Below are 215173 nucleotides of genomic sequence, written 5' to 3'. Positions count from 1 at the left end.
GCCTGAGATAATTTTAGCTACAACCCTGTGGGACGAGAGTATTTTTTGATGCTATTTCGTTGTAGCTTGGTCATTTAGATGACTAAATTTCTCAATCTACGCCTCATACCATCTAAAAAATACTCATCGTCGCAACCAATTTGAAATGTCAACAGACCCTATTGTTAATCTGATTGTTTTTAACGATCATTTGCGCATTTTGCAAGCGCATATTTTTGTTCGGGATATTGGTGATTTAAAATTTTTGCTTGATGATAAAAAGCCATACCAATAGATTTTTATTGATATGGCTGATTTTTATAAAATTTAAGACTCGATAGTCGTTGTTTTGCTTTCTTCCTCATCCTCGTCATCGACTGTATCCATGCCCAACTCTTTGAGTTTACGAGTCAAAGTATTACGACCCCAGCCCAGTAGTTCTGCAGCATGGCGTTTGCGCCCACGAGTTTGTTGCAATGCAGCATTAATCAGCGTTTTTTCAAACATCGGCGTAGCAATGTCCAAAATTTTCATTTCACCATTTTTGAGTTTTTGGATCGCCCATTGTCCAAGTAACTCATCCCAATGATGCAGTGATATACGATCAAAACCACTATTATTTACATTTTCTGCTGCTGCATCCTGTTGAATAGGGATTTGTTTCAACTCAGAAGGGAGGTCTTCTGGATACACTTCACGACCTGTAATCATCACAGTCAGCCATCGGCAGGTATTTTCGAGTTGTCGAACATTACCCGGCCATGGCAATTTTTGCATATATTCTTGAGTTTCTGGACGTAATATTTTTGGACTTACGCCAAGTTCTTTACCTGCACGTGCTAAAAAGTGTTGTGCAAGCATCGGAATATCTTCACTACGATGCGCAAGTTTTGGAATGTGAATACGAATCACATTGAGACGGTGATATAAATCTTCACGGAAACGTCCATCATGTACCAATTTTTCTAAATCTTGGTGTGTTGCCGCCACAATACGCACATCAACACGTACTGGAATATGACCACCCACTCGATAGAACTCGCCATCCGCTAAAACACGCAGTAAACGTGTTTGAGTTTCAAATGGCATATCGCCAATTTCATCTAAAAATAATGTGCCGCCATTGGCTTGTTCAAAACGACCTTGACGCTGTGTATTTGCACCAGTGAAGGCACCTTTTTCGTGTCCAAAAAGTTCAGTTTCAATCAGATCTTTTGGAATGGCTGCCATGTTTAAAGCGATAAAAGGCTTGCTACCACGTGGTGAGTGGCGATGCAGGGCATGTGCGACCAACTCTTTACCTGTACCTGATTCACCATTGATTAGTACTGTAATATGCGATTGTGACAAACGACCAATCGCACGAAAGACCTCTTGCATCGCAGGAGATTCACCAATGATTTCGGTAGATTGGATCGGAGCAACACTTTTAGCTGATTCTTGTTGCTGCAATTTGTTGACATGCATAATGGCGCGATTGACCAGCGCCAGCGCTTCATCGATGTCAAAAGGCTTAGGTAAATATTCAAAAGCCCCAGTTTGATAACTTGATACAGCAGACTCTAAATCAGAATGCGCTGTCATAATGATGACAGGTAAGTCTGGAAAACTGTTTTTTACTTTGCCTAAAAATGTCAAACCATCTATGCCCGGCATACGGATGTCTGTAAGAATTACATCAGGAGCATCGTTGCTGAGTTGGTTTAAAGCAGATTGAGCTTCTTCAAAGCTGGTGACATCAAAACCTTCTTCTTTAAATGTTTTTTCAAGCACCCAGCGCATGGCGCGGTCATCATCGATTACCCATATTTTATTTCGCGACATGGTTAGACTCCCAAGGTAAATATAAGCTAAATACTGTTTTTCCAGGAACTGATTGGCATTCAATCATTCCGTTATGTTGATGCATAATATTTTGTGCAATGCTCAGACCGAGCCCTGTGCCTTTGGCGCGGCCAGTCACCAAAGGATAGAAAACTGATTCTAAAATTTCTTCAGGGACTCCCGGTCCATTGTCTTCTATATCGATACGAACCACTGAACGATTTAATACGCCATTAATCGTCACTAGACGTGCAATGCGGGTACGTAAAATCAATTCAGGTTGATGTTCTATAAAAAATTCTTTATTTTCAGTCATCGCCTGAATAGCATTGACACTAATGTTTAAAATGACTTGGATCATTTGATCTCGATCAGCTTTGACATCGGGCAAAGACAGATCGTAGTCACGCGTAATCTTAATTTTCTTTTTGGTTTGGTTGACAATAAGTGCACGTACACGTTCCAAAGGCTCATGCACATTGATCAATTCATAACTTGGCAATTGTCTAGAACCGAGCATGGTATCTGCAAGGGTACGCAAGCGGTCAACTTCACTAATAATAATGTCGGTAAACTCGCTATATTGAGGGTCGTTTAGACTACGCGCCAATAATTGAGTTGCACCACGGATACCGCCCAAAGGATTTTTAATTTCATGCGCCACGCCACGAATGAGTTGACGTGCGACTTGATGCTGTTGAATAGAGTTTTCTTCTTTGGCAATCTTCAACATGCGATCAATTGGATTTAGTTCGATCAATAAGAGTGGGTGATAAGATTTGCCTGTATTTAGCTGCGAAACGGTATAGTCAACATGAATGTCTTTAAAGTTGACATTGATAATCGCTTCACGTCGCGTGTAGGCTTGACCTTTATTGAGTGCATTTTCTAAAGCTTCTAAAGTATTAAAGCTATCATTAGGTGCATGTAATATGCTGATTACAGGTTGACCAGAAGCACGAAGCAGACTGATATCAAATAGCGCTTCCGAAGATGAATTGAGATAAAAAATATTTAAATCTTTATCGACAAGGAGAATCGCTGTGGTCATGTTGTCCACTAGTAATCGATAATCAATCGTCGGGTATTGATCCATTTGCCAGTTATTCCTGTATTAAAATAGCGCAATTTCAGCTGCATCTATATGGTTAATCCGAGTTTGAATCGGGTTTTGTTATCCAAGTTGCCGATTTACGCGATGAAGATTATGCAAAATGCACGCCAACTTTACATTTTTAAGGCTTTTATCCTGTTCTTATACAAAATCAGTGCAAAATAAATTCAAGTCTGGAGCGTATTTTATGCGTGCTGCTTAAATGAACTATCTGTTGTGCCAAAACTGTGCAGTGTCGCCACAGAAAATAGTGCATGTGAAATTATTTAAAGCAGTGAGCATACAAATGATTAAATTTCGCACATTTGATTTGAAGTCAATAAAGTAGATTTTGTTTATCCCTCTATTTATGACCCAATCAGGTTCAAATAAAACAAACTCAAGTTGTTAAATCGCTCAAAAAATCAAAATAGAGAATATCTTGTTCCAGAAATCCATCTTGAGATTTTAATTGAATCATACTGCAAATATGTTATGCATCAAAATGGTGCATTTTATTATTTTGTTAAAAAACTGGTCGTATTTTGGTGCATTATGCAAAGAGTGCAGTTTTTACCTATTTTTATCGTTAGAAAAGACATACAATACGCGGATTCTAGTGGAGCGCAGATTCATGAAGTCCCCCAAAGTCGGTTTTGTATCTTTAGGTTGTCCTAAGGCATTGGTAGATTCTGAGAGAATTTTAACTCAGTTAAAAACTGAAGGTTATCAAGTCGCATCGGATTATGATGGTGCAGATTTAGTTGTTGTAAATACCTGTGGTTTTATTGAATCTGCAGTACAAGAGTCGTTAGATGCGATTGGCGAAGCCATGAGCTCAAATGGCCGTGTGATTGTGACAGGTTGTATGGGTAAAGACGAAGCTAAAATTCGTGAAATGCACCCAAATGTGTTGAAAGTAACAGGCGCAGCAGCTTATCAAGATGTGATGGAAGCTGTACATGAATATGTACCAGCACCACCTAAGCACAATCCTTTTATTGATTTGGTTCCTGAACAAGGCGTTCGTCTTACACCAAAACATTATGCTTACTTGAAAATATCGGAAGGGTGTAACCATCGTTGTACTTTCTGCATTATTCCAAGCATGCGTGGTGACTTGGTTTCTCGTCCAGTTGGTTCAGTATTGAGTGAAGCCCAAGCACTTAAAAAGGCGGGTGTAAAAGAAGTTTTGGTCATTTCCCAAGATACCTCAGCTTATGGTCTAGATACCAAATACAAGCTTGATTTTTGGAATGGTCAACCTGTCAAAACTAAATTCTTTGATATGTGTGAAGCACTCGGTCAGTTAGGCATTTGGGTGCGTTTACATTATGTTTATCCTTATCCGCACGTGGATGCTGTGATTGATCTCATGGCTCAAGGTAAGATTTTGCCTTATTTGGATATTCCATTCCAACATGCGAGTCCTCGTATTTTAAAACTCATGAAGCGTCCAGCGCATAGTGAAAATACCTTGGAACGTTTGAAATTATGGCGTGAAAAATGTCCTGATTTGGTGATTCGTTCAACATTTGTGGTGGGTTTCCCTGGTGAAACTGAAGAAGACTTCCAAATGTTACTCGATTGGTTGAAAGAAGCTCAGCTTGATCGTGTAGGTTGCTTTACCTATTCACCAGTTGAAGGTGCTACGGCTAACGATTTGCCAGATCATGTGCCAGAAGACATTAAGCAAGAGCGTTATGAACGTTTCATGCAGGTTCAACAAGAAATTTCTTCAGCTAAATTGCAAAAACGTATTGGTCAAACCATGACGGTTCTGGTTGACGGTTTAGAAGACGAATATCCTGTTGCAGTCGCTCGTTCTTATGCAGATGCACCTGAAATTGATGGCAACGTATTTGTTGAAGATATTGATAAGAGCCAAATTAAGCAAGGTGACTTGTTAGAAGTCGAAATTACTGATGCAGATGAATATGATTTATTTGCAAAATTGATCAGTATCAAGTCAGCCTAAAGATTGGTCATTTTATTCACAAATTTATATAAATTAAGATAAAGCTAAGTTTTGGAGATTACGGTATGTCAGATTCAAAAAATCCGCGTTATTCGCGTATCTTATTAAAACTTTCTGGCGAGGCCCTTGCTGGAAATAAAGATATGGGTATTGACGCGCAAGTACTTGATCAAATGTCATTGTCTATTGCACATTTGGTTGGGCTCGGTGTGCAAGTCGGTATCGTTGTTGGTGGCGGTAACTTATATCGTGGTAGCCAGTTGCAAAAAGATGGTTTGGTTGGTCGTGTAACAGGTGACCAAATGGGTATGCTTGCGACAGTAATGAATGGCTTGGCTATGCGTGATGCTTTGGTACGTCGCAATATCAAAACTCGTTTAATGTCAGCACTTCCGATTGGTACAGTGGTTGAGTCTTATTCTAGTCGTGATGCGATTCGTCATCTTACTCAAGGTGAAGTGTGCGTATTTGTTGCAGGTACGGGTAACCCGTTCTTTACGACTGATACAGCAGCATGTTTACGTGGTATCGAGATCGAAGCGAGCTTAATCTTAAAAGCAACTAAAGTTGACGGTGTTTACAATAAAGACCCAAGCAAATATGACGATGCAGTAAAATATGATCATTTGACATTTGACCAAGTGTTGGATGAGAAGTTGGGTGTTATGGATTTGACAGCGATCTGCTTATGTCGTGACCACAATGTGCCACTTCAAGTATTTGATATGAACAAATCTGGCGCATTGCTTTCAGTGGTAATGGGTGAAAAAGAAGGTACTCACGTTACAAATTGATGTACGTGAGCATCAAAGCTCATTATACTACTGCCATTTTAAGTTTTAGACCTTTGACGAAATAAGTAAGGAAGATCATATGATTAACGATCTTAAAAAAGACAGCGAAGATCGCATGCAAAAAACCCTTGATTCACTTGAACAAGGTTTTGCTAAAGTTCGTACGGGCCGTGCGCATCCATCGATTTTAAATGGGGTTATGGTTCCTTACTATGGTTCAGATGTTCCATTAAACCAAGTTGCTAACGTGGGTGTTGAAGATTCACGTACGCTGATCGTACAACCATTTGAACGTACAATGGTTTCTGCGATTGATAAAGCGATTCGTGAAAGTGATTTGGGTTTAAACCCAATTTCTGCTGATGCGATTCGTGTGCCATTACCAGCTTTGACAGAAGAAACTCGTCGTGACATGCAAAAAGTTGCGCGTAATGAAGCTGAAAATGCAAAAATTGCGATTCGTAATATCCGTCGTGATGTTTTAGGCGATATCAAATCATTGTTGAAAGATAAAGAAATTTCAGAAGATGATGAACGCCGTGCAGGTGATGATATTCAAAAAATCACTGATAAATATGTTGCTGAAGTCGATAAACGTCTTGCTGCGAAAGAAGCTGAATTGATGAAGGTCTAAGTTTCAATGACCAATTCAGAAGAGCATCATCTTCCAAAACATGTTGCCATCATTATGGATGGCAACAATCGTTTTGCTAAAAAGAAACAACTGGAAAAAGGACAGGGACACCGTGAAGGGAAAAATGTCCTAGATCCTATCGTAGAATATTGTCGTGAAGTGGGTATAGAAGCGCTCACTGTCTTTGCATTTTCGAGTGAAAACTGGAATAGACCTCAATATGAGGTTGATTTGTTAATGTCTTTATTAAAAGACACGATCAATGAACAGATTCCACGTATGGAAAAATTTGAAATTTCTTTACGTTTTATTGGTGATCGAAGTCGCCTTTCCCCAGAACTTCAAGATTTAATGTTGCATGCCGAACAAAGGACTGCTAAGTTTCGTAACATGACTTTAACAATCGCAGTCAGCTATGGTGGAATGTGGGATATCGCAGATACCGCTAAGCGTCTTGCAATGATGGTTAAAGAGCACAAGCTTGATGTGAATCAGATCGATTCCGATATGTTTGGGCAAAATATTAGTTTAGGTGATTTGGCTCCTGTGGATCTGTTGATTCGCACTGGGGGGGATTATCGTCTATCTAATTTTTTATTATGGCAATCTGCTTATGCAGAGCTATACTTCACCCAGACTTTGTGGCCTGAATTTACCGTTGAAGAATTAGAACATGCGATTGATGTGTTCAATGGGCGTGAAAGACGTTTCGGTAAAACTTCAGAGCAAATTCAACAAGAGAAATAGAGAATACATAATGTTAGAGCGGATTATTACCGCATTGGTCTTGGTTGCAGTGGTCTTGAGCTGTATGTTCGCGACTAAATCACATTATCCAATGTTAGTGTTGATGATTATCGCTGCAGGGGCAGCGGGTTATGAGTGGTTTAAACTCATGCCGAGCAATACTGATCGAGTCAATGTTTTTTATGCAGGATGCTTTGGACTTTTGACAGCTGTAGTGTCTGGTTTAGCATTATATTTTAGTGACCTCGCAATTTTGCTATGGAGCGCTTCAATTCTGACTTGGGTTTTTAGCTTTTTTTGGGTTAAGAACTTTCCAGAATATGATGGTTGGTACAATCCATCGCTCAATGTGATTGGTTTGGTTTTGATTAGTGCGGCTGTTACTGCGATTTATTCGGTTTGGAACTCATCATCGCCTTGGTGGTTGATGTATTTGTTCTTGCTGGTTTGGGGTGCAGACAGTGGTGCATATTTTGTGGGGCGTAAGTTAGGTAAACGCAAACTCGCACCTGATGTGAGTCCTAACAAATCAATCGAAGGTTTATTGGGTGGTTTAGTCACAGTAATTATTGTGATTGTTACTGTTCAATCTGTATATCTGAACTCTTTAACCCTTGCACAGCATATTCTTTTCCTTATTCTTTCTATTATTACTGTGTTCGCATCCGTACTTGGCGATTTGCTTGAATCAATGATTAAGCGTCGTGCCGGTGTGAAAGATTCTGGTCGTGTGTTACCGGGACATGGTGGTGTATTAGATCGAATAGACTCCCTACTTGCAGCAGCACCATTTTTTGCTGCGGCAATGTATATTTTAAATTTAATCGGTGTAGATTTATAGATGACACAATCTGTTTGTATATTGGGTGCTACAGGTTCAATTGGTCAAAGTACCTTGAAAATTTTAGAGCAGCACCCTGAAAAATACTCAGTTTTTGCGGTGACGGCACAGAGTCGTATTCAAGAATTAAGTGAAATATGCAAACAATTTCGACCGAGAGTGGTTGTAGTTCCTGAAAATAAAGTACAGGAATTGCAACAGTATTTAGCGAAGCTTCAGCTCGATCATATTGAGATTTTAACAGGTGAGGATGGTTTGGTTAGTGTTGCCGAACATCCTGAAGTTGATGTGGTCATGGCTGCGATTGTTGGTGCAGCAGGATTATTACCTACCTTAGCAGCAGTAAAATCAGGTAAACGTGTTTTACTTGCAAATAAAGAAGCTTTGGTGATGTCTGGTGATTTGATGATACAGGCTGCTAAAGATCATCAAGCCTTATTGTTACCTGTTGATTCAGAACATAACGCAATATTTCAATGTCTACCGCAAAATTATTTACAAATTGAACGAAATGGACAACCTAAACTCGGGGTTGAAAAAGTATTACTGACTGCCTCAGGTGGTCCATTTCTCAATCACACCTTAGAACAACTCGAAAATGTTACACCCGCGCAAGCAGTCAAGCATCCAAATTGGTCAATGGGTCAAAAAATATCCGTTGATTCAGCAACTTTGATGAATAAAGGTTTGGAATTGATCGAAGCGTGTCATTTGTTTTCAATTTCCGAACATTTTGTTACAGTTGTCGTTCATCCACAAAGTATCATTCATTCTATGGTTCAATATGTAGATGGTTCAACTTTGGCTCAAATGGGAAATCCTGATATGTGTACGCCGATTGCACACGCCTTGGCGTGGCCTGAGCGTATCCAAACACATGTTCCTGCATTGGATCTCTTTGATGTAGCGACACTCAATTTTACTCAACCTGATACCACGCGTTTTCCTGCCTTAAAATTGGCTCGTCAAGCAATGCGTGCAGGTGGTTTAGCCCCATCGATTTTAAATGCGGCGAATGAAGTTGCTGTTGCGGCATTTTTAGAGCAAAAAATTGGCTTTTTACATATTGCACAAGTGGTTGAACATACTTTAAATCACGTTCACAATGGTGTAGCGGATTCGATTGATACAATCTTAGAAACCGACAAACTTGCACGTCAAGCCGCATCTTCACGTATTCACCAGTTGGTAAGCTGATTATGAATGTTCTTTTTATCATTGTTGCAGCCATACTTTTATTGGGTCCACTCATTGCAATACATGAGTTTGGTCACTTTTGGGTCGCACGAAAACTTGGGGTAAAAGTTTTGGTGTATTCAATTGGTTTTGGCCCAACATTGATAAAATGGGTGTCAAAAAAATCAGGTGTTCAATATCAACTTTCGGCAATTCCACTCGGTGGATATGTCAAAATGTTGGATGAACGCGAAGGTGATGTAAAACCTGAAGATTTACCTTTTGCATTCAACCGCCAATCTCCGTGGAAACGAATTGCGATCGTTGCTGCTGGTCCTTTGATCAACTTAATCTTTGCGGTGTTATTGTTCTGGATTTTATTTTTGCCAGCACAAGAACAACTCAATACTCGTGTAGGTAAAGTCTTGCCAAATACACCAGCGGCTATGGTGGATATGCAAGCTGGTGACAAAGTGTTATCCATTGATGGGACACCGACATCGACTTGGGAAAAGTTAAACTATGCGCTGGTTGATCGCATTGGCGAAACGGGTCAAATTCAGGTTGTTGCTGATCGAAATGGTCAAGAAAAGACATTTCAATTGCCAATCCAAGATTTCTTAAAAGACCAAAGTCAATCTACTTTAGATGCTTTGGGTTTTTTACCTTATCAGCCTCAAATTCCTGCCGTTGTGTACAAGTTAAGTAAAGATGGTGCAGCAATTCGACAAGGAATGAAAGAGGGTGACAAGGTTGTCGCGATCGAGGGTAAGCCTGTAAAAGATTGGTTTGATGTGGTTGAAGTTGTTCAGAAATCTCCTGAAAAACTTCTTGCAATTGATGTGTTGCGTCAAGGTCAAATCGTACATTTACAAGTGATGCCACAAGGTAAGCGTGACAGCATGGGCAATGTCAAAGGCTTGCTTGGTGTGGAAGCGCATACAAGTAAAATCACGATTCCTGCAGAATATAAACAAACCATTCAGTATAATCCTGCACAGGCTTTTGTTGTTGCTACAGAAAAAACTGCACAAATTTCTGGAATGATTTTAAATTCAATGGTTAAAATGGTGCGCGGCTTGATTGGTCTAGACAATTTATCAGGCCCGATCACCATTGCAAAAGTTGCAGGACAAAGTGCTGAAATGGGGTGGCAAACCTTTATTTCATTTATGGCGCTGATGAGTGTAAGTCTTGGTATTTTAAATCTTTTACCAATTCCGATGCTTGATGGTGGTCATCTTGTTTATTATTTTATTGAAGCAATACGCGGTAAACCTGTTTCTGAACAAATACAAATAGTTGGTCTGAAAATTGGTATGGTACTGCTTGGAAGCATGATGCTCCTGGCACTATTCAATGATTTTATGCGTTTATAACGTCAGATGGAAAATTAACTTACTGGAAAACTTTAGGCATGCAGCAATCACATTTATTTATGCCCTTGGCACTGGTCAGTGCTATGGTCACTGCACAGCAAGTATATGCGGCAGATCAATTTGTCGTAAAAGATATTAAAATCGAGGGGTTAGTTCGTCTGTCGCCGAGTAACGTGTTGACGATGGTTCCGATTAATAGCGGTGATACAGTTTCTGACTCTCAGGTTGCTGATGCGATTCGAGCATTGTATGCATCAAATATGTTTGATGACATTCAAGTTTCTAAAGATAACGGCACTTTATTGATCAAAGTTGTAGAAAGACCAATCATTTCTAAAATCAACTTTAAAGGCAATAAACTCATTCCTAAAGAAGCTTTGACAGATGGCTTGAAGAAAATGGGAATTGCTGAAGGTGAGGTGCTGAAAAAATCAGCAATTCAGACTTTGGAAAATGAACTTGTTCAGCAATATGCTCAGCAAGGTCGCTATGATGCTGAAATTAAAGTGACTACGGTTGCTCGTCCAAACAACCGTGTTGATTTGGATATCAATTTCAAAGAAGGTAAAGCTGCTAAAGTTTTCAATATTAATGTGATTGGTAATACTGTATTTGATGACGATGACATCAAACAGGCCTTTGCAATTAAAGAAAGTGGTTGGGCATCTATCGTAACGCGTAATGACCGTTATGCACGCGAAAAAATGTCTGCAAGTATGGAAGCTTTACGTGCGTTATATCTCAACAAAGGTTATATCAACTTTGAGATTAATAACTCAAGCTTAGATATTAGTGAAGATAAGAAAAACTTATTTATCGAAGTATCTGTAAAAGAAGGTGATCAATTTAAGTTTGGTCAATCAAAATTCTTAGGTGATGCTTTATATAAGCCTGAAGAATTAAAAGCTTTACAGATCTATAAAGATGGCGCGACTTATTCTCAAGCTCAAGTGAATGCTGTAAAACAACTTTTGCTTCGTAAATATGGTAATGCAGGTTACTACTTTGCTGATGTCAACGTTGTACCTGAAATCAATAACGAAACACATATTGTTGATCTAAATTATTATATTAATCCAGGTCAACAAGTCACTGTACGTCGTATCAATTTCACTGGTAATACCAAAACTGCTGATGAAGTTTTACGTCGTGAAATGCGTCAAATGGAAGGCGCATTGGCGAGTAACGAAAAAATTGATTTATCAAAAATTCGTCTAGAACGTACAGGCTTCTTTAAAACAGTTGATGTTAAACCCGTTCGTGTGCCGGGTGCACCTGACCAAATGGACTTAAATGTCAATGTAGAAGAGCAGCATTCAGGTACGAGTACTTTGGCTGTTGGTTATTCGCAAAATGGTGGTATTACATTCCAAGCAGGTTTGAGCCAAACCAACTTCTTTGGTACGGGTAACCGTGTTGCGATGGATTTCTCTCGTTCAGAAACCCAAGATTATTATAACTTAAGTGTGACAGACCCGTATTTTACCATCGATGGTATTAGCCGTGGTTATAATGCCTACTATCGTAAAACCAAGCTTAGTTCTGACTATAACGTAAATAACTATGTAACAGATAGTTTTGGTGGTGGTTTGACATTTGGTTATCCAATTGATGAAAACCAAAACATTAGTGCAGGTCTGACTCTAGATAATACCAAAGTAACGACAGGACCTTATGTTTCAACTTATGTTGCAGATTATTTAAAAGCCAATGGTGGAAAAAAAACCATTATTGATGAGCCTATCTGCTATCCAAAAACAGGCTCTGGCCTTACAGAGACTCAGAAACCAAATGCTGATGGTACGTGTGATAATCCAGATCAGTATAACTATATTGCTGAGTCAGAGCGTTGGACTGGAGAGTATTTTACTTTTGCTTTAAACCTAGGTTGGTCATATAACACTTTAAATCGTCCTATTTTTCCAACTTCAGGTATGTCGCATCGTGTGAACCTTGAGGTTGCTGGTGGTGATGCTGATTATCAAAAGATTACTTATGATACTCAAGCATTTCTTCCTCTTGGTAAAGACTTTGTACTTCGCGGTTATGGTAAGTTAGGTTATGGTAATGATTTACCATTCTGGAAAAACTACTTTGCTGGTGGTTATGGTTCGGTACGTGGTTATGACAACAGTACACTAGGGCCATATTATCCAAGTTTAAATATTAATAACTCAAAACAGCAAGATACGGATCCTGAGCGAGTAGGTGGTAATGCAATGGTTACTTTTGGTACTGAGCTTGCTTTACCAGTTCCATTTAAAGGTGACTGGGCACGACAAGTACGCCCTGTGATTTTTGCTGAAGGTGGTCAAGTTTTCGATACTCAATGTAATAGTAGTAGTACTGATTTATATATCAATGGTAAAGATCAAGCACCTATAAATGCAAAACAGTATTGTAAAGATAACTTTAACTTTGATGCTAGCAACTTCCGTTATAGTGTGGGCGTAGGCTTTACTTGGATCACGATGATTGGTCCATTATCACTAAGTTATGCATTCCCATTGAATGATAAACCAGGCGATGAAACGAAAGAGATTCAATTTGAGATCGGTCGTACATTCTAAAGATTTGCGATCAATTTGATTTACGACATGATTTGTTGTATTGCTGATAAGGGCTATTTGTTTGTCTAAAATAAATAGTCCTTTATTATAATCAGTACAGCATAAACAGATGTGAAAATATCGGAGTGAAAAATGAATAAAATAGCAGCTTCAATTTTAGCTTTGGGGATAGGGTTTAGTGGTTTAGGACATGCGGCAGGTATTGCTGTGATTGATCTCGAAAAAGTGATCCAAAACAGCACCTATTTAAAACAGCAAGACGCCAGTCTTCAGCAGTCGGTAAAACCACAAACCACTAAGCTTGAGCAATTGGGTAAAGATATTGAGGCTCTACGTCAAAAAGCTCAAGCCCAAGGTGCGAACGCCAATGCTGCAAATATTCAGCAACTCTCAACTCAATACCAAGCAAAAGTGACTGAGTATCAATCAATTCAGCAAGGCGTTCAGTCAAAAATGCAGAATTCTTTGCAGACCATGAACCGTACTTTTGAGGCAAAATTGAAGCAAGCTGCTGAACAATTGCGCCAAGAGAACGGTTTAGACTATATTTTGAATAAAAATGCAGCAATGGCATATGACCCAAAGAATGATTTAACTGATAAAATGATTCAAAAGGTTAACGCGCTAAAATAAACGATGAATATACATCAATATCGTCTTGAAGAATTGGCAAAAATCGTCAATGGTGAATTGATCGGGCAAGCTGATTTTCAGATTGTGGGATTGGCGAGTCTAGCTCAAGCAAAAGCAAATCAAATTTCGTTTGTAAATGGTGATAAATATTTAGATACAGCGGTGCTTTCTACGGCTGGCGCATTGATTATCAATCAAAGCCTCAAAGAGCATTTGCCTGCACATCAAAACTTTATCATTGTAGATAATCCATATTTAGCTTTTGCAATTTTGACCCATGTTTTTGAGCCTAAGTTTACGAAACAAGGGGTTGAAAAAACGGCACAGATTGATCCTTCTGCGGTTATTTCTGAGAGTGCTTATATTGGTCATTATGTTGTGATCGGCGCAGATTGTGTGATTGGAGATGATACGATTATCCAGTCACAAGCCAAGATTGATGATGGGGTGAAGATTGGTAAAGCATGTTTTATCGATTCTCATGTGACCATCACAGGAATGGCAAAGATTGGTGACCGTGTTCGTATCCATGCCAATACTGTTATCGGCAGCGAAGGTTTTGGATTTGCACCTTATCAAGGAAAATGGAATCGAATCGCTCAATTGGGCTCAGTTCAAATCGGTAATGATGTTCGAATTGGTTCAAATTGTAGTATAGATCGTGGTGCAATTGATGACACTATTTTAGAAAATGGCGTCATTATTGATAACCTTGTGCAAATCGCACATAACGTTCGTATCGGTGAAAATACAGCGATCGCTGCTAAAAGTGGTATTGCTGGAAGCACTACAATTGGCAAAAATTGTATCCTTGCTGGGGCTTGTGGTGTCGTAGGGCACCTAACCATAACTGATAATGTGACATTTACTGGAATGTCAATGGTCACAAAAAATATTTTAGAGCCTGGTACTTATTCTTCTGGTACAGGTTTAATGGAAAATTCTCAATGGAAACGGGCGGTTGTTCGCTTTAGACAATTAGCAGATGTGCCATTGACCAAAATCATGAAACGCCTTGATCATATACAGGCTCAAATAGAGTCCATTGAATCAACTTTGAAATTGCGTAAATAATTATGACTGAGTCTAAATCTCTACCTTTTGCGGTTCCTGAACTTCCTATGCACGTACAAACAATTCGTGAGTACTTGCCACATCGCTACCCATTTTTATTGGTAGATCGTGTCACTGAAGTTACAGAAAGTGGGATTGTTGGGTACAAAAACGTATCAATCAATGAAGAATTTTTGCAAGGTCATTTCCCGAATTATCCTATTATGCCGGGTGTATTGATCATCGAAGCAATGGCGCAAATCTCTGGTGTATTGGGTTTTATCATGAATAATGTGAAACCGACAGCAGATTCGTTATTTCTTTTTGCTGGTGCAGAAAAAATCCGATTTAAAAAACAAGTCGTTGCAGGCGATCAACTTGTGTTAAAATCGGAGCTTGTTATGCAAAAGCGTGGTATCTACAAATACAGTTGTACAGCAAGTGTAGATGGTATTGTAGCGACTACTGCTGAAATTATCATATCTCATCAGAAACTAGAGCAGGCATGAGCAATAAAGACCTAATTCATCCTACAGCTATTATTGACTCATCTGCAGTGATTGCTCCAGATGTAGAAATTGGTCCGTATTGTATAATCGGGCCAGAAGTGACTATTGGAACTGGTACGAAACTCCATTCACATGTTGTGGTTGGAGGGTATACTCGCATTGGTGAACATAATGAAATTTTTCAGTTCGCTAGTGTTGGTGAGGTATGCCAAGATCTCAAATTTAATGGCGAAATCACTTGGCTTGAAATTGGGGATCATAACGCGATTCGTGAGCATTGCAGCTTACATCGTGGCACGATTCAAGATCAAGGTATTACCAAATTGGGTAGTTATAACCTATTGATGGTTAATACGCATATCGCTCATGACTGTGTTGTTGGTGACTACAATATTTTTGCCAATAATGTAGGTGTGGCAGGGCACGTGCATGTGGGAAGTTATGTTGTCGTTGGTGGAAACTCAGGTATTCACCAGTTCTGCAAGATTGACTCATTCAGCATGATCGGTGGTGCATCACTTATTTTAAAAGATGTACCGGCTTATGTCATGGTTTCTGGTAATCCTGCGCATGCATTTGGTATGAACGTTGAAGGTATGCGTCGTAAAGGCTGGTCTAAAGAGGTCATCCAAGGGCTGAGACAAGCGTTTAAATTGATCTATAAGACAGGTTTAACGACTCAGCAAGCTTTAGATAAGATCAAAGCTGAAATTCTTCCTGAGATTGATGAGGTTCAGTTGCTGATTGACTCTTTAGAACAATCACAGCGTGGTATTATCCGCTAAAGATTTATTTTTAAAAAAATCTAAGCAGCTAAAATGCAAATATAAAAAAAGACATCAGATGATGTCTTTTTTTATGGCTATCATTTAACTTAAGATTTTTTGAAATATCCAGCTTCTTCAGATTTTGGATATGTATTTAAAAGTTTTGTTTTATATACATTTGCAGAGGCCATATTTTTATTTACATCCTTTGAAATGCTATACAACTGATATAAAGCGCGTGGGGCTTTTGCTGAATCTGGGAATTTTGCAGCAACGATTTCGTAGTTCTTTTTGGCTTCATTATAATTTGGCGGGTCGATCGCCAAGTTAAACTCAGCTAACCAAAAGTGTGCATTACCTGTGTAGACGCTATTTGGATAACTTTTAATAAAGTTTTGCATTGGAGCAATCGCTTGTTTTGCACCACCTTTTTTATATGCATCTAAGGCAACAGTATAAGCCGCTTTCTCAAGCTCTTTAGAGTCACTGGTATTGACGTTGTTTTTGACAGCTACATTATTGTTTGAAGCTTGGTTATTTGCTGTCGTTGGCTGAGCTGTGGTGTTTTTTGTAGCAGGAGCTGCTACTGAATTTGAATTGCTTGGAGCAGCTTGTTGATGATCACCTTCGCCATTTTCATCACTTTGTTCTTCAGGTGGATCAATTTTTTGGTTGAGCAATTCTATACGTTTATCAATGTCAGTATAACGATTTTGCAGATCCTTGCTCAGCTGATCAATGGTATTGTCTTGTTCTTCAAGTTTGCCACGTAGATCTCGAATTTGAGCTTCTAATTCTTGGTTTTTTTGATATAAATTCCAGTTCATATTGCCTGCAACAGCATTGGGTACGGTTGCACCGATATTGCTCGCACCAGAGCTTGAACTCGATTGATTTGCAGTATTATATGAGCCTGAGCCATCTGCTTGGCTTAAACCTCTATTTTCAATAGGAATTGCGAAGGCTGTAGCAGAACCTAAAAAGGTCATTAAAAAAAGTGCATGCTTAGCGAGCATAATTAAATCCATTAAAACTTAGATTTATGATCTAAGCTTGAGTGCTAGATCAATGACATAATCAAATTAATAAGTCATTTAAAACGGCTCTGCATTTAAATGCAAGATACTTTTACAATCTTAAGCATTTTTCTGTTGATCTCTCCATATTTGCTTAAATTACTCGTGAAAAACGTTTTTTTAAGCAATATTTGATGAGTAAATAGTCAATCGAATGAATAACTTGTTATATGAACAAAAACTGACTTGCAAGAAATTAAAAAATCTCTATACTCTGTTCCTGCAATGGTAGCCCCGCTGGTGGCTTCGCAATTGTACTCTGTGAACCCCGCCAGGACCGGAAGGTAGCAACGGTAACAGAACTACGATGTGCCGAGGTTTTGCTAGTGGGGTTGCCACCATATATTTCTAATGATAATTTATTGTATTTCTCATTTTTTAATCTCAAATTTATATCTCAATCATCATCTATTTTACGTGAAATTGCTTTCATAATCGCATCCATTTCAAAACCACGATATTGTAAAAACCGAATTTGTTTTGCTTTTAATTTTGGCTCTTTGGCAACATCAGTTCCATATTTTTTAACTTTGAGTTGATAGGCTTGCTCATACCAATCGATCTCACGCATGTCTTCTTGAACAAGGGTTTTATCAAGGTGCTTAGATCGTAAAGCCAATTTGATGCGATTTGGTCCTTTTCCTTTACGCATTTGCGAACGTAAAGTCATTTCTGCGACACGTTGATCACTTTGATAATTTTCTTGGGCAAGCTCATCGACCAACGTGAGAACTTCTTCGCGATTTTGCGCATATAAGCTCAGCTTTTCGATTAAATCAACTTTTGAGTACTCTTTGCGGGTGAGTACTGCAAAAGCATAAGAGCGCAAACGAGAGCCTGTTAGTAGTGGTCTTTGATATTCAGTTTTATTTTGATCAAATGATAAAGCACGGTCTTGTTCATACTGTAATTTTTCACTAGAAAAATCGACAATTTCATCATTTGAATCAGCAGGTCTTTGAGCTGATGATGTTAACTGATCTTGCTGATCGAGTTCGGCAAATTGTTGCTTGAGTTGTTCATAATCAAGCATTTTTGGAAATTTTGAATCAGACATGATCTTGTCTATGCACACCATTTTTATTGAAGTATACCAGTTTAGCGATTATTTGAGCTTAGGTCGTATTTATTTGCTGTAATTATGGGTTTGCCTATACTATCCGTTGCAATTTCCGTCACGATATTGATGTATTTAGGGCGTAAATAACGAGGCGTTTGTGTTTCCAACCATGTTTGAATTTCTTGTAAAAATTCGACATTATTTACTTGATGATTCTTTAAAATGATTTGGCTCGCCAAACATTGTCCCATCTGCTCATCATGGATTGCAAAAGCTTGTGCTGCTTTGATATTGGGGTGTTTTAATAAAATATTTTCCAAATCGATAGGGTAGACATTGACGCCACCACAAATCAACATATCATCTTGCCGACCTTTGAGATAAAAATAACCTTGCTCGTCACGATAAGCGAGATCACCACATTGCATCCATTGATTTGGTCGAACTGACCATGCACATTTTGACCAAAGTAGACCGATTTGATGATCATTAAGGATACGCTGATTTTCATCACGGATCTGAATCTGTACTCCTTTGATCGCTTTACCGATACTTTCTGGATGCTCTGCTAAGTCAGTTGCATTGGCGTAGATATTGATCCCTGTTTCGCTGCTGCCATAAAGATTGAAGATTTGAACTGTCGGATATTTCGCTACGGTTTTGTGATACAACGTAGTATTTAAAGGTGCACTACCCGTGATAATCATGCGGACTGGACTTAGATCTTGTTGCTGTTCTAAGAGTCTAAACAATATAGTTGGTACTAGATTTAAACTATCTACTTGATATTTTTTAATCATTTTGATCGCTTTTTTTGCATCAAAACGACTTTGTAAGATCACGGTTTTGGCAAAGCTTAAAGCCAAAATACTGGCAGTTAACCCTGCTGCATGACAGATGGGCGTCATGATAAATATTTGTTTGATCTTAAAAAATTTAAGTTTTATAAGTAATAAGTCCAATAATGCGATCGCCTGCCAAGGTTTACTTTGTCGAGTTGCGATTTTGGGGATACCTGTCGAGCCAGATGAGCAGACACTGATGAGATTAAAAAAGCTGGGTTTTAGATTATTGTTATCATGATTTTTGACGTTAAATTGCTGATCTATGATTGTAAATTGTTCAGCATCCTTTGTTTTGATATTTTCAAGCAATGCTTCCACTTTTTGGGCATATTCGGCACTACAAAAAATAAAAAGCTTTTGCTGCTCAATGATTACCTTGAGTTTATCTTCTACCAAATTGGGATTTAAAATAACCAGTTCTTTACCTAAGCGACTTAATGCAAAAAGTGCAGCAATGCTATGGAGACTATTTTCAAGCATCAATCCGATTTTGTTTGGTATGGGTTCTCTGTACCAATGCGCAATATATTGATCACTCATATATTTCAGAGTTTCACAATCAATTTCCTGATCATCAATAATTAAAACGACTTTATGCGCAGAAATCCTGTGATGTGAGTCCAGAATCGTATATAGATTGATGCCATGTTTGCAAACGCTGTATATCAGACTAAAAAACCATTTTATCCAGTACATTTCACATATTCCGTTTCAGTAGGTTGCGATAAAAAAACTGGATTGGTGTAGCAAATACGATACAGCACAATTGTGCGATGCTGAGCCACCAAGGTTGCCACTGACGCTTATTGTGGGCTGCACAAGCTAAAATGGCATCAGCAGCTTTGGTTGGAAGCATGGCTGGCATTGAGGCGTACTGCGCTGTAGGGAGGATCATTCGCGTTCGTACTAAGGGAAGATAGATGAGCGCAGCATTGATATTGTGGATTTTAAGTTCAGGCTGAATCGCCTTGATCCATTCTGCAAAAGCGCTTTTGGATGCTTGATAATTTGCCCACAATGGTGGAGCAAATAATTTGGCATTAATTGTAGATACAACCAAAATCTGACTTTGATGCTGTTGATTTGAAGTTGTTTTTAAGTCATTTAAAAATAAACGTGTTAAATGTGCCGGATTGAGATAGTTAATATGAATGGTACGGTCAATATCTTGAGGACGATCTATGCTTTTCCAGATCGAACGTTGGATGGATTTTCCTGCATTGTGGATGAGGCAGTCTATTTTTAACTGAAGTTGTTGCACCTGCTGATAAATCAACTCACTACTAGAAATATCATATAAATCAGCAACGATATAGTGAATTTTACAATGTGGCGATTCAAGTTCATTTTTAAGTGAAATAAGTTTTTCTTCAGTACGTGCAACTAAGATCAACTGACATGGAATTTGGGCGAGTTTTCGTACACAGGCTTCACCAATGCCAAACGTAGCACCTGTAATTAAAATAGTTTTATTTTCAAATGTTTCTGTGAGCTTCGCTTGGGAAATATGTGGTGTATAGAAAAATAGTCTTTCGATGCACGTTCTTATCCATTTTTGCATAGGATGTTTTATTTTTTATAGGGATGTCTGTATTTATAGCGTATTTTCGATGTTTTTGACACATTGAATGTTTAATTGTTCGCATGAATCATATTTTATGATTTGTTTCTGCTGCGAATCAAAGTCTGAAATAAAAAACGCCCCGTGAGGCGTCTTTTAGGATTCTGATATTTTAATAAAAGGGGATTAGCCTTCTAGAAAATCTGGAACTTCTTCATCGTCTTTTTCTTCTACAGGTGCTGCATTTGCAGATACAAGTAGTTTTTCACGGATCATACGATCAAGGTCTTGAGCCAATTGAGGGTTTTCTTCTAAGTGACGAATCACATTATTTTTACCTTGACCAATTTTGTCGCCTTGGTATGAATACCATGCACCGGCTTTTTGTACCAACTCTTGAGCAACTGCGAGATCGACCAATTCACCAAGATGATTCACACCTTTACCGTACATAATTTGGAAAATTGCTTCACGGAAAGGAGGAGCCATTTTATTTTTAACGACTTTAACTTTGGTTTCTGAACCAACAATTTCGTCGCCTTCTTTCACTTGACCGATACGACGGATATCTAGACGTACAGAAGCGTAGAATTTAAGGGCATTACCACCAGTCGTTGTCTCTGGGCTACCGAACATTACACCAATTTTCATACGAATTTGGTTAATGAAGATCACCATACAGTTCGAGCGTTTAGCATTACCTGTGATTTTACGAAGTGCTTGGCTCATCAAACGAGCTTGTAAGCCCATGTGTGAATCACCCATTTCACCTTCGATTTCTGCTTTAGGTGTCAATGCTGCAACGGAGTCGATCACGATCATATCAATAGCGGCAGAACGAACGAGCATATCTGCAATTTCAAGCGCTTGTTCACCATTGTCTGGTTGTGAAACAAGAAGATTGTCGATATCAACACCAAGTTTACGCGCGTATTGAGGATCAAGTGCATGTTCTGCATCGATAAATGCACAAGTACCACCCGCTTTTTGACATTGTGCAATTGCTTGTAATGTCATTGTGGTTTTACCAGAAGATTCGGGACCGTAAATTTCAACAATACGTCCTTTAGGTAAACCACCAATCCCCAATGCAATATCAAGTGTTAATGAACCTGTAGATACAGATTCAACCGCTTGAACGGTGTTATCACCTAAACGCATTACTGTATTTTTACCAAATTGTTTTTCAATTTGGCTAAGGGCAGCGTTTAGCGCCTTACTTTTGTTGTCATCCATCTTATAACCTCAAACCAATGTAAATATCACCAAATACTTAAGTGGATGTCTTAAATTCGATCTTTGTCCACGAAGCGTATAGTGACAGAAAAATTTACGATGTACTATATCTAATTGTATATAGGCGACATACTATGTCGCACTCGGAATGACTGATATTTCAAATTGGCAAGCTTAATCATTTTGAAATATCAGCATAATTTAATCGTCATTATAAGACCAATTTTGATCAAATTGTTGATCATTTTCTTGCTTAAATTTGCTGATCTCACGACGATCTTTTTTGCTCGGTCGGTGCTCTGGTCGAGCAAGATTGTGCAGTTTTCTTTGTGTGCTAATCAATTCCCGACGGGCAATACTTACTTCAGTCTCTTCATAAAGTTGCTGCGCAATTGGAGCAGGTCCACGCACATCAGACAAAGCCTTGATCATCACTGTTTTGCGATCAATACCTTGCTGGATGGTGAGCTCCATTCCAACACGAATTTCTTTAGAAACTTTTACGCGTTCATTATTGTGATGTACTTTTCCTCCCTCAATCGCATCTTTTGCAATTGAGCGAGTTTTAAAGAAACGTGCAGCCCATAACCATTTATCGACACGCATCGATTGTAAAGCGGATTGCTCAAGCTGTTTTTGCATTGAATTCCTTTTGATATTGGTCTAAGTATGGTTCAAGTTCAGTCAGATTTTGGATCGCTGGATAGTTGAGTTCCAAAGCATTTCGTGGTGCATTGAGCGTGGAGGGCTGCAAAATAGTAATTAAATTTTCTATACCAAATTTACCAGCACCTTGTAAAACTGGGGCAGTATCATCGATTAAAAATGTTTGAGCAGGATCAAAAGGGTATTTTTCCTGAACAATCTGCCAAAACTCAATAAATTCTTTGGAATAACCAATCTCTTCACTGCTGACGATTACTTCAAAATAATGCCGTAAATTGACATTTTCAAGCTTTAAATTGAGGCTTGCCAGATCTGCATTGGTCATTAACCAACAACGATAACCTTGCTGTTTTAAATGATCTAAAAGTTCAAAACAACCTTGACGTGGTGCAATTTTATCTTGAAATTCATATTGAAGTTTTAAAACATCAACCCCTACTTTTGAAGTCCAATAATTTGAAGAGTACCAAGACAAAGTGTGTTTATGTTCTTGATAGAATTCATATAAAGTTGCACGACTTTGTTCGAGTGAACATTTGTGAGTGAGCGCATGACGTTCAGGAAGTTTGTGATTCCAAATCAAATCATCGAATGCCAGATCAAGTAATGTTCCATCCATATCGAACATAATGATAGGTTTATTCATTTAAAAAACCTCTAATGGCTTTAAAGTGCAGTTAATTTATAAAAAACCATTAAATTACAGTGGTATATTTAAATTTATGCATTGTCTAAGCATCTGATATTAGTTTAAAGTTTAACAACGATAATCTTATTTTAAACTAAATTATGTACATAGTTTTTACGATTAGATGCTAAAATAAGCTTAATACATACTGAGAAATTAAAATGGCATTAAGTGATTCATGGCTTAAATCAATTAATGGAAAGCCGAGAGATAAGATTGAAGTCATTAATGACAAAGATTCACTTTCAGTACGTATTTCACCTAACGGGGAAGATAGTATTTCAATACCGTTATCGATTCAATGGTCAAGGAAAATGAATTGACATTGGTACATACCCATTTACATCTTTAAAAGAAGCACGAGCAATCGTGCTAGATTATAAGTCAGACTTAGATCAGGGTAGGGATCCACAACAATTAAAATTTAAGCGTGCTACTGATTATATTAGTCAACCTACTGTAAAAGAAATAAGTAAAGTATGGTTTTTAAAAGTTGCCAAAGATAAAGTAGCACAACCTGATGACATGAGAGCTTTCGAACTTCATTTGTATCCCAAATGTGGTAAACGTATTTGCGATGAGATTACGTTACAAGAATGGTCGAGTATACTTTTTGATATTGCAGAAAAGGCAAATACAGTTGCAGTAAAGATATTAGGCAATCTGCGTATGATTATGCGCTGGGGGGGGGCATGGAATGCTAAAGTACCAAACTCTTGAGCATTTAAGGTCAGCAGACTTAAACGTAAAGAAAGTGGTGTGCGATCGATTTTTAAGTGAGCTGGAAATATACCGGGTAGTTAACGCTTCTCAAAATTCAGTAAATACACCAGCCAAAAATAAAGCGATTATTTTACTATTATTATTTTTTGGTTGTCGTGAAAGTGAACTTCGTTTAGCGAAAAAATCTGACTTTGATTTTGATGAAGGGATTTGGACCATTCCAGCTGATAACCATAAAACAGGTAAGAAAAAGAATAAAGCTATTGTGCGACCTATTATTCTTGAAATTATCCCATACTTAAAAAGTGTTTTTGCATTGACACCAGAAGAATGTGAATTTGCATTTGCGACGAGCTATGGTCAAAGATATGATGTTGTAAATAAAGGGTTTCAGATTTCAATACCTCAATATATCAACCGAAATATAAAAAAAGCATACGGGCATGAAATTGAGCATTGGACCATACATGACCTTAGAAGAACCATGCGTACACACATTTCAGGTATTGCCCCACCTCATATTTGCGAAATAATGCTTGGACATGCTTTACCTCAAATTTGGGGTACTTATGATTTACATGAGTATTTAGAGCCTCAAGCACAAGCTTATAGTAAATGGTTCTATAAGCTATGTGCAATTATTGAAAATCGCGAGTTAGTAGGGAGCAAGGGGTCTATGGAGAGGGCATCAAACATTCCATTGTTTTCTTCCCAAGTTGCTACCGCTTTAACACCGTAACGGCTATTGCTTCTACCATGTGCCTTGACAATAGGTTGGGGGAAATCTCGATTATTACGCCAATTGATCAAAGTACATTTTGTAATTCCGTATCTTTTTAAAAGTTCAGATGTGCATATGTATAATTTTGATTGGTTTGAATTAGTTAAAGTATTCATAAATTATTCTCCTAAATTAATGGGATTTGTTTGATCTGATAATAAGAAGCACAAGCACAACGAGACCAAACCAAGTCATGGTAATTGTACTAGCTCAGACCTGATCTGACAGTTACCCATTTTTAATAGTGACTGTCAGTTTAAATTTGAGCTAAATTCTTCTCAGCCCAAATTCGTTTTCCATCAAGCAATGTTTCAAATGGTGTTCGACCATTGCACATTTTGCCCTGATGGGTTCGTTCAGTATTATAAAACTTTAACCATTCGTCTAGGTCTATTTGTAAATCTTCCAGCGAACTATAAAGTTTCTTCCTGAAGGTGATTTGATAAAACTCCTGTAAAATTGTTTTATGGAAGCGTTCACATATACCATTGGTTTGTGGGGATGCAGCTTTCGTCTTTGTATGGTCTATATCATTGACTGCTAAATATAATTCATAATCATGATGTTCTATCTTTCCGCAATATTCCGTTCCTCTATCTGTCAGAATTCGAAGCATTGGTAAACCTTGTGACTGATAAAAAGGCAGGACACGATCATTTAATAAATCAGCGCAAGTAATTGGTGTCTTTGTTGTGTAAAGTTTGCAGTGTACGATCTTGCTATAAGTATCAATAAATGTCTGTTGGTAGATACGCCCCACGCCCTTTAAATTACCGACATAGAAAGTGTCTTGTGAACCTAAATAGCCTGGATGAGCTGTTTCAATTTCACCACATGCAATATCATCTTCATGTTTACGCTCCAATGCAGCTATTTGCTGATCATTCAGCTGAATACCTTCTTGAGCAACTTTAGCTGCTAATGCCTTGAGTCGCTTTTTAAAGTTCTCTAGATCATGGCGAAGCCAAATAGATCGAACTCCACTGCCTGATACAAAAACACCTTGTTTACGTAGTTCATTACTTGTTCTGTGTTGTCCGTATGCAGGGTATTGAATGGCATAATCAATAACGGCTTTTTCGATATGATCATCAACTCGATTTTTTAAATTAGGTACACGTTTGGATTTATTGATCAATGCATCCATATCACCTGATTCGGTGAGTTCTTGATAGCGATAGAATGTATCTCTAGATACGCCCATCACTTTACAAGCTCTGGAAACATTTTGAAGTTCTTCAGCTAAATTGAGTAAGCCCACTTTGTGTTTAATGATTTGATTGCTAGTATGCATCATAGAAAGTTACCTTTGTTTTGTTTAGATTCGACACCTTTATCAAAACGGGTAACTTTCTCTTTTTCAAGACCTGTGTCAGATCAAGTCGGAACTAATACATGGTAATTTAGACCGTAACGCTTCCCAGGTTTTCTAACTCTCTCACTTTCAAGATGCTTATTTTTACAATAACATTTAAATAAATAATCATTCATGAGATGGCATCCTGTGATGCTTCGATCATCTTCTCCCAACATTTAGTAATTTCCATCCCCACATTTTATAAAATATATAAATTGTCCTGCATATCGCAAAGGAACATTCAAACCCCAATAAAAACCATTGCATTATTTTCCCCTAGCATAACTTGTTCCAGTTATGCATTATCTAATTCATAACGACGCTTTTTAACATAGCCCATCAATTTTGGCTGTATATCTGGATGGCGGCCTTTCACTTCAATTTCTAATTCTGACAATGTCACTAAGTCTGGTGCATTTTCGATCCTGACCATTAATGAAGGCGCTTCTTTTGGTGGAATAGCACTGATAGGATTTAATTCGACTAATCGTTTATGAATTTTATCAAGAAGTGGTTTGCGTTGTTGCTCAGTCCATGACGTGGTATAGCCAGAAAGTGCAGTGGCTTCATTTGGTGTTTGGGCACTATCTACTCGTGGTAAGAGCTCATCCAATAGTTCTTGTTGGTCTTGCCTTAATTCAGTTACTTGTTCAGCACTTGCAGTTTGCAACTCGTCTGTAATTGTTTCATTTTGAGTGATTGGATCTTTAAATAGTACAATTTTATCTATCGAGGCTATATTGTCATTACGTTGTATAGCACCTCCACTTACAATAATGTGTGCTTGGGCATGGCAGATGGCATCATCTTCGTTTAAATGAACCAATCCACGTTCTAACAAAGTTTTGTCTGTGGCTGAGTTTTTCCATTTAAGTTGGTTGGCCAGTTTGTCTGTGAGTAGCGAAGGCACAAAATATGCTTGTCCTTTGCTTAAAGGTTCTTTGATTGGTTCTCGGGTACTTCGATATCGCCAATCAGGACAATGCGTGGTTTGATCTCAAACTGGAAGGTATTAAATACATCACATCCCCAATTTGCTGGAAAGAATTCTTCCCAGCCGTTTTCAGCAATATTGTTGATCAATAATGCTTCGTTATTTGCCCAAGCGAGTTTTGCTTCTTTTTGTGTTAATACGTTCATTTATTTCCCCAAATAAAATTAAAAAATGTTTTAAGCTGGTACCCAACCTTCAAGGTCGCATTTGGCTTGGCAGGCTTTGAGTATTCCTGCTTCAAAAGTTGTTCCTTTAAAGTGCTTCATGGCCACATTTAAAATCGTTGTATCTGGTGCATTCGGTATTGCTTTGAGTGCATCGTTATAAGCTTCATTCATACTGCGTTTAGGTTTTGTTGCAGTTTTTTGCTGTGTTTGTACTTGGTTTTTATTACTATTCGTAAGTGGCTGAGGATTAGTTTGTTTTGAGTTCGACGATTTATTCGAATTGTTGATCTGATGTTGATATTCATCCGAATCATAGTCTTTGGTATCGTCGATTAAGAACAAGCCATTCAGTGCATATTTACGGGCGTAGGAACTAGATGCACCGAATGTTTGTGCTACATCCATACCTTTTTTATGGATATCGACACCTGCATGCGCCGTAACAATCGTTTCTTTGCCATTTGCATCAGTAAATACGGCTTTTGCTGAAACGATCACGACTGAGCCGACTTCTTGAACATCGTCGGTCACGATTAAGGTTGCATTATGTTTTTGCAACAATGGTTTAACCGCTTCAAGGATATCTTCGCAATTGCGGTACATATAATTGCCAAATGTATTTTTCTTACTTTTTGGTGCTTTGAGTTCAAGTTGTACCTTTTGCAAAGTATTTAGCTGTATATGTTCAGGATTATTCATTTTTTTGCCCCAAATTAGTGCCCATATCAACCATGTTTTTGCCATTTTTTATAATCAGATGACTGAAAAAACCTGTATCACCCAAGATTTGGTTATAGCGATTATTTCTCATTGCCTGGCGTGCTTTGGTCAGGTAGCGATTTAACCAGTTGGCAACTTTATGATCGGGTATATGGTATAAACTCGCAGGATATTCGCGATAGATATCGTGTGTTTCCAATATGCCTGTTTGGTTATAGTCCTTTTTAGTTTTGGCTTTGAGGACGTAGTACTTTGGATTTTCTGTACCTAAACGGTAGCGTTCGCCCTCAGCTGTATCAGCGATATGTTCGCAGTAGTAGGACTGTTTTGGAGGAGATGAAATCATGTGTTTTCTCCCTCACATTCACAAGTACCAAACAAGGCATAAGTTAAGTTATTTGGTGCACCTTCAGGGGTAACTTCAGATAAATCGATGTTATAAATGCTTTTACGTGCACGTACCATAAGTGCGTTTTCATCACGAGCAACTACAGTTCCACTTTTTGAAGTTAGACGAATTGAGCGAGAGGTTGAAACTTTGACGGTAAATTTTACGTCATCGCCTATTTTTATTTTTGAGAGGTCTACAGCTTTGTATTTTTTGCATATATCACACTGATAATCACTCATGACGCTACCTCCACAAGTTGATTTTTCTCTATATAGGCAACCAATAGCTGTTTGATATTGAGTATGTCGTTATGATAGGTGAAATCTCTGTGATATGTACCGTCAATGTCTATGGTTTGGTCAACGGTAATATCGGTGATTTCCACGGCGGTATATTCGTAGCCTGCAACGCCGTAGCTGTCAGGATGGGCTAAGTAGTCAAAACCGACAAGTAGGGTAAAGCTATCAAGTTTGATGATGGCTTTGCCTGTATGGTCAGTGATAATATTTAAGGTTTGTATACCATGGTCGCTTGGTGCAACGTTTGGATAGGTGAGTTGTGGTAATCGTGTTGATGTGTGGTCGGTACACGCCATAGTCCCCAATGACATGCCAATAGCAGTCGTTGTCATTACCCCAATATTGTAAAATTCGCTTTTGCGTTCATAATTTATCTCGCAATTAGTTGTATTAAGCACTCTAGAGTTGAAAGGACAGAGTGCTTTTTTATTGTCTGCGAGATAAATGTAAGTTAACTTACATTTATTTGTCAATAGATAATTTAAATTACTTTAATTAATCCAAGATGATGGTATTAACGCTTTATCATCGATCCACTGTTCTTCAACTAATAATTCAGTAAACCATGGCTCATCAATGAAAGCGTGTTCTAATAAAATAATTTGAAAATCTTTATAATATTCTTTTGTATATTTTAATAAAAATTTAAATATAGCTTTAACTTCAATTATATCAAGACTCTTTATATAAAGCTCATAATTATCTTTCAATGTTTCATAAGGATAAATTTCAGGAAAGCAAACTTGACTTGGTTGATCTAATACTAAAAAAGAAGGAACTGGGCATAAGTTTTGATGAAAATATAAATGAAATGCCAATAAACATGACAGGTGCAAAAATAAGTGATTAGTACTACTACCAACTCTGTCCATTGAACGAGTAATACCATCGGGAGTAGAGGAAAATAAAGTTAATTTTTTTAAATCAAATCTAGTTGAACCATGACTATGTTCATAACCTAATGGTAATCCCCCCTAAAAATAATAGGATCTAAAAGTAGAATTTTCTCTTAAGATACAAGCAGGAGATTCTGCATGAAAACATCTAAATTTACAGACAGCCAGATCATGTCCATCTTAAAGCAAGCGGAGTCTGGTACACCTGTTGCTGCCCTATGTCGTGAACACGGTATGAGTAATGCAACCTTCTATAAATGGCGTGCTAAATATGGCGGCATGGATACATCTTTGATGGCACGGCTGAAAGAGTTGGAAACAGAAAATACCAGACTGAAAAAAATGTATGCTGAAGAGCGGTTAAAGGCAGAAATTATTCAGGAAGCGATGTCAAAAAAGTGGTGAAGCCATCTTGTCGACGTCAGATGGCTCAACATGCAGTGGCCCGACATGCTGTTAGTATCCGTTTGGCTTGCACTGCATTTGGCATAAGTGAAACCTGCTACCGTTATCAAGCTAAACTCAGTGATGACAATGTGCTCATTGCAGAACAGCTCATAGACCTCACTGAGGAAAATTCCGATTGGGGCTTTGGTCTATGCTTCTCATATTTACGGCATGTTAAGAGTCACTGTTGGAATCACAAGCGGGTTTACCGCATTTACTGTGAGTTAGCACTGAATCTGCGTATTAAGCCAAGAAGAAGACTAAAACGACATGCGCCTGAACCATTGAAAGAACCCATCCGTGAAAATCAGGTCTGGTCACTGGATTTTATGCACGATCAGCTTTCCGATGGTCGCAAATTTCGATTATTGAATGTGATTGATGATTACCGCCGCGAAGGTTTAGTTATTGAAGCAGGGTTCTCACTACCTGCAATACGAGTTATTCGAGCACTCAATCAGTTGTTGGAATATCGGGAAAAACCTTTGGTGATTAGATGCGACAATGGACCTGAGTTTATCAGTCATGAATTCGTACGCTGGGCAACTGAACACGGTATTCGTATTGAACATATTCAACCAGGTAACCCACAACAGAATGCGTATATTGAACGCTATAATCGAACCATACGTTATAGTTGGCTAAGCAAACATTTATTTGATACTTTGGATGAAGTACAAGATTATGCAACGAATTGGCTATGGCATTACAATCATGAAAGACCACACCAAGCCAACAAAGGAAGGCCTCCTCTAATGGCTGCTTAACCTCTACTTTTAACTTCAGTTAGTTATGGGAGGATTACCTAAATATAAGTCTTCGATAGTAAAAAGCGAATGGAAATATTAGAGATTAAACAAGCAGTTTAAGAGTCGTTTCAAAATGAGCAATGGTCTTGACAGATCCCATTATATCAGTACAAGTATAAAACTTTTAGATTCATGTTTTGTAATGAAATTTATCATATAGTTTATATACTTAGTTACAGCTTTATAATAAGATGCATCACTTCATGTGGTTTTTTTCTGTATAACATGCTTTAAAATTAATCCTGTAAAAACGCAGGATTGGATGATTTTAATAATTTTAAAATCAAAGCTTTATACACTTTTATCCAGATCAAAAAGACGAAAGTTTTTGCTCAATTGGACTTTAAATAGGTTTAAATCTATGTTTATCACAACTCAAGCACCGCAAGATGAACAAATTTTAAAATTACTCCCGATTTTGGCAAATGCTAGCCAAATATTATTAGAAGAGTATCAAAATTATTGTGCTGGGCGTGATTTCAACATAGATGAGAAAGAGGATCATTCTCCCGTTACACAGGCTGATCTTAAAGTTAATCGTTATTTGATGGGAGTTTTGGCTGAGTTAACGCCAGATATTCCAGTTTTATCTGAGGAAAGTGATTATTCTGATCGCCATGCATGGTCTAAATGTTGGATGCTGGATCCTTTGGATGGAACGAAAGAGTTTATCCATGAGCGTGATGAATTTACGATCAATTTAAGCTTAATTGACAATCATCAGACCATATTTTCGATCATTGCAGTGCCTTGTGAACAGGTCATGTATCTCGGATATTTAACAGAATTGCCATATAAATATTCTTTTAGCCAAAAAACTTGGGAGCGTTATAGTAAATATAAAGCGACCGAGTCAGATGCGATTCAAATTGGGTTAAGCCACAGCAGTAAAAATCCAAAATATCAACAATATATCGATTTTATTGAGCAAGAAAATCCAGTAATACGTCGAGAAGCAGGCAGTGCTTACAAATTTTGTATGATGTTGGAGGGCGAGATCGATATTTATCCTCGTTTCCATCCAACCTCTGAATGGGATACCAGTTCGGGACAGGGCTTACTCGAAAGTGTTGGTGGTGGTTTGGTGAGCCTAGAGGGCATCCCATTTACTTATAACCAACGAGATACTGTACTCAACGCTGGCTTTATCGCATATCGAGATAAGGAAAACCAAGAAATTGCTTTAGAAGCATTAAAAAATGTCAGTTTGTAAGATTGAGAGTTTGAGTCCGCATGTTATAGTGACATGGTAAAAAATATTCAAGATAAGAGTTGATATGTCCCTCGAATTATTGCCTTCGAGCATGTTAAAAGCCATCGATTTATTACCAGACGAAAAAACTCCCGTGACATTATTTACACGTCATTCTATCCGCCAAGTGGTTGATGGGCAGGGTTTAGCTGGCTATGATTTACAACTGACGGAACAGGGGCGTGAGTTAGCGCAATCATGGGGTGCATATCTTATTCACAATACTGATCGTATTATTCAGCATTGTATTTCTAGTCCGATTCAACGTTGTGTAGATACCGCTGCTTTGATGATTCAAGGTGCGGATGATCTGACACGTAAAAATAATACTCATCGTATTGAGATCGTGGAGCAAGGCTTATTGGTTGAACCAGGGAGCTTTGTTCTGGATATCAAACAAGCTGCGCCATATTTCAAAAAACAAGGTGCAATTGGTTTCATCAATAGCTTCGTACAAAATGCATTGCCGGGGATGAAACACCCAATTTCTGGCGTGGTTGATGTTTTAGAATTGATTTACAATACGCATCCTGCTCATAGTCATGGCTTAAGTCTTGCGGTTAGTCATGACACCATACTTGCGGCGATTATCGCAGTCATTTCTGGGCGTAATCAGGTGGATCGAGATGATTGGCCAAAAATGATGGAAGGTCTATTTGTTTGGTTTGAAGGCGATAATTTTATCGACAGTAAACTAAAATGGATTTGGCGTGGTGAAGTGAGTGAATTAAATATTCGTGAATTTCAGCAATTAGATGATTAATCGCATCATTTTCTAAAATAGTTCTCTTTCATAAACCGAAAATACGCAACAATTCATCATTTTTATTTTTAAAATGAGTATTGGAAGTCTTTTCACAGTTTGCGCGAAGCGTAGGATAAGGATAACTTCTATTTATAAAAGTTAGCTCATAAATCTATAAATATCTTTTAAAAATCTAGAGAATGGTGAAAATGAATCTTACATTCTCTAGATTTTTTAATTATTCATTTAGAATATATCTGTTAAATTTTAGCCTTAAGTCGATTTTCATATTCTGATAAGTCAATACTGCGACCCTGATCATTCAACGCCCATATAGATGTATTGACGGCAACGGTTTGCTGATGGATTCGACTGTATTTGTCAGCGGCGATTAAGGTCGCGATATCGTGATCTTTGAGGGTGTAGGCTTCAACGATATCTTGAGGATATTGAGTTCTTTGATAAAACTCAGTTTCAGTTTCACCATTGTGCAATGCAAAAATACGTTCAATCGCAGGTAAATAGACACCATAGGCTAGCCATGCATCGACGCCTTGCGAGGCTTGAATTTCTGCTGTTCCTTTCATATTGGAAATCACTCGCCCGAGGACATCTTTTTCACCTTTACTATTAAAATATTCGATATATTGCAGTTCTGTTTCTAAAAATTTATCCAAGCTTGGTAAAAATTGATTGATCATGGTTTGCCCCAAATATAAAAATATTTTGAATAGATATTCGTTCTGATAGAGAGATATCAACTGTTATACATTATTTTGTATGAATCTTCAGGCAATGGTTGCTGTTAACTTATTATTTTTAAATAAAATATAGTAAAAAAGTAGGGATTTAACTGATTGAGTTTAAATTGAATATTATAAGTAAAATTCTATTTATAGATGGAAAAGATAAAATGCATCTATTAATTCCATAACAAAAATAAGGAATTTATACGCCTGATTGTATCGTTAGCGCAGATAAATCATGACTATTGATACAAAAATTAGATACAAAAAAAGCCCTTTGAAAGGGCTCTTTTTATGCAAAAATTAGTTAGCTAACGCTTTAACTTGTGCATTTAAACGGCTCTTATGACGAGCTGCTTTGTTTTTATGGATGATGCCTTTATCAGCCATGCGGTCGATTACAGGAACAGCTGTTTTATAAGCTTCTGTAGCAACAGCATAATCGCCAGCAGCAATAGCAGCTACTGTGCGTTTGATATAAGTACGAACCATAGAACGCAAGCTTGCGTTGTGTTTACGTGCTTTAACGTTTTGACGAGCACGTTTTTTTGCTTGAGCAGAGTTTGCCACTCGTGCACTCCTTGAATTAGATTGGTCTGGGCGGGCTGCAATTACAACTGAAAACCAACATCAGAAGAACTATAACCAGCCCGTAAACAAGTGCCATATTGTGATTAAACATGGGGCCAAAGTCAAGTCTTGACATGCTTTGACACCATTTTTGCTACAGATAAAGTTTAAATAAAACGCTATATTATGATTATCTAAAGGAGTTTGATTAAAAAATGGCTAATTCGATAAAAAATGCATTGATCATTGGGGCAACTGGTTTGGTCGGTCGTGCCTTGGTAAAACAGCTTAATTTTGATGCAAATTATGACAATATTACCCTAATCGTAAGACATGAAGATGCTGAATTTTCACGTTATCCCAAAGTCCAGCAAATGCAGTTAGATGATTTTTTGATGTTGGGTGATCAGGATGTAAATGGTTTTAGTCATGTCTTTAGTTGTTTAGGCTCGACCATTAAAAAAGCAGGTTCCAAAGAAAACTTTTGGAATATTGATTATGAAATTAATGCACATCTTGCTGACTTGCTTGAGACCACCGAAGCACATTTTTTATTGGTCAGTGCAATGGGCGCAAATGCACATTCCAAAATTTTTTATAACAATGTAAAAGGTCAGTTAGAAGACTATATTCAGCAATTAGATTTGGAAAAAGTTTCGATTATTCGTCCTTCTTTATTGTTGGGGGAAAGAAATGAAAAAAGAACACTGGAAAATGCAACTCAAAACTTATATAAAAAGTTTGCACATTTAGTACCATCTTCATTTAAATATAAGCCTGTCACGGCTGAACAAGTGGCTCATACTATGGTCGAGGCAGCACGAACTCAGACTGAAAAATTTAAAATTTATGATAACTTAAGCATACTGAAAAACAGTGATTCTTAGAAATTGAAGCAAAGCTCATTGATTTTTAAACTTTGATACATGGAGATAAAAAGTGACTACAGTTCCATTCGTTACCTGTGATTTATTAGATGATAACCCTGAAAAAGCCATTCAGACTTTGATTCCGTCTATGGATGGTAAATATTTTAAAAGTTATGGTGCACGTAAAACATTTGGTGGTCAGGTTGTTACAGTAAAATGTTTTGAGGACAATTCTCGAGTCAAAGAGCTTTTGGCTACAGAAGGTACAGGTAAGGTTTTAGTGGTTGATGGTGGGGCATCGATGCGCTGTGCCTTGATGGGCGATATGATCGCTGAATCTGCTGTGAAAAATCACTGGAATGGTGTTGTGATTTATGGCTGTGTTCGTGATGTAGATGCACTAGCCGAATTGGACTTGGGTGTGCATGCATTGGCTTCAATTCCACAAAAAAGTAATCGAAAAGGCATAGGCGAAGTAGATGTAGCCCTGTATTTTGGTGGAATCACAATCCAATCAGGTGATTATCTCTATGCAGATAATAATGGCATTGTGGTGGCTAAAGAAAAATTAGTTAACCTCTAAAAGGAAAAATAAATGGTGAATCATTCAATTCAAGTTGTTCAAGCACTTGCATCTGCGTTGACAGAAGGTGGGCGTGGTGCAAATGGCACAGCATTCCCGAAGCAACCGAATAAAGCCTTAAAACTCTATGAGTTCGAAGGTTCACCATTTTGTCGCCGTGTGCGTGAAGTATTAACCACGCTAAATTTGGATTATGAAGTTTATCCATGTCCAAAAGGTGGTGAAAAGTACCGTAAAATTGTGAAAGAAAAAGGTGGAAAACTACAGTTTCCTTTTTTGGTGGATGAAAATACTGGTGAACAACTCTATGAGTCACAAGAGATCATTCATCATTTGTTTAAAAATTATGGGAAAAGTGGAACGACTCCAAAAAAATATGCACATTATCCTAAAATCCCTGTTGCAGCATTTGCAGGCACTCTAATCAATGGTGCACGAGGTGTTTGGATCGATAAAAAAATAGTCAATCGTCAAGCACCTGAAAAGTTATTGGAACTTTGGGGTTTTGAAGCGAGCCCATTTACTCGTGTTGTGCGTGGTGTATTGGCTGAACTTGAAATTCCCTTTGTATTTCATAATGTTGCAAAAGAGCGTTGGCAAGATCAAGGGCCAGCAGTTTTACGTTTAAAACCGGGTCAATATATTCCAATTAAAGGTGGAAAACGTGAACAGGTCGTTACAGTCATGGGACGAGCTAAAAAAGATATTCAATTACCGTATTTGGAAGATCCAAATACTGGAGCGCAATTGTTTGAATCGAAAGATATTGTGAGCTATTTAAAGCGTTACTATGGTGCTTAACTCATTCGTACAGTAAAAAGCATTTGAATATTCAAATGCTTTTGGATCTTTAAATGTACAACTTACAAGAAAATTATCGGCGATATAAGCAGGCAGTGGGACATCCTGATATACCGTTATTTAAACAGAAAATAAATAAAATACTTCAAACACAGCAGTTTTATTCCCTGATGAACGATACAAAATGGTTAAAGCTGATCCACTGTATACATGAATTGGCTTTTCCTCCAGCTTATACCGTAAAACTACTTAATAATGCTGAGCAAGAATCAGTACTTATCGGGATTCCAAACTATATCGGAGATTGGAGTTGTTTCTTTGATGAAGGAATGCCTATATTTTTCTGTATTGAATATATCGAAGTGAAAGCAATGTTATCTACGTTCCGTGGAAAATTGATTGAAAATGAGATTCAAGATGAGACAGAAGCATTGGAAAAAATATTGATCCGTGAACATATTCCATTTCAATTGAACAATAACGTTTTTACTATTTATGGTTATAAGCGAGCAGGGACAATTGTTGCTAAATAATAACTGTAAAAAGCACATATCATGCTACATTGTAAAATAATCTATAAGCTTTGAATATAAGGTAAAACAATGACTCATACTCGAATTCAACCCGTCATGAATCGTCCTGGGGAAAATGCACTATTTATTGTTTTAGGCTTAAATAAAACACAAGATGTAAAAGATAAGATAATTGATTTTGCAGCAAATTTTTCAGCTTTAACCCGTAGTTTAAACAATCGTTATCCAGATGCGCAGTTTAGTGCGACTTTAGGTTTTGGTGCTCAAGCATGGGGTTTACTTTTTGATCATCTAAGTAAACCAAAAGAGTTAGAGATTTTTAAAGAAATCAAAGGACCTAAATATACTGCCGTATCGACCGAAGGTGATCTATTTTTCCATATTCGTGCTGATCGCCAAGCTTTATGTTTTGAGTTGGCAAGTATTATCCAAGAACAGTTGCAAGATGTGACCTATCCGATTGATGAAGTTCATGGTTTTAGATATTTTGATGGTCGAGCAATCATTGGTTTTGTAGATGGAACAGAAAATCCTGAAGCTGAAATCGCCTCTGCGTACGCATTGGTGGGGAAAGAAGATCCTGAACACACGGGTGGTAGTTATGCATTTGTACAAAAATATTTGCATGATATGAATAAATGGCGTGCTTTAAGCACTGAAGAGCAAGAAAAAGTCATCGGTCGTCGAAAATTTAATGATGTAGAACTGGGTGATGATGTTAAACCCCAAACTGCACATAATGTAGTGAGTAAAGCTTTTGACGAAGATGGAAATGAGCTGAAAATAGTCCGTGCCAATATGCCATTTTCAAACCCGTCAAAAAATGAATATGGTACTTATTTTATAGGTTATGCGGGTAAGTTCAGTACCACACGCCAAATGCTAGAACATATGTTTCAAGGTAGTGCGGAAGGGCATCTGGATCAATTACTTGACTTTAGTACGGCAGTAACTGGAACATTGTTTTTTGTGCCTACTGTTGATTTTCTTGATGATTTAGGCGACGAATAAAGTCATTTATGTTTAAGCACAAGGCATAATCAATCTATACATGCCTTGTGCTTTGGCATTATTTAAGCTTAATTTTTTGTAGAAATGGCGTTATGATGAGTTGTTTTAGATTGAAAGTGTCATTCCTATGTTCAATAAATTGAGTGAATTGTTTAAAAGTAACAAAGAAAGTGCTGAACAAGTATTTTTACGTGAAAATGATATGAAATTTGATGAAGAACAGGGTTATATCATCAATGGTTGTGCGGTAAACGAACTTTCAGAACGTTTAATCTATTTTTCAAATCGTAAATTATCAAATTTTGATGATCTTAAAGCACTTTTTTATACTTCTATTTTAATGAATGAAAAAATCGATTTGGAAATAGCTTCAGGGCGCTATGTCGCGCGTTTGGGAAATACTCAAGAAAATTTACTTGAGTTTAAAGAAATTATTCGAAAGTTAAATGATTATTATCGTGAATTTAAACGTGATAAATCATAATAATATATCGTTTTTATACAGCGTCTGATCAAGCCATACAGATGAAGACACTTAGCTTGTAAAGGCGGTTCATGCTTTTATTATAAAAACGTAGATAAAGGATTTTTATCGAGACTAATTATCCAAATCTGTAGAGTCATCATGTTAAACTATCGCTCATGTCTTTTAGACCCTATGCGATTCTATGTTCCAAAAAGAAATTTCAGAGCTTAATTTACAACAACTCAAAGCAGGCGAAAAAAGATGGATCGGCACAATGTTCGGTTCATCTGCATCCTTATTGTTTAAAGAAATAGCGCAAAAGTCCGAAAAACTTTTTGTACTGGTTGCTCGTAACAATCAGCATTTAGGGCAACTAGAAAGTGAGCTCGAATTTTATGGTATAAAACCGACGATTTTCCCAGATTGGGAGGTTTTACCTTATGATCGCTTATCTCCACATCAAGATATCGTTTCTGAACGATTAGCTATTTTAGCCAATATTCCACAAAAAGGTGTGTTACTGATTTCTGCAACAACACTGGCTCAACGTGTAGCACCGACTTCATGGGTTTTGGGTGAGCATTTTGATATTAAAGTGGGTCAAAAGTTTGACTTAGAACAACAAAAAATGCGCCTGATTCAGGCGGGTTATCATTTGGTTGATACCGTATACGATCATGGAGAATTTGCTGTCCGCGGTAGCATTATGGACATTTATGCATCGGGGCAAAGTGCGCCTATTCGTATAGACCTATTTGATGATGAAATTGATAGCTTAAAATTTTTCGATCCAGAAACACAAAGAACGACCACAACACTGGATCATTTTACGGTATTGCCTGCGAGAGAATTTCCTTTAAAAGAAGGGCGTTCAGTTTTTCGTGATCGTTATGCGATGAGTTTCCCAACGGCAAATCCTAAGAAAAATCCAATTTATTTGGATGCTTTAGAAGGAATCGCATCCTCGGGACTCGATTTTTATTTTCCACTATTTTTTAGCAAAGAAGCTATGCAAACACAAAGTTGCATTACTTCGTACTTGCCAAGTCATTCTATTGTCATTACAGATAAACATGTGGATGATGAGTTAATCAATTTTTGGAAAGAAATACATCGCCGTTATGAAGATCGCAGACATAATGTAGATCAACCTATTTTACCACCTGATGAAATTTTCATTCAGCCAAATCAAATTTTTGAAAATATCAATGGATTTCCACGAATCATCGTGGGACATGAAGTTATTGAAGAAAAATCAGGGGCAATCAATTTACCGACTGAACAACCTGCAAAATTGGCTGTTGATCCAAAATCAGAACAACCTTTTCATGTTGTAAAAAAATATATCGATCATGCCAATCATCCAGTGTTATTGGTGGCTGAAAGTGCAGGTCGCCGTGAAACTTTGAAAGACGCATTACGTTCAAGTTTGGGTGAAATTCCTGTGGTTGAAAATTTTGCTCAATTTCAAGATAAGCAATTTTCGATTGCGATTACCAGTGCGCCGCTTGATCGTGGTTTGGTGATTACGGATCACTTGACCGTCATTTCTGAAAATCAGCTTTATGAACATCGTGTTGTGCAGCGTCGCAGAAAGCGTCAACAAGAAGTTTCTGAAGAATTTTTGGTCAGAAGTTTAACTGAGCTAAATATTGGTGCGCCAGTAGTGCATATTGATCATGGGGTTGGGCGCTATGCTGGCTTGGTCACGCTGAGCATTGATGATCAAGATCATGAGTTTTTACAACTTGATTATGCTGATGAGGCCAAAGTTTACGTACCCGTGACCAATCTGCATTTGATTAGTCGCTATAGTGGTGGTGATCCAGATCTTGCACCATTACATAAAATTGGATCGGATGCATGGAACAAAGCCAAGCGCAAAGCATTGGAACAAATTCATGATGTTGCTGCTGAGCTTTTACACATCCAAGCACGTCGTCAGTCCAAGCCCGGTTATGCTTTTGAGTTAGAACAAGGCTCTTATATGCAGTTTGCCAGTGGTTTTGCTTATGAGGAAACACTGGATCAAGCCAATGCAATCGAAGCTGTACTCTACGATATGCAACAAGCCAAACCAATGGATCGTTTGGTCTGTGGTGATGTGGGTTTTGGAAAAACAGAAGTTGCCATGCGAGCTGCATTTACTGCGGTACAAAACAACAAACAAGTCGCAGTTTTAGTACCAACGACTTTGCTTGCACAACAACATTTTGAATCCTTTAGAGATCGTTTTGCAGATTGGCCGATACGTATAGAGGTTTTATCACGTTTTGGAACAAATAAAGCTCACGTGAAAACGATAGAAGATTTAGCCGAAGGCAAAGTTGATATCGTGATTGGAACACACAAAATATTGCAGGAAAATGTGCAATTTAAAAACCTTGGTTTGATGATCGTCGATGAAGAACATCGTTTTGGTGTTCGTGATAAAGAGCGAATTAAAGCGATGCGCGCAGATGTTGATATGTTGACATTAACAGCAACGCCGATTCCACGAACATTAAATATGGCATTTTCTGGAATGCGTGATTTATCTATTATTGCCACGCCTCCTGCTCGACGTTTAGCCGTCAAAACTTTTGTACATGAACAAACCAACGAAACCATGAAAGAAGCGATTTTACGTGAATTGTTACGTGGTGGTCAGGTTTATGTTTTGCACAACGAAGTCGATACGATTGAAAGAGCTGCAGAAAATATTCGTAATTTGGTTCCCGAAGCCCGCGTTGCCGTTGCCCATGGTCAAATGCGCGAACGCGAGCTAGAGCAAGTGATGCAGCAGTTCTATCATAAAGAATATAATGTTCTGGTCTGTTCAACAATTATTGAAACAGGGATTGATGTTCCAAATGCCAATACGATTATCATAGAACGAGCTGATAAATTGGGCTTGGCGCAGTTACACCAGTTACGTGGACGTGTCGGGCGTTCGCATCATCAGGCTTATGCTTATCTTATGGTTCCTTCGATTAAGGGCTTAAAAGGCGATGCCGAAAAACGTTTGGATGCTATTACGCGCGCTTCAAATCTTGGTGCTGGATTTATGCTGGCGACTGAGGATTTGGAAATCCGTGGGGCGGGTGAATTGTTGGGTGAGCAACAAAGTGGTTCTATGCAAGCAATCGGATATAGTTTGTATATGGAAATGCTGGAAAAAGCCACCAAAGCGATTCAACAGGGTAAAACACCAAATTTCGATGCGCCGCTGTCTTTGACTGCCGAAATCAATTTACATATGCCTGCATTGATCCCAGATGATTATTTGGGTGATGTGCATCAACGTTTATTATTTTATAAACGAATCAGTAATACTGATAGTCAAGAGAAATTGGACAATATACGCATGGAATTGATTGATCGTTTTGGGGTTCCACCTCAATCCGTCAAACAATTATTTAGTGTGCATCAGCTGCGCTTAAAAGCAGAGCAATTGGGTATAACCAAAATTGATATTGCTGCCAATGGCGGTTATATCGAATTTTCACCAGATACGCCTGTTCAAGCGATGAGTATTATCCAATTGATGCAAAAAAATCCTACTTATTATCGAATGGAAGGTGGGCAAAAGCTGAAAGTGATGGTGATGCTTGAAGATTATCAAAAACGTATTCAATTTATAAATGATCTATTGGCTAAATTGATTACTGAGTTAAATTAATAAGCAGAATATTTAAGTCAATCGTCACTAAACTTCAATGCTGAGTCAATCAACAATTTGACTCAGCTTGAACTTATTGGACTTAAAAAGTGACTTCGGCTGATCTTGCTTACTAAAGCGCTATATTTGTGATTTTTGACGAATAAAAGTCGTTTAATTTGTGCTAAAAGCTATGATTAATAATATTCACACCTATATTGATGTGATAGTATTAACCATCATTCTAATTTGCTTCATTTATAAAGATATGTTTAGTTTGCATCCTCAACTTGCTCAAGATACTTTTTTTGTAGGCGATTTTCCGCTATCTACATGTCGTTTAATGAATGATATGCAATTCCCGTGGTTAATCTTAATCCCACGTGTACCTGGCATTTCTGAACTCTATGAACTCAGCCAAGCTGACCAAGAACAATTTTTACGTGAATCTAGCTGGTTATCGAGCCAACTTTCACGCGTTTTTCGCGCTGATAAAATGAATGTTGCTGCGCTCGGCAATATGGTTCCGCAATTACATTTCCATCATGTTGTGCGTTATCAAAATGATGTGGCTTGGCCAAAACCAGTTTGGGGTACGCCTGCCGTTCCTTATAGCAATGATGTTTTAGCACATATGCGTCAAACCTTGATGTTAGCGCTTCGTGGTCAAGGTGATATGCCATTTGACTGGCGTATGGACTAATTTTTGCTAAAATAATAAAAAGATTTAGAAATAATAATTTAAATAGACTTGGAGTTTGATTTTTCGTGCCTTTAGATCGCATGTTAGATAAAGAACCAAAGCAATTTGAGATATTCTATCGTTTGATGGGATATCTTATGTTGTCACTGATGGTGGTGATCTATTATTTCACGTCGCCTATTGCGAACTATCAAATTTTTATTCCATTTTTTTTGTTATTTTTAATCTTTATCAGCCCGCGATTATCGCGTTGGTTAGAATATCGTTTTGATAATAAAATTCGCAAAAATATCTATTTTTTATTTGATGTTGTTGCGATTAGTACTGTTCTTGCTGCAACCCATTTAAGCTTAACGATTACCTTTGTTTTGCTTTTTGCAATTTTCTATACAGCTGTTAATAGTAAAATTTCCTTTCTTATGGGCTCTTTGGCGGCTTTAGTCGGTATTTTAGTTTTTTATTTTAATACTTTTTTTATTTTTGGTTATGATCAATATTTTGAACAAAGTACGCCAGAGTTGACAGTAGTTGCTTTTGCAGCATTAATTATCTTTGTCAATATTGGAAATTATTACCAAAATAGACGTATTTCTCGTCTATATGGACAGCGTGAAAATTACTATAAACAAATGAACCGTTATATGGAATTGTCCAATCAGTTGAGTCGTTATGCACCGATTCAATTGTGGCAATCGATTATGCGTGGTGAATCTGAAGCAAAAATTGAATATAAACGTAAGAAAATGACAATTTTCTTTTCAGATATTCAAGGCTTTACAGAGTTGTCAGAAACATTGATCCCAGATGATTTAGCATTTTTACTTAATGACTATTTGAGTCATATGACTGAAATTGCAAAACAATATGGTGCGACCATTGATAAATTTATGGGTGATGCGATTCTGATTTTCTTTGGAGATCCTGACTCACAAGGTGTGGAACAGGATGCAAAGAATTGTTTAGATATGTCTTTGGCAATGCGCCAACAAATGAAATTACTTCGCGCCCGCTGGGTGAAAATGGGTTATCCAGCATTGCATATCCGTATGGGAATTAGTACGGGGTATTGCCACGTTGGGAACTATGGTGCGACCCACCGCATGACATATACGATCGTTGGTCGTGATGCGAATTTGGCAGCACGCTTACAATATGCGGCTGAAATTGATGAAATTTTAATTTCAGATGAAACCTATCGCTTGGTTAAAAATGATTATTTATGTGCACCAAAAGCACCAATTTCTCTTAAAGGAATACAAGGCTTAGTCAAAACTTGGCAAGTTATGGAAAAATATTCGGATAATAAAAGCGAAAATCAGCAATGGTTCGAATATGAATATAAAGGTTTTAATTTGGTACTTAATTTAGAAGAAGTACAAAATTATGAATATCCTGAATTGATTGATGTGCTTGAAAAGATGATCAAACGGATTCAAGTGCAAGAAAAATTGACTAATGCACAAGGTGTTGCACTACTTCGTGCTGAAGATGAAATTTATGAGCCTAATGAAGAATTGATCATTAAAAAGTAAATGAAAGCATTTAAGATTTAATGATCAAATTCTTCTATTTAAAATACAATCAGTGATGATTTTATCTTTTTGAAAATAATAGCTTAAGGGTTGAAGTGGAAATATGCCGCAAGACTAATTAGGGTGATCAAGGCGAGAAGGAGATATGTACTGAGATTATTAAATGTGGCTAGAAATTTTACAATATTCATGACTAAATTTAAAAATAATTGAAAAACAGAAGGTAAATTTTATCACATACTTATAATTGTAATAATAGTAAAATAAACATGAAATAATCAAAAAACCTGTCGAAATTGACAGGTTTTTGCAAAAATTACTGAAAGATGATCAGTGATTTTCAGAAGCATGATTGATGGTGTATTTGGGAATTTCAATTTCCAAGTCATCATTTTCAATTTTGACTTGGCATGAGAGGCGTGAATCAGGTTCTAAGCCCCATGCACGGTCTAAGAGATCCGCTTCAACATCATCCATTTCACCAAGACTATCGAAGCCTTTGCGTACTACTACATGACAAGTGGTACATGCTTTTGACATATCACATGCATGTTCAATTTTGATGCCATTGTTCAATAAACTTTGACAAAGGTTGGCATTTTCTTCAACTTCAAACTCAGCACCATTTGGGCAAATTGTGGCATGAGGTAGAACTTTAATACGTGGCATAGTCTTTACCTATTAATTAATTTGAGTTTGACCAGTCATCAAGTTTGGTGCCTTTTAACGCTTGATCTATATGTTGATTCATACGTTTAGCTGCAAATGCATCACTGTATTTTTTCAAATGTTCTACAGCATTTTCGATTGCTGAAAGATCAGTGCCTTGCAGTTGGGTCTTGAGTTGTTCGGTCGCCAAATTTAATGCGTCGAGTTCATCTTGTTCGAGTAGTGTTGCATCTGCTTTAATTGCTTGTGCTAACGCTTCCAATTCACGTTCTGCTTCAACTTTAGTTTCTTGCAAATGACGTAAAGATTTATCTTCTTCAGCAAATTTGAAACCATCTAATAGTAGGCGTTCAGTGTCAGATTCAGATAAGCCGTAAGAAGGTTTGATATCAATCTGAGCATTTACACCAGAAGTTGTTTCTTTGGCAGATACAGTGAGTAAGCCATCAGCGTCGACTTGGAAAGTCACTTCGATACGTGCTTGACCAGCAGTCATTGGTGGAATGCCACGTAGGACAAAACGACCTAAGCTTCGGCAATGCTCAACAAGATCACGTTCACCTTGCACCACATGGATTAACATTGCTGTTTGACCATCTTGATAGGTGGTAAATTCTTGGCGACGTGCTACAGGAATCGCAGTATTGCGTGAAATCAGGCGCTCAACTAAGCCTCCCATGGTTTCTAAACCAAGTGAAAGCGGGGTAACGTCTAACAATAATGAACCATCTTGGCTATTGCCGATTAACTGATTAGCAGTAATAGAAGCGCCAATTGCAACCACTTCATCAGGGTTGATGGTACATAAAGGTTCTTGATTGAAGACTTCTTGAACGACTTTTTGCACAGCATAAGAGCGGGTTGAACCACCCACTAACACGACATTTTGAATGTCGTCTAATTCAAGCTTTGCGTCACGAAGTACACGTTTACAAACGCTAATGGTTTTATCCAGAGCAACTTTAATGATTTGTTCAAAGCTAGCGCGATCAAGTGTTAGCGTAGTGTCTAAAACTTTCATTTCAACAGAAGCAGCATCAGAGAGCGCTTCTTTGGCTTTACGTGCTGATACCACAAAATGTGCAAATTCAGCATCGTCCAATGTTTCAATGTTGAGTTGTTTTTTAGCCCATTTGACGATCAGACGGTCAAGATCATCACCACCTAAGGCTGTATGTCCGCCAGTGGCTAAGACTTCAAAGACGCCTTGTGAAAAGCGTAAAATTGAAACGTCAAAAGTACCACCACCCAAATCATAGATCACGTAGTTGCGATCTGTAGAAAGATTAGTTTCTTGATCTAAACCATAGGCAACTGCCGCAGCAGTAGGTTCATTGAGTAGACGTAAAACATTGAGACCAGCCAATTCAGCTGCATCACGTGTAGCCTGACGTTGTGCCTCATCAAAATAAGCCGGTACGGTAATTACTGCACCATTCACAGGATTATTTAAGCTTTTTTCAGCTCGATCTTTAAGTTGTTTTAAGATTTCAGCAGAGATTTCTACAGGTGTTTTACGACCTTGTGCTGTTTCAAAAGCAGGCATTTCATTGTCTGCACCCATTAAAGAGTAGGGATGTTGAAACTTAATATCGGCCTTAGAGCGCCCCATAAAACGCTTAACTGAAACAATTGTATTTTTAGGATCTTTGGTTATGAATGGTTTGGCATCATAACCATATTCTGCAGAATTTTCAGAATAATGAACAACTGAAGGTAATAATACATGCCCTTGTTCATCACCCAATACTTTGGCTTTCCCAGAAAGTACGGTTGCGACTAAAGAGTGGGTTGTACCTAAATCTATACCAATGGCAATGCGATGTTCATGTGGCGCACTTGATTGTCCAGGTTCTGCAATTTGCAAGAGTGCCATGTTAAATCCCTTGAATATTCATTTTATAAATCAAATTAAAAGTCATCATCTAAATCGAAATCTTCATCGTCAAGTAAACGATCTTCAGCTTTGTCGATATCATTCATGACTTTTTGGAAAAAGCGCAGTTTACGAACCGTATCACGTGCTTCAGCCCAATCTTCATCCGTATAATCAATTTTGAACTCACGAACGAGACCTTCAATCCACTGCGAAACTTCTTGTTTTACAGATTGAAGTTGTTCATGGTTAGCTGCTTCATCGAGTTGTTCACGAATTTCCAGTGCAGACTGCAAAAATTCGAAATCGCTAATCGATTGGTCTAGATGATGGTCTTGTTTTTTTAACGCCAACAAATATCCTGCACGACTATCGACATTGGATAAAGTTTTAAATGCTTGATTGATTTCACTTGATTTTATCAGTGCTTGATCTTTATCGCTGGCTTTGTCGGGATGATATTGTTGCTGCAATTTTAAAAAGTTTGACTTTAAATTTGCTAAATCAATATCGAGTGCTTCAGGGAGGTCGAATAACTCAAAATGATTCATTGGGAGTGAATTCCAGATTAGTAAATGCAATTAAAACAGTGCATTGCACTGTTTTAAGCAAAAGATGAGGTATTATACAGTGAATGATTCACCGCATCCACATTCACCTTTTTTGTTTGGGTTGTTAAACTCAAAACCTTCATTTAATCCATTTTTAACATAGTCCATAACCATGCCATCTAGGTAAACTAAGCTTTTTGGGTCAACAAAAATTTTAACACCAAACTGTTCAAATACTTGGTCATGGTTATCTTGACCATCAACAAACTCAAGTACATAAGCCAAACCTGAACAGCCTGAAGTTTTCACGCCAACGCGAATACCTTCACCCTTACCGCGATTTTTTAAATAATTGCTGATATGAGTTGCAGCATTTTCAGTTAAATTGATCATGAAAACTCCATTCAATCATCAACGATAAAAATTAAGCTTTAGTTTTTTTGCTGCGATAGTCTTCAACAGCAGCTTTAATTGCATCTTCTGCAAGTACAGAGCAGTGTACTTTTACAGGAGGTAAAGCAAGTTCAGTTGCGATATCAATGTTTTTAATCGCTTGTGCTTCGTCTAAAGTTTTACCTTTAAGCCACTCAGTAACCAATGAGCTTGAAGCGATTGCTGAACCACAGCCATAAGTTTTGAAGCGTGCTTCTTCAATGATGCCACTATCATTGACTTGAATTTGCAGACGCATAACGTCACCACAAGCTGGTGCACCGACCATACCTGTACCAACATTTTCAGAATTTTTATCTAAAACACCAACATTACGAGGGTTTTCGTAATGATCAATTACTTTTTCACTATAAGCCATGATGCTTCTCCAAACCTCGGGGTCAGCGTTGATAACATAAATCGAATCAGTTTTTATCAATTTTCAAATTTGATAAACATTGAACTCGATAATCTATATATGAGGGCATTTGAGAGATTTACAATCAAATGCCTTGAGATGATTAGTGTTCAGCCCATTCAACTGAATTAAGATCAATACCTTCTTTGTACATATCCCAAAGTGGTGAAAGTTCACGTAACTTTTCAACCGCTGATTTGGTGATAGCGATGACATGATCAATGTCTTCTTCAGTTGTGTATTTACCGAAACTAAAACGGATTGAGCTGTGAGCCAATTCGTCAGATAAACCTAATGCACGAAGTACATATGAAGGTTCTAATGTTGCAGAAGTACAAGCAGAACCAGAAGACACAGCAACGTCTTTGAGTGCCATCATCAAAGATTCACCTTCAACAAAGTTAAAGCTGACATTGAGATAGTTGGCAACATTGTAAACAGGGTGACCGTTAAGGAATACTTGTTCTAAATCTTGTAAGCCATTCCAAAGTTTATCGCGAAGTACGCGTAAACGAGTTTGTTCAGCTTCAAGGTTTTTACCAGCAAGTTCAAATGCTTCACCCATACCCACGATTTGGTGAGTTGCAAGTGTACCAGAACGCATACCACGTTCATGACCACCACCATGGATTTGAGCTTTTAAACGTACACGTGGGGTACGGCGTACATACAGTGCACCGATACCTTTAGGGCCATAAGCTTTATGACCAGAAAGGCTTAATAAATCGATTTTCATTGTTGAAAGATCGATTTCAACTTTACCCGCAGCTTGTGCAGCGTCAACGTGGAAAAAGATTTTGTGTGCGCGAGTGATTTCACCGATAGCAGCAACATCAGTTACTGTACCAATTTCATTGTTCACCATCATCAGTGAAACTAAAATTGTATCAGGGCGAATCGCTTTTTCAACCATTTCAGGTGTAATTAAACCTGTTTGTGGTTCTGGTTCAAGATAAGTAATCTCAAAACCTTCTTCTTCTAATTCTCGGCAAGTATCTAAAATTGCTTTATGTTCAATTTTACTTGTAATGATATGTTTGCCTTTAGAACCATAGAACTGAGCAACACCTTTAAGTGCAAGGTTGTCAGACTCTGTAGCTCCAGACGTCCACACGATTTCACGAGGATCAGCTTTGATTAAATTAGCAACTTGTTCACGTGCATATTCAACTTTTTCTTCAGCTTGCCATCCATAAGCATGTGAGCGAGAAGCAGCATTACCAAAGATACCGTCAAATGTTAAACACTCCATCATACGCTCAGCAACTTGAGGATCAACTGGAGTCGTTGCAGCATAATCAAGATAAATCGGACGTTTCATGTTAAATACCTGTAACCGATAAAAGGGCTGAATCAAGATTTGCTGGGTTTTGGCGAAGCGCAACGGTTTGCACGTTGTCACGAGCTACAAGATCAGCGAGAGTGATTTTTGCTAGATAATCGGCAATATGTAAGGAGAGTTCTTGCCATAAATCGTGTGTCAAGCACATTGCACCATTTTGGCAGTTCCCTTTATGGTCACAACGTGTTGCATCCACTGTTTCATTTACAGCTTCAATAATTTCTAAAACAGTTATTTCATCTGCATTACGAGCAAGGTGATAACCACCGTTGGCACCACGAACACTTGAAACCAAACCATGACGTTTTAACTTGGCAAATAATTGCTCAAGATAAGCGACGGAGATAGTTTGACGAGCTGCAATTTCTGCTAGCGTGATCGTTTGTTCAGCTGGCTGCAATGCTAAGTCAAGAAGTGCAGTCACTGCGTAGCGACCGCGAGTAGTTAGGCGCATGATTCGATACACATGTTTAAACTAGATATGGTGATTTTATGAATCCTGACTAAATTAGTCAAGTTTTTTCAATTAAAAGTTGACTAAAATAGTTGGTTTTTATTTTTTTAATTGTAAATTTATATTTTTAAATGAAAAAATCAAAATAATTGCCACAAATTATACACGATTAAAGCTGCAAAGAGAAATAAAACAATAAAAAGTATATTTTTCAAACGATTATACCTTTGTTCGTTGCGACGAGCACGATTTTGGAACTGTTTTACTTCAACTTTTAAGGTATTAATCTCAGATCTTTGGCGATCAATTTTCTCAAGTAAAGGTTTAATTCTTTTTTGCGAAGAAATCGTTTTACGATCACTTTCAGGACTGGTTAACCACTGTTTCCAGTCTGAGAGGAGCTTAGGTGCAGAAAGATTGAGTACTAAATCTCGAAATTCGTCTTTTAAAGCAATGTCACCTTCAATGCGCATTTTTTTAATGCTGCGACGATTGCCCATTAAAAAAATCTGAATCATATCCATAAGCGTACTGCTTACAGCGAGATCAACAGGCTTTTCTGGGGCTTTAAGATCAAAGAGTAGACCTTTATCGGTAAATTGAAGATAAAAGTCAAAATAAGGCACGTAGCTGTTCATCTTAATCGTGATTTGCTGATCTACAAACTTTTTTGCTTGAATACGAACAACATGATCATGCTTCAAAATGAAAGAATAAAAAGTTTCTAACACGATCATGATCATATTTAGCAACAAACTTGATTGTTTTTGTTGTTGTTGCGTCTCACTCATAAAAAAATTCCTACACGGTCAAATCGGGAGTCCTGTCCCACTCACAAAAAATTAAAACGCGATCCTGCGATATACAACTAAATTAATTAGCTTTGTAGAACAGTTTTTACAAAGGTTCAAGAGATAAGCTTGCTATTATAAGTATATTTTTGTACTTAATCATTTAGTTTGATTAAAAAAAGATCAGGAGTTGATATTTATGGATCAAGAAAACATCGAATTAGAGCAACAAGCCCAACAAAAGATCAAAGATCCAAATCGTATTAAAAATAAATCCTTGCGTAAATCACCCTTGGATTTTAAAAAATATACTAAACAAATTTGGCTTGCTGGTCTGGGCGCATTTTCTAGAGCTGAAGAAGAGGGCAATAAACTTTTTGACTCTTTGGTCAAAGTTGGTGAAGAACTCGAATCTAAAACCACAGATATTGCCGACAATACGGTCAATAAAGTGACAGAAAAAGCAAAAGAGTCTGTGGTCGAAAGTAAAGATCGTGTAGAAAAAATACTCGATCAAGGCGTAAATCAATCACTCAACCGCATTGGTTTAGTGACCGCAAAGGACATTCAACGTCTCGAAAATCTGGTTTTGCAGCTGCATCAAAAAGTAGATTTATTGATCGAAGAAAATCATGAGTTAAAAAATCGCTTAGGCGAAAAAGACCAAAAAACCAAATAATTTGGGATTTAATTGCTAATAAATACACTTTTTTGTGAAAAAGCGAATAACTAGTATTGCGTTCCCCCCCAAAGCATTGCTATAAAGTCTGCATGGCATTTTTTACTATAAGCCTTGGATCTCAAACAAACGATACTAAGAGGACGTAATCTTCATGAATAAATCAGAATTAATCGACGCCATTGCAGAGAAAGGGGGTTTGTCGAAAACTGATGCTGGTAAAGCGTTGGACGCGACTATTGCTTCGATCGGTGAAGCTTTGAAAAAGGGCGACACGGTAACTTTAGTTGGTTTTGGTACATTTAGCGTTAAAGAACGTGCTGCACGTATCGGCCGTAACCCTAAAACTGGTGCAGAATTACCAATTCCTGCAAGCAAAGTGCCAAGCTTTAAAGCTGGTAAAGGTTTGAAAGATTCGGTAGCTTAATCTTTTATGACTTCGAACGCGCCTTTTTGGCGCGTTTTTTTTAGCAATTGTGAAATATCATGGTTTTTTCCATTCAATCCAACACAATAATCAGTTAGAATCCTTTGCAAATAAAATATTGGAATACTTATGGAATCGTTTCGTAACCTCATTCGGGGCTGGTTCGGTAAACTTTTACTCGTATTATTCTTAGTACCTTTTGCTGTCATCGGTATTGAGGGTTACTTTAGTAACGGAAATAGTGCGGATGTCGCGACGACTGTTAACGGTCAAGCCATTTCTAAAAAAGAACTTGATAATGTCACGCAAAACTTAAAAAACCAGTTTCTGCAATTGCCAGCGATTAATGGCGATGAAACTTTGTTAAATCAAAATTTCATTAAAGAAAATGCGCTCAATAGTTTGGTCGGACGAACTTTGCTTTTACAGCAAGCAAAAAAATTAGGTATTTCATTAAGTGATGAACAAATCAAGCAAATGATTGCGCAGCAACCAGATTTCCAACAAGGTGGGAAATTTTCGGAAGCTTTGTATGAAAATTATTTGCGTAATAACGGTTTGAAAAGCCAAGGCTTGATTGACAATATTCGTCAAGACCATGCTTTAAAAATGCTGAGTACGACCATTATGGGCTATTCATTGGTCAGCAAGACAGATTTGGCTCGTCTAGCAAATCTTCAAACTGAGCAACGTAGCATTTATCTTGCAAATATTAATCTTGATGAATATAAGAAAAATATTAATGTAACTGGTCAAGATATTGTTGATTATTACAACAAACACAAAAATAGCTTTAAACAAGTTGCTTCTGCTGATGTTGATTATGTTGTACTCACACCTGCGCAAGTTCAGGGTAATACGGCTCCTGTAACGGATGCCGAGTTACAACAAGCTTATGCGAAATTTGTTGAAGAACAAAAGAAAGCTGCGAAAAAAGAAGTACATCACATCATGATTACTGTTACGGATACGCGTAAAGACAGTGATGCACATAAATTGGCAAATGATGTCTATGCTAAACTCAAAGCAGGTATGACATTTGCTGCAGCAGCTGCACAGTATTCTGATGATACTGAGTCTAAAGCTAACGGTGGCTTGATCAGTTATGTACCGGGTGCATATTCTCAAGATTTTGACGCTGCAGTTAGTGGCTTAAAAACAGGTGAGATTTCCCAACCAGTCAAAACTCAGTATGGTTATCACATTATTGAAACCAATGTTCAACAAGTGAATATTCCAAGTCTTGAGGCTAAAAAAGCTGAATTAACTGCTGAGATTTTGAAAAATCGTAATGCAAACTTGTATTCAGATACTGTGAATAACATCAATGAACAAGTTGTTGGTAACGATGCTTTAGATCCTGTGACACAAACAGTCAAATCTACACAGATCCAATCTGTTAAAGCGATGAATGTGTTTAGTCATGTTTCAGTATTAAGTGATCCAGCTGTTAAAGCTAAAATCTTTAGTGATGAAGTGAAACAAGGTGATCGTAATGCTTCTAGTAATATCCAGTTAGCAAATGGTGATACTGTTTGGGTTAAAGTTCGTCAATACTATCCAGCTGGTGTACAGCCGTTGAAAAATGTTGCTGCTCAAGTAAAAGCAAAAATTATCAACGAAAAAGCTTATGCTGCTGCTAAAGCTAAAATTGCAACTACACTCACTCAGTTTAAAACTGAACCAGCAGAGCAAGTGGTTGCGAAGAGTGGTCTTAAGTTCCAATTTGCAGGTGAATACAGCCGCATGCAACAGGCTTTGAGAGCACCGATTCAACGTGCTGCGTTTAGTGTTGCTGCGCCTAAAGCAGGTATGTGGTCAGTAACAACAACTGATATGCAAAATGAGTTGATTATCGTTGCTGTTTCAAATGTGAAAAAGAATGGTTTGGAAACACTAAGCTCTGGCATAGTTGAAAATGTTCGTCAACAAGCACAAGGTTTACGTGGTGAACAAGATTTGGATGATTATCTTCAATATCTAAAATCACATGCAAAAATCAAATAATCAGACCTATTAAAAAAAGCGCTTCGGCGCTTTTTTTATGGCACAAATAAAATAGCCTAAGCAAATTTAAAACTGTATTACAGCGCAAAAAACACTCGTCGTCGCAACCAATTTGAAATGTCAACAGACCCTACTAACTTTGTTTGTATTGGCTCGGACTGATCTCAAATTGCTTTTTAAAAGCTTGGCTAAAGGCTGTTTCAGAGGAATAGCCTACTTGATGGGCAATTTGCTGTATCGAGAAATGTCCTTGTCGTAGCAGCTGTGTGGCTAAACGTAGACGGTGTTGTTGCAAATAAGCCAGCGGTGATTCACCAACGATTTGACTAAATAAACTGGCAAATTTAGAGCGTGACATACAGCATGTTTCAGCAAGGCTTTCCACAGTCCAAGCTTTTTCAGGTTGACTGTGAATAATCGCAAGTGCATTGGCAAGCTCAGGATGGATGAGGGCATTGAGCCAGTTATTTTCATGTTCCATATTTTCAATATAATCACGGACACACTCGATAAACATAATACTGATAATGTGATCCATGATTTTATTTCGTCCTGCAAAAGAGGCTCTTTGCGTTTCAGACGCCACGAAATATAAACCGATTTTCAGCCATTCTGGTGCATCGTCACTAAAGGCATTCTTGATATGCAGATACGGCGGTAAGGCATTGATCAAAGGTTTTGCCATGATCGCATCAAGTTGGCAGCGAATGGTCAGGATCAGAGTCTTATCGTTATTGCCATGTCCAAACTCAATCGCTTCTTGTTTTAGACCATCAAATAAAGGCTCGATATTGAGTGCTTCGATGACTTTGTGATCCGCACGATTTGACCCCTTATGCGCAAGTCCTGCAGGAATAAGTACGATATCACCTGCACATAGATCGACCTTAATTTTGTTTTGTGATTCAGCATTTTCAAATTCGATATGCATATTGCCATATAAAACAATATGTCCGATAAACGTGGTATTTTCAGAGCTATAAAATGCCCAATCCCCCTGAGCCTGTAAATAGATATATTCAGAGTGATTTAAATGAATATCGTCAAAAATTTTACTTAGGGCATCCATAGATTGTTTTATATCCCTTTTTTCCCAGTATGCACGAAAAAAATATTAAATCATGTTTGAAAAGGACAAACACTAGCTAAAACATGCCAAAGACGATTGAATAGCTTTTTTGGACGCTTAAAACTGTCACATTGGACTTATTTACTGAAATATAGAGATATATTAGTGAAAGGGAAAGGTGTCGATATGAATGCACCAGTTCAAATGAATCCGCAAGCAGAGTTAGATCAGGCTCTATTAGTAGAAAATACACAGCCTACAGCCAAATCAGGGCTTGCGCTCGATAAGAAACGTTATATGTGGATGATTAGTCCATCATTGCCTGTGATTGGTATAGGGATTTTATTGGGTTATCAGTTTTCACCTAAACCGATAAAGAAGATTTTTGCTTTGGGTGGTCCTATTGTTTTACATATTATTATTCCAACAATTGACACGATCGTTGGAAAAGATAAAAACAATCCAACAGCTGAAGATATAAAATTACTTGAAAAAGATCCTTATTATTCACGTTTAGTCAAAAGTTTTATTCCATTGCAATATATTGCCAATGTTTATGCTTGTTATTTGGTGAGCCGTAAAAATACGTCTTTATTGGATAAAATATTGCTAGGTATTTCGATGGGAGCAATCAATGGAATTGCCATCAATACAGCGCATGAATTGAGTCACAAAACGGATCGAATCGATCATATTTTATCGCATTTGGCTTTGGTTCCATCAGGATATAATCATTTTAGAATAGAACATCCTTATGGACATCATAAGCGTGCAGCAACACCTGAAGATCCTGCTTCTTCACAAATGGGTGAGACTTTCTATGAGTTTTTACCACGTACTGTGATTGGTTCATTTAAATCTGCGATTGAAATTGAAACACGTCGTTTAAAGCGTAAAGGCTTAGGTTTTTGGAATAAAGAAAATGAGTTGCTACAAGGCTTTGGGATGAGTGCAGCATTTCATTCGAGTATGCTTGGAATATTTGGTTTAGCGACTTTACCTTATTTGATTGCACAATCTGCCTATAGCATCAGCTTGTTTGAAATTATTAACTATATTGAACATTATGGCTTGTTACGTCAAAAAGATGAAAATGGTAAGTATGAACGTACCATGCCTGAACATAGTTGGAATAACAACAATATCGTAACCAATCTGTTTTTGTATCAGTTGCAAAGGCACTCTGACCATCATGCTTATCCAACACGTCCGTTTCAGGCATTACGACATTTTGATGAGGCGCCAGAGTTACCGAGTGGTTATGCGAGTATGTTGTTGCCTGCTTTGATTCCGCCAATCTGGTTTAAAATGATGGATAAGCGAGTATTTGAGCATTATCAAGGTGATTTGAATAAAGCAAATATCTATCCAAAACGTCGAGCTAAAATTTTCAAAAAATTTGCGGTGATTGATAAGCTTTTAAATCGAGATAAGGTTGAAAGTTAGAGCAGTTTTTAAATATTTTTATCTGTACTTTTAAAAAAAAATTCCACTGACTTCGGTGGAATTTTTTTTTAATATTATTGCTGATGAGCTTTTTTCTGATAATATCGTTTGAGGATAAAATCCTTAGATTCTAAAAATTTAAAAAAATATTTATATTTTGGTGTATAAAAAATGTCTTTAGCAAAATTTGCCTATTTGCTGGCTTGGTTGAGTTTTATTTTAATTGTACTGGCTATTTTATATAGCTTTTATGTTCTCAGCTTGCCATGTAAATACGATAATATCTGTGAATTACCACCCGTACATTTATTGGTGTTGTTATGTTTGGCGGTCACGACCGTGATTAATATCATCGGTATGATCCTCAGTGGTATCGCTTATACGGATAATAAAATCGTCAACCCTATAGCAAAAAAAGCACTAAAATCTAATTTTATGATGTTAGTGATTAACACTTGTTTCGCAGCCTTATTTTTATTTTTTATGCTTCTTTAAGCTCAAAAGGGTTTTGTAGCCTAGTCTTGATAAAATGGTCTAGGACTAGGCTTGAAGTAGATAAATAAATTTTAGATTCTATGATTTAAAGCTGTTTTAACATCCAAATTTCACAGGCATGACTATGTCCGGTATGACCCTTTGGTTTATCCAGATGAACAAAGCCCAATTTTTCATAAAGTTTGACTGCTTGCCAAAGCTCTTTGGTCGTTTCCAAATAACATGATTTATAGCCATTTTCTTGAGCGAAAATAAAAGCATTTTCAAGTATTTTTTTGGCAAAACCTAGGCCACGCAGTTCAGGTAAAAAATACATTTTTTGTATTTCTAAAATACTGTTATCACCTTGAAGTGGCGACAAGCCACCGCCACCAAAAACTTGGTCATTTTCATCAACGACCACCCAATAGGCTGCATGAGCCGCGTCATAAACTTGGAATAAATTATCCAAAATCGGATCGGCAACAGCAAAGCCTGACTCTGGTGCTAGCCCAAACTCTTTGGAAACATGACGGATGATTTGAGCAATGGCAGCGTTATCTTTGGCTTGGATCGGACGTAAGTGAAACATAATAAAATTGTAGGCGTACAAATGTAAAAGAGATGAAATTTTTATAGCAAAAAAATCATCTCTTGTATGCTTTATCTTGAATTAAAATGGATTATTTTAATTCGGATGAGCTTTTACCCAATTCACGGCGGGCAATGATCAATTGTTGAATTTGCTGAGTTCCTTCAAAAATATCTAAGATTTTCGAATCTCGCGCCCATTTTTCGAGTAACTCTTCTTCGTTATAACCGACGCTTGCTGCAAGCTCTACGCATTTCAAGGTAATTTCATTACCAATACGACCTGCTTTTGCTTTGGCAATAGAAGCTTCACGTGAATTTGGCTTTTTATTATCTGCCATCCATGCCGCTTTTAGCATGAGTAAGCGAGAAGCTTCCCATTCAGCTTCCATTCGATAGATTTGTGCGGCGATATTGGATGTTTGTAAATACGGTGTAGCATAATCATCCAATTGGTCTTTGAAAATTTCTTTAATACGTTCCAAAGATGCTTTGGCACAGCCTACAGCCATCGCTGCAACCAATGGTCGAGTATTGTCAAATGTTTCCATCACGCCAGCAAAGCCTTTTGCTACGTCGATTTCAGCATTGCCTAAAAGGTTGGCAGCAGGCACTCGACAATCAATAAAACTGATAGCAGCGGTGTCTGATGCTTTGATCCCAAGCTTATGCTCAAGACGTTCGACAGTCATGCCAGGCGTACCTTTAGGTACAACGAAGGATTTGATCGCAGCACGCCCCAATTTTTTGTCTAAGGTTGCCCAAACCACAACAGAATCTGCACGCTCACCCGAAGTAACAAAGATTTTTTCGCCATTTAAAATATAGTCATCACCATCTTTAATCGCAGTTGTACGAATGGCCGCAGAGTCTGAACCACAACCCGGCTCTGTAATCGCCATCGCTGCCCAAGTACCTTTAAAGCGTTCTAACTGTTCATCATTTGCAACAGCTGCAATCGCCGAGTTACCCAAGCCTTGACGTGGCATGCTAAGGAGTAAACCTGTATCGCCATAGCACATTTCGATGATACCAAGTGCAGTCGACATATTAACGCCGTTTTTATTGCCTGCATCTGTAGCGCCACGTTTACCGACTGCCGCACCTGCATTCAGACCTTCACCACCATCATTCATCCCATCCAAAAGTGCACTGAGCATATTGAGTTCTTTAGGGTAGGCGTGTTCAGCTTTATCATATTTGCGTGAAATAGGACGCAATACATTGAGGGCAGTTTCGTGCGCTTGATCCAACAGCATTTTGAATTTTTTAGGGTTCTGTAAATTCATGAAAATTCTCCTAATTTTTTAAGTTATTTTTAGTCTATTGGATTAGGCATGTAAGCCAGAATGCAACACAGCAGTTGCACGTAAATCACGGTACCAGCGTTCAACAGGATGTTCTTTGGTAAAACCGTGTCCCCCTAAAATTTGTACGCCATCTGTACCAATTTTCATTGATTTTTCAGCGCATAATAAGCGTGCCAAATAAGCTTCACGATGGAAAGATTTGCCTGATTCTGCCAAGCTTGCAGCATTTAAAATCAACATACGCATCGCATCAATTTCGATAGCCATGTCTGCAATCATAAAGGCAACACTTTGGCGGTGAGAAATAGGTTCACCGAATGCAGTACGTTCATTGGCATATTTGATGCAATACTCTTTCACTGCTTCACATGTACCTACTGCAATTGCACACCACATCAAATTGCCTAAATCTAAAAATGCGTTATAACTAAAATCATCATCACCTAAAATCTCAGCAGGGCTTTGATTAAATTTTAGAGTCACAGTTTCAGTTGCTTTAAGTCCCATGGCAGGTGTTTTTAGCACAGTGATGCTTTCATCACGTTTTACGACAAAGACTTGTGCTTGACCATTTAAATCAGCATTGACGATAAATAGATCTGCGCTTTCACCCAACAAAACCATGGTTTTTTCGCCTGTAATAGCGTACTGACCATTGACTTCAACTGCTCGTGTTTTGAGTTTTAATGGATTGAATGCTGGGGTTGCTTCTTGGATGGCAAAAGTTGCACGCACCTCAGGATCTTCTGCAAAAGGTGGTAGGTAAGTCGCTTGAACTCGCTCAGATCCCCATTGTACCAGCGCGTTAATCGCACTAAATGTAGAAAGTAATCCTGCTGTTAAGCTGAAATCGCCTTTGGCCAATGACTCTGCGATCAAGATATTGCTTACGATATTTTTTTCAGTTGCAACACCGCCAAGTGCTTCAGGCAATGCATAATAATTTAGTCCTAGGTCTGTACTATGTTGCCAAAGTTCTTCAGGAAATTTTTCTTGGTCATCTGCTTGATGAGCGAGAGGATAGAGGATCTCAGCGGCGAATTGACTCATCGCATCCACTGTCATCTGTTGTTCTTCAGTTAGGTTAAGATCAAATAATGACTTACTTTGATTAGGTAAACGCTGTTTATTGACATCAGGATTGGCTTTAAATGCTTTTTGAGTTTTGCTCAAGGTTTGAAAGCTAATTTTAGAACCTTGATAAAGTGATTTTTCAATAAATTTACGAAGCTTGAATTGATCAAGCAGGTCGCTTCCTGCAATTTTAGTAATCAATGATAGCCCTAAACCCTGAGCTTTATTTACCATATTTGACATTTTCTATCCTGAGAGTTTTTTGTGGTTTTAATCATCCTGACACGCTGACATCAAAAAAACTATGTCAAAGTTGACAACCTTTTTGACAGAAGATAAACGGTAGGTGAGAGTGTTATTTTTAGTTTATTTTATTGATTTTATTTTAAAAATATTTTTATAAATTTTAATATAAGAAATGAAAATTGACTAAAATGACAAAGAGTTTAAGTTTGCCATTTTAGCCTATAAGTTTTATTGATATTGAGTGATCATTTTACGAACATTGGTTTTGGCTTCGATCACTGTCATAAAAGTATAAGCACCGATAAATTTACGGCTAATAAACATAAATTCTTTCGGTGGAACACTAAAATAACGTGAAGCCATAGATTTTGAAGCACGTTGCATGACTCGGCTATGCAGTTGGCTTTTTTTCCAATCATAGCGATTTTCATCATCCATTACGCCTTCAGGCAAATCAGGATTGTTTTGTTTAGAGCTAAATGCTTCAGTTGCAAGTAAAAATACTTTTGCCATATCTGGTTTAATTGACAACGGCATCGCATCAAAAAATTCATAACCCGTCATGGCTTTGACCATTTTTTCTGAGTCATGCTCATAACCAGCAATAATTAAATTGCGCGCAACATTTAAAAGGTTGTTATCAAATTGACGGATTGCCCCAAAATCAAGTAAGACAATCTTATCATTATGCTCTGCACCGTCGCCCAAACGAACCAAATAGTTACCAAAGTTTGGATCTGTTTGCATCTCGCCCCATTCAAAAATTTCACGGACTGCGACTTCGAGAGAAGCTTTACCTAAGAGATTACGACGTTCTTGTGGAAGTGACAGCATCACAGGGCTATTGATCGGAACACCGCGTTCAAAGGTCATGCAAAGTACTTGATCAGTACAGTAATTATCAATAATTTGCGGAACGATATAACGTGGATCACCACGTAAACGTTCAGCAAAGCGACGCGTCGTTGCCGCTTCTAAACGATAATCGACTTCACGATGCATCATTTCACGAACTTCATCAAACCATTGATCAAATTCACGAGTTTGTGGAACCATGCGAGTCAATTTGAGCATATTTTTAAATAAGCTCATATCTGAATCAATCGCATCGGCTACGCCCGGATATTGGATTTTGAGGACCAATTCCAAGCCATCTGATTTACGAGTTGCACGGTGAACTTGTGCCAGTGAAGCTGTACCAATTGGCTCATGATCAATGGTGAGATCATCGAGTTTAGAGCCCAATTGACTTATCAATTGTTCTTTTATCGCAGGCCAAGCCAGAGCAACCGTTTGATTGTTTAACGTATTGAGTGCTTGTGTGATTTCTTCAGGTAAAAAATGTTCGCCGTAAAGCGCCATCATTTGACCAATTTTGACGATAGAGCCTTTTAATTTTCCAATCTCAGAAACAAGATAATCTGCTTGTTCTTTCATGGCTTTTTTACGTTTCTTTTCTTTTTCTTCTTCACTTGAAAAAATAGAAGTTGCATTTGAAGCTGCCCAGCGCGTTCCAGCCAATAAAGATGCCTTTGCAATCGATAAACGTCGATCAATAGAAGAAGTTTTTAAATTTTTAAGCTTATCGTTTTGATCTGACATGAAGATTAAATCCTTATAAGCAAGACGAGCAGACAATAATAGTAGCGAATATTACATGTTCTCTACGTATTAAAATAGTTCTTCAAGCTGAATGGTCGGTAGAAATAAGTAAAAGAGGAGAAAAACCATCATTTACTTAAGCTTTTGATTGAATATCACACAATTTACATACGATATTGTATCTTCATTTGCTCACGTTGAATCAAAGCGCTTTTATTTGCTTCGATAAATTCACTCATCATTAATTTGACTGTTTGGTCTAAAAAACCCAAAGCATAACCTTTTACAATAATGATACTCGGCAAGCTAAAAAAGAAGTATTTAGCATCATCTAAATTTGCTTTGGGATAGATACCATGTTCGGAAAGTATCTTTTGAAAAAACTGCTTTTCTTGTTGCACACTGCTCGAAGCACTATCGTTCCAATAGTTTTGACGCATTGCCATTAGATTGTTGTGTTTATAACTCATTCGTGTTCACAGATCATTTGGACCCTAATATTTATAGGGATTAAAGGAGGAGATTTCAAGTAAAACAAGGTAAATACTGGGAAGTTAATATTTTAAAATTTAATAATTAATTTACAGCGCTGTAGAGAATAATTGCTTAAAAAATGGAAAATAACTATAAGTCTTAAAGATTTTATTTAAATTTATGTACATAAAGATCAGACTTTTTTCATAAATTAATAATGATCAAATATTTGGATGAAAAGAATCATATAGTCACATTTACCTTGAGGCATTTAATTTACTTTGCGTAGACAAACTTTTCTTACTTTGTTTTAGGACAAATGAGAAACATGTTTCGCAAGAGGGTGAGGATTCTCTTGTAAATTTACCCTCATCCTAAGCTTCTCCCAAAGGATAAGGGATTTCTTATATTAACTTTCCAAATCATAAATTATTGTATATTTTGATTGATGAAAGAGATCTAACGATTTTGTTTTAATTTATACATATAAATATTTCTATTTTTCATCATCTTTCATACAAATATAAATGCTAAACGAGCAATAGAGTTATGCAAAATTTAAAGTTTAAAACAAATAAAATGATACCTTTACTATTTCTAATGCTGCTTTTTTCTTCGGAAAATTATGCAGAAGAAATCAAGTTGGTCAAAAGGGTCGTTGATGAAGAAGGGCGTCCTATAGTCACCGATCCGCTTGCTTATCCTCGTTGTGATGAATATGAATATACAGAGCGTTGTATTGATTTGCGTTCTATCCCTGATATAGATGAAAGCGAGCCTGAAAATAAACAGATCGTCAGTTCGAAGTTTAAAAAATGGCAGATTGGTCCGTATAAAATGCATATGTATAGCATTATAGATAGTATGAATTCTTATAGTAATGTTACTGTAAATAGTGCTGGTAAAATATTTGCAGCAGGTGGACCACAACTGCAGTTTCTTCGGGGTGAAGATCAAGCGGATCAGACGTGGGAAAGGCGCTTTTATTCACGTTTTAGCGATTCATTCCGTGATATTAAACAAATTGATCAGACATTATTTGCTGTAGGTACTTCAGGGGTGATTTATCGGTCACGTAATTTTGGTGAAAACTGGGAAGTATTTACACAAATTTTCATAGATCCTTTTAGCTACCAAGATCTTAAACAGCCTGAAATCGAAGAAAAATGGCATCAGTTTCATGAAAAAATGGATGATTTAAAATTTAAATATACAGAAGCGTATTCGATTGCATTTGATCCTTTTAGTTCAACTCAGCAAAAAAATGGTGTTGTCGTGGGCTATGAAAAAATCTTGCATACTTCTGATACAGGACAGACTTGGAAAAAGCTTGATTTTTCATTGAAAGATGATGTATTGCAGGAAGCAACTTTTAGTGAAAAGGATCATGTTTGGGCGGTAGGTACGCGTGGTACTGTGATTAAGTCAGTTGATGCAGGTCAAACTTGGACTAAGCAAACAGTTTTAAATCCTCATGCACATTGGCTTAGCATTGATTTTATTAACCCTAAAAAAGGTTGTTTGTCTGGGAGTGGTGAAATTTGGTGTACTGAAAATGCGGGTGTTGATTGGCAAAAATCCAAGCTAAATCTGCCAAAAACACTTGAAATGGGTGATCGTATCATGCGTCTACGTTGGATGGATACGAAGGAAGCATGGGCGGTTGTGACTACAGGACAAATTTTAAAAACAGTCGATGGTGGCAAAAATTGGTCCTTATTTGCAAATATGAATCAACTTGATCCACGCTTTAAACAAGTACAGCTTTGGGGGTTATTCATTGATCGTTCACATAAAAAAATCTATGCATCAGGTGGACTATTGGTCAATGATGATGCTAAAAAATCTGATAAAAAGGATGTTTTTTCAGATAGCGGAATAATCTTAACTTGGCAAAAATAAAGCCGATTTTTTGTCTTATAAATGTCAGCAAAACAAGGTATCATAAGGCGTTTTAAATTTTTATTGTGGAGATGCCCTAAGTGGAGCGACCGTCTATTAGCCCTGAACATTTACAAGAAGCGGCTGAAACGCTAACAACCATTCGTGATTTTATTCGTTTTGGTGTAACGGCAATGCGTCAATATGATGCTCACTTAGGTCAAGGAACAGAAGATTATTTTGCTGAAAGTTCAGCATTGGTTTTACAAAGCATGTCTTTGGAATGGAAGGCTGATCCAGAAATATTAGACGCAAAATTATTGCCGAGTGAAAAGGCAGAATTTTTGAGTTTGTTGGAACGTCGTATCAATGAGCGTGTACCGACTTCTTATTTATTAAATCTTGCATATTTTAACAATAAACCATTTTATGTTGATGAGCGTGTATTGATTCCACGTTCACCGATTGCTGAGTTAATCGATCAACGATTTGCGCCGTATTGCTTGGATGAATCAGGCGAAATGCGTGAAGCATTAAACAATTTACCTGAAAATCCTAAAGCAAAAACACCTCAGCGTATCTTGGATATGTGCACAGGTTCAGGTTGTATCGCGATTGCCTTGGCTTATGCTTTCCCTGATTCAGAAGTAGATGCAACAGATATTTCTAAAGAAGCACTTGAAGTCGCTTCAATTAATACTGAACATCACAATATGCAGTATCAAGTTGCATTGCTTGAGTCAGATTTATTTTCAAAAATTCCTGCTGAAAATCAATATGATTTGATTGTTTCAAATCCACCATATGTAGATGCCGAAGATATGGCTGATCTACCTGATGAATTTTTACATGAACCTGAGTTGGCACTCGCTGCTGGTCAAGATGGTTTGGATTTGGTTCGTAAAATGCTCGCTCAAGCGGCTGACTATCTCACAGAAGATGGTTTGATCGTGATTGAAGTCGGTAACTCTGAATGGGCGATGCGTCAAAACTTCAATACGATTGATTTTTATTGGTTACAGTTCCAAAAAGGTGGTTCAGGTATTTTTGCATTGACCGCTGCGCAATGTCGCGCATACCGTGATTTATTTATTCAATCCCTACAAGCATAAGGAGTTGTAAGTGGCTGGAAATAGTATTGGACAACTCTTTCGTGTAACCACCTGTGGCGAATCACATGGTGTAGGACTGATGGCGATTGTTGATGGTGTTCCACCGGGTTTGAGTTTATCTGCTGAAGATTTACAAATTGATTTGGATCGCCGTAAACCGGGTACTTCAAAGTTTGCTACTCAACGCAAAGAACCTGATGAAGTTGAAATTATTTCAGGTGTTTTTGAGGGTAAAACAACAGGTACACCAATCGGTTTGTTAATCCGTAATACTGACCAAAAATCGAAAGATTATGGCAATATTGCTGAAACATTCCGTCCGGGACATGCGGATTATACCTATACGCAAAAATATGGTTTCCGTGATTATCGTGGTGGCGGTCGCTCAAGTGCACGTGAAACTGCGATGCGTGTTGCTGCAGGTGCGATTGCAAAAAAATTCCTTGCTGAAAAGTTTGGCATCGTGATCCGTGGGCATGTGACTCAGATTGGAACTGAAAAAGCCTCAAAATTGAATTGGAATGAAGTTCCAAACAATCCATTTTTCTGTGGTGATGTTGAAGCTGTTTCTCGTTTTGAAGCTTTGGTTACGTCATTGCGTGAACAAGGAACCAGTTGTGGTGCAAAACTTGAGATCTTGGCTGAAAATGTTCCAGTAGGATGGGGTGAGCCTGTATTTGATCGCCTTGATGCTGATATCGCCCATGCCATGATGGGAATCAATGCAGTCAAAGGTGTCGAAATTGGTGATGGCTTTGCAGTTGCTGAACAATTTGGGCACGAAACGCGTGATGAATTGAGCACTGACGGTTTTCTAGCCAATCATGCGGGTGGTATCTTAGGTGGTATTTCATCAGGTCAAACCATTCGTGTGGCGATTGCCTTAAAACCAACAGCGAGTATCACAACACCGGGTAAAACCATCAATATCCGCCGTGAAGATTCTGATGTGTTAACTAAAGGTCGCCATGATCCATGCGTGGGTGTTCGTGCAACACCGATTGCTGAGGCGATGTTGGCGATTGTGCTTATGGACCACTTTATGCGTCATCGTGCACAAAATGCGGATGTTGTTGCTCCATTTGCTCCGATTGAACCCAAATAAAATACATATCCTATTTAAATAAAAAAACCAGACGCGAAGTCTGGTTTTTTTATGGAAATATAGGGTCTGTTGACATTTCAAATTGGTTGCGACGTGAGTGTTTTTTAGATGATATGAGGCGTAGATTGAGAAATTTAGTGATCTAAATGATCAAGCTACAACGATATAGCATCAAAAAACACTCTCGTCCTTTCGCTTCGCCTTGCGCTGTAAACAAAGCAGTGCTTTGTTCTTGCTCAGGGTTGTGGCTAAAATTATCTCAGGCATCGTTACGAAATTTGAAAATGGTCTCGCCATTCTCTGCATTTCGTGCCTTGCCTGCTCAATTTTAGCTGACAACGCAATTCAGTTGTGAAATGTCAACAGACCCTAAAATATTATTTTTCAGCTGTTTCTGTATAACCTTTTAGGAAGGTTAAATATGCAGAAGATTTCTGTCCGTCCGCACCCAAGATTGGACGAACGATATCACCTTGATCTGTAACAAGTTTCAATTCAACTTCTTTCGCATTGCGGAACGAGTTTAAAAAACTACGTGGTACATAGATTGAGTTAGCAGAGTTGATTGAACCATTTACTTCTTTATATACAGTTGGGTTGATTGTTGAATAAGTATAAGGTTGGCCATCGACAATAAAGACTAATTGTTTGATATCGTATTTTGTAGCATTGTCGATATCTGCTGTGAGCTTGAAGCCATCACGTGTTTCTTGATTCCAACGAGCTGAAAGATTTGGACAAACATCACTTGCATCACAAATAAGAGGTCCTTTTGCGACAACTTTTTCAGGATAAGAACCTGCACAACCTGTAAGTAAAATAAGAGAACCGAGCAGAGCGTATTGAATTTTCATGTTTTAACCTAAAAACGTGGCTTTGTTATTTACAAGAATTAAAGCGTTAAATTTACCGTTTTATACAAAAAAATGAAATATCAGATACAAAATTAAAACTCTTAGAATTGTTAATCCAGATAAATAATCACTGTTATTTGAATTTTGGATAAAAAAAAGACCTTCAATGAAGATCTATTTTTTTATTGCTGATACAATTGAACAAAGCAAAGATTAAAGCAAATGCTTAATAATCGCAGGTAATGCAATAATTAAAATGATTAAACTGAAAAGCAACCATTTATAAATATAGTATTTGGTACGATTTTCCTCTTTGATTGCACGACCTTTCGCGTGAATCGCGTACAAATATTTAAATACGCGGTTGATGCCACCCGTTTGGTCATTTTCATCATTTGGTGAGCTTGCAGCAGACATTACTTTACGACCAAACCAATGATTGAAGTTTTGTGCCCATTGCCATTTCATCGGACGTTCGATATCACAAAACAGGATGATACGAGTTTCATCGGCTTTATTTTGTGCCCAATGCACATAAGTTTCATCAAACAATGTTGCTTCGCCATCACGCCAGCTATAACGCTCATCATCTACTTCAATAAAACATGCATCACTATTTGGTGTAGTTAAACCTAAATGATAACGAATAGAGCCAGCATAAGGATCACGGTGTTTGCCGAGATAACTACCAGAGGGTAATTCAGCAAACATAGCTGCTTTTATACTTGGGATTTTTTCAAGTAAAGCAACTGTTTTAGGGCATAGCTCTTGTGCAGATGGGTGTGTATCTTGATACCATTTTAGATAAAAGCGTTTCCAGCCACGTTTGAAAAAAGTATTAAAACCCGCATCATTATTGCTTTCGGCAGCTTTAATTTTGTTTTGTAGACTGATTGCTTCTTCACGAATCATTTCCCAGTTGTCTTGCAAAGGCTTGAGTTCAGGAAAATCAGATACGTCAAAAAAAGGCTTATTTGGGAGTTTTGAAAAGCCAGTCATAAACATATTCACAGGACCTAAAAAAGTCGAGTGATCAAATAGTTGGCGCGAAAATTTCAAATGCACTTTACCACGGGTATGTGCATAAATCAGGCTCGCAACAAAAATGAATAGAATTATAGCGATATACATAATGTGCAATCATTTTGGTATAAGTAGTAACAACGTAGATTTTACCGCAATAATTGCAAAAAAACGCAAAATTTAAATCAAAAAATATATATGTTTCACGAGAATAATAAATTTATTTTGTAATTCATTATCTTATCGTGATAATAGAATCACAAATTAGGTGGATAAATCAATATTTTAAATTATTCAAGCTTTATCAATGATGCCTAAAATTTCACATGCAACTAAATCGGTGAGTGTATCCAATTTTTCAAGCGGCTCACCGTGTATAAAATATTTAAACTGATGAATTTTGTTATGAAAATAAATACAGATAAAAAAGGTACCGACAGGTTTATCAGCTGTGGCACTGCCACCGGGTTTAAGTAAGCCTGTACAACTGACGATAATATCTGCCGCGGTGAATAGCTTTTTACCTTGAATCACCATTGCTTCCGTGACTTCAGCAGATTCAGCCGTATGTATTTCGATGAGTTTTGGATCAACATGTAAAATCGAAACTTTAATGCTAGGGTCATAACTGACCAAGCCACCAAGCAAAATATCAGCACCACTGTTTTTATAGATTGAAAATTGGCTGGAAAGATAGCCAGAGCTAGCACTTTCAATAAAAGCGACCGTCAATTGCTGATTTTCCAGTACATCGCAACAATGCTTTAGCATTTTATTTCCCCAAAATTACAGCTTGATTTATACGCCTGATCGAAGATTTGATATCAAATTGATTTTCAGGCATTTGAAATGTCAATAGACACTCATAACTACATATAGGTTTAACATTTTTTGAAGGATAAATTAAGGAAAATTTCATGTAAAAAGTTTGAACTAGTAGGCATTATTTATCGCTTGGATTGTATGATGCCAAATCAGGAGCTGAATCATTTTTTAATGAAAGTACCACAGGTCACGGCTTTATTTTGGATCTGTAAAATATTTGCAACAACCTTTGGTGAAACGGCGGGTGATGCCTTTTCAATGTCTCTGAATTGGGGATATTTGCTCAGTACTTTTTTATTTGCGGCTATTTTTCTGGTTTTAGTGTTTTTCCAGATCAGATCTAAACAATATCAACCCGTTTTGTATTGGGCGACGATTATTGCCAGTACAACAGTTGGGACGACGCTTGCAGACTTTGTTGATCGTTCACTTGGAATTGGCTATTTTGCCGGTAGTGGTTTGTTACTCATTTTAGTATTGGCTTCATTATTTATTTGGTATCAAAGCCAAGGTTCAATCGCCCCACAAAATATCAATTCACCACGTGTTGAATTATTTTATTGGATCACGATTACGTTTTCACAAACGTTGGGTACGGCTTTGGGTGACTGGTCAGCAGATTCAGCAGGGCTTGGATATGTTGGTGGAATATTCCTGTTTAGCGCACTGATTATTGTGATCTTAATGTTGTATTTTTTCACTTCAGTTTCTCGAACTTTGTTGTTTTGGAGTGCTTTTGTACTGACTCGACCTTTGGGTGCTGTAGTGGGCGATTTTCTGGATAAACCTTATGCTCAAGGTGGACTTGATCTCAGTCGGTTTGGAGCATCATTTGTGTTGCTGTTATGCATCGCCGTTTGTATTTATTTTTCGCAAAAAATACAGCCAAATTTTGCTCACAAATAAAAATAGCCAAAGTTTTTATAAATGACATCGTACTGTCACAAAAATTTTGCACACTATATGAAAAATATAACAACATCTTCTCAGCGTAAAGGCTGTGAAACTACGGTCTGCCCACTTAAGAGATTAAGTGGGTTTTATTTTGCTTAAATTTTATAAAAAAACGGCATATTGGGGTGTCCATGTGCGGGTCTGGATACTTATTCACCATTCATTTTCAGTTAAGACTTTCAACTTAAAAAAAAGCTGTTATAACTAGAAATAAAGCGGATATGAAAATGAGGGTGCAAGATGAAAACTACCGTGAAATATGTCGTACTTAAAAGTAAAGATTACCAACTTGGCACAGCTTTATTTGAAGAAAATATCGAAGCAGGGGGCGAATATTTTGATCAAATTCCATCGGTGATCCAATATCAAAATCATGATTTTAGAGTTAAATCTAAAGAACTCACACGTAAACAAATTTTTGATGATTTTGAAGAATCACAAACTATTTTAGTGAAAGTGATCGCGATGAATTAATTTTATTTTGTGAATCGTTAAATGAAATATTTATTTCATTTTCAAGTCTAAATTTAAAAAACTAAAAGATAAAAAAGGGAAATGTCTCTGCATTTCCCAAGTGACTACAGCGCAGTCAGTCTTATGGTCTTTTTGTTTTTATCTCTGATTGCTTCTCTTAGTTTTTGTGTTTAGAAAAGCGGTAGCCTTGATCACAGCAAGCTGCAACCACTACAAGAACAGCAGCAATCAGCAAGATCACAATGACCCCAGTCGTTGAATGTGTTGGTGATGAAGCAACCAAACCGAGTGCACCTAAAGGGGCTAAACCACCTGCAATTGCAGTTCCAATTTCACGACCTGTACCAACGCCTGTAGAGCGGTTTTCCACTGCAAACTGACGACTCAAAAAAGAACCTTGTGGTGCAAACATCATTGGCGCAAGGATGCCTGTACCGATTGCGATAGCCAGATAGATCGCCGTATTATTTGCCGTTTCAAGTAATAACATGAATGGATACGCAAAAAGTACAGACAAACAACCCCCTAAAATAAGTACCTTTTTACTGCTCCAACGGTCACATAACCAACCAAAGAATGGCACACTAAAGATGGCAACTAAACTGGCGATTGTCACTGATAATGAGGTGACATGCGCGCTCACCCCTTGGAATTGAGTCAAATAAGCCAAAGAGAATGTTTTAAAAATATAGCTCAGTGCGTTATAACCAATAGCAAGTACAAACACCACCATTAAGCCTTTCATATTGGTTCTGAGAATGTCTTTAAAAGGATTGGTTTTGACTTTCTCAACATGAGCCTCTTGATAATCAGGCGTTTCAGGCAGGCTTTTACGTACCCAAAGACCAATCAAAACCAAGATAAAGCTGAGAATAAATGGAATACGCCAACCGCCATTGACCAAAAATTCTTCGCCATTTAATGTCAGTACAAAAATAGTCAGTGAAGAAAGGAGTAAGCCTAGATTTAAACCGAGTGCTGGCCAAGCACCTTGACTGCCACGTTTCGCATCTGAGGCATGTTCATATGAAGTAACGGCTGCTCCAGCAAGTTCAGCACCAGCACCAAGTCCTTGTATAATGCGGAAGAAAACTAAAAGTGCAGGGGCCCAAAGACCGATACTGTCATAGGTTGGAATTAAGCCAATGGCAGTGGTACAAACCCCCATGAGCAAGAAGGTGACAAATAACATTTTCTTACGGCCAAATTTATCGCCAAAGTAGCCAAAAAACATACCGCCGACTGGACGGGCGATAAAGCCAATCGCGAAGGTTGCAAAAGCTGCCATTGCCGCATTGCTTGGATTGGATTTATCAAAAAAAACTTTACTAAATACAATCGATGCCATCGTGGCATAGAGATAGAAGTCATACCATTCAAGCATAGAGCCGACAATGGTTGCTGTTGCGACTTTTTTTAATCTTTTCGATCGTTCTTGTTCAGTTTCAAGAGCGGGGTTCATATGATATTCCTTTATTACGCTATAATTTTTTTCAGTCAAAATTAGTCGTGCGTCATGACTTCACGCACAATATATTCCGCAATTGCTAAAGAGGATGTCGCACCAGGAGAAGGAGCATTGCGGATATGAGTAATATTGCCTTGCTTACGGATCACAAAATCATCAACGAGAGAACCATCTGATTCCATGGCTTGTGCTCGGATACCACGTGTTGCAGGTGTAACCGAAACATTTGCCAATGACGGCACATATTTGGCTGCTTCGGCAACGAAATTGGTTTGACTGAGCACAGTACGTAGTTCACGCATCGCAGCAGGCATATTTTTTGAAGAGAATTTCCAAAAACCTTTATAGGTTAAAAAATCATAAATATCTGAAATATTAAATTTTTTACCACTATAATTTTCACGACCAAAAGAAATAAAAGCATTTGGTCCTATAGTCATTTGACCATCAATGCGTTTGGTGAAATGCACACCCAAAAATGGATATTTAGGATCTGGCACAGGATAGATCAAACCTTTAACATGGCTTTTAAACTGTTCATCAATCACATAATATTGCCCAAAAAATGGCACAATTTTCGGTGTTTCTATATCCCCAGAGTGCGCAGCTAGGCGATCAGATTGCAGCCCTGCACAGGCAACAACATAGTCAAAAACTGTTGAATAATGCTCATTATTTTCAAAATGAATCGATACTTTATTATTTTTTTCAGTAAGACGAACAACCTTTTGCCCGAGGACAATTTCACCACCTTTGAGCTTAATTTCTTCAGCAATTTTGCAGGCAATTGCACCATAGCTGACAATCGCCGTACGAGGTGAATATAAAGCTTTTGTGCCAATACAATTGGGTTCTACGTCCTGAATTTCGCTGGCATTTAGCATGCGTACATCAGGAACTTGGTTGGCTAGAGATTTTTGGAAAATAGTATCTAAACGTGATTCTTCTTCTTTTGAAAGAGCAACGACGACTTTGCCACATTCATCATAAGCCACGTCATTTTCAGCACAAAACTGTTGAACCAGTTCAGCACCACGACGACATAAACGTGCTTTTAAACCACCTGGTTCATAATATAAGCCCGCATGTACTACGCCAGAATTATGGCTTGATTGATGCTGTGCAACGGCATTTTCTTTTTCAAAAACCGTGACTTTTGCATCAGGAAAATCAAGAAGAATCTGACGAGCAACCGCAAGTCCATTGATTCCACCCCCGATAATGGCATAATGTTTATTTGTCATGTAATTTCCTTGTGCATCTCTATGAAATTGATCCAACAACCAAAGACCTTAACTGAAGAAGCATTTGAAATTTTGCAAGATGCCATCATTAACAACCAATTACAATTTAACGTGCTTTATTCAGCGACTGAATTGGGGCAGATGCTCGGCGGTATTTCTCGTACTCCAGTCCGTGAAGCTGCACAAATGTTGGAAAGAATCGGGATTGTCAAAATTGAAAAAAACAAAGGTATCCGTATATTACCGACGTCTTTTGCAACCATGATCGAATCTTTCCAAATTCGTTTGATGCTTGAAGTTCCCTTGATTCGCCGTGCTGCAGAAGTTCGCACAGAACAAGATCTACAGCAATTGAATACAATTTTTGAAAATTTCAAACAACAAGCAACTTCGGGCGATGCCACTGGTACGCTCAAAGCTGACCGTGATTATCATTTGGCTTTACTACAGATCGTAGGGAATCAAAAAGCGATTGATATTATTAGCAATACTCGAAATCAGGTGTTGATTGCAGGTTCTGCAACCATTCCTCATTCGCGGAGTTGTATGCAAACTTTTGAAGATCATTTGGAACTTCATCAAGCGATGTTAGATGGCAATGCCGAAAAAGCTGCAGAAGCAATGAGGGCACATATCATCAACACAGCAACGCTGTTGATTCACCAAGAATCTGAGAAAAGACAAAACTGGTCAGATTATCAAAACAGTGACGATCTCAGTTGGATTTAAAGCATTCTTACATGTTGCATGCAACATGTAAATAGATTTTAACTAAGCTAAGGTAGTCTTTTATGTACTACCTTTGGCGAGTGCAATGTTGAAGTAAGTGGAAAGAGGGCTTTATTTTTTAAAATAATAATAAATTAGTAATATGATAATAATCACAACAATTAATAAAATATACTCGGTACTATACATATTATGCTCACAACATTTTTTTTAAGTTTAATTGAAGATTATTAAAATTTTACGACATTATAATCAAGAAAATTAGATGAAATAATATTTAAAAATGATAACAATTAAAAAACCTACAGTAGCTGTAGGTTTTTTAAATTTGTATGAAGAATTATTCTTTCACGATCAGTACAGGAATCACAGTTTGAGCAAGTACATCAAGTGCAAAACTTCCGAGGAAGAATTTTTGGAAACCTTTACGACCATGAGAACCCATGACGATGAGATCTACATTTTTGCTTTGAGCAGTTTCCTGAATCGTATCTGCTGAAACATATCCCTTAACGATTTCAGTTTCAATTGTTACGCCTTCTTTGGCAGCCAATGCTTTCACTTCTTCTAGTGTTTTTTCAGCATTCTCATAGGCCTGAATCAAATAGTCTTTGATTGCGACTGAGCTATAATAAAAATCTGCACCAGAGAATGGATCTTCTGCAACTAAGCTAATTGCGGTCAATTTACAGTTAAATGCTTTAGCAACAGAAACTGCATGTTCAACAGCTGAAAGTGAGATTTTTGATCCGTCTACTGGCACTAAAATATGTTGATATGACATACAATTTTCCTCAAGATTATTTACTATATTTTATTTATTGATAACATAACTTTTGTGACTTGGCAAACCTTATTTATCATTTTAATCTATTGATTTTATTAAAATTAAACCCACTAAAAAAGTAGGTTTAATTTCATGCTTTGCTATTTTTTGTACAATTATTTAACAATAAGAACAGGCAATCGTGATTGAGTTAACACTTCTTGAGCAACACTACCTAAAATAAACTTTTTAATTCCTGAACGTCCATGCGAACCCATGATAATCAGATCAGCATTGACTTCATCTGCAATGGTGACAATACCAATTGCAGGAGGGACTTCACGTATAATGCGAGTATTGACGACAAAACCACGCTGTTCTAAGGTTTGTTTAAGATTTTGTAGACGACCTTCTGCATTTTTCTCAGCTTCAAAAATATGATCGGTAATTGAAGGCGCAACTTTATAAAAATCAACACCTACAAAGGGATCAATTGCGACCACACTGACTAAGGTAATTTGTGCATCAAAAGCTTGGGCAATGTCTTGTGCATGCTCCATCGCAGCATAAGCAATAGGGGAGTCATCGATCGGGACAAGTATATGTTGGTATGGCATTTTTGATTTTCTCCTTAATCATCTTTAGACTTATTTATAATAAACATCATTTAAATTGAAAACTCAATGCCGAGAAAAATATAATTTGAGATTGTTAAAAAATAAACTATATTTTTAAAGTTCTAAACAGGGACTTTTAAAATGAAAATAAATTTCATTCATAAATTAAAAATGATCGGTATATGAGTGGAAAGTATCATACGGTCACATTTGCTGTGAGTCATTTAATTTACATTGCGTAGACAATGTTTCTTACTTTGTTTTCGGACAAATGAGAAATATATTTCGCAAGAAAACCATTTGTCGAACAAATGGGCATACATCCTGAGCAATTTTTAAAGCACTGCTTTAAAAAATGCGGAACTCCCTTGTTCGACGGACGGCATCCTGCCTTAATTGCAAATTTTCTTTTATTCTCATTCTAGTCATTAAAAAAGCGATTTATTCATCATAAATCGCTTTTCTTCATCATAAATCGCTTTTCTTCATCTCTCATAAAGAGTTCTTATAAACAGTTTGCAGGCTTGGGAATGCCAGCCAAACGGCTCAGATGGCGTGCGACCAATCCTGTTTTAAATTGTTCTTGGAGAACAGCATTGGAAATATCAGGGCTTACAGACTTGGTCAAAAATTTGATCAAGGGGCGTGTCGCAGGAGAATGTCCAAATTGTTGATAAAACTGTCGCACAGCATGCAAAATTTCAAAATGCCAAGGCGTCAGTTGTAGATCAAGGGTATTTGCCAATTGCTGGGCTACTTCTTGATTCCAAATGGTGTAATCAAGTAAATGTCCGTCTTGATCTAATTCTAAATTCATAAAAATAGCCTAAGCAAATCTAAAAGTTTATTGTAAACGAATACAGCGAGTAAATTGCAATACCAGTGAAGCAAATGCAGAGTAATCCATCTTTTGGATTAAATCTGGCAGTGCCGTCGGCAAAATTTCTGCGTCATTTTCCAGTACATAAAGATTTGGAAAACTTTTCAGCAAGGTATGCTCACAGAACAAAACGGCATCGCCTAGCAAAACGACATGATCTTCAGCATTGGCAATTTGGTTAAGTTTGTCAAAAACAGATTCAGTTTGTTTGAAATTTGACTGAATGAGATAGAGTGTTTGATTGTTCATTGCTTATCACCAACACAAAACATGGTCAAAAGATTGAATTAGTTCACGATTAAACTGAATAAATTCAATTTCCTGTTGAGAGTCTGTAACAAATGGATTGTTCTTATCCTTATTTTCTACCAGAACTGGAGTCAAATCATAAAATTCAAAGCTATCAACCATATTGGAAGCAAGCTTGAAGGCGTGTTTGATTTGATTAAATTCAAGCTCGGATTTTAATAGACTCAACGCTGCATCTTGGAGTAAGACTTTGACTTCACAACCAAAAGTCGCAAGCACCATTGTTGCAGACAAGCTTTCATGGACTTGCAAGCTATTGAAATTTGCTTGAGTTAATATGACGAGTACAGATTTCACACAATTTACCTTTTAAAAGCAACATTCAATCAAAAAATAACGACTTAGAATTGAACTAGACGCGTTGCAGATTGAACAGCATCAGCAAGTTCTCCCAAGCCAACAAGTTCAAAGCCTTGAGCGAGGTTGGATGCGCTGATTTGATGTCTTTGAGCATTGTCCTGATCAGTTATGCCTCGTGCCAATGCAGCGCTAACACACACAGGAAGTCGAATCGAAAGATTTTGCCATGCTGTGGTTAGATTTCTTTGATCGTCAGGAACCCACTGTAAGGTATTCGCTGTACTTACACCATCTTGATAGAAAAACACTCTGAAATCTTGATGTTGAGCTTTGAGTGCCTCTGCAAGACCCAAAGCATGCCATGCATGGATGGATGTTGGAGCGGAGGTGATTAGCAATAAGGTACTCATATATCTTCACTTTAGAATATGCATTTTTAGAAATGCAGTCTTACACGGACATAAAACATAGGGCATTATACAATGATTTTAGTGACTGGTGGTTTAGGCTTTATAGGCTCGCATGTGGTTTTAAGCTTGCTAGCTCAAGGGCAAGAGGTCGTTATCGTTGATAATCTAGCCAATGCAAGTTTACAAACTTTAGAAAGATTAGAATATATCTCGGGTATGTATATCCCTTTTGTCAAAATTGATATACGTAATACACCAGCTTTGAATAAAGTTTTTGAACAATATTCAATCCAAGCTGTGATTCATACTGCTGGCTTTAAATCTTTGGAAGAATCCGTTTTAAAACCACTTGAATATTATAATGATAATGTCAGTTGTATGATGAGTCTATTACGTGCAATGCAACGTACTGGGGTTCGAACTTTAGTTCATCTTTCAAGTTTGACGGTTTATGGCATTTCTAGCTTAGAACTCGACGAAGAAACACCTTATAAATTTGCTTATCCAAATCCATATATCAAATCTCAGCAAATGGTCGAAGAAATTTTACGTGATACATGCAGTACGGATAGTGAATGGCGTGTGGCGATTTTACGACTGAGCAATGTCGTAGGCGCATTTGAACATGGTGTGTTGGGTGAAGTTGTCAACCAATTACCAAAAAATATCGTACCACTGGCATTGCAAGTGGCTGCGATGCAACGTGACGCAATTGAACTTCAAAGCAGTGCAGATACGGCTGATGGCACTGTAGAACGTAGTTTTGTGCATGTCCTCGATAGCTGTGAGGCGATACAAAAAGCGCTGATTTGGCTGCAAGACAAATATGGTGTTTGTGAAGCATTTAATATTGCTGGTGAAGTGCATTCGATCAAAGCACTTTTACAAGAGATTGAAAATGTCACCCAAACCGAAATAAAAGTCTTTGATGCTCAGGAACAACGCAAAGAACTGGACCAAGTTGGCTCAAGTAGTCAAAAAGCTTTAGATGTATTGCAATGGCAAGCGAAACGACCACTGAAACAAATGATCGAAGATGAGTGGCGTTTTTATCAAAATACGTTGAACAATCGCTAACAGAAATAATCATCATGATATTATTTGATAATGATTATTATTTACATAAAGATCAAGCTCGGTATAAAATGGGCTTAATGAAATGTATTCAGTGCGCGATTGCTCAATATCCTGAAACATGTAGTTGAAAACTTGATGAAAATAAGAGGTGAATATGCAAACTCGTATCGAACATGACACCATGGGTGATGTTGAAGTTCCAAGTGAAACCATGTGGGGCGCACAAACTCAACGTAGTGTTCAAAATTTTAAAATCGGCAATGAGCATATGCCTCGCCCAATGATTCGTGCAATGGGCTTAGTCAAAAAAGCTGCAGCGATCACCAATGCTGAGCTAAAACAGATTCCAGAAGAACTTTCTAAATATATCGTTGATGCAGCAGATGAAGTTATTGCTGGAAAATGGGACTCTCAATTTCCACTGGTGGTTTGGCAAACAGGTTCAGGCACGCAAAGTAACATGAACTGTAACGAAGTGATTGCCAATATTGCGAACCAAAAGCTTGGCAATCCACTTGGTTCGCAAAAACCAGTCCATCCAAATGACCATGTCAACCGCGCACAATCAACAAATGATTCATTCCCTACAGCGATTCATGTTGCTGCAGCATTACAAATCAATGAATTATTAATTCCTGCTGTTAAGCGTCTAAGTGCCACATTTAAACGTAAATCAGAAGAATTTAAAGATATTGTTAAAATTGGACGTACCCATTTACAAGACGCTACGCCGTTGACTCTAGGTCAAGAATTTAGTGGCTATGTACAGCAACTGGACAATGGTGTTGCACGTCTTGAGCAATCATTGGTTTGGTTATATCAATTACCACTTGGCGGTACAGCGGTAGGTACAGGACTAAATGCACATCCTGACTATGCAGAAAAAGCAGCTGCAGAATTGGCAAAATTGACAGGACTGGATTTTGTTACCAACCCAAATAAATTTGAAGCTTTAGCGGGTCGTGATGCTGCGGTATTTGCTTCAGGTGCATTAAAAACACTTGCTGCAAGCTTAAATAAAATAGCCAATGATGTGCGCTGGCTTGCTAGTGGTCCACGTTGTGGCTTGGGTGAATTGCATATTCCTGAAAATGAGCCAGGTTCAAGTATCATGCCAGGTAAAGTTAACCCGACACAGTGTGAAGCCATGACTATGGTGGTTGCACAGGTCATGGGAAATGATACGACGATTAATATCGCTGGTGCATCAGGAAACTTCGAACTCAATGTATTTATGCCTGTCATTGCATTTAACTTGATCCAATCGATTCAGTTATTGGGTGATGCATGTAATAGTTTTGACGAACATTGTGCTGTGGGTATTGAGCCAAATCGTGAAAAAATTGATTACTTCTTGCATAACTCATTGATGCTCGTGACAGCGCTGAATCCTGTGATTGGTTATGAAAATGCTGCAAAAGTTGCGAAAACAGCTTATAAGCAAGGTAAGACCTTAAAAGAAGTCGCCGTTGAATTGGGCTTTGTAACACCTGAACAATTTGATGAAGTGGTCAAACCTGAGAAAATGGTGTATCCAAATACCAAATAATCAGTTTTGCATGATCTAAAAATAGACTTTCTAGGGTGTTTTAAATGCCCTAGATTTTTTTTAAGTGCATTTTGGGGGAAATATGTGGACAAAAGCACTGAAAAATTAATGTGGGTTCGAATTGATCCAACAACGAAAAATAATTGAGAAAGAAAAATGTCTGATCTAAGCAACTGTGAAGCCTTTCAAAAAGCATTAGCCCATGTCATTCAACATGCAGAATTTAATGAAAATACAGTTAGTTTGATTGACTACATTACTAATGATAAAGGTAATGTGCCATTTTGTACTGGAATGTTGGGGAATTATTCTGAAGCTAATGCAATGGTATCTTGGTTTCGGGATGGTGATTTAATTGCTTTTAAACAGTGGTGTTTTATTGCAGCTAAATTGAGTCGTATGGAGTTTCAGTTTGATGCTATAGAATGGTTTCCAGCCTATAAACATTTATATGCTTTGTTATCTGATAACGAAGAAATCATTTCTTGGTATCGTCAGCACCGAGTATCTTATGACCGACAAGGCTCGATTAAAGACAGAGATCATCCACGTAAACCAGATTTCCATGGTTATCAATTGATTTTGGCACTTAATCATGAATGGGAGCTTTTACGAGAACGGTGTGATCTCATCTTAAATGCAGATTTGAAGAAGGATCGTAAGTACTTAATAGATCATCGCTTTTATCTTGCATTGGCAAATGGAGATAAAACCGAAATGGAAAATGTATTAACAGAACTTACGAGTCCTAAAATTGCCAAGATTCGTAATCATGAATTTGCATTTACCTTTACTGAACATTTTATAGCAACACATGCGGTAATTTATACGAAATTGGCTTGGAGAAATGGTTATCAGCTCGATATAGATACGCCGTGGATACCGAAAGAGTGGTTAGCAATCGCGCCTTTAGATCAATATCCTGAACCGTGGGCTTTCTTAGAAGATTTTGATATTTTCACGGCCTTAGAAGGTGAATGGAAAGATTATTCTCTTGCTAGGGGAAAGTAATGTAAAAGGAAATTCGTTTCTACTCTTTATTTTAGGATATGTTTTTGCCAAGACCAATTCGTGATATTGACATTGCATTCGTTGTCATAATTGCTAAAATGCCGTTCTCCCTCTGTTTGTGTTTATTTTGATTCGTCCAATATTTACGAATCAAGCATAAATATGATCAAAACAGATGCTTATCAAAGGAAATTTTCAATGCTCGAAATATATTTAACAGATGTTCAAGAAAAAGTTCAGTTTAATGACTATCCGGGTGACCATCCTGTTAAATTTATCCTCAATCTTAAAAAAATCTTTCCAAGTGTGATGGAACTTTTGCTTCCAGTATTGCCTGAAAATGAAAATCTAGAAGAAATGACATGGGAATCAACAACTCAAGATTTTGAAATCTTTAAAAAATTATTGAGTGGTTGGGGTGTGATCGAGCTACGTTTAACTGCGATTAGCCAGTATAAAGATAAAAACTTTGCTGACCAATTGGCTAAAAAAGCCCAAGCTAAACGCAAACAATTTGAAAAAGAGCAAAAACAACTTTCAAATACGGAATTAGACTATTTATTTATGCATGAAATCCATGCTTTGATCGATGCTGAATTGATTGAATTGGGTGAAAAATTTTACTTGCCAACGCTACGTGACAACTGGAAAGATGTAGTGAATAGTAAAGTTTTAAATGCAAAATTTTAAGATAAAAATGATTTAAAATCGCGAAGCACAAAGCATAGTGACAGGATTGTGGCTATGCTTATATCCATTTAAAGGATTTAAATAATAACGAATAAAATGACAAGTAAATCACAATTTATAGTTTTTGTGTTTATATATTATTCTATGTAATAAAACTTGGTAATTGTTTGACATTTAACCTAAGCTTTGTACAAAGCTGTTAAAATTTTTTTTGTATTTTTAATTTGTCTTTTAAAAGTATTCCACAATCAAAACTTAGGAACTTTATAATGTCGAATCAATTTTTAAACTTAATAAAAAACCGTCGAACCATCTATGCCATTGGAAAAAATCTCTCACAAAGTCCTGATGAATTGACGACTTTGATCGAAGATGCGATTGCAAATAGTCCTTCAGCTTTTAACTCACAAACTTCACGTGCAGTGATTTTATTTGGTCAAGAACATCAACATTTTTGGGATATCGTCAAAGATGTTCTAAAACCATTTGCACCGACAGAAGATGCCCAACAAAAAACCAATGCAAAAGTAGATAGCTTTGCTGCAGGTGTGGGTACGGTTTTATTTTTTGAAGATCAAGATGTGGTGAAAAGCCTACAAGACCAATTCCCTTTATATGCAGACAATTTCCCTGTATGGGCTGAACATTCAACAGGTATTGCACAGTTCTCTGTATGGACTGCTTTAGCTGAGCAAGGAGTAGGCGCATCTTTGCAACATTACAATCCATTAGTCGATGAGAAAGTTCACCAGAAATGGAATGTGCCTGGCAATTGGCAACTCCGTGCCCAGTTGGTCTTTGGTTCTATCGAAGCACCTGCAGGTGAAAAAGAATTTATGGATCGTGAACAACGATTCAGAGTTTTCAAATAAGTATTTTATAAGAAGGATTCTGATCAGAATCCTTTTTTTTAAGCCTGATTTTTATTTTTGAGTGTTTTAAAAAACTTTAAGTATTTTCATGGGCTTGAAACGCATTTAGTACAAAATAATAGTTGGAAAATACGTGAATATTTGGTTTAATTTTCACGTAATAGTTAGTCAATTATTTAGTTAGATAAACTAAACAATATTTTTAAGTGTTAAGTATTTCCTCGGGGAAATATCAAAGGATTTTTTTGAATGTCTAATCAGTTTTTAAATTTACTTCATAATCGCCGTACAATTTATAATATTTCACGTAATGTGAATGCATCTCCTGAACATTTGACTGATTTGATTCAGACTGCAATTAAGCAAAGTCCTTCATCTTTCAATTCTCAATCATCTCGTGCAGTCATTTTGTTTAATGGCGAACATGAAAAATTTTGGAATTTTGTTAAAGATGCTCTAAAAGCCTATGCAAAAGATGAGGCATCTGCGGCTAAAACCAATGCCAAAATTGATACCTTTATCGCTGGATTTGGCACAGTATTATTTTTTGAAGATATGAATGTGATTAAAGGTCTACAAGACAAGTTCCCATCATATGCTGATAATTTCCCAATTTGGGCAGAGCATTCAACAGCGATGGCACAACTTGCGACTTGGGCGACATTGCATGAAGAAGGCTTAGGCGCTTCTTTGCAACATTACAATCCTATCGTTGATGAGCAAGTTCATGCTGAGTGGGATATTCCTGCAAACTGGAAACTACGCGCACAACTTGTTTTCGGTTCAGTTGAAGCACCAGCTGCTGATAAAGCCTATATGGATGATGCTGAGCGTTTTAAAGTATTTAAATAATTAAGCCTTATACAGATAAAAAAACTTCCTTTAGGGGAAGTTTTTTTATTTAAACGAAATCTATTTTTTGAATAAAAAATAAAGCTATTTCTTTGTCGATAGCGATATATTGAGTTGAAATAGTTTGTTTAAATAGGTGAAAGTTGAAAGTTGAAAGTTGAAAGATTGTAAAATGAAAATCCAATGATAAAAATGCCACGTTATAAATAGCCTAAGCAGTAGTCTACCTAAGAACTTAGAAGAATGATAAAACAGAGGGGAGAGATAGACTGATAATGATTCATCATTGTTTGATTATTTTTATTATAAATCTGATAAATCACTCTCTTAATGAAGTTTTAAAAAATGCTTTTAATTGAAACCTAAATATTTTGCGAAATAGACAATTGCGTATGCATCAAGATTGGTCCATACGCAAAAGTATTAATAAAACGTATTAATGTTGCAAAGTCATTTCTTTGCTTCTACTTGCACTTTTACCGTGAAGGATAAAGTAAATTGCGATACAAAGAAGGGCGACTATTCCACTATAAAAATAAAGCTGTTGATAGCTCATATAGTCGAGTAATTTACCGATTAAAAATGGTCCGAAGCCTAAACCGCCGTCTAAAAAGATAAAGAAGGTCGATGTTGCGAGTCCCATTCTTTCAACTGAAGTGCTTTTGACTGATATGGTTTGGCAGACGGATTGGATATTACCAAATCCAAAACCGAGTAAGGCAGCACAAAGCAATAACATCCAAGCTTGATGGACTTGACTGAGTAAAAAGAGTGAAGTGGCCAAGATTAGAAATGCAGGATACATAATGATATTTTCGCCTTTTTTATCAAACAATCGACCTGTAAATGGACGAGAGATTAAAATGGCGATGGAGTACATTAAAAAGAAAAAGGTTGCAGCGCCAACCAAATCTAAAGACTTGGCATAAAAATGCACAAAAGAGAGTACCCCAGAGTAACAAACTGATGCGATAAAGATCACGATTGCAATAGGCAAAGCTTTAGGTTCGATATATTGAGCAATCCAACTTGGGCGATTGCTTTGCAAGCTTTGAGACGCGGTGTTGCTATTCAGTTTCTCTTCAGGCAAGGAAGGGACTTGGAGTACTAGACTAGTCAATAGGCAACTAAGTGCAATAATACTGGAGATGGCAAATATAGCTTCATAGCCGACATTGAACATCAGCCAAATCCCGAGGAAAGGACCAATCGCTGTACCCAGTGTACTACTCATGCTGTAGTAGCCGATTCCCTCACCACGCCGTGATGTAGGTAAGATTTGTGCGATGATTGTTCCGAGTACAGTAGATGCCATACCCATCATGAAACCATGCATAGCACGGATAAAGAGTAAGAAGCCTGTACCAAGATCAAAAAAATAAAAACCTGAAAAAATCAGAAAGCCAATCAGGGCAATGATCAGTGTACTTTTACGTCCAAAACGAGCCAATAATTTTGCGACAAATAATCGACCAATCAGCGTACCGACGATGAATAAACCAGAAATTAAACCTGCTTGAGCTGTGCTTGAATGCAGTTCATTGACGGCATAGCCAACGATAACTACAACAAGGAGATAAAATGTTAAAACCAATTGGAAGTTGATTGCACTGCAAAGTACAAAATTTCGCGTCCACAATGGCGCTTGGGTGTTCATATTAAACCTATTTCATCAGTTGAAGTTGTTGCATGACCAATTCCATGGTTTGTTCAGTGACCTCGATCTGTGAGGGAGTCAGGATTTGCATGATTTGCTGCTCAAACATCGCGATACGATCTTTACAATGATCATGTAGCGATAAGCCATGCTCGGATAAACACAAAAGTTTTTGTCTTTTATCTTGGCTTTCGAGTAGCGTTAGCGCACCCAGTTTCTGTAGTGCTTGGATACGCTTGGTAATAGACGGTTTAGAGACATTTAAATACTCTGCGATATCGATAGACGTGCAGCGTTGTTTAGAATGAATCACAAATAATACTTGCCAAAGCGAGTAATTGAGTTGATAAGGCTCCAAAATTTTATTCAGTTCATCGCTCATCAAACGTGAACATTTTTGGATCTTAGAACGGAAAGTATAATGATATGTCATAATATAGTTAACTAAGCTAACTAAATAAAATAAATATACGCTTAAGCAATAGCCATTGCAATCACTACGTTATTTTTCACGGAATATTTTGTGAAATTATTCTAAATAAAGCCTTTTAAAATATGTTTTTATAAACTATAGTGGTTCTTAGAAAGTTGATCGTGGCGCTCGGAATTTATACAATACGGTGCTATGATTATTAGGTCGAAAAACTGCTAGGTTTGAGATTGAATGTTAAGACAGAGTGGGTTGTTGCTTGCTATAGCAACAGTGTTTTTACAGATTGCGGTATTTTTACAGCCGCTATTGCCAGAGCAATATCAAATTGCTCCGGTCTGTGAGACAGTGACTCATTCTATTTTCCACCCTGAACAAACACATGTTCATCATCACAATACATCAAGTTTTGGATATCATTTTATCAATCATGATCAAATGAGTTCAGATCACGATCACCACGATGCAAATCATCAATGCCAATACTGTACAGTCTATGGCAATTTGATTTTGCCTCCTGAACTTGGTGTCAAAGAAGTTTTAGTGCGGATACAAGTACGTTTATTGGCATTTGCTGAAAGTTTTAAGCATGTCTATTTTGCACTTCAACGTCTATTTCTGATCCCCCAAGGTCGAGCCCCACCATTCTTTGCATGATTTTATTGGTTTTGACGTTTCGTCAATTCGATTTCTTATTTTTCATGTAGAGAAAACTTATGTTGATATCTTTCTTTCCAGAATGGCTGAGAGACAGACAGCCTATGGCTTTATTAAGTTTTGCTTATCAAGCAGCAATAATAAAGCTACATACATTATGTGCAATTTCACATTATTCTTGCTTAAAGAATAAGCAGAATTTAATGAATAAAAATGTGCTTAATCACATGAATTTTTCAAAAATAAAGGTGATGGTATGACATTAGGACTTACTGCACTTGAATTGGCTCGTATTCAATTTGCATTTACTGTTTCGTTTCACATTATTTTTCCAGCAATTTCGATTGGCTTGGCAAGCTTCCTTGCAGTACTCGAATGGCGTTGGTTAAAAACCAAAGATCCTGTTTATCAAGATTTATTTAAGTTCTGGATTAAAATATTTGCTGTCGCCTTTGGTATGGGCGTGGTTTCGGGTGTGGTGATGAGCTATCAGTTTGGGACAAACTGGAGTGAGTTTTCACGTATCGCAGGTGGTGTGACAGGGCCACTGCTGGCTTATGAAGTATTAAGTGCGTTCTTTTTGGAAGCCGGATTTTTGGGCATTATGCTGTTCGGCTGGGGGCGAGTTGGTCCCCGTGCACATTTCTTTGCAACCTTGATGGTTGCAGTCGGAACATGTATTTCTATGTTCTGGATTTTGTCATCAAATAGTTGGATGCAGACTCCTCAAGGTTTTAGCATCGAAAATGGCATTATCGTACCGCAAAATTGGTTTGAAATCGTTTTCAACCCGTCATTTCCATATCGTTTAGCGCATATGGCAGCGGCAGCATTTTTGGTTGCTGCGTTATTGGTGGCTTCAACTGCTGCATGGCACTTACTCAAAGGTCGCCGTGATGCTTTGGTTAAAAAATCATTTTCTATGGCGCTTTGGTTGATCTTGGTGCTTGCGCCATTACAAGTTTTGATCGGTGATAATCACGGATTAAATACTTTGCATCATCAACCTGCAAAATTGGCTGCGATCGAAGGTCACTGGGAAACCAATAAAGGTGAAGGCATGCCTTTATATTTATTTGGTATTCCTGATATGCAAGAAGAACGTACTAAATATGCGCTTGCGATCCCAAATATGGGTAGCTTGATCATGACCCATACCCTTGATGGTGAAGTGAAAGGTTTGAAGGAGTTTGCTCCCGAAGATCGTCCAAACTCTCTCGTAGTGTTTTGGAGCTTCCGTATCATGGTTGGTCTTGGCATGTTAATGCTATTGCTTGCTGTACTTGGGCTGTGGTTACGCCGTTCAGATCGTTTGTATGAAAATAAATGGTTCCAGCGTTTTGCTTTATATATGGGACCTTCAGGTTTTATCGCATTGCTTGCTGGTTGGTTTACTACAGAAGTCGGTCGTCAACCTTGGGTTGTTTACAATGTCTTGCGGACTAAAGATGCTTTATCTCCAGTTTCAGCTTCGCAAGTGGGCATTACCTTGATTATTTTTGTATTGGTGTACTGCGTGGTCTTTGGGATCGGGATCTATTACATGCTGAAATTGATGCATAAAGGTCCTGAATTTATTCATGCAAGTCCAGTTGATCATGCTGAATTAGGACAAACACCGATGCGTCCATTGAGTGCCGTTGAAGAAAGCCTAGATGGGCAAGATCAAAAACAGGAGAAAGACCATGATTGATTTATCTCTGCTATGGATTGTCATTATCGGAATCGGTGTATTGATCTATGTCATTCTGGATGGTTTTGATCTTGGAATCGGTATTTTATTTCCATTTGTCAAAGATACGCACGAACGCGATGTATTGATGAATACCGTTGCACCCGTTTGGGATGGCAATGAAACATGGATGGTCTTAGGTGGAGCAGGCTTATTTGCGGCATTTCCATTGGTTTATTCAACCGTATTATCCGCGCTTTATATGCCAATTATTTTAATGGTCATCGCGTTGATCTTCCGTGGTGTGGCATTTGAGTTTCGTTTTAAAGCCAATCGTACTAAACATCTTTGGGACAAAGCATTTATCGGTGGTTCAGTCTTTGCAAGTTTCTTGCAAGGTGTGATCCTTGGTGCTTATATCCAAGGGATTAAAACCGTCAATGGTATATTTGCTGGCGGAGGAATGGATTGGCTCACTCCATTTTCAGTCTTTACAGGCATTGGTGTGGTTGTGTTATACGCAACTTTGGGTTGTGGTTGGTTGATATTTAAAACCGATGCCGAAATCCAAGACAAAATGTATAGCATGATGCCAAAATTGATTATTGCTGTATTTATCATTTTTGGTCTGGTGAGCCTTTATACACCACTTGCGCATCCAGAAATTGCGGCACGTTGGTTTAGTATGCCTCAGTTGATGTATTTTAGTCCTGTACCGATTTTAGTCTTGGTGTTTACCGCTTTGGCTTTACGCGCCTGTAAGCAACGCCGTGAACTGAGTCCATTTATCTATACATTGGCTTTGGTTTTCCTTGCTTATACAGGATTTATCATCAGCTTATGGCCTTATGTGATTCCACCTTCAGTGACCATTTGGCAAGCTGCAGCGCCTGCAAATAGCCAATTGTTTGCCTTGATTGGTGCATTGCTTTTGATTCCGATTATTTTGACTTATACCATTTTCTCGTACTGGATTTTCAAAGATAAAGTACGTGTAGGTGATGAAGGTTATCACTAGGAGCGAGTATGAAAATTTCACAAACTGGGTGGTTTATTTTGCTTTGGTTGGGTGGGGTGCTCACACTGGCAATCATTGCAGGTTTTTTTAGAATGTTGATCCAATTGGCTTACCAATAAGCTAGAAATAAAAAGGTCTGACTCGTCAGACCTTTTTTGTGCCTTGAAAAAGATGTTATGGTGGATCGGATATAGATCGTTAAAAAGTACAAAAACAAAGGAAGAGAAGGTTTGATTAGGCAAGAAAAGATAATCTTAGATACAGAAGATCATGCACAATTTGCGCTTTGGAAAATATCAGATCCAGAGCGATCTGCTGAGCGTCATGTATTGATGATCCATGGCACCTTTTCAGATAAACGTATTTGTCTAAAATTTGCAGAATATTTGATTGAACATGGTTATATCTGCTGGATTTTAGAATGGCGAGGACATGGCTCTAGTCCCCAATATCACGGAAATTATAACTTTGAAACGGTCGCACTTTATGAAATAAAAAGCGCCGTGAAATATTTGATTGATCATGAAAATATTCAAGCACTTTATAGCGTCAATCATAGTGGAGGCGGAGTAGGGCTGAGCATGATGCTGGCAAGAAATCCTCAATATCGACCGTATTTTAAAGCAGCCTCTTTTTTTGCCTGCCAAAGCTTCAGTGCTGCAAATACACGAAAACGTAAAGCAAAATTGATTGCTCTAAAACTATTGAGCAAATCTTTAGGAGTTTTACCGGGGAAACAGTTGGGTATTGGGCCGCAAAATGAAAGTTATTATATGATGAATCAGTGGTTTAACTGGAATATACAACAGCGATTTATTGGCGATGATCAGTTTGATTATTGCTATGCAATGAAATCTATTCGGATGCCGATCTATTCGATTGCGTCTATTGCAGATGATTTTATAGCGCCACCTGAATCATGCCAGATGTTTTTAGATCAATTTGAAAATAGCCTAAGCAAATTTGAATGTTATTCTTTAGCAAATGGTAACTTAGAAGATTATAGTCATAGTCGTATTTTTCAATCACAAAATGCCAAAAAAGAAATATGGCCCAAAGTTATCGCTTGGTTAGAAAAGTTTGATTAAGTCTATAATTTATAAATGGTTATGAAGTGGTGTGTTGAGATCTAGTGATGATATACAGGGCAATCACGATCTATTTTTTCTGATCAATATCATGACGCAAAATAAAAGGAGGTCAGTGGTCGACCTCCTTTTAAAATAGTCTCATATAGATTTAATATTGTAATCTAAGATGATAAAAATGATTATTGATGTGTACCACCATTTTCATGATTTGCATCAGCAGGTTGGGCATCATCGATTACAGCATTTTCTAGCGATGGGTCATCATTTTCAAGTTGTGAATTGATTACAGTTGAGTTACTTGATTGTCCGATTTGTTGCAAATTAGGCAATTGATTTTGCATTGAGATCGCCCAAGCCAACAGAGCGCCGTAGGCAACAATAAATATAGCCAACATCACTGCATATAATATGCCTAGAAGTTTTTCAGTTTGTTCGGTTGGACGTAAAGGACCATAATTATTTGCGCCTTCAGTACCTTTTGCAACAAACAAATAAATTGAAAAAATCACATTAACTATAGGCACTAAAAATAACAGCCATAACCAACCACTTTTATTTAAATCATGGATACGTCTGATAGAAATACAGATTGAAAAAATCATAAATACGACAACAACAAGTACAAACAAAGCAATCGCAAAGATACCTAATCCTGTCGTTGCTAAAGTTGAAATATCAAAACTTGCAGATGTTAACAATGCCACAGCAGCGATGCCTATGACGATAGATAGGGCAAAGGAGTAAATCATGCCAGTAATAAACATCCATGCTAAATAGGATAGTCGACTAAAGCGTCCTTTAGGGGAAAGTGGATTGTCTTGAGGATGAATGGTTTGTTGTTCAAAAGAAGTCATTATAAAACCTTTTTTTTTGATGTTTATTTTGATTAAAAAAGAGCTTTGAAAAAGCGTTCACATTAAAACAAAAGCGCAAAATTTACACAAGTTAAATATAAAAATAGCCTAAGTAAATTTTCATATATAGGAACTACTCAACAATATATCTGTACGAGATAGATTATTCATTACGACTAAACTTGGATATCTAAGCTATAATTTTTTCAAAATAGCCTAAGCAAAAATTTTAGCAATTTCATTACGCAAAAAATGATGTCTTGGATTTTCTTGAAGATCTTTATGCCAATATATTCCCAAATTTATATCTTGAGTCTTCATAGGGAGTTCAAAAATTTGGATTTTGCTGGATAAATGCAAATGCGAAAGAATCTGCTTTGGAATAGTCAGGATCGCTTGATCATTTTGTTCCAAAACTTGTAAGGCAGTTGAATAATGCTGGCAGCGCAAGAAAATCTGACGTGATAAGTCTTTTTTCGATAAATAAAGATCTTCTAATAAAATACCTGTACGGCGTGATGAAACACCGATATGTGGAGAGGAAAAATATTTTGCAGGATCAAGCTCTTTTTGCTGGGTACAAAACACAAAATAGTCTTGCACTAAACGCGTAAAAACCAATTTTTCACTGACGTTTTGTTCAAGGTCGATCACAAAATCAATTTGTTGTGATGCAAGTTCTGCCACGATATTTTTTCTTTCAAGTTTTGAACTCAAATACTTAATTTGTAAATCCATATTTTGAAAATGATGAATCAATTTGGGCAAAATGATGGGTTCGATTTCATCATGTACGGCAATTTTTAAAGTCTGTACCATGCTAGGGTCAAATTGTTGTTTTTGTATGGAAATATTTTGTATGGAAAATAAAGCCTGTTTTACAATAGGATAGACTTGTTCTGCAAAAGGCGTGGGCAGCATTTTGCTTCCTGCACGAACAAATAAATCATCATTTAAATGCAATCGTAAACGCTGCAAAGCATGACTAGCAGCAGATTGAGTAATACATAAAATTTGCGCTGCTTTTGATATGCTTTTTTGCTCAAAAACAGCAATAAAAAGAGGGTATAAATTGATATCTATTTTATGGAAAAGGGTCAAATCAACTGAGTTTGATACATGAATATTATTCATAGTAATGTATTGAATTAAATCATTTGGTTCATATTACTTTTCAGGATAAGGTGTTGTAAAGCGCTATTCAGTTGATCATTTACATAATTTAAGGATAAATACGATGTTTGAACTTTCCAATCGTGCCCAAGATTATATCCAACGCACCAAAGCATTTATTCAAAATGAAATTGAACCTGTAGAAACCGAATTTTGGCATCAAGTGCATGCCTTAAACATTGATGGCGATTGGACAAAATGGCAGTGGCCAGCAGAACTTGAGATATTAAAAGACAAAGCAAAAAAAGTAGGACTTTGGAATATGTTCTTGCCTGATCCTGTTTTAGGGCAAGGGCTTTCGGTGCAAGAATATGCACATATCGCAGAACTTTCAGGACGCAGTTTACTTGCACCAATCGTATTTAACTGCAATGCACCAGACAGCGGCAACATGGAAGTGATTTGGCGTTACGGTACAGATGCACAAAAAGAACAGTGGCTAAAACCATTATTGGATGGAAAGATTCGTTCAGTTTTCTGTATGACTGAGCCAGCAGTTGCTTCAAGTGATGCGACCAATATGCAAGCAACGGCGGTGGTGGATGGTGATGAAATTGTGCTCAATGGACGTAAATGGTGGTCTTCAGGTCTTGGCGATCCCAATGCAAAAATTATCATTTTTATGGCACATACACCTGATGCAAACAAAGACCGACATCATCAACATTCGATGGTTTTAGTTCCAGTTGATACTCAAGGTGTCACCATTGAACGGATGCTCCCAGTTTTTGGTGACTATGATGCACCACATGGACATGGCGAGATTAGCTTTGACAATGTTCGTGTTCCAGTTGCAAATTTTATTGGTGGTGCAGGTCAAGGTTTTGAAATCGCTCAAGGTCGTTTAGGTCCAGGACGTATTCATCATTGTATGCGCTGTATTGGGGCTGCGGAAAAAGCACTTGAGTTGATGATCGATCGTGGTATGAGCCGTACTGCTTTTGGGAAGGAAATCCTAAAATTAGGCGGAAATCTGGAACGTGTCGCAGATGCGCGTGTTGCAATTGATCAAGCACGACTTTTAACCTTGTATGCTGCCTATAAAATGGATACCTTAGGGAATATGGCTGCATTGACAGAAATTTCCGCGATTAAAGTTGTTGCGCCTTCGGTACTCGAAAAAGTAGTCGATATGGCAATGCAAATTCATGGCGGAATGGGGCTTTCAAGAGATACGCCATTGACAGGCTTCTTTGCTCAAGCGCGTAGTTTACGTTTGGCAGATGGACCTGATGAAGTGCATAAAGGCATGATAGCCAAGCTTGAACTTAAAAAACGTGGTTATGGTTCACGTAAAAAGTAATCCTATAAACGAGTAAACAAAGCGTTAACGATTTAAAAAATTGATATAGAAAATACGGGATAAATTATGTCAGTGATTGATGTTGGTGGAGAGGTACGTGAAGGCGAGGAACTGGATATACAAGCAGTTGATGCGTGGTTAAAATCACAAGGCATTGAACTGATTGGCAATCCTGAAATCACTCAATATTCTGGTGGGGCATCGAATTGGACATATCGTTTAAAATATGAAAATGTCGATTTGATCTTACGTCGTCCACCCAAGGGAACAAAAGCCAAATCAGCACATGATATGTCACGTGAATATACTGTGCAAAAAGAGCTGACACCTTTTTATCCTGTATTACCTGAAATGGTTGCGCTTTGCCAAGATGAATCTGTAATCGGCTGCGATTTTTATGTGATGAAACGCATTGAAGGGATCATTCCCCGTGCTAAGTTACCTGCCGAACTGCATTTTGATGAAAAGCAAGTACATGAATTATGTGTCAATGTTCTAGATAAATTGATTGAATTACACCAAGTCCCTTATCAAGGTACGCCACTTGAAAAGATCGGCAAAGGTGATGGTTATTGCCGTCGTCAAGTAGAAGGTTGGGATCAGCGTTTTGAAAAAGCGCATACGATCAATGTACCAAGCTTTAAATATGTACGTGCTTGGCTAAATGATAATATTCCTGCTGATTCAACAAGTTGTATTATTCATAATGATTGGCGTTTTGATAATGTCATTTTAGATCCAGCGCATCCAACACAAGTGATTGGCGTATTGGACTGGGAAATGGCAACCATTGGTGATCCCTTGATGGATTTGGGTTCGGCATTGGCTTATTGGGTTGAAGACACCGATAACATGATCTTCAAATCCACTCGTCGCCAACCAACCCATCTAAAAGGAATGTTCACGCGTAAAGAAGTTGTAGATTACTATCTTGAAAAAACAGGATTAAAACCTGAAAACTGGACATTTTATGAAGTTTTTGGAATCTTCCGTTTAGCCGTGATCGCTCAACAAATCTATTATCGTTATTATCATAAACAAACACAAAATCCAGCATTTAAGGACTTTTGGATTGTGATACATGCTTTACATATTCGAGCTTTGAAGTTGATTGGATTGCAAAAATTAGAGGCAAATCAATTGGCACAAGAGTTTATGGCAAAATTTAAGGAGCTAATGCCAAAATGACGACGATTTATCTGGTTCGACATGGTCAAGCTTCTTTTGGGGCAAAAAGTTATGACCAGCTTTCGCCCAATGGTGAGCTACAAGCGAAAATTTTAGGTGATTTTTTTCAGAAAATATTGAAAGAAGAACCTGTTGTAATTGCAGGTTCAATGCAAAGACATCAACAAACAGCTAAGATTGCAATGCAACAATGCTTTCCTGAAGCTGAGATTTTAACCAATAGCGCTTGGAATGAGTTTAATCACCAGCAAGTCTTCGCTCAGTACGAACCAAGATTTAACCAACCTGAATTGCTCAAAGAAGACGTCGTTAAAGAAAAAAATCCTCGTGAATATTTGGCAAAAATATTTGAAGGTGCGATTGAACGCTGGACAGGTGGCGAGTTTCATCATGAGTACGAAGAGTCTTGGCCAGATTTTAAAAGTCGTGTTGAAACAGCGATGCAAGATTTGTGTGATCAATTGGCGCAAACTAAACCCCGCTATGCAGTGATATTTAGTTCAGGCGGTGTGATTTCTGTTGCAGCAGGAAAAATACTCGAACTGAGTATCAACCGAACCTTTGCTTTGAACTGGTCTATAGCCAATGCATCATTGACGACACTTCGACTTGTGGGCAATCAACCACAACTTTTAAGTCTAAACGAACATCATTTTATTAAAGAAGTTCAACCAGATTTATTAACTTGGATATAAATGGAATCTGCCATGTCAAAAACAATATTAATTACAGGTGCAAGTTCTGGTATCGGTGCTGGAATGGCACGTGAATTTGCTCAAAAAGGCTATAATTTAGCAATTTGTGCTCGACGTTTGGAGCGTTTAGAACAATTAAAACAAGAACTTGAGTCGACTTATCAAATTCGTGTGATTGCAAAGATTTTAGATGTGACCCAATACGATCAAGTCTTCCAAGTTTTTCGTGAGTTCAAAGCCGAATTCGGTACGATTGATCGAATTATTGTCAATGCTGGGATTGGTGATGGGCGACGCATTGGTAAAGGTAATTTTGCGATCAATAAGGCGACTGTAGAAACCAATTTTATTTCTGCTTTGGCACAGTGCGAAGCTGCAGTTGAAATATTTCGTGAGCAAAATGCAGGGCATTTGGTCATGATTTCGTCGATGAGTGCAATCCGTGGTATGCCAAAACATTTGACTGCTTATGGGGCGAGTAAGGCGGGGGTAGCGCATCTGGCAGAAGGCATTCGAGCAGAGCTGATTGATACACCGATTAAAGTTACGACCATTTTCCCTGGTTATATTCGCACCGAAATTAATGAAGGTGCTAAAAAACTTCCTTTTGAAGTGGATGAAAAAACTGGTTCAAAACTTTTAGTTAAGGCAATTGAAAAACAACCCGTTAAAGCTTATGTGCCAGAATGGCCATGGTTCCCGCTCAGCCTAGCGATGAAAGTTTTACCGCTCAAGTTGGTCAATAAATTAGGCTAATTTTGCTTGGGTTTGTGCGCAAAACCATACAGAAATATAGCAAGTTATCTTATAAATGCTGCGCTATAAATTTTAAGGCTTTCTTGAATATTTTGTTTGAGAAAGCTTTAACTTTTTTTTGAATTGGTTAGACTTCTTTCATGAATTAAAAAATGATCAGGTATTTGGGTGGAAAGTATCATATAGTCACATTTACCGTGAGTTATTTAATTTACTTTGCGTAGACAATCTTTCTTACTTTGTTTTCGGACAAATGAGAAATATATTTCGCAAGAAAACCATTCTCGAACAAATGGGCATACATCCCTGTAGCCCTTGTTCGACGGACGGCATCCTGCCTTAATTGCAAATTTTATTACGTTTTGAAGCAAAATGAGGAGAGTGTAAATTTGAGCAAAATATAACTTATGGAAGAAGTCTATTAAAAGAAAAAGACCAGCCTAAGCCAGTCTTTAATTTAAAAAAATTATTAAAATTAAATCATAAAAGAGATCACTCTCACTTATGCACGCTCAACCAAAGTTAAAATGTCATACGTTGCGACCAATTCACCTCGTTGATTTTTAACTTTAATATCCCAAACCACAACACCATGCGCTTTTTGCTCAGGGTCTTTAAGTGGTTTTGGTGTTTTTTGTTTACATGTCAATTCAACTTGGATGGTATCACCAATTTTCACAGGTTCAACAAAGCGTAAATTGTCCATGCCATAGTTTGCGATCACAGGTCCCGGAGCTGCGTCCACAAATAATCCCGCAGCGGCTGAAACAATGAAATAACCATGGGCTACACGTTCACCAAAGAATGAATTTTCAGCGCCAATTTTGTCCATATGAGCATAAAAATGGTCGCCACTTAAGCAAGCAAAATTGACAATGTCAGCCTCAGTGACCGTACGGCGTGCTGTAAGCAAACGTTCACCTACACGCAATTCATCAAAAGATTTTTTAAACGGATGAACACGATCTTCAAAAAACTCTGCACCAGCTGTCCAACTATGACCAATTTGTGTCATAACATTTGGAGAACCTTGGATGGCAGTACGTTGCATATAGTGTTTTACAGCACGAATACCACCAAGCTCTTCACCGCCACCTGCACGACCCGGACCACCATGTACCAAATGAGGTAGAGGTGAACCATGACCTGTACTTTCTTTGGCATTGCTTGCATCTAAAATATGTAGACGACCATGCCACGGTGCAATTTTAGCAACCAATTCTTCGACATTATCATCAGTATTGCGTACGATCGAGGCAACCAAACTACCTTCGCCACGCGCGACTAAATCAGCAAGTTCTTGCAAATTTTGGTAAGGCATCAAAGTGCTCACAGGACCAAAAGCTTCGACTTGGTGGATATATTTTGCTTGGGTTGGATTGGTACAAACCAGTAATGTTGCTGGATAAAATGCACCTTTATTTGCATCTGCACCTTCAACTTTAAAATCTGCTAAATGCCCACCGACAACAATTTGTGCATCTTGGCTTAAAAGTTTAACTTTTTCAGCAACATCATGTTTTTGCTTGACGCTTGCCAAAGCACCCATCGTGACATTTTCAAGCTCAGGATTACCGACAACAACTTTTTGAAGTTTGCTGATGAGTTTATTTTGAACTTGTTCAAGTAAATGGGCAGGTACAAAGGCACGGCGAATAGCAGTACATTTTTGTCCTGCTTTTGTGGTCATTTCACGGAAAACTTCACGTACAAAGAGATCGATTGTTTCTTCATTTGCATTGCTAGTCAAAATGGCACTATTGACCGAGTCTGCTTCCATACTAAATGGAATTGAATATTGATTGAATCGAGGATGAGCACGTAACTTTTGACCAGTCGAAGCTGAACCTGTAAATGTTACAGTATCTTGAGGACCGAGGTGATCAAAGAGATCATAAGTTTGTCCGCAAATCAGCTGCAATGCACCATCAGGTAAAAAACCGCTTTCTACGATATGTTTGACCACAGCTTGTGTCATTTCTGCGCCTTCAGTCGCAGGTTTGACGATACAAGGTACACCTGCCAAAAGCGTCGGTGCGATTTTTTCAAGCATGCCCCAAATCGGGAAGTTAAAGGCATCAATATGAACTGCCACACCCGCTTTAGAGGTTAAAATATGTTTTGCACCGAAATTACCTTGTTTAGATAATGGAATCCATGCATCTTCAACTAGGGCTGTTTCGTTGCTGAGTTCACGACGAACCAAACTTGAGTAGGCAAATAAAGTCCCAAATCCACCTTCAACATCAATCCATGCATCTTTGCGTGTACAGCCCGTTGCTTTGGCAAGAGTATAAAACTCTTCCTTACGCTCTAATAAATAGCTTGCAACTTGTTTAAGTGCATTGGCACGTTCATGGAAAGTCCAAGATGCAATCTGCGAACCATTTTTCTTGGCAAATTCGACAGCTGCTTTCATATCGCAACCATGACTACTGACTTGGTAAATGGCTTCACCAGTAATCGCATGATAAACCGTACGTAAGTCTTGATTTGAAGTCTGCCATTTACCAGCAAGGTAAGAGGGTAATATTTTCACTGCATTATCAGCACTTTGTGCTTCATTTGCTTCAAGGTTTGCTGATTGTCCATTTAGATCTAGCATCACGAAACTCCATATATGATACGTATTTTTAAAAAATATTGATTTTTATGTTTCATAATTTCTAGCTAAAAACGATTATTGTCAACCTTTTTTATATTTTTAAATGTGTAAATAAATAATTATTAAAATTTATAATGTTTAAATACAAGTAATTAAGTCGGATTTTACACAAACACAAATATGACACATAAAAAAAATATTGATTTTATATTTGTATCGTATTAATTTAAATGAAACAGCACTTGGGATAAGTGAGATAGCAAATATGGATATGCAACAACAAAATTTCGATCAGACCATTTCAAACGATATTTCAATCGAAGCGAAAGACTGGATGCCAGAAGCTTATCGCAAGAGTTTGATTCGCCAAATTGGTCAACATGCGCATTCTGAAGTAGTTGGGATGCTTCCTGAAGGTAACTGGATCACTCGTGCGCCAAGCTTAAAACGTAAAGCAGTTTTATTGGCAAAAGTACAAGACGAAGCAGGTCACGGTTTATACCTTTATAGTGCGGCAGAAACTTTAGGTGCTGACCGTGATGACATGATGGATAAACTCATTGCTGGTAAAATGAAATATTCATCTATTTTCAACTATCCAACAGTAACTTGGGCAGATGTTGCTGCAATCGGTTGGTTGGTGGATGGTGCTGCGATTGTGAACCAAGTTGCACTTTGCCGTACTTCTTATGGCCCTTATGCAAGAGCAATGGTTCGTATTTGTAAGGAAGAAAGTTTTCATCAACGCCAAGGTTTTGAAGCAATGATGATGCTTGCAAATGGTACACCTGAACAAAAACAAATGGCACAAGATGCAGTCAATCGTTTTTGGTGGCCTGCATTGATGATGTTTGGTCCAAGTGATGACCATTCTCCAAACAGTGCGCAAAGCATGGCTTGGAAAATCAAACGTTTTAGTAATGATGAATTACGCCAAAAATTTGTTGATAACACCGTTCCACAAGTTTTACAAATTGGCTTGGAAGTTCCAGATTCAGATCTACGTTTTAATGAAGAAACAGGTCACTATGAATTTGGTGAGATCAATTGGGACGAATTTTATGCAGTACTCAAAGGTCAAGGTCCTTGCAATTACGAACGTATAGAAGCACGTCGCAAAGCTTGGGAAGGCGGAAAATGGGTACGTGATGCTGCTGCAATTTATGCACAAAAGCAGGCTCAAAAACATGCTGAGAAAAAAGTCGCTTAAAGCAGCGATATAACGCAATCGTTTTTGAAATCAAGATTTAGGGAAGGAATTAGACATGGAAAATAAAAACAATTGGTCACTTTATGAAGTGTTCATTCGTAGCAAACAAGGTTTAAGTCATCGTCATGTCGGGAGCTTACGTGCACCTGATGATGAAATTGCATTACAAAATGCGCGTGATGTATATACTCGTCGTAATGAAGGGATCAGTATTTGGGTGATCAAATCTGAATTGATTACATCTTCTCAACCAGATGAAAAACAAGAGTTTTTCGATCCTTCTTTAGATAAAGTATATCGTCATCCGACGTTCTACCATATTCCTGATGGCTTTGAGCATATTTAAGGAGCGCTAAAATGAGTCAAGCAATTTTATCGCAATTTTTATTGCACATCGCAGATAGCCAACTTATTTTATCGCAACGTTTATCAGAGTGGTGCGGTCATGCACCTGAGTTAGAAATTGATATTGCACTTGCCAATATCGGTTTGGATTTATTGGGTCAAGCGCGTACTGCATATAGCTTGGCAGGTGAAATCGAAGGTCTAGGTCGTGATGAAGATCAATTGGCATTTTTACGTGGTGAAAGAGAATATTTAAATCTTTTACTTTGTGAACAACCCAATATCGACTTTGCACAAACGATTGTTCGCCAATGGCTCATGGATCATTACCATAGCTTACTTTTTGCAGCACTCAGTAATAGCAGCAATGCAAATCTGTCAGCATTTGCCATCAAATCTTTGAAAGAAGTGAAATATCATTTGCGTTTTTCAACGGCGTGGATGGAGCGTTTGAGCTTAAGTACAGATGAAGCACATGAAAAAACACAAAGTGGTTTAAATGAACTTTGGCGTTTTAGTGCTGAATTGTTTGAACTGACTGATGCAGAACGCCAAGAATTGGTGAAAACCAATATCATTCCAAATATTGAACTTTTAAAAGATCTTTGGCTGGAAAATGTCAGTAACGAAATCCAACGTTTTGAGTTGAATATTCCAGAAACAGGCGCATATCGTCGTGGTGCAAAACAAGGGATGCATACTGAACATCTAGGTTATGTACTTGCCGAAATGCAATATATGCAACGTGCATTTCCAAATATGACTTGGTAAATGATCGTTATTTTATAAATCATCAGCAAATACCAAAAGTTGGCGAATCACAGGGAGTGAAACGTATGAACTTAATTCAGCATTGTATAGATAAATGTTGGGATGTCTTAGCAGATGTTTCTGACCCAGAAATTCCAGTACTTTCTGTATTGGATCTAGGTATGATTCGTGGCGTAGAACTCAATGATCAACAAGAAATTATCGTGCGTTTAACTCCAACTTATAGTGGTTGTCCAGCGACAGATTTATTGAAAAGCCAAATTATTGAAGCCTTTACTGCACATCAGTTATTGCCTGTAAAAGTCAATATCGATCTATCAGAAGCGTGGACCACAGACTGGATGTCTGAAGATGGCAAAAACAAATTAAAAGTCTATGGAATTGCACCACCAAAAGGTGATGCACATAGCTGTGGCACACATGTGGCACTCGAAGATGGGATCGAATGCCCACATTGTCAAAGCCACAATACCAAATTACTCAGTGAGTTTAGTTCAACAGCATGCAAAGCTTTATATCGCTGCCAATCATGCCTAGAACCCTTTGATTATTTTAAATGCATTTAATCAGACATTTTAAAAATCAAAGATAGAATATAGGGAAATAGAAATGAATCAGTTCGTAGCATTAAAAATTAAATCGATTACTCCACAAACTGATCAAGCGATTTGCATTGCATTTGATGTGGAGCCTGAGCAACAAGAAGCTTTTAAATATCAACCGGGTCAGCATTTGACGATTCGCCATCAAACACAAGATGGAGAATTACGTCGTTGCTATTCAATTTGTAGCCATGACACGCTTGAAGATATGAGTATTGCGATCAAAAAAATTGATCAAGGTATCTTTTCAACTTGGGCAAACGAACATCTCAAAGCGGGTGATACACTCGATGTGATGCCACCTCAAGGTGTGTTTTATCAAAAAGCAGCGCGTAGTGGTGGTCTAAATTACCTAGGTTTTGCAGCGGGTAGTGGTATTACCCCGATATTATCAATCGTAAAAAATGTATTATTTAATCAGAAAGATGCAACTTTTAGTTTGATTTATGGCAATCGTTCATGGAAACAAACCATGTTTTCTGAACAGATTATGGATTTAAAAGATCAATTTAAAGAACACTTCCAATTGATCAATATCTTTTCACGTGAAATGAATGATAGTGAATTGTTTAATGGTCGTATTGATGCGGACAAAATTAAACAACTTTTCAATTCAGAATTGTTAGATCTTCAGTTTGATCATTGCTTTGCTTGTGGTCCTGAAGAAATGATGAATGCGGTAGAAAGCGTATTACCTGAATTTGGTATTGAAAAAAGCAAGATTCATACTGAACGCTTCAATACAGGTTCACCAGTAAAACAATCTAAAGAACAGATCGCCAATCGAAATGAAGAAAAAGTTCACGTGATTTTGGATGGACGTGAATTGTTGGTCGAAGTTTCTAAAGAAGATGACAGCATCTTGGATGCAGCACTTCGAGCTGGAGCAGATTTACCTTATGCATGTAAAGGCGGTGTTTGCGCGACATGTAAATGTAAAGTGCTCAAAGGTCAAGTTGAAATGGCAATTAACTATAGTTTAGAAGAAGATGAACTTGAAAAAGGTTATGTTTTAAGTTGCCAAGCTCGACCAGTTTCGGACAATGTTGTACTCAGTTTTGATGAATAAATATTTGAAAGTGAATTTGAAAACGAATTTAAAAGATCAAGGATAGAGGTGTGGCATGGATTACCAAACGATTATCGTGAAAGAACACAATCAAGTCGGTTATTTGACATTTAATCGACCAAAAAATCTCAATAGTTTTAATGAACTCATGCATCAAGAAGTTGCAGGTGTTTTAAAATCTTGGACTGAAAATAATCAAATCCGTGCCGTGGTCATTTCGGCAGAAGGACGTGGTTTTTGTGCCGGACAAGACTTGGGTGATCGTGTGGTTGATCCAAATGCAGATTCGCCAGATTTGGGAATTTCCATTGAAAAATATTATAACCCATTGATCAAAACCATCACACAAATGCCAAAACCTGTGATTTGTGCGGTGAATGGTGTAGCAGCAGGTGCTGGAGCAAATATTGCATTGGCTTGTGATATCGTGATCGCAGCCAAATCAGCTTCATTTATCCAAGTATTTTGTCGTTTAGGTTTGGTTCCTGATTCTGGTGGAACATGGTTCTTACCAAGACTGGTTGGACGTGCACGTGCGATGGGTCTTGCAATGCTAGGTGATAAAATTAGCGCAGAACAAGCAGTCAATCTCGGTTTGATTTGGCAAGTTTGCGAAGATGCTGAACTCCAAGATGAAGCAGAACGCTTGGCAGAACATTTAGCAACTCAACCGACTTATGGTTTATCGCTGATCAAAAAAGCCATCAATCTTGCCGCAGAAAATTCGCTTGATGATCAATTAATACTTGAAAGAGATTTGCAACGAATGGCAGGTCGCTCAGAAGATTATCGTGAAGGCGTTCAAGCATTTATGCAAAAACGTACTCCACAATATAAGGGATGCTAAGCATTTCTTGTAAAAACAGACGCTATAAAAATTAAAGATTTGGAAGTCAAAGTAGTTAGGATGACTACGCAAGGAGATTCAAAATGAATAACAATGCACTCGATCATTTGGAAAAAGCATCCATTGATGAACTAAGAAGTGTACAGCTTGAACGTATGAAGAAAACACTACATCATGCGTATCAAAATAGCTCAGTCTATCGTCGTAAATTTGATGAAGCAGGCGTACATCCTGATGATTTAAAATCACTTGAAGATTTGGCTAAATTTCCATTTACTACGAAATCAGATTTACGTGATAACTATCCTTTTGGCATGTTTGCCGTTCCACAAGAGCAGATTGTACGTGTGCATGCTTCTTCAGGTACGACAGGTCAACCAACAGTAGTCGGTTATACGCAAAAAGATATCAGCACTTGGTCAGATGCAGTTGCCCGTTCACTACGTGCTGCAGGTCTAAGCAATAAAGATACCATCCAAGTTTCTTATGGCTATGGCTTATTTACTGGTGGTCTAGGCGCACATTATGGTGTTGAACGTTTAGGCGCGACAGTTATTCCGATGTCAGGTGGGCAAACTGATCGTCAAGCACAGCTTATTCATGACTTCAAGCCGACTGCTTTGATGGTAACACCTTCATATTGCTTAAATATTATTGAAGCATTGGAAGAGAAATTTGGTACTGCAAAATGCACATTGAAAGTGGGTGTATTTGGTGCAGAACCATGGACAAATGAATTACGTCGAGAAATCGAAACACGCATGGGCATTGATGCACTTGATATCTATGGTTTATCTGAAGTCATGGGACCCGGTGTTGCGATGGAATGTCTTGAAAGCAAAGATGGACCTACGATTTGGGAAGATCATTTCTATCCTGAAATTATCAATCCTGAAACAGGCGAAGTTTTGGCTGATGGTGAGCTAGGTGAGCTAGTATTCACTACGATTACCAAAGAAGGCATGCCAGTAATCCGTTATCGTACACGTGATTTGACACGTTTATTACCGGGTACAGCGCGTACAATGCGTCGAATGGACAAAATTGTAGGTCGTAGTGATGATATGATGATCATCCGTGGCGTAAATGTTTTTCCATCACAAATCGAAGAGCAGATTTTGCATATTCCAGAGTTGATTGCAAATTATCAAATTCAGATCTGTAAAAAAGGTCATATGGATACATTGCATATTCGTACAGAAATGCGTAAACATAATAGTGATGTTATGGCAACGCAGCTGGCACAACAATTGAAAGCCAAAATCAAGACTATGGTCGGCATTAGTGTGACGGTTGAAGTGCTCACTGAAGGGACTTTACCTCGTTCTGAAGGCAAAGCGCAGCGTGTCGTTGATATTCGAAAATCAGCATGATTTTATTAAAATGTTATGTGAATAGGGCGGTTTTAAATTAAACTGCTCTAGACTTGAGTTAAGGTGATAAATAACGTGATGAATGCAAAAATAAAACAAAGTATAGATGATTTCATTCGTCATGAAGCCTTAAGCGGAACCTCACTGATTATGACCGTAATGGGAGATAGTATTTTCCATCGTGGTGGTAGTATTAGTCTGGCCAGTCTCATTCAACTTATGGATGTTTTGGGGTTGACTGAACGATCAGTGCGTACCGCAGTATTTCGTTTAGTGCAAAATGGGTGGTTAATCTCTGAGAAAATTGGGCGTACAAGTTACTATAAAATTACCGAAAGTAGTCGACAAAGATTTATCAATGCAGATCAAAAAATTTATAATATTATTCATCCAGAATGGGACCAGAAATGGGATTTAGTCTTACTCAGTTCAGTTGAATTGGATGCTAAGGCGACATTAAAAAAGGAACTGGAATGGCTTGGATTTGCAAATATTGCGACAAATGTCATGGCATATCCGGGTTGTGATCAACAAAAACTACAAAATTTAATCTTAAATTTAAATATGTTAGATCAAGTTGTTTTATTTAAAGCTGAAACTTTAGATCTTTGGAAAGAATCTTATCCTACAGTTAAAAAAATGGTCGAAACCAATTGGCCTGTACTTGAGCTTAAAAACAAATACGAAAAATTTACGCAAGACTTTAGAGAAATATTTATTTTACTGGAAAATGAAAGTGAAATAGATCCAATGCAAGCCTTTCAAATTCGTACTTTATTAATTCACCAATACCGTCGTATTTTGTTAAAAGATCCAGATTTACCTTATGAGCTTTTGCCTACAGATTGGTCTGCATTGGTTGCTCAGAATTTATGTAATAACTTATATCACTTGCTGTTTAGTGCATCTGAAGAATATTTTACGGAAATTGCCCGCACTGCAGAAGGGAAAATGCCACAAGCAACTCCGCAGTTTTATAAGCGATTTGGTGGTTTAAAAACTGAAGTATTGTCTATGGCTTAGTTAGAGTTATTGTTACTTTACCGTAAAATATATAGTTAATTTAACAATAGAAAACTTGAAGGATTAAGTGAAATGCCATGTTATTCGATTGATGGAGTGATTCCAGTTGTTCATCCTAAAGCTTATGTGCATCCAACAGCTGTTTTGATTGGTGATGTGATCCTAGAAGAAGGCGTATACATTGGACCATTTGCATCTTTACGTGCTGATTTTGGTCGAATCCATGTGCAAAAAAATGCCAATGTGCAAGACTCTTGTACCATTCATGGATTTGGTGGGAGTATCACATTAATTGAAGAGTATGGACATATCGGTCATGGTGCGATTTTACATGGTTGCAAAATTGGTAAAAATGTCCTTGTAGGCATGAATAGTGTCATTTTAGATGAAGCAATTATTGCTGAAAATACTATTGTTGGTGCAAATAGCACGGTGAAAGCTAAAGCAGAAATTCCTGCCAATGTATTAGTACTCGGAAGTCCAGCTCGTGTCGTTCGTGAACTAAAAGAACAAGAAATACAGTGGAAACGCTACGGAACTGAAGAATATATAAGACTTGCTGAACGTAGTATTAAAACGCTAGTCGAAGTTGAACCACTGCCTGAAGATAATGATAAACGTTTGACTTATCAGGTTTTTCAATCTGATCATGAAATTATGCAAAACTTAAAGTAATGAATTTGTATACTGACTGTCATTACAATGTGTGTATTTATTTTGACATAATGAGAAAATATATCGATGATTTCCTCATTTTTTAGCAGGACAATAATGTTCCTGCTTCCAAATGGTAATGAGTTTTTAATTTTATAAAATGATAGATGATTATATATTTTCGATTTAAGAAAGAAATCTTATAGGGTTATATTGAAAAATAAGTCTTAGCTTTTATTCATTGCAATTTAACGACAGTTTATTCAAATACTTGTTTTTTAATTAAAATGTAACAAGAGCGCAGTAATGTCACTGTTTTTAAAACTGATGATTTTACGATGTCTATTCAAAAACTATTATTTTCTTGTGTTCTGGGCTCCACAACTTTATTGATCGGCTGTAATGATAGCTCTGATTCTGCTTCGATAGTTCATCCATCGACGCCAGAAGTAGATAGCTCTTTGTATTTTCAAACAAAAACACCTTATGCACCACAGCAAAAATTAATCAGTTATGAAGTCGCGCCCACAGGTTATAGTCCAGTTTTTACGGAGTTGGTCGCGCGTCACGGCTCACGCGGTTTATCGAGCATCAAATATGATTTAGCATTGTATAACCTGTGGCAAAAAGCCAAGGCTGAAAATGCGTTGACTAGTTTAGGCGAGCAACTAGGTCCTGATTTGGAAGCCATGATGAAAGCCAATATTTTGCTTGGCTACGGCGTTGATGGCATTCGTCAGTTTGGATATGGCAATGAATCTGCTGTCGGGATCAAAGAACATCGCGGTATCGCCGACCGTTTATTGCAACGTTTACCTACTTTATTTAATGAAACTTCAAATAAAGGGCAAACCGTACAAGTTTTAAGTTCAGGTGTTGATCGTGCAGTAGACAGTGCAAAATTTTTTACCGATGAGCTTTTAAAACAGCAACCAAATTTAAAAAATGCTGTTCTCCCTGTAAGTTATCAAAGTTTGAGTAGTTCATCTGTACCGAGCATAGCTGATGGAGGAGTAAATAGATTTTTATTATATTTCCATAGCTTAACTTCAGCTGATGATTTGAAAAATGCGCAAACGGAATTACAAAAGCAAGTCTATAATGCCAGTTTGAATTATCAAGATTTTGAAGAAAATAACACGAATTTAAAAGAAAAATTGGCTGAATTAAATTCAGCAACAAAAGCCCAAACTATTGCAAATCAAGTTTTAGAACCCTTGTTTAAAGCTGAATTTATCAAAAAAATTGGTCAAGAAAATTATGTATTTAGCAATAGTGGCTCGTTTAGTGTCACAGCTCCAAATGGCGAAACATTGACAGAAAAAGGTAAGGGTAAGAATAGTATTGCGAGTGCAGTAGATGCTGCCGCATATTTATATGAATTGTATTCTATTTCTGGTGGTTTGAAGGAAGAATTAGGTACTACAGATTTTAAAAAATACATGCCTTTAGAGGCTGCAAAATTTTATGCTGAATATAATGATGCCAGTGATTTTTATAGCAAAGGTCCAAGTTTTGAAGGTGGAAAGTCATACACTACAGATATGGCGCAAGGTCTGAAACAGGATTTATTTAGCCAAATAGATGCTGTGATCAATAAAACTCAAAAAAATGCTGCTGTTTTACGTTTTAGCCATGCTGAAATTATTATTCCATTGGCGACAAGTCTAGAATTAAAAGGCATGATGAAATCTTTAGCACTCAATCAAACCTATAATTATGATTTGAGTTCATGGCGTGGCGAAGTTATTTCTCCAATGGCAGCCAATTTACAGTGGGATGTGTATCAAAACAATCAAGGACAAACTTTAGTCAAAATGCTTTATAACGAGAAAGAATCTGCATTTAAAACTGAATGTGATTATGCACGTTACAAAACCAATAGTTTTTATTATGATTATTTGAAATTGAAGCAATGCTATAACATTCAATAAAATATAAGATTAAAATGTCAACAGACCCTATATATCAAAAAATCCTATCATGAATAATTTTCATGATAGGATTGTATAAAATCACGACAATAACTAGATTAAAAATTTTCAAAGCATGCTTAAATAGACTTACTGATTTTATGTGAAATAAACTGTGTTTTTACAACCTGCAAGCAACGTTATTGCAACTACAGCTCGTGACTATCCAGAGTGGCATCATGGCAGAAATAATTTTGCATTATGGTATATAGAAATTGATAATATTCATTTGATTAATCATTTGAATCATCTTAGAAATTTATTTTCAGATCTGCTTTATCAACCCAATACTCGACAGTTTCATATTAGTCTATTTATCTGTGGTTTTTTAACAGATGGGGCTAAGTTTTTTGATGATGATTTTGAACAAAAGCAATTACAACAACAAAGATTCAAACTCCAAAATTCTGCTCTAACTTCATTTAAATTAAAAATCAAGCAAGTGAATAGTTTTAGTAGTGCACTTTTTGTTGAGGTTGAAGATCCATCAGGATCTCTAAATAAAATACGTGAAATATTGATTGAAGATGCAAATGAAATTGCCGCTTTGAACTATTGTCCGCATATTACACTTGGGTTGTATCATTCTGATACAGAAAGTGATGTTGTACTTAAGCGTATTGAACAAGTTGAAAATATCAATTTTAGTGTAGAAATTAATGAAATAATATTTGGTACCTATCAGGCAAATACCTTGCAAGGGCCATTATTTCCAAAAGACCATATTCAATTAGGTGTTGCATGATTCAACTGATATTAGGTGGAGCACGTTCTGGCAAAAGTCGTTTAGCTGAAACGATCGCCAAAGATTCAAATCTTGATGTGAGCTATATCGCGACAGCACAAGTTTTGGATGATGAAATGCAAGTTCGTGTCGAGCATCATCAATTACAACGCTCTGATCATTGGACATTGATTGAAGAGCCACTTTATTTAGCGGAAAAATTGATTGAAATAGATCGTGAAAATCACTTGATCTTAGTGGATTGTTTAACACTTTGGATGAGTAATCTTCTACTCGATACACGCCAAGAATTACAGCAAGTTGAATGTGAAAAACTATTAGGCACACTAAAAATACTTAAATCTGAAATTATTTTAGTGAGTAATGAAACGGGGCTCGGCGTGGTCCCTATGGGACAAATCAGTCGAAAATTTGTTGATGAATCTGGACGATTACACCAACAATTAGGTCAAATAGCAGATAAAGTCACATTCTGTGTGGCAGGTTTTCCAATGGTTTTAAAAGGTGAAAAAGCATGAGTTGGTTCTTGGAAAAATGTAAAGCTGTAGATGAAAATGCAAAGGCGCAGGCTGAAGCACGACAATTACAGTTAACAAAACCAACAGGATCTTTATCAGAGTTAGAAAATATCGCGGTGCTTTTAGCGAGTTTGCAAGGTACAGCAAGACCAGAGATACCCCATCCTTGGATCAGTATTTTTGCAGGCGATCATGGCGTAATGGAAGAAAATATCTCCGCATATCCTCAAGCGGTTACTCGACAAATGCTGCAAAATTTTGCCACAGGCGGTGCTTGTATTAGTGTAATTGCCAAGCAATATGGCGCAACTTTACAAGTCGTGGATTGTGGTTCTGTGGGTGATATTTATGATTATCAAGGTGTAGAACGTCATTGTATTATGCCAGGTACGCATAACTTTGCCAAAATGCTAGCGATGAATGAGGAGCAATGTCTTGCCGCTTTAGCACTAGGTAAAGAGAGTGTTGAGAAAGCATTTTCCGATCATGCTTCAATTTTTGTTGCGGGTGAAATGGGGATCGGCAATACCTGTTCAGCTTCTGCGGTTGCTTGTTTTCTATTAAATGAAAATGCTGAAAAGTTGACAGGTGTTGGTACGGGTATTCGTGCTGAGCAATTAAATCACAAGAAAAATATCATAAATAATGCTATTCAATTACATTCTGAATATGTGAAAGATGATGCATTTAAAGCACTTTGTGCCGTTGGCGGTTTAGAAATCGCAGCGATGACAGGTGCTTATATCCGCTGCGCGCAGTTAGGCATGCCGATGGTCGTTGATGGCTTTATTAGTTCAGTCTCTGCTTTGGTTGCGACTAGACTCAATCCAGAAGTTCGTCAATGGATGTTATTTGGACACCAATCAGCTGAATATGGTCATGTGCGACTATTGGAAGCACTTGGTGCTGAAGCTATTTTGAAATTAAACATGCGCTTAGGTGAGGGAAGTGGCGCAGGTGCTGCGCTTGGTGTTATTAGCTTAGCCTGCAGTTTACACAATAATATGGCAACCTTTGCTGAGGCTGCGGTGATTGGTGAAAAAGTTTAAATATCACGGGGTATTAAGTTAGATGCTACTTCGAATTGATCTGCTACGTCATGGAGAAACTCAATTAGGTCACACTTTACGTGGTTCGACTGATGATGCGTTGACTGAGCTGGGCAAAAAACAAATGCATATTGCCTTAGAACAGTCAATTCAAAATCCTGTGCAATGGAATGTGATTTTTACATCACCTTTACAACGTTGCAATGCATTTGCACAGCAGATAGCAGATCAATATCATTTACCCATCTATCAAAATGTCAATCTTAAAGAGATGCATTTTGGTGAATGGGAAGGGATAGCGATAGCTGAGATTTATCAACATTCACCTGAACTTTTAGCCAATTTTTGGCAGTTTCCAACACGTTTCACTCCGCCAAAAGGTGAATCATTATTTGATTTTCGCGATCGTATCTTAAGCGCTTTAAAAGAAATTCAAATTGTTGCAACGAAATACAATGCGAATCAAGTATTGATTGTGACGCATGGTGGTGTAATTAAGCTTTTAAAATGTTTAGCAATGCAAAAACCACTAGATGATATTTTAAAGATGGGTGCGGAATTAGCTCAACTGAATACGTTATATTTAACAGAAAATCTAGAGTTAAAACTCACTGAGGAAACTGTAAAATGACACCTTTTCTCATTGCATTACAGTTTTTGACAACATTTCCAATTCAACTTAAATCCATGCCGACAAAACAACAAAATGCGCAGTCTTTGTTGTTTTACCCCTTTATTGGTTTATTGATTGGTGGAATATTATTTGCGATTGCTTTTTCACTTCAAGCCTTACCGATTATTTTACTTTCATCTATCGTTTTAGTTGTTTGGATTTGGCTTACAGGTGGCTTACATCTCGATGGTCTGGCTGATACTGCTGATGCTTGGGTTGGAGGCTTTGGTGATCGTGAACGTACGCTTACGATTATGAAAGATCCCGCGTGTGGACCTATCGGAGTATTGAGTTTAATTATAAATTGTGTACTCAAATGGTCTGCAATTTATGTATTATTATCACAAAAACAATATATTGCATTGCTTATTTTTCCGATTTTTGGACGTCTTGTTCCATTATTTCTATTCTTAACCACTCAATATGTTCGTGAAAAAGGTTTAGGTTCATCTATTGCCAAATATATTCCAAAAAAGATGGCTACTGCTGTTTTGATCATAGGATTAAGTTGCGGTATATATTTTTTATGGCAAGGGATAATTACGATCATTATCATGTGCGTAGTCATGTTATTTTTGCGTCATAAATTTATACAAAGGATTGGTGGTGTAACCGGTGATACCATAGGTGCAGCTATTGAAATAATTGAAACAACGAGTCTTTTAAGTTTTATTATATTGGGTTTCTATATAATATAAAATAGAGTAGGTACATTCAGTTTTTTAGCATATTTCCCTATCTCTTTTTTACTGCATTTCCTGAGATTTTAATGGAAATATGCTTCCCAAAGCATCGAGCATCCTGCTAAAAGTAACATCGCATCAATTGCTAGATTAAATGTTTTTTCAGACATTTTAAGCACAAATGATTTACCTAAATAATTACCCACCATGAGTGAGCAACCAACTGCTACACCAGCAATTAATATATCTTTTTGTAAAACGCCTAGCGCACCAAATGTTAAACTTTTCGTGAAATATATCGCAAATGAAGCAGCTGCTTCCGTCGCTAATAAAGCACCTTTAGTAAGTCCAAAACCACTAAATACAGGTAAAAGCAGTGGACCTGTTGAAAAAACTACACCTGTGATATAGCCTAAAATACCGCCAATGATGACCATCTGCCAGTTTTTGATTGTTAACTGATGGCGTTTAGTATATCTGCGGATCGGTATTAAAACTAAAAAAAACAGTCCAATACAGATATTTGAAAGTGTGGCTGGCATTATCCAGAGTGTTTTAGCCCCGAGTACTGTTGCAGGTATTCCCAGACTGGTAAACAGTAAAAAGGCTTTAATATTGAGCTGTTTTCGCCATAAGATAACACGTGAAATATTTCCCATAATAGAGGCAATCGCCATAATAGGAACAGCCAGTTTTGCACCAAAAATATAGGCCAAGATAGGCAATAATATAATCGATGAACCTGTGCCGACTACACCACTGATCATCCCAGAAACAATACCGATTAGGGCAAGTGCAATATAGATCATCAATATTTCCAATGAGATATAAACGATCTAAAAAGTCTAAAACTTTTATAGAGCAGTGGGAAATTTTCTTTCAAAATATTCGTTATATGAAATTGCGAGAATTTGTTGCATTTTCATATAATAATATCTATTAAAAATAGAGATTAAGCCAAAGTAAAAACGATCATGTGTACCATAAAAGGTCCTACAAGTACCATGAATATTCCAGCAAGAACCATGGTTAAACTCGCAATAACCCCTTCCTCACGATGACGACTATAGGCTTTTGACGTACCAAATCCATGCGCAGCATTGCCAAGTGATGCGCCAAGTGCAAAATGTGATTTTAAACGTATTCCACCTAAAACTACGTCACCAATAACCATGCCGATAATGCCTGTAATCATGGTAAATAAAATCACAAGATCTACAGATCCGCCGACATGTTGTGTAAGCTCCATCGCAAATGGTGTGGAAATGGAGCGAGCCATGAGGCTATAAGTTGTTGATTTGTCGAAATGAAACATTTCTGCTAAATAAAATGAACTGAGCATGCCAGCAAACATACCAAAAAAAATACCCATGCTGATTGCAATGATATGTTCTTTGATAATGCTACGATATTCATAAATAGGGATAGCAAAAGCAACGGTTGCAGGTCCTAACATCCAAACGATCCATTGACTATCATGCATATAAGTATCATAAGGAATTTGTGCACTTATCATGATAATAATCAACACAGTTGATGATAAAATTGCGGGAGATAGCAATAAATATGGATATTTTTTATGTATTCTTTTCGCCATAAAATAAGCAAGCAGAGTACCGATAAAACATAAAATTGAGAGCCAAGCCATGATCATTCTCCAGCTTGATGAATATGATGTGAAGTGCGATGCAGATTTTTTAATTTTTCTTCGATTTTAAAACCAAAATATACGCTGAATGCAGTGATAACCATCACACAAATTGTACCAATCACAACGGATAGAACGAGTTCCCAACCCTCTGTAACCAATAGATTTTTATATTTAACCAAACCTACCATACATGGGATAAAGAATAGGACAAGCTCTCCCAAGATAAAATCTGATCCAGTTTTAATCCATTCTAACTTGAATATTCCTGTTAATAATCCAATTAAAACCATGAATAAACCAATCACAGCTCCAGAAACTGGCGCGTGAAAAAATTGCTGTAAAACTGAGCCGATCCACCAGAATAATGTTAGTAGACCGACTTGTATGAGTATCCTAGCAATCTGATTAGCTTTTGAAGAATAACTTAATGGAACTGACATTTTGCAACAGCTTAATTTTGAAGACAGCTTATTTTAATGCTGATATTTATGTTAAATTATGAATAATTTAATTAAAATTATTCTTTATAGGAATAATATTGTGGATTTAAGAAGCCTTAAAGTCTTTGTTGAAATTGTTCAGTGCCGAAGTTTTAGTCTAGCGGCTGAGCATTTGTATATGACTCAGCCTACGATTAGTAAATCAATCAATAGCTTGGAAGAGGAGTTGGGCACTGCGCTATTTAAAAAAGGTGAGGCTGGTAGAAAGCGTGAAGTTACACTTACATATACAGGCGAGCTTATTTATCAGCATGCTTTAAAGATGCTATCTGAGCAACGTGATATTTATGAAACTATCGCTCAGGTACAATCATTAAAAAAAGGTAAACTGACTTTAGGATTGCCACCTTTAGGTTCGGTTTTATTTAGTTCACTTATTGCACTTTTCCATAAAAAATATCCAGATATTCAACTCAATTTTTTAGAAGTTGGGGCAAATAGTATCGAAGAAGCGATTGCTGATAAAAGTATAGATGTCGGTGTGCTTTTAGGTAATTTAAGACCTATTTTTTCATCCATTCCTGTGGTCGATTCTCCGATGTGCTTACTTTCAATTAAAGCATCGCATTGGCGAAATAGAGATACCGTTTCAATGATAGAATTAAAAGAGGAATCATTTTTACTTTTTTCTGATACTTTTACATTGAATAATATGATTATAAAAGCTGCAAATTCTGTCGGTTTTGAGCCAAATGTAGTGTGCAAAAGTAGCCAATGGGATTTCATTGCAAAAATGATTGAATCAAATATGGGGGTGGCATTGTTGCCGCAAATCTACTGTGAGCAATTGGATTTAAACAAATATAATATTTCAAAACTTGAACAGCCAAATTTAAATTGGAAACTTAGTATGGCTTGGAATACGACGGTCGCGATGAGCCCAGCAACACGTGCATGGTTAAATATCGTAGAACAAAATCAGCATCGTATTCATTTTTGATCATCAAGCCAATGAGTGATTTTATCTACTATTTCATTTGGCTTTTTGATCCAAGCACTGTGTTGGTTTCCTTCAATTTGAGTACTTAAATCTAAAGCTAATATTTGAGGATCTTTAAAATATTGACTCAATCCTAGCGTGGAGCTTAAAGGTGCAAAATCATCTTTTTCGAGTGATATAAATAAGGCTTGATTTGATGAAATGGAATCTATTTTAAGAATATGCTTATAGTTTCCTGTGAAAATTGTTTTGCTCCAATCTCTCATCAGTGTTTTTGCTTCTTTATAACCAAAACCGATCTTATATCCAGCAAAATAACCATCTTTTAAAATCATTAAATTGATGATTGTGGCAACTTTTAAAATATTTATTTTACCCAGAGCATTCCAATATTTTAGTCCAATATTACCCGTTGCAATGCCAATCACTTTAATTACTTTTTGCTGCGCATATAAAGTGGCTAAATGACCACCCAAACTATGACCAAAAATTGTGAGATTTGGCATGTTTTTTTCTATCGCAATTTGATGTAAAGAGGGAATAAAATCGTTGATTAGATCGAGATAACCATAGTCAAAGGTTTTAGAAACACTTGGAGTATTTCGCCCACAACCTGGCTAGTCTGCACATATAATATTAATTTTATTTTCACATAATATTTCTATTAATTTCTGATATTTACTAAGTGCTACGCCCAAAGCTGGAAGAAGAATCACGGTATTTTTATTTGATGAATCATAGAAAATATCAACTAAAATAGACGTCTTATTTTGGAAATTTATCATTTTTTCTAAATACATTATTTATTCTCCGAAAGCTTATTCTTTAAAAAAAGAAAATGAAATCATGATGTTCATACCGAGTTTCTGTAAAACTGCGGCTCTAGAATTTGGATGTTTTGTGATTTCATGCTGCATAAGTTGTTTAAATTGTGAGTTAAAATTTTCTCTGGGGTATTGTTTTAAAAGTTGATTTTGAAAATTTTGACCAATAAGATTTAAATCTGTGCCGATCACATCACATGAAGTTGCTTTCTGTAGCAATAAAACTTCTTTTGTTAGGTTGCTATCTTTTTCATTCAATATTCCATTCATATGTAAGCAAATTGCATTTGAAATATTGGCTGTTTTAATCTCGTTATATTGATGTTTTTCACATAATTGTTCAGCACGTAATGCACTTTCATAAGTAAAGCATTGGCAGCCTGAAAATTCATCTTTGTGATCAACCAAAGCAATATCGTGTAGCAGGCAAGCAAGTGCCAATTCCTCAATATCATATTTCCAATTTTTATGCGCTGCGATCGCAATACTCCAAAACAAGCAGCGCCATGAATGATTGATAATCGCGGTATTTTGAGTATGTTCTAATGTCGCTATAGCATTTTTTATAATATTTGAATCGGGAAGTTGCACAGTTTTTATATCGAGAGAGCTTGGGGCAGATGCCTTAACTTTTGATTTAGCATAGCTCAAACTTATTGGAAAAATTATTTGATTTATAAATTTAATTTTTTCAATAAATGTAAGATTTCCTGCATTTATATTCATCCATTCTCTCGATCCAATCATCTCACACCTCTTTTTTTTAAAATTAGAGTAATTACTCTAATTTAATTATGCATATAAAATATACAAAGGCAAGTCATACTGAAACAAGAAATAACGCGAGGGTAATCATGAAAAAATAGACAAAATTTGTACTTATGCTATGATAAAAATCAGATATTTAATCCATTAAGTTTTGGTAAAGAGGTTTATATGACAACCTATACTGTGATGAAAACAAATATGCGTGATGAGGCTATTATTCCAAAACTCGCAATTGATTCATTTCGCCAAGCTTTTGCAGATGCTGTATCATCTGATATTCCTGTTGTATTTGTTTCTAAAGAAAAAATAATAGAAAAACAAGCAGATGGTAAGATGATTGAACTCAAAAATGTCAGTCAGGCTTATGTCATTCCAGAGCTTAAACATACTGTTTTAAAACGTAAAGTGAAGCGTGGGGTTTTCGCTTAAGGAATGACAATCCCTAGAATTCGAATGTTTGCTGGACCAAATGGATCTGGTAAAAGTACTATAAAAGAATACCTTCCACCTCATCAAATAGGGGCTTATCTAAATGCTGATGAGTTAGAAAAGGTACTGGTACAAACACAAATCGTTGATTTAAAAAGTTATCATCCTAAACTTTCATCCAATGATTTAATTCAATTTTTAAATCAAAAAAAACGTAAAAAAAATAACCACACTATTCCATTACTTTATAGCTCGCCTGATCTCATAAATGATGCAAAGATTAGATTTGAACAGCAGGAAATAGATTCTTATTTGGCTGCAAGAATTATTGATTTTATTCGATTTGAGTTTTTAAGATTAAAAATTAGTTTTACATTTGAAACAGTGATGTCACACGAGAGTAAAATTGAATTTTTAAAGCAAGCTCGAGAACATGGTTTCAGAACCTATCTGTATTATGTTGCTACTGTTGACCCATTAATTAATATTGGACGCGTGAATTATCGTGTGAATAGTGGTGGTCATAATGTACCTGAACAGAAAATTCGTGAACGTTATTATCGAAGTTTAGATTTACTTATGTCAGCTATTGAAGTATCAAATCGTGCATATATTTTTGATAATTCAACGGATGGTCAAAGTGCATCGTTTATTGCAGAAATTGAAAATGCAGATATCTTGAAAATAAATCCAGCAGTAGAAAAATTTCCTAAATGGTTTGTCGATAAAGTATTGATTGAATATAGCTAGATTTTTTCACAGTGGATCTAAATAAGTCTGCAAAAAGGCTTAATTTTTACAATATAGTTCATATAAAGATTGCATTAAATTCAATATTTTATGATCCAAAATTGAATAATAAATTAACTTTCCTTCACGGCGTGTTGTTAGCAAATTTCCATTTCTCAAGATAGTTAATTGCTGTGATAACGTCGGTTGAGTAATTTGGGTTTGCTGCTCAATATTTTTTACATGTAATTCCCCATCTTTCAAAATACATAGTATTTTCAAACGATCGGGATTTGATAGGAGTTTTAATAGATCAGACACTATAACTATTTTTGAAAAATCTATTTCAAATTCAATATTTTGCTTAATCATGATATCTATCTAATAAAAAAATGGTTGAATGATTAAAAATATTATATATTATTAATAAGTATATTGTATAGAGATTACACAATGAATGACATACTATATGCCTTGCTCGGAGGGGCAATATTAGGTTTGGCTGTCGTAGGCTACCTTTTTGTAAATGGCAGAATCGCAGGAATTAGTGGCTTGATCGCCCAAGTACTCAATCCTCAAACGATTTTCAAAACGCCAGCACTTTGGTTTATGTTGGGGCTCATTGTAGTGCCATTTAATTATGGAATATTCAATCAACCCAAAATCGAGATGTTATCTAGTCCATTAACATTAAGTATCGCAGGGTTACTTGTTGGCTTTGGTACTCGTTTAGGTTCTGGCTGTACCAGTGGGCATGGTATTTGTGGGATGAGTCGGCTTTCAAAAAGATCAATTGTAGCAACAATGACATTTATGCTTGCTGGATTTATCACTGTATTTATCACAAAACATTTGCTCGGTTTATAGGTGAAAACGGATGAAAAATATATTTGCATTTATCTTTGGTGGATTGTTTTCTATCGGTTTAATGATATCGGGTATGTCAAATCCAGGAAAAGTGATTGGCTTTTTGGATTTATTTGGTCAGTGGGATCCTAGTCTTGCTTTTGTAATGATTGGTGCAATCTTAGTGGCATTTATCCCTTTTCAAAAAGCGATCCGTAAACCTAAAACCATTTTCAATGAAAAAATCGAATTGCCAAATAACAATGAAATTGATAAGAAACTGATTACAGGGGCTTTTATTTTTGGTGTAGGCTGGGGAATTGCTGGTATTTGTCCAGCTCCGGCATTTACATTGATTGGTTTAGGGTATTACCAAGCACTCTATTTTATTATTGCAATGTTGGCAGGAGTACTCATCCATCGGAAAATATTTGGGGCATAATCCTATGATTAATCAAGCAATGATCAAAGAGTTTTTTGATGAGAATAGTAATACGTTTAGTTATGTAGTGGTTGATCCTTCAACAAATATCTGCGCAATTATTGATAGCGTTTTGGATTATGATGCTGCATCAGCTACAACTTCAACAGAACATGCTGATCAGATTAAATCATTTATTCTTGAAAATAATTATACTGTTGAATGGATTTTAGAGACACATGTTCATGCGGACCATCTTACTGCATCCCAATACTTAAAAGGAGAGTTGGGTGGTAAGGTCGCTATGAGTAAAAAGATCTCAATTGTGCAAGAAACTTTTAGTCAAATTTATCATATAGATAGTAAATATTTTAATTCACATCAATCGTTTGATTATCTATTTGAAGATGGGGAGCAATTTAAAATTGGCCAATTGGATGCCTTTAATATACCTACGCCAGGACATACGCCAGCTTGTTTAAGCTATGTGATCGCAAATGCTGTTTTTGTCGGGGATACGTTGTTTATGCCTGATTATGGTACGGCGAGATGTGATTTTCCAAAAGGTAGTGCGAGTCAACTTTATGATTCAGTTCAAAAATTATTTGAACTTTCAGATGATACAAAAGTGTATTTGTGTCACGATTATTTGCCAGAGCATCGTGAAAAATATCAGTTTTTGACGGATATTAAGACGCAAAAACAAAGTAATATTCATATCCATCAAGGCATTGAGAAAATTCAATTCATAGCAATGCGCGAAAAACGAGATGCAACTTTATCTATGCCGAAATTGATTTTGCCATCCATTCAAATCAATATGGATGCAGGACATTTTCCTGCACCAGAAGAGAATGGAATACGTTATTTGAAATTACCGCTAAATTATTTTAAATAGTTTCTAATAATAAAAAAGCGCTCGATTTGAGCGCTTTTTTGATGAATTTTAGATTAAAAATCAAGTGTGATCGGTTCTTTATAAAATAGAACAGCACATAGAATTGGCACTGCAAAAGTTGGGAGTAGTGACAAAATCCAGAACTCAACATGATTTGCTGGCATCATGAAATTTGAAAAAATAAACCCTAACACAAGTACAGCAACCAAAATTCCCGCAAATTGAATAAAAAATTTTGTAAGCATCGTATTGCTCCTCATTTAAAAAAGTACAAATATTTCAATCTAAAAGATTTATCCAAAAACAAAATTTCTAAAATCTATAGTGGACTTCATTTTGAAAAGTTGCAACATTTCTATGCAATTATTTCTATCCAATTATCCTAAAATTATTTTAGAAAAAGTGTGAACTGTGACACATAAAATATTATTATTCATCAAAAAGTTAAAAAAACTTATGAGCATCTTCTGAGATCAAAAAAGTCTTCTAAAAAATAAGTATTTTTTTAATTTTTTTTCAAAAAATACTACACTTTTAACATAAAGTGGGGTAGAATTGATCCCATATTAAATCACACTAAGTTATAAATGTGTGATTTCAGTTTTACAGCCTGATCTTCCCCAAGATCAGGTTTTTTTTATGCTAAAAAAATATTTCTATAATTATATGTATTTTATTTCATCATTAGGATTCATGAAGATGAGCAATGAAATGAATTGTCTAAAAATATTTACTTTATTTATTTTTAAAATTTAATAATAAAAACAGTATGTTATATTTGCATTTTCTATTAAAAAGAGCCCTCGAAAGGGCTCTTTTTACCTAAAAAATTAAAAATGAAGAGTAAAACTCTGCATATAAATAGAGTAAATAAATTTCACTCTATTACATGTTTGAATATGGAATATTCAATACATGTCTGGTGATTTGCAAAGATGCAAATGAATTAAAAAATAAGTGAAATATCTCATGTAGTTTATAGGATGATTTCAGTTATATGAAAACTAGAATTTGTCTAAAATAGTACTCTGCATTTTATTTTTTATGCAGAATATTATTTTGCATAGCGGTATTTTAACGCAAATTATGTTAACAATAAAGTTTTAAATTCCAATATTAAGTATGTAATATTTCCTTATAAATTAGGGTCTGTTGACATTTGTTGCCTAAAAAAATAGCGAGATAGTAAAATTAAATCGCCAAACCCAATTTTACCCCCGCTATGCCTCGTACAATGCTGAATGATCAACACTGGTCTAAGTTACTTTCTATTTTCCGTCACTTTAATATTTATCTCAAACTAAATTTAAGAAATTTTATCGAAGCTATTCTATTTCGTATCAGAACAGGTTGTCCTTGGAGAGATTTACCTCAAGAATTTGGTAAGCCAAACTCTATCTTTAAGAAATACAATCGTTGGTCTAAAAATGATAAGTTTATGAATATTTTTAAATTATTTAGTAAACATGCTGATAAAGAATGGATATTTATTGATGGTAGCCACGTACGGGCACACCAGCATTCTTCAGGTATTAATAATCAAGATATTTCCAAAAGTATCGGTGGTAATAGTTCAAAAATACATTTAGCAGTTGATTCTAATGGTAATCCCATTGAGTTTATTATTTCAGATGGAACTTCCCATGATATTAAGATAGCCCCTGATCTGGTATCAAAATTAGATTTAACTGAATCAGAAATATTATGTGCTGATAAAGGTTATGACTCAGACAACTTCAGGACTCAAATTGAGCAAACAAAAACTAAGTCAAATATTCCTAGAAAATCAAACACTAAGTCTAACAATGATCATATGGATTGGCATATCTATAAAATCAGGCACTTAGTTGAGAATTCATTCTGTAGGTTAAAACAATTTAGAGGAATTTCAACTCGATATGACAAGCTAAAGCGTAATTATCAAAGTGCTGTCGCTCTTGCTTGTATATTTATTTGGTTACCATTGTAGGTTAAGTTCCATACTGCAAATGTCAACACACCCTAATTTCAACTTGATATTTTTATCATAGTTTGGTTCGGCATAAATCAATTTAGTGATTCTTATTTTAATGAGATATAGCATGAATAAGCATATAAATTTTTATTTGATAAAGTATGAGAATAATTAATTATATTTAAAAGCTTCTAATTTTAAATCGATCAAAATAATTGATCCATTATGTTATTTCATGATTTAAATATTTTTTAAACTTTACATCTTCTTCAAAGAACTTTATGGCTAAAAGTAAAGTGGCTTTTAATTTTTAACGTATATTTTTTAAGCAATAGTCTGAGATAAGATAACTAATTTTTTTAGTTTAAAGTTTTATCTATTTTAAATAGAAATATATTAAGTTATTGAAATTTGACTTATTTTTTATCTATGCTATGGTTGTTCTCTATCCAATATGCATGCCTTAGCTAATTTTTTGGATAATGGCTAGCTGTGAGTGCCAAATAACCTCAGCAATAAGTAATGAGTTGCCTAAATTGCTCAGGTACTTATGGACATTGGGAAAGACCAAATTCAATCCGTCCATGTGTGGCGGGTTTTTTAATCTTGATCTGTAGAGGGAGAGTAATGTTTAAATCAATTCAACAATTATTCTGCCAGCATCATTTCATTCATTATGAAACCAAACATTTATTTGTCGCTGAATGTCTGAAATGTGGCATAAAATTTCCAACTTAAATATCCAGTATTGAGTAAATCTATTTATATAATCAAATAGATTTACTCAAAATATTACGATCTTTTTCCTACAAAAAATAAAGCTTAAATTTGCCTGATGTTATTTGAAGTTTTTAACTCAAGATATAGAATAGCTGTTTTTCATTTGATTTTATAAAGAGCAAAATAAAGTAATTTTTAAAATAATAGTTAAAATCTATAAATCATAAAAAAGAGCCTCATATAGAGACTCTTCATTCAGCATTTAATTCACGATTCGATTAATCGGCTTTTTGTGGATCGTACATTTTTTCTTTGATAAATAATGCAGGAATTACACCACAAATAAAGTAAGCAGCACCCATTACAAGGAAACCAAGACCGATTGATCCGCCTGAAGCTAAGAATCCAATTGTCGCAGGTGCAATTGCAGCACCTAAACGTCCTACGTTGTATGCACCACCAATTGCGGTACCACGGATAGAAGTTGGGAAACTTTCTGTCATATAGGTAGCATTGACACCGTAAGGGATCCCGTAAAGGAAGCCAAAAACAACCAATAAATACAAGATATTTTCTGGCGTATTATAGAACACAATTAACGGTAAAAAGATTGCAGTTCCGATTGCACCAAATGCATAGGTAAAACGGCGCCCCAATTTATCAGCCATAAAGCCAGCCAGTACTTTACCCAAAATCATTGCAGTATAAGTACCCACCATGTAGGCAGTCATTTCTTTGAATTTCATCCCCAATTCACTTTCGAGGTATGAAGGCATCCAGTTGTTGACACCATAATAGCCAAACTGCAAAAATCCTGCGGTTAACGCCCACAAAATAAACATATTTCTGTTACGTTTATCTTGGAAAATTGTTTTAAATACAGAATCTTGTTGTTTTTCAACTTGAGAAGGTTGTAGTGTGCGAGATGTTTGCCATGCTTCAGGTTCTGGCACTAAAAAGTGCATTAAAACAGCCATAATAATCGGTAATGCTGCAACATAAAAAAGCATACGCCAACCATGGTCAGGGATAATCCATCCTGCAAGTAAAGTAGCGACAATATAACCAACCGTCCAACCTGCCTGTAAAGTGCCCAAGACTGTTGTGCGGTATTTGGTTGGTACATATTCTGCCATGAGTGTGTTACAGGCGATATAAAGTGAACCTAAACCGAGTGAGGCAAAAAATCGTAAGATACCAAATTCAAGAAAACTATGTGTCAATCCTAAGCCACAAGTTAAAATGGAAAATGTTAAAATAGAAATAACCACGATGCGCACGCGACCAAATTTGTCACAAGCCCATCCGCCAAAAATACCACCAATCGCCATACCTGCAAGAGTAAAGCTACCGAGCATACCAGCTTCAACAGAACTTAAACCAAATTCGGCTTTGATACTATTTAAGCTATAAGAAAGCAGCATTAAATCTGCGCCATCTACGAGGAGTGCTAAAAAAGCAAATAAAAATGCAATTTTCCAAGTGTTTGGAGAAATTGTCTTTGTCAGAGTTACAGCCATATTCCTTTACCACCAAATCTTAAATCAGCAATCAAGTCGATTTATATTTTTCAAATATTCCCCGAAATATGAATCGACTTGTTTTTTCCTCAAATTGCCAATTTTATTGAGAGATCTCGCGAATCATATTGCGAGCGATAATTACTTGTTGAATTTGTGTTGTGCCTTCATATAGACGGAATAAACGTACATCACGGTAGAAACGTTCAATTGAATATTCACTGATATAACCCGCACCACCATGAATTTGCACACAACGATCTGCGACACGGCCACACATTTCTGTAGCGAACATTTTTGCGCAAGAGGCTTCTGTGCTCACATTTTTGCCTGCATCACGTTGTTTTGCTGCATCAATAACCATACATTTTGCAGCATAGATTTCTGCTTTTGAGTCAGCCAACATACCTTGAATCAATTGGAAGTTTGCAATCGCTTGACCAAATTGTTTACGCTCAACAGCATAGTGGAGGGCATCATCGAGCATACGTGTTGCAGCACCAACGCTGAGAGCTGCAATATGAATACGACCTTTATCTAGGACTTTCATTGCAGTTTTAAAACCGACACCTTCTACACCACCAATTAATGCTGAGGCTGGAACTTTGCAGTTTTCAAAGATTACGTCACAAGTATGCGCACCTTTTTGTCCCATTTTTTTGTCACGTTTACCGAGTGAAATCCCAGCTGTTTGACTATCAACGATAAATGCTGAAATACCGCCAGCACCTTTAATTTCAGGATTAGTGCGTGCCATAACAGTAAATGCACCCGCATGCGGAGCATTGGTAATAAAACGTTTAGTACCGTTTAGAATATAAAAGTCACCGTCTTTCACTGCTGTTGTTTTTAATGATGCAGCATCAGAACCCGAGTCAGGTTCTGTGAGACAGAATGAGCCAATGATTTCACCGCGAGCAAAGCGAGGTAAGAAGAATTGTTTTTGCTCTTCCGTTCCATCAATGATGATACCGCTTGAGCCGATGCCATTATTTGTGCCAATTAATGAACGAAATGCAGGAGAAGTACGACCTAGTTCAAATGCAATATAAACTTCTTCTTCCATAGTAAGACCCAAACCTTCATATTGTTCAGGAATGGTCAAACCAAAAAGCCCCAGTTCTTTCATTTGTTGTACGATTTCGGCAGGAATTTCGTCTGTTTCAGCGACTTGTTCTTCATTTGGAATAAGTACACCTTCGACAAACTGACGAATCATATCAACCAATTGATCTAATGTTTCCTGATCTCGAATCATATATAGCTCCTTGTGAGGCTTTCACAAATTTTTAAGCAATTGTTTGGAAAATGATCCAAAACTATGCATTTAACATCTAATTTAAACGGATACTAATCAAAAAAAATCAATAAAACAATATTTTTAAAAATAAATACCGCATAGCGATACTTTATTTTTATTGTTGTATTTTTTAATACATTGAAATTAAACGAATTTGTAATAATAGATCGTAATATCATCTTTTAGTATGAGAAAAAACCCTTTTATTTTTATCAAAAACTAAGATATATTGATTTTAAAGTACCGCTATGCGAAATGAGCTGATTATGGAAAACAATCAAGTATTAAAATTAACAATACAGGACAATGCTGTTGCAATCATCGAATTACAGCGTCCAGAAGCAAGGAATGCACTCAATCTAGAACTCCGTCAAGCACTGTCCACAACGTTTCAAGAACTTTCAAAAAATGAAAATGTACGTGCGATTGTATTAACTGGCGGTGAGAAAGTTTTCGCAGCAGGCGCGGATATTAAAGATTTTACCACTGCAACAACTTCGGAAATGTATCTGCGTCATACTGAGCAATATTGGCAGAGTATTGTGGATTGTCCGAAACCGATCATTGCAGCAGTGAACGGCTATGCCTTGGGCGGTGGCTGTGAGCTTGCGATGCATGCAGACATTATTATTGCTGGTTCAAATGCAAAGTTTGGTCAGCCAGAGGTTAAGCTTGGTTTGATGCCTGGTGCGGGTGGTACCCAGCGTTTGTTACGTGCGATCGGAAAATTCCAAACCATGTTAATGGTCTTGACTGGAAAAATGATCGAAGCAGCTGAAGCTAAACAAATGGGCTTGGTTTCGGAAGTTGTCGAATCAGAACAAACGATTGCGCATGCTTTAGAAATTGCTGCAAATATTGCCGCATTATCTCCAATTGCTGTACAGCAAATCAAAGAAGTGACCAATTTAGGTCAGGATATGTCATTACAAAGTGCATTAACTTTAGAACGTAAAGCATTTCAACTTTTATTTGATACACAAGACCAAAAAGAAGGTGTAAATGCCTTTTTTGAAAAGCGTCCAGCAAATTATCAAGGGAAATAATCAAACTTCTTTATAAAAAGAGCGTGATTATTCGTCATTATTTCTGTGATGATTCATTTAAATATGCAATGAACAATACAGATAAAATGTTGTGAAAATATAAGGTAAATTGGAGAATAAAATGGCAATTCAAACAATGGCACTGGTAGGCACTGGCGTAATGGGAATGGGGATTGCCCAAATTGCTGCACAATCAGGTGTTCAGGTATTGCTTTTTGATGCACGGGAAGGTGCAGCGACAACAGGTAAAGCAAATCTCAAACAAACTTTAGAAAAATTACAAGCAAAAGGTAAATTAAGCGCTTCAGACGTTGAGCAAACTTTGCAGCGTTTGGTGGTTTTAGACACGATTGAGCAGATTAAAGAAGCTGATTTGGTGATCGAGGCGATCATTGAAAATCTGGAAATTAAACAAAAATTGTTTAAACAGATTGAAAGTATAGTGTCAAAAGAGACTATTTTAGTTTCAAATACTTCTTCTCTTTCCGTGACCGCTTTAGCTGCTGCGTGTGAACATCCAAATCGTATTGCAGGATTCCATTTCTTCAATCCAGTTCCTTTGATGAAAATTGTTGAAGTGATCGCAGGTTTGGCGACAGATGAACCTGTCATCGCAGAACTATTGACTTTTGCCAAATCGATGGGGCACTTGGGGGTAAGAACCAAAGATACGCCTGGATTTATTGTGAACCATGCAGGGCGTGCCTATAGTACTGAAGGTCTTAAAATCTTGTCAGAAGGTGTCACTTCTGTCAGTGAAGTAGACCGAATTTTACGTGAAGGTGCAGGCTTTAGAATGGGGCCTTTAGAGCTATTTGATTTGACAGCTTTGGATGTTTCGCATCCAGTTATGGAGTCAATCTACAATCAGTTTTATCAAGATCCACGCTATCGTCCAAATCCATTAACACGCCAAATGCTCAGCGCAGGTCATGTTGGGCGTAAAGTGGGTCAAGGCTTTTATAAATATGTAGATGCTAAAAAAACCAATGAAGAAGCTGCACAAGCTGTCCCAAATGTAGCTATTTTCGATAAAGTCTGGATTGGTTCTGACTTAAATCATGATGCTGAAATTCTCAAAAATTACTTGAATCAGCAAGGTATTGAACTTGACGATGCTGAAGAGCCAAGTAAAGAAAGTTTGTGTATCTTGGCGACTTATGGTGAAGATACCACTACAGCTGCGCTACGTTTTGGGCTAAATGCACAACATGTCGTTGCGATCGATATGCTGACTGATTTCGCTCGTCATCGTACAGTGATGCCTTCATTAATAACAGAGCAACATTATATAGATCAAGCACATGCAATTTTTGCCAAAGATCAAACTGGCGTGAGCGTGATCAATGAAAGCGTCGGCTTTGTGGCACAGCGAACTTTGGCAATGATCATCAATTTGGCTTGTGATATCGCACAACAACAAATTGCAACTGCTTCTGATATTGATCAGGCTGTAAAACTCGGTTTGGGTTATCCATTTGGACCATTATCATGGGGAGATCATTTGGGTACTGATCGTATTTTATTGATTTTAGAAAGAATCAGTGCCATTACTTTGGATCCACGCTATCGTCCAAGCCCATGGTTGCAACGTCGAGCTGCTTTAGGTCTATCGCTATTATTTTCAAAAAACAATGCTGTAAATCACAATATTACTCAAGCTTAAGGAAGGCAAAAAATGTTAAATGCATATATTTATGACGGTTTAAGATCAGCATTTGGTAAACATGGTGGTGCATTGGCATCCGTTCGTCCAGATGATTTAGCAGGTGCTGTTATCAAGGCATTGATTGAAAAAACAAATTTACCTATTGATGCAGTTGATGATGTTATTTTAGGTAATACCAATCAAGCGGGTGAAGATAGCCGAAATGTTGCACGTCACGCGGTTTTATTGGCAGGTTTAGATGTTAAAACACCAGCACAAACCGTAAACCGTTTATGTGCAAGTGGCTTGGGTGCTGTGATTGATGCTGCTCGCGCCATCACTTGTGGTGAAGGAGATATTTACATCGCAGGCGGTGTGGAAAGCATGTCACGTGCACCATTTGTTACGGGCAAAGCCGAAAGTGCTTACAGCCGTGATGTAAAAGTTTTTGATTCAACGATCGGAGCACGTTTTCCAAACAAAAAAATTGAAACTGCTTTTGGCGACGATACCATGCCAAAAACAGGTGATAATGTAGCTGTAGAATTTGGAATTTCACGTGAACAAGCAGATGAATTTGCACTTTCTTCACAGCATAAATATCAAAAAGCGCAAGAGTCAGGTTTTTTTGTTGAAGAAATTACCCCTATCTCTGTTTCACAAGGTAAAAAATTACCACCGCTTGAAATTAAAGAAGATGAGCATCCACGTGCGAACAGCAAAATTGAGTCATTAACCAAACTTAAACCTTTATTTGAAGGTGGTGTGGTTACAGCAGGTAATGCATCTGGTGTAAATGATGGTGCTGCAGCATTGATTATTGGTTCGGAAGCTGCTGAAAAAGTGATTGGGAAAAAACCAATTGCAAAAATTTTAGCTTCAGCAGCAATGGGGATTGAGCCTCGTATCATGGGAGCAGGTCCAATCGAGGCGATTAAATTAGCATTAAAACGTGCCAACTTAAGCCTAGATGATATGGATATTATTGAAATAAATGAAGCATTTGCCTCACAAGTTTTGTCTTGTCTAAAAGGACTAAATGTTGAGTTTAATGACCCACGTGTAAATCCAAATGGTGGTGCGATCGCAGTTGGACATCCTTTAGGTGCATCTGGTGCCCGTTTGACATTGACTGTAGCTCGCGAATTGCAACGTCAACAGAAAAAATATGCGGTAATTAGTTTGTGTATCGGTGTGGGTCAAGGTTTAGCAATGGTGATTGAGCGCGTTTAATACGTGCTTTTTCAATCAAAAATTGTAGAGTTGTAGGAATAATTATGGGTGCTTTAGAAGGAATACGTGTACTAGATTTAAGTCGAGTACTCGCAGGACCTTGGTGTGGACAAATCTTGGCTGATCTCGGTGCAGAAGTCATAAAAGTGGAACGTCCTAAACGTGGTGATGATACACGATCTTGGGGACCGCCATGGATGAAAAATGATGCTGGTCAAGACACACAAGAAGCAGCTTATTACCAATCTACAAATCGCAATAAATTGTCTGTTGCGATCGATATTGCGACTCCTGAAGGACAAGATTTAGTCCGTGCTTTGGCACAGGATTCGGATGTAGTGATTGAAAACTATAAAGCTGGGTCATTGAAAAAATATGGCTTAGATTATGAAACACTTTCGGAACTGAACCCAAAATTAGTGTATTGTTCAATTACTGGTTTTGGGCAAACAGGTCCTAGAGCACCTGATCCCGGTTATGATTTTATTATTCAAGGTATGGGCGGTTTGATGTCCGTGACTGGTGAAAAGGATGATTTACCGGGTGGTGGACCACAAAAACTAGGTGTTGCATTTTCAGATTTAACCACAGGTTTATATTCTACGATTGCGATTCAAGCAGCATTGTTAAATCGACATTTGACAGGTCTAGGGCAGCATATTGATATGGCGCTTTTGGATGTGCAAATTGCAACTTTAGCAAATCAGGGGATGAACTATCTCGCTTCTGGAAACATTCCAAAACGTTATGGTAATGCACACGCAAATATTGTTCCATACCAAGTCTTTAAAGGTTCAGATCAAGACTTTATTATTGCATGTGGCAATGATACGCAGTTTATCCAATTGTGTAATGCAATTGGTTTGTCTGAGTTACCAAATGATCCGAGATATACGCGAAATGCTGACCGTATCAAACATCGTACAGAGATTACCAGCTTACTAGCAGAACATTTTGCTCAAAAAACTGCAAATGAGTGGGTGAGTGCAATTCATGCGGCAAAAGTTCCGGTCGGTATGATCAATAATCTTGAACAAGCTTTTCAAGAGCCTCAAGTTGTTGCGCGAAATATGCTCGTGGATATGCCGCATCCTGAGAAAGAAAAATTGACAGTAATTGGTTCACCGATCAAATTGTCTCGAACTCCTGTAGAGTACCGTTTTGCACCGCCTAAATTGGGTCAGCATACTGATGAGATCCTGACACGTATCACAAATGAAAAACAATTGAGTGAATTAAAAGCCAAAGGCATCATTGAATAATCATTTGATTGTTTAAATGATTTATATGTGAAATCTGCTGACATTAATAAGTGAATTGCATAACAAGCCATTTAAAAATGTTGTCAGATCACTTAAGAGAAGCAAACGCAATTGTTTGCTTCTTTTGCTCTTATTAGAAGAAATGGATTATAATTTTCGCAATGCGAAATATGTTGAAAATTTTACTAGGCGCCAAGTATGAGTAATTTCCCTGAAAATGATCAAGCCGAAACTTTATTGGCACCATTAAGACATGAACTTTTACATCCGATTGAAGATATGCAGGATGAAAATGATCGTCAATTTATTACGGCATTGGCACGTGGTTTAGAATTGTTGCGTTGTTTTACGCCAAAATATCAACATTTGGGTAATCAAGAATTATCACAAATGACAGGGTTACCCAAGCCAACCATTACCCGATTAACCCATACACTTTCCCGATTGGGCTATATAAAACAAGTTCCAAATTCTAGTAAATTTCAACTATCTGCTGGAGTTTTAGCATTTGGATATTCTATGCTTTCGAATGTTTCTATTCGTTCAATTGCGCATCCTTATATGAAAGATTTGGCTGATCATGCTGGTGCTGCAGTTGCAATGGCCACACGTGATCGCCTAAATATGATTTATTTGGATGTGGTGCAAGGCAAGGGAAATGTGACGATGCGTCGTCAAGTGGGCACATATTTACCGATTCATCTGAGTTCTATGGGACGAGCTTGTTTGGCTGCATTACCTGAAGATGAACGTGATTTTTTACTTGATGCAATACGTGAAAAACATAAAGAAGATTGGTTGAAGATTAGTCGAGATTTAGATAAATCATTTAAAGACTATGAAGATTTTGGCTATTGTTTTTCAGTTGGGGAATGGCATAAAGATGTTAATTCCGTCGCTGTACCATTGATGCATGAACAACACGGACTTTTGGTCTTTAACTGTGGCGGTCCAAGCTTTATTTTAGGCCGAGAAAAATTGGAAGAAGATATTGCTCCGCGGTTGCTACACATGGTCAACAATATTAAAACGGAAATCAGCTAAGGCTGATTTCTTTTAATCTATAAATAAACATTGTTGTAAGTCTACGCTAAATATGAAAATGTCGACTTAAAATACACTTATTTTTAATTTACATAATCATATGAAATATAAATAAAAAAATATTGTTCAAAAGCCTCTAAATTGCGATGATAGAGCTTTCTTTTATGATGAAATGGACCGTGACATGTTACTCAATTATCAGCTACTTCAAGCAACTGAACCAAATAATAATACTCCGCTTGTACTGATTCATGGTCTGTTTGGTAGTTTATCTAATTTGGGTGTGATTGCTCGTGCATTCAGTCAAACTCATGATGTAATTCAGATTGATGTAAGAAATCATGGGCATTCATCGCATTCTGAAGATATGAATTATTCTTTAATGGCACAAGATATATTAGAAACGATCAAACATTTAAATATAGAAAAATTCACTGCAATCGGGCATAGCATGGGCGGTAAAATCACCATGAAGCTTGCTGAAATTGCAGCATCAAATTTGGATAAAATAGTTGTATTGGATATGGCACCATTTGCATATCAAGAAAATCATCACGATGTGATATTTAAGGCATTATTTGCAGTGGAAAATGCCAATATTTCATCACGAAAAGATGCAATGGAGATAATGCGTGATTATATTCAAGAAGAAATGGTCATTCAATTTCTATTAATGTCATTTAAACAAGGTCAGTGGTTATTTAATTTATCTTCAATATATGCTCATTATCAAGATATTTTATCTTGGACAAATCAAGTGAAAAGTGACATTCCTGCTTTATTTATTCGTGGAGGCTTATCGCCTTATGTCGCTCAAGAACAACAGGTTCAAGCTATAGAACAACAATTTTCCAATGTGATTCTGCAAACAATAGATCAAGCAGGTCATTGGTTACATGCACAAAAACCTGATCAAGTGGTTGATTATATAAAAGAATATTTGAAATAACTATACAGCATTATTCAATCAAAATAGAAAATTTACAGTAAAAAAGTGTTGTAAATTTTCTCTTTTTACATTGAATTTTCAATATAATTTGACATTTTATGGTAATATTCACATATTTATAAGGTATATATAAATACTTATAAAAAATTTTAAAAAGTGAACAAAAACAAGTAAAGTACATACATTAATTAAATCAGTTTGGATGATTTATTTAACTGAGTAGTAAGGGATTATGGAAATGGATTTCAATGCTAATATACGATCAAAACTTATAATGAATAATTTTAAAATTTTATATTCATTTGGACATTGAATTGTTATTTAACACAGTTTTAATCACCTAAATTCTCATATATTGAAAATACTATATGTATTTTTAGTTTTAAAAGTCATTATGTAAAAATTTTGATTTATTTTCCGCCACTCTAAATGGAATTTATTATGGCAGTTTCACAATTGTTTAAGAAACCACTTGCAAGTTTAACACTCTCTATTTTAGCAATCGGAGCATATCAATCAGCAGCAGCTGAAGATAATTTTAAACTTGTATTAAAAAATGCGTTTATTGAACGAAATTATGATAATGATAGTATTAAAGATCCTGGAAGCTGGTCACAAGGTATTTCAGGTTTCTATACTTCAGATTATGTGCCTACGGTTTTAACGGTCGCAGATAAACCGATCGAGATTGGTATGGATGCATCATTACAATACGCACTCCGTTTAAGTGGAGATCGCCATGTAGATGATACAATCTTACCATTTGATACTGTGTCTAAAACCCAAGATCGTAACTTTTTAAAATATGGTGGTACACTTAAATTAAAATACGATAAAACTGAATTTAAAATTGGTGAATTATGGTTAGATTTACCGATTACTTCTACAGATGCTAGTCGTCAGTTATTAAGTTCATATTGGGGTGGACAAGTTAAATCCCAAGTTACTGATAAATTTAAAGTTGAATTCGGTCGTGTAGAACGTGTTTCACCACGCTATGAAGAAAAATTCCATGAGTTTTCATATACAGTAAATGGTACTAAATATTTTACTGATGGTTTAAATTATGTAGACTTAAAATATGATATTACTCCAAACTTAAAAGCTGAGTATTATTATGGTGATTTAGAAGACCTCTATGATAAACATTATCTTGGTTTAGAATATTGGTGGAAAGGACAAAACTTTAAATCACAAACGCGTTTGAAATATTTCCGTTCACAAGATTCAGGTAGCTCACAAGCTGGGGAAGTAGATAACCACAATCTTGGATTATTAGAAAAAGTTTTTGTAGGTAACCATACTGTCGCTTTGGGCTATCAACAATTATTTGGTGATACAGGTTATCCTTTACCAGATGGCTTTTTACCAGAATTATATTTTATTAACTGGAATACCACAGGCTTCTTTAAAAAAGATGAAAAATCAGTCCATTTTCTCTATGGATATGATTTTAAAAATTATGTACCTGGTTTAAATGCCTTAGTTAAATATGTACATGGCTTTGATTTTAAGGATGGTCAAGGACGTGATAATAGAGAAAGTGAAACGAACTTTATCTTAGGCTATGATTTCCAAAATCCAAAATCCAAAATTAAAAGGCTTATCATTCCAATGGTTATATATTAATTATGACATTAAAAATGGTAACTCATTCCAAGAAAACCGTGTCTTAACAACCTATACCAAAAAATTCTAATTTAGAAATAAAAAAAGGTCGATATATATCGACCTTTTTTATTTATATTCAGACTAAGTTATTGGTCTTGTAGCCGAAGAAGCAGAGGGTGATTTTGGTACGTATTTTATCGTGGATTTATTATTATTTTTAAGTAATACAATAGAACTATTGAGATCGTAACTGCTTTAGATCTAAGCTGGTTCTAATATCTCAAACGAACTATTTAGATTAAATAACGTTTTGCGGTTTGCTTAGCTGTTTCTTGAAACATAGATTTATAATCGTTAGAAAAATGCCCCATATGGATAAAACCATGTGCTAAGGCTATCTCTGTAATACTTTCTCTTGGATTGGTTTTAATCATTTCAAATACTTTTTTAAGTCGTATTTGTTTGAGATATTGCATCGGGGTTTGATGGTAATATTCATTGAATAATTGATTAAGTTTTGATGCTGAAGTATGTGAAATCTCACATAAAATTGCCAAAGAGATCTGACTTTGGTAGTGCTCATGCATAAATTGCACCACACGATCTAGTTCTCTCGGAAGATGTTGATTCATGCTTTGGATCAATTGAGAACTATAATTATGATTTTGAGAAATAAGAAGTTTTTTAATTAATAAATTTTCAATTTCCACTGACATAAATTGCAAGCTTTCGATGCCCAAAAGGCGTATTTCATCTAAATAAAAGCTAATTTGTCTCCACCATTGCGCGATTGCCAATGCATCCATATTCATTTCAGCATCAAATATCAAATCTTCACATATTTCTTCACGCAAAATATGGCTTAAAACTTGATTAATTTTATCTTTGGGAATAGCTAAATGTAGCTTTTTACAGTCTCCAGAAATATTTAGCATCAATTCCTTTTGTGGATTGATAATCAAGCCTTTGTCTGCATTTGAAAGGATTCGATCAGAACCAATATCTAACTCTTGCATGCCACTTAGCGGTAAGCTAATACTATAACAGTGTAGTTTTTTTTCATTGATAATAGAGGCATCAGTACCATATTGAATATAGCCTAGTGCAATTGAATCATGTTTAAATTTGGCAAATTCATGTTGAAAATTCAATTTTGCATGATTTTTAACGACGAGATCATGTTGCCCACAAATATTATTCATCCAATTGCGGGCTTCTGAAACATTAAGTTGTGTTGATAAAGATAATTGACTGGTCATATTGCTCACCATGCTATCTGATGCAACGCTTAAACGGTTAATCCATAACAAAATTATTATTATGATTGTCAGTCTAATCAATTTATGGCAAGCGATAAAATATCAAAAAGGTATAAAATTATACTTTTTACAAAATATTGAAAATAAACGCACAATATTTGGATAAAAATATCATATTTTTGGATATTTTATTTTGCCTTGTTCTTTTAACTTATGACAAAGGAATAAGGAGAAATGGAATGCAAAATATTCAAGCCAATGCACGAAATTGGAAAGATTTTGTGAATAGCAATATTGATTTTAGAGAACAAGACGGTGTATTTCGTGTAGGACGTGAAATTTTCACCGAGCCAGAATTGTTTGCATTAGAAATGGAATTAATTTTCGAAAAAACATGGATTTATGCATGTCATGAAAGCGAAATTCAAAATCCTAATGATTTTATTACAGTGCAGGTTGGTCGTTATCCGATGATCATCACCCGTGATAAGGAAGGACAATTACATGCATTGTCAAATACTTGTTCGCATCGTGGTACAACGCTTACTCGTGTATATAAAGGAAACCAAGCAAATTTTGTATGTCCATTCCATGCTTGGTGTTATAAAAATGATGGAAAGTTGCTCAAAGTAAAAGCACCGGGTGAATATGACCCAGAAACTTTTGATAAGTCTAAAATGGGCTTAAAAAAAGGCTTAGTACAAAGTTATCGCGGTTTTGTATTTGTTAATTTAGATGTCAATACAGACACGTCACTGGATGAATTTTTAGGGGATACACGCAAGTTTTTAGATATGATGATCGCTCAATCACCTACTGGTGAGCTAGAGGTTATTGAAGGGCGTTCTAAATACGAATTTGATGCAAACTGGAAACTCCAAAATGAAAATGGTCTAGATGGCTACCATGTGAGTACAGTGCATTATAACTATGTTGCGACAGTCCAACATCGTCAAACAGTCAATGCTGAAAAAGGTATCGTTCCTGAAAAAACTCTAGATTATAGTAAGTTGGGTGCTGGAGATAAACAAACTGATGATGGTTGGTTTACCTTTAACCATGGTCACGGCGTATTGTTTAGTGATATGCCAAACCCAGATGTCCGTCCTGGTTATGCTTCAGTGATGCCTAGATTACTTGATGAGTATGGAACTGAAACTGCTGAATGGATGATGCATCGTTTAAGAAATTTAAATATTTATCCATCATTATTTTTTATGGATCAAATTAGTTCGCAACTGCGTATTGTACGTCCAGTAGCTTGGAATAAAACAGAAATTATCAGCCAATGTCTTGGTGTAAAAGGTGAGTCGGACGCAGATCGTGAAAGCCGTATTCGTCAGTTCGAAGACTTTTTCAACGTATCTGGCATGGGTACACCTGATGATCTTGTTGAGTTTAAAGAGGCTCAACGCGGTTTTGAAGCGCGTAATAATCAGTGGAATGATATTTCACGCGGTTTCCAAAACTGGAATTATGGTGAATCTAAAAACAGTAAAATTTTAGGGATAAATCCTGTAATTACTGGTGCCGAAATCACGCATGAAGGCTTATATGTCAATCAGCATAGAACGTGGCAAAACATGATGTTAAAAGGTTTGGCAAAACGTAAAATTGAAGTGGTGGAGCAATAATTCATGGAAAAGAATGCTGAATTACAATATAAACTTGAACAGTTTTTATATGACAATGCGAGTCATTGTGACAAGAAAAATTGGGATCTTTATCTGAATGATTTTGACGAAAACATGATTTTTCATGTTCCTCAGTGGAAATCTGAACATGAATATACCACGGATCCAAAACGCCAAATGTCTTTGATTTACTATCCAAATCGCGGTGGTTTAGAAGATCGAGTGTTCCGTGTTGAAACTGAAAAATCATCATCAGCGTATCCTTTGCCACGTACTTTGCATCAAATCAGTAATATCCGCATCGTTAAAATTGAGAATGATGAAATCCATGTTGAAGCAGGTTGGGATACTTCATATGTCCGTATGGAAATTGCAAATCGCTTCTTTGGGCAGGTTAATTATCGAATTAAAGCCTCTGAACAAGGTTTTAAAATTACTTATAAACAAGTGATTTTATTAAATGACAAAATCAATGCCGTATTAGATTTTTACCATATCTAATCAAGCGACAAGTTACCATTTTGGTATAAGTTAATGCTGATCCTAAAATTGCATGTCCGTGTAAATAATTTTAGATCAGCATTTTTTATTGTTGAAAATTTAACTAATTTTTCAAGCAAGTATATAAATCACATTTTATAAATTTCACATAACTCAGTAGAAAATTAAAAATAGCCATTTCAAGCTAATATCTGATATCTATAAATCATAAATAATCTTATATATTAATAATTGACTCTTAAAATACTGTTAAATTTGAGTTAACCTTCATGTAAATTATTATTTAGTTTAAATTATTACGTGAATAATCCAATACTTTTTCAACATAATTAAATACTTATAAAAAATTATATTTTTTACTAAATTCCTTGTAAATTAGTAGGGAATTAAAGATTTCAAACACAGTTTCAGTATTTAAAAAATTCTAAATTTTTTCTGAAATTATACTTTGAAAGTATAACTTAGATTTTTAAATACTATTTTATTTGATTTTGCTGGAGGGATGTATGCAGCAAATTAATGTTACAGAGATGATTAATCATTCAAAGCTAACAGGATTTCATTGGCGAGTGATTATACTATGTACCTTAGTCATTATTTTTGATGGCTATGATTTGGTTATTTATGGTGTTGCATTGCCACTTTTAATGAAAGAGTGGGCAATAAGTCCTGTAACGGCGGGCTTTGTAGGCAGTGTCGCATTATTTGGGATGATGTTCGGTGCACTGATATTTGGTACGATTTCAGACAAATTGGAACATCTTGGTGTTAGCCGAAAAAAAGTAATTTTCACGTGTATTATATTGTTTAGTTTATTTACAGTACTTTGTGGTTTTGCCAAATCTGTGAATGAATTTGCGGTTTATCGCTTTATTGCGGGAATCGGGATTGGCGGTGTAATGCCAAATGTGATCGCTTTAGTCAGCGAATACGCACCGAAGAAATTTAAAAGTTTCTTTGTGACTTTGATGTTTAGTGGTTATGCAATCGGTGGGATGTTGGGTGCGTCATTAGGTTCGGTGCTTGTTCCAATTTATGGTTGGAAAATCATGTTTATGATTGCAGGTGTGCCACTAATCGTACTTTTACCTATGATGAAATTACTACCAGAATCAATCGATTACTTGGTGCGTAAAAAACAAGATCTTAAAGTAAAAACCTTTTTGTCGAAAATGGTACCAGAATACAAATATCAAGAAGATCATGTGTTTGTATTAGACTCATCAAATCAAGCGGCAGAATCTGCACCTATTAAAATGATTTTTGCAAAGGGTCGTGCATTTAGTACTGTGATGTTCTGGTGTTCAATTTTTATGACACTTATCATGGTTTATGCGCTCGGAAACTGGCTGCCAAAATTGATGATTGAAGCAGGTTATAACTTATCTAAAAGTTTGATCTTCCTCTTTGCGCTTAACGTCGGTGGAATGGTCGGTTCGATTTTGGGTGGTTATCTGGCTGATAAATACAATCTAAAATATGTGTTGATGATCATGTTATTGATTGGTGCTGTGTCTTTATCATTACTATCTATGCAGTTTGACAGCATTATTTTGTATTTCCTTATCGCATGTGCGGGTGCTGCGTCTATTGGTGCACAAATCATGTTACTTGCCTATATGTCAAAATTCTATCCTGCAAATATCCGTACTACCGGGATTGGTTGGGGCTTAGGTATGGGGCGTATTGGTGCGATTTTAGGACCAATTTTGACAGGGTGGTTGTTGTCGCTTCATCTACCACATGTTTACAACTTCCTCGCACTGAGTATTCCAGCAATTTTAGGGATTATTACCGTATTTTTAGTGAATGATCACTTTAGTGATGCAAATGAAAATGCAGTCAATAAAGAGCCAGTTGCACCTAAAGATTTGCAACAAGCAATAGAGTAAATCGCATAAAGTGATTGAAGTAAAAAGACCAAGTTTTAACTTGGTCTTTTTTTATTGGGTTTAGATGAAATTTACAACAGACCCGAATTATTCAATCATAAAAGAAGATTGGATATGACAACTTTCCACAAAATGTTGATCATGTGAAACTAAAATCACAGCACCTTTAAAAGCGCGGATAGCTGCTGCAAGCAGATCTTTTGATTCAATATCGAGATGATTTTCTGGCTCGTCTAAAAGCAGTAAATCAACTTGACGATGTGCTTTACTGAGCGCGAGTAAGGCAACTTTGAGTCGTTCGCCACCACTGAGTTGATTTATACGAAGTAGACTTTTGTCTAATCTGATACGTAAACGTCCAAGCTGATTTCGCCATTCTTGTGCACTTATCTCGGGGTTAATCAGATTGAGATGAGATAAAATAGACAGATCAGGATCAGGAAATATTTCACATAAAGTTTGATCCAAATAAACAATATTTGATTTGCTGACAATTTCAGCTCGATCATTAAATTTTAGAGAAGCTAAAGTCTTTAAAAATGTCGATTTACCTATGCCGTTTACTCCAACTAGATGAATTTTATCCTGTGCATTTAAGGCAAAATCTATCGGAATTTGAGTGCCATAATTCAGCTTAAGTTGCTTTATTCGCATTATTTCTCCAGTTTTATTGCTGGAAAATTCAAAATCAAAACTTTGTGGTTTGATCACTTCGATTTGCCGTCTATGTTCAGCGATAGACTGTTGCAAATGTTCTGTTTGATTATTTTGTTGAATATTCAAACGCTTTTGTGATTTTTCAGAGGCATTCTTTTTTGCATCTAATAAAATCTTTGCTTGAGAACCACGAGCATTTTTTCCTGCAGTGCTACGCTTATCTGCTTTTAAACGCGTGTCATTTTGTTGAACTTTAATTTGCTGCAAAGCCGATTTTTCATTGCTAAATTTGCGTTCTAGGGCCGCAATTTGTAAATCATTTTGTTTAAGATAATGTGCATAATCACCTAAATAATGCTGTATTCCAAACTGGTTCAATGCATAGATATGCTGCATATGATTGAGCAAATTTGTATCATGGCTTGCGATAAATGCGCCAGCAGGGTGTTTAAGTAAAGATTGAATAAACCAATCACGACTTTCTAGATCTAAATGATTACTTGGTTCATCGAGTAATAGGTAATGATCTTTCAACGAAAACAATTTGCATAGTGCTAATTTTGTCTTTTGTCCTTCACTTAAATTTTCTACTAAATACTGAAAGTCATTTGGAAGATTTGCCGCTGATAATTGTTCAGCCCATTGCTCTCGTATATGCCAATTATTTTCCAATATTTCAAAATCAGATGGGGAAGATTTACCCATTTCAATACGATCTAATGCATTAATAATCTCATGAATATTCAGTGCTTCTGCAATCGTTGTTGCATGTGTCCTATCATGCTGTGATAAAAATGCAAAAGGCACATGCCAGTGAATTTGCCCAGAAATATGCTCTATTTTTTGATTAGGCTGATTTAATGTATTGAGTAAGATTGATTTTCCCTGTCCATTTCGCCCAATTAAGCCAGATAATTGACCATAAGTGAGACTAAAATTTAACGAAGAAAAAATACGATGATTTTGTCTTTCAACAGATAAGTTTTGTACGATACAAACTTGCTGAGTCATTTTAGAAACTCCGAAACAAGGATGCACAAAATAAAGCGAAAAGATATCGAGCTGTTGATTGAATAGATTATATTGAAAATAATATGTGAAGAATCAACTAGAAATTGTCTATTTTGCGCATCAAAAAAAGATAAAAGAGAATTTGATGGAAAAAAGACTTACTTCATTGGCGGAGACTCTAACAATATTAAAAAAAAGATGAGTTGCAGTGTATCGAGAGAATGTTTTTTAGTCAACATCGGAAAAATTACTGTAAAAAATGTTGAAAATTTATAAAAAATACTTGTCAAGTATAGAAACAGGGCGTATTGTATTTTTCAAGATTTATTTATTTTGAATACCTATGTTGACTCAAGCTATGATGGTAAAAGCGTATTATTTTTGGCAGTTCTTTAGATAATTGCCTGAATACGTTTGGGCACGGAAAAAGTAGGTTGCCCATCATAGTGAATATAACCTGATCGGCAAACCGGTCAGGTTTTTTTATGCGCATAGCAAAACATATTGAAAATTTTGGAGATATTAAATGAAATTTACAGCTTATTCATACTTTGGTAACGGTTATTGGTTTTACTTTAGTCAGTTCATGACTCAAGCCTTGCAATCGAATAGACCCCATAAGCTCAAATAAAAGATCGGACGAAATGTCCAAAGGATGAACCAATGAATGCTTTGAATAATGCTTTAGAACAAACACAGACAGAAGAAAATACGGTACATTTACCGCAGCAACTTAAAAAATATTTACCGTTGAAACAAGAACTTGCTGAACAAGTTCAGGCACATAGAACAACAATTGAAAAAATACTCTCGGGTGAAGATACGCGTTTGCTGGTCATTACAGGACCATGTTCAATTCATGATCCAAAATCAGCCTTGGAATATGCAGAAAAGTTATTAGAACTACAAAAACATGTTTCAGATCACATTTTCTTGGTTATGCGTACATATATCGAAAAACCACGTACCACAGTGGGTTGGAAAGGTTATATGTATGATCCAAATTTGGATGGTTCATCAGACCTACAATTAGGTTTAGAAAAATCACGTGAATTATATTTGCAAATAATCGAAATGGGCTTGCCGATTGCCAGTGAGATTTTAAGTCCAATGGCAACCGCATATTTTGATGATTTATTGGCTTGGGGTGCAATTGGTGCACGTACCAGTGAATCGCAAATTCATCGTGAAATTTCAAGTTTAATGCCGTACAGCATTGGCTTCAAAAATGGTACGGATGGTTCGATCCAAATCGCTTTAGATGCTATTCAATCGGCATCAAATCAACATCAATTTTTGGGTATGAATCAAAAAGGCTTACCAAGCGTGTTGCAGAGTCAAGGCAATCCATTTGCACATTTAATTTTACGTGGTGCGAATACTGGTCCTAATTATGATGCACAGTCTATTGAAAAAATTCGCACAAAAAATAATGGTCAACTTCCAGCTTTAGTAATTGATTGTAGTCATGGAAATAGCTCGAAAAATCCACTTTCTCAACCTGATATTTTACGTCAAATTATCGCTGAAAAACCGCAAACTCATGTAAAAGGCGTAATGTTAGAAAGTCATTTATTTGATGGAAATCAAAAGATTTCATGTGAAATGAAATATGGTCAATCAGTTACAGATGGTTGTCTAGGTTGGGATAAAACCCACGCTGTTTTATTGGAAATATGCGAGATGTTACAAGAACAAAGTTTTCGTCGCACAGCATAAGGATAGGGGCTTTTAATATTTTATAAGCTTCAATTTAGATAAAAAAATCAGCCGATTGGCTGATTTTTTTATCTGTATATTTTGTCTATTTAAAATTGATATTTTAAATATTAAAGACCAGATTCGTATTCGGTATTGCTGAGTAACTTTTCAACGTCAGCCATATTGTCAGGTTTGATTTTATAAATCCAACCTTTGCCATACGGATCTTCATTTACAAAATCAGGATCATCTTCAAGTGCAGGATTGATTTCAACCACTTGACCTGAAACTGGTGCATGGATATCAGAAGCAGTTTTAACCGATTCAACCACACCTACAGGCTGTTCTGCAGTAACAGTTGAACCAACATCAGGTGCTTCAACATAGACTAAATCACCCAAAGCATCCTGTGCATGGTCGGAAATTCCGGTAACCACAAGATCACCTTCGATTTTTACCCATTCGTGTGTTTTTGCATATTTCAAATCCGAAGGATGATTCATGATGACTCCTTAAATCCTAATATCGGGTCGCGTAAATTGTGTAGATTATAACAAAAGTTTTTATAAATAAGGGTCTTTACGCCAACTACTTGGGCTTCGACCACTCCATCGTTTAAATGCTCGGCTAAAATTTGCCACATCACTATAACCAAGCTCATCTGCGATTTGTTCTAGAGAATAATCGGTACGTGAAAGCAATGAAGTTGCGTGACGATATCGAACCTCATCGACAAGCGTAGAAAATGATGTTCCTTCAGCAGCCAATTGGCGTTTTAAAGTCCGATCAGACATGTGTAAACGGTCAGCCACATTTTCTATGCTTAGATAATGCTGTTCCGAATGTGTCAGGATATCACGGACACGCATGGCTAAACGACGACGTTCACCGAGTGCTGAAAGTTCTGCTTCACATTGATTGATTGCAATTTGACTAGAAATTGGATCTGCATTGATAATTTTCATACCAAGATATTTTTTATCAAAACTTGCCAATAAATGCGGTTGATCAAAACGGAAATTGTGCTGCGGGCATAGGGCAATGTATTTATCAAATCCATCTGGTTTAGGAAAATCAAAATCAATATCGCTTTCGAGGTTGTCGATTCCAGTCAAAGCCTTCGCCATGGTCATAATACCGAAAGTAAGACCTGTCACAATTTCAGTGCGGAGAGGTTCAATATCAATATCACATTGCAATTGCAAGGTGGCTTTTTCACCAAAAGTCGAAAAATATAGCTGTAAAAATGGCATACGAAGTTGGATAAAACGATTCGCTAAAACCAGAGCTTCTGTAATATCATGGGCGGTCATGATTGCATAACCAATAAAACCATGGATAGAAATTCGCATCTGCGCACCAAGTTGGTAGCCCAAAGTACTTTCACCCGTAATTTTTAAAGCATGTTTGACCAATTCATTTGCGATAGGTGTGGGAATACGACATTCAGGTTCAGCAAGTTGTTCATTGGTAAAATTAAAAGGTGAAAATAAAGTTTCAGCGCTGTATCCCCAACGAGATACAATATCCAATAATAAAAGTCCATAGACACCAGGAATACCCTGATCTTGACGAGCTGACACTACTTTCATTTGCGATCCATTGCTCTCAATTTATTTTCTAGTTAGCTTCGACATCTTGTCACAATTTTATTTTAAAACCATAAAAATTGTAAGACAAAACAACCGCATTTAACAGATTAGATCAATCCATAGATTGATCAGAATCACGTTTAAAAACCACAATTTTTGTCGTAGAAATCAACAATACATCATCAAATTGGTTTTTGGCTTGAGTCACATAAGTGACGATTGCACGATCAAATTTGGTTTTAGAAGGGGTAATCGACACAATTTCGACATCCACTCGAATTTTATCACCCGGACGAGTAGGACGTGGCCAACGTAGGCTCGATTCTGTACCGATCAGACCATGAGCAACAGGAAAACATTCTGTCCACAGTCTCATTGTTACAGCACCTGTATGCCAGCCACTTGCTGCAATACCTTGAAAAATAATGTGATCTTTGGCTTTCTCAGGATCAGTATGGAAAACTTGAGGATCATACATTTTTGCGAACTGTAAGATTTCCTCTAGGGTCATTTCATATTCGCGGCTTTGAAAATGATCACCAATTTTAATATCTTCCAAATAAAACATTTAAGCTTGTTCCTTATTTTTTGCAGGGTGTTGTTCTACTAAAAAGCCACCAGTTTGGCGCTGCCAAAGATGTGCATAGATACCATTTTGAGCGATTAATTCCTCATGTGTCCCTTGTTCTGCAATATGTCCTTGATCTAATACAATTAATCTATCCATTTGAGCAATTGTAGATAAACGGTGTGCAATTGCAATCACTGTTTTGTCTGTCATAAGCTCATCTAAGCTACTCTGAATTGCAGCTTCAACTTCTGAATCAAGCGCACTGGTTGCTTCATCTAAAATGAGAATCGGTGCATCTTTTAAAAATACACGAGCAATCGCAATACGTTGGCGTTGTCCGCCCGAAAGTTTGACACCGCGCTCACCCATATAGGCATCAAATCCTTGACGTCCACGTAAATCACTTAACTGCGGAATAAACTCATCAGCTTTGGCTTTTTTAACTGCAAGCATCATTTCTTCATCACTTGCATCAGGACGGCCGTATTTAATATTTTCAGCGACAGTACGATGTAACAATGAGGTATCTTGAGTTACAAGGGCAATATTTTTACGAAGACTATCTTGGCTTACATCCTGAATGTTTTGTCCATCAATCAAAATACGACCTTGGTTGATATTATAAAAATGCAGTAATAATTGAATTAATGTCGATTTTCCAGCGCCAGAACGCCCAACAATACCAATTTTTTCACCGGGTTTTATGGTCAAATTAAAGTGATCAATCACATTTTTTTGATTATAAGCAAAAGTGACATTTTCAAATTTGATTTCACCATGTGCAACTTGCAAGGGCTTAGCATCTTCTTTATCTTGGATAGCGATCGGTTTAGCCATGGTCACCATGCCATCTTGAATTGTACCGACATTTTCAAATAGTGCTGAGGTTTGCCACATCATAAATTCAGCCATACTATTTAGTTTTAAAATCATCGCTGTAGTTGCAGCGATTACACCAATCGCTGCCAAGCCTTGCATCCAAAGGTACACAGCCGTACCGAGCACACCTAAAAACAATACTGCTGTAAGTAAGTTGGTACAAATTTGGTATAAAACACCCAATCGCATTTGTTTGAACACAGTCACCATAAAATCTTGCATAGACTCTTTGGCGTACTGGCTTTCGCGTCCTGCATGTGCAAATAATTTTACAGTCTGTATATTGGTATAAGCATCAGTTACACGTCCAGTCATAACTGCTCGTGCATCCGCTTGAGCTTTGGAAATACGACCTAACTTTGGAATAAAATAGCACGCACTACAAACAAAGAGTGCCAACCAAATCAGTAATGGAATCAGTAAAATAGGGGAAACTGTACCTAAAACGATGCTGATGGTTACGAAATAAATAACAACATAAGTTACCATGTCGCCCAAAATGACCCAGAACTCACGGACTGCTAATGAGGTTTGCATTACTTTTGAGGATAAGCGACCTGCAAAATCACTATGGAAAAAATCTAAACCATGTAGTAACAATAGGTTGTGAAAACGCCAACGCAGACGCATTGGAAAACTACTATATAAAATCTGATGGCGAACGATCGATTGGATGCTTGAAAAAAATATATTTGCCAGTAAAAAACCTGTCAAAATAATGAGATTTGTTTTGTGATTTTCTAAAAAATTTTCAGGTGTTGAACCGCTTAACCAGTCAACCAAATGACCAATCTGAGAATAAAAAATAGCTTCAAAACTAGCCGTTGCGGCTGTAAATAAAACTAAAAGCAGTAAGTAACGTTTAACACCAGATGCAGCTTGCCATACAAATGCAAAAAAAGTGCTGGGTAATGGTTCGTTTAAACCTTTCGTGGGATAGGGATCAACTAATTTTTCGAACCATTGTAACATTACATATCACCTTTATTAAATCTAATCGATATCAGAGACTTAGTCTGATTTTTAAATCATAAACCAAAACATTTTTCCACCGTCTAGAATAGCAGAAAATTGCATCAAAAAAGTGAACTTGTTCAATAAAACAGAAGAAAAATATCGAAGAGTAAACCTTATATCTTCTTGATGTCTTAAGAGAATAAATACGATTATTTAAGGGATAGAAGACGATAAATAATAGGGAATGATGGAATGTTTTATAGGTATAGTGAGCAAGCAATTTAGTGCTAGAGAGGGAACAAACTAGATAATAGTGTGATTACCACTAAACATTTAGTCTAGTGATAATCTGATCAAAAACATCGTCTTATCATTTAAGATTTATGAATCAATTGTTGCATATCCGAACCTGAAGGTGCTTGGTAAATTTTCAAACCAAACTCAGGGATAATCGCAAATAAATGATCAAAGATATCCGATTGAATCGCTTCATAATCTTTCCAAACCGTCGTATTGGTAAAGGCATAGACTTCTAAAGGCAGACCTTCACTGGTTGGTTGCATCTGACGGACAATAATCGTTTGATTTTGTGCGATATTTGGATGTTTTCTAAGATACAACTCAATATAAGCCCTAAATGTACCCAAATTGGTTAAGCGTCTTTGATTATAGACAGACTCATCTTCTAGCTGTTGGTTAAAAGCAGAAATTTCACTTTGTTTTTCATCAAGATAATGATCTAGTAATAAAAATCGTTTAAGCTTTTGATATTCATCATGATCCATGAAATGCACGCTTTGTTGATCAATAAAGATCGATCGTTTGATACGTCTAGCACCAATTTGCTGCATTCCACGATAGTTTTTAAAAGTATCTGTCACCAATTTATTGGTTGGAATCGTGGTAAAGGTTTTATCAAAGTTTTCAATCGTGACAGAGTGTAATGACATATCAATGACAGTACCGTCTGCATGTAGAGAAGGAATTTCAATCCAATCACCGATTCGAATCGTATCATAAGATGAAATCTGTACCGATGCGACGAGGGATAAGATAGTATTTTGAAAGACCAACATCAGTACGGCAGCCATTGCACCAAAGCCAGCCAACAAAGTAAAGACATCCTTTTTCAAGAATGTACCCAAGATCATCAAGGCACAAACAATAAAAATGATCAGTTTGACTAACTGCAGATATCCTTTGATTGGCTTATTGCGAGATTTTGGATTTTGTTGATAAATAATGTTAAAAACACTTAAAAATTCACTTATCGCCAGTGCAATCGTTAAGAAAATAAATGCCTGAGAGAGCATTTGTACAAACACAATCAATTTTTCTGAAAGATGTGGAACGGTAATAATCCCGTTCATAATCACGATCGCAGGAATAATATTGGCAATTCTGCGAATGACACTATGCTGAGAAATAACATCGCTATGTTTAAATTTCATGCGCGTAATGAGTTTTCTTATACCGCGCACAACGACTTGTTTTGCAATAAAATTGGCGATAAAAGCCACCGCCAATAAAATAGCTAATGACGTGAGCATTTCAAGCCATGGATATTGATCTGACCAATCACGTACACTTTGGATAAGTCCCATATTGTCCAAAATTAAAAACCTCAAATTTAGCAATAGGGTATTTTATTGATAATAAATGACAAATTCAGGTTGAATAACGATTTCCCTACATTTATTAGACTAATCACACAATTATCAAAACTTTTATGACGTATAAAATGTGAATGTAATATAAAAATGTCGGCTTTAGAGTGAAGCCGACATTTCCAGACATTCTAAGATGAATAATTAAATAAATTATATTGAAGAATAACGAGATTATTCTCTTAATATACTTTTATCGATCTGTTGAATATTAACTTTACCGCAAAATGCCATACTCAAATCCAATTCTTTCTTGAGTATTTCCAATACTTTAGTTACACCTTGTTCGCCATAAGCACCTAGGCCGTAAATAAAGGCACGCCCAATAAGTGTGCCTTTAGCACCTAGAGCAATGGCTTTTAATACATCTTGTCCAGTGCGTATACCGCTATCAATATATACTTCTGTTTGATCCCCAACAGCTAAAACGATTTCCTCAAGTACCGAAATCGTTGAAGGGGCACTATCTAACTGACGACCACCATGATTTGAAACCACGATCGCATCTGCACCAGCTTTGACTGCTTGGATGGCATCATCAACTTCCATAATGCCTTTGATAATAAGCTTTCCGCCCCATTGTTCTTTGACCCAAGCCACGTCGTTCCAACTTAATTGCATATCAAATTGTTCAGTGGTCCATGCAGAAAGTGAGCCAGTATTGCTGATACCATCAACATGTCCAACGATATTGCCAAATGTACGATGCTGTGTTTTCAACATCGCCATACACCAAGCTGGTTTACTGCACATGTCAAGTAAATTTCTAAAGGTGAGGCGAGGAGGTGCAGACAAACCATTTTTAATATCTTTGTGGCGTTGTCCCATAATCTGCAAATCTGCGGTCAAAACCAATGCACTACAGCCTGCATTTTTTGCACGCTGAATCAAATTTTGCATAAATTTGCGGTCTTTCATCATATAAAGCTGAAACCAAAATGGTTTAGTCGTTGCAGCAGCGACCGCTTCGATCGAACAAATACTCATGGTCGACATGATATAAGGAATACCAAATTTTTCTGCAGCTTTGGCAGCTAAAATCTCACCATCAGCATGTTGCATACCGATTAAACCTGTCGGAGCAAGTGCAACAGGCATTGCAACATCCTGACCAAGCATTTGAGTCGCAACAGAGCGGTTATCCATATCAACCAGAACTTTTTGTCTAAAATGGTATTGTTTAAAATCCTCAGAGTTTTTATGCCAGGTATATTCTGTCCATGAACCTGAATCACAATAATCTACAAACATTTTTGGAACACGTTTATGATAAACCTCACGTAAATCTGCGACACAAGTCATGAGTTGCAATTGATCCATAGTGGTTCCTTAAATATTGATTATCTGATCTTTTTTAATATGATTGCAGTTTAAGCAAAAATATCATTGCTGAATTATTGTAAGATTTTGGCGAATCAAAGTCTAAAAAATTGCTTGAATAATCCAGTTATTTAACGATATTTGCTGCTTTATTAGGCAATCTTTATTTTGCTATTCATTTACTCTTTATCTTTCATGAGTAGAAATGCTTATCCAAAGGCTTACCTAAGAACAAAAAAGCCAGTAATGAATACTGGCTTTTTTACTTGAATATTTACATTAAAGATCCATGATTGGATTTGGCTATTACCACATCAAATCATCAGGAATCACATAAGCTGCGTATGGATCTTCCTCATCAGTAATTTGTTCATTATTTTCAGAATTATTCACGAGGATAAAACCTTGCATTTTGTCGTTAATTCTTTCAGCCAATGCCTTAGGTAAAAAACCATAATCATCAGCTTCTTTTTTGCCGATCACCAGACTACCAGCGACTAAGGCATTATAAACCTGTTGATTGATATAGACTTTTTTGATTTTATTTTCATCAATAAATTGATAGACATTATCACCATCCGTGTCTTTGATTTTATGTTGATCAATCATCTGTAAAATAGCGGCCTTCAACGCTTTTTCTTCGAGTACACGTTGTTTTTCCATGTTTAATGATTGATCTTTTTCGACTTTTACTTTTTGATCTTGTTCGATCTTCGCTTTCAATTCAGCTTCATCGCTTTGCCCAGTACGTTTATCATGCTGTGCCTGTTTGCTTAGTTTTTTTGCTTTTTTATTGTCAACTAAACCTGCTTTAAGCAACTGTGCTTGCAGTGCATTTTTAACCATTTGAATTTCCAACCATTATCTTTGAAAAAATGAGTATCGAACGTAAATCAACCAATATGCCAAGCTCATAAATAGACTTAAGATCGTAGGCACGAGGAATGCATCCAATTGTAAATAAGGTTCTAGTATCGCTGCAATCACTCCACCGATAATAAATCCAGTTAAAATCAGTAAATGTAAAATAATTCGACGTTTTTCGACGCCTAAGCCACGAAGTAGATAGCCGAGTGCCAATCCCAAATCTGTTAATACGCCTGATAGATGGGTGGTGCGGATAATTGCGCCTTGATAGTGACTGACCATAGCATTTTGAATACCCATTGCAGCCGCTGCCCATAAAAGTGAATAATGCGGATAAATTCTAAGAAAAATCCAACAAAAAAATAGAAAAAGGGCAACTAAACTAAGCGGAATTCCATATCTTCGACCAAGTTTAAAGTGGCTATTTCCCAAGATAAATCCACTATAACTTGAGCCTAAAACATAGCAAAAAATGACCAGTGCGATATAGAGTACATCAGCATATTGCCCATTGACCAAATGAATAGCAAGTATGCTGGCATTGCCTGTCATATGAGATACAGACTGATGTAGAAGGGTAATCAGACCGAGAACATTCACAATGCCCGCATTGACTGCGAGCATAAATGCGCCCAGCTGTACCCAAATAGGTAAATGTTGAAATGGCATAGTAAAACATAGCTAAATATTTTACTTTTCAATATATTACTTATTTTTGGCTTGATCAACTGCTGCTGTAAATAGAACGTCAGTTGATGAGTTTAAAGCTGTTTCAGTTGAGTCTTGTAATACGCTGATCACCATGCCGATTGCAACGACTTGCATAGCAATTTCAGGTTTGATACCAAACAGACCACATGCAACAGGAATCAACAATAAAGAACCACCGGCAACACCAGAAGCACCACAAGCAGTAACTACAGCAACGACAGATAAAACCAACATCGTTAAGAAACTGGTTTCGATGTGTAAGGTATGAACAGCTGCAAGTGTTAAAACTGTGATGGTCACTGCTGCTCCAGCCATATTGATGGTTGCGCCTAATGGAATAGAAACGCTAGCAGTAGATTCATTTACACCTAAACGTTTTGCGAGATCCAAGTTCACAGGAATATTTGCTGCAGAACTACGAGTGAAAAATGCAGTAATACCACTTTCACGCAAACATTTTAAAACCAAAGGATATGGGTTCTTACGAATAGCAATAGCAACTAAAATTGGATTGATTACCAGTGCGACAAAGAACATTGTGCCGACTAAAACCAAAATGAGTTGTGAATAGTTTTTAAGTGTATCAAGACCTGCAGTTGCGAAAGTCACAACCACTAAACCAAAGATACCAACAGGAGCAAAACTGATGACAATACGAATAATCGAATTTACGGCATCTGAAATATCAGACACAACTTGTTTTGTGGTATCCGATGCATGACGAAGTGCCGCACCTAAACCAACAGCCCAAGCTAAAATACCAATAAAGTTAGCATCACTCAGTGCAGTCACTGGATTGGTAATAAAGCTAAGCAAAAGGTTTTTTAATACCTCAGCAATACTACCTGGTGGCTGCAAATCAGCATTTGGGTCTACACTTAAATATAAAGTGCTCGGAAATAATATGCTGGCGGTCACAGCGCTGATCGAAGCAAGCAACATCCCGACAAAATACATGAGTAAGATCGGTTTTAAATTGCTATTTCCGCCATGGACAACTTTAAAGTTTGCAATGGAAGAAAGTACCAAAACAAAAACTAAAATTGGTGCGACAGATTTTAGCGCTTTAATAAATAAATCGCCTAATAAGCCAACATAATTTGCCGCTTGCGGAAAGGCAAACGCGACAATCGCCCCTAAAACAATTGCAATAATGATTTTAGTGACTAAACTTAAACGTGTTAGGGCTGAGAACATAACTAAGCCTTATATTAATAGGGACAAAATGACAAAACAAAGGCGCTATTCTATACCTAAAAAAGCTATTCATATAAACTATTAAGAAATTTTATAAAAACACTTAATAATTCAATTTGATATAGGCGTTTATTAATATTTCACCACACAGGAAAAGTAAAGAAATGGGCGTGTTTTTAGAGGCTATTTTGTTATAGCCTAATCATTTAGATCACTAAATTTTTCAATCTACGCCTCAAATCACAAGCTATCTGAAATATTAAAAAAACTAAATTACTATTACATAATCACGTTATTTAGCTATATAAATCCCTTATTTATAAGTCGTTGGATCAAGGTTATGCACGGCCTGATAGTGTGATAAGTGAATTGCTCCACTGAGTTCATTCAGTAAATTAGAACATTTTAAACGATCCATTACAGGGCCTTTAACTTCAGATAAATGTAGGGCAATTTTCAATTTTTTTAGCTCAGCATTCATTTCTTCAAGTGTTTCTAATGCACTTAAGTCGATATTACTAATGCTTGAACAATTGATCACCACATGTTCCAGATAAGGATTTTTACTCACTTCTGAAATAATAAACTCTTTTAAATTATTTGCATTTAAGAACGTTAAATTTTCATCAATACGAATAGACAGTAGTTTTTGACTGGTCAAAACCTCATGACGATTGATGTTTCGAAAATGCTGAGTGCCACTAACCAAACCAATCACTGCAATATGCGGACGGCTAATACGCCAAAGTAATAAGATAAAGGTAGAAACGACACCAATAATCAAGCCAGTTGAAATATCTAAACAAAGTACGCCAAAAAAAGTGATCCACATGGCGATACCATCAGCTTTGGAATAACGCCAAGTTTTGATAAAAGGTTTAAAATCGACCAATTTCCAAATCGAAACAATAATCGTGGCAGCTAAAACAGCCAATGGTAATTGTTTGAATAATCCAGTGAAGTATAAACTGACAATTACAATAAAAATCGAGGAAATAACCCCTGACATCGGAGTTTTTGCACCAGCATCTGCATTGACAACTGTACGAGATAAACTACCAGTGACAGGAAATGCCCCAGTAACACCTGCACCGACATTGGCAAGTCCTAAAGCAATAAGCTCTTGATTACTATTGAGTTCACTTCGTTGCTGAAAAGCTGTTGCTTGAGCAATAGAAATGGATTCTACAAAACTCACCATAGCAATCATGACTGCACCAGGTAATAACTTGATAACCAGATCCCAAGACCAATACGGCATAGTTAAAGGAGGAAAACCAGATGGAATCTCTCCCACAGTTTTAATTCCATATAAATCAATATGGAAAAAATACACTAGTCCAATCGATAAGAAAACTAAAACTAAAGGTAAGGCCTTGATAATAAAGACAGCTTTAGAACCTAAAAACTTGATACGCGTAGAACTTAAAATTTTGGGTAAATATGCCAAAAATAAAATAGAAATAACACCAAAGATCAGCGTGTTGATATTGGTATAGGGTAAATACTCCCAAGCACTTTTAACAAATTCACCAATATTATCAGCGTTTAACGGAACATCGAGCAGATATTTAACTTGGCTAAAAGCGATCAGTACAGCTGAAGCAATAATGAAGCTTTTAATCACAGGATGACTAATGAGACGAATTAAAAAACCAAAACGCAAAACACCAAGTACAAACGAAATAATACCAACCAACAAAGCCAATAAACAGGCAGCTTGAATATATGTCGGTGAACCCGCTTCAAAAAAAGGCGTTAATGTTGCAAAAGTCATGATCGAAATCAATGCAACTGGACCGATCGAAAGCGTGAGACTTCCACCAATAAATGCATAAATTATCATCGGGAGAATACTGGCATATAGACCAGTAATCGGTGGTAAACCAGCAACCATTGCATACGCCATACCTTGCGGTACGAGTAAAGAGATAACAATGAGTGCGGATAAGAGATCGGATTTAAATTTCGATTGATTATAGTCTTTAAGCCATGACCAAGCTGGAAAGAAAAAACGAGTTCGAAACTGGGAGTCTGCCATAACACTTTCTAAATCACATTTTGTTATATATTATGCAAAAAAAATGCTAAAAGACAGTCTGGAAGACTCCCAATTTCATTTTAAAGTATTATCTATTGAATAAATAATACTTTATTTATCATTTGGACAATACAATGTATATAACGTATTTAAGACGATCGTTAGTTTTTCATCCTTAATCGAATAAAAAATTTGTTTCCCATCTCGGCGAGTTTGCACTACATCACTTTTACGTAACATCATTAGTTGCTGAGAGAGGGTAGGTTGTAAAATTTGTGTTTTATCTTCAATCTGAGAAACATTCAATTCTTCATGTGCTAAATGACATAAAATAACCAGACGATCCGTGTTTGCTAAAGACTTGATAATATTAACAACTGATGCAGCAGATTCACGCATTGCATCAATTTCTAGAGTATTTTTCATAAAACCACCAAAAACAGCCAAATTTATTATAACAACTGAGGTTTTGAAGAAATGGTTTAAACGACAATATTGATATTCTTTTTTATGCAAAGTTTATCAAAAATCTTTATATAGCCCCTTAATAAAGATATCGTTTATTTAATTTAATATAAATGTGATTTAAACCACATTAATGCTAATTAACCAAATCTACATCATCCATATCTAAAAGAATTAAAACTTGTCATATTCAACATACGCGCTTAGGACATAAAAAAAACAGAATCTTATAATCGCGACACATTTGATTTAAAAATAAGCAATTTGGTCATATAAATCTATAGATATTAGATGACATTACTATATTTTCGATTAAATGTTAATCAATAATGTCTTGATAAATAGGTCTTTTTATATAAAATATGTTTAAATTTAATTGAACAATAATATATTTTAAATATTGATATTTGTTCACTTTTACACTCCTTGCTTAAATGTTATGATTGATCATACAATTTATTATAAATCGTTTGTTATTGTAATTAAAGGATTTAAAATATTCAATATCACACATAACTAATTTATTATTACAGTTTATTTAGATAAAATAAGACTTAATAATATTTAATATAAATATAAAAAACATATATATAATTTTATTAAAAATACAAACTTTCATACAATTGTGTGTTTAGTATAAAAAAATCAAATTACAATTTTTTTTGTGAAAAAATTACTTAACAAAACAACTATTTTTTAAAAAGCTAAAACAATGAAATGTATTTGTTTTAAATAGAATTAATTTGATTACACATAGTCAGTAGATTCTCTAAAAATCGCATGTAGAGATAATGATTTATTTTGCATAAAATATATAAATCGCATGGTAAATCACATTTAAATGGGAGGTAAATCCATAAGTTTGAATTCTAAATAACTTTTTTTCAATATTACGATTTTCAATGTGTGTATGTCGGGTGAATATTGCTGTAAATGCTTGAGTTAGTGGTAGGCGTAAAAGGATGCTGTATGCATATTTGTGAATATCGATGACGCTAAGCTGTTCATGTTTAGGGGATAAAGCTCCAGAGTTGGGCAAAACATTTAGTGTTAAATCATGAGTACAGATGATTGAGGTACACCAATTTAAACTGATTGCGTGTTATGCAATGTTTTCGAATAGTTGCAGCCGTGACTTATATAAAGTTAATTTATCTTCATAGTTAAGATTTGGTTTTAAAGTTTCTTTGTGCAATCAAATGGATGAAATGAAGTTAGCTATAAAGATAAGTATATGAGTACTCAATAAATAAATATCAATTTGTTATTCACCAATTAAAATGTCTATGCGAAAAACCATTTAAAATGTCCTGTTTTTAACTACAAGAGTCAAGTACAGGATTCAACTTTCTTTGTTTAATAATATTTTTCTGAGCTCTACGACTCGGCATACTTTTCTTGAGACGGGAACGTTTATTCTGTTTCTCCAATTCCTCATGTTGCTGCTGGATATGGGCCAGGACCGAACCTAATCTTTTATTCTCAACCACATCATTCTGCTGTAGTCCAGCCAGTTTATTGAAGACTCTATAGTTGATCTTCCGTCCTTCATGCATGATTGCCACAGTACCATCCGGGTACTCCAGAAATGAAATGTATTGCCCAACAAGCTTATGATTCAGCTCTGTCGGTTCAAGCATATAAATACACTTGTCATAGGTCAGGGTCAGATTCTTGGTGACCTTACGCGGTTCCTGCCAGGTAAAAATATCATCCAGTTCAAGATCAGATTCGGTTAATGGCCGATGCAGGTTCTTTGAGTTTCGCGCACATTTGGCGAACTTCTGATTGAACTGCTCAATAAAGCAGGGTAACCATATATTGGCCTCTGCAATCGAACCGATGCCTTCCAGGCGCATCTCTTTGATCAGACGGTCCTGAAGGGTTCTGTTGGCACGTTCCACACGACCTTTGGCTTGGGGTGAGTTGGCAAAGATAATATCGATGTTCAAATTATTCAGAATCCGCCCAAATTGCGTAATCTGGCTGTCTTGCCTGGATTTTTTATTAACTCTGAATACCGAATGCTTGTCGCTATAAAAGGCTAGAGGTTTGCCGTATTGTTCAATGTAGGCTCGGGTTGAAAGCATGTAGTCAAAGGTCGTTTCAGCCTCACAAAAGCGCAGATGCAACAGCTTTCCAGTAGCATCATCGATATAAACCAACAAGCAGCATTTTGCAGCTCGACCTTCAAACCAGTCATGATATGAGCCATCAATTTGGATCAGTTCACCGAAGCAATCCCGGTTATAACGTGGCTGATATGGACGCTTCAGGCGCTTGGATCGCGGAATCCACAGGTCATTGGCCGTCATCCAGCGCCGAAGCGTTTCTACCGGGATATTCAGGTCAAACATGCTGCTGAGCTTCTCATGCGCCAAGGTGGGTCCAAAGCCCAGCAAATGTTCAGCAATAATGGAAAGGCACTTTGATTTTAACAAGTCATCATGGCGACGATGGCCAGGTTGACCACGACTGGCATGTGCCATACCTGAGACACCATCTTGATTGAGCTTCTGCAATAACCGGGTAATTTGACGGGTGGAAAGATTTAGGATTTCAGCAGCACGGACCTGGGTAATACGATGATCTCGAACGTCTTGCAGAACTGCAAGCCGTTGAATTTCTTTGTCAGACATAGTGATCAGCATCTATATTTATATCCAGTCCATGGTGATAAAAACCATCATAAACTAGACATTTTTATTGGTGAGAATATAGACACTTTAAATGGGTTCTAACACAATTATTTCGCATAAGGTGTATTATGTTAATTTTAAGAAAACTAAAGATTTTTAAAGGATACTTATGGAATTTCTGATCTTTATTTTATTGATTGCTGTTTGAATTATTTTTCTTAAAATCAAGAAAAGAAACCTAAAGTAAATGATGTGGGTCATTCGTCCACTTTTGAAATTTAGCCCTACAAATGAATATTAATTGCAAAATAAGTTTGTGCTCACCTTTTCTCAGATAAAGATTCTTTAATTTTTTCCATAATAAACAATTAAATAGCTTACTACTTCTAAATTCTATACCAATTAAAAAAATTTACAGTTAATTAAAACTTAATAAAAACCTAAACTTGTAAAAGAATTCAAATATCAGTTACTTAATGCTCAGAAAAATATTATTATTGTGTGATTAATGTTTAATATTTGTGGTTTTTATGTTTTGGATTCTTATAGCAATTCTAGTTTTGATTAGTGCACTATTAATTATTTCTATGGTGAAGGAATATCTTAGAAATCCTTTCAGATAAATGACTCAATTTTAATCTATTTAACATAATGGGCGTTATACGAAATTCACAGTTTCGAGCCCCAAATATCAAGTTTATTTCTTGCATAAACGTATCCTATAGGATACATTCTACTTATGTACTCAATATATACCACTGAAGTCTTTGATGACTGGTTCACCAAGTTAAAAGACCCGCAGGCAAAAAGACGCATACAAGTCCGAATTGATCGGGTTGAAGATGGAAACTTTGGAGATACTGAGCCGGTCGGTGAAGGTGTTTCTGAATTACGTTTCTTCTTTGGGCCAGGCTATAGGATTTATTACTGCAAGCAAGGGCAAAGGGTTGTTATTCTCTTAGCAGGCGGAGATAAGTCTACGCAAAGTAAAGATATAAAACTTGCCCTGCAATTGGCACAAGATTTAGAGGAGGAGCTATAAATGGCTATTAAACTTCGCAAATGGGACAGTGCTGAGCATCTTAAAACAGAGGATGATATGCAGGCTTACTTACAAGCATGTATTGAAGAATCTAATGGCGATGCCGCATTCATTGCAAAGGCTTTAGGTAACATTGCAAAAGCTAAAGGAATGGCTCAATTATCACGAGATACAGGCTTAGGCCGAGAAAGTCTTTACAAAGCACTTTCTGGTGATGTTAACCCTAGTTTTGATACTGTGATTAAAGTTGTAAAAGCACTGAATTTACGCTTAGCAATTTAAAAAAAGTTATTAAAAAATGGAGCTTTAGGCTCCATTTTTTAATTTCGTATAATGTATATTATGTTAAATAGAATATCTAAGACTGTGGCCTACACAACTTGTTTGTTGCCACAGCTCAGTAACGTGATGATCTACAATTATACATCACGTTACTGAGTATCCTAATGAACATAATCTAAGTTATGCCGAAATCAGATCGCTACTCGACTTGCGTATTAGTCGAGCCTACGCAAGTCTGCGTGGCTATGACCTCTATGTCTGGGTACATGATGCATATTTGGTCAATCGTTTCCCGCATATTATAAATTGGGGGTTGAATATCTTGCTTGGCAGTTGATTCTGTCGTGTTTACCAACACTTTGGCTATTTTATGTTCAAAGGTTTGAATGACTGAATTGTTTTGAGGTTGCTTCTGCTTTTTAGTGATGAGCTGTTGGCAATAGTTCAATTTGTTTTGAACAATACCATTCAAATAATCTTTAAGATTTTGGCAAACACGAAGATCAATTTCTGAATATGTGGCAGCTAAGACAATTTCATCCATGATGGATTGTGATTGTTCATAGACTTCTGTCAGTTGATGAATATTTTGATCGAAGTCTTGGATTTTATTAATCAGTTCCCATGCCTTGTCCATTACCCTACTCTCCTAGAAATTCACGAATTTCAGCATTGGCTTTTTTATAGGTTTCTAAATGAGCATCAATGAGTGAGTAGTCATAGGACCAATCACTTGCAACTACTGCTAAATGTTCAAGACATTGTTCTGTAGATTCCGCAGGACAACATACGTCTAAGCATGGATGACCATGTTCAGCAACAATCTTGGCAACTTGATTGAAAGCAGCCTGGATGAAATCGAGATGATTTTGGAACGCTATAGCAGTCATAGTTACCTTATTTAAAAGTTACCAATTTATAGTTGGGATTAAATCATTTTAAAAGTAACTTTACAACTTTAAATTAAGTTTAAAATAAAACTAAGTTACTTTTTAACGTGGAATCAAAGTTATGGCTAAGGTTTATAAAATTCGAGATGACGAAGTTGACAGCATCAAAGAAGCTTTGATGAAGTTCGTCATTGAGAAAAAAGTTTTAATGAAAGAATCTGATGTAATTCATGCTCTTATCAAGTATCACCTTAAGAATCTAAAGGCTGATGAAGTTATAAAATATCGCGAAGAAGTACTTGATAAGATAGATTAATCTAGATTCAAACCACCAATGAAACTATGCCCCGTTTGAGAGTATTCATTAATGTTTAAAGGGTGGCAAATTGAGATAAATCTTTAAAAACCAATATGATATATATTGGATATGCAAGATATATAGTCTTGCAATGCAAGATATATAATTTTGTTTTTTGAAATCTTTAAAAAATAATGACTTAAGCTTTTTTGTTATCGAAATGTAAAAATGATAAGAGTCCACCATTAGATAGCGCGGACTCTTTTTTATCGTTACTTTCTATCATCCTTTACAGTTTTGTGATCAACTATTTTTCTCCCTTCTAAAGAAGTAACCAGTGTTGGACCATCCTTTATCACTGGAGGTTTTTGATGAGGTTTAGTTTGAGAGTCTTTCTGTTTCGTCATTTCGTTGCAACCATTGTTAAAAATATTAAAAAAATTGTTATAACAAAAGATAACATTGCTACTTTTATCTCCGTATAACCTTCTAGCATTGATTCTGACTTATCTGCATTTATATTTCTATAGTTAACAACACCTTCATCATAAAGGTTTGATAAATAGATATAAACTGAAGCTAGAGGATAATTATCAAACATCTCTATAAGTTCTTTATCTGAAGGCATCTTTGAGGTTTCTCTTAACTTAAGACTCTTAAAAATAGAAAGCCATGCAAAGCAAAACATTAAAAAAGTAAAGCAAATAAAAAAAACAATTATAGCGAATAACAAACAATTAATATTTTCATTGGAAATACTAAGAAATTTCCCAACAATAATAGTATAAGCAGTTATAACTATGGTTAATGAAGTCAAGTACTTAGATGATTTATCTTCTAACTTTGAGTATCTACTACGTTCATCATCATATTGCACCTTCTGATAGTCAAATAAAGCTTTATATTTTTCAGTATCATATGACATATGCAAAAGCCCCTGAAATATTTTAAATTATAGTTTATTTAAAAAGGAAAAGTCATGTCTGAAGATATTATAAAATCAACTTTGTTGAGTATTATTAATGCAGGAGCTGGAAGAACACAGGAGGAACGAATTGCCGCTATAATTGCGTTAGGTAACTATTCTATAGATAATAAAAAATGTATCCCATTTTTTATCCAAATTATTGAAACCAAAATTGGTAAAAGTAAAGAAGAAAGGCTTGCTGCAATCAGTGTGTTAGGTAATGTTGGAGGAAATGAAGCACAAGATTTTCTTATAAAAATAATTAATTCCAAACCTAAATATAATAAAGAGGAACGCATAGCAGCAATTAATGCACTGGGTTATATTAGGTCATTCTGAAGTCGCATAACTTTATTTTATGTTAAATAGAATATCTAAAGACTGTAGCCTACACACGCTACTGTTGTCACAGCTCAGCAACGTGAATCCACACAATTATATTCACGTTGCCGAGTATTCTAAGTAACATAATATTCGTTATGCCGAAATCCTGCGCTTATCTAAGCCTATAAATATGATGATCTAATTTTATAAATAATAATTTTAGCCTTTCTATTTCGTCATAATTATCTACATCTAATTCCCTCGCTAGATCCAAATATTTTTCGAGTGAATCACGCATAAATATGTAATCTGATTTTTGTAATGCCCCAATATTGCGATCATAAAAGTATGTTCTGTAGATGTGCCGATTTACCATAAAACAGCCCTATTGATCATATTTTGTGCATCGCTACCCGCATATTATAGACTGCTCATACCGTGTTAAAAATCTGCGGTCGCTAATCATTCCGCACAGCTACATGATTGCTCACTTGATTTTGTAATGTAATCAACAGGGAAAGATGCTCGAATTTTCTCAGTTCGCTTCGTTAACACTCAGCTCTATTAATAATTACAGCGCATTTGCTCCATTTATTGCATATTTATTGTGTGTAAGCGTCGGAGTTTCTTGAACATAATTATTTGCATATTGAACATCTTGAGTGCGATCAAATGTTTGATTTTGTTGCGTAGAACTATTTACAAATGTTTCTGTACTTACAAAACCAGACCGACCAAATTGATTGTTAGTTGCAAAATAATTGAACGGTTTTTCACCAGAAAACCAGCGTTTACAAACAGTTGAATCAACATTCATGCGATTACCTTGTTGATCAAATGCATAATACTTTCCGTCATATTTAGCACAACCTGATACACGCGGAAAATCAGTCACCTGCACGTTTATTCGTTCTGATATTTGTGTGTCGTACGGATCATTTGGATTGTAAGAAATAGGATAATTACCTGAATTATTGAGTGAATTGTATTGATTTTTTGAAATTTCCAAGCATTCAGGATTATTTATATTTTCAAGTTTTTTACATTCTGTTTGCTGTTTTTCTTTTCTCATTTCTCTTAATTGGTCAACAGTGATTCCAAGACTTTGGGCTTGTAATTCTTCAAGTTTTTTCTTGGTCGGATCATCACTATCAAGATGTACAATTTGTGGCTTAACTTCCTGATTTGATTTAATAGTTTCTTCAGTTTTTTGTTTTTCCTTCTTACCAAATAGCCCGAAAAATGTTGTATCAGAAGCTTTAGAATAACCAAAATAAAACAATAAAAGTGGTATACAAGCGAATACTATATATTTAATCGGAAATGTAAATTTTACGTTATGTTTTTCGGATGACACATAAAATTTATAAAGATGCTTTGGATATTTCCAAAGTGTCTTATTAAGAGCCGAATCAGCAGAACTTTTAGAAAATGTTGTTATGGCTTCGCCAAACTCCCAGATAACAGCCATATCCATACCGAATTTACGACGCATAATATAATGTGTTGAAACAGCAGCTAAAACGTCCGCATGCAATAAATTAGGCTTTTGGGTAATGAGATAGATATCAAAACCGAAATGACCATGTAAAAGTAATGATGTTCCAATTTCTCTAACTTGCGCCATTTTATCCTTATCACGAATTAAATTTCGATCTGAAAAAGCTGGATGTTCATGTGCTTCATCCCAAATTACAACACTATCGTTGGGCAGATCGCGCCAGTCAAAAGGATGATCTATATTTGATGAAACTGAAATAACACCATCTATTTTTATGCCGATAATATTTGTATAAACAATCCGACCCTCATTAAGTCGCTCAAAAATGATTTTGATTGCTCGAAGTGTTTTACCTGTTCTGGGTGGTGCCGAAATTAAATAAAGCATTTAATTACCTCATCAAAATTTCTCGCTGTCGCGCGTCGGTCGGGCGGTCGCATGCTCCTACTCCTCGCGCTCAGCTCGAACTTTTTCCTAATGCTAACTTTGCCGATTTAATAAAAGCAGCTATGCCAACTGCTGACATGATGATTGATAAACCTTGTGGAATATTTAAAACGCCAAGTACCCCAAGAATGTCCGAAGGAATATTATGAAATAGCCCAAACATGGCATTTTGAGCCTGTTTTACTAAGTCATTAATCCATGTGTAAGATAGAAAAGCGAGACCAGCACCGAGTAATAAACGTGCGACTAATGAAGAAGTAAAAGCAACCAAAATTGTTATAAGTATCTGCGGCATTATGATTTACTCGCAATTATATAAGCACCTGTTAAATATGAAAATATCAATATAAACAAACCGAACATTGATAAATATTCACACCAGGTAGAAAAACTAAAAGTATAAGAAAATGATTGTCGTCCAAGTAAATTCATAGATAAAGTACGATCTTGAGGACATTGTTTGTAAGAACCAAAGGCATTTGTATCTAAACTTTGTTTAGAAAGTTCCTGATCTGGTGGCTTATTATCACCAAACATTGATGTATCTGCTTCACCAAATAGCCAATCTTTTATCTCTCCTAATGTATTGAAAATACTGTCTAAAACTCCTGTATAGTCTTTACCAGAGCCATTGTTATTATTTGTTTTATCACCATCACCACCTCCTGAGCCACCATTATTATTTGTCGTGTTATTTGTCGTATTGTTATTTGTCGTATTGTTATTTGTCGTATTGTTATTTGTCGTATCCCCACCTCCAGAACCTGAACCATCCCCACTTCCAGAACTTGAACCATCCCCACTTCCAGAACCTGAACCATCCCCACTTCCAGAACTTGAACCATCCCCACTTCCAGAACCTGAACCATCCCCACTTCCAGAGCTTGAACCAGAACCACTTCCAGAACCTGCACCACTTCCAGAATTTGAACCAGTACCATTTCCAGAACCTGAACTAGTACATTTACCTCCTGAAGAAATTGCACTACAGGTCATACCTGGTTCATCCTCATGCTCAATATCGACACATGATTTATACAAAGCATATTGGCAACCATCTATACAGATATAATCAGGGCTATCGACAGGAACTTTTACTGTAACTTCTTGAGCTGAGGGGCATGTAGGTTCTGCTATATAACATTGGTAATTTGAGCCATCTGGCCTAGCACAAATCATGCGTCCATTATCTAAAATTCTAAAATTTGCACCTACCCCAAAAAGTTTAGTACAGGCATCTTGACCTGTTGGACCGAAAGCAGAACCACATTGATAATCAGCATTAACAGAACTACAGATAATAAGTAAATGAAAAATGAATAAATATTTAAAAAATCTCATAAAAATTCTCCAAATATTTAATTACTTTAAAAGTCTAAAAAAGGCTAATAAAAGAATGCCTAAAATTATCCAATTCAAATCAGATTCATTCATTTTATTAGCCTCAATTGATTAACGACTAAAGAAGCCGATAACTTTACGAGCACCAAAAATTACTACAGCAATACCTAGCGCCCAGACTGCACCAGTTTCAATATTAGAAGTAGCGTCAGAACCACTTAAAGCCCCTGATACATCAAGAGAAGCAAATGAATTTGAAGAAAATAATGCCGTTGAAAGCACAGCCCCAGTACCATACGTTTTTAAGTTATTAGAGTTAATAAGTCTTAAACGCTTAGATGTATTTTTACCCATGATAAAAACCCCTTATTTAAAAAGTCGAATTAGTTCACGTACAACAAAAACCAATCCAAATATGCAGATAGCCCACAGCAAAATTGTGTCTCTATCTGCGGTTGCTAAATTTGGCAAAAAACTAGTTTCCTGCCATTCTGTACATACGCCCTCGACTAGTGTCTTGCAGTTGTATGCCATTTCTTAGAATCCTTTATTTTTGATCACAATTTCTTTTATGATCTTCAATTTGTCCACGATGCCAGTACGTGCCACAAAACGGACACACAATTGGATAATTCATAGCACGTGGACAAAAGTTGAAATTTACATTAATCATGTGCCTGATTTCGCTTGTTGTGTCTGTTTTTGAGGCACTAAATCTTTAAGAATCAATGTTGAATTTTTACCGTTTGATACTTGTTGCAAAACCACATCGGCAGTAAGTGGGAATTGTAAGTGTTTGATTTTTTCAAAGTTATCAGAAGTGCCCCATTTAATTGACTCGCCGACTTCACCGACAAAATTGTCACCTTCCTGCAAATCAGCTTTATAAAAAATCGTAGTGCTATCAAATTGAACACCGTTGAAAACACCTTTAGAGCTTTTTGCACCCAAAATCACGTAGGTTGAATTAAATAGCATGGATAAAATCCTTATAAGCAGTTTGATTAAGCAGAGAAACACCCTCAAATAACGGATAAGATTCATCTACTTGTGTATTAATAATTGGCTGATTTATTCTCAAAGCTTGCATAACAGCAACATGAGAGAAATTGAGACGTTTTGGTACTTCATCTTTATCAGATGAAATCAGGTTTAAAAGTACATCGTCATTGATGAACTTTCTAAATTGACGTATGTATTTGCCGAATTGTGTTTTTACAATTTCTAAGGCTTTATCTACATTTATTTTGGCTTGTTTTTCAACAAGTTGACATTTTTCAGGTGCGGTAAAATCTTGTAATTTATTACACAAGGAATCTAAAGCAGGATATGCACCCTTGAAGTATGTAGAGGGTGATAAAAGTACATCTAAAGGCAAATAACGATCACTGGATTTAAGTTCTAATTCAAGACGTGTCCAAAGACTAATTGAATCGCCCTCTTTTTTACCCCGTTCATAACATCTTAAAAACTTTGAAGATTCACGGTTACCGACAGTAAATGTTAAGCCCTTGCCGTTGATGCGTTTCCAGTCGCCCAATTTATTAATTTCAGGATTACGGCCACCACAAAAAAACTGGTCTTCATTATCCCATTGGTCACACATTTGAACTGAAACAAACTCACTTTCGAAATCATCAAATGCAATGTCTACACGGTTGAGTTTTGGATTTTTTGCTTGATATTTTAGGAACTTATATAGCTGTTCATTCCAACCCTTTCGAGCCAAAGCACAACCCGTTCCGTTTATTTGGACACGTACACGATTATTTGTATTTCCGTACAAAACCATGCCTAAATTATCTTGTAAATCATATCCATACTTGTCAAAACGAATACCGCATTTACGCTTCTGAGCTATACCAAATCCAAAGATTTCAAAAAGCAATTGATCTAACCATGTTTCTATTGCATCACCGACTGAGAGATCAACTAAATCAGGTGCAAGATAAGCGTATTTATCACCAAATGTGCTAACGCAAAAACTAAAAGTCACCCAGTCCAGACCGACAATATTGTTTTCGATTGGCGTACAACGTAGAACGGGTAAAACGCCCTTCGGGGTAGAAATTAACTTGTAGTTATCTAAATGACGTGGAAAAGCCTGTGATTCAGATGATTTTTGTGTATCCGCTACCCCCATATTATAAAAGGGGGTCTCTGAGGGACTTACTGCCGTGTTTTTTGCGGGTATGGCTATTTTTTGTACGAATATATCAGCGATAGATTGGTCATCTTTTTTCTTTAGTTGAACTGCCGATTTTTCAAATGCTGATAACTTATTTCGAGTTATGCCATCCAGCATATTTCGAAGTATTTGTGAATCTGAAACTGAAACATCACCAAATGCAGTACGTGCATAAATTTCGTCAGAAATGTCTTTTTGACGGTCAAAGATTTCAGGAAGTGCTAAAAATGTTTGATCGAAATCATGGATTTGAGAAAGGATAACTTTCATGACTACTCTTCCCCGAATGCTTCAATTAATTCTTGATTTGATTGTTTGTATAAAACGGCATAGGCATCTATGACAGATGGGTCATAAGACCAGTCATGAGCAACAGCAGCCAAATGAAAAAGGCACTTTTCAGCAGAAATCGCAGGCGTTAAAGCATCTAAACAACTTTGACCGTGATCAGAAACGATCTTGGCCACACTTTCAAAAGCGCACTGTATGAATTCTTGTCTTGAATTAAAGTTTAGTAATTCTTTGCCACACATTTCACACCATCACAATGTTGCACGTAACATTTTGGGTAAAACATAACATAGTTGCTTGTAACACTACAACTTGTGACACAATAACACCATCACATTAAACAATGTTTGGTCGTTACATGAAAAAGATTGATTTATCAAAGACATATAGAGTTAGAGGGGAATTTGTCGAGGATATTAAAGACAAATCACTCGATTTTATTATTGAAACAAAGGAAAGAATTGAGGAAGCTGATGTTATCAATGCATTGATTTATAAGCATTTAAATCAATTAACCGCAAAAGATGTAACAAAATATATTGAAGAAATAAAAAAAGGAAATTGATTATCCTCCGAGTGGATATTGATTACTAACGAAGCGTTGCGACGCGAGCGGAGCATCGCTAATCTGCCGTTAAAGGACAAACGGACTTGTAATCAAGGAAGATAATCAAAAAATTTAAATTGTGCCTGTTCGTAGGTAGACGCTTGCCCTCTTAATTCAAAGAATAATATATGTAATATTTTGCAAGTTTACTATTCAAGTGAATGTTATTATTAAATCATAAGTTATTGTTTTTTATATTATTGATTAGATTCTCCGGGATAAAAATTAGATCCGGGGATCGATGAGCACTTGGAATAAAATGTCAGTTGCTTGGATGTCGCATAACGAATCTATTATGTTAAATAGAATATCTAAAGACTGTAGCCTACACACGCTACTGTTGTCACAGCTCGGCAACGTGAATCCACACAATTATATTCACGTTGCCGAGTATTCTAAGGAACATAATATAAGTTATGCAGAAATCCGAACGTTTCTCGACTTGCGTACAAACAGCTTGCACAAATACCTGCATGGCTCTTGCCAACACTCCTAAGAGCTTACGTTTGCCTGCTTTTAATTTATGTTAAGCATTTCTTTTGCTGTTAAGATTGTGTTCGTAAACAAGTTGATATGCTGCTCTGTTTTTAACTCTTTTGGCTGCGTCATTGTTTTGATAAAATTATTTCAAAATAGAAACTATTAAAATTTAACCCAAATCAACAATCATTCAGCATTTATACAAAGCCCCGTGTATATTAGGCTAGTTTTATTCTTTCACTGATTTAAATATGAAAAATAGTCTTTTTGATCACGATCAAATTGGTATCGTTTCGACTTTTTCCGAACTTGTAGATTTACATTTTCAAGGAAAAATGAACGCCATTTGCTGGCATAGAAATTTGCTGGGTGATTTTAAAGAGATTGTAGATAAACTTGAGTTAAAAGATGATATTACTGAAGTTTCTATTGAGGATCTTCTTGCATTAAAACTCACTGAAAACGGTCAGCTAGCTCGGCAAGTAATTTTACAAGATATCAAATCACTCAGTGATTTTGGAGCATTGCCCTGCCTCAATTTACTTAAAAAGTATGAACGAGATGACGAGTTTGATTTCATTTCAACCGATGTTTATTCATATCATGTCGATCGATCGCCTATAGAAACTGATACTTTTTTATGTACTTATTATGGTGCAGCGAGTGATATTTTGCCGAATGATCAAGTTGAACAAAAAATTTTGATTCCTGAGATTCGAGAAAAACTTCGACAGTTACATGGTGGTCCTGAAGCTGAATTTGAGCATTTTCTAGAAGAATATTTCTTTGATTTGCACTATCAAGCAAAATCTGGAGCACAGTCTATAAATTTAGGTTTAGGGCATATTTGGCGATTGGCAGTAGATCATCCCGCGAAGCAAGTTCTACCTTGTGTTCATCGTGCACCAGTTGAAAATAAAGGTGAATATCGCTTACTTTTGATTTGTTAATAATTGATTTAATAGAGTTCTTTCATAAATTAAAAAATGATCAGGTATTTTGAAGAAAAGTATCATACAGTCACATTTGCCGTGAGTCATTTAATTTACTTTGCGTAGACAATCTTTCTTACTTTGTTTTTGGACAAATGAGAAATATATTTCGCAAGAAAACCATTGTCGAACAAATGGGCATACATCCTGAGCAATTTTTAAAGCACTGCTTTAAAAAATGCGGAACCCCCTTGTTCGACGGACGGCATCCTGCCTTAATTGAAAATTCTATTATGCTTTGAAGCAAAATGTGACTTATGCAAGAACTCTAATAGACTTTTTACAAAAAATAATTATTTTAAGTGAAATAAATCAATTTATTTATAAGAATGAAATTTTCTAAATATCTGTATCTACTTAGATACAGATATTTAATTGGATTAACTAAGCCAAGCTTTTAAAAAGAAAAAAGCAGCCTACAACAAACAACATGATGGCAAAACATTTTTTAAGCATACTTGGTGAAAGTATATGTGCTGCTTTTGCGCCGATCTTGGCGGTAAAGAAGCTCATTAGACTGATTCCAAAAAATGCATAAATATGAATAAAACCAATGGTATTTGGTACATTGATTTGTTCTTTCATGCCAAAGAACATAAAACCTAAAGCACCTGCGATTGCGATCGGTAAACCACAAGCAGCCGAAGTTCCGACCGCTTTTTGCATGACCACGCCTGAGTGGTTAAGGTAAGGTACAGTCAAGCTCCCACCTCCAATACCAAAAATTGCTGATGCAACACCGATCCCAGTTCCTGCAGCGACTTGTGCAGCAGTAGATGGTAAAGCTTTATTTTCATCGACAACTTTTTTGGCACCCATAAACATGCTGTAAGCAACCCAGATTACAAACACTCCGATGACCAACTGTAGATGTTCACGAGAAAGTAAGCCTGCGATACCAGCACCTAAAAATGATCCAATAACCAGTCCGGGAGCTAGGTTTTTAAAGACTGGCCAAAGCACTGCACCATTTTTATTGTGTGCCATCAATGAGCTGATCGATGTCACAATAATCGTTGCTAATGATGTTCCTAAGGCTAAGTGCATCACAACGGCTGGGTCATAGCCCATTTGGGTAAACACGACATATAAAATTGGGACGATGACTAACCCACCACCGACACCAAATAGACCCGCAGCAAATCCAGCTAATGCGCCGATTGCTAAAAATATGATTAATTCCACGATGTACTGACTTAATTGATTGTGTATAACCGGGAATTAAGCGATTTCGACTTGTCCAACCTCATGATATGCACGATTAAAATACACCAAACTTTGTTCTTGATGGTTATGTTGAATCGCAACAATTGGACAAATAAAAATAGTATGTGTTCCCACTTCTTGAATTTGTTCAATCTGACAATCAAAACTCACTAAAGCATCTTCTAAAACAGGTGCACCAGTTTCCAATTCTGTCCATTTTCCGTATTTAAAACGTTCTTCTGAACTCATTTTAGATGCAAAAACATTGGAAAGTTGTTGATGCTGTGCGCCAAGCACATTCACAGTTAGAATTTTATTTTCTACAAAATGCGCATGCGAACGTGATGATTTATTCATACACACCAATAAAGTTGGCGGTGTATCTGTCACGCTACATACAGCAGAAGCTGTAAATCCATGATAGCCTGACTTCCCTACCGTGGTCACAACATTGACTGCACTGGTTAACGAAGACATTGCATTTTTAAAGTCTGTAGCTTCAATCATCACTGTGTTCCTATATCGAACCTTGCTTTTATATCGCTATGCGTTTGTGGATAGCTATATTATCTGAATGAGTTTTGAATAGAAATGATGCTTTCACTTTTCGCATTTTTTAACAGCTGAGCTATACATCGAGGTTATATAGATCAAAGATTTAAAATTATTGTAAATAATCAAAATTTGTTTAAAAACAGAATCTTGAAAACTGTGTAGAATAATCTTAAATATTTATGTAGAAATACGGTTGAGATCAGAGGATGCCAGTCTAATCGTATAATTACTTATTGATTAAACAGCGATCCTCACATCATTGTCTTGCAGAAGATTAGGCAGATAATTCTTTACGAATGATTTCTGCGCCAGCGCTTAAAGCATTAAGCTTACCACGTGCAACTTCACGAGATAAAGGAGCCATACCACAGTTAGTTGAAGGATAAAGTTTATCCGCATCTACAAACTGAAGTGCTTTACGTAATGTGTTCGCTACTTCTTCAGGTGTTTCAATTTGATTAGTTGCAACATCAATTGCACCAACCATCACTTTTTTACCACGAATCAATTCAATCAGATCCATGGGTACACGTGAATTTTGACATTCTAAAGACACAATATCAATTTTAGATTGTTGCAATTTAGGGAATGCTTCTTCGTATTGACGCCATTCAGAACCTAAAGTCTTTTTCCAATCTGTGTTTGCTTTGATACCATAACCATAGCAGATATGCACAGCTGTTTCACATTTAAGACCTTCAAGTGCTCGCTCTAAAGTCGCAACACCCCAGTCATTTACTTCATCAAAGAATACATTAAATGCTGGTTCATCAAATTGGATAATATCCACGCCTGCAGCTTCTAGCTCACGCGCTTCTTGGTTGAGGATTTTTGCAAATTCCCAAGCCAATTTTTCACGGCTTTTGTAATGACCATCATACAATGTATCAATCATCGTCATTGGACCAGGCAAAGCCCATTTAATCGGTTGATCTGTCAAAGAGCGTAAAAATTTGGCATCTTCAACAAAAACAGGCTTTTCACGAGCAACATCACCAACAACAGATGGAACACTAGCATCATAACGATTACGAATACGCACAGTTTCACGCTTTTCAAAATCAACACCGCTTAGGTGCTCAATAAAAGTCGTTACAAAGTGTTGGCGAGTTTGCTCACCGTCACTAACGATGTCGATGCCCGCTTGTTGTTGCTCGTGTAATGACAAACGTAATGCGTCAAGTTTACCGTCAGTCAACTCTTGATCTTGCAATTTCCAAGCAGACCAAAGTTTTTCTGGTTCTGCAAGCCAAGATGGTTTTGGAAGGCTGCCAGCGGTTGATGTCGGTAGTAAAATTTTCTTCATTTCTAATCTTCTGAATTTAATAAGTTAATTAGGGTCTGTTGACATTTCAAATTGGTTGCGACGATGAGTATTTTTTAGATGGTATGAGGCGTAGATTGAGAAATTTAGTCATCTAAATGATCAAGCTACAACGAAATAGCATCAAAAAATACTCTCGTCCCACAGGGTTGTAGCTAAAATTATCTCAGGCTTCGTTACGAAATTTGAAAATGGTCTCGCCATTCTCTGCATTTCGTGCCTTGCCTGCTCAATTTTAGCTAACAACGCAATTCAGTTGTGAAATATCAACAGACCCTATATGTTTGGTAAATAAAATTATGCGGCTTGAGTTTCAGTCGTTTTATTTTCTACTGAAAATTTGGCAGCCCACTGCTCAAGAATATCTTTATATGGTTTGATAAAGTTTTCTTCAGTCCATTTACCTTGTTTTACTGCCAACTGACCACGTTCAACACGGTCGTATACAATTTGAGTCAATGAATAATCAGGGAATTCAAGACTTGGTTGATACACCTCAGCAGCCGCTGCATTTGCATTGTAAATTTCAGGGCGATAGATTTTTTGGAATGTTTCCATGGTACTAATCGCACTGATCAACTCAATATCAGTATAGTCACGCAACAAATCACCGCTAAAGTAAAATGCTAATGGCGCAACTGCATTTGCAGGCATGAAATAACGTACTTGTAAGCCCATTTTTTTGAAATATTCATCAGTACGTGAATATTCATTTTGTTTGTATTCCACACCAAGTACAGGATGTTGATTGCCTGTACGGTAATATTTTTTAGAAGTTGAAACACTTAAACAAGTTACAGGTTGTTTTTCAAATTCAGCTTTAAATACTTCAGAATTAACTAAATATTGATAAAGTTTACCGTGGAGATCACCAAAACCTTCAGGTTTATCAGAATCATGAGGACCACTGAAATAAGCTGGCAAAACAACACTAAAGTCATAATCACGAACATAAGATGAAAAACTGTTGCCGATCATGCCTTCAAGACGTTCATTGGTTTGATGATCAACAATAGTACTTTTCAACATTTCGATGAATGGGAAAGTTTCACCGTTACCCTCAATATCGATATCCGCAGAAATGATGTCCAATTCGATTGAATAACGATTGCCTTCTGGATTATCCCAGTTAGCTAAAGCGTTGAAACGGTTATTCATCATTCTTAAAGTATTGCGCAAGTTTTCTTGACGAAACTCACCACGGGCTAAGTTTGCAAAGTTAGTGGTTAGACGTGTGCTGTCTGCTGGAAGATAGTTCTCATCAAAACGAATACGTTTAATTGAACATGCAAATTCTTTACTCATGGTGCTACTGCCTAATTTCTAAATCTAAATTTCTTCAATGGAGATATTTATACTTGAAGCAATACATGAATAAAAATGATTTAATCTAAGTCTAAGATGAGTGAAATTCACTTATGTGTTTTTTGTTATATTTATTAGATATTTATGAGTTAAGAAAATGGATAAGAAATCAGAAAAATGATGAAAATATTTTATTGCGTATATTTTTTTACTGTGTAGCTTCCGTTAAATACTTGCTATAGCTGTGTTTACAGTAAATATGAAGACTTAGAAAAGTATTGATCTAGGTAATCCTTAAAAGTCTAAAAGAGTACGTCTCGATCGGATCATTTTTATAAACTAACGATCTTTTTAGAAATATGCAGTGAATTATATTCATTTTAATATTTCAAGATGTCAGTTCATTCACTTTTTTAGACTCCTAGATGAACATAGAAATTTCCCCTCATCCTAAGCTTTTTCTCACTACGTCTTACGCTGCTACCAAATCAGTACTTTGATTTTTACTCATGAGGAAGAGACTTTATATATTAGAGTTATTACGTAAGTCATATTTTCCTCAATATTTTAATCATTTTGCTTTAAAACTTAATAAAATTTGTAATTAAGGCAGGATGCCGTTCGTTGGTCTAGGGGGTTCCGCAATTTTTAAAGCAGTGCTTTAAAAATTGCTCAGGATGTATGCCCATTTGTTCGACAAATGGTTTTCTTGCGAAATATATTTCTCATTTGTCCGAAAACAAAGTAAGGAAGTTGTCTACGCAAAGTAAATTAAATGACTCATAGCAAATGTGACTGTATGATAATTTTTACCCCAATACCCGATCATTTTATTTTAATGCTTTTTTTGATAATTCCTACCAAGTTTCTTTCTATTTTTAAAATTAAACAATGTGAATAATTTAGAAATAAAAAACTAATTAAAATAACCTGGATACATTATATAAAATATTAATTTATCCAAATAATTTATTGACAAAAATAGTAAAAAATGTTTTTATATTGATATTAATTGAATGAGGAATTTATTATGAATTTTTTTAAAAAGAAAAACAAAGCAAGTTTTGTTTTCTTTATCATTACACTCTACTCTTTCTTAGGATTTGGTTTGGGTTATATTATCTGGGAGTTTTTAAAATAGAGATGAACTTTCCCTATGAATAATAAATGAAATTAAAGATAAAAATAAGTAATTAAAATTTATATCAATAATAATGGATTAATTATAAAAATAAAACGCTAAAAAGTAGCATATCTCTTATAAAAACAAATTCTTATTTTGCAATCTTGTTTGAATGTATTCCCCATAAACTGACATTTTCTCATGAATATGCTCTGAATAAAACATATCTTCAACTAGATTGGTTGCCTGAAAATGTTCATAGCCATTGCAGATTTGTACCAAAGGTGCATTCACTATAGAAAAACTTTGACATAAATTAATATATGTTTGGTCTTTATTTTTAAACAATAATTTCTCCAAATTTATATTATCCAAATCAATATTGGTATTAATTTTATTATTTAACACATGTATTTTTAATTTAAATAGTTTTTCAATATTGCTAATACATTCACTATTTAAATTTATCTTTGTTATGATAAATATATTTGATAAATCACTTCGACATAATGCATTAATTAATGAGAAATATATAAAATCCTCTTCACTAAAATCCCAAGGGTTAATATCCAAGTATAGATTGAGATTTTTTATAATACTGTCTGATTTTAACTTTGGAGATTTGTCAGCTTTATAATAACAATTTAATATATTTAAAATTACTTCAGATCTTTGTGTATGATAATAAACTCTATTATTTAAATTCGATAAAATGAAGCCTGAAAAAAGATAAGCAATATCTAGAGAGTTCTCTACAACCTTCGGTTGTATGATATAAGTCGTGTTTTCTTTGGATAAACCACGTAAGACTTTAGCGCGTAACAACGCTGCTTCCAAATTGAAAAACTTTTGCTCCAAATACTTTTCAGCAATACTTGAAAACGTATGCCCTTCGATCAAAGTTGAGATTGTGTTAAGTTCTGGAGTCAAAAACATTGTGCTAATACCTTAGATTACGCATTTATTTTCTATTAAAAAAAAGACAATTGATAGCAACAGTTTTGATTAAAAAAAATATAACAGATTTTTGCTTGTTGCAAATTCTGTTATATTTTAAATTATCCTAATTTTTACATTTTTCATATAAGCAATTGTATTTGCTCATATATATTTAATTTACCATAAAGTCTTCATAGGCTCATTTTTAATTTTTTCTGAAATTACTGCAATAATTGTATTATTTATCATATGATTTAATCCTTAGCGCATTATCGTTATGGTCTATCCTCCCTTTCATATTTTGAGCCATAAATTTTATGTATAAATCTGAGCAACTGGCAGCAAGTTTAAGGAATCTTATAGAAAATGGTTATTGGAAAGAAAATGAGAAATTACCCTCTTTAAGACAACAAGTGGAAACGTCTGGTTTCAGTCTAATTACGGTAATGAATGCTTATCAAGAACTTGAAGCACAAGGATTGATTTATTCTTTAGAAAAGAAAGGCTATTTTATAAAAGAAAAAAATATCAAAGAAAATCATCCAAATAACATTGTGATGAATGATAATATTAAAATTAACTCTACTGTTTTCAAATATTTAAAGTCAATTCAATCAGACAATATTATCCCTTTTGGTTCAGCATTTCCTGATAGTCAGTTGTTATATTCTGCCAAATTAATGCAAATGCTAGGGCAGAAAACCAAAGATCAAAGTACATATCAACAAACGCCAAGTCTACCTCCTGGGCATTTTGAGCTACGTAAACAAATTGCTCAAAGGTATAGCATGCAGGGAATTGTGACAGATCCGTCGGATATCGTCATCACTTCTGGTGGTTTAGATGCCCTCAACTTATCTTTACAAGTCCTCACCCAGCCCGGTGATTATATTCTGTTGCAAGAAACAACTTTTTATGGAGCTTGGCAGGCTGCTGAACATTTAGGACTCAAAGTAATTTCCATACCAGATCATCCTGAAGGTTTTGATTTAGAGGCTTTTAAAAATGCGATTGAAATTTATCCGATCAAAGTTTGTTGGTTGATGTTAAACAGTCAAAATCCAATAGGTTACACAGTAAGTGATGAGCTTAAATATGAAATAGCGAAAATATTACATGAAAAAGAAATCTATTTGATCGAAGATGATGTGTATGAAGAGCTTTATTTTGATCAAAAAAAACCGTTATCTATGAAATATTTTGATCAACAAAATAGAGTCTTACATTGCTCATCATTTTCAAAAACATTAGGTGCAGTCTTTCGTGTAGGATGGGTGTACGCGGGGCCATTCACAGAGCATATTCAACACTTACAATTGATGCAAACCCTTTCCGTCAATCCATTGATTCAAAGTACTTTATCTGAATATTTATCACATCGACATTATGAAAAGCATCTAAAAAATCTACGTAAAAATTTAAAACGATTAAAGCTACAATATTTTCAATTTTTTAAAGATCATCTTCCTGAAAATTGTACTATTGAATACTTCCCATCAGGATATTTTCTATGGATTATATTGCCTAAAAATATGAATAGTCATGTGATCTATAACCAGCTTATTTTGAAAAAAATAAGTATTGCTCCAAGTTCCTTGTTTACACGCAATAGACTTTCAAATCAAATACGTGTTAATTGTTCTTTTGAAATATCTGAAAATATTCAATATGCTTTAGATCAGCTTATACAATGTGTGCAAATGGAAAACGACTCTTTAAACACTGGGCAAGATCAAAGTATTGTTTGATCTTTATAATAAGTTTCACTGTGTGCATAGGGCGAAGCGATGAAAATAAATGATGATTTTAACCAGTCTTATCTGCTCGATTCTGATCAATACCAATGGATTGCATCACCTCAAACAGGTATAGAGCGTGTAATGCTCGATCGTATTGGTCATGAAAAAGCACGTGCAACAAGTATTGTCCGTTATGCTCCGCAATCTTTTTTTCCTGAGCATTCTCATCCCAATGGTGAAGAAATATTTGTACTCGAAGGTGTATTTACAGAGGATAAAATCGATTATCCCGCAGGATATTACTTACGTAATCCTCATGGCTCATCACATAGCCCTTCCAGCCAAGATGGTGCTTTGATTTTTGTAAAATTGCGTCAAATGGATCAGGAAGATCAGGCCTTTGTTCGGATAGATACAAATTTGCGGAATTGCTGGCATACAATGAACATCGCTGGGCAAAGCAATCCAGTCAAAGTTTGCTCTTTATTTAAAAATGATCATGAAAACGTAGCATTATATTTATTTGAAAATAATCACTTTATTGAGACGGAATCAGATTGTTATACTGAAATATTGATCATAGAAGGAGCACTGTGCTGTGATCAAGTCATATATCCTGAAAAAAGCTGGATGCGTTTAGCAAAAGGATCAAATAAGTCCTTATTTTGTGTGAATGATCGTGTAGAGATTTATATGAAAACCCTTAAATATCAAATCAATTTATAAATATCTTTAATGAATTTTGTTACATAATGCTAGAAAGTCTTTAAGTAAATAATTTGTTGATTAAAATAATGATTTGTCATTTTAGAGATGAAATGAATTTTTTTAGACAATTCTCCTTTTTGATCATTAGTTTATTCTTTTCATATCAAACAGTTTCAGCCAAAGAAACGATTTATTTGATCTCAAGTTCATCTGCCTATGATGAAAAATATATTCCAATGATCACCCAAGCTTTTGAAAAAAATGGATTTGCAGTCAATACTCAATATCTAGATCAGCAGCTTTCTGATTTTGGATATGTAAATACAGACCATGAACGTGCGATCAATTTAATCAATGCACTTACCGATGATCAGGTGAAATACCTTTGGTTCGTACGTGGGGGTTCGGGAGCTTTAAATCTTTTACCTGAACTTCAAAATCATGTGAATATTTTACGGAAAAGTAATGCTAAAATTTTGATTGGTTTTAGTGATGTGACAGCCATTCATTATTTTATAAACCACAGCCTAGCATGGAAGTCTGTACACGGCGCTTCAGCAGCTTCAAGTAAAATTATTGATGCAGTACCACCGGTACAAACACTTGAGAATCAAGTCATCAGCCAAGATGAAGCCAATCAAGATGCTGTTTCGGAAAATGAAAATCAAAAAAATGCTATCGAAGAAATTTTCAAAACGATACAAAATGGCTTGCAGTATTCGGGTCTACTTCCTCTAAATACAAGTGCTAAAAACAGTCATCTTTCAGGTAATTTGACAGGTGGAAATATGACATTGGTTCAGACTTTATTTTCAACTTCGTTTGAAAAAAGTTGGAACAATCAAGTAATCTTATTGGAAGATGTGAATGTAACCTATAAACAACTTGATCGAATTTTGCATCAAATTTCATATAAAAAAGACTTTAAACCCAAGGCAATTGTCTTTGGACAATTTTATCCTGCTAAAACCAATGATGGTGAGCGCCTGATCTATAAAGAAGTTATTCGTTCCTATGCAGAAAGGACGAATATTCCTGTTTTTTATTATCCTTATTTTGGTCATGGTAAAGTCAATAAACCATTTATTTTGGGTGAAAAAGCAACTATCTCTTGTAAAAATGGTTCAGATTATTGCCAAATTCAACAAGATAAAATAGAACAGTAGATAACTTGCATAAATAGATTTTAGATTGACTTTATTTTTACAATGCAATTCCCTCTCCTTTTAAAGAATGAGGAACATTTTCCACAGCAGGGAGAGGATTCTATTATAAATTTTCCCTCATCCTAACCTTCTCCCAAAAGAAGAAGGAACCTCCTACATTAACTTTCAAAATTATAAATGATTGTATATTTTCGATTTATGAAAGAGATCTAGTGAATTAAATACGATCCGCAATAAAGTTTTAGTTACACGAAACCCTAAGATACTTAAAGTTTCGTGTAACAGCATTTTTAGTGAATCTGCCCTGTAGTCAACTCTTTATTTAGGAGTTGTTTAACTTCAAGATTCACCTGTTTTTCTGTTGATTTTTTCCCAGCAAATTGTTTAGCCTGTGAGAAGAAATGCATATAATGTGCATCTTTATCATCCTCTTTTTGACGTGTAAAACGTAGGCCTAAAACTTCATTTTGCTGAAATGCAGAATCCCAAGCTTGTCTTACTGCGCTCCAATATGTTTTATTTTTCTCCCAATATTGATATGCGGGTTTAAAATCAACACCTTGAACCTTCACATAAGTATTCACACCGATTTCACGAGCAATTGCTGATTCTGAACCGATATCATATTTGATATTATCTTGCTCATGCACCCAGCCATTTGCTGTGATTGCTTGACGGTTTACGCCTGCAACAACATCGTAATCATCACGTGTTGTCAGCTCTCGACGTGGTAGTGGTCGATCTGTTTGATTTGATGTCCAAGCTTCAATACCGTGGTCATTCGTCCATTCGCCAAGACTTGCATAACGCGGAGAATCATCAACTTGCCATACTGTTTGCAACCATTTTCCTTTGCTTTCTTCGCTTGATAATTCAACCTTTTTCCATTGATAATTACCAATATAAGTCCACATTTCTTTAGGTTGGTATTGCCAGTCTTGTCGCCAATGTTTTACCACATGCTGGTCAACCATGAGCAAATGTTGCAATACAACTTTATCAGGCGTATTTTCCAGTACGATCACCGCCTCATAACCTTTAGATAAATCAGGCTTCTTATTTTCATACCCAGACTTAGTCGAATATAGCTCTTCAAAACGGAAATTTACTTGATATTCCCCTGCCATTTTTAAAATAGCATCATGCGCTTGTTGTTGATCAAGTGCATGATTAAATTGGTTCTGTTGAATCATCGTAGTCGTCTGAGTCGGAGTTGCCGCAAATGTGTTATTTAACCCTGATAACGCAATAATGCTAAACAAGGCAATTGGTTTAATGTTCATTGAAATATTCACTGTATATGTAGATTAAAATGAGACTTTATTAAGGTTGAATTTGAATCGAACCTTGTTTGTCACTGTCCCAATAATCAAATAACTGTTCAGCGAATTTTTTAACATCTTCTTGATTAATCGTTTTATTCGAATTTGCTATCGCATTAAAACGTGCTATCGCAAATGCCTGCTGTTTGGCTTTAGCATTTGCAATATTTTCTTCATAACGTTTTGAGAACTCAGCAATATATTCATTTTCATCTAAAACGTGATCTTTGTTGAGATCTGTCAAATCAAATTGCTTCTCACGTTCCATCAAATATTGAGCATAAGTCAAATAGTCACGTCCATTGGCATATTGTTCAATATAGTCTTGGATCGTATTTGGAGTAGGCATGCCGATAGGTGACTTCAACTTGCTACCTTCGTGAGTCACTTGTTCCTTTTGGTCGAGTTTTAAATCGTCTTGATTTAATAAACCATCTTGATTTTTATCCAGCGTATTGAAGTTTTTAGTTCCGATATTTTGGTACTCATTTAATGTGATTTTTTGATCTTTATTTGCATCAATAATAGAAAAACGTACATGCGCTTGTTTCATCGACATTTCACGATGTTTGGCAATCATTGCATCGAGTTTATCTTGTTCGTACTTGATAAACTGCGCTTGATTGACATTTTTCTTTTGTTTGAATAATGCAATATATTGAGCCGAATACTTTTCTACAAACTCATTTTTAGAGACTTGTTTTGCATCCGGATGAGAATACTCTTGTATAAAGCGCGTTTTCATTGCTACTGCTGATTCATCCACTCCTGTAGAAAACTGCAGGGGTATTTGCTCAGCAAATGTCGTTGTTGCAACGCTTGAAATAAGCAATGCAAGTAAATGTTTTTTCATGATGATTTCCTTTTTCAATACTAGCTTTCAAAATTGATCTTTATAAAAAGATCAATATTTGAATTCGATGCTGGCAAAAACATTGCGCCCTGGTTGTGTTGCGCGATCAATTAAATTGTCTGAAGTGAGTGTGCTAACGGTTGAGTATTCCCAATACTTTTTGTCAAAGACGTTATTTAGCCCAAGATTGATTTTTGTAAATTTATTGACATTCCAATATGCATTTAGGTCCATCGTTGCATAGCCAGGAACTGTGTGATAACTATCGCCTGAGCTTTGAATGCTTGAATCTTTACTGGCTTGTTTGCTGCCTACAGCTGTAGTAATGGCAGATAAGCCGTAACGTTTTGCAGGATCATCATATGAAAAACTTAGGCTAGCTTTTTCAGGTTGCACTGAATTTACACCGCCTTTTTCACCAGTTTTACTTTTTGATGTGCCCTTACTTTTTCCTGCTGCAAGTGCCACACTAAATCCATCTGCCTTTTGGAAAAACTCACCCAAATCAATTGAGGTTTCGAGTTCTGCTCCCCAGATGTCAACATTTGCGAGGTTTTGTAATTGATAAGTAAACATCGCATCACCCTCTAAAGGCTGATCTAACTGTTTATAATCAATAAAGTTTTTATACTTTGTGTAAAAAGCAGCAAGATTGAACTTAATGCCTGAAATAGGTTGGCTTTTTAAACCGATCTCAAAGGCATTGCTCGTTTCTTTTTTTAGATTTGTATTACCAATCACTGAATATCCACGACCAGTATCGTAGCTTCCTGCCATTTCACTTGCAGTGGGGATTCGCGCACCAAAGTTATATTTAAAATAACTTAAATATTGTGGTGCTATCTGATACGAAATCGCTAAATTTGGTGCAATATAATCATTATTTTTTGCTTGAATTTGATTTTGTTTTTCAGTCGAATTTAGAGTTTGCTCTGCATTTTTAGGTTTAAATGACTGATACTCATAACGTACACCAGGTGTGACTTTTAGCTCACGATCAAACAGATCAAATGACATTTCATCATTGATATAAGCTGCATATTTATCTGTTTCAGATGCCAACATAAAATTAGTTTGAGTCGCTACACCTGTATTGAGATTAGTCGAAACCCATGGTCTTTCATCTTGAGAGTTTAAATAAGACAATCCATAACGAATCAAGTGATTATTCACTTTCTTTAAAGCATCTGTATTAAAGCCATATACTTCATTTTTTAAATTATTTTGAATTTGACGAGGATAGGTCAGATAGTACGTATCGAGTAAATTGTCATTGGTTGATTTTTGATAAAAAATTTGACTATTTAATTGATCAAATAAAGTCAAATCAGCTTTATAGACATGATCTAAAGAGAAACGTTGACGTTCAGTGGTTTCACTTTGATTACCACCTTTAGGATAGGTTCGGGTTCCACCTAAAGTTTCTGAGTCAATAAAACTATCTTTATCACGTTTATAGTAATCAAAAGTGAATCCTAATTGATGTTGATCTGTAGGATTCCATAATAAACGTGTCAAAATCGCATCTGATGACCAATCTACAGGGTTTTCTTTACGTGTACCTTCTGATTTTGTTTCATGCCCATCACGATGTGCATAAGAAACCAAACCTTTAAGAACATGGTTTCCAGCGGCAGCGGTAACACTATTGAGCCATGCTTCATTTGCTGAATCATAAGCAGCTTTATACGATGCAAAGATTGGATTATTGGCATTCACATAATCTTCTGGTGACTTGGTTTTAAACGAAACTCGTCCGCCAATCCCATCTGTTTTTACGCTACTTGTACCAGAAATAATATCAATTTGATTAAACATTTCTGGATCAATATAGTCACGTCCAACACCATAACTATTTGCACGATTTGATGCTGGTTCTGGCGCAGTGCCGGCTAGATCGATACCATCGACATCTAGTCCAACACGGTTGCCATCAACACCACGGATATTGTATCCACTTGTTCCTGCGCTATCCCACGAACTTCCACCCCCACTAACCGCTTTAGGTGCACTAACCAATGGCAAATATTTGACGATGCTCGCCATATCATTTGCGCCCTGTTGGTCTAATTGATCACGTGAAATAATCGTTTGCGATTGTGCTGCTTGATCTTCAGAAACGGCCTCTACTTTTATGGTTTTTAACATGACTTTTGTCATTTCACTTTCAGCATTGCTATTCGCTAATGCAGCAGAATCTTCAGCATGTACAGATACTGCACCGAACATGAGACTTGCCACACAGGCATAAAGACATGAATATTTCAAACAAGTAGTGGTTTTAGATGATGTATAGTCTCGATCTAAGTGTGAAGATATAAATACTGAGCCCATAATTTTGATCTCAAAAGCAAACGATAATCATTTACAATGTGGGGTTTAAAAAATTGCTCTATCGAAGAGCGTGGAAGATAAGGTAATCTTTACAAAACATGTAAATGATAATAATTATTGTTAAGATTTACCATATGTATTTTTCTAATTGTTTTTTATTTCATCATTTATGTAATTCTTACAATATAAAATTTCGTATTTTATTGCATGAAATTCAATACTGAGATGCTTGAATCACCTGCATTTGCGAAGATTTGTACAAAATATAGTGTTGTTTTCATTTTCCCTAGATTTTCTTTATAAAATAAATAAGAAATCTCTCGAATTTGCTACCTTTTGGGGCAATATTTCGGTATTTTAATACGATGAAATATTGTATTTGCATTTTATAGACCGCGATATGCACAAGGAAAACTGTATTTCGTAATACTGTGTCTGAACGTCAATAAAATCTGATCTGCTTATGATCAATACATCTATTTCGAAGCCAAAAGCAAAATGCTCATTTTATTTTAGAATAGGACTGAAACCATGTTTCAACATGTAGATCCTTATGCGGGAGATCCGATTCTTTCTCTCATGGAAGAATTTAATAAGGACGCACGGACTCAAAAGGTCAATCTTAGTATTGGTCTTTATTACACTGAAGACACAATCGTGCCACAACTTGAAGCGGTAAAAGCTGCTTATAAAAATATTGCACCGACCAATGATAAGGTAAAATCGTATTTACCTATGGATGGTTTAAAGTCTTATGATGAAGCAACGCAACAGCTTGTTTTAGGCAAAGATAGCCCAGCACGCAAAGAAGGTCGTGCTGTAACGATTCAAACTTTAGGCGGTTCAGGCGCGCTTAAAGTGGGTGCTGATTTCTTAAAAAAATATTTCCCAGAGTCAGATGTTTGGGTAAGCCAACCGACTTGGGAAAATCATATTGCGATTTTTAATGGCGCAGGCATCAAATCACATTTCTATCCATATTTCGATGCAGAAACCAATGGTGTAGATGTTCAAGCAATGCTTGATGAATTGAAGAAACTTCCAGCGAAAAGTATCGTACTTTTGCACCCATGTTGTCATAACCCGACTGGGGCTGACTTATCGCCTGCTGAATGGGATCAAGTCATCGAAGTACTTAAAGCACAAGATCTTATTCCATTTTTAGACATTGCTTATCAAGGTTTTGGTCAAGGTCTAGATGAAGATGCTTATGCAATCCGTGCACTTGATCAAGCTGGTTTAAATTTTATTGTCAGTAATTCATTCTCAAAAATCTTCTCACTTTATGGTGAGCGTGTTGGCGGTTTGACTTTTGTTTGTGATGACCAAGAAGCTGCCAAAAATGTATTAGGACAATTGAAAGCGACCGTTCGTCGTATCTACTCTAGCCCGCCAACGACTGGTGCGCTTTTGGTAGACAATGTTTTAAATAATGCTGAATTGACTGCAACTTGGGAAGCTGAACTCAAAGAAATGCGTGAACGTATTGCTAAAATGCGTGACATACTATTTGCTCAGCTTTCAAAAGCCATGCCTGAACGTGATTTTAGCTATTTAGTGAAGCAACAAGGTATGTTTAGTTATACTGGCTTATCTGCTGAACAAGTTGATATTTTGAAAGACAAATATGCGATTTATTTGGTTCGTAGTGGCCGTATGTGTGTAGCTGGTTTAAACCTTCATAATATTGATTATGTTGCAACTTCTGTCGCAGAAGTGATTAAAGCTACTGAAGCAGCGACTGCATAAGTCTTGCTATATCATTAAAGAACGGGCGTCATGCCCGTTTTTTATTTCTTATGATAAGATTCATATTGATGATCAATCTGTAATGTCTTTTTCTGGATATTGAGATAGTGAATGTCTTGACTGAGCGTTTCTACAAAAGCAAAACTCCAATAGGCATTACTTTTCGCCAAAGCTGTGAAAAAATCATTTGCATATTTTTGATTGGGTGTTGAGGATAAATCATATTTTGATTCACCGATAAATATTGGATATTTCCCCTGATTACAAAGCTGAACTTGTTCAATTTTTATGTGAAATTTCTTAAAAACCCCTAAACTTGGATGTGTCCAATGCTCAAGGTCTAATATTCGGCAGTCATGTGCAAAATTTTGGTAGAGCTGTGTCTGTTTGAATTGATCCGTATAGATCGCATTATCATTATTTTTTTGGTTTGGAACTTGATTCGCCCATAGCGTCGTACTTAATAAATACACGTTTAAAATGCCGAGCATACGCATTATTTTCATTTTTAAATTCCTTAAAAAATAAGAAGCTATCGAAATAGCCCCTTATTTTTAAACTTAAGCTTTTAAAAAAATCATCAATGATTATTCTTCAAAATGAATCACTGTGCGAATTGATTTTCCTTCGTGCATCAAATCAAATGCATCATTGATTTGATCCAAGCCCATGGTATGCGTTACAAATGGTTCAAGTTGAATATCACCTTTCATTGCATCTTCAACCATACCCGGAAGTTGAGTACGACCTTTAACGCCACCAAAAGCAGTTCCTTTCCATGAACGACCTGTCACCAATTGGAATGGACGAGTTGAAATCTCTTGACCCGCGCCCGCTACACCAATAATCACAGATTGTCCCCATCCACGATGTGCAGACTCTAATGCGGAACGCATAACATTGACATTTCCGATACATTCAAAAGAATGATCAACACCCCAACCCGTCATTTCAACAATAACTTGTTGGATAGGCTGATCATAATCTTTAGGATTTAGGAAATCTGTTGCGCCAAATTCTTCGGCTAATTTGAATTTTTCAGGATTGGTATCGACGACAATGATACGACCTGCTTTGGCTTGTCTTGCACCTTGTACGACTGCAAGACCAATTCCGCCTAAACCAAAGACTGCAACACTATCGCCTTCCTGAACTTTTGCAGTGTTATGTACTGCTCCAATCCCTGTAGTTACGCCACAGCCGAGTAAGCAAACATGTTCATGATTGGCTTCAGGATTGATTTTTGCCAAAGAAACTTCTGCAACGACGGTATATTCACTAAAGGTTGAACAGCCCATATAATGATAAATGGGTTCACCATTATAAGAAAAACGTGTCGTACCATCTGGCATCACACCTTTACCTTGCGTTGCTCGTACTGCAACACAAAGATTGGTTTTTCCTGATTTACAAAATAAACATTCGCCACATTCTGCTGTATAAAGCGGAATAACATGATCACCTGGTTTGACTGAAGTCACCCCTTCGCCAACCTGTACCACTACCCCTGCACCTTCATGGCCCAACACGGCTGGAAATACGCCTTCAGGATCATCACCTGATAATGTAAATGCGTCTGTATGGCATACACCTGTATGACTGATTTTTACCAATACTTCACCTTTTTGCGGTGGAGCGACATCAATTTCAACAATTTCCAAAGGTTTACCCGGAGCAAATGCGACGGCTGCACGTGATTTCATAAAAATTTTCCCTAATTGATGTACTTTTACAGATGGACTACAGTAACCTTTTTTTTATTACGGATTCAACTATTAACTTGATGATATGATCGAAATATGAGGATATAAATAAGATGAAATATCAACAAAAGTTTATTACTTCGATCATATTACTTTTGATTGTCACGACATTCACAGGATGTAATTTATCTATGAATCAATCAAAACAAGACCAGCCAATTACAGTTCATGCTGAGCATTGGATCAATGAAGCCGATGCAAATGAAAAAATACAACAAGGGCTAACTGCTTACTTGGCGATGAGTGAGGCATTTCAAAGCATCGCAGCGCGTGTGCATTTGATACGTGAAGCAAAATATACCCTTGATTTACAATATTATATTTGGGCAGATGATTTTATTGGTAATTTGATGTTAAGCGAATTACTTAAAGCTGCAGATCGTGGGGTAAAAGTACGGTTACTCGTCGATGATCAGAATGGTACAAAAATTGATAAACAGCTTAAAGCATTGATTTCTCATCCCAATATTCAAATTAAATTTTATAATCCATACAAATTTCGAAAATTTCGTGTTTATGACTATATTTTTAGACTTAAACAAATCAATCATCGTATGCATAATAAATTAATTATCGCTGATGGTGCAATCGCTGTTACTGGAGGGCGAAATATTAGTAGTGAATATTTTGATGCGAGTGAATCTTTTCAATTTACTGATATGGATGTTCTATTTTTTGGTACAGCAGTTTTACATGCAAATGATGTATTTTTAGAGTTTTGGAATAGCGAGTTAAGCTACCCTGTTCAACAATTTTTAGGTGAGCCTAAATCAGATCAATTAAATAAGTTACGCGTCGAATTTAATAAGTTAAAGAGAAAGGATGTTCAAACAGATAACAAAGTAAATCAAGAATTACAAGAACTTGAAAATGAATTGCATATTAGCCATATCAATTGGGCTAAAGCACATTTCCTTGCAGATTCACCTAAAAAGACCTTAGGTAAAGCTTCTGAAAATGACCTAATTTATAATCAAATTATCCATAAATTAGGTCAGCCTAAAGAAGAAATGGATTTGATTTCAGCATACTTTGTACCGACAAAAGAAGGAACTGAATATCTCACTAGTGTTGCAAATAATAATGTGAAAGTTCGAGTGTTAACCAATTCATTTGTGGCAAATGACGTTGCCTTAGTTCATGCTTTTTATCAAAAATATCGAGTGGACTTGTTAAAAAATGGCGTTAAACTTTACGAGTTTAAACCGTATATAGAACGTAAGCATCGTACTTGGTATGAAGTCGTTACTGGAAATGTCATTCCTAAAAAAGGAAAAAACAAATCAAGCTTACATGCTAAATTTTTAGATGTGGACAATAAAGTTTTTATTGGATCTTTCAACCTAGATCCAAGGTCATTTCATCTCAATACTGAAGTTGGTTTGGCTATAGAATCAGATCAGTTACAAGAACAAGTTTCAAAATTGTTAGACCAAACATTACATAAAGTCGCCTATGAATTAAAACTAAATCAAAATGGTGAATTAATTTGGCTTGAATATCAGCCAGATGGAAAAATAATAGAATATCAAACAGATCCGCAAAGTACCCGTTTTCAAAGATTTGTAATGAAAACGGTTTCATACTTACCACTTGAATGGATGATGTAAATATTTAAGTAATATACAAATCACTTAGGGTTGTACTTTAAATAAGCACAACCCTTTTATTTCTAAAGCAGTTTCAATCTGTGAAAACCCAGTATCTTTGAAGTTTTGATAATGTTCATCTTTACTCATAAATAGTTGATTATTAAAGTGAGGATTCAAATGATTATTTTCATAAATCAAATGATCACAAACAAAATAAGTTGAATCATCATGCAATAATTGACGCACCTGTTGATGAAATTTGTGTGCATAAGATTTGTGTCGAAGCTCATGTAGAGCCTGATGAATGATGACTACATCAAATTTTGCAAATTGTTGATGCCAATCCTCTGTTTTAAAATCTTTTAAAATATAAGTTGCTCGACTTAACTCATTATCTAATAATGTATTTTTCGAAAAAATATGCATAGACTCAGAAAAATCCAAAGCAACATAATGAACTCTAGGACAGGTTTGTAAAATCGCTTTAGCGAGGAAACCAGGACCTGAGCCAATTTCTAAAACTTGGATATTTGGATACTGTACTGGATTTAAATTGTTTATATAATTCACATAATAATTAAAAAAATCATAACGCCATGGACGCTTGATATTTGCTTCATTTGCCCAAACCATCGCATCAGTAGGATCTTGTAAATTTATAGGGCTTGGTACTTCAACTATTTTCATGAATTTTCATCTTCATTTTAAGGACTATACTGAGTAAATTGTCTGCCCAATTGTACTTTTACCAAATGACAATTTGATTATTTTAATAGAAATATCAATTAATATTATTCATAAATCTTAATACATTTCAAATATTTTGCGCTTTACATCTATGTGAAGATCACTTTGCTTTTAGTTGCTCAATTGCCTGTGTCAAAACGTCCCAGACTTTTTTATCTTGGCACTGAGCAACATTGAATCTCATAAATTGATGAGCAGTTTTTGATTGGCTAAATGCATTTCCCGGTGCTAAGATAATTCCTTCTTTTATACACTGCTTGGATAAAGCGGATGCATCGATGTGATCTGGCAATTTACACCATAAAAATAAACCAGATTTGGGAATGGTCCACGGAATAATAGATAAACTTTCAAGTTTTTTAATCGTATCATTTCTTAGAAAATTTAAACGCTTTTTCATCCAATCTAGATGTTTGAGATAAGTCGGATCCATCAAGACGTGAAATACGATTTCTGAATTGAGTTGATTGTTGGTGAAATTTGTAGCGATTTTTAAGTCAATCAATTGATCAATATTGCTTTGATTTGTGATGATATAACCAATACGAAATGACGAAGAAATCGTCTTAGAAAAACTGCCAATTTGTATAACATTTTCAATACCTGACAAAGCAGCATATCGTGGTGCAGCATGTTCTTCAAAATCAGCAAAAATATCATCTTCTATGATTGTTATCTCATTTTGCTCACAGAGCTGTGCGATTTTAAAGGCTGTATGCAGTGATAAAGTTGCCCCGGTGGGGTTGTGTATCGCAGAATTGGTAAGATAAAACTTTGGTTTATAGTGCAAAGCTTGCTCGAACTTATCGATATCGGGTCCATTTTCTGTAAACGGAATTGCGATCGTTTGCAACTTATGCGCTTTGATGAGTGCTTGAAAATTAAAATAACAAGGATCATCAATGATGATCACGTCCCCAGCACTTAATGATTGTCTAAAGATTAAATCGATCGCTTGAGTTGCAGAATCAACCAATAAAACATTTGTACTATTCACATAAATTTCGAATGATTCTTTACGTTTCGCAATCAACTGACGAAGTGCTTTATGTCCTTGTGGGGTTGCATAATCAGTCAAAACTAGATGTTCTAATTTTGCAATCTGTTTCAAACTTTTCCGTATTGATTGTTCTGGTAACCAATCTGATGGTAACCAACCACAACCGGGTTTTAATACACCGATTTGATTTTCTAGCGATTGTCTCGATATCCAGAGTGGGTCAACTTCACGATCATAGATAAAAACTTGATCAAGTTCAGGCATGAAGGTTTGGGCATTTTGCTTTACCACAAAATATCCTGAACCTGTCCTAGACTCTATGAGATTTTCAGCTTGTAAACGAGCATAAGCTTCAACGATCGTCGACACTGAAAATCCTAACTGTTTTGCCATTAATCGTACTGAGGACAGGCGTGTACCCTCTGTTAATTTTTTTTGATCAATTTGCTGTTTTATTAAGTTAAAAACTTGATCTATTTTAGTAAATTTGCTCATAAATCGCTCTTTTATATAAACTGTATTGGTATACAGACCATAACAGTTATTTTAAATTGTACTGTATTGTTCATAGCAAACCTAGCGTTAAAAGCGATAAATTTATTGCAATTCTTGTTGGGAAAACCTTATGAATAAAACAAATTTGGGTTTGATTTATGGCTGTATCGGTGTCGTCATTTTTGCAGGTTCTATGCCTGCAACACGTATTGCGATTAATGGTTTTAGTCCAGAATATTTAACGATTTTAAGAGCGACAATTGCAGGATTAATCGCATTATTTTGCTTAATTGTATTTTGTCGAAGCACGCCAAACAAACAACAATTTAAATCACTCATTATCGTTGCTTTAGGTGTTGTGATTGGATTTCCATTATTTACAGCCTTGGCTTTACAAACGATTAGTGCAGCAAGATCTGTTGTCTTTATTGGAATATTACCGTTATCTACGGCTATTTTTGCAGTAATAAGAGCACATGAAAAACCCAAAATTCGGTTTTGGCTATTTGCCTTATTGGGCTGTTTCTTTGTGGTGTTTTTTATGCTCAATCAAGCCGAAAGCACAAGTTTAAATATCGGTGATCTATACATGCTATGTGCGATCGTTGCATGTGGATTTGGATATGCAGAAGGCGGAAAACTCTCTAAAGATTTAGCAGGATGGCAAGTGATCTCTTGGGCATTGGTTATTACCTTACCTTTTATGCTTATCTTGTCACGGGTGTATCTGCCAGCTAATTTTGATCATGTGAATTCTCCTGAAATATTGGCTCTATTATATGTATCGTTATTTAGCATGCTCATCGGATTCTTTTTTTGGTACAAAGGACTCGCTTTGGGTGGGATCGCAAAAATAGGTCAAGTGCAATTGATACAACCTATTTTAGGACTCATACTCTGCGCATTTCTTTTACATGAATATGTCAGCTATCAAATGATGATCATTTCAATCGCTGTGATTTTCTGTGTTGCATTTTCAAAAAAATATGCGTAAATATCTAAATTCATATGCTCTAAAGTTGTATGATTTTAGAGCATAACTATATGAATATTCATTTAAATTAAACCAATTTCTTCAAAGAAATTTTTATAAAATTCTGCCTTCTTTTCAAGTGCGAGCGGATAGGCTCTTGATGATGAAGGCATCCTAAACAGTCTAAGCTCTCTGTGATGATAATATGCTTTTGAAGACTCTCCAATTTGCGGTTTCATGGTATCACTCGGCATTGACAGCATCAGTGTGTCGGTGGCTTTATCACCTGTAGTCATGATGTTTGTACATAAAGGCATTTGATCTAGCAATAATGTTAAATCAGTTGCAACTTCGATTTTTAGAAACTTATCAGAGGCATTTGCTTTTAAGCGGGTAACTTTATACGCCGTATCAAAAATCGCAATGCCCTTTTCATTCAAGAAATCTTTAATCTCTTTTTCACGAAATAGTTTATGTTCTAAATCAATAAAATGATCTTTGTTTTGATAAAAAATAAGCCCAAAGATACGCCACATGTCATTTTGAAAATTGGGATAATAAAAGTCCATTTTCCAGCGTGTTTGCGGTGGAGGAAAACTGCCAAGCATGAGTAATTTTGCATTGGATGGCAAAAATGGTTTAAGTGGATGGGTTTCTATGGTTAAGTCTGTCATTGAATAAAACCAATCAAGATTAAGCTTGGACATTGGAGTGTCATTATAAGCATAAAAGAATGGTCTTGTTATTTTTAGAGTTTTGGGTCAGTTTAAACGGTTCTATTTTATAGATATACTATCTGAGTAATCTTTTAACATGTTGGTTTTAATTCGGATAAAAGCAATGACCCCTAAAGTAGGCTAGAAGTACCTAATTTTAGAGGCTATGGTTTGGAAGGTGTTTATTTCCTTGAAAGACTACACCCGACTAAGTAAATCATTTTTTAAAATTGAATCTAAATTTTCATCAATATGCTTCCAATTCTCAGTAAACTTTAAAAGTTCACTATCTACAAACTCTTTCTTTATAAAAACTAACATGTAATATCCATCAATAATAATTCCAAAAAATCTTTCCTCGCTATCAAATAGCATATACCCTCCATTTACCAACTGCATAAATGAAGAACTCACATTTTTTAGAACCTCTATTTTAGGCATAGTTTTAGCAATCATAGGAGGATCGTAATCGTCCAAAAATGATTGTTCGCCATCACATGTAGGAATCCAGTACAAGTGCTCGCTATTAGCCATCATAGAACATATTTTTTCAAAAAGAGAAAAATGGCAATACTCATTATTCCTATCAAAAAAATCTAATAATTCAATTTTTTCAATATCCATTTCAATGGATGACTTATTAATCGCCCCCCATTTTCGAAGTAGGTTTAAAAAGTTATCCAATTCACTTTTGTTTAATAAACCATAGGTATTTCTTAATGAATCACTTTCTTCAATCCAGGGCTTATCCTTCATATCTTATCTCCATAACTTATAGAGGCGGGTAAGTATAAAAATCATCTTTAATCGCATAATAATTCATTATTTTCCCCTTTTTTTGTCAACCAATTATTATGAACTGCAGAATGACTCGATGATGTTTTTAAAATTAATAATCCCCAAAATCAGACTAAATGTCCTATTTGGGGGCATCTCTCAATAAAGGTGATTTACCCCCCATTTTTGTATTAATATCCTTTCAATTATTACTATCAAATTAATCAGTTTTAGCTTTAAATGAGCTAAAAAGAGGATACGAAACCTTTTTTGAATCTTCTAAATCAATGCACCAATAATCCATAAAAGTCACTTTGACAAAAAACTTTTCAAAAATAATCATCTTTACCGCAATCCGAAATAGATTCATTTCTTGTTGATCAGCTTGATCCAAATATACTTCAGAATATCTTTCGTTATGTTCAACTCTCGTCTCAAGACAAGTCCAAGATGATACAGCAGTTGGGTAACTTTCACTTAAATCATGTAAGCTAATTTCAGCAAAATCCTTGATACTTTGGTTATCCTGATTTGGTCGATCCCACGCCCCAATAAATAACTCTTTATCGATAGATGAATCATAGGATTCAGGAGCGAAAAAAAATCTAATTTGCTCAACTGTTCCAGTTGATAAATCTGGTTCATCAGGTGGATATGACTGTGTTAACCACTCTTTAGCTAATTGAATCTCCCAGTTATTTGATTCAACTATTCTTGGTTCAAGAATAACGTCATCTTCTATCTGAGTTCCAAATATAAAGTGTGGGGTATTAAAAATTTTTGGGTAAGATCCTAATCTTGGAATCCATATCAAATTATCTTCCGACCTTCCAGCAAAAAACCATAATGAATTACCTTGATATCCTTTTTCTGGAGAGTAAAAAACATAGTTATTTAAAAAAGCTTTTACTTTTTCCCGTTCAATTCGCACTTGCTCAGGATCATTGATAAGATCGCTAATATCAGCAGTAAGTTGAATAAACACCATATCATCTGATAATTTTTCAACTTTAAAAGCAGGTACTTCGAATAATTTTTTACCCCATAAATCTACATAGGGCTTCCCAAAAACAACTCCCCAATACATATCAGGTAGCCAATGCTCAAGTTGGTTGGTAGTAGGATGAATGCCACCAATGTGAGGATTAGCGATTCGCCAACTGTCCTCGACATCCATATCTATTATAGCTAAATCAGCATCGAACTTATGACAAACTTTTTTTACATAATCTATCAATTTATTTTGATCCGTTTGCTCTAATTCACTATGAATCGACTCTGTGCTATGCTGATCGTCATGAATAGGGACATTTAAAGCTCCCCATGCTCGTGTCTTCTTCACCCTATTCCAATATAAACTATCTGCTTGTCCTCCTCGATCATCAGGAATCAAAGTATCAATTATTTCAGGTGAAAACTTGATTTTAAAGGGTTCCCAAAAACCACATTTCTCAGGAATTAATTCAGGATAATATTCACATCTAAACCTCAATCGCTCAAAAAAATCTTGAGGATTTCTTAATATTTTGGCAGTATAAATTTCAGTAAGAATTGGATTTTTGATTTTCATCTTTAAAAACCTATATAATAAAATTATTGCTTAATTCTGTAATCGTGAAGAGCTTTCAATGACTTAGTTCTCATATCGAATGCATAAATTACCCCATCAGATTATTTAATTGTTTTCGGAATAGTCTCAGAATATTTCGTATCAGGGTTAATGAATAACGTAATCGTTTTAAGAAATTAATGACTTGTTTACAAAATTTTTATAACCATCAAGAAAAGATCAACATCATAAAAAATGTAAATTTAGTCTTTTGGCCTCTGTTTCGTCGCCATACCACCAAATAGCAATATCCTTGACTTTAGCTGACATTTCTTCATTTACGCCTTGATCAGTTTCTAATGAATAGGACTCTCCATTCTGATACCTTGGTATAACGATATTATTTATAAATAAATCATAAGCTTGTTGATGACAGTGCGGACAAGACGGTAATGATCGAAGAAAACGTTTTAGGTTATCTTTGATATACTTACGGTAAGCTGGTCCACCATGTTTAGCATATTGAGGGACTTCTTCATTTAAAATAGGGTCACTACGACCTGTTATCCATACAATAGTATGACAATTTGCACATTGTGCCCCTAATGTTTCAAATATTTCATCTTCATTCGGCGAAGTAAACGCTATACCATTTTGTTCAAACCCCTTTTGATACCATACACCTACCCCTAACTGACTGGCTGCGACTTGATGTAAAGCTCTCATTAAATTTTCCTTGTTATTTTATAAATCTATGCCTTTAAAAGTTGAACGATTTTAATCTCAAATCAATACATGATTATCTAAATCAAGCTAGTTTCTTCAAATTTTATAAATTCAGCTTTCTTTTTAAGTATTTGTGAATAAGCCAATGACATTTTAACGGATAAGAAACCACTTTATCTCTAAGATTTCATCTCTAGGCTCAGGCACTCATTAGATTTTATTTACCCCACTATTTCTTTAAAATTAAATTTTTTAAACCAAAATTAAAATAAAAGATATAAAGCCATTTTGGATGACCTTCTTAAAAATCATTAACTCACAAATTACTTAACCGATCAATTTCTTCTTCTGTATATGCTCTCAGCCAAAAAGGTTTATCTTCTAATTGATCATATTCATGTAAAGATCTTTGCCCTTCCAATATACACCAAGGTAAATCTGTTATGGCTATCTTAATAGGCTGATAGTCTCCAAATGCCTGACGAAAATGAATCGCACTACTCAAACAAGACTCAAAAGATCGAAAATATCGTATAAATTGAGCATTATTCTCATCTATGTTACCTACATCAATTAATCCGGCTTTACAATAATCCATAATTTTCTTTGTCTTATCTATATCCTCAAAGCGAACATATCGTTTATATAGTCGGTCTAATACCAATGACCTATCCATGTCGCTAGGTGCTGACTGCAACACCCTTCTCAAGGCTTCAAAGAAATTTTCCATAACTTGACTCAGACCCACCTCATACATTGTACATCCACCGCAAAAACCAACCATACTCATAAATATTGTCCTATAGGGTCTTAAACAGAATTAAAGCTGCCAATATTAAATCATTCATTTTTGACACAATTCTACGGATAATTTCTTGTTGTTTATCACTAACAATTCATCCACGAATACCTATTATGGCCTATTGCAAAAATGGCCTCATTTATTCATTAATCATGCCAGTTAATTTAAGAGAAATTTCAGGCCAAACTTTAATTTCAAGAGTTAAATACTTATTTTCTAAAAAAACTAACCTAAGAGATTGACTGTCTTCAAAAACTTGGAAATCAACCACCCCCTCAAAAAAAGATTGATATACAACAGTTTCTTTATATAGAAACTGCACTATCACTGAATCAATAATCAAATTAATAATTAAAATAAGTTTGTTTTGATTTGAATCAAAAAACTCTATTCTCTGATTATATTCTGAGTCAATATTACATTCACATCCAAATATTGAAATCAATTCATCACAATTTGGAACATGATACCCTTCCGTAAAAACTCTCCCCCTTGATAATCATCAAGCTAAATCTTCTTGTACGACCAACTGCAATTTTAAATATCGACTCTGCCTTTTAATGCAAATTATCTTTTCAAAAAAGTAATTATAATAAGCTACCAGTTAGCATTTTTTCGACTCCGTCTTTATACATGTTTTATTAATTTTTAACACTTAATTAAATATGCCCCCTTTTCAGAAGGCATAGCATTACATCTATTATCCGCAAGAAGCATTGCTGATTATTTTAGTCTTAGGATCTGTCATTACAGTGACTCGATCAGAGCGAAAATCCATAGTGACAGGCTGTCCTGGGGCAACATTACGTACGTTTGCTGCTTGCGTTAATTGTTTAATTTGCTCATCAGTCAAATTACTTTGCCCAATCAACTTTTTAGCTTCTTCTGGATTACATTGGGTATTTGCACTTCTAAACAATGCCCACTCTTCTACAACTTGACCATTTGGCAGATGGCAATAACCTACTTGTCCATTTGCTTCATCACGGATTTCAAGCTTCCCACCTTGTGAAACACAATATTCGCTTGCTGGATTTGCCATACCAACGGCGTGATCAACATTCTTTTCACTTTTATTTTGCATAGATGAACATCCGGAAAGTGCAGCCATAAGTAGTGTGAATAATGCAATTTTTTTCATTGATTAAAAGTCCCAAAAAACAAAATATAGCAAAGATTTGTGTAATATTTATTTTTTTACTGAAATATAAGTAGAATCATTGAATTTTTGCTCTCTGTTCGTTGTGACACATTATTGTGACTTTGTGCGTATCCTCACTACACTTTCTACAAATCACACAATTATTCAACTTGTATCCCAAGTTTTTGCAGATTAAACTTTCGATTATTTATATTATTTTTCATTCATTATGTCTGATTTTCAGCTGAGTCTAAGTGAATACCTCAATACCGTTTCTGAAATTATCAAAATGGCTTTTGGTGAAGCGGTATGGGTGAAAGCGGAGATTAGAAATCTAAATATAAAAGCGGGTCATTATTATCTTGAACTTGCTGAAAAAGAACAAGATTCGGATAAAGTCATAGCACAATGTAAAGGAACGATTTGGAAATTTAGTGCGCAAAAAATCGTATCCAAGTTCGAACGTGAAAGTGGTATCGAATTTGATAAAGGTTTGAATGTTCTAATTAAAGTCCGCGCAAAATTTGATGCTCAATATGGCTTTTCGGTCAATATTGAAGACATAGATTCAAGTTTTACTTTAGGTGAATTGGCAAAAAGATATTTGCAAATTGTGGATCGTTTGACCCAAGAGCAGCTCATTCATCGAAATAAACTTCTCGCAACACCCTTCGATATTGAAAATGTCTTAGTAATCGCACCTGAAAATGCAGCCGGTTTGGGTGATTTTAAAAAAGATGCAGATCAATTGCAAAATGCCAATTTATGTCAGTTTGTTTATTATTCAGCGACTTTTCAAGGCAATACAGCTCCGCAAAGTATTATGCAAGCTTTAGGCAATGGCTTACGTGATTGGGCTGAAAAATATGACCATGCACCTGATTTAATTGTGATTATTCGTGGTGGTGGTTCTGTCAATGATTTGGCCTATTTAAATGATTATGAACTTGCGGCTTTGTTATGCAAACGTTCTGTGCCGATTTGGGTCGGGATTGGGCATGAAAAAGATCGCACTATTTTGGATGAAGTGGCACACCGCTCTTTTGATACGCCAAGTAAGGTTATTGCGGGGATTCGCAATATCATTGTTGAACGTGCACAACACGCTGCTGATTTTTTGCAGATGATCAAACTTTATTCTAAACAGCATATCTCGGCATATCAAAATCAAAATGATCAGTGTATGCAACTCATCGAAACTTATGCGAAAAGGCAAGTTTCTGATTCACTTAAAAATCTGCAACTTTATAAATCATCTACGGCGTATTTTGCTCAACAAGTAATCAAGTCTGCTTCAGTAAAAACAGAGAGTTTGATGCGTGAGACACTATTGCAAAATCCCAAAAATGTGATGGCAAAAGGTTATGCAATCATTCGACATGAACAAAAAGCAATTAAGTCTGTTTCGCAAATTCACGGCGATCGTTTAGCGATTGAAATGCAAGATGGCACGATTGATGTAAGTATTCAGCAAATTGATCATGTAAATCCTTAGTCCTTATCATCCCCCAATTTATGAGATTTTTCTTATTTTTAAATCAGTATTGTGCTTGATTTTTATAAACAAATTTAATTTATGTATAGGTGAAGTGAATGGCAAAGAAAGAGTTAACATTTAAAGAAGGTTATGAAATTTTGAAGCAAAATGCAGCTTTGCTTGAATCTCAGGATGAACCTGATATCGACAATCTAATGAAAGTTGTTGAAGAGTCTATGCAAGCCTATAAAGCGTGTAAATCACGAATTGATGCTGTACAAACAGCGTTAGATGAAACATTTAAAGACTAAATTTTTAGTCCAATAAAAATGAGGATCCTAAGATCCTCATTTTTTAATTTAATCTAAATATTTAAATTAGAACAACAATTGTTTAGTTTGTAATAATTCATCTACAGAAGTTGTCACATTTTTCAACGTTAATAATTCTGTTGGGTTGTAATTTGTACCCGTTCCATCACGGTCTACAAGAAGAACTGTATCCGTACCACCAGAAGCATTTTTCACTTGTACAGAGCTAATAAAGTTTTTGATGTTTGCAGATGTAGGCGCTTGATCCGACAACAAACTCTTCACATCAATAAAGTCGATATCAGTATTCCAGTTTGTAGATTTCATAACAGTAAAGCCATTCACTGAATCTTTACCATTACCACCTGTTGCATCATTTTTATTAAGCAAGTTATAGATCAAGGTGTCATTACCACCGTTCAAATTAAATTCGTCATTTGAACCACGGCTAACAAATAGATCATTACCACTTGTACCATTCAGTGTATACGTACCAGATGAACCACCTGACATAATCACACCATCAGCTGTTACATGGAATACAAGTTGTGCGCTTGATACAGATTTACCCGCAGTAATCGTATAGTTAAATGCATCAATCTTACCAAGATCAGAAACTTTGACGCTTCCTGGTGAATAAGTATAAGAACCATCAGCAGCGATGATTAATTTACCAGTACCTGTAGTTGAATTGATCGTAGTTGTTCCTGAAGATGAAACATTTGTGCCGTTTACATCTGTGACTTTGGCATAAATACCGCCTTTGTCATTTGATGTAACATTCCCTGATACATCATTACTACTCAGCGAATAGCTTCCTACTTTAAGCGATGAACTTGTCATGCCGTAATTATCAAAATATGCTGTATTTGTTGAATAACTATTCGAGCCACTAGTATTCATCACAATACGATATTCTGTAGCCGTATTTTCATAGTTATAAACTGAAAGCACACCTGGATTATTTGAACTTACACTAGAAGTAAATTGATAGCCTGAAGATACAATTGTCCATGCGCCATTAACATATTTTTCAACAGTCAATTGAACAGTACTTCCATATGATACATTTAATGAATAATTCAGAGTTAAAAGTGATTTACCATCAATTGTAATACTAGCGTAGTTCACATCTGTCGTTTTAAAGATAAAGCCTGATGTAACAGATGTTTGCCCTTTGGCATTTCCTGTAAAGTCAATATATCCACGATCAGCAGAACTGTCAGGGCTATAGATTTTATTGTCCATGTCAGTTGCAGAATAGACCGTTTTAGATTGTGATACTTTAATCGCATTGTTTGTTGTATATACATCATTAACGGCTGTGATATTTGCAGATGCATTATCACCAGGATTATTTGGATCGAATACTAAGCCATCTGCACCAATCTGCATATAGATTTTCGCATCTGAAGTATTGCCCCATTGGTCTTTGATGGTATAGGTAAAGGTATCCACTTTACCAATTGCATTACTGTTGTTGTAGTCACGTTCGTAGATATATGCACCATTCGCAGCAATTTTCAAAATACCATATTGACCTTGAATAGTCGTTGAATAGTTTAAGTCTTGACCAACATCAGATGATGCACCAGTCGAACTTGACACCTTAACAACGGAAACTGAGCCCGTGTGAACGTCCGCATTTCCATCATTAATTGCATTACCGGTTGTTACCAATTGACCGTAGTCTTGCGATGTTCCTTTAACACTCATACCACCGAGGTAGAATGCAGCACCTAAACCATTTTGTTTAACACTGAAAATATACTTACCTTCAGTTAATGTTTGGTTCGAGCTACCGCCAGAAATACCACCAATAATAGAGATCGATGCACCAAAGTTTGGATCTTCTCTATAGTATTCATAGTTTCCAGTTGCAGCATTGTATTTATAAATCATCAATGTCAAGGTGCTTAATTGGATACCTAAACCTAATGAACCACTGCTAATCACAACATTGTTTACATCACCTTTCCCTACAGTATAGGCATTTGAATCAGTTGCAGCATCTGCACGGATGATAAAGCCTTGTACCGCAATAGAGAATAGGCCTGAAGATTGGTTTACAGCAACTGGTGATGGCAATGACTGGTAACCTAAGATATTGGCAATATCATTATTTGCTTGAAGATCAACGACATTTACAGCTTGAGTAGAAGAACTGGTTGCATTTCCAGCCAAATCTACAATACGTACTTGGTAGTTATATTTACCTGTAGCGAGATTTGATGGATCTACAGCACTCCAAGTTGTTGAAGTCGTTGTTGCATTGATCCAAGTTTTACCACCATCTTTTGAAATTTGTACAACTTCGTTGCTTGTTAAAGCACGGGTAATTGTACCACTAATGGTTAAGGTATGATCTGTTGTTACCCAGTCGCCTTTATTACCAGTATCATCTGAAATTCCTGTGATTTTCGCTGTAATACCTGTAGGAGCAGTATTGCTTACAACAATTTGACCTAAGCTAGAATCTTTTGTGTTTCCAGCAAGATCAGTTACACGGACTTTGACTGTACCATCTGCATAAGTACCATTTGCCAGTACAAAATTATTGTTTGTACCTTGTTTCCAAGTCTGACCACCGTCAGTTGAATACTGCCAAGTTGCACCAGCTTCTACATTAGAAACATTAACGGTACCATCAGCTGTAATACCATCTGTATTGCTTACACCAGTATCATTTGCAAGTGCTAAGGTAGCTGGGTTTGGAGCTGTTTTATCAATAACAAGTTGTTGTGCATTTTGCGTTACTGCACTGGTATTGCCTGCTGCATCTTGTACTTTGACTTGAACTTGACCTGCGGTATAAGTACCTTCTGCAAGTGTAAAGCTTGTACCTGTTCCAGCTACCCATGTTTTACCAGAGTCAATTGAATACTGCCATGAAGCACCCGTTTCAATTCCAGCTACTTTGATATCACCATTATTGGTTACACCATCAGTTGCATTTGATCCAGTATCTTGAACTAAGCTAAATGATGCTGATGCAGGAGCTGTTTTATCTACAACAATTATTGTAGAAATTGAGCTTACAGCACCTGTATTGCCTGCTGTATCTGTTTGCTTAACTTGGATTTGATTTGCAGCATAAGTTCCTTCTGCCAATGAGAAGCTTGTACCCGTACTTACGTTCCAAGTTTTACCACCATCAGTTGAATACGCCCAAGTTGCACCAGATTCTAGACCAGTGACATTGATCGTACCATTGTTAGTGATGCCATCAATTGCTGATACACCAGTATCTGTAGCTAACTTCAATGTAGCAGCTGCTGGTGCTGTAGAATCTACAACAATTGCTTTGGCACTTGTAGATGTACCCAAGTTTCCTGCAGCATCAACTACACGTACTTGAACTTGACCCGCTGGATAGTTACCCTCTGCGAGTACAAAGCTAGAACCTGTACCTGTTAACCAAGTTTTACCATTGTCTACTGAATATTGCCAAGTTGCACCAGTTTCAACGCCAGTTACAGCAATAGTACCGTCAGAAGAGATACCATCTATATTACTTGAGCCAGTATCATTTGCAAGTTTGATCGTTGCAGCATTTGGAGCAGTTTGATCAACGGTGGTAGCACCCAATTTTGTTACAGGGCTTGCATTGCCTGCAAGATCAGTGCTTTTTACTTGAACTTGACCAGCAGCATATACACCTTCAGTTAAAACAAAAGATGAGCCATTTGCAAATTTCCAAGTTGCACCGTTATCAGTTGAATACTGAACAAATGCATTTGGTTCTATGCCACTAATATTTACAGTACCGTTATTGGTAATGCCATCAGTTGCGCTAATACCAGTATCAGCAGCAAGTGTAGTAATCGGTGCAACTGGAGCAGAAGTATCTACAGTGATTGCTTTCGGTAACGCAACTTCTGGGCTTGATTCACCAGCGACATTGGTTGATTTAACCAATACTAGTTTACTTGCTGGATCATATTTTCCTTCTGGAAGTACAAACGCAGTACCCGTACCTACAGTCCAAGTCTTACCGCCATCAAGTGTATATGACCAGCTCGAACCTTTCGTATCTACATTAATCGTACCGTTACTCGTAATACCATCATTTGCATCGAAACCAGTATCAGAGACTAAAGTAAGTACTGGTGTCGCAGGTGGTTCATTAACAATCGTTAATGCACCAGCATCAGCATTAGCACTATCATTACCTGCAACGCTTGTCGCTTTAACTAAAACTTGACCTGCTGGATATACACCTGGTGCGAGATCAAATGAAGAACCTGAACCTTTATTCCAAGTCTTACCGCCATCGGTAGAATAAGACCAAGTAGAACCAGTAGGAACATTTGAAACTAAAACAGTACCATCACTAGTGATACCATCATTTGGATTTGCACCAGTATCATTTTCTAATTTTACAGTTGGTGCAGTTGGTTTAGTTGTATCAACAGTGATAGAACCAACAATTGTTGGCGTACTATTATTACCAGCAACATCAACAGAACGCACTTCTACAACATGATTCCCTTCAGGGGTAACGAAACTAGAACCTGTACCGTTGATCCAAGTCTTACCGCCATCAACCGAATATTGCCAAGTAGAACCAGCAGGTACATTTGAAACTAGAACAGTACCATCATTGGTAATACCATCAGTTGCACTTATACCAGTATCATTTGCTAATTTTGCATTTGGGGCAGTTGGTAATGTTGTAACAACGTTTAGAGATGCATTATAAGGTGTGTTTGGACCAACATTACCCGCCAAGTCAGTTTGTCTTACTTGGATTTGGTTAACATCATAAACGCCACCAGGAACAAGGAAAGTTGTACCTGTTCCTTTTAACCAAGTTGTTCCACCATTTAATGAATATTGCCATGTTGCATTGGTTTCAATTCCACCAACAACCATAGTACCGTCATTGGTAATACCATCAGCACCGTTAGAACCTGTATCAGCAAACAATTTAACACTGATTGCAAGAGGAGCAGTTTTATCAATCGTTGCTGTACCTAAATAACCTGGAGCACTCGGGTTACCAGCTACATCGATTACACGTGCACAAACTTGTTGAAATGCATAATAACCTTCAGCAAGTTCAAAAGTATTACCTGTTGCATTGATCCAAGTTTTACCACCATCAAGTGAATACTGCCAAGTTGCACCAGCTTCAATATTATTAACTTTTACAGCACCACTTGATGATACTAAGTCATTACGGCTAGTTCCTGTATCACTTACAAGACTAAGGAATGGAGTTTGTGGAGCGGCCATATCAATCGTGTAAGCTTGATCAGTTTGAGCCGTAATTTCACCCGTAGCATCAGTAATTTTTACTTGTACTGAACCTGCTGGATAACTACCTTGAGGAAGATTGATTTGCGTACTACCAGTTGCAACTTTCCAAGTAACACCACTATCAACCGAATATTGCCAAACAGTCGTAGCGGTAAGACCAGAAACGACTATAGTGCCGTTATTGGTAATGCCATCAGTATTACTTACACCATTATCCGCAAGAAGCGTAAACTTGATTGGCTGACCATTTAAAAGCCCACCAACTAAAGTACCCACGCCACCAACAACACCGCCAAGAAGATCACCGACACCACCAAGCAAACTTGTTGATGATGCTTTAGCAGTCGCAGTATTTGTACTTGTATTTACAGAATCTGCTGAAACTGTTGTTGGTACAACCGTGTTATCTACAGTAGTCGTTGGACTAACGCTAAGCTGCGTCTTTAATAATGAGTCAATGCTTGCATAAGAGCTTAGACTCACAGTTGAGGTCGCGCCATTTGCAAGAGAAAATTTTGCTTGATAAATTGAAGAAGAATTTGTTGGTGCAAGCGCAAGAATATTTTGAGTTGAACCATCATTATTGAAATAATTTGCAATAGTAATAGGCTGACTATTTGCAACTGTAATACTCAAAGTTGTGCCAGAACGTGCAACTGAAAGAAGATCAGATGTTGCAATGCTGAGTACAACCAAAGAGTTCTCTGTTAAGCCAATATTATTAATAGTATTCGTTTGTTGTAATACTTTACGGCTAGTTTCGGAGATCACTGAAATTTGTGGCATGATTAACCTCATCGTTTAGGAAGCTAAGGGATAGTTTTATTTTGTGACCTAAATCTTAGCAATGTATTAAAATGTGATCATTATCACATTATTTTGTTTTTTTGTACATTGTTTTTTCATGAAATCAGATCAGAGGTATTTGTATAAAAGTTTTATAAATGAATTATCTATCGGAATTAAATGGAATAATAATGTTATATTTCACATGAATAAATTTACTAAAAAATAACTTCATTATAAATTTTTCTATAATTTATCTAAATAATTTGTTGATATAAAAGTTATTTTTTGTCATTGCATTTAATTTTATCCCTTTAAAATAATTCACTAGTTAACTAATAATTGGGATTTTACTTAGTTGTACATTGTGTAACTTTTAGTCATTTTTTGTTACTTTTATATAAATTATTTAGATGGAATTAAAAATAAAAAAAGCCCTGAATAGTTCAGAGCTTTTAACAACCTATATAAAATTATTGCATAGAACCTTGTTCTTCAAATTTTGCATGCCAAGACAAAGCCTCGTTGAGTAGATGTGGAGTATGTCCACCTTTTTCGCATGCCCTATCAAAATAATCATTTAATGCTGCTTTATAACTTGGGTGCGCACAGTGGTCGATAATTTTTCGAGCACGTTCACGCGGCGCAAGACCTCGCAAGTCAGCTAAGCCCTGTTCTGTTACCAATATATCGATATCATGTTCATTGTGATCGACATGACTGACCATAGGCACAACCGACGAAATCGCGCCATTTTTAGCGATCGACTTGGTCACAAAAATCGCTAAATGTGCATTTCGGGTAAAATCGCCTGAACCACCTATTCCATTCATCATTTTTGTACCCGTCACATGGGTAGAATTTACATTGCCATATATATCAAACTCGATCGCAGTATTGATCGCGATAATCCCCAAACGGCGAATAAGTTCAGGATTATTTGAAATATCTTGCGGACGTAGCACGATTTTGTCTTTATAAAAGTCAAAATTTTGCATCACACGCTGAGCGGAAGTATCCAATGTCATAGAGCAGCCCGAAGCAAATTTCATCTTGCCACAGTCAATGAGATCAAAAGTACAGTCTTGTAGCACTTCTGAATACATTTCTAAATCTTTAAAATTTGAATGCTCAAAACCTGCAAAAACAGCATTGGCAATAGAACCGACGCCCGATTGAAGTGGACCTAAATTTTCAGGTAAACGACCAATAGCAACTTCATTTTCAAAAAAATTAATCAAGTTTTTTGCGATCGCTAAAGTTTCTTCATCAGCTTCTGCCATCGAAGATGCAGTATCTGGAATATCATTAAACACAATGGCAACGATTTTCTCAGGATCTATCGCGATACCTTGTGTACCAATACGCTCACCAACACGTGTTAAAGGTATCGGTCCACGATTTGGACGTTTTACGGGTACATAGATATCGTGTACACCTTCAAGTTTCGGATTGATTGTATTATCGATTTCAACGATGATTTGATCTGCAAGTTCTGCAAAAACAGCAGAGTTACCTACAGACCCTGTTGGGATAATTTGCCCATCTTCTGTGATCGCAATAGCTGAAATGACTGCTATATGAGGTGCAGCTATCACATGATGTTTCATCTGTTCCGCAGTTTCAGACAAGTGTTGATCCGTAAACATGACCTCACCAGCATTGATCGCTTTACGTAGGGTCGGATCAGCTTGATAAGGCAAGCGACGTGCGATCACATGTGACTCACACAGTTTTTGATCAATTTTATTGCCTAAGCTTGCACCTGTAGCAAAAGTAATTTTTACAGGATGTAATTTTGCCTTTTCAGCCAGCGCCAAAGGCACTGTTTTTGCTTCACCAGCACCACCAAAACCACTCATCCCAATCACCATACCATCTTGGATAAACGAGATAGCTTGATCTGCTGACATTACTTTTTCATGTAGGGAGTTGAACCGTATACGATTTAAATCTATCGTCATTTTAAAAAATCTCAATAATAAAAATTAAACTGAATATCCATTAGTTTTTGATAATGGTTTTACTTGTTAAGCCCTATTCGTTATTTCAGTAAAGCAGAAATATATCCATCTAGACTTTATTGAAATTTGTTGTTGCTCATTATAATTTCCTTCTTTCACACATATAAAATATAAAACACCAGTTAAAGTGATTTATACAATACACCGCTAAACCTTTGGATTACTGTGTGATTCATCATTTCAATACCTATCGATGAGCTTATGATCAAGATAAGAGATATTTTTTTGTTCTTATAAATTTAAAATAAAAAAATGAAAAACTCGTATTAAAAATAAACATATTTACACCTATTTCAATCCATAGAATCATTTTATTTTAAATCAAGATGTTTAAAATCAGGGTATTTAAAATAAAGACCTAAAATTGACCTTTCCTAAACCGTTAAAAAAATAATAAAAAATTTAGATGATTGCTCGGCTTAAACTAAAAGTTTTGGCGATACAATCCTAAATTGCAAAGACAATAAAATACTTTTCCTTAAATTTAAAACAGAAATGCTGTTTCGTGACCCCTTAAGTTCTCATGTCTTGACTTTCATTTTTCTTTATGTTTTTTAAAGAAACATGATGAAATACTACTTGAGTATTTTTTAAACAGATACAAGACCATAGTTTCATATTCATACAGAAAAAATTTAGTTATTTTGCTAAAGTGCTTTGAATGAGCTTTTTTTGGGAAAAAGGATGATGTCTGTACGCCAACAAAATTTTCTATTAAGAAAAGAGAAGATTTTAAATATGGCTGAAAATCTGCTCTTGGAAAATAATCAGGATATTACGCTCAGTGAATTAGCCAAGGAATTGGATATCGCTAAAGGAACAATATACAAGCATTTTAAAAGTAAAAATCAACTATATTTAGAATTGATTATACAAAATGAAAAACGTCTGCTTGATATCACCATAAAATATAAAAACAATATTAAGACTTATGTGACTCAATATATGCTCTACAATATGTTGAATTCAAATCGAACAATATTGCTGCATTTTATTGAAGAAAGACTCACCAATAACGAACGTAAATTAAAAGATTTATTTGAAGAATTATATCGTATTCGAGAAGAACGAATTATCCAAATTAAAGATAGCACTGATGAACATTTAAAATCAGTAAAAAGTAAAATGTCTATTCGAGATTATTTATCTTATGTGTGGACGGTGACTTACGGCGCTTCTCTATTATTAAACTCGACACATTATCAGAAAGCCATAGGCTCTCGTGAGCGTTTAATCAAACTTTATGTCAATCAAGCACTGATGACACCGGATACCTTGTCTGAAGATGACTAATTAGCTTTAAAATAAATAATAGATCTAAATGAATAAGAGGAAATATTGATCAATATTTCCTCTATTTTTATGGATAAATCGAAGCAGATTATTCAGCAGAAATATCTGCAAATAAAACTGAAGATAAGTAACGTTCACCACCATCTGGCAATACAACTACAATTGTTTTTCCAGCATTTTCAGGACGTGCAGCAAGTTTAGACGCAGCAGCAATGGCAGCTCCACTTGAAATACCAACTAAAAGACCTTCTTGTGTGGCAGTTTTACGTGCAAAATCAATTGCTTCATCACTTGGAATGGCAATGACTTCATCAACCAAATCTAAGTCTAGGTTTTTTGGAATAAAGTTAGCTCCAATACCTTGGATTTTATGTGGTCCAGGTGTCAATGTTTCACCTTTTTTCGCTTGAGTGATGATTGCAGATTCGGCTGGTTCTACAGCTACGCTATAAATTGCTTGATTTTTCACTTTTTCAAAATAACGTGAAATCCCAGTTAATGTACCGCCAGTTCCAACACCAGAAACCAAGATGTCAACTTTACCCGCAGTCGCTGCCCAAATTTCAGGACCAGTCGTTTTTTCATGGATTTCAGGATTGGCTGGGTTTTCAAACTGTTGTGGTAAGTAATATGTTTCAGGCTGTTCACGAACTAAACGCTCAGCTTCTTCGATTGCCCCTTTCATACCCTTTGCAGGATCTGTGAGCAGTAAATTTGCCCCCAAAGCCTTGAGTACTTTACGGCGTTCAATACTCATACTAGAAGGCATCGTCAATGTAATGTCATAGCCTTTTGCAGCCGCTACATAAGCCAATGCAATACCTGTATTTCCACTCGTTGGTTCAACGATATGCATGCCTTTTTTGAGTAGACCTTTTGCTTCGGCTTCTGAGATCAACGCTGCACCGACACGGTCTTTAACAGAAAATGCAGGATTGCGGCTTTCGACTTTTGCCAAAACAGTTGCTGCGCTTTCAATCACTCGATTGATGCGGACCAAAGGCGTATTACCAATAGCTTCAGCATTATTACTATAAACAGCGATGCCTAAATTTTCTGGCGCATTAAATTGTGAATCTGTTGACATGCTCTTTCCTTGAATTTAGAGGATTTAAAAGTGTTATAAATCTATAATATCCCTTCTAAACACCGAATGATATGCACAAAAAAGATTTAGATATGTAAAAAATGTATAAATATGTATTTAAAAATCATTATGTTATTCTATGACAAAATTAAACGTATGAAATGTCACCAAATATCCTTGTGCAGTCTAGTGACATTTCGATCATAATAAGCGTATTGAAAACACGATGGTAACAACATGGCAAGTAATGCTTATCAGAAGTTTTATCGACAATTTACAAAAAAAATTCTGGATAAAATTGTCAGCCCACAAATATTAGGCGATACCCAAGATATTGAAAATATTTCCAAAGACTTACATGCATCTTCCAATATTTGTTATTTGATCCAAGATGACTCACTTTCCAATCAGGTATTGATTGATAGTGAAATCGAAAAGCGTGGAATGAAGTCAGCATTTGCGCCACTGAAATTGAATTTTATCAATGAAGAAGATTCTTTTTTATCGCTCAATAAATCTAAAAAATATAATGAACAATCACGTTATTCTGAAAAACTCACCCGATTGATTGAATATTTGCAAAAGCATCCTGATGAAGATGTATCACTTATACCTGTGACAGTGCTTTGGGGACGTGCACCTGAAACTGAAGATAGTTGGTACAAAGCATTGTTGTCCGATGCTTGGTCTACACCGACTAAAATCAAACAAACTTTAAATATCACCTTATACGGTCGTGAAAATTATATCGAATTTCATCAGGGCGTGTCTTTACGCGGTTTGATTGAAGCGGCAACGATTCGTGAACCGAACTACTTCCCAGCACATTATGTTGAACATGAATTAAATCAACTTTTTGATCAATATAAAGAAGCTATATTGGGTCCCGATCTTTCCGACCGCCGTACCGTCATTGATAAATTGATGATTGCAGACGCAATCCAAGAAGCGATCCGAACAGAAAGTATCAACAAAAAAGTTAGTTTGCTTGAGTCCGAAATTCGTGCACGTAGTTATCTCGAAGAAATTGTTTCGGATTATTCTTATTCCACGATCCGTTTTGCTGACATCGTATTAACAAAACTTTGGACGCAGCTCTATGATGGTGTAGAAGTTCACAATTTTGATATGGTTCGTGAACTAGCCAAAGATTACGAAATCATTTACACACCTTGCCACCGCAGTCATATCGACTACCTTTTGTTGTCCTACGTGATCTTTAAGCGTGGTCTAATGGTGCCGCATATCGCTGCTGGGATTAATCTCAATTTGCCTGTTTTCGGTCAAATTGCACGTGGTGCAGGTGCATATTTTATTCGTCGTAGTTTTAATGGTAACGCCTTATATACTGCCGTTTTCAAAGAATATGTGCATAGTTTACTCTCCAGAAATACACCACTTGAATACTTTATCGAAGGTGGGCGTTCACGTACTGGACGTTTATTGCCTGCGAAAAAAGGTATGCTCGCAATGACGATCCAAAGTCATTTACGTGGTGTAACCAAACCGATTGTTTTTATCCCGACTTATTTTGGATATGAAAAGTTACTCGAAGGTACTTCATATATCAAAGAGTTAGGTGGTGAAAAGAAAAAAGCTGAGTCTATTTTTGGGATTTTAAAATCTATTCGCAAAATTGAAAAAGTGTTTGGTATCGTCCATGTTAACTTTGGTGAGCCTGTTTATTTAGATCCAATTCTGAAAAATAATGCAGCACCAGAGCATTTGGATTTACACGATGATGTGCCAGAATCTGTGAAAAAGACTGTGAATGATGTTTCAATTGATATATTGGAAAATATCAATAAAGCGGTGGTGATTAACCCTGTTTCATTGCTTGCTTTCGTTTTACTCAATACGCCTAAACAAATGCTTTCTGAACGTGAGCTAATTCAACGTCTGGAACAATATCGGACTTTACTCAGTCTAAATCCTTATGATGAAAGGATGAAAATTACGCCATTATCAAATCCTGAAATCATTCAATATTGCATCAAGCTTAAACAAGTTGAATATGTGGAACATGATGGCGAACCGTGGGTTCGCGTCTGTGATAAGCAAGAGGCTTTATTAAAATATTTTAGTAATAATATTTTGCATACTTTTGTTTTAACATCAAATATGGCCAAGATATTACTCGAAGAAACATGTATAGCGAAGTCTGATTTATTCTTGAAAATGAATGAGAATTATCCAGCAATACAAGCAGAGTTTTTCTTGAAATGGAAAGTTGAAGAACTTGAAGCTGTATATGAAAATATATTGAACTATTTTAAAGCTGAAAATCTAATTCAAGATCAAGACAATCAGCAAATTATGCTCACAGCGGATGATAATGAACTTGGTTTATTACAGTCTTTGGCAGATGTTTATCAGAGCCCAGTTTCTGAAAAATAAACCTTAGATCAATAAAATGCTGATAAAAAAACCTGCAACTTTGCAGGTCTTTTTATGTTCAGTGCTCTAACAGTCGCTTTTGTTTTTGAAATGTTTTTAAATTACTTTTTGGCGATCCAGCCATAATAATTCAGCACTTGCATAAAGCTTTGCGCTGAGCTAAATCCAGATTTGTTGAACAATTCTTGTAATTCTTCTGATGAAATTAAATAAAAATCATCAACTAGACGTTGTGCCATATTCTCACTTTGTTGAACTGTTAAACCTATTTCTTGAACAAGATTTTTTAAAATATTTATTTCATTTTGATCATGAATTTTCATTAAATCATAGCTAAGTAAAATACCCTGATTTTTTAGGCTTTGAGCAATGTCTGAGAAAAACTGTGCTTTAGATTGAAAATCGACAAAATGAGACACCAATATGGATAGTGCAGCATCAAATTTCGCTGGATATTGTTTTAAAATTTGACTATCAGCATGAATAAATTCGATTTTATGCTGTGCATTATGTTGATTGCAAAGCGATTTTGCTTTCTCAATCATGTTCAGTGAGGGATCAATGGCAGTAAATTTCCACTGAGGAAAGGTTTCTGATAAATATTGTAATTCATAGCCTGTACCGCAACCGACCACGACAATATGTGCATTTTCAGATAAATATTGCTTTAAAATCGCATGTACATTTTGATGAATAAGTTCATAGCCCGGTATTAGTTTTCGTATATGATCATCATACCCATCTACAACTTTCTGATTGCTAAAATCTTTTGCCATACATTTAACCAAAGTTTATTTTCAAAAAATCAAGGATTACAATAATTTCTTTACTTGATTGCCCCTGTACTTATTTATAAATTCCAATTGTCAAAAAATCAATTTTTAAAACTATGCTCTTATCAACGAAGAGCATAGTGAAATAGGGTTGTTGATATTTCACAACCCGAATTAAGGATGAGGGTGTTTTAACTAAAAATATCCGTCAACTTTAACTCTGTACGCATAAATTCCTGCAATTTAAACTTCTGTGCTTTACCCGAAGCTGTAAGCGGAAATTCTGTGAAAAAGCGGACATATTTTGGGACTTTATTGTGTGAAATATGTTCTTTACAGTAGAGCTTGATCGTATCTTCTGTGGTTTGATGATGCTCATGTAAAATGATACAAGCGCAAAGTTCTTCACCATATTTCGCATCCGGCAATCCAATCACTTGCACATCAGAGATATCTGGATGAGTATATAAAAAGTCTTCGATTTCTTTTGGAAATAGATTTTCCCCACCACGAATCACGACGTCTTTGATACGCCCTTTGATTTTGACGAAACCATCGGCATCCATTTCAGCGATATCGCCGGTATGCATCCAACCTGCTTCATCAATCACTTCTTTTGTTTTTTCAGGCTCTTCCCAATACCCGAGCATCACAGAATAGCCACGGACGCACAATTCACCGAGTTTGCCCTTTGGAACAATTTTATCGTGTTCATCGATAATTTTGATTTCAAGATGTGGATGAATACGACCTACAGTGCTTACTCGCTGTTCAATGCTATCCGTTGTTGAACTTTGTACGCTTACAGGCGAAGTTTCAGTCATACCATAACAAATGGTAATTTCTGACATATTCATACGGTCGATGACACGTTGCATGATTTCACGTGGGCATGGACTGCCTGCCATAATCCCTGTACGCAAAGACGATAAATCAAATTGATCAAACTGTTCGTGCTCAAGCATGCCAATAAACATGGTCGGTACACCATAAGATGCCGTACATTTTTCATTTTGCATGGCTTTTAATGATTCTAATGGATTAAATACCCCTGCAGGATAAACCATCGTTGCGCCATGAGTGATACAGGCCAGATTGCCCATGACCATTCCAAAACAATGGAATAATGGTACTGAAATACAGACACGATCTTTTTCAGTCAAACGGATTGCTTCACCGACAAAAAAGCCATTATTTAAAATGTTGTTATGCGTGAGCATCGTCCCTTTAGGGTTGCCCGTTGTACCTGAGGTAAATTGAATATTAATCGTTTCATCAAACTGCAGATCATCAGCAATCGCTTGTAAATCCTCCAACTCTTTATGTGAAGGTTCAATCAACAAATCATCAAATTTGTGTAGTCCAGTGTGTGCTTGATCTTCTATTTTAATCACATGTTTTAAATGCGGTAAACGTGCAGCATTTAACAGCTTATCGGTACAATTTGTGATTTCAGGTGCAATTTTAGTGATGATTTCTTGATAGTTTGTCGTTTTAAAAGCCGGTGCAATAACCAATGCAGCACAAGATACTTTGTTGAGAACATATTCAAGTTCATTGCTTTTATATGCTGTATTGAGATTGACTAAAATAATGCCTGCTTTGGATGCTGCAAATTGAGTGATCGTCCATTCTACGCAGTTTGGTGACCAAATACCGATCCGATCACCTTTTTTCAAACCCATTTTCAACAAACTACAAGCAAAAGCATTGACCTTTGCCTGAAGCTGTCTATATGTAAGTCGAACATTTTGCTGGCAACTGACCAATGCTTCATGATCCGCGTATTGTTCACAAGCCATATCAAATTTTTCGGGAATCGTCATCCCGAGCAAAGGCTCTTTACTGGTACCGTTAGCATAACTTAAGCCATGTATCATTTGAATCACACTCCTTGATTCTTGGTATTGTTCTCACATCTAATTCTTGTATTCGGACAACTT

General features: G+C 36.3%; 207 protein-coding genes, 1 other RNA gene and 2 pseudogenes. 103 read left to right on the top strand and 107 right to left on the bottom strand.

Annotation, left to right across the window (positions count from 1 at the left end; genetic code table 11):
* Window positions 1-306 precede the first annotated feature (306 nt).
* Together glnG and glnL are read right to left on the bottom strand one after the other, a co-directional pair.
* Complete coding sequence (gene glnG / locus F960_RS13005) at window positions 307-1803, bottom strand: nitrogen regulation protein NR(I) (protein ID WP_004865875.1); 1497 nt, start codon at window positions 1801-1803, stop codon at window positions 307-309.
* A complete protein-coding gene (gene glnL / locus F960_RS13000; RefSeq protein ID WP_004865873.1) occupies window positions 1790-2899 on the bottom strand; it encodes a nitrogen regulation protein NR(II) in 1110 nt (369 codons plus the stop codon). Before glnL ends, glnG begins: the two co-directional genes overlap by 14 nt.
* 631 nt (window positions 2900-3530) lie before the next feature.
* Between glnL and rimO the strand changes: the two genes are divergently transcribed.
* The 12 genes from rimO to lpxA all read left to right on the top strand — a co-directional run bounded on the left by rimO (window position 3531) and on the right by lpxA (window position 15995).
* Window positions 3531-4874 (top strand): 30S ribosomal protein S12 methylthiotransferase RimO, encoded by a 1344-nt coding sequence (rimO, locus tag F960_RS12995; protein WP_004865871.1) that lies wholly within the window; start codon window positions 3531-3533, stop codon window positions 4872-4874.
* 65 nt (window positions 4875-4939) lie between these two features.
* Entirely contained in the window at window positions 4940-5668 is a 729-nt protein-coding gene (gene pyrH / locus F960_RS12990; protein ID WP_004865860.1) for a UMP kinase, read from the top strand.
* Window positions 5669-5747: 79 nt separating this feature from the next.
* Complete coding sequence (gene frr / locus F960_RS12985; protein ID WP_004865854.1) at window positions 5748-6302, top strand: ribosome recycling factor; 555 nt, start codon at window positions 5748-5750, stop codon at window positions 6300-6302.
* A gap of 6 nt (window positions 6303-6308) precedes the next feature.
* Complete coding sequence (gene uppS / locus F960_RS12980; protein WP_004865853.1) at window positions 6309-7049, top strand: polyprenyl diphosphate synthase; 741 nt, start codon at window positions 6309-6311, stop codon at window positions 7047-7049.
* Window positions 7050-7059: 10 nt separating this feature from the next.
* Entirely contained in the window at window positions 7060-7890 is an 831-nt protein-coding gene (locus F960_RS12975) for a phosphatidate cytidylyltransferase (protein ID WP_004865851.1), read from the top strand.
* Window positions 7891-9087, top strand: coding sequence for a 1-deoxy-D-xylulose-5-phosphate reductoisomerase (gene ispC, locus F960_RS12970; RefSeq protein ID WP_004865849.1), 1197 nt, complete (start codon window positions 7891-7893; stop codon window positions 9085-9087).
* Between the two features lie 2 nt (window positions 9088-9089).
* On the top strand, window positions 9090-10445 hold the full coding sequence (gene rseP / locus F960_RS12965) for an RIP metalloprotease RseP (RefSeq protein WP_004865847.1): 1356 nt from the start codon (window positions 9090-9092) through the stop codon (window positions 10443-10445).
* A 38-nt stretch (window positions 10446-10483) separates the two neighbouring features.
* On the top strand, window positions 10484-13015 hold the full coding sequence (gene bamA / locus F960_RS12960) for an outer membrane protein assembly factor BamA (RefSeq protein WP_004865837.1): 2532 nt from the start codon (window positions 10484-10486) through the stop codon (window positions 13013-13015).
* Window positions 13016-13147: 132 nt separating this feature from the next.
* Window positions 13148-13648: an OmpH/Skp family outer membrane protein gene (locus F960_RS12955; protein WP_004865835.1), complete on the top strand. Its 501-nt coding sequence runs from the start codon at window positions 13148-13150 to the stop codon at window positions 13646-13648.
* A gap of 3 nt (window positions 13649-13651) precedes the next feature.
* Window positions 13652-14722 carry a UDP-3-O-(3-hydroxymyristoyl)glucosamine N-acyltransferase gene (lpxD, locus tag F960_RS12950; protein WP_004865834.1) on the top strand — a complete coding sequence of 357 codons (1071 nt, stop codon included), beginning with the start codon at window positions 13652-13654 and terminating at the stop codon, window positions 14720-14722.
* 2 nt (window positions 14723-14724) lie between these two features.
* Window positions 14725-15210: a 3-hydroxyacyl-ACP dehydratase FabZ gene (fabZ, locus tag F960_RS12945; RefSeq protein WP_004865833.1), complete on the top strand. Its 486-nt coding sequence runs from the start codon at window positions 14725-14727 to the stop codon at window positions 15208-15210.
* Complete coding sequence (lpxA, locus tag F960_RS12940) at window positions 15207-15995, top strand: acyl-ACP--UDP-N-acetylglucosamine O-acyltransferase (protein WP_004865832.1); 789 nt, start codon at window positions 15207-15209, stop codon at window positions 15993-15995. Before fabZ ends, lpxA begins: the two co-directional genes overlap by 4 nt.
* 89 nt (window positions 15996-16084) lie before the next feature.
* Here lpxA and F960_RS12935 read toward each other — a convergent pair whose 3' ends face one another.
* The gene (locus F960_RS12935; protein ID WP_035373313.1) at window positions 16085-16996 is read right to left on the bottom strand and encodes a YbgF trimerization domain-containing protein; all 912 of its coding nucleotides are present in this window, start codon (window positions 16994-16996) and stop codon (window positions 16085-16087) included.
* Window positions 16997-17288: 292 nt separating this feature from the next.
* Between F960_RS12935 and ffs the strand changes: the two genes are divergently transcribed.
* An RNA gene (gene ffs / locus F960_RS21895) (signal recognition particle sRNA small type) lies at window positions 17289-17385 on the top strand.
* A gap of 65 nt (window positions 17386-17450) precedes the next feature.
* On the opposite strand, the gene F960_RS12930 is transcribed toward ffs, so the two are convergent.
* The 6 genes from F960_RS12930 to F960_RS12905 all read right to left on the bottom strand — a co-directional run bounded on the left by F960_RS12930 (window position 17451) and on the right by F960_RS12905 (window position 23067).
* Window positions 17451-18110: a regulatory protein RecX gene (locus F960_RS12930; RefSeq protein WP_004865830.1), complete on the bottom strand. Its 660-nt coding sequence runs from the start codon at window positions 18108-18110 to the stop codon at window positions 17451-17453.
* A gap of 41 nt (window positions 18111-18151) precedes the next feature.
* Window positions 18152-19498: a class I adenylate-forming enzyme family protein gene (locus F960_RS12925; RefSeq protein ID WP_020846732.1), complete on the bottom strand. Its 1347-nt coding sequence runs from the start codon at window positions 19496-19498 to the stop codon at window positions 18152-18154.
* A 157-nt stretch (window positions 19499-19655) separates the two neighbouring features.
* A complete protein-coding gene (locus F960_RS12920) occupies window positions 19656-20519 on the bottom strand; it encodes an SDR family NAD(P)-dependent oxidoreductase (protein ID WP_004865826.1) in 864 nt (287 codons plus the stop codon).
* Window positions 20520-20705: 186 nt separating this feature from the next.
* A complete protein-coding gene (gene recA, locus F960_RS12915) occupies window positions 20706-21755 on the bottom strand; it encodes a recombinase RecA (protein ID WP_004865825.1) in 1050 nt (349 codons plus the stop codon).
* A 201-nt stretch (window positions 21756-21956) separates the two neighbouring features.
* The gene (locus F960_RS12910; protein ID WP_004865823.1) at window positions 21957-22397 is read right to left on the bottom strand and encodes an RNA-binding S4 domain-containing protein; all 441 of its coding nucleotides are present in this window, start codon (window positions 22395-22397) and stop codon (window positions 21957-21959) included.
* Window positions 22381-23067 carry an HAD-IA family hydrolase gene (locus F960_RS12905; RefSeq protein WP_004865821.1) on the bottom strand — a complete coding sequence of 229 codons (687 nt, stop codon included), beginning with the start codon at window positions 23065-23067 and terminating at the stop codon, window positions 22381-22383. Before F960_RS12905 ends, F960_RS12910 begins: the two co-directional genes overlap by 17 nt.
* Before the next feature lie 411 nt (window positions 23068-23478).
* Here F960_RS12905 and F960_RS23000 point away from each other — a divergent pair, with 411 nt between their 5' ends.
* A complete protein-coding gene (locus F960_RS23000; RefSeq protein ID WP_004865819.1) occupies window positions 23479-23829 on the top strand; it encodes a hypothetical protein in 351 nt (116 codons plus the stop codon).
* Window positions 23807-24571 (top strand): tyrosine-type recombinase/integrase, encoded by a 765-nt coding sequence (locus F960_RS22995; protein ID WP_004865818.1) that lies wholly within the window; start codon window positions 23807-23809, stop codon window positions 24569-24571. The genes F960_RS23000 and F960_RS22995 overlap by 23 nt, the downstream gene beginning before the upstream one ends.
* On the opposite strand, the gene F960_RS23220 is transcribed toward F960_RS22995, so the two are convergent.
* The 9 genes and pseudogenes from F960_RS23220 to F960_RS12865 form a co-directional block, all read right to left on the bottom strand.
* The gene (locus F960_RS23220) at window positions 24454-24729 is read right to left on the bottom strand and encodes a hypothetical protein (RefSeq protein WP_004865817.1); all 276 of its coding nucleotides are present in this window, start codon (window positions 24727-24729) and stop codon (window positions 24454-24456) included. The genes F960_RS22995 and F960_RS23220 overlap by 118 nt on opposite strands.
* A 140-nt stretch (window positions 24730-24869) precedes the next feature.
* The gene (locus tag F960_RS12895) at window positions 24870-25910 is read right to left on the bottom strand and encodes an IS481 family transposase (RefSeq protein WP_004857494.1); all 1041 of its coding nucleotides are present in this window, start codon (window positions 25908-25910) and stop codon (window positions 24870-24872) included.
* A gap of 355 nt (window positions 25911-26265) precedes the next feature.
* Entirely contained in the window at window positions 26266-26880 is a 615-nt protein-coding gene (locus F960_RS12890) for a hypothetical protein (protein WP_004865815.1), read from the bottom strand.
* Between the two features lie 20 nt (window positions 26881-26900).
* Window positions 26901-27110, bottom strand: a complete 210-nt coding sequence (locus tag F960_RS21575; protein WP_004865814.1) for a hypothetical protein — start codon at window positions 27108-27110, stop codon at window positions 26901-26903.
* Between the two features lie 30 nt (window positions 27111-27140).
* The gene (locus F960_RS12885; RefSeq protein WP_020846566.1) at window positions 27141-27830 is read right to left on the bottom strand and encodes an ERF family protein; all 690 of its coding nucleotides are present in this window, start codon (window positions 27828-27830) and stop codon (window positions 27141-27143) included.
* A complete protein-coding gene (locus tag F960_RS21570) occupies window positions 27823-28197 on the bottom strand; it encodes a hypothetical protein (RefSeq protein ID WP_004865807.1) in 375 nt (124 codons plus the stop codon). Before F960_RS21570 ends, F960_RS12885 begins: the two co-directional genes overlap by 8 nt.
* Window positions 28194-28481 (bottom strand): hypothetical protein, encoded by a 288-nt coding sequence (locus F960_RS12875; RefSeq protein WP_004865806.1) that lies wholly within the window; start codon window positions 28479-28481, stop codon window positions 28194-28196. The genes F960_RS21570 and F960_RS12875 overlap by 4 nt, the downstream gene beginning before the upstream one ends.
* Window positions 28478-28873 carry a hypothetical protein gene (locus F960_RS12870; RefSeq protein WP_004865805.1) on the bottom strand — a complete coding sequence of 132 codons (396 nt, stop codon included), beginning with the start codon at window positions 28871-28873 and terminating at the stop codon, window positions 28478-28480. Before F960_RS12870 ends, F960_RS12875 begins: the two co-directional genes overlap by 4 nt.
* Before the next feature lie 159 nt (window positions 28874-29032).
* Window positions 29033-29482 (bottom strand): annotated as a pseudogene (locus F960_RS12865) (DUF3732 domain-containing protein); the annotation flags it as partial.
* A 93-nt stretch (window positions 29483-29575) separates the two neighbouring features.
* On the opposite strand from F960_RS12865, the gene F960_RS12855 reads away from it, so the two are divergent.
* The 3 genes from F960_RS12855 to F960_RS12845 all read left to right on the top strand — a co-directional run bounded on the left by F960_RS12855 (window position 29576) and on the right by F960_RS12845 (window position 32708).
* A protein-coding gene (locus F960_RS12855) for an IS3 family transposase (RefSeq protein WP_085945825.1) occupies window positions 29576-30651 on the top strand; the annotation gives its coding sequence in 2 pieces (ribosomal slippage) (window positions 29576-29828 and window positions 29828-30651; 1077 coding nt in all).
* A 403-nt stretch (window positions 30652-31054) separates the two neighbouring features.
* A complete protein-coding gene (locus F960_RS12850; protein WP_004865802.1) occupies window positions 31055-31906 on the top strand; it encodes a 3'(2'),5'-bisphosphate nucleotidase CysQ family protein in 852 nt (283 codons plus the stop codon).
* Between the two features lie 64 nt (window positions 31907-31970).
* Window positions 31971-32708, top strand: coding sequence for a histidine phosphatase family protein (locus tag F960_RS12845; RefSeq protein ID WP_004865801.1), 738 nt, complete (start codon window positions 31971-31973; stop codon window positions 32706-32708).
* 242 nt (window positions 32709-32950) lie between these two features.
* Here the strand turns inward: F960_RS12845 and F960_RS12840 are convergent, their stop codons facing one another.
* A complete protein-coding gene (locus F960_RS12840; RefSeq protein ID WP_004865800.1) occupies window positions 32951-33391 on the bottom strand; it encodes a hypothetical protein in 441 nt (146 codons plus the stop codon).
* Window positions 33392-33739: 348 nt separating this feature from the next.
* Window positions 33740-34006 (bottom strand): 30S ribosomal protein S20, encoded by a 267-nt coding sequence (rpsT, locus tag F960_RS12835; RefSeq protein WP_004865797.1) that lies wholly within the window; start codon window positions 34004-34006, stop codon window positions 33740-33742.
* Window positions 34007-34221: 215 nt separating this feature from the next.
* On the opposite strand from rpsT, the gene F960_RS12830 reads away from it, so the two are divergent.
* The 9 genes from F960_RS12830 to F960_RS12790 all read left to right on the top strand — a co-directional run bounded on the left by F960_RS12830 (window position 34222) and on the right by F960_RS12790 (window position 44144).
* Window positions 34222-34893 (top strand): NAD(P)H-binding protein, encoded by a 672-nt coding sequence (locus F960_RS12830; RefSeq protein ID WP_004865795.1) that lies wholly within the window; start codon window positions 34222-34224, stop codon window positions 34891-34893.
* A gap of 52 nt (window positions 34894-34945) precedes the next feature.
* The gene (gene rraA, locus F960_RS12825; protein ID WP_004865793.1) at window positions 34946-35458 is read left to right on the top strand and encodes a ribonuclease E activity regulator RraA; all 513 of its coding nucleotides are present in this window, start codon (window positions 34946-34948) and stop codon (window positions 35456-35458) included.
* A gap of 12 nt (window positions 35459-35470) precedes the next feature.
* Window positions 35471-36259, top strand: a complete 789-nt coding sequence (locus F960_RS12820) for a glutathione S-transferase N-terminal domain-containing protein (protein WP_004865791.1) — start codon at window positions 35471-35473, stop codon at window positions 36257-36259.
* 53 nt (window positions 36260-36312) lie between these two features.
* Entirely contained in the window at window positions 36313-36792 is a 480-nt protein-coding gene (locus tag F960_RS12815) for a DUF6678 family protein (RefSeq protein ID WP_004865789.1), read from the top strand.
* Window positions 36793-36861: 69 nt separating this feature from the next.
* Window positions 36862-37803, top strand: coding sequence for a Dyp-type peroxidase (locus tag F960_RS12810; protein WP_004865787.1), 942 nt, complete (start codon window positions 36862-36864; stop codon window positions 37801-37803).
* A 127-nt stretch (window positions 37804-37930) separates the two neighbouring features.
* On the top strand, window positions 37931-38287 hold the full coding sequence (locus F960_RS12805; protein ID WP_004865785.1) for a hypothetical protein: 357 nt from the start codon (window positions 37931-37933) through the stop codon (window positions 38285-38287).
* Between the two features lie 184 nt (window positions 38288-38471).
* Window positions 38472-41930: a transcription-repair coupling factor gene (gene mfd / locus F960_RS12800; RefSeq protein WP_004865783.1), complete on the top strand. Its 3459-nt coding sequence runs from the start codon at window positions 38472-38474 to the stop codon at window positions 41928-41930.
* A gap of 247 nt (window positions 41931-42177) precedes the next feature.
* Window positions 42178-42612 (top strand): HIT domain-containing protein, encoded by a 435-nt coding sequence (locus tag F960_RS12795; protein ID WP_020846881.1) that lies wholly within the window; start codon window positions 42178-42180, stop codon window positions 42610-42612.
* 65 nt (window positions 42613-42677) lie between these two features.
* Window positions 42678-44144 (top strand): adenylate/guanylate cyclase domain-containing protein, encoded by a 1467-nt coding sequence (locus F960_RS12790; RefSeq protein ID WP_004865779.1) that lies wholly within the window; start codon window positions 42678-42680, stop codon window positions 44142-44144.
* 330 nt (window positions 44145-44474) lie between these two features.
* On the opposite strand, the gene fdx is transcribed toward F960_RS12790, so the two are convergent.
* The 8 genes from fdx to F960_RS12750 all read right to left on the bottom strand — a co-directional run bounded on the left by fdx (window position 44475) and on the right by F960_RS12750 (window position 50677).
* The gene (gene fdx / locus F960_RS12785; RefSeq protein WP_004865776.1) at window positions 44475-44813 is read right to left on the bottom strand and encodes an ISC system 2Fe-2S type ferredoxin; all 339 of its coding nucleotides are present in this window, start codon (window positions 44811-44813) and stop codon (window positions 44475-44477) included.
* 16 nt (window positions 44814-44829) lie between these two features.
* Window positions 44830-46689, bottom strand: a complete 1860-nt coding sequence (gene hscA, locus F960_RS12780; protein WP_004865773.1) for a Fe-S protein assembly chaperone HscA — start codon at window positions 46687-46689, stop codon at window positions 44830-44832.
* 35 nt (window positions 46690-46724) lie between these two features.
* Window positions 46725-47240 carry a Fe-S protein assembly co-chaperone HscB gene (hscB, locus tag F960_RS12775; protein WP_004865771.1) on the bottom strand — a complete coding sequence of 172 codons (516 nt, stop codon included), beginning with the start codon at window positions 47238-47240 and terminating at the stop codon, window positions 46725-46727.
* A 72-nt stretch (window positions 47241-47312) separates the two neighbouring features.
* Entirely contained in the window at window positions 47313-47633 is a 321-nt protein-coding gene (iscA, locus tag F960_RS12770) for an iron-sulfur cluster assembly protein IscA (RefSeq protein ID WP_004865768.1), read from the bottom strand.
* Window positions 47634-47664: 31 nt separating this feature from the next.
* Window positions 47665-48051 carry a Fe-S cluster assembly scaffold IscU gene (gene iscU / locus F960_RS12765; RefSeq protein ID WP_004865765.1) on the bottom strand — a complete coding sequence of 129 codons (387 nt, stop codon included), beginning with the start codon at window positions 48049-48051 and terminating at the stop codon, window positions 47665-47667.
* 142 nt (window positions 48052-48193) lie between these two features.
* Complete coding sequence (locus tag F960_RS12760) at window positions 48194-49411, bottom strand: IscS subfamily cysteine desulfurase (RefSeq protein WP_004865763.1); 1218 nt, start codon at window positions 49409-49411, stop codon at window positions 48194-48196.
* 1 nt (window position 49412) lies between these two features.
* The gene (locus F960_RS12755) at window positions 49413-49886 is read right to left on the bottom strand and encodes an Rrf2 family transcriptional regulator (protein WP_004865761.1); all 474 of its coding nucleotides are present in this window, start codon (window positions 49884-49886) and stop codon (window positions 49413-49415) included.
* 140 nt (window positions 49887-50026) lie between these two features.
* Window positions 50027-50677 (bottom strand): hypothetical protein, encoded by a 651-nt coding sequence (locus F960_RS12750; protein ID WP_004865759.1) that lies wholly within the window; start codon window positions 50675-50677, stop codon window positions 50027-50029.
* Window positions 50678-50876: 199 nt separating this feature from the next.
* On the opposite strand from F960_RS12750, the gene F960_RS12745 reads away from it, so the two are divergent.
* The 3 genes from F960_RS12745 to F960_RS12735 all read left to right on the top strand — a co-directional run bounded on the left by F960_RS12745 (window position 50877) and on the right by F960_RS12735 (window position 53790).
* On the top strand, window positions 50877-51356 hold the full coding sequence (locus F960_RS12745) for a phasin family protein (protein ID WP_004865754.1): 480 nt from the start codon (window positions 50877-50879) through the stop codon (window positions 51354-51356).
* 154 nt (window positions 51357-51510) lie between these two features.
* Entirely contained in the window at window positions 51511-51783 is a 273-nt protein-coding gene (gene hbs, locus F960_RS12740; RefSeq protein WP_004865752.1) for a non-specific DNA-binding protein Hbs, read from the top strand.
* 129 nt (window positions 51784-51912) lie between these two features.
* Window positions 51913-53790, top strand: coding sequence for a SurA N-terminal domain-containing protein (locus F960_RS12735; RefSeq protein ID WP_004865751.1), 1878 nt, complete (start codon window positions 51913-51915; stop codon window positions 53788-53790).
* A gap of 133 nt (window positions 53791-53923) precedes the next feature.
* On the opposite strand, the gene F960_RS12730 is transcribed toward F960_RS12735, so the two are convergent.
* Window positions 53924-54859 (bottom strand): AraC family transcriptional regulator, encoded by a 936-nt coding sequence (locus F960_RS12730; RefSeq protein ID WP_004865749.1) that lies wholly within the window; start codon window positions 54857-54859, stop codon window positions 53924-53926.
* 186 nt (window positions 54860-55045) lie between these two features.
* On the opposite strand from F960_RS12730, the gene F960_RS12725 reads away from it, so the two are divergent.
* Window positions 55046-56305 (top strand): alkane 1-monooxygenase, encoded by a 1260-nt coding sequence (locus tag F960_RS12725; RefSeq protein ID WP_020846882.1) that lies wholly within the window; start codon window positions 55046-55048, stop codon window positions 56303-56305.
* A 171-nt stretch (window positions 56306-56476) separates the two neighbouring features.
* Window positions 56477-56800, top strand: coding sequence for a hypothetical protein (locus F960_RS12720; RefSeq protein ID WP_004865744.1), 324 nt, complete (start codon window positions 56477-56479; stop codon window positions 56798-56800).
* 85 nt (window positions 56801-56885) lie between these two features.
* On the opposite strand, the gene F960_RS12715 is transcribed toward F960_RS12720, so the two are convergent.
* From F960_RS12715 to F960_RS12695, 5 genes are all read right to left on the bottom strand, one after another.
* Window positions 56886-57371 (bottom strand): GNAT family N-acetyltransferase, encoded by a 486-nt coding sequence (locus F960_RS12715; RefSeq protein WP_004865742.1) that lies wholly within the window; start codon window positions 57369-57371, stop codon window positions 56886-56888.
* Window positions 57372-57462: 91 nt separating this feature from the next.
* The gene (locus tag F960_RS12710; protein ID WP_004865741.1) at window positions 57463-58659 is read right to left on the bottom strand and encodes an acyl-CoA dehydrogenase family protein; all 1197 of its coding nucleotides are present in this window, start codon (window positions 58657-58659) and stop codon (window positions 57463-57465) included.
* A gap of 42 nt (window positions 58660-58701) precedes the next feature.
* Window positions 58702-59988 carry an acyl-CoA dehydrogenase family protein gene (locus F960_RS12705; RefSeq protein ID WP_171066270.1) on the bottom strand — a complete coding sequence of 429 codons (1287 nt, stop codon included), beginning with the start codon at window positions 59986-59988 and terminating at the stop codon, window positions 58702-58704.
* Window positions 59989-60228: 240 nt separating this feature from the next.
* Window positions 60229-61602, bottom strand: coding sequence for an ABC1 kinase family protein (locus F960_RS12700; protein WP_004865736.1), 1374 nt, complete (start codon window positions 61600-61602; stop codon window positions 60229-60231).
* A gap of 164 nt (window positions 61603-61766) precedes the next feature.
* Window positions 61767-62072: a hypothetical protein gene (locus F960_RS12695; protein ID WP_004865734.1), complete on the bottom strand. Its 306-nt coding sequence runs from the start codon at window positions 62070-62072 to the stop codon at window positions 61767-61769.
* Window positions 62073-62625: 553 nt separating this feature from the next.
* Here F960_RS12695 and F960_RS12690 point away from each other — a divergent pair.
* The 3 genes from F960_RS12690 to aroC all read left to right on the top strand — a co-directional run bounded on the left by F960_RS12690 (window position 62626) and on the right by aroC (window position 66174).
* Window positions 62626-63978 (top strand): YCF48-related protein, encoded by a 1353-nt coding sequence (locus F960_RS12690; protein ID WP_004865732.1) that lies wholly within the window; start codon window positions 62626-62628, stop codon window positions 63976-63978.
* 80 nt (window positions 63979-64058) lie between these two features.
* Window positions 64059-65069 (top strand): 50S ribosomal protein L3 N(5)-glutamine methyltransferase, encoded by a 1011-nt coding sequence (prmB, locus tag F960_RS12685; protein ID WP_004865730.1) that lies wholly within the window; start codon window positions 64059-64061, stop codon window positions 65067-65069.
* 10 nt (window positions 65070-65079) lie between these two features.
* The gene (gene aroC / locus F960_RS12680) at window positions 65080-66174 is read left to right on the top strand and encodes a chorismate synthase (protein ID WP_004865729.1); all 1095 of its coding nucleotides are present in this window, start codon (window positions 65080-65082) and stop codon (window positions 66172-66174) included.
* A gap of 377 nt (window positions 66175-66551) precedes the next feature.
* Here aroC and F960_RS12675 read toward each other — a convergent pair whose 3' ends face one another.
* The 3 genes from F960_RS12675 to F960_RS12665 all read right to left on the bottom strand — a co-directional run bounded on the left by F960_RS12675 (window position 66552) and on the right by F960_RS12665 (window position 68822).
* The gene (locus tag F960_RS12675; RefSeq protein ID WP_004865727.1) at window positions 66552-67028 is read right to left on the bottom strand and encodes a hypothetical protein; all 477 of its coding nucleotides are present in this window, start codon (window positions 67026-67028) and stop codon (window positions 66552-66554) included.
* Window positions 67029-67241: 213 nt separating this feature from the next.
* On the bottom strand, window positions 67242-68159 hold the full coding sequence (gene lpxO / locus F960_RS12670; protein WP_004865725.1) for a lipid A hydroxylase LpxO: 918 nt from the start codon (window positions 68157-68159) through the stop codon (window positions 67242-67244).
* A gap of 186 nt (window positions 68160-68345) precedes the next feature.
* Complete coding sequence (locus F960_RS12665; RefSeq protein WP_004865724.1) at window positions 68346-68822, bottom strand: CinA family protein; 477 nt, start codon at window positions 68820-68822, stop codon at window positions 68346-68348.
* Between the two features lie 195 nt (window positions 68823-69017).
* Here F960_RS12665 and F960_RS12660 point away from each other — a divergent pair, with 195 nt between their 5' ends.
* Window positions 69018-69782, top strand: a complete 765-nt coding sequence (locus tag F960_RS12660; protein ID WP_004865723.1) for a COG4705 family protein — start codon at window positions 69018-69020, stop codon at window positions 69780-69782.
* Between the two features lie 288 nt (window positions 69783-70070).
* A complete protein-coding gene (locus F960_RS12655; protein WP_004865721.1) occupies window positions 70071-70304 on the top strand; it encodes a hypothetical protein in 234 nt (77 codons plus the stop codon).
* Window positions 70305-70461: 157 nt separating this feature from the next.
* Here the strand turns inward: F960_RS12655 and F960_RS12650 are convergent, their stop codons facing one another.
* Window positions 70462-71766: an MFS transporter gene (locus F960_RS12650; protein WP_004865718.1), complete on the bottom strand. Its 1305-nt coding sequence runs from the start codon at window positions 71764-71766 to the stop codon at window positions 70462-70464.
* 41 nt (window positions 71767-71807) lie between these two features.
* Complete coding sequence (lhgD, locus tag F960_RS12645; RefSeq protein WP_004865716.1) at window positions 71808-73016, bottom strand: L-2-hydroxyglutarate dehydrogenase; 1209 nt, start codon at window positions 73014-73016, stop codon at window positions 71808-71810.
* A gap of 21 nt (window positions 73017-73037) precedes the next feature.
* Between lhgD and F960_RS12640 the strand changes: the two genes are divergently transcribed.
* Window positions 73038-73745 carry a GntR family transcriptional regulator gene (locus F960_RS12640; protein WP_004865712.1) on the top strand — a complete coding sequence of 236 codons (708 nt, stop codon included), beginning with the start codon at window positions 73038-73040 and terminating at the stop codon, window positions 73743-73745.
* A 340-nt stretch (window positions 73746-74085) separates the two neighbouring features.
* Here the strand turns inward: F960_RS12640 and F960_RS12635 are convergent, their stop codons facing one another.
* From F960_RS12635 to tusD, 6 genes are all read right to left on the bottom strand, one after another.
* Window positions 74086-74529: a universal stress protein gene (locus F960_RS12635; RefSeq protein WP_004865710.1), complete on the bottom strand. Its 444-nt coding sequence runs from the start codon at window positions 74527-74529 to the stop codon at window positions 74086-74088.
* A gap of 158 nt (window positions 74530-74687) precedes the next feature.
* Window positions 74688-75128 (bottom strand): universal stress protein, encoded by a 441-nt coding sequence (locus tag F960_RS12630; protein ID WP_004865709.1) that lies wholly within the window; start codon window positions 75126-75128, stop codon window positions 74688-74690.
* A gap of 505 nt (window positions 75129-75633) precedes the next feature.
* On the bottom strand, window positions 75634-75945 hold the full coding sequence (locus tag F960_RS12625) for a TusE/DsrC/DsvC family sulfur relay protein (RefSeq protein ID WP_004865708.1): 312 nt from the start codon (window positions 75943-75945) through the stop codon (window positions 75634-75636).
* Between the two features lie 27 nt (window positions 75946-75972).
* Window positions 75973-76257, bottom strand: coding sequence for a DsrH/TusB family sulfur metabolism protein (locus F960_RS12620; RefSeq protein ID WP_004865707.1), 285 nt, complete (start codon window positions 76255-76257; stop codon window positions 75973-75975).
* Between the two features lie 6 nt (window positions 76258-76263).
* Window positions 76264-76614, bottom strand: a complete 351-nt coding sequence (locus F960_RS12615; protein WP_004865705.1) for a hypothetical protein — start codon at window positions 76612-76614, stop codon at window positions 76264-76266.
* Between the two features lie 44 nt (window positions 76615-76658).
* A complete protein-coding gene (gene tusD, locus F960_RS12610; RefSeq protein WP_004865703.1) occupies window positions 76659-77027 on the bottom strand; it encodes a sulfurtransferase complex subunit TusD in 369 nt (122 codons plus the stop codon).
* A gap of 72 nt (window positions 77028-77099) precedes the next feature.
* Here tusD and F960_RS12605 point away from each other — a divergent pair, with 72 nt between their 5' ends.
* The 6 genes from F960_RS12605 to F960_RS12580 all read left to right on the top strand — a co-directional run bounded on the left by F960_RS12605 (window position 77100) and on the right by F960_RS12580 (window position 83078).
* Complete coding sequence (locus F960_RS12605) at window positions 77100-78104, top strand: NAD-dependent epimerase/dehydratase family protein (protein ID WP_004865701.1); 1005 nt, start codon at window positions 77100-77102, stop codon at window positions 78102-78104.
* Window positions 78105-78258: 154 nt separating this feature from the next.
* Window positions 78259-79653 carry a class II fumarate hydratase gene (fumC, locus tag F960_RS12600; protein ID WP_004865700.1) on the top strand — a complete coding sequence of 465 codons (1395 nt, stop codon included), beginning with the start codon at window positions 78259-78261 and terminating at the stop codon, window positions 79651-79653.
* 156 nt (window positions 79654-79809) lie between these two features.
* The gene (locus F960_RS12595) at window positions 79810-80664 is read left to right on the top strand and encodes an Imm49 family immunity protein (protein WP_004865699.1); all 855 of its coding nucleotides are present in this window, start codon (window positions 79810-79812) and stop codon (window positions 80662-80664) included.
* Window positions 80665-80862: 198 nt separating this feature from the next.
* Window positions 80863-81354, top strand: coding sequence for a hypothetical protein (locus F960_RS12590; RefSeq protein WP_004865697.1), 492 nt, complete (start codon window positions 80863-80865; stop codon window positions 81352-81354).
* A 269-nt stretch (window positions 81355-81623) separates the two neighbouring features.
* Complete coding sequence (locus F960_RS12585; protein ID WP_004865695.1) at window positions 81624-82226, top strand: nitroreductase family protein; 603 nt, start codon at window positions 81624-81626, stop codon at window positions 82224-82226.
* Window positions 82227-82475: 249 nt separating this feature from the next.
* Window positions 82476-83078, top strand: coding sequence for a nitroreductase family protein (locus tag F960_RS12580; protein WP_004865694.1), 603 nt, complete (start codon window positions 82476-82478; stop codon window positions 83076-83078).
* Window positions 83079-83514: 436 nt separating this feature from the next.
* On the opposite strand, the gene F960_RS12575 is transcribed toward F960_RS12580, so the two are convergent.
* Both F960_RS12575 and F960_RS12570 read right to left on the bottom strand, forming a co-directional pair.
* Window positions 83515-84735: an MFS transporter gene (locus F960_RS12575; RefSeq protein ID WP_004865693.1), complete on the bottom strand. Its 1221-nt coding sequence runs from the start codon at window positions 84733-84735 to the stop codon at window positions 83515-83517.
* A 7-nt stretch (window positions 84736-84742) separates the two neighbouring features.
* Window positions 84743-85168, bottom strand: a complete 426-nt coding sequence (locus tag F960_RS12570) for a MarR family winged helix-turn-helix transcriptional regulator (RefSeq protein WP_004865692.1) — start codon at window positions 85166-85168, stop codon at window positions 84743-84745.
* 231 nt (window positions 85169-85399) lie between these two features.
* On the opposite strand from F960_RS12570, the gene F960_RS12565 reads away from it, so the two are divergent.
* The 5 genes from F960_RS12565 to F960_RS12545 all read left to right on the top strand — a co-directional run bounded on the left by F960_RS12565 (window position 85400) and on the right by F960_RS12545 (window position 89600).
* Window positions 85400-85822, top strand: coding sequence for a DUF2946 family protein (locus tag F960_RS12565; protein WP_004865690.1), 423 nt, complete (start codon window positions 85400-85402; stop codon window positions 85820-85822).
* Between the two features lie 256 nt (window positions 85823-86078).
* Window positions 86079-87515, top strand: coding sequence for a cytochrome ubiquinol oxidase subunit I (locus tag F960_RS12555; RefSeq protein ID WP_004865688.1), 1437 nt, complete (start codon window positions 86079-86081; stop codon window positions 87513-87515).
* Window positions 87508-88512 carry a cytochrome d ubiquinol oxidase subunit II gene (gene cydB, locus F960_RS12550; protein ID WP_004865686.1) on the top strand — a complete coding sequence of 335 codons (1005 nt, stop codon included), beginning with the start codon at window positions 87508-87510 and terminating at the stop codon, window positions 88510-88512. Before F960_RS12555 ends, cydB begins: the two co-directional genes overlap by 8 nt.
* 8 nt (window positions 88513-88520) lie before the next feature.
* Window positions 88521-88631, top strand: coding sequence for a DUF2474 family protein (locus tag F960_RS21875; RefSeq protein ID WP_004865684.1), 111 nt, complete (start codon window positions 88521-88523; stop codon window positions 88629-88631).
* 111 nt (window positions 88632-88742) lie between these two features.
* The gene (locus F960_RS12545) at window positions 88743-89600 is read left to right on the top strand and encodes an alpha/beta fold hydrolase (RefSeq protein WP_004865682.1); all 858 of its coding nucleotides are present in this window, start codon (window positions 88743-88745) and stop codon (window positions 89598-89600) included.
* 182 nt (window positions 89601-89782) lie between these two features.
* On the opposite strand, the gene F960_RS12540 is transcribed toward F960_RS12545, so the two are convergent.
* Both F960_RS12540 and F960_RS12535 read right to left on the bottom strand, forming a co-directional pair.
* Window positions 89783-90457 carry a DUF805 domain-containing protein gene (locus F960_RS12540; RefSeq protein WP_004865680.1) on the bottom strand — a complete coding sequence of 225 codons (675 nt, stop codon included), beginning with the start codon at window positions 90455-90457 and terminating at the stop codon, window positions 89783-89785.
* A gap of 216 nt (window positions 90458-90673) precedes the next feature.
* Window positions 90674-91591 carry a LysR family transcriptional regulator gene (locus F960_RS12535; protein ID WP_004865679.1) on the bottom strand — a complete coding sequence of 306 codons (918 nt, stop codon included), beginning with the start codon at window positions 91589-91591 and terminating at the stop codon, window positions 90674-90676.
* A gap of 103 nt (window positions 91592-91694) precedes the next feature.
* Between F960_RS12535 and F960_RS12530 the strand changes: the two genes are divergently transcribed.
* From F960_RS12530 to F960_RS12515, 4 genes are all read left to right on the top strand, one after another.
* Complete coding sequence (locus tag F960_RS12530) at window positions 91695-92933, top strand: acyl-CoA dehydrogenase family protein (RefSeq protein ID WP_004865678.1); 1239 nt, start codon at window positions 91695-91697, stop codon at window positions 92931-92933.
* A 66-nt stretch (window positions 92934-92999) separates the two neighbouring features.
* Window positions 93000-94121, top strand: coding sequence for a phosphotransferase family protein (locus F960_RS12525; RefSeq protein ID WP_004865676.1), 1122 nt, complete (start codon window positions 93000-93002; stop codon window positions 94119-94121).
* Window positions 94118-94816 (top strand): histidine phosphatase family protein, encoded by a 699-nt coding sequence (locus tag F960_RS12520; RefSeq protein ID WP_004865674.1) that lies wholly within the window; start codon window positions 94118-94120, stop codon window positions 94814-94816. The genes F960_RS12525 and F960_RS12520 overlap by 4 nt, the downstream gene beginning before the upstream one ends.
* A gap of 12 nt (window positions 94817-94828) precedes the next feature.
* Entirely contained in the window at window positions 94829-95572 is a 744-nt protein-coding gene (locus F960_RS12515) for an SDR family oxidoreductase (RefSeq protein ID WP_035373688.1), read from the top strand.
* Between the two features lie 502 nt (window positions 95573-96074).
* On the opposite strand, the gene paaZ is transcribed toward F960_RS12515, so the two are convergent.
* Entirely contained in the window at window positions 96075-98177 is a 2103-nt protein-coding gene (paaZ, locus tag F960_RS12510; protein ID WP_004865670.1) for a phenylacetic acid degradation bifunctional protein PaaZ, read from the bottom strand.
* Between the two features lie 265 nt (window positions 98178-98442).
* On the opposite strand from paaZ, the gene paaA reads away from it, so the two are divergent.
* The 15 genes from paaA to F960_RS12435 all read left to right on the top strand — a co-directional run bounded on the left by paaA (window position 98443) and on the right by F960_RS12435 (window position 111727).
* Window positions 98443-99387 carry a 1,2-phenylacetyl-CoA epoxidase subunit PaaA gene (paaA, locus tag F960_RS12505; protein ID WP_004865667.1) on the top strand — a complete coding sequence of 315 codons (945 nt, stop codon included), beginning with the start codon at window positions 98443-98445 and terminating at the stop codon, window positions 99385-99387.
* Window positions 99388-99442: 55 nt separating this feature from the next.
* Window positions 99443-99733, top strand: coding sequence for a 1,2-phenylacetyl-CoA epoxidase subunit PaaB (gene paaB, locus F960_RS12500; RefSeq protein WP_004865665.1), 291 nt, complete (start codon window positions 99443-99445; stop codon window positions 99731-99733).
* An 11-nt stretch (window positions 99734-99744) separates the two neighbouring features.
* Window positions 99745-100503 (top strand): 1,2-phenylacetyl-CoA epoxidase subunit PaaC, encoded by a 759-nt coding sequence (paaC, locus tag F960_RS12495; protein WP_004865663.1) that lies wholly within the window; start codon window positions 99745-99747, stop codon window positions 100501-100503.
* Between the two features lie 65 nt (window positions 100504-100568).
* The gene (paaD, locus tag F960_RS12490) at window positions 100569-101069 is read left to right on the top strand and encodes a 1,2-phenylacetyl-CoA epoxidase subunit PaaD (RefSeq protein ID WP_004865661.1); all 501 of its coding nucleotides are present in this window, start codon (window positions 100569-100571) and stop codon (window positions 101067-101069) included.
* A gap of 43 nt (window positions 101070-101112) precedes the next feature.
* A complete protein-coding gene (gene paaE, locus F960_RS12485; protein WP_004865659.1) occupies window positions 101113-102174 on the top strand; it encodes a 1,2-phenylacetyl-CoA epoxidase subunit PaaE in 1062 nt (353 codons plus the stop codon).
* Between the two features lie 55 nt (window positions 102175-102229).
* A complete protein-coding gene (paaG, locus tag F960_RS12480; RefSeq protein ID WP_004865658.1) occupies window positions 102230-103021 on the top strand; it encodes a 2-(1,2-epoxy-1,2-dihydrophenyl)acetyl-CoA isomerase PaaG in 792 nt (263 codons plus the stop codon).
* An 83-nt stretch (window positions 103022-103104) separates the two neighbouring features.
* Window positions 103105-104394: a phenylacetate--CoA ligase PaaK gene (gene paaK, locus F960_RS12475; protein ID WP_004865655.1), complete on the top strand. Its 1290-nt coding sequence runs from the start codon at window positions 103105-103107 to the stop codon at window positions 104392-104394.
* A 78-nt stretch (window positions 104395-104472) separates the two neighbouring features.
* Window positions 104473-105417, top strand: a complete 945-nt coding sequence (gene paaX, locus F960_RS12470; protein ID WP_020846889.1) for a phenylacetic acid degradation operon negative regulatory protein PaaX — start codon at window positions 104473-104475, stop codon at window positions 105415-105417.
* 72 nt (window positions 105418-105489) lie between these two features.
* Window positions 105490-106092, top strand: a complete 603-nt coding sequence (locus F960_RS12465; RefSeq protein WP_004865649.1) for a hypothetical protein — start codon at window positions 105490-105492, stop codon at window positions 106090-106092.
* A gap of 317 nt (window positions 106093-106409) precedes the next feature.
* Window positions 106410-108005 carry a histidine-type phosphatase gene (locus F960_RS12460; protein WP_004865647.1) on the top strand — a complete coding sequence of 532 codons (1596 nt, stop codon included), beginning with the start codon at window positions 106410-106412 and terminating at the stop codon, window positions 108003-108005.
* Between the two features lie 154 nt (window positions 108006-108159).
* On the top strand, window positions 108160-108789 hold the full coding sequence (locus tag F960_RS12455) for a 2'-5' RNA ligase family protein (protein ID WP_004865645.1): 630 nt from the start codon (window positions 108160-108162) through the stop codon (window positions 108787-108789).
* Window positions 108786-109307 carry a bifunctional adenosylcobinamide kinase/adenosylcobinamide-phosphate guanylyltransferase gene (cobU, locus tag F960_RS12450; protein WP_004865644.1) on the top strand — a complete coding sequence of 174 codons (522 nt, stop codon included), beginning with the start codon at window positions 108786-108788 and terminating at the stop codon, window positions 109305-109307. Before F960_RS12455 ends, cobU begins: the two co-directional genes overlap by 4 nt.
* Window positions 109304-110356: a nicotinate-nucleotide--dimethylbenzimidazole phosphoribosyltransferase gene (gene cobT / locus F960_RS12445; protein ID WP_004865642.1), complete on the top strand. Its 1053-nt coding sequence runs from the start codon at window positions 109304-109306 to the stop codon at window positions 110354-110356. The genes cobU and cobT overlap by 4 nt, the downstream gene beginning before the upstream one ends.
* A gap of 22 nt (window positions 110357-110378) precedes the next feature.
* Entirely contained in the window at window positions 110379-110987 is a 609-nt protein-coding gene (locus F960_RS12440) for a histidine phosphatase family protein (RefSeq protein WP_004865641.1), read from the top strand.
* Window positions 110984-111727, top strand: a complete 744-nt coding sequence (locus F960_RS12435) for an adenosylcobinamide-GDP ribazoletransferase (RefSeq protein ID WP_004865639.1) — start codon at window positions 110984-110986, stop codon at window positions 111725-111727. The genes F960_RS12440 and F960_RS12435 overlap by 4 nt, the downstream gene beginning before the upstream one ends.
* A 68-nt stretch (window positions 111728-111795) precedes the next feature.
* Here the strand turns inward: F960_RS12435 and F960_RS12430 are convergent, their stop codons facing one another.
* The 3 genes from F960_RS12430 to F960_RS12420 all read right to left on the bottom strand — a co-directional run bounded on the left by F960_RS12430 (window position 111796) and on the right by F960_RS12420 (window position 113803).
* Window positions 111796-112521, bottom strand: a complete 726-nt coding sequence (locus tag F960_RS12430) for a sulfite exporter TauE/SafE family protein (RefSeq protein WP_004865638.1) — start codon at window positions 112519-112521, stop codon at window positions 111796-111798.
* A 143-nt stretch (window positions 112522-112664) separates the two neighbouring features.
* Window positions 112665-113360, bottom strand: coding sequence for an LrgB family protein (locus tag F960_RS12425; RefSeq protein ID WP_004865636.1), 696 nt, complete (start codon window positions 113358-113360; stop codon window positions 112665-112667).
* A gap of 2 nt (window positions 113361-113362) precedes the next feature.
* Complete coding sequence (locus F960_RS12420; RefSeq protein ID WP_004865634.1) at window positions 113363-113803, bottom strand: CidA/LrgA family protein; 441 nt, start codon at window positions 113801-113803, stop codon at window positions 113363-113365.
* A 100-nt stretch (window positions 113804-113903) separates the two neighbouring features.
* On the opposite strand from F960_RS12420, the gene F960_RS12415 reads away from it, so the two are divergent.
* The gene (locus F960_RS12415) at window positions 113904-114803 is read left to right on the top strand and encodes a LysR family transcriptional regulator (RefSeq protein WP_004865631.1); all 900 of its coding nucleotides are present in this window, start codon (window positions 113904-113906) and stop codon (window positions 114801-114803) included.
* Here F960_RS12415 and F960_RS22990 read toward each other — a convergent pair.
* Both F960_RS22990 and F960_RS12405 read right to left on the bottom strand, forming a co-directional pair.
* A complete protein-coding gene (locus F960_RS22990) occupies window positions 114794-115309 on the bottom strand; it encodes a hypothetical protein (protein ID WP_004865629.1) in 516 nt (171 codons plus the stop codon). The two genes, F960_RS12415 and F960_RS22990, sit on opposite strands and share 10 nt — an antisense overlap.
* 312 nt (window positions 115310-115621) lie before the next feature.
* Complete coding sequence (locus tag F960_RS12405; protein ID WP_004865626.1) at window positions 115622-116374, bottom strand: HD domain-containing protein; 753 nt, start codon at window positions 116372-116374, stop codon at window positions 115622-115624.
* Between the two features lie 189 nt (window positions 116375-116563).
* Here F960_RS12405 and F960_RS12400 point away from each other — a divergent pair, with 189 nt between their 5' ends.
* Both F960_RS12400 and F960_RS12395 read left to right on the top strand, forming a co-directional pair.
* On the top strand, window positions 116564-116824 hold the full coding sequence (locus F960_RS12400) for a hypothetical protein (RefSeq protein ID WP_004865625.1): 261 nt from the start codon (window positions 116564-116566) through the stop codon (window positions 116822-116824).
* A gap of 3 nt (window positions 116825-116827) precedes the next feature.
* Window positions 116828-117574 (top strand): ATPase, encoded by a 747-nt coding sequence (locus tag F960_RS12395; protein ID WP_035373681.1) that lies wholly within the window; start codon window positions 116828-116830, stop codon window positions 117572-117574.
* 39 nt (window positions 117575-117613) lie between these two features.
* Here the strand turns inward: F960_RS12395 and F960_RS12390 are convergent, their stop codons facing one another.
* The gene (locus tag F960_RS12390) at window positions 117614-117925 is read right to left on the bottom strand and encodes an ArsR/SmtB family transcription factor (RefSeq protein WP_004865620.1); all 312 of its coding nucleotides are present in this window, start codon (window positions 117923-117925) and stop codon (window positions 117614-117616) included.
* A gap of 81 nt (window positions 117926-118006) precedes the next feature.
* Here F960_RS12390 and F960_RS12385 point away from each other — a divergent pair, with 81 nt between their 5' ends.
* From F960_RS12385 to F960_RS12375, 3 genes are read left to right on the top strand one after another with little or no spacing between them, the layout of a single operon-like run.
* On the top strand, window positions 118007-118420 hold the full coding sequence (locus F960_RS12385; RefSeq protein WP_004865619.1) for a YeeE/YedE family protein: 414 nt from the start codon (window positions 118007-118009) through the stop codon (window positions 118418-118420).
* Between the two features lie 10 nt (window positions 118421-118430).
* Entirely contained in the window at window positions 118431-118841 is a 411-nt protein-coding gene (locus F960_RS12380; RefSeq protein ID WP_004865618.1) for a DUF6691 family protein, read from the top strand.
* 4 nt (window positions 118842-118845) lie between these two features.
* Entirely contained in the window at window positions 118846-119718 is an 873-nt protein-coding gene (locus F960_RS12375) for an MBL fold metallo-hydrolase (protein WP_004865617.1), read from the top strand.
* A 53-nt stretch (window positions 119719-119771) separates the two neighbouring features.
* Here F960_RS12375 and F960_RS12370 read toward each other — a convergent pair whose 3' ends face one another.
* Window positions 119772-119963 carry a hypothetical protein gene (locus F960_RS12370; protein ID WP_004865614.1) on the bottom strand — a complete coding sequence of 64 codons (192 nt, stop codon included), beginning with the start codon at window positions 119961-119963 and terminating at the stop codon, window positions 119772-119774.
* Between the two features lie 977 nt (window positions 119964-120940).
* Here F960_RS12370 and F960_RS12365 point away from each other — a divergent pair.
* Window positions 120941-121687 carry an IS5 family transposase gene (locus tag F960_RS12365; RefSeq protein WP_004855273.1) on the top strand — a complete coding sequence of 249 codons (747 nt, stop codon included), beginning with the start codon at window positions 120941-120943 and terminating at the stop codon, window positions 121685-121687.
* A 983-nt stretch (window positions 121688-122670) separates the two neighbouring features.
* Here the strand turns inward: F960_RS12365 and F960_RS12360 are convergent.
* Window positions 122671-123912 (bottom strand): MFS transporter, encoded by a 1242-nt coding sequence (locus F960_RS12360; protein WP_004865613.1) that lies wholly within the window; start codon window positions 123910-123912, stop codon window positions 122671-122673.
* Window positions 123913-124015: 103 nt separating this feature from the next.
* Entirely contained in the window at window positions 124016-125170 is a 1155-nt protein-coding gene (locus F960_RS12355) for an acyl-CoA dehydrogenase family protein (RefSeq protein ID WP_004865611.1), read from the bottom strand.
* A gap of 308 nt (window positions 125171-125478) precedes the next feature.
* Here F960_RS12355 and F960_RS12350 point away from each other — a divergent pair, with 308 nt between their 5' ends.
* From F960_RS12350 to F960_RS12320, 7 genes and pseudogenes are all read left to right on the top strand, one after another.
* A complete protein-coding gene (locus tag F960_RS12350) occupies window positions 125479-126258 on the top strand; it encodes an enoyl-CoA hydratase (RefSeq protein WP_004865610.1) in 780 nt (259 codons plus the stop codon).
* Between the two features lie 121 nt (window positions 126259-126379).
* Entirely contained in the window at window positions 126380-127924 is a 1545-nt protein-coding gene (locus F960_RS12345; protein WP_004865609.1) for a 3-hydroxyacyl-CoA dehydrogenase, read from the top strand.
* Window positions 127925-127936: 12 nt separating this feature from the next.
* Window positions 127937-129139, top strand: coding sequence for a 3-oxoadipyl-CoA thiolase (locus F960_RS12340; protein WP_004865608.1), 1203 nt, complete (start codon window positions 127937-127939; stop codon window positions 129137-129139).
* A 44-nt stretch (window positions 129140-129183) separates the two neighbouring features.
* A complete protein-coding gene (locus F960_RS12335; RefSeq protein WP_004865606.1) occupies window positions 129184-130401 on the top strand; it encodes a CaiB/BaiF CoA transferase family protein in 1218 nt (405 codons plus the stop codon).
* Between the two features lie 198 nt (window positions 130402-130599).
* Window positions 130600-131445: an IclR family transcriptional regulator gene (locus F960_RS12330; protein WP_004865604.1), complete on the top strand. Its 846-nt coding sequence runs from the start codon at window positions 130600-130602 to the stop codon at window positions 131443-131445.
* Between the two features lie 184 nt (window positions 131446-131629).
* Window positions 131630-132394 carry an alpha/beta fold hydrolase gene (locus F960_RS12325; protein ID WP_004865602.1) on the top strand — a complete coding sequence of 255 codons (765 nt, stop codon included), beginning with the start codon at window positions 131630-131632 and terminating at the stop codon, window positions 132392-132394.
* Between the two features lie 441 nt (window positions 132395-132835).
* Window positions 132836-134093, top strand: a pseudogene (locus F960_RS12320) (OprD family outer membrane porin).
* A 205-nt stretch (window positions 134094-134298) separates the two neighbouring features.
* On the opposite strand, the gene F960_RS12315 reads toward F960_RS12320, so the two are convergent.
* Window positions 134299-135264 (bottom strand): AraC family transcriptional regulator, encoded by a 966-nt coding sequence (locus tag F960_RS12315; protein ID WP_020846439.1) that lies wholly within the window; start codon window positions 135262-135264, stop codon window positions 134299-134301.
* 239 nt (window positions 135265-135503) lie between these two features.
* Here F960_RS12315 and antA point away from each other — a divergent pair, with 239 nt between their 5' ends.
* The 3 genes from antA to F960_RS12300 all read left to right on the top strand — a co-directional run bounded on the left by antA (window position 135504) and on the right by F960_RS12300 (window position 139291).
* A complete protein-coding gene (gene antA, locus F960_RS12310) occupies window positions 135504-136898 on the top strand; it encodes an anthranilate 1,2-dioxygenase large subunit (RefSeq protein ID WP_004865596.1) in 1395 nt (464 codons plus the stop codon).
* Window positions 136899-136901: 3 nt separating this feature from the next.
* The gene (locus tag F960_RS12305; RefSeq protein WP_004865594.1) at window positions 136902-137399 is read left to right on the top strand and encodes an aromatic-ring-hydroxylating dioxygenase subunit beta; all 498 of its coding nucleotides are present in this window, start codon (window positions 136902-136904) and stop codon (window positions 137397-137399) included.
* Between the two features lie 506 nt (window positions 137400-137905).
* A complete protein-coding gene (locus tag F960_RS12300) occupies window positions 137906-139291 on the top strand; it encodes an MFS transporter (RefSeq protein ID WP_004865590.1) in 1386 nt (461 codons plus the stop codon).
* 87 nt (window positions 139292-139378) lie between these two features.
* Here F960_RS12300 and F960_RS12295 read toward each other — a convergent pair whose 3' ends face one another.
* Complete coding sequence (locus F960_RS12295) at window positions 139379-140959, bottom strand: ATP-binding cassette domain-containing protein (protein WP_004865589.1); 1581 nt, start codon at window positions 140957-140959, stop codon at window positions 139379-139381.
* A gap of 663 nt (window positions 140960-141622) precedes the next feature.
* Between F960_RS12295 and F960_RS12290 the strand changes: the two genes are divergently transcribed.
* Window positions 141623-142678, top strand: a complete 1056-nt coding sequence (locus tag F960_RS12290; protein ID WP_004865586.1) for a 3-deoxy-7-phosphoheptulonate synthase — start codon at window positions 141623-141625, stop codon at window positions 142676-142678.
* Window positions 142679-142788: 110 nt separating this feature from the next.
* Here the strand turns inward: F960_RS12290 and gcvH are convergent, their stop codons facing one another.
* The 12 genes from gcvH to F960_RS12230 form a co-directional block, all read right to left on the bottom strand.
* Window positions 142789-143163 carry a glycine cleavage system protein GcvH gene (gcvH, locus tag F960_RS12285; protein ID WP_004865585.1) on the bottom strand — a complete coding sequence of 125 codons (375 nt, stop codon included), beginning with the start codon at window positions 143161-143163 and terminating at the stop codon, window positions 142789-142791.
* Between the two features lie 60 nt (window positions 143164-143223).
* Window positions 143224-144252 carry an AraC family transcriptional regulator gene (locus F960_RS12280; RefSeq protein WP_004865584.1) on the bottom strand — a complete coding sequence of 343 codons (1029 nt, stop codon included), beginning with the start codon at window positions 144250-144252 and terminating at the stop codon, window positions 143224-143226.
* A 112-nt stretch (window positions 144253-144364) separates the two neighbouring features.
* Complete coding sequence (locus tag F960_RS12275; RefSeq protein WP_004865583.1) at window positions 144365-144820, bottom strand: MaoC family dehydratase; 456 nt, start codon at window positions 144818-144820, stop codon at window positions 144365-144367.
* A complete protein-coding gene (locus F960_RS12270; RefSeq protein ID WP_004865582.1) occupies window positions 144821-146674 on the bottom strand; it encodes an ABC transporter ATP-binding protein in 1854 nt (617 codons plus the stop codon).
* A 359-nt stretch (window positions 146675-147033) separates the two neighbouring features.
* Entirely contained in the window at window positions 147034-148263 is a 1230-nt protein-coding gene (locus F960_RS12265) for a mechanosensitive ion channel family protein (RefSeq protein ID WP_020846440.1), read from the bottom strand.
* 237 nt (window positions 148264-148500) lie between these two features.
* Window positions 148501-149646: an alpha-hydroxy acid oxidase gene (locus tag F960_RS12260; RefSeq protein WP_004865578.1), complete on the bottom strand. Its 1146-nt coding sequence runs from the start codon at window positions 149644-149646 to the stop codon at window positions 148501-148503.
* A gap of 306 nt (window positions 149647-149952) precedes the next feature.
* Window positions 149953-150492 (bottom strand): DUF2058 domain-containing protein, encoded by a 540-nt coding sequence (locus F960_RS12255; RefSeq protein WP_004865577.1) that lies wholly within the window; start codon window positions 150490-150492, stop codon window positions 149953-149955.
* A 15-nt stretch (window positions 150493-150507) separates the two neighbouring features.
* Window positions 150508-151182 (bottom strand): YoaK family protein, encoded by a 675-nt coding sequence (locus F960_RS12250; RefSeq protein WP_004865575.1) that lies wholly within the window; start codon window positions 151180-151182, stop codon window positions 150508-150510.
* Between the two features lie 36 nt (window positions 151183-151218).
* Complete coding sequence (gene sstT / locus F960_RS12245; RefSeq protein WP_004865573.1) at window positions 151219-152421, bottom strand: serine/threonine transporter SstT; 1203 nt, start codon at window positions 152419-152421, stop codon at window positions 151219-151221.
* Window positions 152422-152734: 313 nt separating this feature from the next.
* Window positions 152735-154462 carry a SulP family inorganic anion transporter gene (locus F960_RS12240; RefSeq protein ID WP_004865572.1) on the bottom strand — a complete coding sequence of 576 codons (1728 nt, stop codon included), beginning with the start codon at window positions 154460-154462 and terminating at the stop codon, window positions 152735-152737.
* Window positions 154463-154573: 111 nt separating this feature from the next.
* A complete protein-coding gene (locus F960_RS12235; protein WP_004865571.1) occupies window positions 154574-154888 on the bottom strand; it encodes an ArsR/SmtB family transcription factor in 315 nt (104 codons plus the stop codon).
* Window positions 154889-156243: 1355 nt separating this feature from the next.
* Window positions 156244-157578: an ISNCY family transposase gene (locus F960_RS12230; RefSeq protein ID WP_004856465.1), complete on the bottom strand. Its 1335-nt coding sequence runs from the start codon at window positions 157576-157578 to the stop codon at window positions 156244-156246.
* Between the two features lie 727 nt (window positions 157579-158305).
* Between F960_RS12230 and F960_RS12225 the strand changes: the two genes are divergently transcribed.
* Both F960_RS12225 and F960_RS12220 read left to right on the top strand, forming a co-directional pair.
* Window positions 158306-158608 carry a type II toxin-antitoxin system RelE/ParE family toxin gene (locus F960_RS12225; RefSeq protein WP_004865570.1) on the top strand — a complete coding sequence of 101 codons (303 nt, stop codon included), beginning with the start codon at window positions 158306-158308 and terminating at the stop codon, window positions 158606-158608.
* The gene (locus F960_RS12220; protein WP_000985609.1) at window positions 158609-158890 is read left to right on the top strand and encodes an addiction module antidote protein; all 282 of its coding nucleotides are present in this window, start codon (window positions 158609-158611) and stop codon (window positions 158888-158890) included.
* Window positions 158891-159089: 199 nt separating this feature from the next.
* On the opposite strand, the gene F960_RS12215 is transcribed toward F960_RS12220, so the two are convergent.
* Both F960_RS12215 and F960_RS12210 read right to left on the bottom strand, forming a co-directional pair.
* The gene (locus F960_RS12215) at window positions 159090-159527 is read right to left on the bottom strand and encodes a hypothetical protein (RefSeq protein WP_004865567.1); all 438 of its coding nucleotides are present in this window, start codon (window positions 159525-159527) and stop codon (window positions 159090-159092) included.
* Between the two features lie 4 nt (window positions 159528-159531).
* On the bottom strand, window positions 159532-159780 hold the full coding sequence (locus F960_RS12210; protein WP_004865566.1) for a hypothetical protein: 249 nt from the start codon (window positions 159778-159780) through the stop codon (window positions 159532-159534).
* Window positions 159781-159901: 121 nt separating this feature from the next.
* Here F960_RS12210 and F960_RS12205 point away from each other — a divergent pair, with 121 nt between their 5' ends.
* A complete protein-coding gene (locus F960_RS12205; RefSeq protein ID WP_004865564.1) occupies window positions 159902-160096 on the top strand; it encodes a hypothetical protein in 195 nt (64 codons plus the stop codon).
* A 385-nt stretch (window positions 160097-160481) separates the two neighbouring features.
* On the opposite strand, the gene F960_RS12200 is transcribed toward F960_RS12205, so the two are convergent.
* The gene (locus tag F960_RS12200; protein ID WP_004865560.1) at window positions 160482-161003 is read right to left on the bottom strand and encodes a hypothetical protein; all 522 of its coding nucleotides are present in this window, start codon (window positions 161001-161003) and stop codon (window positions 160482-160484) included.
* A gap of 54 nt (window positions 161004-161057) precedes the next feature.
* Here F960_RS12200 and F960_RS12195 point away from each other — a divergent pair, with 54 nt between their 5' ends.
* On the top strand, window positions 161058-161384 hold the full coding sequence (locus tag F960_RS12195; RefSeq protein ID WP_004865559.1) for a HEAT repeat domain-containing protein: 327 nt from the start codon (window positions 161058-161060) through the stop codon (window positions 161382-161384).
* Between the two features lie 556 nt (window positions 161385-161940).
* On the opposite strand, the gene F960_RS12190 is transcribed toward F960_RS12195, so the two are convergent.
* The 7 genes from F960_RS12190 to F960_RS12160 all read right to left on the bottom strand — a co-directional run bounded on the left by F960_RS12190 (window position 161941) and on the right by F960_RS12160 (window position 167313).
* Window positions 161941-163257 (bottom strand): zonular occludens toxin domain-containing protein, encoded by a 1317-nt coding sequence (locus tag F960_RS12190; RefSeq protein WP_004865554.1) that lies wholly within the window; start codon window positions 163255-163257, stop codon window positions 161941-161943.
* 70 nt (window positions 163258-163327) lie between these two features.
* Complete coding sequence (locus F960_RS12185; RefSeq protein WP_004865553.1) at window positions 163328-163612, bottom strand: DUF2523 family protein; 285 nt, start codon at window positions 163610-163612, stop codon at window positions 163328-163330.
* A complete protein-coding gene (locus F960_RS22745) occupies window positions 163612-164658 on the bottom strand; it encodes a virulence factor TspB C-terminal domain-related protein (RefSeq protein ID WP_004865551.1) in 1047 nt (348 codons plus the stop codon). Before F960_RS22745 ends, F960_RS12185 begins: the two co-directional genes overlap by 1 nt.
* A 111-nt stretch (window positions 164659-164769) precedes the next feature.
* Entirely contained in the window at window positions 164770-165012 is a 243-nt protein-coding gene (locus F960_RS12175; RefSeq protein WP_004865549.1) for a hypothetical protein, read from the bottom strand.
* A 315-nt stretch (window positions 165013-165327) separates the two neighbouring features.
* Window positions 165328-165636, bottom strand: coding sequence for a hypothetical protein (locus F960_RS12170; protein WP_004865546.1), 309 nt, complete (start codon window positions 165634-165636; stop codon window positions 165328-165330).
* Entirely contained in the window at window positions 165626-167116 is a 1491-nt protein-coding gene (locus F960_RS12165; protein ID WP_004865545.1) for a replication initiation factor domain-containing protein, read from the bottom strand. Before F960_RS12165 ends, F960_RS12170 begins: the two co-directional genes overlap by 11 nt.
* Before the next feature lie 2 nt (window positions 167117-167118).
* Window positions 167119-167313: a hypothetical protein gene (locus F960_RS12160; RefSeq protein ID WP_020846660.1), complete on the bottom strand. Its 195-nt coding sequence runs from the start codon at window positions 167311-167313 to the stop codon at window positions 167119-167121.
* A gap of 182 nt (window positions 167314-167495) precedes the next feature.
* Here F960_RS12160 and F960_RS12155 point away from each other — a divergent pair, with 182 nt between their 5' ends.
* Together F960_RS12155 and F960_RS12150 are read left to right on the top strand one after the other, a co-directional pair.
* Window positions 167496-167702 (top strand): hypothetical protein, encoded by a 207-nt coding sequence (locus F960_RS12155; RefSeq protein ID WP_020846659.1) that lies wholly within the window; start codon window positions 167496-167498, stop codon window positions 167700-167702.
* A 773-nt stretch (window positions 167703-168475) separates the two neighbouring features.
* Entirely contained in the window at window positions 168476-169174 is a 699-nt protein-coding gene (locus F960_RS12150) for a hypothetical protein (protein ID WP_004865541.1), read from the top strand.
* 426 nt (window positions 169175-169600) lie between these two features.
* Here the strand turns inward: F960_RS12150 and F960_RS12145 are convergent, their stop codons facing one another.
* From F960_RS12145 to F960_RS12130, 4 genes are all read right to left on the bottom strand, one after another.
* Complete coding sequence (locus F960_RS12145) at window positions 169601-170401, bottom strand: sulfite exporter TauE/SafE family protein (protein WP_004865540.1); 801 nt, start codon at window positions 170399-170401, stop codon at window positions 169601-169603.
* 36 nt (window positions 170402-170437) lie between these two features.
* Window positions 170438-170929: a flavin reductase gene (locus F960_RS12140; RefSeq protein ID WP_004865538.1), complete on the bottom strand. Its 492-nt coding sequence runs from the start codon at window positions 170927-170929 to the stop codon at window positions 170438-170440.
* A gap of 322 nt (window positions 170930-171251) precedes the next feature.
* Window positions 171252-172283, bottom strand: coding sequence for a methionine synthase (locus tag F960_RS12135; RefSeq protein WP_004865535.1), 1032 nt, complete (start codon window positions 172281-172283; stop codon window positions 171252-171254).
* A gap of 315 nt (window positions 172284-172598) precedes the next feature.
* Window positions 172599-173606 (bottom strand): DUF1852 domain-containing protein, encoded by a 1008-nt coding sequence (locus F960_RS12130; protein ID WP_004865533.1) that lies wholly within the window; start codon window positions 173604-173606, stop codon window positions 172599-172601.
* A 1030-nt stretch (window positions 173607-174636) separates the two neighbouring features.
* Between F960_RS12130 and F960_RS22110 the strand changes: the two genes are divergently transcribed.
* A complete protein-coding gene (locus tag F960_RS22110; RefSeq protein WP_004865530.1) occupies window positions 174637-174747 on the top strand; it encodes a hypothetical protein in 111 nt (36 codons plus the stop codon).
* 117 nt (window positions 174748-174864) lie between these two features.
* Here F960_RS22110 and F960_RS12125 read toward each other — a convergent pair whose 3' ends face one another.
* Window positions 174865-175665 (bottom strand): hypothetical protein, encoded by an 801-nt coding sequence (locus F960_RS12125; protein WP_004865529.1) that lies wholly within the window; start codon window positions 175663-175665, stop codon window positions 174865-174867.
* A gap of 320 nt (window positions 175666-175985) precedes the next feature.
* Between F960_RS12125 and F960_RS12120 the strand changes: the two genes are divergently transcribed.
* The 3 genes from F960_RS12120 (at window position 175986) to F960_RS12110 (ending at window position 179281) form a co-directional block, all read left to right on the top strand.
* Entirely contained in the window at window positions 175986-177416 is a 1431-nt protein-coding gene (locus tag F960_RS12120; RefSeq protein WP_004865527.1) for an aminotransferase-like domain-containing protein, read from the top strand.
* Between the two features lie 39 nt (window positions 177417-177455).
* The gene (locus F960_RS12115; protein ID WP_004865525.1) at window positions 177456-178133 is read left to right on the top strand and encodes a cupin domain-containing protein; all 678 of its coding nucleotides are present in this window, start codon (window positions 177456-177458) and stop codon (window positions 178131-178133) included.
* Window positions 178134-178225: 92 nt separating this feature from the next.
* The gene (locus F960_RS12110) at window positions 178226-179281 is read left to right on the top strand and encodes an LD-carboxypeptidase (protein WP_004865524.1); all 1056 of its coding nucleotides are present in this window, start codon (window positions 178226-178228) and stop codon (window positions 179279-179281) included.
* A 290-nt stretch (window positions 179282-179571) separates the two neighbouring features.
* Here the strand turns inward: F960_RS12110 and F960_RS12105 are convergent, their stop codons facing one another.
* Genes F960_RS12105 through F960_RS12095 form a run of 3 tightly spaced genes read right to left on the bottom strand, consistent with a single transcriptional unit; the run spans window position 179572 to window position 183790 of the window.
* Entirely contained in the window at window positions 179572-180564 is a 993-nt protein-coding gene (locus F960_RS12105) for a DUF6607 family protein (protein ID WP_004865522.1), read from the bottom strand.
* A 40-nt stretch (window positions 180565-180604) separates the two neighbouring features.
* Entirely contained in the window at window positions 180605-181456 is an 852-nt protein-coding gene (locus tag F960_RS12100; protein ID WP_004865520.1) for a hypothetical protein, read from the bottom strand.
* A gap of 51 nt (window positions 181457-181507) precedes the next feature.
* A complete protein-coding gene (locus F960_RS12095) occupies window positions 181508-183790 on the bottom strand; it encodes a TonB-dependent hemoglobin/transferrin/lactoferrin family receptor (protein WP_004865518.1) in 2283 nt (760 codons plus the stop codon).
* A gap of 531 nt (window positions 183791-184321) precedes the next feature.
* On the opposite strand from F960_RS12095, the gene F960_RS12090 reads away from it, so the two are divergent.
* Complete coding sequence (locus F960_RS12090; protein ID WP_004865515.1) at window positions 184322-185539, top strand: amino acid aminotransferase; 1218 nt, start codon at window positions 184322-184324, stop codon at window positions 185537-185539.
* Window positions 185540-185580: 41 nt separating this feature from the next.
* Here the strand turns inward: F960_RS12090 and F960_RS21560 are convergent, their stop codons facing one another.
* Both F960_RS21560 and F960_RS12080 read right to left on the bottom strand, forming a co-directional pair.
* Entirely contained in the window at window positions 185581-186045 is a 465-nt protein-coding gene (locus F960_RS21560) for a hypothetical protein (RefSeq protein WP_004865514.1), read from the bottom strand.
* Window positions 186046-186126: 81 nt separating this feature from the next.
* A complete protein-coding gene (locus tag F960_RS12080) occupies window positions 186127-187242 on the bottom strand; it encodes an S-(hydroxymethyl)glutathione dehydrogenase/class III alcohol dehydrogenase (RefSeq protein ID WP_004865512.1) in 1116 nt (371 codons plus the stop codon).
* Window positions 187243-187433: 191 nt separating this feature from the next.
* Here F960_RS12080 and F960_RS12075 point away from each other — a divergent pair, with 191 nt between their 5' ends.
* Window positions 187434-188912 carry a phospholipase D-like domain-containing protein gene (locus F960_RS12075; RefSeq protein ID WP_035373158.1) on the top strand — a complete coding sequence of 493 codons (1479 nt, stop codon included), beginning with the start codon at window positions 187434-187436 and terminating at the stop codon, window positions 188910-188912.
* Between the two features lie 24 nt (window positions 188913-188936).
* On the opposite strand, the gene F960_RS12070 is transcribed toward F960_RS12075, so the two are convergent.
* Together F960_RS12070 and F960_RS12065 are read right to left on the bottom strand one after the other, a co-directional pair.
* Window positions 188937-189581 carry a class I SAM-dependent methyltransferase gene (locus tag F960_RS12070; RefSeq protein ID WP_004865507.1) on the bottom strand — a complete coding sequence of 215 codons (645 nt, stop codon included), beginning with the start codon at window positions 189579-189581 and terminating at the stop codon, window positions 188937-188939.
* 160 nt (window positions 189582-189741) lie between these two features.
* Window positions 189742-191136 carry an aminotransferase-like domain-containing protein gene (locus F960_RS12065; RefSeq protein ID WP_004865506.1) on the bottom strand — a complete coding sequence of 465 codons (1395 nt, stop codon included), beginning with the start codon at window positions 191134-191136 and terminating at the stop codon, window positions 189742-189744.
* A 130-nt stretch (window positions 191137-191266) separates the two neighbouring features.
* Between F960_RS12065 and F960_RS12060 the strand changes: the two genes are divergently transcribed.
* Window positions 191267-192130, top strand: coding sequence for a DMT family transporter (locus F960_RS12060; protein WP_004865505.1), 864 nt, complete (start codon window positions 191267-191269; stop codon window positions 192128-192130).
* Between the two features lie 62 nt (window positions 192131-192192).
* Here the strand turns inward: F960_RS12060 and F960_RS12055 are convergent, their stop codons facing one another.
* The 7 genes from F960_RS12055 to F960_RS12025 form a co-directional block, all read right to left on the bottom strand.
* Window positions 192193-192783, bottom strand: a complete 591-nt coding sequence (locus F960_RS12055; RefSeq protein ID WP_035373156.1) for a uracil-DNA glycosylase family protein — start codon at window positions 192781-192783, stop codon at window positions 192193-192195.
* A gap of 240 nt (window positions 192784-193023) precedes the next feature.
* A complete protein-coding gene (locus F960_RS12050; RefSeq protein WP_004865503.1) occupies window positions 193024-193581 on the bottom strand; it encodes a hypothetical protein in 558 nt (185 codons plus the stop codon).
* 241 nt (window positions 193582-193822) lie between these two features.
* Entirely contained in the window at window positions 193823-195172 is a 1350-nt protein-coding gene (locus tag F960_RS12045) for a hypothetical protein (RefSeq protein ID WP_004865501.1), read from the bottom strand.
* Between the two features lie 225 nt (window positions 195173-195397).
* A complete protein-coding gene (locus F960_RS12040; protein ID WP_004865499.1) occupies window positions 195398-195877 on the bottom strand; it encodes a hypothetical protein in 480 nt (159 codons plus the stop codon).
* A gap of 316 nt (window positions 195878-196193) precedes the next feature.
* A complete protein-coding gene (locus F960_RS12035; RefSeq protein ID WP_004865498.1) occupies window positions 196194-196667 on the bottom strand; it encodes a hypothetical protein in 474 nt (157 codons plus the stop codon).
* A gap of 151 nt (window positions 196668-196818) precedes the next feature.
* The gene (locus F960_RS12030) at window positions 196819-197124 is read right to left on the bottom strand and encodes a hypothetical protein (RefSeq protein WP_035373140.1); all 306 of its coding nucleotides are present in this window, start codon (window positions 197122-197124) and stop codon (window positions 196819-196821) included.
* 255 nt (window positions 197125-197379) lie between these two features.
* Complete coding sequence (locus F960_RS12025; protein ID WP_004865495.1) at window positions 197380-197820, bottom strand: I78 family peptidase inhibitor; 441 nt, start codon at window positions 197818-197820, stop codon at window positions 197380-197382.
* A 229-nt stretch (window positions 197821-198049) separates the two neighbouring features.
* Here F960_RS12025 and xseA point away from each other — a divergent pair, with 229 nt between their 5' ends.
* A complete protein-coding gene (gene xseA / locus F960_RS12020) occupies window positions 198050-199315 on the top strand; it encodes an exodeoxyribonuclease VII large subunit (RefSeq protein ID WP_004865494.1) in 1266 nt (421 codons plus the stop codon).
* A 98-nt stretch (window positions 199316-199413) separates the two neighbouring features.
* Window positions 199414-199608, top strand: coding sequence for an exodeoxyribonuclease VII small subunit (xseB, locus tag F960_RS12015; protein ID WP_004865492.1), 195 nt, complete (start codon window positions 199414-199416; stop codon window positions 199606-199608).
* Between the two features lie 66 nt (window positions 199609-199674).
* Here the strand turns inward: xseB and F960_RS12010 are convergent, their stop codons facing one another.
* Together F960_RS12010 and scpC are read right to left on the bottom strand one after the other, a co-directional pair.
* Window positions 199675-205656, bottom strand: coding sequence for an Ig-like domain-containing protein (locus F960_RS12010; protein WP_004865491.1), 5982 nt, complete (start codon window positions 205654-205656; stop codon window positions 199675-199677).
* Between the two features lie 473 nt (window positions 205657-206129).
* A complete protein-coding gene (gene scpC / locus F960_RS12005; RefSeq protein ID WP_004865489.1) occupies window positions 206130-207620 on the bottom strand; it encodes a succinyl-CoA:acetate CoA-transferase ScpC in 1491 nt (496 codons plus the stop codon).
* A 744-nt stretch (window positions 207621-208364) separates the two neighbouring features.
* On the opposite strand from scpC, the gene F960_RS12000 reads away from it, so the two are divergent.
* Complete coding sequence (locus F960_RS12000; protein WP_020846652.1) at window positions 208365-208973, top strand: TetR/AcrR family transcriptional regulator; 609 nt, start codon at window positions 208365-208367, stop codon at window positions 208971-208973.
* Between the two features lie 88 nt (window positions 208974-209061).
* Here the strand turns inward: F960_RS12000 and cysK are convergent, their stop codons facing one another.
* Entirely contained in the window at window positions 209062-210060 is a 999-nt protein-coding gene (cysK, locus tag F960_RS11995; RefSeq protein ID WP_004865486.1) for a cysteine synthase A, read from the bottom strand.
* 237 nt (window positions 210061-210297) lie between these two features.
* On the opposite strand from cysK, the gene plsB reads away from it, so the two are divergent.
* Window positions 210298-212457, top strand: coding sequence for a glycerol-3-phosphate 1-O-acyltransferase PlsB (plsB, locus tag F960_RS11990; protein WP_004865485.1), 2160 nt, complete (start codon window positions 210298-210300; stop codon window positions 212455-212457).
* Between the two features lie 101 nt (window positions 212458-212558).
* On the opposite strand, the gene F960_RS11985 is transcribed toward plsB, so the two are convergent.
* Together F960_RS11985 and F960_RS11980 are read right to left on the bottom strand one after the other, a co-directional pair.
* Window positions 212559-213233: a class I SAM-dependent methyltransferase gene (locus F960_RS11985; RefSeq protein WP_004865483.1), complete on the bottom strand. Its 675-nt coding sequence runs from the start codon at window positions 213231-213233 to the stop codon at window positions 212559-212561.
* Window positions 213234-213421: 188 nt separating this feature from the next.
* On the bottom strand, window positions 213422-215110 hold the full coding sequence (locus F960_RS11980; RefSeq protein ID WP_004865481.1) for an AMP-binding protein: 1689 nt from the start codon (window positions 215108-215110) through the stop codon (window positions 213422-213424).
* Window positions 215111-215173 lie beyond the last annotated feature (63 nt).

This window comes from Acinetobacter gerneri DSM 14967 = CIP 107464 = MTCC 9824, from assembly GCF_000368565.1.
GTDB lineage: Bacteria > Pseudomonadota > Gammaproteobacteria > Pseudomonadales > Moraxellaceae > Acinetobacter > Acinetobacter gerneri.
The sequence above is the reverse complement of the archived record's forward strand: the minus strand, read 5'-3'. Positions and strand labels throughout refer to the sequence as shown.

Coding starts and splice junctions, on each gene's coding strand:
- F960_RS12460 (WP_004865647.1), top strand. CDS start 106,410: ATGTCTATTCAAAAACTATTATTTTCTTGTGTTCTGGGCTCCACAACT.
- F960_RS12075 (WP_035373158.1), top strand. CDS start 187,434: ATGAATCAATCAAAACAAGACCAGCCAATTACAGTTCATGCTGAGCAT.
- F960_RS12875 (WP_004865806.1), bottom strand. CDS start 28,481: ATGAGTGATTATCAGTGTGATATATGCAAAAAATACAAAGCTGTAGAC.
- paaG (WP_004865658.1), top strand. CDS start 102,230: ATGGATTACCAAACGATTATCGTGAAAGAACACAATCAAGTCGGTTAT.
- F960_RS12690 (WP_004865732.1), top strand. CDS start 62,626: ATGCAAAATTTAAAGTTTAAAACAAATAAAATGATACCTTTACTATTT.
- F960_RS12380 (WP_004865618.1), top strand. CDS start 118,431: ATGAAAAATATATTTGCATTTATCTTTGGTGGATTGTTTTCTATCGGT.
- glnL (WP_004865873.1), bottom strand. CDS start 2,899: ATGGATCAATACCCGACGATTGATTATCGATTACTAGTGGACAACATG.
- F960_RS12580 (WP_004865694.1), top strand. CDS start 82,476: ATGTCTAATCAGTTTTTAAATTTACTTCATAATCGCCGTACAATTTAT.
- F960_RS12090 (WP_004865515.1), top strand. CDS start 184,322: ATGTTTCAACATGTAGATCCTTATGCGGGAGATCCGATTCTTTCTCTC.
- F960_RS12710 (WP_004865741.1), bottom strand. CDS start 58,659: ATGAATTTACAGAACCCTAAAAAATTCAAAATGCTGTTGGATCAAGCG.
- paaD (WP_004865661.1), top strand. CDS start 100,569: ATGAACTTAATTCAGCATTGTATAGATAAATGTTGGGATGTCTTAGCA.
- paaZ (WP_004865670.1), bottom strand. CDS start 98,177: ATGCTAGATCTAAATGGACAATCAGCAAACCTTGAAGCAAATGAAGCA.
- F960_RS12200 (WP_004865560.1), bottom strand. CDS start 161,003: ATGTCATATGATACTGAAAAATATAAAGCTTTATTTGACTATCAGAAG.
- F960_RS11985 (WP_004865483.1), bottom strand. CDS start 213,233: ATGGCAAAAGATTTTAGCAATCAGAAAGTTGTAGATGGGTATGATGAT.
- F960_RS11980 (WP_004865481.1), bottom strand. CDS start 215,110: ATGATACATGGCTTAAGTTATGCTAACGGTACCAGTAAAGAGCCTTTG.
- ispC (WP_004865849.1), top strand. CDS start 7,891: ATGACACAATCTGTTTGTATATTGGGTGCTACAGGTTCAATTGGTCAA.
- F960_RS12125 (WP_004865529.1), bottom strand. CDS start 175,665: ATGTTTTTGACTCCAGAACTTAACACAATCTCAACTTTGATCGAAGGG.
- pyrH (WP_004865860.1), top strand. CDS start 4,940: ATGTCAGATTCAAAAAATCCGCGTTATTCGCGTATCTTATTAAAACTT.
- scpC (WP_004865489.1), bottom strand. CDS start 207,620: ATGACGATAGATTTAAATCGTATACGGTTCAACTCCCTACATGAAAAA.
- F960_RS12010 (WP_004865491.1), bottom strand. CDS start 205,656: ATGCCACAAATTTCAGTGATCTCCGAAACTAGCCGTAAAGTATTACAA.
- F960_RS12675 (WP_004865727.1), bottom strand. CDS start 67,028: ATGAAAATTCAATACGCTCTGCTCGGTTCTCTTATTTTACTTACAGGT.
- F960_RS12385 (WP_004865619.1), top strand. CDS start 118,007: ATGAATGACATACTATATGCCTTGCTCGGAGGGGCAATATTAGGTTTG.
- F960_RS12845 (WP_004865801.1), top strand. CDS start 31,971: ATGTCCCTCGAATTATTGCCTTCGAGCATGTTAAAAGCCATCGATTTA.
- F960_RS12465 (WP_004865649.1), top strand. CDS start 105,490: ATGCCATGTTATTCGATTGATGGAGTGATTCCAGTTGTTCATCCTAAA.
- F960_RS12570 (WP_004865692.1), bottom strand. CDS start 85,168: ATGACATATCATTATACTTTCCGTTCTAAGATCCAAAAATGTTCACGT.
- lpxD (WP_004865834.1), top strand. CDS start 13,652: ATGAATATACATCAATATCGTCTTGAAGAATTGGCAAAAATCGTCAAT.
- F960_RS12755 (WP_004865761.1), bottom strand. CDS start 49,886: ATGCGCCTAACTACTCGCGGTCGCTACGCAGTGACTGCACTTCTTGAC.
- F960_RS12795 (WP_020846881.1), top strand. CDS start 42,178: ATGTTTAGTTTGCATCCTCAACTTGCTCAAGATACTTTTTTTGTAGGC.
- plsB (WP_004865485.1), top strand. CDS start 210,298: ATGGCAAGTAATGCTTATCAGAAGTTTTATCGACAATTTACAAAAAAA.
- F960_RS12295 (WP_004865589.1), bottom strand. CDS start 140,959: ATGACTCAGCAAGTTTGTATCGTACAAAACTTATCTGTTGAAAGACAA.
- F960_RS12070 (WP_004865507.1), bottom strand. CDS start 189,581: ATGAAAATAGTTGAAGTACCAAGCCCTATAAATTTACAAGATCCTACT.
- F960_RS12130 (WP_004865533.1), bottom strand. CDS start 173,606: ATGAGTAAAGAATTTGCATGTTCAATTAAACGTATTCGTTTTGATGAG.
- fumC (WP_004865700.1), top strand. CDS start 78,259: ATGCAAACTCGTATCGAACATGACACCATGGGTGATGTTGAAGTTCCA.
- iscU (WP_004865765.1), bottom strand. CDS start 48,051: ATGGCTTATAGTGAAAAAGTAATTGATCATTACGAAAACCCTCGTAAT.
- F960_RS23220 (WP_004865817.1), bottom strand. CDS start 24,729: ATGAATACTTTAACTAATTCAAACCAATCAAAATTATACATATGCACA.
- F960_RS12360 (WP_004865613.1), bottom strand. CDS start 123,912: ATGGCTGTAACTCTGACAAAGACAATTTCTCCAAACACTTGGAAAATT.
- F960_RS12370 (WP_004865614.1), bottom strand. CDS start 119,963: ATGCTTACAAAATTTTTTATTCAATTTGCGGGAATTTTGGTTGCTGTA.
- F960_RS12750 (WP_004865759.1), bottom strand. CDS start 50,677: ATGAGTGAGACGCAACAACAACAAAAACAATCAAGTTTGTTGCTAAAT.
- F960_RS12585 (WP_004865695.1), top strand. CDS start 81,624: ATGTCGAATCAATTTTTAAACTTAATAAAAAACCGTCGAACCATCTAT.
- F960_RS12155 (WP_020846659.1), top strand. CDS start 167,496: ATGAAAAAGATTGATTTATCAAAGACATATAGAGTTAGAGGGGAATTT.
- paaK (WP_004865655.1), top strand. CDS start 103,105: ATGAATAACAATGCACTCGATCATTTGGAAAAAGCATCCATTGATGAA.
- F960_RS12575 (WP_004865693.1), bottom strand. CDS start 84,735: ATGAACACCCAAGCGCCATTGTGGACGCGAAATTTTGTACTTTGCAGT.
- F960_RS12225 (WP_004865570.1), top strand. CDS start 158,306: ATGTACTCAATATATACCACTGAAGTCTTTGATGACTGGTTCACCAAG.
- F960_RS12850 (WP_004865802.1), top strand. CDS start 31,055: ATGTTTATCACAACTCAAGCACCGCAAGATGAACAAATTTTAAAATTA.
- F960_RS12435 (WP_004865639.1), top strand. CDS start 110,984: ATGACACCTTTTCTCATTGCATTACAGTTTTTGACAACATTTCCAATT.
- F960_RS12975 (WP_004865851.1), top strand. CDS start 7,060: ATGTTAGAGCGGATTATTACCGCATTGGTCTTGGTTGCAGTGGTCTTG.
- F960_RS12220 (WP_000985609.1), top strand. CDS start 158,609: ATGGCTATTAAACTTCGCAAATGGGACAGTGCTGAGCATCTTAAAACA.
- F960_RS12205 (WP_004865564.1), top strand. CDS start 159,902: ATGGCTAAGGTTTATAAAATTCGAGATGACGAAGTTGACAGCATCAAA.
- F960_RS12530 (WP_004865678.1), top strand. CDS start 91,695: ATGTTTGAACTTTCCAATCGTGCCCAAGATTATATCCAACGCACCAAA.
- F960_RS12045 (WP_004865501.1), bottom strand. CDS start 195,172: ATGAAAATCAAAAATCCAATTCTTACTGAAATTTATACTGCCAAAATA.
- F960_RS22745 (WP_004865551.1), bottom strand. CDS start 164,658: ATGAGATTTTTTAAATATTTATTCATTTTTCATTTACTTATTATCTGT.
- bamA (WP_004865837.1), top strand. CDS start 10,484: ATGCAGCAATCACATTTATTTATGCCCTTGGCACTGGTCAGTGCTATG.
- F960_RS12830 (WP_004865795.1), top strand. CDS start 34,222: ATGGCTAATTCGATAAAAAATGCATTGATCATTGGGGCAACTGGTTTG.
- F960_RS12805 (WP_004865785.1), top strand. CDS start 37,931: ATGTTCAATAAATTGAGTGAATTGTTTAAAAGTAACAAAGAAAGTGCT.
- F960_RS12175 (WP_004865549.1), bottom strand. CDS start 165,012: ATGGGTAAAAATACATCTAAGCGTTTAAGACTTATTAACTCTAATAAC.
- F960_RS12595 (WP_004865699.1), top strand. CDS start 79,810: ATGTCTGATCTAAGCAACTGTGAAGCCTTTCAAAAAGCATTAGCCCAT.
- F960_RS12105 (WP_004865522.1), bottom strand. CDS start 180,564: ATGAACATTAAACCAATTGCCTTGTTTAGCATTATTGCGTTATCAGGG.
- F960_RS12335 (WP_004865606.1), top strand. CDS start 129,184: ATGGGTGCTTTAGAAGGAATACGTGTACTAGATTTAAGTCGAGTACTC.
- F960_RS12920 (WP_004865826.1), bottom strand. CDS start 20,519: ATGCAAAAATGGATAAGAACGTGCATCGAAAGACTATTTTTCTATACA.
- cobU (WP_004865644.1), top strand. CDS start 108,786: ATGATTCAACTGATATTAGGTGGAGCACGTTCTGGCAAAAGTCGTTTA.
- F960_RS12305 (WP_004865594.1), top strand. CDS start 136,902: ATGGAAAAGAATGCTGAATTACAATATAAACTTGAACAGTTTTTATAT.
- uppS (WP_004865853.1), top strand. CDS start 6,309: ATGACCAATTCAGAAGAGCATCATCTTCCAAAACATGTTGCCATCATT.
- xseA (WP_004865494.1), top strand. CDS start 198,050: ATGTCTGATTTTCAGCTGAGTCTAAGTGAATACCTCAATACCGTTTCT.
- F960_RS12365 (WP_004855273.1), top strand. CDS start 120,941: ATGCCTCGTACAATGCTGAATGATCAACACTGGTCTAAGTTACTTTCT.
- antA (WP_004865596.1), top strand. CDS start 135,504: ATGCAAAATATTCAAGCCAATGCACGAAATTGGAAAGATTTTGTGAAT.
- gcvH (WP_004865585.1), bottom strand. CDS start 143,163: ATGAATCATCCTTCGGATTTGAAATATGCAAAAACACACGAATGGGTA.
- F960_RS12140 (WP_004865538.1), bottom strand. CDS start 170,929: ATGATTGAAGCTACAGACTTTAAAAATGCAATGTCTTCGTTAACCAGT.
- F960_RS12955 (WP_004865835.1), top strand. CDS start 13,148: ATGAATAAAATAGCAGCTTCAATTTTAGCTTTGGGGATAGGGTTTAGT.
- F960_RS12640 (WP_004865712.1), top strand. CDS start 73,038: ATGAAATTGATCCAACAACCAAAGACCTTAACTGAAGAAGCATTTGAA.
- F960_RS12390 (WP_004865620.1), bottom strand. CDS start 117,925: ATGATTAAGCAAAATATTGAATTTGAAATAGATTTTTCAAAAATAGTT.
- sstT (WP_004865573.1), bottom strand. CDS start 152,421: ATGTTCTCAGCCCTAACACGTTTAAGTTTAGTCACTAAAATCATTATT.
- F960_RS12425 (WP_004865636.1), bottom strand. CDS start 113,360: ATGGCTTGGCTCTCAATTTTATGTTTTATCGGTACTCTGCTTGCTTAT.
- hbs (WP_004865752.1), top strand. CDS start 51,511: ATGAATAAATCAGAATTAATCGACGCCATTGCAGAGAAAGGGGGTTTG.
- F960_RS12925 (WP_020846732.1), bottom strand. CDS start 19,498: ATGAGTGATCAATATATTGCGCATTGGTACAGAGAACCCATACCAAAC.
- F960_RS12330 (WP_004865604.1), top strand. CDS start 130,600: ATGAGTAATTTCCCTGAAAATGATCAAGCCGAAACTTTATTGGCACCA.
- F960_RS12405 (WP_004865626.1), bottom strand. CDS start 116,374: ATGATTGGATCGAGAGAATGGATGAATATAAATGCAGGAAATCTTACA.
- F960_RS12525 (WP_004865676.1), top strand. CDS start 93,000: ATGTCAGTGATTGATGTTGGTGGAGAGGTACGTGAAGGCGAGGAACTG.
- F960_RS12055 (WP_035373156.1), bottom strand. CDS start 192,783: ATGACAGACTTAACCATAGAAACCCATCCACTTAAACCATTTTTGCCA.
- iscA (WP_004865768.1), bottom strand. CDS start 47,633: ATGATCAATTTAACTGAAAATGCTGCAACTCATATCAGCAATTATTTA.
- F960_RS12050 (WP_004865503.1), bottom strand. CDS start 193,581: ATGAAGGATAAGCCCTGGATTGAAGAAAGTGATTCATTAAGAAATACC.
- F960_RS12150 (WP_004865541.1), top strand. CDS start 168,476: ATGAAAAATAGTCTTTTTGATCACGATCAAATTGGTATCGTTTCGACT.
- F960_RS22110 (WP_004865530.1), top strand. CDS start 174,637: ATGAATTTTTTTAAAAAGAAAAACAAAGCAAGTTTTGTTTTCTTTATC.
- F960_RS12215 (WP_004865567.1), bottom strand. CDS start 159,527: ATGGACAAGGCATGGGAACTGATTAATAAAATCCAAGACTTCGATCAA.
- F960_RS12650 (WP_004865718.1), bottom strand. CDS start 71,766: ATGAACCCCGCTCTTGAAACTGAACAAGAACGATCGAAAAGATTAAAA.
- F960_RS21560 (WP_004865514.1), bottom strand. CDS start 186,045: ATGAAAATAATGCGTATGCTCGGCATTTTAAACGTGTATTTATTAAGT.
- F960_RS12540 (WP_004865680.1), bottom strand. CDS start 90,457: ATGACTTCTTTTGAACAACAAACCATTCATCCTCAAGACAATCCACTT.
- F960_RS12400 (WP_004865625.1), top strand. CDS start 116,564: ATGACAACCTATACTGTGATGAAAACAAATATGCGTGATGAGGCTATT.
- F960_RS12745 (WP_004865754.1), top strand. CDS start 50,877: ATGGATCAAGAAAACATCGAATTAGAGCAACAAGCCCAACAAAAGATC.
- rseP (WP_004865847.1), top strand. CDS start 9,090: ATGAATGTTCTTTTTATCATTGTTGCAGCCATACTTTTATTGGGTCCA.
- glnG (WP_004865875.1), bottom strand. CDS start 1,803: ATGTCGCGAAATAAAATATGGGTAATCGATGATGACCGCGCCATGCGC.
- F960_RS12265 (WP_020846440.1), bottom strand. CDS start 148,263: ATGGGACTTATCCAAAGTGTACGTGATTGGTCAGATCAATATCCATGG.
- F960_RS12715 (WP_004865742.1), bottom strand. CDS start 57,371: ATGTTTCACTTACGTCCGATCCAAGCCAAAGATAACGCTGCCATTGCT.
- F960_RS22990 (WP_004865629.1), bottom strand. CDS start 115,309: ATGCCAAATCTCACAATTTTTGGTCATAGTTTGGGTGGTCATTTAGCC.
- F960_RS12350 (WP_004865610.1), top strand. CDS start 125,479: ATGGAAAACAATCAAGTATTAAAATTAACAATACAGGACAATGCTGTT.
- F960_RS12080 (WP_004865512.1), bottom strand. CDS start 187,242: ATGAAATCACGTGCAGCCGTCGCATTTGCTCCGGGTAAACCTTTGGAA.
- F960_RS12395 (WP_035373681.1), top strand. CDS start 116,828: ATGACAATCCCTAGAATTCGAATGTTTGCTGGACCAAATGGATCTGGT.
- F960_RS12280 (WP_004865584.1), bottom strand. CDS start 144,252: ATGAAAGTAGTGTCAGCTCGTCAAGATCAGGGTATTCCTGGTGTCTAT.
- rimO (WP_004865871.1), top strand. CDS start 3,531: ATGAAGTCCCCCAAAGTCGGTTTTGTATCTTTAGGTTGTCCTAAGGCA.
- F960_RS12035 (WP_004865498.1), bottom strand. CDS start 196,667: ATGAGTATGGTTGGTTTTTGCGGTGGATGTACAATGTATGAGGTGGGT.
- F960_RS12535 (WP_004865679.1), bottom strand. CDS start 91,591: ATGAATAATATTCATGTATCAAACTCAGTTGATTTGACCCTTTTCCAT.
- mfd (WP_004865783.1), top strand. CDS start 38,472: ATGTTCCAAAAAGAAATTTCAGAGCTTAATTTACAACAACTCAAAGCA.
- F960_RS12605 (WP_004865701.1), top strand. CDS start 77,100: ATGATTTTAGTGACTGGTGGTTTAGGCTTTATAGGCTCGCATGTGGTT.
- lpxA (WP_004865832.1), top strand. CDS start 15,207: ATGAGCAATAAAGACCTAATTCATCCTACAGCTATTATTGACTCATCT.
- cydB (WP_004865686.1), top strand. CDS start 87,508: ATGATTGATTTATCTCTGCTATGGATTGTCATTATCGGAATCGGTGTA.
- F960_RS12555 (WP_004865688.1), top strand. CDS start 86,079: ATGACATTAGGACTTACTGCACTTGAATTGGCTCGTATTCAATTTGCA.
- F960_RS12420 (WP_004865634.1), bottom strand. CDS start 113,803: ATGTCAGTTCCATTAAGTTATTCTTCAAAAGCTAATCAGATTGCTAGG.
- F960_RS12315 (WP_020846439.1), bottom strand. CDS start 135,264: ATGACCAGTCAATTATCTTTATCAACACAACTTAATGTTTCAGAAGCC.
- F960_RS12930 (WP_004865830.1), bottom strand. CDS start 18,110: ATGTCTGATTCAAAATTTCCAAAAATGCTTGATTATGAACAACTCAAG.
- F960_RS12100 (WP_004865520.1), bottom strand. CDS start 181,456: ATGAAAAAACATTTACTTGCATTGCTTATTTCAAGCGTTGCAACAACG.
- F960_RS12635 (WP_004865710.1), bottom strand. CDS start 74,529: ATGTCATATCAACATATTTTAGTGCCAGTAGACGGATCAAAAATCTCA.
- paaC (WP_004865663.1), top strand. CDS start 99,745: ATGAGTCAAGCAATTTTATCGCAATTTTTATTGCACATCGCAGATAGC.
- F960_RS12895 (WP_004857494.1), bottom strand. CDS start 25,910: ATGATGCATACTAGCAATCAAATCATTAAACACAAAGTGGGCTTACTC.
- F960_RS12660 (WP_004865723.1), top strand. CDS start 69,018: ATGCCAAATCAGGAGCTGAATCATTTTTTAATGAAAGTACCACAGGTC.
- F960_RS12065 (WP_004865506.1), bottom strand. CDS start 191,136: ATGAGCAAATTTACTAAAATAGATCAAGTTTTTAACTTAATAAAACAG.
- F960_RS12810 (WP_004865787.1), top strand. CDS start 36,862: ATGACTCATACTCGAATTCAACCCGTCATGAATCGTCCTGGGGAAAAT.
- F960_RS12815 (WP_004865789.1), top strand. CDS start 36,313: ATGTACAACTTACAAGAAAATTATCGGCGATATAAGCAGGCAGTGGGA.
- paaA (WP_004865667.1), top strand. CDS start 98,443: ATGGATATGCAACAACAAAATTTCGATCAGACCATTTCAAACGATATT.
- F960_RS12210 (WP_004865566.1), bottom strand. CDS start 159,780: ATGACTGCTATAGCGTTCCAAAATCATCTCGATTTCATCCAGGCTGCT.
- F960_RS12290 (WP_004865586.1), top strand. CDS start 141,623: ATGAATGCTTTGAATAATGCTTTAGAACAAACACAGACAGAAGAAAAT.
- F960_RS12135 (WP_004865535.1), bottom strand. CDS start 172,283: ATGAAGAAAATTTTACTACCGACATCAACCGCTGGCAGCCTTCCAAAA.
- F960_RS12520 (WP_004865674.1), top strand. CDS start 94,118: ATGACGACGATTTATCTGGTTCGACATGGTCAAGCTTCTTTTGGGGCA.
- lpxO (WP_004865725.1), bottom strand. CDS start 68,159: ATGTATATCGCTATAATTCTATTCATTTTTGTTGCGAGCCTGATTTAT.
- F960_RS12190 (WP_004865554.1), bottom strand. CDS start 163,257: ATGCTTTATTTAATTTCGGCACCACCCAGAACAGGTAAAACACTTCGA.
- F960_RS12040 (WP_004865499.1), bottom strand. CDS start 195,877: ATGAGAGCTTTACATCAAGTCGCAGCCAGTCAGTTAGGGGTAGGTGTA.
- F960_RS12720 (WP_004865744.1), top strand. CDS start 56,477: ATGTCTTTAGCAAAATTTGCCTATTTGCTGGCTTGGTTGAGTTTTATT.
- F960_RS12735 (WP_004865751.1), top strand. CDS start 51,913: ATGGAATCGTTTCGTAACCTCATTCGGGGCTGGTTCGGTAAACTTTTA.
- recA (WP_004865825.1), bottom strand. CDS start 21,755: ATGGATGACAACAAAAGTAAGGCGCTAAACGCTGCCCTTAGCCAAATT.
- F960_RS12235 (WP_004865571.1), bottom strand. CDS start 154,888: ATGAAAAATACTCTAGAAATTGATGCAATGCGTGAATCTGCTGCATCA.
- F960_RS12565 (WP_004865690.1), top strand. CDS start 85,400: ATGTTAAGACAGAGTGGGTTGTTGCTTGCTATAGCAACAGTGTTTTTA.
- F960_RS12625 (WP_004865708.1), bottom strand. CDS start 75,945: ATGAATTTAGAATTAGATCAAGACGGACATTTACTTGATTACACCATT.
- F960_RS12195 (WP_004865559.1), top strand. CDS start 161,058: ATGTCTGAAGATATTATAAAATCAACTTTGTTGAGTATTATTAATGCA.
- F960_RS12630 (WP_004865709.1), bottom strand. CDS start 75,128: ATGCCATACCAACATATACTTGTCCCGATCGATGACTCCCCTATTGCT.
- F960_RS21875 (WP_004865684.1), top strand. CDS start 88,521: ATGAAAATTTCACAAACTGGGTGGTTTATTTTGCTTTGGTTGGGTGGG.
- F960_RS12730 (WP_004865749.1), bottom strand. CDS start 54,859: ATGGATGCCCTAAGTAAAATTTTTGACGATATTCATTTAAATCACTCT.
- cobT (WP_004865642.1), top strand. CDS start 109,304: ATGAGTTGGTTCTTGGAAAAATGTAAAGCTGTAGATGAAAATGCAAAG.
- fabZ (WP_004865833.1), top strand. CDS start 14,725: ATGACTGAGTCTAAATCTCTACCTTTTGCGGTTCCTGAACTTCCTATG.
- hscB (WP_004865771.1), bottom strand. CDS start 47,240: ATGAATCATTTTGAGTTATTCGACCTCCCTGAAGCACTCGATATTGAT.
- F960_RS12060 (WP_004865505.1), top strand. CDS start 191,267: ATGAATAAAACAAATTTGGGTTTGATTTATGGCTGTATCGGTGTCGTC.
- F960_RS12185 (WP_004865553.1), bottom strand. CDS start 163,612: ATGCCGCAGATACTTATAACAATTTTGGTTGCTTTTACTTCTTCATTA.
- F960_RS12115 (WP_004865525.1), top strand. CDS start 177,456: ATGAAAATAAATGATGATTTTAACCAGTCTTATCTGCTCGATTCTGAT.
- F960_RS12275 (WP_004865583.1), bottom strand. CDS start 144,820: ATGTTTTATTTGGAAGATATTAAAATTGGTGATCATTTTCAAAGCCGC.
- F960_RS12260 (WP_004865578.1), bottom strand. CDS start 149,646: ATGGATCAATTGCAACTCATGACTTGTGTCGCAGATTTACGTGAGGTT.
- F960_RS12000 (WP_020846652.1), top strand. CDS start 208,365: ATGATGTCTGTACGCCAACAAAATTTTCTATTAAGAAAAGAGAAGATT.
- F960_RS12230 (WP_004856465.1), bottom strand. CDS start 157,578: ATGCTGATCACTATGTCTGACAAAGAAATTCAACGGCTTGCAGTTCTG.
- frr (WP_004865854.1), top strand. CDS start 5,748: ATGATTAACGATCTTAAAAAAGACAGCGAAGATCGCATGCAAAAAACC.
- lhgD (WP_004865716.1), bottom strand. CDS start 73,016: ATGACAAATAAACATTATGCCATTATCGGGGGTGGAATCAATGGACTT.
- F960_RS12590 (WP_004865697.1), top strand. CDS start 80,863: ATGCTCGAAATATATTTAACAGATGTTCAAGAAAAAGTTCAGTTTAAT.
- F960_RS21575 (WP_004865814.1), bottom strand. CDS start 27,110: ATGAACGTATTAACACAAAAAGAAGCAAAACTCGCTTGGGCAAATAAC.
- F960_RS12665 (WP_004865724.1), bottom strand. CDS start 68,822: ATGCTAAAGCATTGTTGCGATGTACTGGAAAATCAGCAATTGACGGTC.
- F960_RS12440 (WP_004865641.1), top strand. CDS start 110,379: ATGCTACTTCGAATTGATCTGCTACGTCATGGAGAAACTCAATTAGGT.
- hscA (WP_004865773.1), bottom strand. CDS start 46,689: ATGGCACTCTTGCAAATTGCAGAACCTGGACAATCAAGTGCGCCACAT.
- F960_RS12700 (WP_004865736.1), bottom strand. CDS start 61,602: ATGTCAGATCAAAACGATAAGCTTAAAAATTTAAAAACTTCTTCTATT.
- F960_RS12255 (WP_004865577.1), bottom strand. CDS start 150,492: ATGGTTAAAAATGCACTGCAAGCACAGTTGCTTAAAGCAGGTTTAGTT.
- F960_RS12355 (WP_004865611.1), bottom strand. CDS start 125,170: ATGATTCGAGATCAGGAAACATTAGATCAATTGGTTGATATGATTCGT.
- F960_RS12165 (WP_004865545.1), bottom strand. CDS start 167,116: ATGAAAGTTATCCTTTCTCAAATCCATGATTTCGATCAAACATTTTTA.
- xseB (WP_004865492.1), top strand. CDS start 199,414: ATGGCAAAGAAAGAGTTAACATTTAAAGAAGGTTATGAAATTTTGAAG.
- F960_RS12620 (WP_004865707.1), bottom strand. CDS start 76,257: ATGAACAATCAAACACTCTATCTCATTCAGTCAAATTTCAAACAAACT.
- F960_RS12340 (WP_004865608.1), top strand. CDS start 127,937: ATGTTAAATGCATATATTTATGACGGTTTAAGATCAGCATTTGGTAAA.
- F960_RS12325 (WP_004865602.1), top strand. CDS start 131,630: ATGTTACTCAATTATCAGCTACTTCAAGCAACTGAACCAAATAATAAT.
- F960_RS12760 (WP_004865763.1), bottom strand. CDS start 49,411: ATGAAACGTCCGATTTATCTTGATTATGCTGCAACGACTCCAGTTGAT.
- F960_RS12820 (WP_004865791.1), top strand. CDS start 35,471: ATGGTGAATCATTCAATTCAAGTTGTTCAAGCACTTGCATCTGCGTTG.
- paaB (WP_004865665.1), top strand. CDS start 99,443: ATGGAAAATAAAAACAATTGGTCACTTTATGAAGTGTTCATTCGTAGC.
- cysK (WP_004865486.1), bottom strand. CDS start 210,060: ATGTCAACAGATTCACAATTTAATGCGCCAGAAAATTTAGGCATCGCT.
- fdx (WP_004865776.1), bottom strand. CDS start 44,813: ATGCCACGTATTAAAGTTCTACCTCATGCCACAATTTGCCCAAATGGT.
- F960_RS12250 (WP_004865575.1), bottom strand. CDS start 151,182: ATGCCATTTCAACATTTACCTATTTGGGTACAGCTGGGCGCATTTATG.
- F960_RS12910 (WP_004865823.1), bottom strand. CDS start 22,397: ATGCAAAAACAGCTTGAGCAATCCGCTTTACAATCGATGCGTGTCGAT.
- F960_RS12095 (WP_004865518.1), bottom strand. CDS start 183,790: ATGGGCTCAGTATTTATATCTTCACACTTAGATCGAGACTATACATCA.
- F960_RS12695 (WP_004865734.1), bottom strand. CDS start 62,072: ATGAGTTATAAACACAACAATCTAATGGCAATGCGTCAAAACTATTGG.
- F960_RS12905 (WP_004865821.1), bottom strand. CDS start 23,067: ATGAATAAACCTATCATTATGTTCGATATGGATGGAACATTACTTGAT.
- F960_RS12240 (WP_004865572.1), bottom strand. CDS start 154,462: ATGGCAGACTCCCAGTTTCGAACTCGTTTTTTCTTTCCAGCTTGGTCA.
- F960_RS12840 (WP_004865800.1), bottom strand. CDS start 33,391: ATGATCAATCAATTTTTACCAAGCTTGGATAAATTTTTAGAAACAGAA.
- paaX (WP_020846889.1), top strand. CDS start 104,473: ATGAATGCAAAAATAAAACAAAGTATAGATGATTTCATTCGTCATGAA.
- F960_RS12270 (WP_004865582.1), bottom strand. CDS start 146,674: ATGTTACAATGGTTCGAAAAATTAGTTGATCCCTATCCCACGAAAGGT.
- F960_RS12120 (WP_004865527.1), top strand. CDS start 175,986: ATGTATAAATCTGAGCAACTGGCAGCAAGTTTAAGGAATCTTATAGAA.
- F960_RS12375 (WP_004865617.1), top strand. CDS start 118,846: ATGATTAATCAAGCAATGATCAAAGAGTTTTTTGATGAGAATAGTAAT.
- F960_RS12705 (WP_171066270.1), bottom strand. CDS start 59,988: ATGGTAAATAAAGCTCAGGGTTTAGGGCTATCATTGATTACTAAAATT.
- F960_RS12430 (WP_004865638.1), bottom strand. CDS start 112,521: ATGATCTATATTGCACTTGCCCTAATCGGTATTGTTTCTGGGATGATC.
- F960_RS12110 (WP_004865524.1), top strand. CDS start 178,226: ATGAATTTTTTTAGACAATTCTCCTTTTTGATCATTAGTTTATTCTTT.
- F960_RS21570 (WP_004865807.1), bottom strand. CDS start 28,197: ATGATTTCATCTCCTCCAAAACAGTCCTACTACTGCGAACATATCGCT.
- paaE (WP_004865659.1), top strand. CDS start 101,113: ATGAATCAGTTCGTAGCATTAAAAATTAAATCGATTACTCCACAAACT.
- F960_RS12300 (WP_004865590.1), top strand. CDS start 137,906: ATGCAGCAAATTAATGTTACAGAGATGATTAATCATTCAAAGCTAACA.
- F960_RS22995 (WP_004865818.1), top strand. CDS start 23,807: ATGCTAAAGTACCAAACTCTTGAGCATTTAAGGTCAGCAGACTTAAAC.
- F960_RS12885 (WP_020846566.1), bottom strand. CDS start 27,830: ATGAATAATCCTGAACATATACAGCTAAATACTTTGCAAAAGGTACAA.
- F960_RS12870 (WP_004865805.1), bottom strand. CDS start 28,873: ATGACAACGACTGCTATTGGCATGTCATTGGGGACTATGGCGTGTACC.
- F960_RS12170 (WP_004865546.1), bottom strand. CDS start 165,636: ATGCTATTTAATTCAACCTACGTGATTTTGGGTGCAAAAAGCTCTAAA.
- F960_RS12515 (WP_035373688.1), top strand. CDS start 94,829: ATGTCAAAAACAATATTAATTACAGGTGCAAGTTCTGGTATCGGTGCT.
- F960_RS12345 (WP_004865609.1), top strand. CDS start 126,380: ATGGCAATTCAAACAATGGCACTGGTAGGCACTGGCGTAATGGGAATG.
- F960_RS12655 (WP_004865721.1), top strand. CDS start 70,071: ATGAAAACTACCGTGAAATATGTCGTACTTAAAAGTAAAGATTACCAA.
- F960_RS12025 (WP_004865495.1), bottom strand. CDS start 197,820: ATGAAAAAAATTGCATTATTCACACTACTTATGGCTGCACTTTCCGGA.
- F960_RS12725 (WP_020846882.1), top strand. CDS start 55,046: ATGAATGCACCAGTTCAAATGAATCCGCAAGCAGAGTTAGATCAGGCT.
- tusD (WP_004865703.1), bottom strand. CDS start 77,027: ATGAGTACCTTATTGCTAATCACCTCCGCTCCAACATCCATCCATGCA.